Source organism: Methylomonas sp. MED-D, assembly GCF_050276835.1.
In the GTDB taxonomy this organism is placed as follows: Bacteria; Pseudomonadota; Gammaproteobacteria; order Methylococcales; family Methylomonadaceae; genus Methylomonas; species Methylomonas koyamae_A.
Map to the genome: position 1 here is coordinate 1,263,199 of NZ_CP189965.1, position 223,687 is coordinate 1,486,885.

Sequence of the window (223,687 nt, forward strand, 5' to 3'; positions counted from 1 at the left end):
GACGTCGTCCAAATCCAGTTCTTCGTTTTCGACGTCGACGCCCAGTATCCGCTCCAGCGAGAAGATCGGCAGGCTGCCCTTGCCTAGCAAACCGCCGTCTTCCAGGCGGGTCCAGTCGCTTTGCGAGCGGGCAAATTCGTCGCGAATCTCGCCAACCAAGGCCGACAGCAGATTGTCCAACGTAATGTAGCCTTCCGGTTTTTGGCCTTTCTGGCCGACCACCGCCAAGTGCGGCGCGCCCTTGGTAAAGCGCCGGAACAACTCCAACGCCGGTAGATGCGCGGAAATGTGCTGGATTGGTCTGAGATAGGCCTGCAAGTCGTCCAGCGGCTGACCTTGCTGTTGGGCCAAAAACAAATCCTTCAAATGCACCAAGCCGAGCAGGTCGATCCGATTGTTGTCGAAATAGGGATAGCGGCTGTAGCCGCTGTCGCAAATGGTCTGCAGGATTTCCTCGGTGGGTTGACCACGGTATAGCGCTTTCACTTCGTGGATCGGGCGCATCAAATCCGAGACTTCTAGCTTTCCGAAATCCAGCGATTTCGCCAGTACGTTGCGCTCGTCCTTGGTGAAGCCGCCGCCGGCGCTGCTGGAGCGCAGAATCAATTTAATTTCGTCGGTCGAATAATGGCTGTCGTGATGGCCTTCGCTGCACAAGCCGGCCAGATGCAGCACCAGATTAGAACTGGCGTTCAGCAACCAGATTGCCGGATACATGATCCAGTAAAAGGCGTAGAGCGGTCCGGCACTCCACAACCCAATGCCTTCGGGGTTGCGAATCGCCAGCGATTTGGGGGCTTGTTCGCCGACGACAATGTGCAGAAACGAGATCGTGCAGAAGGCAATCGCAAACGACACATTGTGGATAATTTCGGCCGAGGTAACGCCCATTTCGGCAAACATTGGTTTCAATAAGTCGGCGAAGGCCGGTTCTCCGATCCAACCCAAGCCCAGCGAGGCGAGGGTGATGCCGAGTTGGCAGGCGGATAGATAGGTGTCGAGTTTTCTATGAACTTTGGCGAGAATTCGGCCGCGCCAGCCGTGGGTTTGTTCGATGGCTTTGATACGGGTTTGCCGTAATTTCACCAAGCTGAATTCGACGGCCACGAAAAAACCGTTCAAACCGACCAATAGCAAGGCGCCGGCAACCAAAACAAGAGTGTTCATACATTTTTGAAAACCACAACGGAATAGCCATTATAGCCGATCGCATCGCGACGCCGACGCTTGCGCGTTGCTTTGCGCCGGTCCGCATCGCCTCGCAAGGCGATAGCGGCTACGGGCGTCGAGCAGGGTGGCGGTCAATGTTGGTGGTTAGGTGGACAGGCTCGGACCAGGCGGCTGGTCATGTGTCGTCGTTGGAGTAGTCAAGCTAAGTCCGCTGACTGGCGATACCGGTGCCGATTTTCAATTCGGCCAGCCAGTTGATAAAGCGTTCGACATCGTTACCGCGATAAATGGCGCCGTGTTGCGGGCAAAGCATGTCGATCTTGAGGCGGCTGACGCGTTCGCACCAGTCCAGCTTGGCCGACTCAGAACCCATCCAGCGCCTATGAAAGCCTTCGGCGTATTGGATGTGGCTATCGAAGTCTTCGACGAACAGCCCTGCGTTCGCGCTCGGCAACAAGGCTGCCCCGACATCGCCGGAGAACAGTATGCTCGCTTTGCGGTCGTAGAGTTGAAAGTTGCCCGAGGAATGCAGGTAGTGCGCAGGGATTGCTTCCAGTTCGAGGTTGCCTAACAGAAAGGTTGTACCGTCGTCGGGTAGCGCGATAAACGTATCGGCATTGCCGCCGAAATGAGGGACGAAGCTAGTCCACAGCCGGCTCAGATAACATTTCAGTTTGGGGTTGAATTCCAGCCATAGTGCTAGCGAGGAAATGATATCCGGGTCTTGGTGGGATGCAAACAGGCCTACGATTTGGTTGGGGTTGAATTCGGTATCGATCGCCGAAAACACGTCGGGAAAAATCTCCATGCCGCCGGGATCGGTGAGTATCGCCTGCTCGCCGTTGAGGATCAGGTATTCGTTGGTATCGATCAAGTAGCTGGCCTTGGTTGGATCGCGGGCGATGGCGACCCATTTGTGGGGACCGTGTTCGTAGATAAATTCGAGTTTTTTCATGAGTTCAGTGCTCCAGCGAAGCCCGTAAGGTCGTCAATAGCGAAATGATGTTGAGCACCGTTTTCTCGATTTGTTCGGCGATTTCGTTCAATACTTGACGCATATCACCACCGTGCGCGGCTTCGATTTTGGCCGACCTCGCCAAGGCGTTGCCGGCCTTGCACAGTTGTAACGTGCGCTTTGAATAGCGGTTTAGTTTTTCGATGTCTTCCGCAAACTCGTCGGTTACCGACAGCAAGGCCGCCGATTTGTTTTGCAGCGGGAGTTTCATCGTCTGTTCGCCGCGCGGACTTTTGGTTAACGTCGTCATCAACAGATGACGCTCGCGGCTGAGTTTTTTAAAGATGGCGGCTTTTTTGGACATCGCATAAGTTAACTGGCTGAGCTGAATCATCGCGGTTTCCAGCTTTCGACTGAACTGTCTTAGTTCCGAACTGACCACACCGAAACCCAGTAGACGCTGGCCGGAGGCTTTCGAGATCAGCATTGAATTGATGGCAACCAGATAAGACGCGGAAGAAATCCGCAAGATTTCCTTGATGTGTTCGTTCAGCGAGACTATCCGTTGCATGTCCAGCTGCGCGGAAATCGAATTTATCGGCATGGCGCTTAGTCTCCTAGTCAAATTGGCGGGGCATTCTACGCTACCGCGGGTAAGTGGGTTGGATCAGGTGGCGAATGTTTGAGCTGGCCCTGATTTTCACGGCGAACGAGTCCGGCCTTGCCAAGGGCAGACAGCATTGCCTATTCCCTAAGTCCGTTTACGGAATCGTTTGTCTCGACGTGTCGGCCTGCAAGGGTTACCGCGTCGTCGGAGGCAAATGAGCCGGATGATGACGCGCCGGTAAACCGTAGGCTAAATTTTAACGGTTCGACCTTCGGCGGCGGCTTGCAGCGCGGCGACGATGATGCGGCAATTGGCGCGGGCGTCGTCCAGCGACAATGCCGGGTCGCGGTTATTTAGCACGCAATCTGAAAAATGTTCGATTTCCAGCCGGAAATGGTTGCTGTAAGGTAAACGCTCTTCGGCTTGACGGCCGTCTTCGGTCCACCAGGAAATCACCGGCACGTCGCCCGGCAGCTGCCAGACGACGTGGCATTTGATGCCGCCATGGGTGCCGATGATTTCGTATTCGCAACGACGAGCCCGCTCGAAGCTGAAATCGAAGTGACCGTAGCGGCCGTCGCCGAAATCGACAATGCCGCTAGTGACACTGTCGGCGCCGCTTTCGACGTATTTGGAAACGGCGCTGACCGCCAGTGGTGCTTGCCGGAAAAACAGCCGGAGGCTGTGAATTGCGTAGCAGCCGATATCCCACATCGCTCCGCCACCGTGCGCGGTGTCGTCGGCCAGCCGATAAAGGCGGGCCGGTCTCATCATGAACGAGTAACTGGCCCTGACCGAGCGGATCTCGCCGATCAAACCGGCGTTTATCAATTCAAGAACCCGCTGATGCTGCGGATGGAAACGGTACATAAAGCCTTCCATGACTTTGACATTGTAGCGGCGGGCGGCAATTTCGATGGCATCGATATCGGCAATCGTCAGCGCCATCGGTTTTTCGCATAATACGTGCTTGCGGTGTTCGATAGCCCGCAGAGCCCATTCGGCGTGTTCTTGATTCGCCATCGGCAAATACACCGCTTGCACGTCGTCGTCTTTAAGCAGGGCATCGAGATTGTCGTAACACTGTGCTCCGGTCGGCTTTGGCGCGTATTTGGCTAGCGTTTCGGCGCCGGCGCCGGGGCGGCGGCTGGCGATCGCCACCAATTCGGCGTTGTCGGCTTCGACGATGGCCGGCAGCAGACGTTCGTTGATGCGTGCGGCGCCGAGGATTCCCCAGCGTAGTCGGGTCGGATTGTTCATCGTGTTTGCCTCGGATGAATCGACATTGATGGATCAGATTAGCAGTTTGCCCGCCGACCGCAAGCCGTCGGGTTTTGGCTGGTGGTCGGCGAAGCTTGGCGGCGGTCTTTTGAATGAATACCAATGCATAAGTTCCGCACGCCCAGCTCGTGAAGAAACCCCCGCGCATAAAAAAGGCCGAAGCGTTTCGGGCTTCGGCCTTGGGTTCGGTCGGCGGGGCCGTATTAAGCCATCGCGCGCAGTTTATCGTTCAATCTGCTTTTGCTGCGGGCGGCTTTGTTTTTATGGATCAAGCCTTTATTGACCGCGGAATCGATCACCGGCACGGCCGATCTGAAGGCCGCTTGCGCTTGTTCTTTGTCACCGGCCTTGACGGCGGCGATAACTTTTTTGATGAACGTGCGGAGATTGCTGCGTTGTCCGGCATTGCGAATACGGCTTTCCTCTGCCTGACGCGCTCTCTTTTTAGCTTGTGGTGAATTAGCCATAGGGGTATCAAGTCGTTGGGTTGGTTAGGAACCGCGCATTATCTTTTTGGATGCTATGATTGTCAACTTTTAATTGACTCCGGACCGGCGACAGGATACGCAGTGAGCAAGCAATTATACAAGTCGACGGCGATAGTCGGCAGCATGACGATGATATCGCGAGTCATGGGCTTTATCCGGGACATGTTGGTCGCAAACCTGTTTGGCGTCAACGCCGATACCGATGCCTTCTTCGTGGCGTTTCGGATTCCGAATTTATTGCGGCGTTTGTTTGCCGAGGGTGCGTTCGCCCATGCCTTCGTACCTGTACTTGCCGAATATAGCGGGCAAGGCGAACGTTCCGCGTTGCGAGGCTTCATCGATCGTACCTTCGGTACGCTGGCGGGGTTGTTGTTTTTAATGACGTTGTTGGGCACGATGGCCGCGCCCTTGCTGATACTCTTGGTGGCGCCGGGATTCGTCGCCGATCACGCTCATTTCGTGCCGGCGGCGGAGATGCTCAGAATCACATTGCCGTATCTGTTTTTCATCTCGCTGGTAGCGTTCGCCGGGGCAATCCTGAACGCGGAGGGCCGATTCGCGGTCCCGGCACTGACGCCGGTCATCTTGAATCTGGTGATGATCGCGGCGGCGGTCTGGCTGGCTCCCCATCTGGAGCGGCCGATCACCGCATTGGCTTGGGGCGTATTCGCGGCGGGGATTATGCAGCTGTTGTTTCAAATTCCGTCGCTTTGGCGGATTGGTTTGATGCCGAGGCCGCGCTGGGCTTACCGCGATCCGGGCGTACAGCGCGTCGTCAAGCTGATGTTGCCGGCCATTTTCGGCGTCTCGGTGGCCCAGATCAACATGCTGGTTGGTACGTTGATCGCCTCCTTTCTGGCGGCCGGTAGCGTGTCCTGGCTGTATTATTCCGACCGTCTGGTAGAGTTCCCGCTCGGCATTCTCGGCGTCGCGTTGTCGACGGTGATTTTACCGAATCTATCGAAAAACCATATCGCCGCCGACCGTGCCGCATTTTCGGCGGCTCTGGATTGGGGGTTAAAGCTGGTGGTGCTGATCGGCGTGCCGGCCACCCTGGGATTGACCCAATTGGCCGAGCCGCTATTATCCACATTGTTTCAATACCATGAGTTCGGTGTCGAAGACGTGCATATGACGGGCAGAAGCCTAGCCGCCTACGCACTGGGTTTACTGGCTTTGATGTTGATCAAAATCCTGGTTCCGGGTTTTACCGCTCGCCTGGATACCCGATCGCCAGTGCGCTTCGGGATGAGTGCCGTCGCCGCGAACGGGGTGTTGAATCTGTTGTTGGTGCCGTTTTTAGCACACGCCGGGGTGGCGCTGGCCGCCACGCTCGCCGCCTATCTGAATGCCGGGCTGTTACTGAACGCCTTATTGCGGAACGGCACCTATCGGCCGCGGCCGGGCTGGTTGGCGTTCGCGGCTAGGATTGTGATCGCGTCCGCGACGATGTCGGGCTTTTTGATTTACTTTGTCCAGCCGGAAGTCTGGTTCAGCTGGGGCGCCGGCCAGCGCGGCCTGCAACTCGGCGCGGCGGTCGGCGGGGCGATCGCAGTGTATGCGGCGGTGCTTTTGATCTGCGGTTTGCGGCCGAGGGACTTGAGTTTTTCCGTCGCGCCATCATAGTCATGTAGAATAATTGGGGTTCGACGAAGTCGAATAAACGTTTAATTCAGTCAACTATCTATGAAAACGAAAACAATCGGTTTTATCGGCGGCGGCAACATGGCGACCAGTTTGATCCGCGGCCTGATCGCCAGCGGCCATTCGCCCCGGCAGATCTGGGTATCGGACACTTCGGCTGAGTTGTTGAACGCTCACGCCGATCAACTGCACGTGAATACCGCCCGCGATAACGCAACCGTCGTTAACGAAGCCGAGGTCGTCGTGTTGGCGATCAAGCCGCAAGTATTGCGTGAGGTGGCGCTGGAAATCGCGCCACTACTGAAACACAAGCATGGGTTGATGGTTTCGATCGCCGCCGGTATCGGCCAGCAAAGCTTGGCGTTATGGCTGGGCGGCGACACGGCGATCGTGCGCTGTATGCCCAACACGCCGGCCTTGGTTTTGACCGGCGCCACCGCATTGCACGCCAACGCCAATGTCAACGACGAACAAAAAGATTTGGCCGAGAACATCCTGCGAGCGGTTGGGCTGACGTTGTGGGTGGATGACGAAGCCGAATTGGACACGGTCACTGCGGTATCCGGCAGCGGTCCAGCCTATTTCTTCCTGTTGATGGAAGCGATGGAAGCCGCCGCGTTGCAAATGGGCCTGGACGAACGTAGCGCCCGCTTGCTGATTCAGCAAACCGCGCTCGGCGCGGCGAAGATTGCTCTGGAATCGGCCGATTCGCCGGCCCAGTTGCGGGCCAGGGTAACCTCGCCTGGCGGCACCACGCAGCGCGCCGTCGAAACCTTCCAGCAGGGAGGCTTCGAGGCGCTGGTGTCCAAGGCTTTGCACGCGGCGCGGGATAGATCGGTTGAAATGGCCAAACAATTGGGAGCCGATTGATGGGAAGCAATTACATGACCGATCCGGTGGTATTCCTGATCGACACGCTGTTTTCGCTGTACATCCTGGCGGTGATGTTGCGGTTTTTGCTGCAGTGGACGCAGGCGGATTTTTACAATCCGGTCTCGCAGTTTCTGGTGAAAGTCACCCATCCGCCGTTGCGGGTGATGCGCCGCTTCATACCGGCATTCGGCCGCATCGACAGTTCGTCGCTAGTGCTGGCCTTGCTGTTGCAAATGTTGGCGAACTTTGCGATTTTGGCGGTCAAGGACTTGTCGGTCGGTTTTGTCGCGCTAGCCTTGCTGTCGTTCGCCGATCTGCTGAAAATGATCCTCGATATTTTCGTGTACGCGATTTTCGCGGCGGCGATTCTGAGCTGGTTCGCGCCCGGCAACTATAGCGGTGCGTCGTCGATACTTTACAGCTTGACCGAGCCCTTGCTGAACGTCTGCCGGCGGGTGATACCCGATTTAGGCGGCATAGACCTTTCGCCGTTGGCCGCGCTAGTGTTGCTGCAACTGGCTAAGATGATGGTATTGCCGCCGTTGCATCAATTGATCGCGATTTTGGGCTGACGAGGCGGGCGGCGATGCGCGGCACGTTGAAAACCACCACGTTGGTCGCGCTCGCGGCATTATTGCTGGTCGGTCCATCGGTTCAGGCCAAGAAGATGTATCGTTGGGTCGATGAAAACGGCAATGTCTATTTTTCCGACCAAGTGCCGCCGGACCAAGTCCAGCACAAGCGGGAAACCCTGACCGAGAAAGCCCGGATCGTCGAGACCGTCGAAAAGGCCAAGACCGCCGAGGAATTGGCCCAGCAAAAACGCCTGGACGCGTTGCGCAAGGAACAGGAAAAAATCGTCGCCAAGCAGGCCGCCAACGACAAGGTGCTGCTCAGCACGTTTCGCAGCCTGGACGACATGGAAAAGGCCCTAGGCAACAAATTGGCTAGCTTCGACGCCAAACGTAAGGTCATTGAAGGTAATATCGAGCGATTGCAGAGCCAGTTGCTGAAGCAGGAACAGCAAGCCGCCGAACACGAACGCAACGGCCAGAAAGTGCCCGGCAAACTGCTCGACGAGATTGCCGCGACCAAGCAGCAAATCGGCCAGTCCAATCAGGAGTTGGCCGATCACCATAGCGAGCGCCAAAATACCGAAAAAGCCTTTCGGGCCGACATGGCGCGTTTCCAGTTTCTGACCCAGGCCAATGCCGACGCCAAGGCCGCCAATTCTTCGCTGGCCGCCAGCAACGCCGGCAACGAATTGGGTTTGTTTGTTTGCCAGGACGCCGAACAATGCCAAAAAGCCTGGAAACTGGCCGGCGAGTTTGTCGCGGCCAATTCCAGCACCGGGCCCGATGTGGAGACCGAAAAATTGATCATGCGGGCCGCGCCGCAACAGGACGACGATTTGAGCCTGTCGGCTTCCTTGCTCGAGCAGGGCAAGGTCAGACAGATATTCCTGGATATTCGTTGCCGTCAGTCCAGTTTGGGCAACGAGCTTTGCAACAGCGCCAAAGTCAAGAGTTTGCGGCAAAGCTTCGCGCCGTATCTGCAATCCGGCTTAGCGGCGCAGCAATAAGGTGCCAACCCCTTGGTCGGTAAACAACTCCAGCAACACCGCGTGATCCACCCGGCCATCAATGATATGCACGCTGTTGACGCCGCCTTTTAGCGCGTCGGTCGCGCAGCGGGTTTTCGGAATCATGCCTCCGGAGATGGTGCCGTCGGCGATCAGTGCATCGATGTCCGGCATTCTCAAGCCGGTCAACAGCTTACCTTGCTTGTCCAGGATGCCGGCGGTGTTGGTCAGCAACATCAGTTTTTCCGCTTTCAGCACTTCCGCGACCTTGCCGGCCACCAGATCGGCATTGATGTTGTAGGAATGGCCGTCCGCGCCGACGCCAATCGGCGCGATCACCGGGATGAAGTCGCTATGCACCAGCATGTCCACGACGGCCGGGTCTATGCTGCTAACCTCGCCGACATGGCCTAGATCGATGATTTCCGGCGCATCGTCGACATTGGCGCCGGCCTTGGTCATGGCGATCTTGCGGGCGTGGATGAAATTGCCGTCCTTGCCGGTCAGCCCGACGGCCTTGCCGCCGTGCATATTGATCAGATTGACGATTTCCTTATTCACCAAGCCGCCCAACACCATTTCGACGACATCCATCGTCTCGCTGTCGGTGACGCGCATGCCGTCGACGAATTCCGAGGTCTTGCCGAGCCGGGTCAACAGATTGCCGATTTGCGGACCGCCGCCGTGGACGACGACCGGATTGATGCCGACCAATTTCATCATCACGATGTCGCGAGCGAAGCTATGTTTCAACGCGTCGTCGACCATCGCGTTGCCGCCGTATTTGATGACGACGGTCTTGTCCTTGAATTTTTGGATATAGGGCAGGGCTTCGATCAGAACGTGAGCGATTTGGTGTGGGGTGTTTTCTTTCATGAATGAGCTTAATTAAAAAGGTAGGTCTAGGTCGGGTTTGATTTGTAGCAACAGCTGTTTGAACTGATCTTGAATCCGGCGTAGCGCATCCTTGGTGTCCGCCTCGAAGCGGGCGGTCAGCGCCGGCGTGGTATTGGACGCGCGAATTAGTCCCCAGCCGTCGGCGAATTCGATGCGTAGTCCGTCGATGTCGATGACCTTAGCGTTCGGGAAGCGGGCATTGCCTGCCAATTGGGTCATCACGGCCGCCGCTTCGCCCTCGGCGAGCGGAATCAGCAACTCCGGCGTGCTGATGCTGTCGGGCAGATCGGAGAACACGTCGCTGCTGGAGCGCATGTCGGCCGACAGAATCTCGATCAAGCGCGCCGCCGCGTACAGGCCGTCGTCGAAGCCGAACCAGCGGTCGTTGAAAAAGATATGACCGCTCATTTCGCCGGCCAGCGCCGCGCCGGTCTCGTGGAGTTTGGCTTTCATCATCGAATGGCCGCTCTTCCACATCAACGGCTGGCCGCCGCGCTTCCTGATTTGCTCTTCCAAATGCTTGGAACATTTGACGTCGAAAATCACCTCGGAGCCAGGCTTGCCGGCCAGCACGTCACGGGCGAACAACATCAATTGCCGATCCGGCCAGATGATTTTGCCCGACGAATCGACCACGCCCAAGCGGTCGGCGTCCCCGTCGAACGCGACTCCGACATCGGCGCCGTAATGCTTGACCGCGCCGATCAGGTCGGCCAAATTCTCCGGCTTGCTGGGATCGGGATGGTGGTTGGGAAAATGCCCGTCGATATCGCAAAACAATTCGACAATATCGCAGCCCATGGTTTTCAACAGCAACGGGGCCAGCAAACCGGCGGCACCGTTGCCGCAATCGACGACGACCTTCATCGGCCGGACCAGATGCACGTCGTCGGCGATCGTGCCGATATATTCGTTGCTGAACGCGGTATTCAGCTCGACCTTGCCGAGTTCGCCCTGGCGAAAGTCGCGGGCCAGCGTGCGCTGCTTGAGCTGCTGAATCGCCGGGCCGGCCAAGGTTTCGCCGTTCAGTACCAGTTTCAGTCCGTTGTAGTCGGGCGGATTGTGACTGCCGGTGATCATGATGCCGGTGCGGCCCTCGCAATGGCGGGCGACGAAGTACAGTAGCGGCGTTGGCACCAGGCCGATGTCCAGCACGTTGCAACCGGTCGAGCGGATGCCGGCCACCAGGGCTTCGGCCAACGCCGGACTGGACAGCCGGCCGTCGCGGCCGACGACGACGGTGGGCACTTGTTGTTCCAGCGCCAGACTGGCGAAAGCGGCGCCGATGTCGCGCACGCCGTCCTGGGTCAGGCCGCGGCCGACGACGCCGCGAATGTCGTAGCCGCGAAAACTGTCGGCGAAGTCGTTGCGCGCGGGTCGTGGCGGCGGAGCGGATGGCTTGGGCGCCGAGCTGGAGGCCGGCGCTGGGTGTGGGGGCGGGCCGGGTTCGGCGTCCGCCGGTTGGCCTAGCGTAATCGGTGCGGTATTCAACACGATCGGCGCCGTGTTCAGTGAAATCGGCGCGGTGGCGAATGGCTCGGCCGCCGGTTGAGGCGCTTCCTCGACGAAGTCGATGTCGAAGGATTCGTCGAAAAAGTCGTGATCGTCGGCGAAACCGGTGCCGGTCGGCTCGGCGGTCTGTTCTTGTTGCAAGATGCGCTTGAATTGCGCCAGCGCCGAGATGATCGGCTGCATTTCTTCGAGCAATACCGGGTAGTTGCCGACCTTCTTGCCGGCCATCATGTCCTTGGCGGCTTTTAAAATCACGCTTTGGTCATGATGCAGAAAGTCGTGCAATTTGCGGTAGCCGATAAAGAATCCCAGGCAGGCCAACATGGCCGGAATCAGGACAATGCTGGCGAACAATACCGTGTTGCCGGTACTGTCGCCGCTACCGATCCAGAGATCGAGTTGCCAGCGGGTGTTGGTCAACGGCAGGGATTGCGGTTCGTCGAGTTTGGCGGCCGGGTTGCCGGCACTGGCAATCACGCTTTGGTCCTGTTTGATTTCGATCAGGCCCGCATTGAAAATGGTTCTGGACAGGAGTTGCTGAACCAGATCCGGTTTCAGGCTGACCAGTACGGCCCCCAGCGTCTGCTGGTTGGCGACGACGGCGCTGGTGATCGCCAGATGGCGGTGTTCGCCCTCGCCTTGCACCATCGGCTTTTGTTTGGCCGTCAACGTGGCGCGCACCATTTCCAGATCGGCGAAGCCCATGTTCGGCGTTTGCGTCAGTTCCGGCTCGCTGACGGTGGCCGGCAGAATGCGGACCCGCAAGGCCTGAGGTATCGCGTCTTGCAGCCGGGCGGCCAGCTTGTCCAAATCGGCGCGGCCTGCGCCGGCGGCCAGGGCGTTGGCGACTTCGGGCGACTGCGCCAGACCGTCCACCACTTTTTGCAGGGTGTCGATCTGACTGGCAACGCCGACCGACATTACGCCGGCAATCGCGGTGACGCTGGATTGCTCGGTATCGCGGACGTTGGCCGCCGCCAGCCAGTAGCCGGCGGCACCGGTGACCAGCACCATCAAAGCCGCTATCGCGGCCACTATGCTAAATATTCGGCCCATCGCGGCGGCTCCGGATTTTAATGACGGCCGCTGTGGCCGAAGCCGCCGGCGCCGCGTTGGCTGTCGGCGAATTCGGCCACGCATTCGAATTCGGCCTGGACCACCGGAACGAACACCATTTGGGCGATGCGCTCGCCGACTTCGACGATAAACGTCTCGCTGCCCCGGTTCCAGCACGATACGAAGATTTGGCCTTGATAATCCGAATCGATCAGGCCGACCAGGTTACCGAGCACAATGCCGTGTTTATGGCCGAGTCCGGAGCGCGGCAACAATACAGCGGCCAGATGCGGATCGTCGATGTGAATCGCCAGGCCGGTCGGGATCAACGTGCTGGCGCCGGGTTGCAGCGTCAGCGGCGTGTCCAGGCAGGCCCTCAGGTCCAGGCCGGCCGAACCGTCCGTGGCGTATGCCGGCAGCGGAATGTCGTGGCCCAGACGGGGATCAAGAACTTTTAGTTGAATTTTTCGCATGAAAATGTTCCGCGATCAGAGTGATGAGTTGCTCGGCCAGGGCGGATTTTTCGGTCATCGCCAAGCTCGCGGCCCCGCCCGGCCAATAGACTTGCAGGGCATTGCGATCGCTGTCGAAACCGCCGTCTTCACGGCCAATCCAGTTGGCGGCGATCATGTCCAGATTTTTGGCGATCAATTTGCCTCGGGCGTATTTTTCCAGGTCGTCGGTTTCGGCGGCGAAGCCGACCACGAACGGCTTGGGCTTTAACGCGGCGACATCGGCGACGATGTCCGGATTTTGGGTTAATGCTATCACCGAGGCGCCCCGCCCCTTTTTTAATTTGACGGGGGCGATCTCGCTGGGTCGGTAATCGGCCACCGCCGCCGCGCCGATGTAGATATCGGCTTCGCCCATGAGAGCCATGACCGCCGCGTGCATGTCGGCGGCGGTTTCGACGTCGATGCGTTCGAGGCCCGGTGGTGTCGGCAACGCTACCGGGCCGCTGACCAGCGTGACTTGCGCACCGGCCCGAGTCGCCGCCGCCGCCAATGCGTATCCCATCTTGCCGGAACTGCGATTGCTGATAAAGCGCACCGGGTCCAGCGCTTCGCGGGTTGGGCCGGCGCTGACCACCAGTCGCGCGCCTCGTAGCGGTCGGTCCCGATCGTCCGACAACAGGCTGTCGCAAAGCTCGGCGGGCTCGAGCATCCGCCCCAGTCCCAGTTCGCCGCAAGCCTGCTCGCCGCTGGCAGGTCCCAACACGCCAACGCCGTCGGCCGCCAGTGTAGCGAGATTGCGTTGGGTGGCGGGCTTGGCCCACATGGCTTGGTTCATGGCCGGTGCGACATAGACCGGACAGTCGGCGGCCAGCAGCAGCGTGGACAACAAGTCGTCGGCCAGACCGTGCGCCAATTTTGCCAGCAGATCGGCACTCGCCGGGGCGACGACGACAGCATCGGCCCAGCGCGCCAGATGAATATGGCCCATCGCCTGTTCCTGGCCTGCGTCCAGTAAGTGCAGGTGAACGGCGTGGCCGCTCAGCGCCTGGAAGGTCAGCGGGGCGACGAATTCGCGGGCGGCGGCGGTCATGACGACGCGCACCTCGCAGCCCTGCTTGCGCAACAGGCGAACCAATTCCGCCGCCTTGTAGGCCGCGATACCGCCGCAAACTCCCAGTAATATGCGTTTGTTAATCGTCTTGCCCCAAAACGGTAAAGAGTTGGAATTATGGCAAACTCCCCCGGATTCTTCTATGCTTGAACCGTTTTTTCCGGCCGGGAGCGACAATGAGCATCAAGGATTGGTCGGCGGACGAACGTCCCCGCGAGAAGTTGTTGCAGCGCGGCGCGGCGGCCTTGTCCGATGCCGAATTGCTGGCGATTTTCCTGCGTACCGGTATCGCCGGCAAGACGGCGGTGGATATGGCGCGCGAGCTGTTGCGCGATTTCGGCTCGTTGCGGGGGTTGCTGGCCGCCGACCGCCAGCGCTTTTGCGAAAGCAAGGGCTTGGGCGATGCCAAATACGCCCAGTTGCAAGCGGTCATGGAAATGGCGCGTCGGCATTTTTCCGAAGTGTTGCAGCGCGGCGACGCGCTGACTAGCCCGGATGCCACTCGCGCCTACCTAAGCGCGCAATTGCGCGGTTACGATTTCGAGGTGTTCGCCTGTCTGTTTCTGGATAATCAGCATCGGGTCATCCAGTGGGAAGAATTGTTTCGCGGCACGATCGACGGGGCCAGCGTTTACCCGCGCGAAGTCGCCAAACGCGCGCTCTACCATGCGGCGGCGGCGGTGATCTTCGCCCACAATCATCCGTCCGGTATTAACGAGCCCAGTCAGGCCGACCACTTGCTCACCGATAAGCTCAAACAAGCCCTCGGCCTGTTCGACATACGCGTACTGGATCATTTTATTGTCGGAGACGGCTTACCCTATTCGTTTGCCGAGCATGGCTTGATATGATATGCCGCCGGGAAAGTCGGACGCGAGACTCGACTAGGGCGGCCGAGTCGAATCTCGCGAATCTTCGGGCATGCGCCGCTTGGACAGCATGAAGTCAATATCGATGGATTATAAGGATGAATGAAAAACGCAGGAGATTGCCCGCGCGGATGTTATATGGTGTCAGTTCGGTTTACCTGGGATTGGCATTTTGGGTTGCCGTTGCCTTCGGCACCTGCGGCACCTTACCGGCCGCGCTCGGTGTGGCCGGGCTTTTGACGCTATCGGCCGCGATCAAGAATTACCAGGGTGGCGGCGTGTTTCTAGGCGGTACGTTGGCGTTAATGTTTTGCGTGGGTTTTGGATTGACCCCGCTACTGGATTATTCGCAACGCAAGGAAGATACGCTGTTCGTCAGCCTTGGCCTTTGTATAGGGTTCGCGCTGCTTGCCGCCTGCTTATTTTGGTTCGGACATCAGCGACATGTAATTAAGACGCGGCCGAACGCTGCCGAATCGGACAGTGACGACTCGGTGCCTGCAGGCGGACGGCCGATGCTTGTTTCTTCGAGCAAACCTCGCGCGGAGGCCTCGCTTTATCCGCCGACGCCAGTCGGGCGGGTGTTCTGGCTGTTGTTTTTTAGTTTGGGACTCTATGCTTGTTTCCTGATGTACCGCATCGTCAAGGATTTGACCGAAGTCAGCGAAACGCGTCTAAACCCGACGCGTTGCGCCTGGATGATGATGGTGCCCCTTTACAATTTGAACGTGTTCTATCAGGTGGCGCGGCGAGTTAGTCGCGTCGCGGGAAATCAGCGTTTCCGGTTCGGAGCCGCGCCCGGTACTTTGTTGGTGTTGATGATCGCCGGAGAACTCTTCGGCTGGCTGGCCCCAGGTTTTTTGTTACCGATCACGGTCGTTATCGGTGCCGTCCCCTGGTTGATATTGCAAGAAAGGATGAACCAGTTGCGCCGCAGTGCTGGGTTACCGTGGCGTGAGGAGCCGGATCGCTACAGTTGGCGGCAACGCGCCGTGTTGTTAGCGGGGTTGCCGTTCATGGTTTTCGCATTGTACCTCGGCAGGGGCGAGCTAGCGTTCTACACTGGGGAGCGTCTGCGAGCCGAACAAGTTGTCGCCGGTGTCGCGTCAAACTATCGTTTGACAATTCCGAGCGGAAAATGGCGACGGGCAAATTCCGGGAGCTTCCCCGACACCGATATGAAGCTGCTGACTTCGGCGGAAGACGAGTGGGTTTTGGTCAGAGTCCGACCCAGCGAACGGCAATCGCTGGATTACTATGTCGATCGGCGTCAGGCGTCGATTGCCGGGGACTGGCGCGATTTCAAGATCGAGGAGACCCGGACCTTGATATGGGCTGGCGAACTGCAACCGATGTCGTTGGCTCGGTATAGTCAAAACTCGCCTTTCACGTTTGGCGCCCACGAGCTTTATGTGGCAACGCTCGTTGCTCGCGACCAGGTGATCGAAGTCATCGGCCAGGGCCAAAAACAGTCGGCGGCCGACGTAGGGGCCTTGGTGCGAAGTTTTCGTTTGGCAACGGCTGGCAACGAATCATGAATAAAGCACTGGGACTGTTGTTGATGCTGGGTTGGGCGCTAGCGTGCGCGGCCGGTGGAACGGAAAGCAAATTGCGGCAAATCGGCTATTCCGCGGACTTGTTGCGTTGCCTAAAAACCGCGCGTCATTCCAGCTATCGGGAGTTGGCGCCAACTCCGGATCGCGTCCAAGCTTTGGAAAGCGCCGGCTATGGTAGTGTGGCCTTGAGCGAGGAGCATCAATTCAAACTGTTGAAGAATGGTCAAGTCGAGGAAACCGTGACCGAGACGTGGTTGTATCTAACCAGCAGCGCGATCGAGAACGACGGCAACGTGGGGTTTTGGTTCGATGCGGCATCGCAACGCGCGGAAATTCAGGCCGCTTACGTGTTGCAGCCGGAAGGTGTCTCCACCGACGTCGAGCCGGATCTTTTGCAAATCAATACCGACAATTCACCCAATATTTTCAACGATAGTCTGTTCGTGACGATTCCGCTCACTCCGCTGAAGCCAGGCAGTATCGCCGTGCTGCGCTATAAAATCGTAACCGCGTCTAAAAAGGTACCGTTGCCCTGGTCGCGCAATCTATTTTCAGCCTATTTTTACCCGGTGGAACGCTTCCAAGTCGATGTCAGCTGGGACAGCGACGCGCGCAAACCGACGTGGAGGACAGATGACAGCAATCTGGCCTGTCACGAGGAGACTGCCGCCTTGCATTGCGCGACGTTGGGCGCGGTCGCGCCGCTGCCCTACGATCAACAAATGCCCGCCCCGCAAGATCTGTTGCCGGTTTTGACGCTGGCGGAGCCCGACGATTGGCCGGCGATTTCCGCGCGGATCCGCACGTTGACCGATTCAGCACTGGCAAAAGACCAGCGCTTGGACGCCGAGATCGGGCGGCTGAGTAACGGGGTTGCCAATCCCCGTCAATTATTCAAGCGCGTTGCGGCGTTCGTGGCGCGGGATATACGCTACGTTGGCCTGGAGCACGGCCACGGCGGCGTGATCCCGCGTCCCACTTCGGCGACGCTAGAGCGTCGCTTCGGCGATTGTAAGGATAAGGCCATGCTGTTCGTCGATCTGGCACGCCGCGCTGGTCTGGACGCATACCCGGTGTTGACCTCAACCAAGCGCAGAGCACTGAACAAATTGTTACTGCCGTCTTCGAGCTATTTCAATCATATGATTGCTTGCGTCAATTTCGGTAAAGACCAGGAGCAATGCACCGACTTGACCGATCCCGAGACCGCCGGCAGCCGCTTGCCGCATACGCTGCATGGCGCGGTGGCACTGACGGTCGGCCAAGACGGCGCAGCACCGCGCAACCTGCCCAGCGAGCCTTTTACGTGGGTGGCCAGCGTAAAGGCCGAGAATCGGTTGACCGAAGCCGGCAGCGTTGTCGAAACTTTGGTCAGGCGCTACGAGTCGCATTGGGCCGCCGGATTGCGGCGGGTCTTGGCGGCTAAATCCAAAGCCGAGTCCGAGCGTTGGCTATTGGAGGATTTTCGGGCGGTAATGGGCGACCAAGTCGCGCCCAGCGTTTCGGTGCAAGGACTTGAAACTTCCGAAGCCGGGATCGCGTTGAATTCGGTGACGGAATACCCCAATTTGTTTACGCTCGGACAGCTGACTTCCTATCAGGAGAGCGACTCGTGGCTGCGCGATTTGGCAAACGACGCCAAAACCTCGAATCGGCACTATCCCTATCGTTTTGAAGGCATTGATTACCGTAGCGAGTTGAGTTTTCGGGTGCCGGCCGGAAGACGTGTCGCCAGCGGAGGCCCAAAAATCGATTACGTGTCGGCTTGGGGCGAGTTGCATCGGCATGTCAGTCAGGATGGCGAAGTCGTGACCGCCTATACCCGTTTGGAAATGCCAAAAGCCGAGATTCCGGTTGCCAAGATCGCCGAATACAATCGATTTTTAGAATTGGTCGGCTACGAGTCCCGGTTTAGATTCAGTCTAAGCGGAGGTTCGCAACAGTAACTGTCCCCGCCGTGAGCGGGACGCGGACGGGCGCTGCCCATCGCGGCGGCCGTCAGGCGGATGGCGGTGCGCAGTATAAATCTAGGTTTATAGTGCAGACGTTGTTGCCGCGCGAGTCGGGTAATCCGCCCAACAGACAGGGGCTTTCGCAAGATACCCACCGGGCAAAAGTACACCCGGCGCCGGATATCGCTGGCCATCAGCCGAACAAAAGCAGTCGGCGTCGGGGACTTAGCGATCGGAAAGGCCGAATTACTTGGGCTGTGGAGGATTTGAAATAAAGATGCGACAAATTGCCGCACTTTTTCTGGACAAAGCGGTTTTAGTTCACTAGAATGCGCCAACCTTGACTTAGGTCAAAACGAGCCAAAAGCTCGGCGTCTTTTGAGGGGGGAGAACGCAACCGTGTAAACGGTACAATAATAATAAGAGCGCAAGCAATTAACCTATCGACATTGGCGGTAGGCGTCCAGAAAACATAAAAAACAACACCGGACGAAGCCCACTTTACGTGGGCTTTTTTATGTCCGCAAGATTGGTATACCTTGGGTTAAACCCGGCCGGCCGACAGGCGCTTTTGCAAGTCTTGTTGCTTGGCGCGGGCATCCGGCAGATTGCCGTACTCCAGCGAGGCGTCGCAGTCTTTCAGTGCGGCTTCGTTCTGTCCCAATTGCATTTTGGCGTAGCAGCGGTTGTTGTAGGCGATCGCTACGTCCTGTCTGGATACTTGGTCGGCGTCGTATAAGAAGTCGTAGCGGTTTAACGTGGCCAGCATGTTCGGCATATCGTTGCGCTTGGCGTAAAGCACTGAGATTTGAATGGCGGCGTAAGCGCGGCCGTCTTGCTCGGAGTTTGCGACTTCGGCATAATCGGCCAGCGCGGCGTCGGTCTGGCCCAGCGCCTCGTAAGCTTCGCCGCGCCGGGACAACGCTTGCCAGTCGTTGCCGCGGTCGATCTGCGCACCGCAGGCGCGCACCGCCTCTTGATAGCGCTTCAATTTGACCAGCGCGGTGCATTGCAAATGGCTCCAGTCCTTGCGATAAATCCCCGCCAGCTTTTCGGCGGCGCTTTGATAGACGAGGACTTGTTCGTATTGTTTATTGGCGTTGTAAATGCCGGCCAAGCGGTCGTAAATGGCGGCGGTTGCCGCATTTTTCTGGGTTGCGTTTGGAAACGCAGTGCGGTCCAGGTCGGCCAGCGCCCGTCGGTACAGGGTTTCGGCGTTGGCGTAATGGCCGGCTCGGTACCAAACCGCGCCGATCTGTTGGTCCAACATGAAGTGGTTGCGACTGGTGTCGGTCGCGGCCAGTTCGATGTTGTGGCCCATGCTTTCGGCGGTCAGTTGCAACAGGTTGTTGGCTTGACGTTCGTTGCCTTCGGTGCGGGCGATACCGGCCAGGATGGGTTCCAGCGCGGCGCCAAAGGTCAGGCTGTTTTGTGGGGTATACAAGGCTAGCGCTTGGCGGATGTCGGCTTGCAGGTCCCGGCCGGCCGCCACGTTGCGCAGGGCCTGATCGATACAATCGGCGCGTTTTTCCGGCGCCAGCGCAAAGCATTCGGCCCCAGCAATATCCAGCAGATCTTCGTAGAGATTCAAATACAGCAGTTTCAATGGCGATATGGCGGCGGCCGAATCGACGTACTCCTGAGTAAACGCCAGCATCTCGGCCACCGAGCCGCCCCATTTGGGCGTCAAGGTATTCAGTTGCACTCGGTAGAGCGGGTAGTAGTCCGGGAAGCGGCGGATCGCCAGACGAAAGGCGCCGTCCATCGCCAACGAGTTGCCGTAGCCTTGCAGGATGGCCAGCAGCAAATAGCGGCTATAGGGATTGGCGTCGTCGCGGACGATGGCTTGAGCGATGTCGGTGGCGGCCAGCGAGTTTTCGACCTCGAAGCCGCCTCTGTGCCGCATGGAGACTTTGGCGGCGTAGTCGTGGCCGCGGATGCGCCAGCCGGTGTCGTAATGGTATTGGGCGCGCAGCAAGTAGGCTAGGGCCGGCGGTTGGTCTTGCGCCAACCATTGGTCCAGGCGTTGCAGCAGCGCGGTATTGCCGGGTACGACCATCAGCTTGACGAAGCGGTCGAAAGGGGCAAAGCCCCAGTCCTGGATGCGGCTTTGCGTTAATTGGACTTCCAATGCCCGGCCGGCGGCGGCGAAATCGCCGGCGAGCAGGGCTTGCCTGGCTTGCGCGGCTTGGTCGGCCAGCGTGGGAACGATGTCGCGGCCGGCCAGTAATTTATCGGCTTCGGTGGCGATATCCAAGGTCGAGGTGGGCGCGGGTGGCGGCAAGATCGGTTGAATGATGCGGGTCGGCGGCTCCGGCGCCGAGGAGGGTTGTAAAAAGGTCCAGGCCAGCGCTAGGCCGGCGGTCAAGCCCAGCAGCAGAAGTAATAACATCAGACGTAGCGACGTCGGCTCTGGTGGCGGAAAATCGGGATCGATATCAGTCATGGCAGTTAATTGCCGGATTGCCGGCAGCCTAGTTAAATTGTTAGTAGCTTAGACCAGGTTGCGAAATCTTGGCGTTTTCCGCTCTGGCCAGGCGAGGTCGGACTGGAACAATTGCGAACCCGCTCCGGGCCGGCATCTAAACGGCGGTAAAAATAACGGCCTAACTAGGCTGCCAGGTTTGTTAGAATGCGCCGGCCCGCACTGGCGGCCGATGATGTTTAACCGTGTAGGAGTGACTGTGAAAGGACGATTCGCGCGCCGCGTGGCGCTGATTCCGTGGCTGGTTGGGTTGGTGGCTTGCGGCGGTTCCCGGCCGGCGAACGAACCTTTGCCGGTGGCGGCCGCGAGACCTGGCGAATTGCCGGTTAAGGCCTTTGCGGCCTTGCCGCTGATCGAGGATTTGACGCTGTCGCCCAGCGGCGATTATCTGGCCTTTATTCAAAATACCGACGGCCATAGTGCACTGGTTACCCAAAATCGTAGCGGCGGCGATAGTCGGGTGGTGATTACGTCCGATAACCAGAAATACCATATACGCGGCTTTACCTGGGTTAACAATCAACGGCTGTTGGTCAGGATGTGGTATCCGGATCGGGTGTCCGATTTGAAATTCACCCAGACTCGCTTGTTTGCGATTAACCGCGACGGCAGCGAATTGAAGAGCGATCTGGTCAGGTTTCAAGATCCGGTGTTCGGCGGTCGGCGGCATATTCCGCAATTTCAGGATGCCTACGCCTTGATCCCCGGCGATGAGCGTCACATCTTGCTGATGCTGGACGAACGCCAGCAAGGCGCGCCTGACGTGTATCGTTTGGATGTTTACAGTGGCGAGCGGGAAACCGTGGCCGGCAACCCCGGTTATGTCAGGCGTTGGCTGGCTGATTTGCAAGGCCACGTTCGGGTCGGCCTGGGCTTGGTCGGAGGCAGTACCGAGCGGGTTGTGTATCGCTCCGCGGCGGGCGGCGATTGGCAAACATTATTCGAGCATGACGCGGTGAACGAAGACGGCATGCAGCCCTTGGGCTTCGACGCCGACCCGGATATCCTGTATTTACGCGGCCCGCACCAGGGTAGGTCGGCGATCTTTCGGATGCATTTGTCCGCGCCCAAGAGCGCTCCGGAACTGGTATACGCCGACCCGCGCTACGACGTGACGGGCGGTTTGATGTATTCGTCGGCCGGCAATCGGGTGCTCGGCGTGCATTACCGGGCCGCCACCGCGAAGTCGGTGTTTTGGGACGAGGATGCCCGCTTGGCACAGGCCAAGATCGATCAAGCCTTGCCGGATCGGGATAACGCGGTGATCAGCAGCGCCGGCAACCAAGTCATCGTATTGTCGTCGGGACCATCGCACGCGCCGGCCTATTACTGGTTAAACATGCATAACAATCAAATGGGGCGGCTGATCGACAGCTACCCACTGCTCGCGAATCAAACGTTGGCGGCATCTGAAATCGTGCATTTCAAGGCGCGTGACGGTTTGGAGCTGGAAGGCTATTTAACCAAGCCGCGCCAAGCCGGCGCCACCGCCGGCCCGGCCGTCGTGTTCCCGCACGGCGGGCCGTGGTCGCGAGACAGTCACGGCTTCAATCCGTGGACGCAATTTCTGGCCGATCGCGGCTGGACTGTGCTGCAGTTGAATTTTCGGGGGTCGGCCGGTTACGGCAACGACTTCGAGACTGCCGGATTTCGGCGTTGGGGCCTGGAAATGCAGGACGACATTACCGACGGCGTACGCTGGTTGACCGAGCAAAAATTGGTCGATCCGGCGAAAGTCTGCATCGTCGGCGCCAGTTACGGCGGTTACGCCGCGTTGATGGGGGCGATCAAAACCCCGGAGCTGTACCGTTGCGCGGTCAGTCTAGCACCGGTCACCGATTTACGACGCTTGCTGGACGAGTGGGGCGACATGCGTTGGCAGGATCATCGCTTGCGCGCCGAAATGGCCGAAAAAACCTTGGGCCATTGGTGGAGCGATAGGGCGCGTTTGAAGGATACTTCTCCGGTCGAGCAAGCCGCCCGTTTGCACACGCCGCTGCTGTTGGCGCATGGGGTCGGCGACTGGACCGTCAATGTCGGCCATTCGCGGGACATGGCCGACGCGTTGGCCAGCGCCGGATTTAAGGATGTGCGCTACGTCGAAATGGAAGACGCGGATCACTATCTGACCCGCGAGGAAGACCGCTTGCGGTTTTTCGGCGAAATGGACGCGTTTTTGCGGCGTTTTCGCTAGCCGGGTTCCGGCTTATTCGCTGTCCTGAATTGGTCGCGACTGGCTGAGTACCCGCTCGGCCAAGCGCGAGAACGGCATGCTTTGCACCCAGACCGAGCCGGTGCCGGACAGCGTCGCCAGAAACAAGCCTTCGCCGCCGAACAGCATGCTTTTCAAACCGCCGCTCATCGCGATACCGTAATCGATGTCGCCGCTGAAAGCCACCAGGCAGCCGGTATCCAAACGCAGGGTTTCGTTGCGCAGATCCTTGCGGACGATGGTGCCGCCGGCATGAATGAAGGCCATGCCGTCGCCGCGCAAGCGCTCCAGAATAAAGCCTTCGCCGCCGAAAAAGCCGCTGCCCAGGCGTTTGTTGAAGGCGATGTCCACCTGGGTGCCGAAGGCGGCGGCCAGAAAGGCGGTGCGCTGGCAGATGACTTCCTCGCCAAGCTCGGCCAGATTCAGCGGGATCACCGAGCCGGGAAACGGCGCGGAAAAGGCCACCTTGCGTTTTTGGCCGCCGCGATTGCTGAAGTGGGTCAGGAACACCGATTCGCCGGTCAGCATGCGCTTGCCCAAGCCGAACAGCTTGTCCATCACACCGCCGGAGCCATCGCCCATTTTGGTTTCGAAGTCGATGTCCTGCTCCATGTAGGTCATCGCGCCGGCTTCGGCGATCACGGTTTCGTTGGGGTCCAGTTCGATTTCGACCATTTGTATGTCATGGCCGACAATGTGGTAATCGACTTCGTGGCAACGCATGCTGTCCTCCTCGGGGATAGTGGCTGAATGGTTGACCGGTCAGCCGAATGCCGGCCGGCCGGAACTGGATCAGGCCAGTAGATTGATCAGAATTTGTCGGTAGAGCGAACTCAGGCGCTCCAGATCGGCCAGATCGATGTGTTCGTTGATTTTGTGAATGCTGGCGTTGATCGGGCCCAATTCGATGACTTGCGCGCCGGTCTGCGCGACGAAGCGGCCGTCGGAAGTGCCGCCGCCGGTGTCGTCTCGGGTCGCATAACCGCAAATGTGTTCGATAGCCGCATGGGTGGCTTCTTTCAATTCGCCTTGGGCGGTCAGAAACGGGTGGCCCGATAAGCGCCAGTCCAGTTGATAGCGTAAACCGAAGCGGTCTAGAATCGCCGCAGTGCGGGTCTTGATCGTGGCTTCGTCCAGTTCGGTGCTGAAGCGCAAATTGAATTGGGCGACCAGTTCGCCCGGAATCACGTTTTCGGCGCCGGTACCCGAAGTCAAGTTGGAGACCTGTAAGCGGGTTGGCGGGAAGAAGGCGTTGCCGTGGTCCCAGATTTCCTCGGTCAGCGCCTGCAAGGCCGGCGCGAAACGATGAATTGGGTTGTCGGCCAGCTCCGGGTAGGCAACGTGACCCTGAATGCCGAACACTGTCAGTTTGGCATTCAAGGAACCGCGCCGGCCGACCCGTATCACGTCGCCGAGTTTGGCCGCGCTGGACGGTTCGCCGACCAGACACCAGTCCATGGTTTCGCCGCGGCCTTGCAAAACCTCGACGACCTTGACCACGCCGTCGGTGGCCGGGCCTTCCTCGTCGCTGGTCATCAACAGCGCGATCGAGCCGCGATGCTCGGGGTGTTCGGCGATAAAACCTTCCACAGCGGTGACGAAGGCGGCGATGCTGCCCTTCATGTCGGCGCTGCCGCGACCGTAGAGTTTGCCGTCGCGTAGCGTCGGCTCGAACGGCGGACTGTCCCACTTCTCCAGCGGGCCGGGCGGCACTACGTCGGTGTGGCCGAGGAACACTAGTAGCGGTGCCTGGGTGCCTTTGCGTAGCCACAAATTTTGGGTGTCGCCGAAATTCAGACGCTCGTCCTTAAAGCCCAGCGGAGCCAGGCGTTCGGCCAAGACGTCCTGGCAACCGGCATCGGCGGGCGTCACCGAGGCTCGGCGAATCAACGCCTGCAGCAAAGTCAGGGTTTCGCTCATGATGCGCTTGGATAACGATCGGCGGCGAAGCCGACGATCAATTGTTGCCCGTCGTCGAGTATCGGCCGCTTGATTAGCGTCGGCAATTCCAGCATCAGCGCCACGGCCTTGGTTTCGTCCAGATCGGCTTTTTGCGCGTCGCTCAACGAGCGCCAGCTGGTGCTGCGCTGATTCAACACCGTGTTCCAGCCGGCGTCGGCGACAAAGCGTCGCAGCAGGGCTTCATCCAAGCCGTCAACTCGGAAATCGTGGAAGCGGTAATTCACGCCGCGTCCGTCCAGACAGGCGCGCGCCTTCTTGACGGTATCGCAGTTTTTGATTCCGTAAAGCACGAGCATGGCTGTCAGGCGTCTCCGGCCAGCAATTCTTCCAGGCTAGGCAGGGTCTCGTCGGCCTTGGCGCGAGCTTTGTAGACGTCGACGAATTCCATGAAGGCTTGTTCGAGGTCGTCGAGGACTTCTTCCTCGTCGGCGACTTCGTCTTCCGGGATTTCGCCGGAGTCCAGATAGTCTTTTTGAATGGCAATTTCGCCGTTCAGCGACAGCAGGGCGAGGATCAGTGCGTTATTGGAGATGTTTTCGGCCATGGCTAGATTCGAATTGAGTTGATCGGAAAGGAATGTTTGCTGTTGGCGGGACGCTCCGTGCGTCGGGCGAGAATCCTTGAACAGATTGCCTCTAGAGTACCATTTTCCGGGTGGCGGCGCTTGCCCGTTTTTGGAGCCACCCTTCGGAGGTATATCGAAAAAACGCTGCAAATCATGCGAAAATGCCCGGTATAAGGCTGTGGCGCTTGGCCGGCCGGTTAAGGAGTCTCTCGACAGTAGCATGCAAACCCATCCCGGCAGCGAATTTCAGGCAACAAATCAAGGTGTCGAATACATGGCATTAGATTGCGGCGATCAAGCCCGTATCTTGCAATTGCAGCAGGATATTCTGCGGTTGGTGGCCCTGGGTTACGATGCCGTCGAAGTGTGTCGGCAAATTTGTTTGCTGGAAGAGCAGTTGTTGCCCAATGCGGTCGCTTCGGTGATGTTATTGGACGACGAAGGCCAACGTTTGCACGTGTTCGCGGCGCCCAGTGTTCCGGTCGAGGGCGTCGCCCAACTGAACGGTTTGCGACCTGGACCTGGTGCGGGTTCTTGCGGGAACGCGGTATTTCGGCGAGAACCGGTTTTCGTCGAAAATACCCATACCGACCCGCGTTGGCAGGACCTTCGCCAACTGGCCTGCAATTTCAACATCGGTGCCTGTTGGTCGATGCCGATACGAGGCAAGGGCGGCCGGGTGATCGGTTCGTTCGCGCTGTCCAGCTTCGAACATCGCCTGCCTAGCCCGTTCCATCACAAGTTGTTGGAAATCGGCGCTTTCATTGTCGGCATCGTGCTGGAGCAGCGTAGAGCCAATGAACAGCTGCATCTGGCCGGTAAGGTGTTCGAGTACAGTACCGAAGGGATCATGATCACCGATGCCGGCAACCGCATCGTTTCGGTCAACCGAGCATTTACCCGCATTACCGGATACGCGCTCGACCAAGTCAAGGGCAAGAATCCGTCGCTGCTATCGGCTGGACGGCACGGTCCCGCGTTTTACCAAAAAATGTGGCAAAGCTTGGCCTCCAACGGTTATTGGCAAGGCGAAATCTGGAACAAAGCCCGCGACGGTCGGGTTTATCCCGAATGGCTAAGCATTACCGCGATCAACGGCGGAGACGGGAAGCTGGGTCACTATCTGGGCATCTTTTCCGACCTCAGCGACAAGAAACGCAGTGACGAAATCATTTGGCGGCAAGCGAATTACGATGCGCTGACCGGTTTGCCGAACCGTAACCGTTTTTATGACCGTCTGGAGCAAGCGATCAAGGCCGCCCTCCACAACGGAGGTCGGTTGGCGCTGCTGTTGATCGATCTGGATCGATTTAAGGAAGTCAACGACACGGTCGGCCATGCCTATGGCGACGCCCTGCTAAAGGCCGCCGGCGAGCGTTTGCAGGCTTGCGCCGGTCCAAACGACGTATTGGCCCGTTTGGGCGGCGACGAGTTCACGTTGATCTTGCCCGACATCGCCGACAACGAATGCGTCGAGCAAACCGCGCAAACGTTTTTGGATACATTGGCCGCGCCTTTCGTGCTGGATGGGGCCGCCAGCTATCTGTCCGCCAGTATCGGTATCGCCCTGTTCCCGGACGATGCCGTCGGCATCGACGCTCTGCTGAAATATGCCGATCAGGCCATGTACGCCGCCAAGAACCAGGGGCGCAATGCCTGGCGCTATTTTACGCCAGCCCTGCAAATCGCCGCCGAACATCGTTCCAGGACTTCCAGCGATTTGCGCGAAGCCTTGGCCCGCGGTCAATTCCATTTGGTTTATCAGCCTATTGTCGAGCTAGCGACCGGGCGAATTCGCAAGGCCGAGGCCTTGATTCGTTGGCAACATCCGCAACGCGGGTTCATCAGTCCGGCCGAATTCATTCCACTGGCGGAGGAAACCCGCTTGATCCGGGAGATAGGCGGCTGGGTGTTCGAGCGCGCGGTCGAACAGGTCGCGGTCTGGCAAGCCGCGTATGGCGCCGATTTTCAAATCAGCGTGAACAAGTCGCCGCTGCAATTCAAGGGTGACGAAGACTGGGTGGGGTATTTGGTCGGCTTGGGTTTATCCGGTCACAGCATCGTGGTCGAGATCACCGAAGGCTTGCTGCTGGATGCGGACGAGCAGGTTTCAAACAAGCTATTGGCGTTTCGGGATGCCGGTATCCAAGTAGCGATCGACGACTTCGGTACCGGTTATTCATCGTTGTCGTATTTAAAAAAGTTCGACATCGATTACTTGAAAATCGACCAATCGTTTGTGCGTAATCTGGCGCCGGACTCCAGCGATCTGGTACTCTGCGAAGCCATCGTGACGATGGCGCACCGCTTGGGGATGCAAGTGATAGCCGAGGGCGTCGAAACTCGAGAACAGCGGGACTTGTTAAGCGCGGCCGGCTGCGATTTCGCCCAGGGCTATTGGTTTGCCAAGCCGTTGAGCGTAGCGGATTTCGAAGCTATGTTGGCTAGGGTTGGCTAATTTTCGACCAACCCGGTTGGGTTCAGGCGTTTGCAAGTCTTCGACAGCGTCGAGTGAATACCGCTTATTGTTGATGTCGAATAAAGTCGTCAAGTCGATCGCTATACTCCTCCGGAGCTATCGATAAATTCGATTGCACGGCTATACACACCACGGATGGGTCGAGTTGCAGATTTCCGGCAATGAGGTTTTCGAAATCTTGTTGACTCCAGATGCCTTGATAAATCGGAGTCGTCATTAAGCGAATATTAGCGGGTTTTAGAATCTCTTCAACATAGATGCCGTAAATGGAATATTCGGAAAACCATTCAGCCTCGAATAATACCTGTTGCCACGGTTTTTGGTGTTTATCCTGTCGATATTGAGCGTAACATTCCGATTTTAAGTTTTTATTTTATGGGGTTTGTTTGAATCGGTTTTTACTATTGTGATTCTTTCAGAGCCGGGATGGATCTGGCCGGTAAATTGACATTGAGAAAGTGTGTCTCATTTTGGTCGCATTAATTACGCTTTTCCGTGACCGGAACATCCCGGAACCCTTACGCAACTCTTTCGCGCGGCACCGAGAATAAAAAATAACCCCGTAAAAAATGCAAGGCTTTGGATTTCTTAATTTGCCGGACATTTCGAATGGGTTGGCGGAGTCATTGTTTATGATTGCTATAAGATTGAATTTATTACACCTTAGAAAAGGATGCGCTGTTAACTATGAACTTTAACGATACAGGCACATTAATCGATTGGCCGTTGGAAGACACCGATGTTATTGCCCCATTGCAGAATAAACAGGATGGCGGTTCGCGTGGAGGTGTTTATTTATGTATACCGAATTTCGAAGCGTTGCCGCCGCCGTTTGCCATCAAACATGGCGAATACCGAATGACCCCTTGTGATAACACCTTGCCGCACCGGAAAACTTTGGCTGGCACGGCCGAAACCGATTGGGGCAAGGTCGAAGTGATCACCGATTGGACGGAACACGCCGGATTGGGCGGAAAAGTCTTGACGGTCTCCTGTCGTATTCGAGCGTTATCCGATATTGCTTGGATCCGGCCGGGGTTTCATCCCTATTTTTCGGTCTCGCCGGGCAGTGTTATCGACATCGGCCCCGAGCACATCGACATCGCGGAGATGCCGCACGATCAACTGCAAGTTCACCACGCGGCATCGTTGGCGGAGCCGGCAACAATTCGTACCGCCGATTATACCGTGGCAATGATCTGTGGTTTGTCACCGCTGCGGGAAGGGCTGTGTTTGGCGTATGGCGTGTGGAGCGATAAAAGTACCGAGTATGTTTGCATCGAGCCGATTATCGGTTGTCGTTTCGGCGCGGATGGTTTACCTGCACCGTTTAGCCTAAGCGAGGGTGAGGAATTTGCGATGACATTTACAATTCACGCGGAACGATTGGGTTTTCTGAAATAGTCGCTTAATTGCTGGGGAAGCGAAAAGGAAAGGCGAGTAATTGCCGCACTTTTTTGGCCGTGGCATCCAGGGCAATGTTGTCCCGTCAAGATGAAGCCCTGGCAGGTGTTGAATTGGTGATTATAAGGCCGGTTTGAAAAGCCGAATTTAGCCTTCGAGGTTGGTTTTCATGTAGCTTACGGTAACGAATGGCTAGGCAGTCGCGCAAGCAAGGTTAAACTATGTACATGCGATATGCTCGCGTAAACAGTGGATTTCTTGCCTTTCAGACGACGCCGTCTTGAAATGGCTTCTTTATGAAAAGCCTGTCAAGTTTTATTTTTAAATCACGCTGAATGAATACTAAATACAGGATTTTAAGGCTCGGCAAAGAGCATTCAAATTGCCGTGGATATATTGGGGTTGTTGTTCTAGGATGGTTTGTCTGACGGCCCAAGGGTCGTAATTGTTTTTAATTGAGATTAGCTGTTCGATCAACTCGTCTTTGGAACCGTAAATCAAAAAATTATTGGAGAATGATTTCCGGTCGCTGTCCTCGAGATAGACGTGACCGTTCGAAAGTAAGGAGTGGCGTTTAACCCAACTTGCAGCAGGGCTGGCGATATATCCACCTTGATATTGGATTTGTACGATCGGTAAGCCAAAGGCCTCTGGAAATGCGACGAAAGCGACACCCACTTGGGCATAAATGGCTTCGATTTCGCTAAAAGTGTATTCACCTCGCAATTCCAGAGCCGGAATATTTAGGGTTTGTAGTGCTTCCAGCTGGGTCTGCCGCGCTGCAGTGTAACCTTCTCGAGGAAAATCGATCATTGCCGTCAAAGGTCGCTGTGCTAAGAAGGTCGCTTGCGGCGTGATGTCCAGACCGATTTCGAATATCGGGCGATCTGTTAATGGTTCGATGTCGTGAATGCCGCTAACCGTCAACAATCCGTCGAATACATGGTGTGCCGTAGGCCCGAATTTGTCCCGCCAAAATTGGGCGCCTTGGTAAGCGAAAACCTCGTAGAACAATAATGGTTTGTCGAGTTGTTTTAGTGGGCGGAGGATTTGTGGGCGGCCTAAGATTCCTATCGTGTCGGATACGATGATAATGTCAAAGCTACGTAAGGTGTGGGTGATGCCTTGCAAATCCGCCCAAATTGCTTTGAAACGATGCCGGGTCGATGCGCTTCGTTCAGACATCGCTTCCAATTGCGCGAGTGCATTCGGGAAGTAGCCAAACTCCACACCCAGCTTAGTTAGCATTCGGGTCAGGCTTTCGGCCAAAAATCGCGGACTACGAAAATCGTTTTTCGCTAAGATCGCTACCCGCATGACTATTCCTTAAAGTATTTGGCATTCGGATTAAAAAATGCTGTTTGGTCTATATGGCTGGGATTCGGCTGTCCCACTTTGTGTTCCAGCTGGAGTCCCAATCAATGTCCGTGCGCTTCGTATCTTAACGCGTGAGGCGCACGGGAGAAAGTTTAGTACCGAGGACGATCAATCCCGCAACAGCTCATTAATCCCGGTTTTGCTACGGGTTTTCTCGTCTACTTGCTTGATGATCACCGCGCAATACAAGCTGTGGCTGCCGTCTTTGGAAGGCAGGTTGCCGGAGACGACCACGGAGCCGGCCGGGATGCGACCGTAGCTGACTTCGCCGGTCATGCGGTTGAAAATCTTGGTGCTTTGGCCGATGTAGACGCCCATCGATACCACGCAATTATCTTCGACGATCACACCTTCGACGATTTCGGAGCGGGCGCCGATGAAGCAGTTATCGCCGATGATGGTCGGGTTGGCTTGCAGCGGCTCCAACACGCCGCCGATGCCGACGCCGCCGGATAAATGCACGTTTTTACCGATTTGTGCGCAAGACCCGACCGTTACCCAAGTATCGACCATCGTGCCGCTATCGACGTAAGCGCCGATGTTGACGTAGGACGGCATCAGGATCGCGCCGGGGGCAATGTAGGAACCGTAACGGGCTACTGCGTTGGGCACCACGCGGACGCCGGCTTGAGCAAATTCGGCTTCGCTGTATTGACCGAATTTGGTCGGCACTTTGTCGTAGTAACGCACGTCGCCGCTTTCGATGACCTTGTTTTCGTTGATGCGGAACGACAGTAGCACGGCTTTTTTCAGCCACTGGTTGGTGACCCAGTCGCCGTCTTTTTTCTCGGCAACGCGCGCTTCGCCTTTGTCCAGCATGTTCAATGCGGTGGCGACTGCGTCGCGGACTTCCGATGAGACGGTGGACGGGCTGATTTCGGCGCGGTTTTCGAAGGCGTCGTTGATGATGGTTTCCAGGTTTGACATGGTTTTCTTAAGTTTAAGGATTAAACAAATGTAGGATGTGCCGACGTAAGGAGGCGCATCGTTCGCGACCGATACGCTTCACGTTGTTCAGCACATCCTACGCGGTGTTTTCATTGAGAAAAGCTTTAATGCGTTGCGCCGCCTCGACACATTCCTCGATCGGCGCAACCAAGGCGATACGGACATGGTAGGCACCGGGATTAATGCCGCCGCTGTCGCGCGACAAATAACTTCCCGGTAACACCGTAATGTTCTGCTGGGCAAACAATTGTTTAGCAAATTCACAGTCATCAATTGGTGTCTTCAGCCAGACATAGAAGCTGGCCGGCGGCCGGCTGATCTCGCAGACGTCTTTTAAAATATCGATGAAGGCGGTGAACTTGTCGCGGTACAACTGGCGGTTGTGTTTGACGTGTTCCTCGTCGTTCCAGGCGGCGATGCTGGCGTGTTGGGTCGGCACCGGCATCGGGCAGCCGTGGTAGGTGCGGTATTTGAAATACTGTTTCAACACCTCGGCGTCGCCGGCGACGAAACCGGAGCGCAGGCCGGGCGCGTTGGAACGCTTGGACAGGCTTTGGAAAATCACGCAATGCTTGAACGCGGTGTTGCCGCCGTGCCAGGCGCTTTGCAGCAGGCCTTGCGGCGGGTTCGCCTCGTCGTCGTAGAGTTCGGTGTAGCACTCGTCGGAGGCGATCACGAAGTCGTGTTTTTCCGCCAGCGCCAGTAGTTTCAGATGGTCACTCTCGCTCAGCACCGTGCCGGTCGGATTGCCGGGCGAACAGATGAAAATCAGCTGGCAGCGCTGCCAGATCGCTTCCGGCACGCTGTCGAAATCCGGCCGATAACCGTTTTCCTCGGTGGTGTTCAGATAATACGGTTCGGCGCCGGCCAGCAAGGCCGCACCTTCGTAGATCTGGTAGAAAGGATTGGGCATGATCACCACCGGCTTGGCGGCTGGATCGATCACAGCCTGTACCAGTGAGAATAAGGCCTCGCGGGTGCCGTTGACCGGCAGTACCTGAGTCTCGGGATCGACGCCGCCGGCCGGAATCGCGAAGCGTCGGCAAGTCCACTCGGCAATTGCCTGACGCAATTCCGGCAAGCCCTTGGTGGTCGGATACTGGGTCAGCCCGTGCAGATGACGCAGCAGGGCTTCCTGGATGAAGTGCGGCGTGGCGTGTTTGGGTTCGCCGATAGACAGCGCAATATGGGGTTGATCGCTAGGGGACACAACGCCGTTTTTTAACGCAGCCAGCTTCTCGAACGGATAGGGGTGCAGTTGAGACAAATACGGATTCATTATTTGGTGCAGTGCGGTTGTTTGCCCTGACTCCTAGCTTGTTGCTGAAGTTGAACAGCGTGGTTCATGTGTTGGTTCAAATTGTCGATGCGGCTACCGTGCGATGGGTGCGTGGACATGAACTCGATAGGCTGGCCGCCTTGCGAGGCTTGGTCCATTTTTTTCCATAGATTGATGCTTTGGCGGGGATCGAAGCCGGCTTTAGCCATCAAATCCAAACCTATCGTATCGGCCTCGGTTTCGTGAACCCGGCTATAAGGTAGCAGCACGCCGTATTGGGCACCGACGCCGAGTAGACCCAAGGCCGTCTGGCCGAGCGCCGTCTGCGGTTGGGTAACCGCTTGAACAATCGAGAGTCCGGTACTGACCGCAGTCTCTTGCGACAAGCGTTCGTTGCTGTGGCGGGAGAGCACATGACCGATTTCGTGGCCGATTACCGCCGCCAATTGGTCTTGATTGTCGACTAGCTTGATCAGACCGGTGTGAACGCCGATTTTGTTGCCGGGCAGGGCGAACGCGTTCAGGGTTTCGTCTTCGAAGACCACGACTTCCCACTGTCCGCCGGTTTGCTTGGTCAGGTCGAGTGCAACGCATTGCGCAAACTGGTTGTAATCGGCGTTGCGGCTGATCGGATTTTTGCTCTTCATACTGTCGAAGGCTTGCAAGCCCATTTGATCGACCTGATTGTCGGGCATGTAAATGAATTGGCTCCTGCCGGTAGGACTGGTGGCGCATGCGCTCAGTAAGCCGACGAGAACGGTAAACAGGGATTTTTTCAACATGGCGAAACTTCCGCAGGATGAACAGAGGCGGCATTTTAGCCCAACCGGCGCGCTGGAGTGGCAGCTTTTTGGCCGGCAGGGTTGTTACGCGGGCTCGGGTTCCGGTCGGGGCGGGGCTTGCAAGGGCGAATGAATTCTGACGGTATTGCGACCGGCCTGCTTGGCAACATACATCGCGCGATCCGCCAGTTCCAGTACCGTGTCGATATCGAAGGCATGGGGCTGGCATTCGGCGACGCCGGCACTGATGGTAAATTGAATTGGCGCGGCATTCCCGCTCGAGAAACTCAGTTCGGCGATCGCGGCCCGCAGACGTTCGGCGATTGCGCCGGCTTCCTTGACGCCGGTTTCCGGCAGTAATACGCAAAACTCCTCGCCGCCGAAACGGGCGAATAAGTCGCGTGGCCGTAAAATCGGCATCACGGTTTCGGTCAACATGATCAAAATGCGATCGCCAACGCCGTGACCGTGATGGTCGTTAATCTGTTTGAAGTGATCGATGTCCAGTGCGATTAACGACAGTGCTCGGCCGTGCCGGTTTGCCTGTTTGAGTTCGGCGTTGGCTTGGGTCATGAAGTGGCGGCGATTGTAGGCCCCGGTCAACGGATCGGTGGCGGCCAGCATTGCCAGTTGCTCGTTGGCCGATTTCAATTCGCGGGTGCGTTGTTCGATACGGTTTTCCAGGTCCAGATTGATCAATTCCAGTTCTCGATGGGCGTTTCGCAGAGCTTGCTCGCCGGCGACGATGTCGGTGATGTCGTGCAGAACCCCGATGAAATGGCTAACGCGCCCCGCTTCGTCCAACACCGGGTCTATCGTCATCCGGTTGTAAAACAAGCTGCCGTTCTTACGGCGATTGCGCAGCGTGCAGCGTATGCGTTGGCGTTGTTCTATCGCGCTACGCAGCGCCTGAATTTTGTGAGCATCCGCGCCGGGGTCTTGTAAGAAGCGCGGGTTTCTGCCGATCGCGTCGCGGCGTCGGTAGCCGGTGATGGCTTCGAAGCCTTTGTTGACGTAAATAATCGGGTTGTCCTGGCTGGTCGGATCGGTAATCACGATGCCGGCATACACGGTTTCGACCGCTCGGCTTAGTGCGCGCAGCCGGACGTTTTGTTGCTGCAATTCTTGTAGTAGCGCGGCGAGCGCCAACGATGAAAACGCCAAGGCCGCCAGATATTCTTGCAAGCGGAGGACATTGTCGGCTTGATTCATCGACACGAAATGGCCGCGACCGGCAACCGTGCCGGCAATTGCGATCATAGCGATCAGTAGATTCAGGGACGCCGCGCCGCGCAGTCCGAAGCGGGCCGCGGCCCAGATCGTTAGCGGCAACATCAGGATGGGGCTGGCCGGATAACGGGTAGTCAGATAGTCCGGCAACGAGAAAACCCACAAGCCGACCAGTAACGTGGCGGCTAACAACAAGGCGGCTTCGAACGGCCTGTCGGCCGGGGGCGTGTCCCACAGATTCGATTGAACCTGTAGCCAGCCCAACAACACCGGGGTGATCGTCAGCAATCCCAGGCTGTCGCCAAACCACCAGATACGCCATTCGCTCCAAAAAGAGACCGTGTCGGCCGAGGTCGTCACGTAAACCGCGGCGCCGAACAGGCCGGCAACCCCGCTGGCCATGATCAGAGCCAATAGGCCAAACATCGCGACTTGGCGAAGGGTGTCCAGTCTGAACGGCCAGCGGCAGGTGAGCTTAATCAAGCCGGCTGCGATCAGAGCTTCCAGAATGTTGACCGCGACGAACAACAAGGCTTGATGCAGTTGGAAGGTTGGTAGATCCGCGGCGATCTCGGCCGGTATCGCCGCTAGCGCGTAGGCGGGCCACATCCTAAGAGGGTTCAGCAAAAAACCCGCCAGCAGAAATGCGTTCGGCGGCCAGAAAATTGCGATGCCCTCGGACATGACCGAGGCTTTGACGCCCAATACCGCGCCCAAATAGTAAGCGATGCCGACGGCGACCGGTCCCCACCAGCGTCGATGATCTTGGCTGGTGGTTCCGAAAAAGGCTTGAAGTGCCGGGACGATAGTCATGGTGTGCGGATCAGCGATTCGGGCGCGTTGCGCAGTTGGAGTCTCGGGAATTGTAAGCAAATTCTTACAAGTTGCGCGAAAGTAGGGGAATATCTAACTCACAGCGGCGGTTTGTAAAGCCCATTGCAACGCGAAATCCACGGTTTGTTGGCGAATTTCGTGGCGGGTACCCTGGAAGTGTTTACGTTGGCAGCTGGCAGGTTGGCCGCTGGTTTGTAGCGAGACATACACCAAGCCAACCGGCTTATCCGGCGTGCCGCCGCCCGGGCCGGCAATGCCGGTGACCGCCAGGGCCAAATCGGCTTGACTATGGCTGAGCGCGCCGGCCACCATCGCCAGCGCGGTTTCCGGGCTGACCGCCCCGGCACCGTCCAACGTCGTTTGCGGCACTCCCAGCAACTCCGCCTTGGCGGCGTTGCTGTAGGTCACAAAACCTCTGTCGAACCATTCCGAGCTACCGGCAACCTCGGTAATGGCATGGGCAATCCCTCCGCCGGTACAGGATTCGGCGACGGCGATGCGCCAGCCTCGCCGTTTCAAAGCGGCGCCCAAGCGCGCGGCGAGGGTGTCGGCGCCGTCGGTCATTGTCGGGAAATGGTCGGCTGAGCGCTATCGTTGAACGAACCGGTTTAACTCGGCAGCTTTTTAATTTCGGCGACTTTTTCGAAATCGGCGCCGACGCTGATGATGAAGCTGGTGACTTGTTCGATGCTCATCTCCGATTTAATTACTTTCGATTCGTGGACGATGACCGCGAAGCCGGAGGTTGGGTTGGGCGAGGTCGGTACGAACAACACGTAGCGGTCGTCGGTTTTGTTGGTGACATAGGCCGGTACCCAAATGCCTTCCTTCGGGTACTCGACGTAAACCACTTCGCGCGGTTCCTGAAGCTGATGTCCGGCGATCATGTTGACCAATTTTTTGGTGACCCGATAGATGGTGCTCAGCAGCGGAATCCGCTCGATCAGGTGCTCGAACATCGCGATAATCGAAAATCGGCCCAGGCTGACCCGGTGGCCGACGTAGGTAATGGTCGCGAAACTGGCGGCGAATAGTAGAAAGGTCACCAGATAGTTGTCCGAATAGCCGTAAACGAATTGAAATAAATCGGTCAGCCGGTCTTTGACGAACAGGACGATTTGGACGATGACCATGATCGGAATAAACGCCAGTACGCCGATCAGGGTGTGGTTCAGGACTTTCTTCATATTGCGCCTACCTTTTTGTAGTTATAGTTGTCAGGAAACTAAGGTTTTATCAGGTTTGTTCGAGCGATACAAACTCATCGGGTTCCCGCTAACGCCAGCGGCTGGCAATCGCCATCAACGGAAACAGTATCCCGCCGAACATTAGCAACGCGCGCAGCCCGGTTTCGCTGGCGCTGGCGTCCCAAAGGGTTAGCGAGCTGTTCAAGGACATATTGGACGGGACCAAAAACGGAAAGAGCGACACGCCTGCCGTCAGTACCAGCATCGCCATCGCCACCGCGGCGGCCAGGGAAGCCCAATAGGCTTTATCACGGCGCGAACAGATCAGCATCGCGATACCGGCGATAAAAACCAGCGAGGGTATCGCGATCAACGAGGGTTCGTGTTCGTAATTGTCCAGCCAAAGGCCGTCGCCGCGTCTGACGAATTTGCTGAGCGGGTTGGACGGTCCGAGCGGTGCGATGTCGGTGGTGACGTGGTAGCCTTCGAGGTGCGTGATCCACAGTCCTGTCAAGGCGAATAGACTCAAAAAGGCTAAGCCCAACGGAAGGGCGAGGGCCTTGGCACGCTCGGAAATTTCCGAGTCGCCGTGCAATTGTAATTGGAGTGCGCCCAAGCTCGCGGCGGCCGCCGACGCGACAGCGCCGACCAACATTGAAAACGGGTTGAACAAACCGCCCAAGTTGCCGAGCAGCGCGATCCGCATATCGCTTTGCAGATGAAACGGAATGCCCTTGATCAGGTTGCCTATCATCACGCCGAGCAGAAAGGTCGGCAGCAACGCCCCGAGAGACAAGCCCCTGTCCCATTTTTCCAACCAATTGGCAGGCAAACCGGCGCGGACATACAAAGCAAACGGCCTAAGCGCGAGTGGAATCAATACAAAGGGTAACAAGGTTTGAAAACTGGAAAACACCGCCGCGTAAACGCTGGGCCAGCCGAAAAACACCAGTGCGATCAACGCCGCCAGCCAAGCCAGATTGCCGGCGGTAACGGCCGCCCATTGCGCGGTTAAGGCTCGTCGTTGCGATTCGTTGGCGTTTAACGTCGGTAGCAAACTGGCCGCGCCGAGCTCGGCCAAGACGGTTAGGCTGACGCCGATCGCAAACAGGCTGAGCAGCGCCCAGGCCGCTAACCGAAGAATCGAATAATCAAGCGTCATGACGATTTTCCTCCGAGATTGCACCGAGGCCGTCGGTGACGGCTCGTTTGACCAGGATTAGCGCCAGACTCAACAAACCGCCGTACGCCAGCGCGTAAAGGCCTAGGCCGGTCCATAAATCGCTCGGGTTGCCAAGCGATACGCCCAGCCATGTCGGCAGCGCGTCGGCGATGATCCAGGGTTGGCGGCCGTATTCGGCAATAAACCAACCGGCGCCGCTGGCCAACCAAGGTAGCGGCAAGGCGTAAAAGTTGAGTTTTAATATCGCGGGGGAGCCTAGCCAGCCGAACGCGAAGGCGATACCGGCCAGAAAATTGAGAGCCAGCAAAACGCCGCAGCCGACCATGACTCGGTAGCCCCAACGGATGGGCTCGGACGGCGGCACGCTGGCCCGCGCGGTTTGTTGAATCTGCGCTTCGCTGGCGCCGCTGACACCGTCTTTCCAATGTTTTAGCAATAAGGCATGGCCCAGGTCGGCCTGGGTGGCGGCGAAATCGGCGAGCAGCCGCGGTTCGTGGTTGTCGTCGCGGATCGCTTGGAGCTTTTCGTAGGCGCCGATGCCGTTGAGAGTACGTCGGGCATGCTCGGCGATCAAGTCGTCGGGCGGCAGGCCGTGAATAGCCGCGAATTTACCCGCTTGTAGGCTGTTGGGTTGGAAAATGCCGGTATCGCCGAGCGCCATCGTTGCCAGCACGGCGGTCAGGCCCATCACGCCGCCTAATCGGTGGCCCAGCGCCGCCGCCCCGCTCTCGCGGCCTTGCCGCCGCCAAAGCGCGCTAACCGACAATATCAGCCCGGCGGCGCTTGCGTAGCCAGCCAACGCCGCGTGCAGGAATTTTGCAGTCATCACCGGATTTCGAAACAAACTGGCCGGATCGGTCAATTCCAGCCGTAAGGTTTGCGGATTGAAGCCGCTGCCGACTGGGTATTGCATCCAGGCATTTGCCGCCACGAATCCCAGCAGGGCGACATGGCAACCCAGACACGCGGTCCACGCCAGCAGAGCGCGGCGGACGCCGGGCAAGCATTGCTCGCCGAACAGTAAACGGCCGGTCGCCTGAGCCGTGACGAAAAAGCCGGCGCAGGCCGTCAAAAGTGCCAAGCCGATCGTATCGCCGGCATAATGGGCAAAATACGCCCAGTGACTGCCGAATTGGCAGAGCAAGATCAATGTGGTTGCCGCAGTCAGTGCCATGCCGATGCCGAACAGTTTGACCCAGAATGCGGCTAGAGCGGCATAACGGGCGTCGCGGACGGATAGCGTTTCCAGCAGGGCGAGCAGCAACGATAGTCCGAGGCTGACCGGCATGAACAGAAAATGCTGGATTGCCGTCATCGCGAATTGGCCGCGCGATAGCTCGATAACGGTTTCCGAAATCATGTCCACCTCTTTGGCAGGGTCAAAAATGCCGGCAATTATAGAGGCATGGCGAACTTTGGCGGTGGTTTTTGTTTCCGGACTCGGCTCGCAAAAAATCGCCGGGCGCGGGCTGGTGAATGAGGGCGGTTGTTGTACACTTCTGGACAGGTGTCTTTCCGTGTCACGTTATGAAATCACAATCCGGCGTCACTGTATTCTTGAAGGTTATCGGGGTTGCCCTGCTATATGCGGCACTGGCCAAGCTGGTGTTGGCTTTTTTTTCCGACGCCAGTGGCGTCACCTTGGTCTGGTTTCCGTCCGGATTGGGCTTGGTTACAATTATCTTGGGGGGATGGCGCTTCGTTCCGGCCGTTTTTGTCGGTGCGTTGCTGGCGGGGCTGTTGGTAGACGATTCCTTGGCTATTTCCGCCGGCATTGCTGTCGGTAACACGTTGGAGTCCTGGTTGGGTGCCTGGTTTTTATCCGGCCACTCTGGCTTTTCACCAGCTCTGAAACATCCGCGCGACTTCGTCTGGTTGGGCATTGCCGCCCTGTTTAGTGCCGGATTCAGCGCGTTAATCGGGCCGATGATATTGCTGTTCGCCGGTCATGTGGCGCTGGATAGTGCGTTCGACAGTATGCTGCACTGGTGGATGGCCGATGTGTTCGGCATGGCATTGTTAACACCGTTGGTACTGATTTGGAAGGATTGGCCCTTGGATTGGTTTGCGCCCAAGCGCTTGCCTGAAACACTCGCTTTTATCGCGCTTAGCGCGGTATGTGGTCAAACGGTGTTTTTGGCGTGGTGGCCGGATCTGTTCGGCGATTTCGCCAAATCCTACTGGCCTTTTATGTTTGTCATTTGGGCGGCGGCCCGATTCGGCCGCCACGGCGTAACCTTGTTAATCACGATGACCGCGGTGCAATCCTTATGGGGCCTCGAGCACGGCGTTGGGCCGTTTGTCGGCAACGGTGTCCAGGAAGGCTTGCTGAGTATCTGGTTTTATCTACTGATTTTCGCGGCGGTCGGGATCCCGCTCGCGTTAATGCTGTTCGACAAAGAACAGTACACGCGGGCTTTGCGGCAGAGCGAAGCCCGAATGGGATTTGCGTTGGATACCATCGGCGCTGGCGCGTGGGACTTAGATCTAGCTAGCAAGGACGTGCAACGTACGCCAACCCATGATCGGATATTCGGGTATTCGCAAATGCGTAGGGTCTGGAGTTACCAGATGTTGCTCGATCACGTGTTGCCGGGCCATCGCGAAGCGGTGGACGCGCGTTTTCAACAAGCGATCGGAATGGCCGCCAATTGCGATATCGAATGCGAGATCCGCCGCGCGGATGGCGAAAAGCGTTGGATTCGGATCGCCGGCTGCTACCTGCCAGGTCGCCCCGCCCGGATGGCGGGAATCGTTCAGGATGTGACTGATTCTAAATTGGCCGAGGAAGACCGGCAATTGGCGATGTTGTTCTACCAAGGTTGCAGCGAGGCGATGATGATTACCGACCTCGACGGGCTTATTGTCTCGGTAAATCCGGCTTTCGCAGATGTTACCGGTTATGCGGCCGAGGAAGTCATCGGTAAAAATGCCAGGATGCTCGGTTCGGGGCGCCACGATGCGGCATTTTTTCAAGTAATGTGGGCGGCTATTCAAGCGACCGGGCAATGGCGGGGCGAAATATGGAATCGCCGGAAAAATGGCGAACTCTATGTGGAGCTGTTAACGATTAACACGATATTTGATCGCAACGGCTTGGAACTGCGGCGGATCGGGGTGTTTTTCGATATTACTCACCGCAAGCTGACTGAAGAGCAATTGTGGCAGCAGGCCAATTTCGACCCGTTGACCGGTGCTGGGAATCGCCGGATGTTGTATGCCCGCTTGGATCAGGAAGTCAAAAAATCCCAACGTAGTGGTGCGCTATTGGCGTTGATGATCGTCAGTTTCGACGGTTTCAAGGAACTTAACGAAAGCCTGGGCTACGCGAAAGGCGATAGTGTGTTGCAGGAAGTGGCGCAACGTTTGGTGGGCGGCATTCGCGAAACCGATATCGTCGCCCGTTTGGACGGCGCGGAGTTCGCCGTTTTGCTGACCGAGTTGGATAAGCTCGATAGTATTGCCAAATTGGCCGGCCATTTGGCCGAGCTTTTGGCTAAACCTTATGCGGGGGTGGAGGCGACCGGCTTGTTGAATTGCCGTATCGGGATCGCGTTGAGTCCTGTCGATGCCTCGGATGCCGAAGGCTTGCAGCGCTCGGCGATTCACGCGCTACGCCGTTGCGAAGCCGGGCGTTACGCCTTCTTCAATCAATTCGCGCTTAGCGGCACTTAACACAGCCGTTGCTTGGGGAACACGCAACGAAACCGACTCCCTTTACCTAACTGGCTTTCGATTTCCAATTTGGCGTCGTGACGCACCAGCACGTGTTTTACGATGGCCAAACCCAGGCCGGTCCCGGCAATTTTCTGATTGCGTTTGACGTCGGCACGATAAAAGCGCTCGGTAATCCTGGGGATTTCGTGGTTGGCGATACCTTGGCCGAAATCCTCGACTTCCAAATACACACTACCGTCCGGCAAGTTGTCCCAGCGCACATGTACCGGCGAGCGCGGCGGCGAATACTTCAGGGCATTGCCTAGCAGATTGCTGAATGCGCCGCGCAGCTCCAGCGCATCGCCGCGCAGGTTGGCGGTACTCGCGAGGCTCAGCGTGACCCGGCGTTCGTCTTTTTCCAGTAAATCGCTCTCGTGGCAGACTTGGCCGAGCAGATCGGCAATCTGGACGCATTCGGACTTTTTAGCCTTGCTTTCCAAACGGGCAAGCAGTAGCAGATCGTCGATCAGCATTTGCATGCGCTCGGTTTGCGCCGACATATTTTGAAACGAGCGGGTGTAAACGCTCGGACCGTTTTCCATTTCCTGCAGGGTTTCCAGATAGCCGCGTAGTACCGTCAGCGGCGTGCGCAGTTCGTGCGACACATTGGCGACGAAATCGGTGCGCATCCGCTCGATGGCCTTTAAGTGGGTAATGTCTTGCGCCATCAGCAAACGCAAGCCGTTGCCGTAGGGCACGATACCGATTTGCAGAATCAGGTTTTCGTTGACCGGCGAGGGGATGCTGATCTTCTGTCGGTAATCCTGGTCCTTTAGGTATTGGATAAACAGCGGATGGCGGACCAGGTTCGGAATCCGATGGCCCGTATCGGACTTTTTCAAGCCCAGAAATTCGTGAGCGACCTTGTTGCTCCATTCGATTTCGCCGTAGCTGCCCAGCACGACGACGGCATCGGGCAGCGCGTCGGTGGATTTACGGAACCGGTCCAACATCTTGCCGAGCTTTTTCTTACGGCGTTTCTGACTGCGACGAATTTTATACAAGTGGTAGTAAATGTCGCCCCAAATCCCTTTGAAGTTAGTGCGTTCGCCAACGCCGCCCTGGCTTAGCCAGCGCTCCAGGCGGTTGATGCTGATGGTTTGTTTGGTCAGTAGTAGTAACGTGACGGCCAGTAGCAGTTCGGTCAGATGACCGAAGAACACACTGATCAGCAGCGTGGGGATCAATAGGCCAATGACGATATTCAGTTCGCGTTGCCAGCGCTGCATCTAACGTCAATCCGCCATCGAAAACCGGTAGCCGAAGCCGCGCACGGTTTGGATCAGTTCTTCCCGGCCGTAGGTCGCCAAAATTTTGCGCAATCGGCGGATGTGCACGTCGACGGTGCGCTCTTCGATATAGACGCTTCGGCCCCAGACCTGGTCCAGCAAATGCGTGCGGCTGTAGACTTTGTCGGGATTGGTCATGAAAAATTGCATCAGCCTGAATTCGGTGGGGCTGACTTCCAAACTGCGGCCGCCGATCATCAAGCGATGTTGTTCGGTGTCCAGGGTTAGATCGCCAACGCTGAGTTGGCCGGATTCCGACAATTTGCCGCTGCGCCGCATCACCGCCTTGATTCGAGCAACCAATTCTTTTGGGGAGAAGGGTTTGGTGACGTAATCGTCCGCGCCGATTTCCAGGCCGCGGATTTTATCTTCTTCTTCGCTACGGGCGGTGAGCAGAATGATGGGGAGTTCCTTGAAGCCCGGTTCGTTTTTCAAGCGCTTGGCCAGCTCGACGCCGCTAATGCCGGGTAGCATCCAGTCCAGCACGATCAAATCCACCCGGTTGTCGGCCAGGGCTTGCATGGCTTGTTCGGCACTACCGGCGGAGATGACTTGAAATTCGGCTTGTTCCAGCACCATGGCCAGCATTTCCCTGATAGCTTCTTCATCTTCGACAACCAGGATGTTCAAGTTGGGCATATAGGTTCCATAAAAGGCTAGGTAGCAACGACTTAGCTAATCTAGCAGCGATATATTACCTGTTTGTGACAAAAAATATCGACCGGCGCGGTAAGGGGCCTGCCGAGCGCGGGCTTGACGGAGGATGGCGGAGGCTTTAGCTGGGCGGGTTGGCGGCCATCACGCCCAGTACATCCAGAACCCGGCAACAATAGCCGAACTCATTGTCGTGCATCAGGGCCAGACCCAGGTGACGACGGTTGCCGAGGCTTAAATGCTTCATCAGGACGATCGCCGAATAGGGGCTAGCCAGGTAGTCGATGCTGGCTTTTTGGTGCCCCCACGCGCCGTATTCGCAGGACAGGATTCCAGACAGGCGATTATTCGAATACTCGCAAAGCAGGCTGGCGACTTCTTCCGGAGTGGAATCCCTGGCCAAGACCGCCGCGATGTCGATCACCGAGACGATGGCGGTCGGTACTCTGTAGGACAGGGCTTCCAGCTTCCCGGCCAACCGAGGCAGCACCAGTTCGGTCGATTTGGCCACGTTGGTGGCGGTGGGAACGATGGATACCGCGCAGGCCCGGCCGAGTTGCGAAGAAGGGTGGTAGCCGTCCAGGACTTTTTGGTCCGACAATTCCGGGTGGATCGTGACGATACGGGCGTAGTCGATGCCGATGTGGCGGTCGAGAATGTCGCAAATCGGCACCATGGCGTTGCCGGTGCAGGTGCTGGCGGAAACGACATGGTGACGCGCCGGATCGTAATCGTCTTGGTTGACTCCGTAAACCAGACTGAGGTCGCAACCCGCCACGTTCCAGGTGCAGAGGATTTTTTTGGCGACGCGCTGATCGAGCAAGGCTCGGAAGTCGCCGATCGCCGCGGTACCGGTGGCGTCGAACAACACGTCCAGGTCAAAGGGCCGCAGCATGCCGAAGCTGTCGTTCTCCGGCGGCCGACGGCGGCGATCGACGCGTTGATAGCGTATCCGCTGCTCGCCCAACAGCAAGTCGGTACCGTCGTGATCCACCGCGAACGGCGGCCGGCCGTAGGTGCTGTCGTGGGCGATCAGGTAAGCGACGTGGTCGATCGGCATCACGTCGCAGATCACGCGAATGTCGAAGCGACCCGCGGGGTCGTTCAGAAAATTGTTGCGGAGCACACCGCCGCCGATGCGTCCGAGTCCGACGATACCGATGCGTAAGCTCATCGTTCCGAACCTCCGGCGTCGTGCGCGAGGAAGAGGGCAAACGTCGGTCGCGCACTACGAGGTGTGATACTTGGATTCATGGCGGTGGCTTGATTGTTATTGTTGATATGCAAGCCAGATTGAAGCTAGAGCAAGCCGTCGATTTAGTCAAGCCGAAGGCCGGGCGGATAGTCGAAACCCGGTGGGAACGGGCCGGTCGGCGGAAAGCATTCCGGACCGGCCCTTGGCGTTATTTGCCGAAGGTCAGGCCGTCCGCCGCGCGATCGACCTTGACGGTGTCGCCGGGAAGGTAGTGTCCGGACAAAATTTCGTTGGCCAGACGGTTTTCCAATTGGCGTTGGATTGCCCGTTTCAGCGGTCGCGCGCCGTAAACCGGATCGAAGCCGGATTCGCCCAGCAAATCCAGCGCGGTTTCGCTGACCTCCAGCTCGATATCCTTTTCGGCCAAACGGTTCCGTAGCAAGTCGATCTGTATTTTGCAGATCGCGCGAATTTGGCCCTGGCCGAGCGGATGGAACACCACGGCTTCGTCAACCCGGTTGATGAATTCCGGCCGAAAATGCTGGCCGACGATGTCCATTACCGCGTCTTTCATGTCGCCGTAGTTCTCCTCGCCCGCCAACTCTTGGATAATCTGTGAACCCAGGTTAGAGGTCATCACCACCACGGTGTTTTTAAAATCCACCGTGCGGCCCTGGCCATCGGTCAAACGGCCGTCGTCCAGTACCTGCAGCAGCACATTGAACACGTCGGCATGGGCTTTCTCGATTTCGTCGAGCAGAATTACCGAGTAAGGCTTGCGGCGCACCGCCTCGGTCAAATAGCCGCCTTCTTCGTAGCCGACATAGCCCGGCGGCGCGCCTATCAGGCGGGCGACCGAATGTTTCTCCATGAATTCGGACATGTCGATTCTGACCATCGCTTCCTCGGTGTCGAACATGAACTCGGCTAGGGCCTTGCACAGTTCGGTTTTGCCGACGCCGGTCGGTCCCAAGAACAAAAAGGACCCGTTGGGACGGTTCGGATCGGACAATCCTGCCCGCGAGCGGCGGATCGCGTTGCTGACGGCTTTCAGGGCTTCGGTCTGACCGATCACTCGTTTGGCCAATTCGTCTTCCATCCGCAATAGCTTTTCGCGCTCGCCTTCCATCATTTTCGAAACCGGAATGCCGGTCCATTTGGAGACAACCTCGGCGATTTCTTCTTCGGTGACCTTGCTGCGCAACAGCGTGGTTTCCTGCATCTCGGCTTGCGACGCCAGATCCAGTTCCTTTTCCAGTTTGGGAATGTCGCCGTACTGCAGTTCGGACATCCTCGCGTAATCTTGAGCGCGGCGGGCGGCTTCCAACTCCAGTCTGGCGTGTTCCAGTCTTTCCTTGATCGTGGCGGTGCCTTGCAGCGCGGCTTTTTCGGCTTTCCAGATTTCATCCAAATCGGAATATTCCTTTTCCAGTTCGCCGATCTCGTCCTGCAAGGTTTCCAGACGCTTTTTCGAGGCGGCGTCGGTTTCGTTTTTCAAGGCCTCGCGTTCGATCTTGAGCTGGATCAGGCGTCGGTCGAGTTTATCCATCGCTTCCGGTTTGGAATCCATTTCCATCCGAATCCGGCTGGCGGCTTCGTCGATCAAGTCGATGGCCTTGTCCGGCAGTTGCCGGTCGGAAATGTAGCGGTGCGACAGCATCGCCGCCGCGACGATGGCCGGGTCGGTGATGTCGACGCTGTGGTGGATTTCGTAGCGTTCCTTCAAACCGCGCAAGATGGCGATGGTGTCTTCGACGTTGGGTTCGTCGACCAAGACTTTTTGGAATCGGCGTTCCAGCGCGGCGTCTTTTTCGATGTATTGGCGGTATTCGTCTAGCGTGGTGGCGCCGACGCAATGCAGTTCGCCGCGTGCCAGGGCCGGCTTGAGCATATTGCCGGCATCCATCGCGCCCTCGGCCTTGCCGGCGCCGACCATGGTGTGCAGTTCGTCGATGAACAGAATCACCTGGCCTTCGAGTTTGGCGATGTCGTTGAGCACCGCTTTCAGGCGTTCCTCGAATTCGCCGCGAAACTTGGCGCCGGCGATCAGCGCCGCCATGTCCAACGACAGCAATTGCTTACCCTTGATGCCTTCCGGCACTTCGCCGTTGACGATGCGCTGGGCCAGGCCTTCGACGATGGCCGTCTTACCGACGCCGGGTTCGCCGATCAATACCGGGTTATTCTTGGTGCGGCGTTGCAACACCTGGATCGTACGGCGGATTTCGTCGTCGCGGCCGATTACTGGATCGAGTTTGCCTTGCTCGGCGCGTTCGGTCAGATTGATCGTGTATTTTTTCAGGGCTTGGCGTTGATCTTCGGCATTGGCGTCGTTAACGGCTTGGCCGCCGCGCAGATTTTCGATGGCTTTTTCGACGGCTGGCGCGGTCACGCCGGCGCGTTTCAGCAAGTTTTGTAGCGTGCCGCCGCCTTCCAACGCCGCCAACAAGAACAATTCGCTGGAGATGTAGGCGTCTTTGCGTTTTTGCGCCAATTTGTCGGTCAGGTTGAGCGTCCGGGACAGTTCGTTGGAAATTTGCACGTCGCCGCCCGCGCCGGAAACGCTGGCGAGCCGGTCGATTTCCTTCAGCAGATCGCCGCGAAACGTATTGACCTGTACGCCAATCTGTTGCAGCAAAGGTTTAATGCTGCCGCCTTCCTGGTCCAGCAAGGCCAGCATGACGTGTAGCGGTTCGATGAACTGATGATCCTTGCCCAAAGCCAAGCTTTGAGCGTCCCCGAGCGCTTGCTGGAATTTGCTGGTGAGTCTGTCCATACGCATGGTAGGTACCTCGATTGTAATGATGTTGCCGCTGAGATGGGGCGGTGGACGAGCGATTTCAAGCGGCTATATATTAAAAATCGCTAATATTTTGAATGGCCGGCCGGTGATGGCGGTGTGGTCGTGCTCAGTGGTCATGCCGAATAAATCACAGTACAATGCCGAGACTCGATTCGCCGAAATGACGTGGCTCGACGGGTGAAATCCGTGAGCGCGGCGGTTTGTTCGGGTAAATTTTGGTTTTAATTCGTAGGAGTTTTTGTATGGCAACAGGCACTGTAAAGTGGTTCAACAACACCAAAGGGTTTGGGTTTATCGAGCCTTCCGAAGGTAAGGAAGATGTTTTCGTCCACCATTCGGTGATCTTGGGCGAAGGGTTTAAGACTCTGTCCCCTGGGCAATCGGTGGAATTTGAAATTGAATCCGGTCCCAAAGGCCTGACTGCCGCCAACGTTCAGCCGAAATAATTCAGTTTCGGAAGAATCGAAACAGGCTCTTGTTCGCAAGGGCCTTTTTTTTGTCAATCGTTAACAGTCTATTTCAAAATCTCGAGTTTTAACACAGTTATAATAAACCTTCACTTCTCCCGGAGGACCGCATGGCCCGCGAATTTTCTACGTTAAGGCAGTTGGATATCCCCGTTAAGGTGTTGTTTACCGGTTATTTGACAACGGTCGCGGTGGGTTATCTGGTCGCGCTGATCCAGATTCTGTTTACGCACGGTTTGGCCGACGGCAAGTTCGGCTTGTCGATAGACGACATCGTTTATAGTTACTACGGGAATCGGTCCGGCACGATGCTGGAGACGAAATTGAACGGCTCGATGAAGGACAATGCCTCGGAGAAAGAGCGGTTTGCCATCATCCAATGGGTGCGGGACGGTGCCGACAAGGATGATTTTGTCGATGACGGTATCGATAAAATCATCGAGAGCCGCTGTGTGATGTGCCACAACAAAGAGGCTTCGCTGCCGGACTTTAGCGACTTCAACGTCTTAAAGGAATTGGCCAAGGAAGACGAAGGCGCCACGTTCACCTCGCTGACCAGGGTGTCGCATATCCACTTGTTCGGCATTAGCTTTATCTTTATGTTGGTCGGACTAATCTTTAGCTTTTCCGAGACCAGTACGCTGAAATACAAGTCGATCGCGATCGGCATGCCCTATGTGTTTCTGCTGGTGGATATTTTGTCGTGGTGGTTGACTAAGCTCAATCCGATGTTTGCCTGGCTGGTGATATTTGCCGGTGCCGGCATGGCCATCTCTTTTGGGTTTATGTGGTTGGTTTCGGTGTTGGAAATGTGGGCGTACAACCAAGTGTTTGTTGATAGCCAAGGCGAGCCCAAGCCGCAATGGAGTAGGATTGTCGAAGCCAAATTCAAGCAACTGGGTGGCGACCGCGCGGTGGAACGCGCGATGAGCGGGTTGATTCGGTTGGTCGGTTACGCTTGGCGGCTGTTCAATCAGCACGGCTTGCCGGTTTTACTGGACGTTTACAAAAAACTGTTCGATAGGTTCCGTCGCTGACTTTGTGATCGTCATTGGATAAACCACCGGAAATTCAAGTTTCCGCCTAGGCGGCCGCTATGACTAGCGGTATGATGCAAACTTGATTTGCAGGAGGTACGCCATGATTAGCAATGTACTGAATAGTGCCACCAACCTGATCAGCAACGCTCAGCAGAAAGCGGCCACGGCCGCTCAAACCATCGCTACGTTGCCTGTCCAAAAAGACGAAGTCGGCGGCTCGCAAGATATCGCGCCGACCGAATTGTTTAAACCTATCGTCAGTTTGAAGGAAGCCGAGCTGGAGAATTCCGCAGGCGTCAAATTACTGAAGACCCACGAAAAAATGGTCGGGGCTCTTCTCGACGTCAAAGCCTAAAGGCTGACGCCGACATCGTAGCCCAGCGCTTCGATGTCGGCGGCAAAACTCGTCATTTCACTTAAATCGGCGCCTCTCAACTCACCTGCCTCCGGTTGCAACGACGGTCGAGCCAGACTGTACAACAGTATCTTCGCGATTTTAATGTTTCTGGATTTCAGTTCCGCCAGCAAGGCCAAATACGCGGCTTTTTCGGCCTCGGACCAAGCCTGTCGATAATGCAAAATACAGGTTTGCAATTTGGTTGGGCATAAATCGCTGGCGATTTGCAGATGTTCGATCAGCTTGGCTTGACTCAATTTGGCGTGGTTCAGCAAGTTTCGGCCAGCGCTAGTGGCACTGTCCAGCTTGAACCAAAGTTCGCCGCCGCAATTCGCCAATTCGGCTAGTCCGGCTTGGACAGGTTTTTGATGTACCAGGCTGCCGTTGCTGATCAATACCAAGTTGCCGGCCGGCAATATGCCGGTTTCCACGCCGATCGCTCCTATCAGGCGGATGGCTCGGTCGAAGGATTTTAGACTGGTCGGCTCGCCGTTACCGGAGATCGCAATGTCCTTGACGACGCGCTGTTCGGCGGCGACATCGTAAGCATCGAAAAAGTCGCCATGTAACACCCACTCCAAAAAGCCCTGCAATTCCCGTTCGAGTACCTCGAAATCCAGGGTGGGCGCGGCACCGCGAGTAAGATTGGGGACTTGGCAATACACGCAACGCCAGTTGCAAGCGTTATTTGGGTTGAAGTTGATGCCTATCGATAGCCCGCCCGCCCGCCGCGACATCACCGGATACACGTATTTTAGCCCGGCACTGTCGCGGTCGTGGTTGGCGGTGGTTAGCGGTCTAACCATATCTCCGGCAAGGAACGAAATCGGCTAGGAGTCTGCGATTTTATAGCTTGACCAACACTTCGCCGCGTCCGGTTTCCGCCATGTCGCCGCCGAAGCGTCTGACCCGGTTGAAAGCGACGCCGTTGTCGGCAAAGCGGGAGTTCAGGGTTTTGAACGACGCGAACAACATGGGCAGAAATGCCAGGGTATGCGAGCCGCAATCATTGAAGGTGGCCGGCAATTGCGGTTGATTCCACAGCAACAAGGTGCCTCGGCGCATTGCATAGCCGGCGTAACGGCCGACCTTGCCCATCACCGCGATCGTGCCGGCCACCATGCGGGAGCCGCAATAGTCGCCGGCATCGCCTTCGACTAGAATCTGGCCGCGGCGCAAATGGTCGCCGCAGCGCTGGCCGACACTGCCTTTGACCAAAACCGTGCCGCCCTTCATGCCTTGCTTGTTGCCGGGTAATGCGCCGCCAACGAAATCGCCAGCATTGCCTTCGATTTGGATCAGGCCGTTTTTCATTTCGCAAGCCGCGTAAATGCCGACATCGCCGATCACCGAAATCGTGCCGCCCTTCATTTGCATTCCCAAATAAGCGCCCGCGTCGCCTTGCACGCTGATGCTGCCGTTGGCGAGTTCCTTGCCGATGAAATCCAGTTTATCGGTACTGCCGACGATGCTGATGTCGTCGGGATTGCTGCCGTTAATGTGAAACAATTGATCGACCCGCAGTTTGCGTTTGCCGGACTGCAATTCGATCGCGGCGATCTGGTCCAGGCTCAAACCGGCCAATTTTTGGCAGACCAGCGGTGACATATCGACGCGTTGCACCGGCAGTGGCGTCTCTATCAGAGTGAAGGTCAACGTGGTCATGCCATGATCTCCTGTAGATGGAAGTGGAACGGGCCGAGTTTGCCGCCGTAGTTGCCGGCGCTGATGCGCTTAATACCGTTGGCCGCGCCCAGTTCGCAGACCGCTTGAATGCCGACTCGCATCGCCTTGTCGATGTCTTCTTTGGACAAACCGTCGATGACGATTTCCATCACCGACTCGATTTCCGCCGACAGGTCGGTCTTGGTCACGCCCTTCAAGGTCGGGCAGAAGGCATCGTTGGTCGACGCACTCAAGGCTTTGTATTTGGAGCCGACCTTGGAGCCGGAACGCACCACGCCGCCGGGGAAGGGCATGATCACGTTGGGGATTTTTTTCATCGCGTCGATCGCCGCTTCGCAAGCCGCCAGGGCTTGCGGTTGCGATTCGGCTAACACCAGAAAATTGCCGCCGCCGACCGCATCGACCATGCCGGTAGTGGCTTCGGTCAGAAACTCGCCGTCCATCACTGGCACCCGCCAGTAGCGCTTGCCGGCGATTTTTTTGGCAATCTGGAAGCCGTCGCCGAAGAAGCGCAGGTTTTTACCCAGCGGAATCGGCTTGCCGCCTGCGATGCCGGCGAACAAGGCTGATGTCGGCGAGGTCAACACGCACTGGCCGGCACGGGTTTCCAATTGCTTGGCTAGGCCCTTACCGCCCATCGCGTAAATCATGATGGATACGCCGGGGCGCCCGTCCGGGGTTTCGTCCGGGCTCAACACGCGCTCTATGCCTGCCTCGCAGCCGCAGGCAATTACCGAGGTGGCAAAGCCGGTCATGGCTTGCGCGGAAATCATCGCCCACTTCTCGTTCTGGGCCGTAATAATCGCCCGCGTCGCCTTCATCGGGAAGGCTTCGGCGAAGGTTTTGTCGATGGTTACGCCATTAATGATCATGCTGCACCTCTCAACGGATGCGCCGTCAAACTTCCGCGTCCGTCTTCGCTTATTTCGTCGTCGCTGATTTTAAAGTTGCCCAGTTTCATGGTCAGGTATTTATCGAAATACGGTTTCAACTCGTTTTCTATCGACAGATCGTATTCCGGTTTGACGATGTGGGTGGTGCCCCAGGTGACTTTTACGACTTGGCCGTCTTTGACCACCAATTCGCCGTCCTTGAACACGTAATCCGGCTTGGTGAACATCGCTTGGCGGTCGGCGTTTTCGGTGTAGACGGTGATGTCGGCGAAGTTGCCGGGGCTCAATGCGCCGCGGTCTTTCAAGCCGATAATGCGGGCCGCGCCGGCGCGGGTCATGATGGCGATTTCGCTCAAGCTGTATTCGCGTTCGATCGAAGCCAACGTGGTCATTTTCTGCGCTTCCGGATGGATAGTCGCCAGCATGTCGTTGCGGAAACTGCGGTCCATCAGCAAGCGGATCAAATGCGGGTAGCTGGTGAACGGTGCGCCGTTGGGGTGGTCGGTGGTCAGGAATATCCGCCACGGGTCTTCGACCAGCAGGAAGATTTCCAAACCAATCGCCCATTGCAAGGCGTTGACGAAATTTTGGTCCTTGTATTTGAACGGCACCACGCCGCAGCCGGCATCGCATTCGATGTCCATGCACACCCATTTGTTGGGGCTGGCGAAGCGGTGATTGGCGTGTTGGCGCATGTTGTCGCCGGAGGCGGTGACGGTTTGGCCGAATAGAATCTGACCGACGTCGGCGCTGATGTTTTTGTTTTGGTTGATCGCTTCGGCGATTTGCGCGGCGCCGGACGAAAATTTGAAATCGCCTTCGGTGCCGTAGCTGTGGAACTGAATGTGGGTCAAGTGCATCGGCAAGCCTTCGATGCCTTGAATCGTGTTCAAAGTGGTTTCCAGGTTACCGGGTACACCTAGGTTGCAACCGTGGACATGCAGTGGATGCGTGATGCCCAGTTCCTTGACCGCACGGGCCAGGGTTTGCAGGATTTGCCGTGGCGTGACGTCGTAGTGGCTGTTTTTCTCGTCCAAATCCAGTTTGCGCTGGTTGAATTTGAAGGCGTTGATGCCGCCGGCGTTGACGACTTTGATGCCTATGCCTTTGGCCGCATTCAAGGTCCAGGCCACGTAATCGTTGACGGCTTTTTGGTCTTTTTTTGCGGTCAGCATGCGCAGTAAGAAGTCGTCGCTGCCCAGCATCACGTAGCCGCCTTTATCGACGATCGGCGTGTCGCCCATCTCCATGTGCGCCTGGCGGGCGTTGATTGGCAGCACGGCCGGTTCGAAACAGGCGGTGTAGCCCATTTCGGCGTAACGGTAGCCGGCCACATAGGTGCTGGGCATCGCATGACCGTTGCCGGAGCGGGTGACCGGGGTACGATGTACCGGGTCCAAGCGGTGGTCTTCCGGCAACAGGGTGCGGGCAATGTTGCCCTTGCCGCCGCCGATGTGCGTGTGCATGTCGATCGCGCCGGACATCACCACCTTGCCGCGCAAGTCGTATTCTTGATCGACCGGCCGGCCGTCTGTTGGCGCATCGACGATGCGGCCGTCTTGAATAAAGAGGTCTTGTTGCTGGCCGGCTATGCCGCTGGCCGGGTCGTAAACGGTGCCGCCTGTGAGTTTTATCAGCATGTCGGTATCCTAAAGGGCTTGTTCAATGGCGTGCAGCACCTCGGCGGTGCTGGGCAGGCCGGAGTCTCTCAGTTTTTTCAGACGAATCGCCACCACGTTGTCCAGTCGGTAAGCGTGGCCGGCATGGTCGATGCCGGGCGTGCCGACCGGGATAAACACGTCGGGTTCTTGTTCGAACACCATGCCGGAGCGGCCGACCACGATGGTGGGCAACGCGGTTTTAGGTGGCACGGCCTTAACATTGAAGGCATTGACCCACAGCAAGCTGTCGGCTTCGCCGTTATTCAGCATGGCCTGGCTGTCGTATAGAAACGGATCGTATTCCGGATAGCCGCGGGCGAAATTGACCCGTGCCGGGTAGCCGGTAGTCCAGCCGCACACCTGGTTGGCGGTCTGGTCGCCTTCGCGGCCGCCGAGCGGAAAGCCGGAGCAGCGGGTGCCTTGCAGGTTGATATCCTTGACGATGTTGCAGAGGGCTTGCACGGTCAATTCGGCGTGGTCGTAGGCCAGCGCGGCGGCACCCCATAAGATTACGCCGTATTGGGCGGCTTTCAGCTGGTCGGCAATCGTTTGCAGATCGGCGACGGCAATGCCGGCAACCGATTGAACCACTACGGGTTGCTTTTTGACCAGCGCGGCCAATACCGCAACGACATCCGGTAGATCGGCGTCGGCGCAAGTTAGCACTTGGGCCTTCTTGCCGGTCGGCGAGGTCGAGGCTTCGCCGGATGGCGCCTTGCCCAGGAAAATGATTTCGCGGCTGGCGGTGTCGGCCAAATGCATGGACTCGGCGTTCCACAGATAGCGCTCGAAGAAACGCGGCGCGAAGCCTTCCAAATCGGTGCCGACGATCAGCAATACATCGCAGCGGTTTTTCAGTTCAGCCAAGGTGGTGTTCATCCAGCCTGAATCCTGCAAGGCTAGCAAATTGCGGCGGGCATTATTGAAGGCGGAACTATCGACCACTGCGCCGGATTTATCGGCCAGCGCCAACAGAGCGCGCATACCGTTGACGTCGGTGGCGCAGCCGGTGATGACCGGTTGTTGGGTGTCGCGCAACAGCGCCGCTGCCTTGGCAACCGCTGTATCTAGATCAACAGCCTGGCCGCCAACACGCGGCGAGGTGTCGGTGATCGGCTGCTCGAAGCCCGGCGTGTTGACCGCGCAACCGTTAGCGGCTACTTGCAAGCTTAAGCCATCCACCCGGATCGCCAAGTCGTCGGTGCCAATACCGCAGAACGGGCTGGGTACCTCGGTGATTTCAGTCATCGTGCTGTCCTCAGTCTTTTTTAATGTATTTGAAACGCGGGTCGTCCGGCGTACCTTCGAAAATACCACCGGATTCGGCGGCGGCATCCCATTGCACGACGTCCTCGATTTTTTTCGCCAGCGCGAAATCCTTGTCGGTAACGCCCTTGGCGGCGTGAGTGACCAGTTTGACGATCACGAACGCATAGGAAACTGTCAGGTCCGGGTGGTGCCAGGCTTTTTCCGCCAAATGGCCGACAGCGTTGACGACCATCAATGTCGCTTTCCAGCCGGAGGTCTTGTACTTGCGGCGTATCCAGCCGTTTTCGTAATACCAATGCGGCAGTTCGCGTTGCAAACGCTCGACGATTTCGGCGTCGCTAAAAACTTTGGGCGTGTCGTGCGTCATCACAGCTCCCCGTCGAAACTAGCCCGGCATTCTATCGCACCGTGTTAATCGTGTCTTTAGCCGAATCGCCCGAATTCCGAGGGGGCGCAGCACTATCGGACGTGGCTGGAACGCGGGGCGGCGAGCGCGGCTTGGCCGGAGGCTATTTCACAACCCGCAATTGCGGACGCTGCGGCGGTGTCGGTTCAGGGGCGCTGGGCGGCGTTTCGTCGTCTTGATCTTCCGGGTCGAAGACCATACCCTTGCCGTTTTCCTTCGCGTAAATCGCCAGCACCGCCTTGGTGGGTACCACAATGTGCATGGCCTTGCCGGAAAAGCGGGCGTTGAACTGGACTTCCTCGTTACCCAGGGTCAAGCCTTGTATGGCTTCGGGGCGAATATTCAGGACGATGCGGCCGTCCTCGACGAAGTCGGTGGGTAACACGACGCCGGGGTGTTCGGCGTTGACCAATAGATGGGGTGTCAGACTATTATCCAAAATCCATTCGTAAATGGAGCGGATCAGGTAGGGTTTTAGTGGCGTCATTTGGTTTGGCTTTGCATGAGTTCTTTTTCGTCGTGGCTGAGGCTGTCCTGAAAGGCCTTGCGCGCGAATAGCCGGTTGGCGTAAGCGGTGATACCCTTGCCTAGCGAGCTGATGTCGATGCCGACGCTGCCCAGGCGCCATAAAAAAGGCGCCATCGCGCAATCGATCAGCGAATAGTCCTCGCCCATGAAATAAGTGGTGGCATCGAAAACCGGCGCGGCCGCCAGCAGACTTTCCCTAAGAACTTTCTTGGCTTTGGCGGCGCGTTTGTCGCCTTGCAGTTGCGCTTCCTCGAGCATTTGATACCAATCCTGATCGATGCGTTTGATCAGCATTCGGGCGTTGGCGCGGGAGACGGGGTCCATTTGATGCAAGGCCGGGTGTGGAAAACGCTCGTCCAGATATTCCATGATGATGCGGGCGTCGTACAGCACCAGATCGCGCTCCACGAAGGTGGGGGCATTACCGTTCGGATTGAGTTCCAGCAGGTCTTCGGGCGGGTCGGTCGGATCGAAATATTCGATGTCGGCGGGAACGCCTTTTTCGTGAACAACGAGGCGGGCGCAATGGCTCATGATGCAATTCGGCGAGCTAAAAAGAGTCATTGCGGATTTTCGGCTGCTAATGTTTGCCACGAAGTGAACCTCATTAATTGAACACGATTCTAACCGCCGGAATTGTAGCATGGTTGCCTGGCGAATTGTGGCGGCCCCAGGGCGCCGGGCGGGCGTCGAGGCCAGGAAATTTCCGGCTTCGGCGCTGGCGGAGACGGGCATTAGCCCAGCTTGACGATGATGTCTTCGAGGATGTTGGCGGTCGCGTGGACCCGGTCGGCGGCGTTGGACAGGTGGCGGTATAGTTCGCGGCGCTTGAACATATCCAGATAGTCCTGGCCCTGAAACAATTCGGCAATGGCTTTGCGGTACATCTTTTCGACCCGGCGTTCGGAATGACGCGCGGCGAACGCGTGCGTTTCGGCGTCGCGCGGGCGCTTGCCCAATACCGAGAAGCCTTGCTCGAGGGCTTTGATGCCGATCTGCAATTCCGCGACCATCGCCTTCGAATAATCGTCCGGATTCAATTGCAGAGCCTCCATCTCGTTATAGGTGCTCTTGCAATAGGTCACGATGTTGTCGAGCGCGGCGATGGCCCGGTAAATGTCTTCGCGGTCTATCGGGGTGGCAAACGAACTGTTCAATTCGTGCAAATTACGCATTCGGATTCGGTCGGCATCGTGCTCGTCCTTTTTCAACATTTCGTCGGCTTGCGGGTTTTCCTCGTTCATGTAGCGGACCAAATTGTCTACGGTGATGCACACTTGTTGGCATTGCTGGTGCAGTAACAGGTAGAAGTCGGCGGTTTTCGGAAAAATGCGCTGAAACAGCCGCGCGGCTAAACGGTTTTGCGAGTCGGACATGTCGGTAAGAGGGTTAGATTTGGGCGAGTCGGCCGATCAACGCGGCCAGTAGCGCCGAGCCGGGAATCGTGATCAACCAGGCCAGCACGATTTCGCCGGCCTTGCCCCAGCGTACCTGTCTAGGCCGGTCCGAGGCGCCGATGCCGGTAATGGCTGACGCGACGACGTGAGTGGTCGAAACCGGCGCTCCTAGCATCGAGCAAGCCGCAATCACCGAGCAGGCGGTCAGTTGCGAGTTCAAGGCGTGTATCGGCCGAATTTTATAGATCGCAAATCCTAAGGTGCGGACGATGCGCCAGCCGCCGGTTAGGGCGCCGGCCGTCATCGCGGTCGCGCAAGCGGCCATTACCCACACCGGCACCTGAAAGGTCGCGATTTGTCCGCTGAGCAGCAGCAACAGAGTCAGTATGCCCATGCTTTTTTGCGCATCGTTGGCGCCGTGGCAGAACGCCAAGCCGGCGGCGGTCAGCCATTGGGCTTGGCACAGGCGGCGGTTGATGGACGGATGGGCGGCGCGCAGCAGGAACATCGTAGCGCGCTGCAGCGCGAATCCGACCGCGAAACCCAGGAACGGCGACAGAAACAGTGCCAGCAACACCTTGGCAAAGCCTTGGATGCGGCCGTGGAGGAGGGCTGCGATTCCCCAGTCCATCGGGATCGGCTCGGAGGAGGCCAGGGCCGCGCCGATCAAGCCGCCTACCAGCGCATGCGAGGAAGACGACGGTAGTCCGCGCCACCAGGTGAAAAAATTCCACGCCACCGCCGCGGCCAATCCGGACAGAACGGCGGTCAGGCCGACCGGGCGCGGCGGCACGGACAAATCCAGCAAAGAACCGACGGTATCGGCGACGGCGGTGCCGCCCAGCAACGGGCCGAGAAATTCGAAGATAGCGACCAATAACATGGCCTGAAGCGGTGTCATCGCTCTGGAAGCGATGACACCGGAAAGGATGTTGGAGGCGTCGTGGAAGCCGTTGGTGTAATCGAACGCCAGAACGACGCCGATGGCCACGGCGACAACGGGTAAGTAAGCCTCCAAGTAGCGAGTGGTTTAGTTGAGGACGTTATGGCCGCGCTGTCTCAGGCAGCTGCGGTAAGCGTTTTTGTAACGGTCGTCGGACTGAACGCCTTGCATCGCGCCGCCGCCGATGCCGCCCGCCGCCGCGCCGATCGCCGCGCCGGCGCCGGGGTTGCCGGTGACCGCGCCGATCGCCGCGCCGCCGGCCGCGCCGAGTAAACCGCCCACGGCGACTCCGGTTGCGGTATCCTTTACCGCCGGGGACGATTGCGAAGCCAGTTGCTGGCACTCCTGCATGTCCTGGTTGAGCCGCGCGGCGTTGGGGTCGTTATAAGTATCCACGGTCGGCGTCCAGCCGGTCGCGGTGGCGCAAGCCGTCAATACAAACGCGGAAGCCGCGATTGCGGCGAACGATAAGTTTTTCATGATTTGGACTCCCTGAGTCGCTGATGGTGACAGACCAAAAAGAGCGTAGCCGATTTTGGATGGTTTGGGAATCCGACACGGCAAATTGACAGTGGTTCGTTTCATCACGTATGATTCGCAGCCTTTTTTATCCGTTTTATCCCGAGGCAATAACTATGAAAAGAACTTACCAACCCAGCAAAATCAAACGCGTCAGAACTCACGGTTTCCGCGCCAGAATGGCTACCGTCGGCGGCCGCAAAGTGTTGAATGCGCGCAGAGCAAAAGGCCGCGCATCGCTGACGGTTTAATTGTCGGCCCAAGAACACGGTTTTCCCGCTCGGTATCGGTTAGGGACGCCCGCCGAGTATAAAAATGTATTTAGCAATCCCGTAAAGTCGACCGATAAATACTTTACGGTATTGGCGACTTTCAACGGCCTGGCGCATGCGCGCTTGGGCTTGGCGATCGCAAAAAAAACAATAAAAACAGCAGTCGCGCGGAACCGCATCAAAAGGGCTGTCAGGGAAAGCTTTAGATTGCAGCGTCAACATATCGTCAGCATAGATATCGTTGTTTTGGCTCGGGGGGATGCAGCAAATGCAACCTCGCCGGTATTGAGGAAGTCCTTGGAAAGGCATTGGCTTAAATTGGTAAATCGATGCGATTCCTGCTCATAACCCTGATCAAGGTTTACAAGTACTTCATAAGCCCGTTACTGGGGCCCAGATGCCGTTTTTATCCCACCTGTTCAAGTTATGGCTTGGAGGCGATCCAGCGTCACGGCGCCGCCAAAGGCTCATATCTCACGCTTAGACGATTATTGAAATGCCACCCGTTCCATCCGGGTGGCATCGATCCTGTCCCAGAAAAATTTGAGTAATAACAATGGATAACATTAGATTTGTACTTGTCATGGCGATGTTGATGATCTCCTACATGCTGTGGGAGGCGTGGCAGATCGATTATGGCCCCAAGCCGCGGGCGATCGTTTCCGACAAGCCCATTGTTGCCGGCGACGCCGGGCTGAGCAACGTTCAGCAATCCCCGGATGCGGCGCAAACGCCGGCCGGCCAGCTGACCGCTCAAGCCGTCGCGGCGGACCGGGTCGTCAAAGTCAAAACCGATGTGTACGAGTTGGAAATCGACGTCGAGGGCGGTACGCTACGGAATCTGGATTTGCTGAATTACCCGCATGAGAAAACCAATACCGTCGTCCAAAAAGCGTGGGCTTTGATCGGCTTGCCCGCGCCCGAGAAAAATCTGGCCCCGATACGTCTGTTCGACAGCAATCCCGAAAACCTGTTCCTGGCCCAAACCGGTCTGGTCGCCAACCAGAACTCTTCCAGCGCGCCCGATCACCATGCGGTATTCAGCGCCGAGCGCACCGACTATACCTTGGCCGACGGTCAGGACCAATTGATCGTGCCGCTGACCTGGACCAACGAGCAAGGCCTGCGCGTCGTTAAAACCTTTACCTTCAGCCGCGGCAGTTACGCGGTCGACGTCGAACAAAAAATCGTCAATCAGTCCGCGACCGCGTGGTCCGGACGCCAATACGAGCAATTGTTGCGCGTCGAGCATAGCGATAAAAGCAACAACAATTTTATTCGTACCTACTCGGGCGGCGTGATTTATACCGACAAGGAGAAGTTCAAGAAGGTCAAGTACGAAGAAATGACCGAAGACAATCTGGCCGTGTCCGCGACCGGCGGTTGGAGCGGATTCATTCAGCATTACTTCGCGGCGGCCTGGATTCCGGCGGCGGATCAGGAAAACCATTACTACACCAAGGCGCTGAACGACGCGCGCTACGTGATCGGCTCCTACTCGCCGGATGTGAACGTTCAACCCAATAGCGAAGGCTCGTTCAAGACCAAGTTGTTCGTCGGTCCCAAGATCCAACCGGTCATGGAAGCCTTGGCGCCCGGCCTGGAGCTGACCGTCGATTACAGTTGGCTGACCGTCATCGCCAAGCCGATTTATTGGCTGCTCAACGAAATCCACGGCTACATTGGCAACTGGGGCCTGGCGATCATGGGCGTGACCCTGTTCATCAAACTGCTGTTCTTCAAGCTGTCGAAAGCCAGCTATCAATCGATGGCGAAAATGCGCAAGATTCAGCCGCGCCTGAAGGATTTGCAAGAGCGTTACGCCGACGACAGACAGCGCTTCAACACCGAAATGATGGCGATGTATAAGAAGGAGAAAGTCAATCCGCTCGGTGGTTGCTTGCCGATCATGGTACAGATTCCGGTGTTCATTTCGCTGTACTGGGTGCTGATCGAGACCGTCGAATTGCGTCAGGCCGACTTCGCGCTGTGGATACAAGACCTGTCCGCGCAAGACCCGTTTTACTTGCTGCCCATCGTCTACGGCATCACCATGAAGATTCAGCAAAGTCTGAATCCGGCGCCGATCGATCCGCTGCAAGCACAGGTGATGAAAATGTTCCCTATCGTGTTCACCGTGTTCTTCCTGTTCTTCCCGTCCGGCTTGGTGCTTTACTGGATTTGCAACAACAGTTTGTCGATCCTGCAACAGTGGTACATCACCAAGCACGTGCTTGAAGAAGACGCGCACGCCCATTGAGTCCGATGCGGGACGGCGACACGATAGCCGCCATCGCCACGCCGCCCGGTAACGGCGGCGTCGGCGTCATCCGCATCTCGGGTCCGGCGGCCGGCTCGGTCGCTACCGGTCTGACCCGCAAATCCCTACCCGCTCCCCGTTACGCCCGTTACGCGCATTTCATCGCCGCCGACGGCACCGTCGTCGACAGCGGCTTGCTGCTGTATTTTCCAGGGCCAAAATCCTTTACCGGCGAAGACGTCGTCGAACTGCATGGCCACGGCGGTAGCGTGGTCTTGGACATGCTGTTGCGCCGCGTCCTGGCGCTGGGCGTCCGCTTGGCCGAGGCCGGCGAATTCAGCCGGCGCGCCTTTCTGAACAACAAAATCGATCTGGCTCAGGCCGAAGCCATCGCCGATTTAATCAGCAGCGGTACCGAGCAAGCCGCCAGAGCCGCCCAGCAATCGATGCAGGGCGAGTTTTCCCGCCAAGTCAACGAATTGATCGACGAACTGATCGAACTACGCGTGTACATCGAAGCCGCGATAGACTTCGTCGACGAAGAAATCGACTTCCTCGGCGACGGCGTGGTTGCCCAACGCATCGCCCGATTACAGGACAAACTGGCCGCGATCGCGCGCGGCGCCCGACAAGGCCGCTTGTTGCACGACGGCATGACCGTGGTGCTGGCCGGCAAACCCAATGCCGGCAAGTCCAGCTTGTTGAACGCACTGGCCGGCCATGAGGCCGCCATCGTCACCGAGATCGCCGGCACCACCCGCGACGTACTGCGCGAGCGCATCCAGATCGACGGCATGCCGCTGCACGTCATCGATACCGCCGGTCTGCGCGACAGCGACAATCCGGTCGAGCAGGAAGGCATTCGCCGCGCCCGCGCCGAAATCGCCAAGGCCGACCGAGTGTTATTGTTGATCGACAGCACCGATCCCGACGCCGAGCCGGCGCTTAGCGAGCTGCCGGCCCGCGCCAACGTGACCCGGCTTTACAACAAACTAGACTTGCTCGGCGGCGAGCCTAGCCTGGTCGAGACCGCCGCCGGTTGCGAAATCCGCTTGTCGATCAAGACCGGCGCCGGATTGGACTTGCTGAAGGCGCATTTAAAACACAGCATGGGCTTCGTCGAAGGCGGCGACGGCGCCTTCGCCGCCCGCACCCGCCATCTACGGGCCTTGCAACTTGCCGAGCAAGCCGTCGCCAACGCCGCCGCGCAGCTCCAGGCCGCCGCCCACGAGTTGGTCGCCGAGGAACTTAGGCAAGCCCAAGCCAGCCTGTCCGCCATTACCGGCGAATTCACGTCCGACGACCTGTTGGGCGAAATCTTTTCGAGTTTCTGTATCGGAAAATAATGGTGCTCCGCGTCAGTCGGGGAGGCGGCGTTAAAATCGCCGGCTTGGGCCTTTGAATGATTATGGTCAGCGACCCGGTCGGAAACCGCTTTCGGAAATATCAATAAGGACAAGACCCGATGAACCACTCATCCCTTTCCGCCTTGCTCTGGTCGGTTGCCGATCTGCTGCGCGGCGACTATAAGCAATCCGATTACGGCAAGGTCATTTTGCCGTTTACTGTGCTACGCCGCTTGGACTGCGTGCTGGAAGCCACGAAACCAGCGGTGTTGGCCGAGTTTGCCGACAAACAAAGTCTCGGCATCAACCTTGCGCCTTTCCTGCTGCGCAAGGCCGGCCAGAGTTTCTACAACACGTCGCCGCTGGACATGAAAACGCTGATGGGCGATCAGGACCATATTAAGGAAAACCTGATTGCCTATATCCAAGACTTTTCGGTGGAGGTCAGGGACATTTTCGAGCGCTTCGACTTTTACACCCAAGTGGACCGCCTCGCCAAATCCGGGCTGCTGTATCTGGTCACGGAACGCTTCGCCCATGTGGATTTGCACCCTGAAACCGTCAGCAATAGCCAAATGGGATTGGTGTTCGAGGAACTGATCCGCAAATTCGCCGAGATTTCCAACGAAACCGCCGGCGAGCATTTCACCCCGCGCGAAGTCATCAAGCTGATGGTTAGCCTGCTGTTCATCGAGGACGACGACATGCTGGCCAAGCCCGGCGTGGTGCGCACCATTTACGACCCGACGGCCGGCACAGGCGGCATGCTGTCGGTCGCCGGCGAATATCTGGAAGAGCATAATCCGCAAGCCCGTTTGACCATGTTCGGCCAGGAACTCAATCCGGAATCCTACGCCATTTGCAAAGCCGATATGCTGATCAAGGGCCAGGATGTCGCCAATATCGTGTTCGGCAATACCTTTTCCGACGACGGCCATCTCCTGAAGAAATTCGACTATATGCTGTCCAATCCGCCGTTTGGAGTGGAATGGAAAAAGGTCGAAAAAGACATCCGCAACGAACACGAGAAACAAGGCTACAACGGCCGCTTCGGACCCGGTTTGCCGCGCGTATCGGACGGCTCCTTGTTATTCCTGCTGCATCTGATCAGCAAGATGCGCCAGGCGAAAGACGGCGGCAGCCGTTTCGGCATCGTTCTCAACGGCTCGCCGTTGTTCACCGGCGGTGCCGGTTCCGGCGAAAGCGAAATCCGCCGCTATGTGCTGGAAAACGATTTGGTCGAAGCCATCATCGGCTTGCCGACCGATATGTTCTACAACACCGGCATAAGCACCTATGTCTGGATACTCTCCAACCGCAAACCGGAACACCGCAAAGGCAAGCTGCAACTGATCGATGCCAGCGGTTTCTGGCAAAAGATGCGCAAAAGTCTCGGCTCCAAGCGTAAGGAATTGTCTGACGAGCATATCGCCGAAATCACCCGTTTATTCGGGCACTTCATCGAGGCCAGTGATGGCAAGAAGCCGATTTCCCTTATCTTCAAGAACAGCGATTTTGGCTATCGCACCATCACCGTCGAGCGGCCGTTACGCATGAGGTTTGAAATCAATGAAAGGTATCTGAAGGCACTTTTAAATAGCCGTTCGTCAATGGCGGTTAATGCAGCCTATGACATGAGAAGTTTTGAAAGGATCGCTGCAACTTTATTTACGACCTGCAATAACGCTTGGTCAGATCAGCAATCCTTCTCTACGGATTTGAAAGCTACGGCTAAATCGCTAGACATTAAATTAACAGCCGCAGATATTAATTTTTTTGTTAAGGGTTGTGGAATCAAAGACCCCAATGCGCCAATTTCATACGATGTGAAGGGAAAGCCTATAGTGGATTCCGAGCTGCGCGACACCGAAAACGTGCCGCTCAATGAAGACGTGGAAAGCTACTTCCAGCGCGAAGTGCTGCCGCATGCGCCGGATGCGTGGATAGACCACGATAAAACCAAGGTCGGCTACGAGATCCCCTTCAACCGGCATTTCTATGTGTTCGAGCCGCCGCGCGACTTGGCCGCGATTGATGCGGACCTCAAACAATGCACCGATAGAATATTAAAGATGATTGCCGGCTTGAGCGCGTAACGTTAACCTAGCACACGTAGCCTGAATAACTTGTTAGCAGAGGTTTTTTATGAATATCGACCAACTGGCCAGTGAAGTGTTAAAACTTAACTCGCACGATAGAGCCATACTGGCCCAAACCATTTGGGAGAGTCTTGATCCCCCTTATCTGGCAGAGGAGTTGTCAGATGATGAAGCTATCACCTTGGCAAAAAACCGCGATAGCGAAATGGAGAGTGGCGCGGTAACGCCGTTGTCGCATACTCAGCTGATGAGCAAGTTACGAAATACGCATTGAATGCCCGTTTAGGAATGAAATGAACCTTGAATATGCCCGCGAGCTACGCAAAAACGCCACCGATTGCGAACGCCTGTTGTGGCTGCACTTGCGGGCAGGGCGATTGCATGGATTCAAATTTAAAAGGCAGCAACCACTTGGCAATTACATTGTCGATTTCGTTTGCTTTCAAACCCGCTTGATCGTGGAAGCCGACGGAGGGCAACATAAAGAGCAGATCGAATATGACACACACCGGGATAATTGGCTAAGGAGCCAAGGTTTTAACGTATTGCGATTTTGGAATAATGACATTTTGACTAATACCGAAGGGGTGTTGGCTGTCATTCTGGATGCTTGTAGTCAATATGTGGACACACCCTCTCCCCAACCCCTCTCCCGTGAAGGGAGAGGGGCTAAGGGCGCTGGTTATATTCAAGATCAAGGCCCGAATTCTGCGTTTACCGATCTGACATCGATAAAAAATAGCGTCGAGTGCAACCAATGCCCCATTAATGCGGAACAGCCTAACTCCCCTCTCCCCTTGCGGGAGAGGGGGTGGGGGAGAGGGGACGACGGCTTATGAGTTTTCCGCGTTACGAAAGCTACAAGGATAGCGGCGTCGAATGGTTGGGTGAGGTGCCGGCGCATTGGGAGGTGAAGCGTCTAAAACATAACCTTCGTTTGCTGACAGAAAAGACAGACCGCCGTGAAAACCCCGTCGCGCTAGGAGCCTGTCGGACTTAACTTACCAGCACATCTGTTGTCATCCAGCTCAGCGAAGACGGCGGTCGAAGGAAGGATTTGCCACTGGTTAGGCGAGCGTTTTGGCGTTGGATTCCGATAACGCCAATCGAGCCTTTTGCTGGCCAATCGTTTCGACCATTAGACGACCCTCGCCAAGATATGCATCCGTTTCAAGTTGAAGGCCATGGCCACCAGTTTCCACTCACCGGTGACCGCATCCAGACCGCGTAAGGAGAATTGGCGAAAGCCGAGTACCTGTTTGATGATCCCGAACACGGGTTCCACCGTGCATTTGCGCTTGGCATAACGGGCTTTGCCTTCGCGGGTTTTCAAGTACCAAGCCATCTTTTCCAGCGGATCGTCGCCAGTCGGTTCCGGCGCATCCGGGGCTAAACGTTCCGCCAACGGCCGATGATGACTGTCACGGCCCATGGCGATTAAAGGTTCGATCCGGTTTCGTTCGCAAGCCTGGACGTTGGCGGCACTGAAGTAGCCGGTGTCCGCCAGTAGGGCTTCGGCTTGGCCCAAGGCGTCGGGCAGTTTTTTCAGTTCGGCCAGCATCGGCTCAACTTGTTGTTTGTCGTTGGTCTGCTGCGTGACCGTGGTGGCCACGATCAGCATCGTATCGACATCGACGGCGGCCTGACTGTTGTAGCCTTGCACAAAGCCTTCGTGACTCGGCAGGATGCGCGATTCCTCGTCGGTCAGGTTGATTTGATCGTCGGGCTTGGGGCCGGCTACCGGCGCCTTGGGTTCCGGGCCTCGCGGCTTTTGGCCAGCTTGCCGCTGGGCTTCCCGGCGGGACACCTTGTCCTCGTATGCCTGTTCGGCTTGCGCGTCGCGCGGTTTGGCCCGCTCGGCGATCTTGGCTTTCGCTTCACGCAAGGCTTTCAGCCGGTCTTCCCGCCGCGCCAATTCGTCCGGCAGATCAAGGCCGTCCCGGTCGTCCACCGCGTCGGTTTCGTCGGCCTTTTGCAGTAAGGCCTGAACTTCGTCTCGTAGCTGTGCTTCGAGCTTTTCGATATGGCTGTGGGACAAGGCCTTGTGCTTGGAGGCATTCGCTTTGAGCTTGGTGCCGTCCAACGCGATTTGCCCCAGCTTCACCAACTTCATCGCTTGCGCCAGACTCAGCACTTGGACGAACAGGTCTTCCAACTCGACCAGGAACGTCTTGCGGAAGTGAGCCAGGGTATCGTGATCGGGATGGGTATCACCAGACAAGAAACGAAACGCCACCGAATCGTAGGTGGCCCGTTCGATCTTCCGGCTGGAAAACACGCCGGTGGCGTACCCATAGACCAGCAGTGCCAATAATATCGCCGGATGGTGCGCCGCCGAACCCCGACCTTGATAGCGGCTCGTCAACCGGCTTAAATCCAACTGCTCGATGACTTCGACGACAAAACGCGCCAAGTGATCCTCCGGCAACCATTCGTCCACCGAGGGGGGTAATAGATAGACTTGATGGCGGTTGACAGGAATGAATCGACTCATCAAGGGCTCTCCCGGTTGCTGGTTCTTTCTATACCACCTATTTTATCTAACCAAGTTACCGAATGGACTATTGGCTTTTAAGTCCGACAGGCTCCTAGAAAACATAGAAAGCTGGTCAGGTCGATTTATCCCTACAGAAACGACGTTCGAAGGTGAGGGGGTTGCCTTTGAAGGCGGCGATATATTATTTGGGAAATTACGGCCTTATCTTGCCAAAGCATACCTAGCCGAAGGATCTGGAGAAGCTGTAGGCGATTTTCATGTTCTTCGCCCCACAACGACGACCCAAAGCAGGTTTTCACAGTATCAAATACTAAACCGCGAGTTTATTGCAATTGTTGATGGCTCAACTTTCGGAGCAAAAATGCCTCGTGTTAGCTGGGATTTTCTCGGCAACATGGTTTTAAGTGCTCCGCCCGTTCCAGAACAACAAGCCATCGCCGCCTTCCTCGACCGCGAAACCGCAAAGATCGACGCGCTGATTGCCGAGCAACAGCGGCTGATCGAACTGCTAAAGGAAAAACGGCAGGCGGTGATTTCCCACGCCGTCACCAAAGGCCTTAACCCCGATGCGCCGATGAAGGATTCCGGTATAGCATGGCTGGGCGAGGTGCCAGCGCATTGGGAGGTTAGGAAGCTAAACTCATTCAGCACCAAAATTACAAATGGATATGTCGGGCCAACGCGAGATATTCTTGTTGAAGACGGTGTTCCTTATGCACAGGCGACACATATTAAAGGTGGAAAAATTCTTTTCGATGGCGCTTACTTCGTCACAAGGGAATGGAGCGAAGCACACGCTAAGTCAATACTGAGCTTAGGAGACGTTCTGATTGTCCAGACTGGAGCAGGAACGGGCGACATAGGCCTTGTATCTGAGAATGAAATTGGCTTTAACTGCCATGCTTTAATCATTGTGTCGGTCGATAACACTGTAATGTATGGAGAATTCCTGGCTGCGCTTTTGCAGTCTACTTACGGAAGAGAAACTTTGTCTTCGATTCAAACGGGAGCAATGCATCCACATTTAAATTGTGGCGAAGTTAAGTTTATTATCCTTCCGGTGCCGCCGATTGAAGAACAAACCTTAATTGTTCATCAAATATCATCGTGCATAAGTCAGTATGATTCTCTTACTGAAGAAGCAATTAAAGCTATCGATCTGCTGAAAGAACGCCGCACCGCGCTGATTTCGGCCGCCGTCACAGGCAAGATTGATGTCAGAGGATTTTGTGCATGATTGAACAGATTGATCCGCTAAATATAAAAGCTGACCGCACGAATAATCCATTAACTTTGATTTGGGCGGGACCTCAAAGTCCTGCACAACTGTATTCTTTTTCCCATTTCTCTGAATGGCAAGCGTTTATTTATAAGCTGGGGTTAAATTGCCCAGTACCTTTAAACACAGTGAGGCCAAAGTTTGAACGGGCCCAAAGTCTGTATTTACTGGGCTGGATTTGCCAAGATGTTAAGCTCTTAGCAAAAAGTTAGCGTGTATTGTGAGCCAAACCCTCGGCCAATTTCGTCAATAGCCTGCTCAAGCTCATCCGGCATAAATGTTTTGAATGGCAGCCATTCATATTTCATTTTATGCCACAGCAATTCAATCCGATTCAACTCAGGGCTATAGGGCGGCAGGAAATAAAATCGAATACCTTTCTCTTCGAGCAAATCCCAATACGGCTTCAGTTTTTTGGCCGTATGAATGGACGCATTATCTAAAATCACCACCAATGGCTTGCTGACGCGTTGGACCAATGCCATCAGAAAGCCAAAAAACCACAGACCATTGACGCTTTGCCACAGCTTAGTCAGCATTAATCGACCCGATGAAAGCAAAGCGCCAATGACGTTCATCCGCTGCGCGCGTTTAGCGGTAATGGCATGAACTTCTCCGCTTTTGGTCCAAGCCGAACGATTCGGTGGTTGTGGTGCAAATCCGGCCTCATCCACATAGGCCAATTCGATTTCGCCGGCTTGCGCTTGCTGAATCAGTGCGGCAATGTCGTGTTGGGCCCGCTCGAAGCGCTCGGGATCACGCTTTTTTTTAAACTGTAACGGGTGCGCTTCCATACATAGCCCATCCGTTTTAACTCGTTCCGCAAGGTGCTGGCGCTAATCGTCACGTCGCATTCCGTCGTTAGACGACTGACCAATGCCCGGCAGTTTAAAGGTTCCGCATCGATCCATTCTTTGAGCCGGCATCGATGCGCGTCAGTCAATTTACTTGGTGCACCACTGCGGGGTTGATCCGGTAAACTGTTCAGCCCATTTCTCCACCACTTCCGCCGCCGCTCCCGTATAGCTTCCGGTTTCACGCCTTGCTGTTCTGCAATCGCAATGACTGTCTGGCCATTGGCTAACATCAAAATGGTCTGTGCCCGCTCCCGTTCTCGCCAATCGCTCCCTTTTTTGATAATTTGCTGGAGCTGCTCTCGTTCGCTTTCGTTCAATTCTATTGCTCTTGCCCGCATTCTGTCGCTACCACCACACCTGAAATCCCGCTATTTTAATGCATGGTGATTTGTTGTTAAGCGCTTATCAAGGCTGGTGAATTAGCCGCTTTATCTGCACTGGAACTGGCACTCAAGGATGTATATATGAGCGCCTATAAGAAAATAAATCCGAAAAAGCCAATAAATTCGTTTTTAAAACCTGGCCTTAAATATATGGTTGAACATGATGGGCTTGTGGATGAAAAGCTTCCAATTGTTCAGAAATTTGGGGGCGCTGTTGTTTCAAATCTGTATCGCGAAAAGCCCAATGGTCAAAAAGGCAAGGTTGACCAGGATGGAACGCTTGTGGGTATTAGGAACTCATTGGCTCATGGTGATCCCTTCGACGCTATGCCTTGGGGAAGTTTACTAGAAGTTGTGCGGGATTTGATCGGCTATATGTACCGTAATTTCCCTGAATATCAGTGAGCCATGTCTGTTGTACGGCTCGGACTTCCGCCGCCGTGACCGGCAAAATCGATGTGCGCGGTTTTTCGCAGGTCGGGTTAGGCGCAGCCGTAACCCGACACTGTTCGACGCGGCTTGTCGGGTTACGCTATCGCTAACCCGACCTACTTTCCGCCGTCACCGGCAAGATTGATGTAAGATCAGTTTCAATACCCCCGGAGAATTGACCATGCCCGTGATTTCCATGTTCTACGGCATCATCGTCATGCTGTATTTCTTTGATGACGAACAACACAAACGGCCGCATATTCATGTCCGTTACCAGGGCCAGGAAGCATCGTTTGCCATCGACGATGGTGCCTGTCTGGCTGGCACATTTCCGCCGGCTAAATTACGCCTGGTTCAAGCCTGGATTGAAATCCACCGCGATGAATTGCTGGCGGATTGGGAGTTGGCGGTGAACGGCGAAGCCCCGTTTCGTATCGATCCATTGAAATGAGGAGGTTCCGATGATTCCCGAAATTACCGCCGTGCAAGTGCAACCCGAGTATCACTTGTTGCTGTCATACAGCAACGGTGAAATGCGTTTGTTTGATGCCGCGCCTTATCTGGAACGAGGCGTGTTTACCTGTCTCAAGGACTTTAGGTTATTTTCTCAAGCTCGTCTGGCATTCGGAACTGTCACTTGGCCGGGCGAACTGGATATTGCCCCGGAAACGCTTTATCTGCGTTCGCAAGCAGTAGTTGCTTCATCCCTATCCGACGTTCGTGATTTGCTGGTGTAGCAATGAGCGTGGATTGTCGGCTTACGCTATCGCTTTTATGCCCTTTAGGGTAAACCCGACCTACTTTCCGTTGCCGTCACCGGCAAGATTGACGTGCGCGGGCTTGTTTCTTCAGATCATTGGTAATAACATTGTTATAACTTTTTATTAGGGGCTGTAGTCATGCGCACGCAGTTAAGAAAAGTCGGTAATTCGCGGGGGGTAATTATCCCGGCCGCTTTATTGGAAGCCTGCGGTCTGGGCGAAGAAGTGGATTTACGCTTGGAAGGCAAAACGTTGGTGATCGAAGCCTTAAAAACGCCGCGTAGCGGCTGGTTTGACGGTTATCAGTCGGAAGCCGATAGCGATGTGCTGGCCGCGTTGCCGGCCGACGAGGCGGACGGGGAATGGGAGTGGTAAAGCGCGGCGACGTGTACTGGATCAATCTTGATCCGACGGTCGGCACGGAAATCCGGAAAACCCGACCGGCGTTGGTAGTCTCGCCGGACGATCTGAATACAGCGTTGCCACGGGTGATCATTGCGCCGTTAACCAGTAAAGGGCAAGCGTTGGGCTGTCGGCCGGAAGTGGTTTTTGACGGTCGTCCCGCACGCATCTTGCTGGATCAAATCCGTTGCGTGGATAAACGACGCTTGCTCGGCAAAATGGGCGAGATCGAGCCGGCGGCGTGGCATGCAGTGTTGATGGAAATGTTGGCCTAAGCCGATCTGCTTTCCACTGCCAACACCGGCGAAATTGATGTGGGTACTTACTTTTATCTTGTCAGATTCTCGGTAGTGCTCGTCATTTCGGCAGGGATTGCCGAAATCCAGGCCCCACGGACGGGTCGAAGCTTGCCATCCATGGCACAGGATGCCCGTATCCCGTATCCCGGCGGGCATGACGGCGTCGCTTAAATCTGACAAAGTAGAATTACCGATAACTTGTTTTATCGCGTGATGAAGCGCACTATTTAGCGCTGTTTTGCAGGCTGTTTCAGGAGGATTGATGTCTCACATCAGCGCCAACGATTTAAAAACCAAAGGCATTGCCGCCATCGAGGCGGCGTTGAGTGAGTCCCCGGAGGCTATTGTTTCGGTGCGGGGCAAGGATAAATTCGTGGTGATGGAGATTGCTCATTATCACTATCTGCGCGAATGCGAATTGGATGCCGCGATTGCCGAGACCAAGGCGGATTTGGCGGCGGGCCGCTTTACCACGGAATCGGTTGAAGAGCATATGGCATGGCTTGACCACGCATGTTCCAGCTGATTTTTACCGATCGGTTCAAACGCAAGGAAGTCAGGTTTTTAAAGCAGCATCCCGAGCTTAGGTAACAATACGCCAAAACATTGATGTTGCTTGCCGCCAACCCCCATCATCCTTCTTTACGCTTACACCCATTGCAAGGAAAACTGGCAGGCTTGCATTCGGTGTCTATCAATCTTTCTTATCGCATTACGTTGGAGTTGCTGATTCAGAATGGGCAAATCATCCCGGTGAATGTCGGCGATCACGATGCGGTTTACTAATACCTAGCGAGTCTGACTATGCCCGATCTGCACAAGGAAGTGAATTTCGAAACCGAAATCTGCGAACACCTCGCCGCCCATGGCTGGCTATATGCGCAAGGCGACGCGGCAAGCTATGACCGCACACGGGCGCTGTTTCCGGAGGATGTGCTGGCATGGGTCAAAGACACCCAGCCGCGGGCATGGCAAGCACTGGAAAAGAATCACGGCGCACAGGCTGGCGACGTGTTGCTTGGCCGGCTGCGGGATTCCATCAATCAACGCGGCACGCTGGATGTTTTACGCCACGGCATTGAACTGATCGGCTTGCGGCAACCCCTGACGCTAGCCCAATTCAAACCCGCTTTAGCCATCAATCCGGATATTCTGAGCCGCTACGCGGCCAATCGGCTGCGGGTGGTGCGGCAACTGCGCTATTCGCTGCATAACGAAAACGCTATCGATATTGGCCTGTTTCTGAACGGCATTCCGGTGGCGACGGCGGAACTTAAAACCGACTTCACCCAATCCGTGGAGGACGCGATTGACCAATATCGCTTCGATCGCGAGCCTCGGCCGAAAGGTCAAGGCACCCCGGAACCCTTGCTGTCCTTCCCCAATGGGGCTTTGGTGCATTTCGCGGTCAGCAATAGCGAAGTCTATATGACGACGCAACTGGCAGGCGCGGCCACCCGTTTTCTGCCGTTTAATCGGGGCAATCATGGCGGGGCCGGCAATCCACCATATTCACCCTCACCCCGGCCCTCTCCCGTCAAGGGAGAGGGAGGCAAAAACCCTCCAATTTCCAGTGCAACATCGGTTCGAGAAAAAGACATTCTTGCTCCCCTCTCCCCAAGTGGGAGAGGGGCTGGGGGTGAGGGAGTTCAATACGGCCATCGCACCGCCTATCTCTGGGAAGACATTTGGGCGCGGGACAGCTGGCTGGAGATTTTGGGGCGTTATCTGGTCGCGCAAAAAGACCGGAAAAACCAAATTAAGAACATCATCTTCCCGCGTTTCCATCAGTTGGACGGCACCCGCAAGCTGCTGGCTGCGGTGTTGCGGGAGGGGGCGGGCGGCAAATATCTGATCCAGCATTCGGCCGGCTCCGGCAAAACCAATTCCATCGCTTGGTCGGCGCATTTTCTGGCCGATTTGCACTCGGCAACTGCTCCATGCGTTGCCCTACCTTCTGCATCCATGCAGTCGAATGCCGCTCATGAAAAACTGTTCGATACCGTGCTGGTTGTCTCCGACCGCAACGTGTTGGATAGTCAGTTGCAGGAAGCGATTTTTGATTTCGAACGCACGGCCGGCGTGGTTGCCACCATTAAAGGCGAATCCGCCAGTAAAAGCGGGGAACTGGCGGCGGCGTTGTCGGGCGGCAAGAAAATCGTGGTTTGCACCATCCAGACTTTCCCGTTTGCGCTGAAAGCGGTGCAGGAGCTTGCAGCGACGCAAGGCAAACGCTTTGCCGTGATTGCCGACGAAGCGCACTCGTCGCAAACCGGTGAAGCAGCCGCCAAGCTGAAAGCGGTGTTGTCGGCGGAAGAGCTGCAAGAATTAAGCGACGGCGGCGAAGTCAGCACCGAAGATCTGCTGGCCGCGCAAATGACCAACCGTTCGGCCGAAAGCGGCATCACCTATGTGGCGTTCACCGCCACCCCCAAGGCCAAGACCTTGGAGTTGTTCGGTCGTCGCCCGAATCCGGACTTGCCGGCCGGTGCCGATAACCTGCCGGCGCCGTTTCATGTCTATTCGATGCGCCAAGCCATTGAGGAAGGCTTCATCCTGGATGTGTTGAAGAACTACACGCCGTATAAGCTGGCCTTCAAACTGGCGCATGACGGCAAGGAACTGGACGACAAGGAAGTCGAGCGCGGCGAAGCCTTGAAAGGCATCATGCGCTGGGTGAGGCTGCATCCCTACAATATCAGCCAAAAAGTGCAGGTGGTGGTCGAGCATTTCCGCGAGAACGTTGCCCCATTGTTGAATGGCCAAGGCAAGGCCATGGTGGTGGTCGGCAGTCGCTTGGAAGCCGTGCGCTGGCGCTTGGCGATTGATAAATACATTCAAGAAAACGGCTACAAAATCGGCACACTGGTGGCCTTTTCCGGCGAAGTGAATGACCCACAATCCGGCGCGGACCCGTTCAGCGAAACCAGCCATGCCATGAACCCCGCCCTAAAAGGGCAAGACATTCGCGAAGCGTTCAACACCGACGACTATCAAATCCTGTTGGTCGCCAATAAGTTTCAGACCGGTTTCGACCAGCCCTTGCTGTGCGGCATGTATGTGGACAAACGGCTGGCCGGCATTGCCGCCGTGCAGACGCTGTCTCGCCTCAATCGTGCTTATCAAGGCAAAGACACCACCTATGTCGTGGACTTCGTCAACGCTCCGGAGGACATTCTCGCCGCCTTTAAAGCCTATTACGAAACTGCCGAACTCTCCAACGTCACCGATCCGCATCGGGTGTTCGATTTACGCATGAAGCTGGATGCGACCGGCTTTTATGACGAGTTTGAAGTTAACAGGGTGGTAGACGTAGAGTTTAATCCCCATGCCAAGCAAAGCGAATTGGCCGGCGCACTGGAGCCGGTCGTGTCGCGGCTGTTGCTGCGTTACAAAGCGGCACAGGACAAGCTGAACATTGCCAAGGCCAACGAAGACGGCAAAGCGGCGGCGGACGCGCAAAACGAACTGGATGCGCTGATCCTGTTCAAGCATGACATGACCGCTTTCCAGCGGATGTATGCCTTCCTGTCGCAAATCTTCGATTACGGTAATACCGCCATTGAAAAACGCTTTATCTTCTACCGGCGCTTGTTGCCGCTGCTGGCGTTTGGTCGGGAGCGCGAAGGCATTGATTTATCCAAGGTTATCTTGACTCACCACAATCTGAAGCGTACCGGCAAACGTGATTTAGCCCTGGAAACGGGCGAGTATAAAAAACTGGAACCGATGAACGGGGCTGGTAGCGGTTCAATTCAGGAAAAGGAAAAAGCCTATCTGGTGGAAATCATTGCCAAGGTCAATGACTTGTTCGAAGGCGATTTGACCGACGATGACCGGCTGGTTTACGTCAATAGCGTCATTAAGGGCAAATTGCTGGAATCGACCATTCTGGTGACGCAAGCGGCCAACAACACCAAGGAGCAGTTTGCCAATTCGCCGGATTTCTCCAGCGAGTTGCTGAACGCCATTATCGATGCCTTCGCGGCGCACAATACCATGAGCAAGCAGGCCTTGGATTCGGCGCGGGTGCGCGGCGGTTTACGCGAGATTCTGCTGGGGCCGGCTCAGCTTTACGAGGCTTTGCGCGAACGAGCCGGCGCCGGGGTTGCCGGGCGGGACTAGTCGGACCGAAGCGGTCGGATGGGTTTGGCGGACCGGTGCCGGTAATCGTCGGCGTCAGGCGGGTTTGGGAGCACGTCTCGCCGATATTGCGTGCATTCCGCCGCATGGCGAAGCCCGGAACCCACCCCGGTCTCCCGTTAAAATGTCGCGCTTCAGGTGATGGGTAGGGCTCGAAGGTCTTTCTCTACTGAACGCAACGCAAAAAGCAATACTCGCAAGGCTCCGAGCCTTGCGCGTGATGCTAAAAGCCTTGCGCGCAACGCAAAAAGCGATACTCGCAAGGCTCCGAGGGTTGCGCGTAATGCTAAAAGCCTTGCGCGCAACGCAAAAAGAAATACTCGCAAGGCTCCGAGAGTTGCGCGTGATGCCAGAAGCCTTGCGCGCAACGCAAAAAGTAATTCTTGCAGGGTTCCGAGTGTTGCACGTAATGCTAAAAGCCTTGCGCGCAACGCAAAAAGCGATACTCGCAAGGCTTCGAGAGTTGCGTGTGATGCTAATAGCCTTGCGCGCAACGCAAAAAGCAATTCTCGTAAGGCTCCGAGAATCTCGCGTGCCACTAAAAGCCTTGCGGCTTAGGCTGTTCGATTCGGACGAGGGAAACTTGGCCGGAGCGGCTGGGTGAATCGCGATCGGCGTTGCGAACCAATGCCGGAACGAGGGCTTGGCTAGTGCTTGGCTGCCCGGATTTGCCGCGGCGAAATCGCTTCGAATCGCTTCGGCCGCGGTCCGCAAAAGCGGCGGCGGATCGAGGACAGGAAAAGCTTTTCTTTCGGTCGATTTACTGGTAGTTTGTTGCGCCGCCATACCAGCAACTCATAGAATAATTCAAGGAAAAGCCATGCAACAACCGCGAAAAACCCCGATTTGGGTCTTTTTGGCCCTGTCCAGCATCCAAACCCGCAAGGGCGCGCTGATTTTAATCTGGAGCAGTCTGCTGTTCAGTCTTTACTGCATCCCCTGGGTGAATTATTTCGCCGATGCCTGGATCGCCAGCGTGTTTTTGATCGACGACTGGAGCTGGTTTGCAATGATGTTGCCGATGACCGCTTGGTATTGGCTGAGCATGAAATGGATGGACAGCAACGGCGGTTGGCGATTTGAAAATGCCTGATGTGATACCGGTATAGGGGGCGAGCGGTCGCCTCCGACACCGGCGCTAGCGTTTTCGGCAGCCGGCTCGCCGGCCCAAGCTTCGCTCCATTCCATCCCCGTTATCCGCGCCGTTGGTTCGTTAGATGAGCCGGAGGCGGTTAGCGGCCCGCCCGATCGTCTCTGTCCAACGTTCACCATGCTGTCACATATACTCCCGAAAGCCGAGATTTCGATACGCGAAAATCTCCGCTGGCTTTACATACTCAGAAATTTGATGCTGTTCGCGGTGACCGTGGCGGTGTTTATCGCCGTGAACGGCTTGGGCATCAGTTTGCCGCAAAACCAGCTGTGGCTGGCAATTTTCGCGATTTCCATCCTGAATCTCTATACCTGGTTGCGCTTGCGGACCGCCGAGGAAGTCACCGAGTACGAGATTTTCTCGCAAATCTGCATGGACGTGCTGGCGCTGGCCTATTTGTTGTATCTGACCGGCGGCGCGTCCAATCCGATCATCTGGGTGTTTTTGTTGCCGCTGATCATCACCGCGATCATGCTGCCGCAGGCCTATGCCTGGAACATGGTTATCATCACCTCCTGCGTATATACGGTGTTGATCGCCTATAACGTGCCTCTGCCGGCGATAGAGCCGCATCTCAATCACCAAGCGATGCAGGAAATGACGCCGGAAATGAGCTTGCAGATGCATTTGATGAACGACCGCCGCTATTTCAACCTGCACGTGTTCGGGATGTGGTTCGGTTTCGTGTTCAGCGCCGGATTGGTGGCGTTTTTCGTCGTCGAACTGTCGAAAACCTTGAAGGAACGCGAACGCAATCTGGCCGACGCACGCGAGAGTGCGCTACGCGACGAGCGAGTGGTGTCACTGGGCACGCTGGCGGCCAGCGCCGCGCACGACATGGGCACGCCGCTGGGTACCATCGCGATCTTGACGCACGAGATGCTGGAGGAAACCCCGGAGCATCGAAACCCGGATCTGTACCAAAAACTGATGATCGTCCAGCAGCAGATCGACCGCTGCAAGCAAGCCTTGTCGGTGATGTCGGCGTCCGCCGGCGAGATGCGCGCCGAGTCCGGCAAGGTCATGCTGGTCAGCGAGTACATCGACGAAGTGCTTAACCAATGGCGCGCCCACAAGCCGGCCACCAAACTGAAGTTGTTCGTATCGACCACCGTCGATATGGACGCCCGGATCATCGCCGAACGCACGGTGACGCATTCGGTCATCAATATTCTGAACAACGCCGCCGAGGCCTCTCCGGCCGACGCCGGCATCGAATTTCACGTAGAATGGGACGATCGGTCGCTGAGCTTGAAAATTCGCGACTTTGGACCAGGATTACCGCGCGAGTTATTGCAATTCGCCGGCCGGAAACCGGTAAAAAGCAACAAGCAGGGCATGGGCGTCGGCTTGTTTTTAACCTACACGACGATCAAGCGCCTGGGCGGCACCATCGTGTTCGACAATCCGGAAGCCGGCGGCGCCTGCGTCGAAATCAGCTTGCCATTACTAACTAAGGAGAGTACGGATGACAGATCTTACGGCTGACATACCCAATTTGCTACTGGTGGACGATGACGTCACTTTTTGTTCGGTGCTCAAGCCGGCACTGGAAAAACGCAATTTTCAGGTGACGGTGGCCAACGACGTCCAGACCGCGATGACGCTGGCCGAACAAACCGAACCGGAATACGCCGTCATCGATTTGCGGATCGGCCACGACTCCGGCTTGGAAATGGTCAAGAAGCTGATTTCGCTCGACGACAATACTCAGATCGTCATGTTGACCGGTTTTGCCAGTATTGCTACCGCCGTCGAGGCCATCAAGCTTGGCGCCATTCATTACTTGACCAAGCCGGCCAATGCCGACGAGATCGTCAATGCCCTGTACAAGGACAAAGGCGACGCCTCGGTGGCGATCAGCGACAATCCGCTGTCGATCAAGCGTCTGGAATGGGAGCACTTGCAAAAGGTGTTGATGCAGCACGACGGCAATATTTCCGCCGCCGCCAGAGCCTTGAACATGCACCGCCGTACCTTGCAGCGCAAGCTGGAGAAAAAGCCGGTCAAGGAATAGCCGGAAACGCCGGGGTTTCTTGGCTTTTGGCGGCGAAGACTGTAGACTAGTCAGAGTCCTTGAACGGTGAAACGTCTAAAGTGACGGTCAAACGGGTGCCGCGACGGCGGCGCTCCGAAAGTGACGGTCGCTTGGTCGGCGGTTCGAGCCCGTCCAGGGAAACAATGAATCAGGGCTTTGCAGCGATGCAAAGCCTTTTTTTTGGCTGGTGTTCGGTCGGCACGCGATCGGACATCATTGCAGTTCCGCCGGTTTTTCTGCTTTAGTGTTTTACCCGACTCTGAAAGACGCCGCCGCCGCGTTCGGCCGGTCCGCCGGCCATGGGATGGTAACCAACGAATCAGGAGCGCTAGGTTCGTCGCTTACCATTGCATTTTCAAGAGGTTGTGTTTTGAGTTTATCCAGTTACCAGTCCGTCGATCGCGAGCAGTTAGCGAAAGAGTTATCCGAGCTCCATCGACAAGCCCTGGCCGACATCGGCCCGGAAGATTACCGGCATATGAAGCGCATGGAGCGCTGGGGCCAACTGAGTTCGTTGGCCGGTTACGCCACGGCCTGGTTGGCGCCGAATCCGGTATCGGCCTTGTTGATCAGCCAGGGCAGTTTCACGCGTTGGACCCAAGTGGCTCATCCGATTCAGCATCGCGGCTACGATAAAGTGGATGCCGCCCCCAAGCACTATAAGAGCCGGCATTTCGCCCAGGGCTGGCGCCGCTTTCTGGATTGGCCGGATTGGATGACGCCGGCGGGCTGGCACCACGAACACGACGTGTTGCATCACTATCGGCTGGGCGAAACCGCCGATCCCAACAACGCCGAGCACAATATGCAATGGCTCAGGCAGTCGAGACTGCCGATGTGGCTGCGATACGCGATCGTCGCGGTATTTTCCGGCATCTGGAAGCTGAGTTATTACACGCCGCGTACCCATAAGGAATTGCGCTTGCTGGCCGCCCGCCAGCAAGATCGGCCGGCCCCGCCGATGACCCGCCTCGGCGCCTGGAGCTGGTTTACGCCGCAAGGCCGGGCGCTGTGGTCGCAAAGCATTTTGCCCTACATCGCTTACCGTTTCGTGTTGCTGCCTGCCTTGTTCCTGCCGCTGGGCAGCTTTGCCGCGACCAGCGTGTTGTTGAATTCCTTGCTGGCCGAAATCTTCACCAATATGCACACCTTTCTGGTGATGATCCCCAACCACGCCGGCGACGACGTGATGGGCTTCGACGATAAAGCCAAGGGCAAGGGCGAATTTTATTTGCGGCAGATTCTGGGCTCGGTCAATTATCCGACCGGCTCCAACTTCAACGACTTTTTCTACGGTTGGCTGAATTACCAGATCGAGCATCATTTATGGCCGGACCTGCCACTCAGCCAATACCAAAAACTCCAGCCCAAGGTCAAGGCGATCTGCGACAAGCACGGCATTCCGTATTGTCAGGACTCGGTCTTCAAGCGCTTATTGAAGGCGGTGGACATCATGGTCGGCAAAACCTCGATGCTGAAACCGGCGGCGGCGTGAGACCGACCGGTCGGTCCTGAGTCATGCGCTTGACACGAAGCCGTGCTGTAATCCTACCCGAACGCGTTTTCGGGTATTCTGTGGGTAGAAGGTTGAACCCTGACCGTTCGTTAGGGTTTCAGCGGATGGTTAGGATTCCGTCGACAATCACGTCCTTGTCAGATTTCCGGTAGTGCTCGTCATTTCGGCAGGGATTGCCGAAATCCAGACTTCACGGACGGATCGAAGCTTGCCATCCATGGCACTGGATGCCCGCATCCCGGCGGGCATGATGGCGTCGCTTAAATCTGACAACGCAGAATGAGCCGTTTGCAATTCACTAAAAGGAGATCGTCCGTGCATCACTTAAAAATCATGGTCTTGCTGGGCCTGTTGTTCACGCTCGATTCCGTCGATGCCTCGACGTCAGCGACGGCGACCGCCGGCGCCAGTTCGTCCGGCAATCAAGCCTGCGGCTTGGGCGAGGAATGCAGCGAGGCGCACGCGGTGGGCGGGCCGTATGCCTCGGCCGATGCGTTGGCGTGGTCGGGGCCCGGTAGCGCGAGAGCGGTCGCGACCGCGACTTCGATCAATTTGGGCATGCAGACCGCGACAGCATCGGCCAATACCGTCGTCGACGGCGGCGCCGTCTTGGTCAGGGGCGGAGGCGGCATCGGCGACGTCGTGACGCTACGCGGCCGCTTGGTTATCGAGTCGGACTTGGACTACGGACTTTCCGGTATCGCCGGCACCGGCGGCAGCTGTTGTTCGATCAGTTCGATCTTGGCGCTGAACGTCACGGTCGAGCGCAAGGACCCCGTGCATGGTTACGTCGGCGAGTCCGATTTCGAATTCGACATTACCGATCAATTCGAGTCGGTGGCGCCGCCGATCGACCGGCCGTTTTCCAATACTCAATCGATTGCAATACTGGAAAACGGGAGCGGCGCGCTCAGCCCGCTCGCCGAGAGTGCGTATTTAAACGGCGATCCGATCAGTTTTGCCTTCCAGATGAGCTACGCGGACGAGTTTCGGGTGCGCATGAATTTGGAGGTCAGCGTCAAGGCCGATGCCAGCACCAATCCGGGTTGCGTGATGTTCAATCCCGACGGCGGTTGCGTCGTGGATTCGACGCTCGACGACAATATTGCATGGATTTCGCTCGATGCCGGTCACTCGCTGTATTGGGCCGGCTTGGAAGCCAGCGACGCGGTGGGAAATCCGGTGCAAATTTTGTCGACCAGCGGTTTCGATCTTTCACAAAATTACTTCCCGCTGGTCAGCGTCCCGGTGCCGGCTTCGGTGTTTCTGTTCCCGAGCGGCCTAGCAGGGCTTTTAGCCCTGATCCGGCGCGATAGGCTCGCGCGGCTGTAGCTTGGAGCGAGGCACACGAACCTCAACGTTTACCGGTTTGACCGTTGCCTATGAATAACTGTTTTGTGGTCCCGTTGTTCCGCTGGGTTGGTGTCTGAACGCTGATCTTGTTCGGCTTCGTGCCTCATCAACCTATGGCTTTGTCGGCATATTGGGGGAGACGCCGGGCATTTTTTTCACAGGTTTCCCGATTAGCCTGATTTGCGCGGAGCGGAACCCCTGGGGCGGTCGCTAAATTCCGTGGGCTACATAGCGCCTCATCGGAACTAAACTCTGGGTAGGGAATTCCGCTAGTCGTTAGCTCTATAGCGTTTGCGCTATTCGGTCTCAAGCCCTCCAATGTGCCAAGATCCCAACAACTTAGGTGTGTTCGACAGTCAGCTATAGGGCGGAATTTCCGGGATCAAGCTTGACAACCCTAGCATCTATGATAATCTTCAACCCGGTTTGGGTACATATGCTGCAAAATACGAATAAATTGCTTTAAATCGTGAATAACTCTTCAATGATTAACTCTCGCTGCAATATTGTTTCAACATTGCGCCATGCTCGTTTTGTGTCGATGCGATAGCGGTAAATCGAAGAAAAACTGTGCCGAAGCTTGGTTCAGATAACACCCGGCGGAACTGGCAAAGAACTGATATTTTCCGTTCGAATAGTACAATACATAATCTTAAGGTTGAGATAATGGTATATCAAGAAGATGGAACGGTAGTGCCTTCATTAAATCATGCTTATTTGAATTTTCAGAACTCTAGTACGGTGGTTGGAGCGGGTGCTAGTGTTTATCTAAAAATAGATACTACCGGTTGGCGTTATGGTTATGTGCCTTAGAGTGGAAAACCTCCGCATGGATCAAGATGCCGTGGGATTGGTTGGCGTTAGGTAAAGACAGTAAGCCTCTTTTTGGCAATACTATATACCCGTCAATAAAGGCTCGCGACTCTAAAGAATCCCGGCTGCATCGGCATTAAAAAGTATTAACCTCAAAAGTAAGAATATCTACTTATGACACCGCACGAAATCAAAGAACAGGTTGACCGCTTAGCCCGCGACGCAAGTTGGCCGAATTGCCCGAACGGAGGATGGCAATATCCCTTTGGTTTCGGCTTTGGCATCGAAGCGCCAACGTACACGCCAACCCAGCGCGAACTTCATCCTTGGCGTCGGGCGGTTACGCTTTCGGCATTGGATCGATATTTCGAAGGCCGCTACGATCGAATTTCGGTTCTCGATCTTGGCGCCGGGGAGTGTGCGTTTGCCGCCGGGCTCTGGGAGAAAGGCGTACGCGATATTACCTGCGTCGAAGCACGCGATATTAATATCGACAAGGCTTTATTCGTGCAAAATGTATTAGGCTGCGAATTTAAGATAGTCAAGGAAGATGTCAATAAGTTCTTGGAAAATGACGAGCGTACTTACGATCTCGTGCTGTTCATGGGCTTGTTATATCACCTGCAAGATCCTTTTAACGTGACGAAGAAAATAGCCGAAAAGACCAAGGAAATTAGCGTTATAGAGACCGTCTTGGCTTGTCCGTCCGAGGTTGTTTTTTCAAATAACTCGGATTATCGCCCGAAATCCGCTGCCTATTATATACGGATAGAAAATAAAGACGGTCCGACGGCCGGTTTGTCCGATATTGAGTTATGGCCTACTCAATCGGCGCTGGACTATACCTTATATAATGCCGGTTTCAAACGGCTTGAAGATATTGTGCCCGAAGACGCGAACATCAATTTTTATTCGACCAAACAACGGACCTTATTATTAGCCCACAAATAATGCCGGATGAATTCGCCACATTCCAAAACGGTTAAATTCGCGAATGACGATGCCGTAGCCGGATTAGCTGATTTGTTAGCCGGCGTCCGGCCTAAACCCACAGAAATGGAATCCGGGATGAGGCCGAAAAAACCGCATTTCGCTCTGCCTCATCCAGGTTTCACCGCCTCATTGAACTCAAGCTGCGGCTAATCTTCCGGCTAAAACTCCCAAACCTCGACGTTCAGACTATCCGAGCCGCCGCCGGCCGGTTCGCCGGGCGGGGAGATGAACCATTCCCACTGGGCCGCCAAGCTTGCCGTGGCCGGTAACCGAGCCAGCAAGGGCCGGTAGTCGTTGCCGGATAGGCGTTGGCCGGCGGCGTCGTAGGTCGTGTCGCAGACTTCGGTGATCAGACAACACGGTACTTGCCAGGCAGTCAGCCAGTCCAAATGCGCTTCGACCAAGCGCTGGCCGAAGGCTTCCAGGTCGGCTTCGCCGATGCCGTGAGTCGCCAGCCAGGCGATCGGCATCAGCGGCAATTGCATCAGGCAATTGACCGAAGCTACCCAAGCCGGTTTGGCGGATAGCTCGGGGTGGGAGGGACGGGAAACCAGCACGTCGGGCGGAATACGGCGCCGTTCGGCCAACCATTCCACCGTGCCGGTCACATCCCAATAGCAACAACCGACGCGACCCGGCCAGCGCCGAGCCAAACGGCGAGTGGCTCGGCCGAACACAATGTCCAGCAACACCACCTGTTGAAACCGGGTCAGCAAATCCGCCAGCGGCAAGTCGCGGGCGATGCCGCCGCCGACGATCAACGCGGTTCCGCCCGCCGTTTCCAGGCGATCAGCGGAGGTCAGCAACGCGGCGCGGGTGGCCTGAATATGCGGCTGCCAGGCGTCACGGCAGCGCCGATGCCGGGTTTCCAGCGCGGCGGCTTCGCGGACGTATCCCAGGCGACGGGCGGCCGGACTGGCGGCGCGCGTTCCCAGATAGTGCCAGGCTTCCTCCAGCATGGCCGGCGGGTTTACTGGCCGGACAGGTCGGCAAGTATCTTGTCTCTGACCAATTGCCCCGACAACGTCACCATCGGCATGCCGCCGCCGGGATTGACGCTGCCGCCGACGAAATACAGATTACGCAATTCGCCGCTACGTTGCGGGGCCTTGAAGCCCAGGTTCAGATTGCGGTCGGCCACCACGCCGTAGATGGAACCCCGGTTGGAATAGTAGCGGGCTTCGATGTCGGGTGGCGTCCAGTATTCCTCGCAGACGATGTGGCGGCGCAGATCGGTCAAACCCATCCGTTCCAATTTGCTCAACACCCGCTCGCGCAAGGCCCAATAATCGTCGGCGCTCAGCGGTTTTTCCGGATCGATGTGCGGGATATGCGGCAGAATCTTGATGATTTCGCAGTCGGCCGGTGCCTGGGCCGGATCGGTCTTGCACGGCGCCACCAGATAAATGGTCGGGTCTTCGGACAAGTGGTGACTTTTAAACACCGCATCGAAATGCTCGCGCGGGTGATCGGAATAAAAAAAGTTGTGATGCGCCAGTTGCGGATAAAGCCGGTCCACGCCCAGGTGCAGCACCAGGCCGGAGCAACTCGGCTGGAAGCGCTGGACTTTTTTCAGCGCCGGGGCAGGGCTGTTCAGCAGTTTTTCCAGGCACGGAATCACTTCCATGTTGGATACCACCAGATCGGCGGCCAGCCGTTCGCCGCTTTGCAGGCGGATGCCGGTGGCGCGGCCGGCTTGGTGCTCGATGGCGGCGACTTCGGCATTCAGCCGAATCGTTACGCCCAATTCCAGCGCCAGTTTTTCCAGGGCCTGAGCCATTCCGTACATGCCGCCCTTGACGTACCACAGACCGTATTGGTATTGGATGTAGGGCAGCAGATTCATCAAGGCCGGCGCGTCGTAGGGCGAGGAACCGACGTATTTGATGAAGTAATTCAGAATGTCGACCAGTTTCGGATCGGAGACGAAGCGGCGCACGCCTTGATCCATGGTGCGGAATACGTCGAATTTCAAACTGCGCAGCGGACCGTAGAATTTCAGCAAGTCCCAAAAACCGTCCAGGCCCTTGGCAAAGTAACCGGTTTCGGTTTCCCGGCCCAATTCGCCGGCATAGGCCATGAAGCGTTGGAATTCGTCGTACACCTGGGGACCGAGCTTTTCCAGCTCGCGACGCTGGTTTTCCGGGTCGGCGCATAAATCGACGACGGTGCCGTCCTCGAAAAAATTCCGCCAATGGGTTTCGACCGCCTCGATCGCCACGTAATCGGCCATGCGTTTACCGACCCTGGTAAACAAGGCTTCGAAGATGTGCGGCATGGTCAGGATGGAGGGGCCCAAATCGAAGGTGAAACCGTCTTTTTCCAGAATGTTCAGCTTGCCGCCGACCTTGTCGTTTTTTTCGACCAATTCGACTTGGAAGCCTTCGGAGGCCAGTGAAATCGCCGCCGATAGGCCGCCCAAGCCGGCGCCGATCACGACGACATTGCGGTGCTTAGTGTATTGCTGCATGGTTAGCCTCGTTTGCCTGTCAACAGTAATTTAAGATTGTGCCAGCGCTGGGTCAGGTCGAAAGCCGAATACTCCCGAAACGCCTGCAAGGCCGGCCAATTGCGTTGGATGCGTTGTTTCAGCGTGCCGGCGCCGTGCACGAAGTCGATATAACCTTTTAAGTTTTGATAGTGCTGTTCGGAATAGGGAAACCAGTTCGGTTCCTTGGGCAAGCGGCTGCGGCTGGTCAGTCCGGCCACCGGATAGCTAAAGCTCAGCAAGCCCTCGGCGCCGTGATAGCGGCCGAAGCCGCTGCGCTTGACGCCGCCGAACGGCAGGCCGGGATGGCCGATGTTTTTGATGACGTCGTTGACCGCCCAGTTGCCGACCTGCAATTGCCCGGCCACCCGCTCGGCCTTGGCGATGTCGCTACTCCAGATACTCGCGTTCAAGCCGAACTCGCCGGCGTTGGCCGCCGCGACCGCGTCGGTTTCGCTGTCGAAAGCCTGGATAGGCAACAACGGGCCGAAGGTTTCCTCGCGCATCACCCGCATATCGGGTGTGACGTTCCACAACAGCGCCGGCGACAGGAAGCGGCCGTCGAGTTGCAACGCGCCCGAGGCTTGGGCGCCTTGGGCCAACGCGTCGTCGTAATGGGCTTGGACGATGTCGATTTGCCGGTCCGAGGTCATGGCCCCCAAATCGGCGTCCGCGCCGGTGCCGACTTCCAGCTTGGCGACGCCGTCCAACAACAAGGCCAGGAATTGGTCGTGGCACTCGCGTTGCACGTATAAGCGTTCGATCGACACGCACACCTGGCCGCTGTTGCTGAACGCGCCGTACAACGCGGCGTTGGCGGCGCGCGGCAAATCGGCATCGGCGAACACGATCATCGCGTCCTTGCCGCCCAGCTCCAGCAGCACCGGGATCGGATGTTGGGCGGCGCGGCGCATCGCGGCGCGGCCGGACTGCAAGCCGCCGGTGAAGAACAGCAGGTCGGGGCCGGCGTCGATCAAGGCTTCGCCGACCGCGCCGCCGCCGATCGCCCATTGCAGCAGGCCTTCCGGCAAATCCAGGCCGGCGAACAGCTCGACTATCAGTTGGCCGACCGGCAGACTCAACTCGGACGGCTTGATGATCGCGGCATTACCGGCGATCAAAGCGGTCAGTAGCGGTGCCACGGTCAGTTGCAGCGGATAATTCCACGGCGAAATAATCGCGGCGACGCCGTAAGGGCGGCGTTGGATTTGGGCGGTGGCGCCCGGAAACGCGAACGGCGAGGTCGGCACGCCGCGGCCGGCCAGAATCCCGGCGGCGTGTTTGCGGTAATAGCCCAGCAAATCCAACAACGGATAGATTTCGCCGAGCAGGGCTTCGGTGCGCACCTTGCCGGTGGTCAGGCGCAGGCAATCGACGATGGCGTCGCTGTCCGCCAATAGCCGCTCGGTCAGCGGCGCCAGTTTCGCCAGCCGTTGTTCGACGGACAGGCTGGCCCAGGCCGCGCCGGCGGTGCGGGCGGCGGCCATTTGTTCGGCCAGCGCGGCGGCGGTCGTGGTTTGGTATTTGCCCAACAGGCGGCCGTCCAGCGGTGAAACGGCGCGAATCGGCGTGGGTTCTATAGACATGGGTTGGCTGGACTCAGGGTCGGCAAGCAGTTAGGGCGAAGGCTGTCGGCCGAAACCGCGCTGGCGCGGCAAGTGGCGTTGGCTGTCACCGGCTCGGGCTAGTTTTTCAACCAACGGCTTTGATCGATGTCGCGGAACGCCACGCCGTGTTTTTGCGAAATCAGCCGCGCCGAAATCCGTGCCGATTCGTAAATCGTCGGCAGGCCGCTGCCGGGATGGGTGCCGCCGCCGACCAGATAGCAGTTGTCCAGCTCCTCGAAGCGGTTGTGCGGCCGCCAGTACAGCATCTGGCCGAAGTGGTGGGCCAGGCTGAAGGTCGCGCCCTTGTAGACGTATTCGTCGCTTTCCCAACTGCCCGGCGTGATGATTTTTTCGCATTCGATATGCTCGCGCAGATCGGTCAAGCCCATGCGTTCGGCCAAGGTATCCAAGACTTGCTCGCGCACGGTTTGGCAATGTGCCTGCCAATCCACGCTGCTATCGTTGTTCGGCATCGGCACCAGCACGTACAGCGCCGATTTGCCGGCCGGCGCCAGCGTGGCGTCGCTGGCGGACGCGTTTTGCACGTAGAACGAAAAATCCCGGCTCAGGGTTTTGTCGGCGAAGATATTGCGGATGTTGGTGCGATAGTCCTTGGCGAAGGCGATGGTGTGGTGGGGCAGGTCGTAGACCTTGTCCAAACCCAGATACAGCATGAAGGTCGAGCAAGAGTAATCGAGTTTTTTCAGTTTTTCCGGCGCGTACTTTTTCAGTTGGCCGGGTTGCAGCAAATGGCTCATCGCGTGGGCGAAATCGGCGTTGACGATCACTTCGTCGCCGCGAACCTCGTCGCCGTTGTCCAGCTTGACGCCCTGGACCGCGCCGTTTTCGACGATGAGCGATGCAACCCCGCTATTCAGGCGAATCTCGCCGCCGCATTCGCCGACGACCTTAGCCATCGCCTCGGCGATTTGATTCAAACCGCCCTTGACGTGATAGATGCCGTATTCGTGTTCCAGATAGGGCAGCATTGTGAATAAGGCTGGACATTCCCACGGCGACATGCCCAGATATTTGGATTGAAAGCAAAACGCCAACCGCATTTTTTCCTGATTGAAGTAGCGGCCGAGATTGGCGAATACGCTTTTCGGATAGGCCAGCCAGGGCAGGGCCTTGATCAAATCCCAGGACAAAAACGAAGCCAGGTCGGAATAGTCGCGGGTGATGCAGGGATATAGGGCTTTAAAGCGTTTGCGCTCGTTGACGATGAAGTCGTCGTAGCCGGCGGTGCCTTCGTCGAACACCCGGTTCAGTTCGGCCCGCATGTTCTCGCGGTCGGAGTACACCGAAATTTCGCGGTCGGCGTATTGCAGGCGGTACATCGGCGCCAGCGGCAGGAATTCCAGGTAGTCCGCGCTTTGCCGGCCGCACAATTCGAACATTTCGTCCAACACGCCCTTCATCAGCAAAAACGTCGGTCCGGTGTCGAAGGTAAAGCCGTTCATCCGAATCGCCCGGTTGCGGCCCCCGACTTCCGGGTGTTTATCGAATATCGTAACCTTGAAACCGCGCTGGCCGAGCAGCATGCCGGCGCACAGGCCGCCCGGGCCGGCGCCGACGATGATGATGTGTTTGGGCATGAGTGACTGAGGGGGAGCGTTGAAAAAAGCCGGTAATGTAACAGTATTTTTCGGCTTTGACCCAAGCGATGATGTCGGCCGCCGCCGCCGCTGTTCGGCCGGCGATGTGCCGGCTGGTCCGCTAGGCGCCGCCGGAGGCGGGTTCGATGCCGATTCGGCTCAGTAAGGCTAGGGCCGCGTCGTAATCGTAACCGGCTACCGCTCGTTGAAAATCGGCGTGCGATTCGCCGAGCGCGGCTTGTAAAGCCGCGTCCAGCTCGCGCGCCGAGCGATTGGCCAAGGCGTTGTTTTCGGCGAGCAAATCCGCCAATTCGCTCAGGCGCCGCCGCGCTTCGGTTGGGTCGATGGCGGCGGCGACCGAAGCGACGAACGGCATGTCGCCGATGTCTTGCAACAAGGGTTGCAATTCGGCCGCGCAGGCCTCGATCAGCGGCAGGCAGAGGTCGGCGCTCAGCCGGTCTCGAAGCGCGCGATCCAGCGGGGCTATCCGCTCGGCCAGCGCGACCGCGCCCAAGGTTGCCGCGACGCCTTTCAGGGTATGGCTCAGCGCCCTGGCCGATTTGTAGTCGCCGCGCGTCAGCAGTTGGGCGATGTCGGTCGGATCGTCGCGGTTATGCTCGGCGAATTGGCGCAGCAGCTGCAGATATTTGACCGGATCGCCGCGCAGCATCGCCAAGCCCCGCTCCGCGTCGAGGCCGCGAATTCCGCGTAGGCGCTCCAGGAGCTGACTCGTGTCGTCGCCAGCACCGGCGGACTCGGCAATCGGCTGCGGCGATGTCGGTTCCGGCGTCGGTGTCAACCAGTGCAGCAATGTCGCATACAGTGCCGTCGGGTTGACCGGTTTGGCGACAAAGTCGTTCATGCCGGCTTGCAGGCAGGCGGCGCGGTCTTCGTCGAAGGCGTTGGCGGTCATCGCCAGGATAGGCAACGCCGCGAACTCCGGCAGTTCCCGAATCGCTCGAACGGCTTCCAGGCCGTCCATTTCCGGCATCTGCATGTCCATCAGGACCAAATCGTAATGACGGCTCAGAATTTTCTCGACCGCCAGCTTGCCGTTTTCGGCGGTATCGACGATCAGGCCGACACCGTGCAACAGTTCCAACGCGACTTCGCGATTGATCGGGTTATCCTCGGCCAGCAGCAATCGGGCGCCGGCATGGTTGCGACGTAGCCGATTTTCGTGGTCGGTCGTCGGCGGCGGCAACGGACCCGCCGCCACGCCGTGACCGCGTTGCAAGCGGGCGGTAAACCAGAACCGGCTGCCGGCGCCGAGTCGGCTTTCGACGCCGGCATCGCCGCCCATCATTTGCGCCAGCTTTTTGGTGATGGCCAAGCCCAGACCGGTGCCGCCGTATTTACGGGTGGTGGAGGCATCGGCCTGGGCAAAGTATTCGAACAAGGTCGGCAATTGCTCGGCGGCGATGCCGATGCCGGTGTCGCTGACCTCGAAGCGGACCAGCAATCCGTCGTGTCGGTCTTCCAATAAACGCGCCACCAGTCGCACCGTGCCGGTTTCGGTAAATTTGATGGCGTTACCGGTGTAGTTGAGCATGGCTTGGCGCAGGCGGGTGGGGTCGCCGCGCAACCAGGTCGGTACGCCGGCGTTTTCGACCTCCACCCGCAGGCCTTTATGCTTGGCTTGGTCGGCGGTGAGCGAGCGAATGTGGTCCAGAACCGCTTCCAGCGCGAAATCGGTTTGTTCCAGTTCCAGCCGGCCGGCTTCGATTTTGGACAGGTCCAGAATATCGTTAATGATGGCCAGCAAGTGTTGGGCGGCGGCGTCGATCTTGTCCAGCCTTTCGCGTTGTTCCGGCGTGGGCAGACTTTGCCGCAAGATATAGGTCAGGCCGATGATCGCGTTCATCGGCGTGCGGATCTCGTGGCTCATATTGGCCAGAAAAGCGCTTTTGGCCTGGTTGGCGGCGTCGGCTTGCGCGCGCGCCGCAGCCAATTCGGCGGTGCGACTGGCCACCAGTTCCTCGAGGTGGTGGCGATAGCGGTCCAGTTCGGCGCCGATGCGTTTTTTCTCGGTGATGTCCTCCTGGACCGATACGTAGTGGCTGACGCCGCCGTCGCTACCGCGCACCGGAATCACGATGGCGAACTCGACGTATTCGCCGCCGTCCTTGCGCCGATTGACGAATTCGCCCTTCCAGGTTTCGCCGCGCGCCAAGGCCGCGTTGAGCGCTTGGTAGGTGGTCGCCGGAGTTTTGCCGGATTTTAGCAGTCCGGGCGTACGGCCAATGACCTCGTTCCGGCCGTAACCGCTACGTTCGACGAAGGCTTGATTGACGTATTCGATGTTGCGGTCAAGGTCCGTGATCAAAATCGCGTCGGGGCTTTGTTCGACGGTTTGCGCCAGTTTGTGCAGTTGTTCGTCGGCGCGTTTGCGTTCGGTAATGTCCAGATTGATGCCGGCCAAGCGGGCCGGCTGGCCGGCGGCGTCCAATCGGGCCTGGCCCTTGCTCGCCAGCCAGCGGATTTCGCCGTTATCGAGCCTTAGGCGGAATTCGACATCGAACGGTTCTCCGATTAAAACTCGAGACTCCCATTGCCGGTCGATTTCCGCCAAATCGTTCGGATGAATCAGATTGCGCCATTCCCGGTAGCTGACTTCGGTTCGGCCCGGCATCCCGTAAAGCCGGGCGCATTCCGGAGACCAGTAGCAGCGACCGCTGGTAATGTCCAATTCCCAGATACCGACGTGAGCGCCTTCCTGGGCCATCAGCAGACGCTGTTCGCTGGCCAGCAAGGCCGCCGCCGCGGCCTCGGCGCGCTGTTGGGCGGCCAGCGCGTCCTCCATCAGATTCAGCGCGGCCTGACGGGCTTGTTGCTGCTCGAGTAATGCTTGCTCTTGGTTTTCCAACAGGCGCGCTTCCGCCTGTTTTCTTTCGGTGACGTCGAAAAACGCCATCAATAAGTCGCCGCCCATCACAATGCCGGATACCACCGCGATGCGTTGACTGCCATCCTTGCAGCCGATGCGGTATTCCAACGCTTCGATGTCGCCGCCGCCGACGGTGGCTCCCAACACGGCGTCGCTCCAAGTGTTCATGGCCCAGATGCGGTAGTGTGGGTCGGGAAAGGCCAGTGTCCACCACAGATCGATGTGAGGGATGTCGGCGCGGGCATAGCCGAACGTGGTTTCGAAGCGGAGATTGGCGTCTAACAGCGTGCCGTCGCCGCCGACCAGACACAGCGGTAGCGGCGCATTGCGGAACAGGCTGCGGAAACGTTGTTCGCTGGCGCTGACCGCCGCCTGGGCGAGTTTGTGTTCGCTAATGTCCTCGACGCTGCCGCTCAAGCCCAGCAAGCCGCCGTCGGCGTCCAACTTCGGCACGCCTCTGGAGACGATCCAGCGGCGTTCGCCGTCGGGACGGACGATTTCGGCTTCGCATTGGTAAGGTTGATGCGAGGCCAACGCTTGCGCGATCGCCGCTTCCAGCCGGCGCCAACTGGCGGGTTCGAAGCGGCCGGCGATTTCGGCGAATTTCAGCGGCGCTAGGTCTGGCGGGTGGCCGAAGATGCGATACATTTCGGCCGACCAGACCGCTTGGTCGGTATGCGGGTCCCATTGCCAGCTGCCGACTTTGGCCAGGTGTTGGGCTTCTTGCAACGAGGCTTCGCTGTCCCTTAACGCAGCCTCGATGCGTTTGCGTTCCGTGATGTCTTCCACGACGCTCACGAAACAGCCCGCGCGATGTTCGGCGGCGGCGATCGAGCCGACCGTCAGGTTGACCCAGACTGGGGTGCCGTCCTTGCGCAAATAGCGTTTTTCCAGATTGTAGCGCTCGATGTCGCCGGCCAGCATGCGTTCGATTTGCGCCATGTCGTCGCGTAAATCGTCGGGGTGGGTGATGTCTTGAAACGACATGCGCGTCAGTTCGTCCGCCGAATAGCCGACGATTTCGCATAAGCGGCGATTCACGTACAACCATTGGCCGTTCGGCGCGACCAGGGCCATGCCCGAGGCGGCGTGTTCCAACACCAGGTGCCAGTGCGACTCGGCGGCGTTCAATTGACGGGCGCGTTCGGTTTCTCCGGCGCGGGAGCGCTGCAGTTTTTCGCTCAGGCCGCTGACCAGAACGCCGTTGACTATCAACAAGGTCCATTGCATGGCTTGGTGAGGGGTGCCGAATGCAAAGGTGCCGAGCGGCGGTATCAGGTAATACGCCGTGAACAGGCCGGCCGAAGCGGTGGCCAGCACGCCGGGGCCGAAGCCGCCGAGCAAGGCGCTGAGCGCGATCGGCAGCATGAATAGAATCAAGGTCGGAGCGTCGCCGAACTCCGCGGCCAGCGATAAACGCACCGCGATCGCCAAACCGGTCAGCCATGCCGCAATCCCGTAGGCGCGTAAACGGCGGTAGCGATTCTCGGGCATTAAGCGTCTCCGCTCGCGCCGCCAACCGCACCGCCGCAGTGGATAAAGTCGGTGCGGTAGAGCGGCGCTTCGCCCAATCGCGCGCTTAACTCGTTGACTTCTTGCTTCAGTCGGATCATTTCCAGTTCCCGGCCGACCATGGCCCGATTAAAGCGTTCCAGTTCGGCGTTGCGTCGCGCCAGTTCGCCGGTTTGGCGGAGCAGCAGTGCTTCGGCATCCTTTTGGGTACTGACGTCGGACATGACGCCCACCATCCGCAGGGGCTTGCCGTCGATCGTACGTTCGACGACTCGGCCCTTGACTCGGAGCCATTGCGTCGGGCCGGCCGAGTTCGCCAAGCGATAGTCGATATCCACGTCCTGAGTTTCGCCGGCGAAGTGGGCGTTGAACGCGGTTTGAACTCGTTCCCGATCTTCGGCCAACACGCCTTGCAGGAAAAAATCGAAATAGGGCATTGTCGAATCGGGCCGGTAACCGGTCATTTCTCGATAGCGATGGGTCACGTAGGCGCCGCCGTCGACGATGTCCCAGTCCCAAAGCCCGTCTTCGCTGGCCAACAGAGCCAATTGCAAGCGTTCCTGGTTGACCAGTAAATGCCGCTCGGCCTGCCTTTTTTCGGTAATGTCGCGGGTCAGGCCGCGATAACCCAGTAGATAGCCGTCGTCCCCGCGAATCGGAACGCCATTGGCCAGGACTTGCCGGTGTTGGTCTTGGCGGTTGCGGATGGTGTATTCCAGGTCTCGAAACGGCAGACCGTGTTCGGCGATTTCGGCGAGCGTTTCGCGCGGGCCGGCGGCGTCGCCGGCCAACAGATCGAAGAAACTGGCGCCCAGCATCTCGTCGGCGCGATAGTCCAGCTGGTCTTGGATACTGTCGGACACGTAGCGGAAACGCCAGTCCGCGTCCACTTCCCAGATCCAGTCGGCGGAAGCCTTGGCAATGTCTTGAAAGCGCGCTTCGCTAAGCCGCAAGGCGCGCTCCGCCGCCTTGCGCTCGCTGATGTTCAGCGCGTAAGCCACGCGCCGGAGCGGTTTGCCGTCGGCGTCCTTGGTGACGGTGATGTCGATCATGACCGGGAAACGTCGGCCGTTTCGGTCGATGTGCTCGGTCTCGAACATACCGTGACCGTTGCGATCCAGTTGCGGAAGCAAACGCTGGATTTGCGGCCAGACTTCGGGCGGATAGACCTTGGCGATGGGCTGGCCGATCAAATCCTCCGGTGCGTAACCGCGTTCGGCCGCGAATTTCGGGTTGACGGCCAGGAAGCTGTCGTCGGTGGCATCGGCAATCGCCAGCCCGAAATCGGCTTGATCGAAGGCGCGCGCCCACAGGCGCAGACCGGCTTCGACGCGGTCCCGGCCGCGTTTGGCGCGATAGGCGACCCAGCCGATGCCGAGCAGGGCGCAAGCCATCGTGCCCAATAGCCAACCGTAGTAACGGCCGAATGTCCGCATCCTCTCACCGAGGTTGGCGGCGATCAGATTGTCCAGCGCTTGGGCTTGACGCTCCAGCTCGAAAAAACGGATGCGTAACTCGGTTTGCAAGCGGGGATTGCCGGCGATACCGTCGCCGACACCGGCCAGCGTCTCTCGAAATTGGCGCATGGTTTCGGTGTAGGCGGTCAACTTTTGGGCGGCCGGATCGGCCTCGGCGGGCTTGCCGGCAGGCGATGCCGGCGCTTCCGCCAACGCGGCGGCCAGCGCCCGACTGGCTTGGTCCAATAGCGCCAAACCTTCGCGGCGGTCGAACGGCGATTCCGGCGTCGCCGACAAAAACACGTGTAGATAGCCCTTGGCCAAGTCGACTCTGGCATTGCGTAGCCAGGCTTGCTGACTGCCTACACGATCCAGCAGGTTTTGTTGTTCGGTCTGTATCCAGCCGAAGGCCATCGAAAACAAGGCCAACACGAACAGCACCGGACCGGGCCAGGCCAACCGGTCGGCGCGCCGGTCCGCGAGGGCCGGCCAGTCGCGCTGGATCTCGGTCGGTTTCATCGCGCCATCCGGCCAAGTATTTCGGCGGTGGTGGTCGAATCGGGTAGGGCGTCGGCGCCGAAACCGAATGCTATCAGCAGTTCGCGGTGGGCTGCGCCGCCGACGAAGCCGGCCAGTTGCCGATTCCAACGCGCCAGCAGTTCGTGGTCGCCCGGCCGAAATGCCATGGCGCCAAAACCGATGTAACCCAGGCCGTTGTGGCGCGGCGCTTGAAACGGCGCGGCAATTTCCAATTTGCCCAGACGTTGATCGGCGACCATCCGGTTGACACTGGGTTGCGACAAGGCCAGCGCGGCGGTCAGACCGGTTTCGACCGCGACTCGGCCGGTCAACGCGTCCGGGACCACGATGATTTGCCGGTCGGCGACGCCGCAGGCACGCAGCAGTTCTGTTTCGACGGCACCGTGCAGGACCGCGACCTTCAGCTCGGCTTGAGCGGCGAGGTCGGCATAGCTGTTCAAACGATGAGGATTGCCGATGCCAACCAGTAAGGTTGGGCCGACGTGGAAAGTGGGTTCGGAAAATGCCAATAGCGCGGACCGTTGGGGCGTCACGAACAAGCCCGCGGCGATCATGTCGAAGCGGCCGGCCAGCAGATCGGGGATTAGCGAATCGAAGGCGGTTTGTTGCCAGTCGATTCGGGTAATGCCTAGTTCCGCGGCGATGTGTTCGACGGTTTCCACTTCCAGGCCGGTCAGACGGCCGGCGTCGTCGAGATAGACGTAGGGTGCCTCCAAGGCCGTACCGACCCGTAGCGTGCCGTCGCGGCTGATGCGCGCCCAGCTGGTATCGTCGGAGTCGGCGGTTGAGGCGAGCCACCAAGGCGCCACGAGTGCCGGGATCAGCACTAACAGCGCTATCAATCGGATGGCGTGGGGCTGATGCACGCCGGGCTCCCGGATTGATGCCGCCAAGCGAGAAGCGCGGCGGCGGAGAGTGGTTTAAGGGTTGGCATCGTCGCGGTAGGTGTCGGCGATCGCGCGGAACGCGTCGAAATCGCCGAAAAACGCCTCGACCAGATCGGGGTCGAAATGCCGGCCCTTGCCTTCTTCGATAATGCGCCGGACCTCGGTAAGGGCTAGCGCTTCCTTGTAAACCCGCCGGGAAATCAGCGCGTCGAATACGTCGGCCAAGGCCATGATCCGCGCCGACAACGGAATGGCGTCGCCGCTCAAGCCGTCAGGATAGCCGCTGCCGTCCCATTTTTCGTGGTGCCAATGCGCGATTTCCTTGGCCAGATTCAAAAAGGCCACCGGACCGGCGCCTTCGCGTTCGGCCAATTCGATCGCGTCGCTGCCCAGTTTGGCGTGGGTTTTCATGATGCGCCATTCCTGAGCGTCCAACGGACCGGGCTTGCGTAAGATCGCGTCGGGAATGCCGACCTTACCGATATCGTGCAACGGCGCGGACTGGGCCAATAGTTTGATGTAGTCGTCGGTCAACAGCGCGGAGAAGCGGGGATTGGCCGTCAGCTTTTCGGCCAGGGTCCGTACATAACATTGAGTGCGCAGGATGTGGTTGCCGGTCTCGGTGTCGCGGATTTCGGCCAATCGGGCCAGCGCGCGGATGCTGACGTCTTGAATGGCTTCGTTTTCGCTCATGCGTCTGGCGATCTCCGACTCCAGCCGATTGTTGCGGATGCGCAGCCAATCGCGGGACTGTTTCAGTTCGAGTTGGTTGCGTACTCTGGCCAGCAAGATAGGCGCGGTGATCGGTTTGGTGATGTAATCGACCGCGCCCGCGTCCAGGCCTTGCAATTCGGCTTCGGCACTATCCATCGCGGTGACGAAAATGACCGGAATGTCGGCGGTTTGCGGTTGTCCGCGTAGTTGCTCGAAGACTTGGTAACCGTCCATGTCCGGCATCATCACATCCAGCAGCACCAAATCGGGACGAGGCCGGGTGCCGGCGATGGAAAGAGCCTTTCGGCCGGAATTGGCGACGAGTACCCGGTACAACGGCGCCAGCAATTCGCTAAGGACCGTTAGGTTTTCGGGCGCGTCGTCGACGATCAATACTGTTTTTCTGAGCATCGGTTGCGGATACTCCTTAATTTTTAATGTTTGCAATCGACAATGCGTTGCGCCGTCGGTGAATCACGCTGGGAACTCTATCACGATTTTTCCGAGCCGGTCCCGGCAAAACTGTGAGCGCAATCAAACTCCTGGGCTAGGTCGCCGAATACTGGAAACCGCTTAGGTCGGCCGGGCTCGACCGCTTCGATCGCGGGATTGGATAGGCTCAGGCGGCGGCGACCAAACGCCCCAATTTCTCGACCGCGCGTTCGATGTTCCGATCCCAGTCGCAGGCACAGTTAATTCGGATGAAGTTGCGGTACTTACCGGTCGCCGAAAAGACCGGACCGGGAGCGATACTGATGCCCTCGGTCAAGGCCCGCCGCGCCAACAGTAATGCGTCGACCGCGTCGGGCAATTCCAGCCACAGCACGAAACCGCCGGCCGGTTGAGTCAGTTTGGTGGCGGCCGGAAAATATCGGACGATGGCGGCGGTCATTCTCGCGACCGCCTCGGCATAGCGGCGCCGGGATTGGCGCAGGCCGCGTTCGAAACCGCTGTCGGCCAGCAATTCGGCGACCGCCAATTGCGTCAACGACGGTGTTGCCAGATTGGCGGTGTATTTCAGGTATTCGACTGACTTTAAATAGCGTCCCGGCGCGATCCAACCAATCCTCAGGCCGGGCGACAAGGATTTGGAAAACGACGAACAATGCAGCACCCGGCCGTCGTCGTCCCAGGCCTTGATGACCGGCGGCCGCTTCGCGCCATGACCCAAATCGCCGTAGACATCGTCTTCTATCAGCGCGAACCGATGCCGCTCGGCCAGACCCAACAGTTCGCGCTTACGCGATTCGCTCATTAAAAAGCCGAGCGGGTTGCTGTAGTTGGGTACCACCAAACAGGCCTTCACCGGCCATTGCTCGCAGGCCAGTTGCAGCGCTTCCAGGGATATGCCGTCGCGCGGGTGGGTGGGAATTTCGATAGCTTTCAAACCCAGGGCTTCGATGACTTGAAATTGACCGTAAAAGGTTGGCGACTCGATCGCGACAATGTCGCCGGTTTGGGTGACGGCTCGCAAGGCCAGCGCGATGGCTTCTTGGCAGCCGTTGGTCACGACGATGTCGTCCGCCGCCAGCGCGCAGCCGGCTTCCAGCATGCGCCGGGCAATCTGTCTGCGTAGTTCCGGATTGCCTTGCGCCATTTCGTAGCCGGCGATCCGGTTGCGATGGCGGCGGGCGCAACCGGCTAGGGCGCGTTCGATTCTAAGGACCGGCAGAAAAGACGGCGCCGGGACTGCGGCGCCGAAGGGTACGGTGCGGCGCTCGGCGGCGGCTTTGGCTAAACGCAGCACCAATTCTTGGCCGCTGACCGGCGACGGCTGCAGCACCGGTCCGGACTCCGCCGGTTCCGGCAATTTGGTCGCCGGCGCGGCCGGACGCACATAATAACCGGATCTCGGTCTGGCTTCGATCCGGCCGAGGTCTTCCAAGTAACGCAAGGCCTGCACCGCCGTCGCGGCGCTAACCTGTTGGGTTTCGGCCAATTGCCGCACGCTGGGTAAGCGTTCGCCGGGTCGGTAAACCCCCAAGGCAATGGCGCTGGCGAGACGTTCGGCGATTTCCTGGTATAGCAATGACATTGGGCGACCGTTACAGTTGTGGGTGGCGGTGACGAATACAGACAAGCATTCGCGGATTCTGTACGGGTTAAATTTAACACTTTTGGGTCTGTATCGGTTTTGATTGAGTCGGCTAGCATAAGCACGTCAATTGTCGGTAGGGCTTGCGGGTCCGATTCGCCGACGATTCGACGTTTCGCCAACCTATGAGAAACCATCATGAATCTACCGAATCAACCGCGCGGTGCCGACGGGCGTGCCGCGTGCTTCGGGATGCTCGGCATCCTGGGTTTCAGTTTAACCTTGCCGGCCACCAGGCTGGCTGTCGCGGACCTGGACCCGGTCTTCGTCGGCCTGGGCCGAGCCGTGGTCGCCGCCGGGCTGGCGGCCGTCGTGCTTTGGTGGGCGAAAGCGCCCCGGCCTTCCCTACGCCAATGCGGACGATTGGCCCTGGTCGCGGCGGGCGTGGTTGTCGGTTTTCCGCTGCTCTCGACGTTGGCCTTGCATACCGCCGCCGCCGCGCATGCCGCGGTCATCGTCGGTCTGGCACCGTTGGCGACCGCGCTCTGCGCGGCTTGGCTGGCCGGCGAGCGTCCCGGCATCCTGTATTGGACGGCCACCCTGATTGGCGGCGCGACGATCGTCGGTTTTTGCTGGTGGATAGGCGGGGGCGGGCTTAGCCGGGCCGATTGGCTGCTGCTCGGGGCGGTGGCCTCGGTTGGTTTCGGCTACGCCGAGGGGGCGCGGATGTCGCGCGAGCTGGGCGCTTGGCAGACCATCAGTTGGGCTTTGCTGTTGGCGGCGCCGTGTTTGTTACCGGCGGTCTGGCTGGCCGCGCCGGCGCATTGGGCGGCGGTCGGATGGACAAGTCTGGGCGGTTTCGCTTACGTCAGTCTCGTCAGCATGTATCTGGCCTTTTTCGCGTGGTATAAAGGTTTGGCGATGGGCGGCATTGCCCGGATCGGTCAACTGCAATTGTTGCAGCCGTTCCTGACGCTGGCCGGCGCGGCGCTGATCCTGGGCGAAGCGGTGGGCCGCTCGCAAATGATCGCCGCTTCCATCGTGTTGGTTTGCGTGATCTTGGGCCGGCGCGAGCCGCGCCGCTTGCGCGTTCCGGCCCTTTCACACTCTGACGCGAGGTCGCCATGAATAAATATTCGCCGATGTTAAAACGCTTGGCTTTGTTTTTGACTTGGCTGCCGTTCGCGTCGCCGAGTTGGGCCGATCCGCCCACTCTCGGCGGTCCGGCGCCACTGTTTCGCTTGCCTACCCACGACGGCGGCGCATTCGATTTGGCGGAGCGGCGCGGTAAGGGCTGGACCGTATTGTATTTCTACCCCAAGGCCGGCACGCCTGGCTGCACCACCCAGGCCTGTGCGTTCCGAGATGCCATCGACGTCATTCGCCGCCAAAATGCCGAGGTATTTGGGATCAGTACCGATAGCGTTGCCGCTTTACAGGCGTTTCACCGCGAGCATCGCTTGAATTTCACGCTGCTTGCCGACGTCGATGCGCTGACCACCGACGCCTACGGCGTAAAAATGCCGGTGCTGACGATGGCTAAGCGGCGCACATTCATACTCGATCCGGAACTGATCGTCCGGCGCATCGACGACGATGTCGATCCGGCCTTGGACGCGCAACGGGTGGCCGATGTATTGCAAAAATTGCAAGCCGGGCCTTAAACGGCCAAATCTCACGGAGTTATCACGGAGCGGTGAGTCTTTCGTGAATGGCGTCGCGGCCTGGATTGGCCGATAATCGGCGTTTTTTAAACATCCTGCCGTCGATGCTTCAAACCAAACACCTGCTGCTGGTCGAAGACGATCCCGACATTGCCGGCCTGTTGGCCGACAATCTGCGCGACGAAGGTTATCGGGTGGATGCCGTCGGCGACGGCGATGCCGCGCTGGCCGCGATCGCCGGCAATCGCTACGACTTGCTGTTGCTGGACGTGATGCTGCCCGGCGTCGACGGCTTGGAAATTTGCCGGCGGGTGCGAGCCGGGCCGGTGTATACGCCTATCATCATCGTCAGTTCCAAATCCAGCGACATCCAACGCGTGGTCGGTCTGGAAATGGGTGCCGACGATTACATTGCCAAGCCGTTCGCGCTGGCCGAAGTCGTCGCCAGAGTCCGCGCGCTGTTGCGGCGGGTGGCGGCGTTGAGCCAACCGGCCGCCGAACCGGCCGATGCTGTTCTGATCGCCGGCGGTTTGCGGATCGATGCGCAAAGCCGCGCGGTGGCGTTGGACGGTCAACCGGTAGCCCTGACCGCGCGCGAATTCGACTTGCTGCACTTCTTCGCCCGCCATCCCGGCCGCATGTTCACCCGGCTGGAATTGCTGAACCAGGTTTGGGGTTACAACCACGACGGCTACGAACACACTGTCAACTCCCACATCAACCGCTTGCGGGCCAAAATCGAAGCTGATCCGGCCAAACCGGCGCGCATCCTGACGGTGTGGGGCGTCGGCTACAAGTTCGCCGGAGCGGACGATCCCGGCGCATGACGCTGAGTTTCCAAAGCCGCATCGCCCTGTTGTTCGCCGCGCTGTTCGTCGCGGTGCAGGCGCTGACGGTGGTCTGTATTTATCTCGCGGTACGCGACAATCTGCTGCGTCAGCTCGACCAGGACTTGCGCTACGCCGAGCAAGCCTTCCGGCAACTGCTGGTCGAACGCGCCGAACGAGTCGCCGGCGAAACCGGCTTGCTGGTCGCCGATTTTGGCTTTCGCAGTACCGTGACCGGCGGCGACCCGGCCACCATCGCCTCGGCGCTGGAAAATCTGCTGTTGCGGGTCCGCGCCCAGCGCGGCATGTTTATCGACCCGCAATTCAACGTCGTCGCCGATAGCGCCGGACTATGGCAAGGCCGAACGTTTCCGTATGCGCAAACCTTGGCGGAGGCGGACGCCGACCGCCCGCTGGTCTGGTTCGGCCTGCTGAACGACCGCTTGCAGGAATGGGCACTGGTGCCGGTCCTGGCGCCGTTGCCGATGGGCTGGGTGGCGGTGGCGCAGGCCGTCGACGAACAGCGCATCGCCCGGTTTCGGCAAAACTCGCTGTTGCCGCTGCATATCGGTCTGGCCGAACTGAATGCCAACGGCAACCGCCTGCTGGCCGGTTCGGCCCCGGAGGCGGCCCTGGCTTTGCTGAACGACGCGACCGACCGGGCGCTGACCGCCACGGTCGATACCGGTCAAGGCCGTTATCTCGGCCGGGTACTGGCTTTGCCGGCGGCCGGCCGCGCGGAAGGCATCGTCGCGTTGCTGCAAATCAAATTCACCGACGCCTTCGCCGGCTACCGCCATATGCTGTTACTGGCGGCCGGGGTGTTGTTGCTCGGCCTGTTGGCGACGCTGTTCGGCAGCGTGATCATCGCCCGTAATCTGTCGCGGCCGCTGCGCGCGCTGGCCGGCGCCGGCGAACGGGCGGTCAACGGCGATTTTGCCGTCTCTTCGCTCACCGGCCGGAGCGACGAACTGGGCCGGCTGGCCGATACCTTCGTCCGCGCCGCGCAACTGGCCGGCCAACTGGGCGAACTGCGCCAGAAAGACCAGGAGCGGCGCGAGTTGGTGGCCTCGGTGTCGCACGATTTGCGCACGCCGCTGGCCGCGTTGCGCGGCTTTCTGGAGACCATGCAGCGCAAGGCCGATACCCTGCCGTCCGACGAGCAGCAACATTTTCTGGATACCGCGTTGCGTCAGACCGAAAAAGTCAGCCGCTTGGCGCAAGAGTTGTTCGAGCTGGCCAAACTGGAATGCGATGACGCCAGTCTGAATCCCGAGTCCTTCAACTTGGCCGAATTGCTGCAGGACGTCGCCCAAAAATACCGCTTGCAAGCCGAGCAGCGCGGCGTGACCTTGCAAGCCGAACTGCGCCCGGATTTGCCTATCGTCGCCGCCGACATCGGCCTGATCGAGCGCCTGCTGACCAATCTGATCGACAACGCCTTGCGCCACACGCCGAAAGGCGGCCGAGTCCGGCTGGACGCTTGGCCGGCGCGCGGCCGGGTGGCGGTGGCGGTCGGCGATACCGGCATCGGTATCTCTCCGGAATATCTGCCAACCTTGTGCGATTGGGACTCGCCGCTGGCCCGCCGGGCCAGGGCCGACGGCGGCGGTTTTGGGTTGATCGTGGTCGGCAAGATCGCCCAGCTGCACGGCAGCCGCTTGCAAGTGGAAAGTACCCTCGGCGTCGGTAGCGAATTTCGTTTCGACTTGCCGCTGGCGGATTCGGCGCGCGCGGCCGGCGGCAGCCGGTAACCGAACCATGCTCAGCAGACCGCCAACGTCGTTCCCGTTGAGGCCGGAGTCCGCGATTTCGGTCTGCCGCGGATTTTCTCTAGCGATGCTGACTGTTTCCGGCTTGCTGTCACCCGCCCGAGGAGCCGCCGACGGCCAATTTCCGGAAGTGACTTGGCACGGCCTGCTGGACCTGCGCTACCAACACAGCGACGCCGCGCCGGGCGAGCTGGAACACGGTCTGGGCAAGCTGCGCGCCGGCGGCGAGCGCGACCGCTGGCGTGTTAACGAAGCCGCCGCGACGTTGCAGGTACGCTTGGACTGGGATTGGATGCTCAACGCCACCGTCAAATACGCCGACCGCCAATCAACGCCGTTGGATTTGACCGAAGCCTATCTGGCCTACCGGCCGGTAGGCGCCGCCGGCTGGCGTTTGGCCGGCCGCCTGGGCATGTTCTTTCCGCCGATTTCTTTAGAAAACACCGGCACCGCCTGGAGCAGCCCGTACACCTTGAGCTCGTCGACGGCCAACGCCTGGGTCGGCGAGGAATTGCGCGCGTTCGGCGGCGAGCTGCGGGTGGATTACCAAACCGAAGCCGGCGACAAACTCGGCGTGTTCGGCGCCGGCCTGGCTAACAACGACACCGCAGGCTTGACGTTGGCCTGGCGCGGCTGGAGTTTGCACGACTTCGAATCGACCTTGACCGGCCGTCTGCGTCTGCCGGATGGCATAGCCATACCGGCGCTGTTTCCTAAACAGGCCAATGCCAGCCAGAGCTTCGTCGAAGTGGACGGCCGCCCCGGCTTTTACGCCGGCATCGCCGCCGAACGGCCCCAGCGTTACAGCTTGCGCGCGCTGTATTACGACAACAACGCCGATCCGGCCGCGCTGTCCGCCGGCCAATACGGCTGGCACACCCGCTTCTGGAGTTTGGGCGCCAAAGCCGAATTGCCGTGGGAAACCACTTTGATTTCGCAAGCAATGACCGGGCGAACCAGCATGGGCGAATTGCTCGGCGACTTGCGCGCGGTCGACGTCGGCTTTTGGTCGGCAAGCTGGCTGTTGAGCCGGCCGCTGGGCGACGGCCGTTTCAGCGTGCGCTACGAACGTTTCGGCAGCGACGAACGCGATTACCTGCCGCAAGACCGCAACGGCGAACACGGTCAAGCCTGGACCGTCAATTACAACCTGACCTTTGCCCAGCACCATCAATTGAATGTCGAATTCAGCCGCATTTTCAGCGCCCGCCCGGCGCGGCAGGAACGCGGCGAAGCCGCTTATCAGGAGGACACACTGTGGCAAATCGCTTACCGGCTGTTTTTTTAACGGCTTGGGCCGTGGTCGCGCCGGCCGCGGAATTGGCGGGGAAAGCCTTGGCCGGCGGCAGGCCGTTGGCCGATATGGTGGTCGCAGCCCAAGCCTTGGACGCCGCCGGCCGGGTCAACGATCCGCCCGCGCCGGCCGCGATGGCGCTGGATCAGAAAAGCCGCGAATTCGTCCCGCACGTGTTGGCGGTGCGCAGCGGCACGCCGGTGTATTTTCCTAACAGCGACGCGATCAAACACCACGTCTACTCGTTTTCCGCGGCCAAGCGTTTCGAGATCAAGCTCTATAGCGGCGTGCCGCGCGAACCGGTACTGTTCGACCGCCCCGGCATCGTCGCGCTGGGTTGCAATATTCACGACTGGATGTTGGGGTATGTCTACGTCAGCGACGCGGATTATCTGACGGTTACCGACGCCGAGGGCCGCTGGACGCTGGATTTGCCGGACGGCCGCTACCGCTTGAGCTTCTGGCACCCTGACGCGTTGGAACAAGCGGCTGAGCAAATCGTCAGCGTACCGGCCGCCGAACTGACGCTGACGGTGGAATTAAAAACCCGCTTCCCCACCGGCAAGCCGCCGGCCAGTTTGCAAAATCAAGGTTACGGCGACGGGTTTTGACGCGGTGCGAAACCGGAGTACAAATCCAGATTTGCACTCCAAACCGGACGTGGGCAGCGGCGAAATGGGTCAGGGGGAATGCGCCATTTCGCCACCGAGTCCGAAAAATTAAAGCCAGTCGCTAGACATCAGCGATAGAACGACTCGGCTAGAGCCGGGCGCCGATCGGAGTACAAATCTAGATTTGTACTCCACCGAGTTAAGCCGAGCGCCTCAAGCCGGCAAAGCCGACGCAGGCGCCCGCCGCCGCAACCAGCCGAACAACGGCAACACGCTGCCGAACAACCAAGCCGCCGCCGGTACCGGCACTTGCGACACCGCGCTGATTTGCAGCAGCGGCGTATTGGCGCCGGGCAGGTCGGTAAAGTTGTAACCGGCCGCGGTCGCCAGACCGGCGTAGACCGCAAAGTCGTGGTTGGCCTGAATCGTGCCGTTTTGTGCCGGACTGTCCAAGGCATTGGAACCGGCCAGGAAAGCCGCGCCGGTGGTGCCGTCCAGTTCGGTGCCGGCGTCCCAAATGCTGCTGCCGTTCTCGACGAAGGTGCCGCCGGTGAAATGGCCTTGGGCGTCGAACAATTCGATTTCGGTCGGCGAGTCGTTGCCGACGAAACGGTCGTTGGACGGCACCACCATCGCGAAATAACTCAGGTAGCGGTTTTTAACCGGGTCTAGGTCCAGGGTGACGCTGCCTTTGGCGCCGGGCAGGAAAATGCCTGGGCCGAAGGCGTTGACCGACGCGGTCACCGTCGCGCTGGTACCGCCGGCCGCCGCCGCGCCGCTGGCCGCGAACGCCGACGACAAGCCGGCGCCGCTGCCTAACTCGGCAATCGCTTCGATGGCCGACGACGCCGTGGTGCCGACATCGAACGCGTCGAAGGTACCGTCGTGCAAGGCGATGAAAAACGGACTCAAGGCCGGCCCGTTGGCGGCGGACAGATTGCTGAAACTCAGCGTGACTTGAGCCGCCTCGGCCGAACTCAACGGAGCGGCGCCGGCCGCCAACAACAGCGCCGACAGCGCGAAAGCATGGTTTTTCTGCATCGTGATTCTCCTTAATGTGAATGCCAAATGGCGCGGCCATTGTGCAATCGGAAACATCACGAAATCTTCACGGGGAGGTCAAATGGGCGTGAGATGTGGGGCTGTCGGTCAGCCAGTCGTAGGGTGGGCAAATTGCCCACCGTTCCATGGTGAGGCTGTCACAGCATAGCCTCCCACGGATTGAGGATAGTCACGCCCGTAGCCTGGAAGTCGGCCACGTTGCGGGTAACCAGCGCCATACCATGCACCAGCGCCGTCGCCGCGATCAGCGCATCCCGCTCGCCGCGTTTGTCGGGCACATGGAGCTTGGCGCAACGCAGTGCAACCGCTGTATCGATCGGCAGAGTCCGTTCGGAGAACTCCGGCAAGACCTGCTGTTCCAGCCATGCCCGCGACACCGCACCTTGGCTGGCGTCCTTGCGCTCGATCGACAAAACGCCCAGCTCCAATTCCATCAGGGTGATAACCGACAAGAACAAGTCGGCGGCATCAACGCTGTCGGCCCAAGCCGCCACATTCGCATTCGCCTTGCCAATCCGGACTTTCCGCAATTCGGAAACCACGTTGGTGTCGAGAACATACATCATCCGAAATCTGCCGGCCTAGCCCCCACCGTCAAAGGCTGCGGCTCGAACTCGATGTCCGCCGCATCCGGCATGGCTAGCGAATCGGCAATGTTGCGGCGCTGCCTTGTCAGCCGCTGGTATTCCTCGATGCTCAATAACACGTGTGCGGGCTTGCCCCGATCCGTGATGAATACCGGTCCATTCTTGGCCGCCTTCTTCGCGCGGGTAACATCCTGATTCAGCTCTCGGCTGGAGATGGTCGTAATAGCCATGGCGACGCCCTCTATTTACAATGTATGAACATTACTACAAGCGAACCAGCGGCACCAGCTTCTTGCCGCCGCGCGCTGGAAAATTGGGTCGGCTTAGCGGGGTGTGGCGATTCAAATTGAATTAGAAAATGGTATACAAGGTATACGTGGCTTGAAAGCATGCAACGATTGCATCACAATCCCTAGCCATGCCAGTCGTTCAACGTTTTAGTTTTTGCCGGGTTCGGGTCAACGCCAAAGACCATCCGCCGCCACATTTCCACGTCCTGATGAACGACGGGCGCGAGGCTTGGGTCAAAATCGACACTCTGGAAATCATCCACGGCAAAATTGCGCTGCGCGAATTGTCCGAAGTGCTGGTGTGGGCAAGAGCCAATCGCGACAAGCTGACCAAGCTATTTGAGGAATTGCAACGATGAGTAAAGACCATTTTCAACTGACCAAGGTCGAGCCGTTAACCGAATACAAGCTACGCTTGCGTTACGCCGACGGCCAAAGCTTCGAGGTCGATTTGAACGCCTGGATCACCGAAACCGAAGCGCTAAGTCCGCTGAAAGATCGGGACTTATTTGCGCAAGCCAAAATAGGTTTCGCGGGACGGACGGTTGATTGGATCGAAGACGAACTCGATCTGGCCGCCGACAACCTGCGTAATCTGGCGGTCGAGCAGTTCGGCGGCATCGGCCACGAACGCATCTGGCATTGGCTACACGACACCGGACTCACGCTGGAGCAAGCCGCCGAGGCTTTGGGTATTTCCCGCCGCATGCTGATTTATTACCGAGACGGCGAAAAACCGATTCCCCGCGCGATCTGGCTGGCCTGCCTGGGCTGGGAAGCCGTACGCCCAACCGGGTCAACTTTGCCGCAACATATTCCTTCGGTTAAGGAATACGCGGCGTTGCATGCTTGATCCTAAAAAGAGCAGTTTGGCGATGAAAAATTCCGTTCGTCCTGAGCTTGTCGAAGGGCGCGCGGGATTTTTCATTCACCCGTTTGGTGAGTGTATTGCGAGCCGTCCATGCTTCGACGTTGCTCAGCACGAACGGCCCGCAATACACGCCAACTGCCGTTTTTAGGTTGATTGTTTAGCAAGAAACGGGCAGGTTGGTCGAATAATTTCGAATAGGCTCCAGTGTTGCCCGCCTTTTTATGCCACGTGGGCACAAACACCGTGCCCATCCAGGTTTGCATGAATTGCGTTAACTGGGTACCTATGCGGTTTTTTGCAAATCTTCCATGTCAACGGCAAGTGGTATTTCAACTTTAATTTGCCCTGTATCCATTAGCCAAGGAAAAACCGAAAACTGCCAAAGCAATCTTTCAACATGGATATTAAGAGCGGTTAATTCCGAAATGTCAGTCCATTTGCCTTGCTTGGAAAATATCTTTTCCAAATCCCGCTGATATACATAAATCCATTTTTTCAATCCCAATTCATCAAGGATTTTTGTTACTTGTTCTTCGTCGCCAAAAAATGATTTCCCAAGACCGTCACAATGACCAATTAACGATGCCGCGCAGCTTAAAGCATCTCCAATATTTTTAATAGCAAACTCTAAAAACGAATCCAGATCACCATCATGTCTGTAGGATAAACGCGCATTTGGAATAACTTCCTTGGCGTGTCTGAATGCAATAATCACTTGATCTCTATACCAATCTTCCTTATTTGGCTTACATCCTGCGGAAGTGCGGGCACAAAAATAGGAGCTGCATGCATTATAAATATGTTTAAAAAGAATCCCGCTCCAACGATCTTCCAGTGGCTTTATAAGAGAATCTGGCAGAGTAGTGTCTACTAATTCAATGAATGAAATGCCAGCTAATAACGTTACAAGCACATGCAACGCTGTTTGGAATAAATCTTCATTTTCTGGATTAAGTAATGCTTGTCCCAGCCAAGAAGAGGAAATTATAGATGACATAACTTTTTCATCAATTATCATTACATGAGCGGTAGCCAATCCAACGCTATGCTCTTCTTCAATTGGCTCTAGTAGCTGAGATATTAAAAATCGTTTATCGATTGTTTGAATTATTTCTGGGTGGTTAGCTGTAAAAACAACTGATTCAATTCGGTTTAGTGGCATAATTTTGGCCAACTCACAGACAATAGCTTCTATAACTGACGCTATTTTCTCTGCGCTTTCACGATCAACGGAATCAGGAAAAGAAACTGGGAAGCTAATGCCAGTTTTATCTTGAATATTGGCGCTGGTGACTTTTATTTCACCAGGAATTTCTATCGTTGACTCAAGACATGAGGTTTTACCCAGTTTCTCAACTGAGTTACGGGCAATGGACAGGATATTTTGCTTAGATTCTTTACCTATATCGGCTACGTAAGACGCAATTGCCGCTGTATTAATAGGACTTACGAAAAACTCTGCACTGCAAGCAGCAGCAAACCGATTGAATTTTTCAAATTCCACCCTCCTGTTAAGATCTCGACGGCCAACTAGAAGTTGATTGGTACTTATCGGAAGAAGTACTTGTTCAATATTTTCGACTTCGCTTCCAAGGACATGAGGAATCCACCGATTTTCCGAAACGCCAACAGATATCGCTACGCAATCGGGCAATATTAAATTGGCATCAGGTACTTTAATGACAGTCCAATTTAATTGCGTCAATGTCTCAATTCTTGGTTGTGGGGCGAGACTCTTTTCAAGAGCTTGTATATGGCTACCGCGAGCCAAAGTCGGTATTTTTGAACCAAAAACATTTAAAGCGTCAGGCAACCAGGAAAGACGTTGAGCATATATTGTTTCAAATTCTTCTCTTGAGTAAAAAAGCGCAATTCGTTGAAGTAGTGTCTCCGGAATTTCGCAAGATAGATTTTGACGTAAAATTCTTAAATTCTCACTAAGTTCTTTAAAAAATTCTGAGTTCGATTGATTGTCGTCCAGGCCAATCATAGACCTTAACGACTCCGGTTCCGAGACCAATGTACTTGTTGTAGTAATAATCTCCTGAAACCCTAATCCGAAGACATTTCTTAAAAAGTCTCCACGAATTGTCAGGTGAGTAACAAATTCTGCAGCAAGAACGCAATCTACTGATTCATTTGTTGCCAAATCACGAAACTGCTGTAACACTTTTGCCAAAGACTTTTCGTAATTGGTTATCAAATCATCAAGAGTTATTTCCTGGTCACCAGATGGTAATTCTGAATAGAAGTGTCTTTCGGCAGCAACATTAACTGTATTAGTCAAATAGGGGGCTTGGCCTGCTTTGAAAACCCATACCTGAACTTTGTTACCACGTCGCTCTGCTGAAAAGCCTTTCAGCAAACATTGGGGTATATAATGTTGTTTTCGGCCGGACATAATTTCTTTAAATAAATATAATCAAAAGTGTGCGGCCAAATCACGACCGTTTTGAAAACAGCGAATAGCACGTACGATGCGGTGAACAAAGCGAATCACATCGATCGCGTCATTCTCTCCCCACTATCTTCGACAAATCACTTGGCTCTTGGAGATTGAAAACGGTGCCGTTGCTATTTTGTTCTTTTCTCGATCGATGCGGTTTGCTCCTCACCGCATCTACGGGCACGCAAATGGGTTCAGGTCTTTCAATCAAGCAACACATTAACTTGGCAGAACAACCTTAATTTATAACTTCACCACTAGCGTTAGTTATGCTGGCGTTCATAGTGGGTCCAGATGTCATGCTTACCTTAGCTGACCGTTTCAAAGACCGTATCGACTTTGCCTAATGTTTGTTGGCTTTCTTCAAGCATGTGTGTCTTGTATCTTTAATATCGCTCGTCTTGACAAACAATATCAAAGTGTTACGAAAGCTTGGCTAAAAAATTATCTTGAATCAGCCGGAAGATTATCTTGAAAAACGCCATTGAACAACTTCACGCCGAACCTTTGTCGGGTGCCGTGACGAGGGCCGTAGGGTGGATAAGCGAAGCGCCATCCACCTATTTGCGTTCCTATGGCGGATGGCGCTTCGCTTATCCACCCTACAACTTTTATTATTTGAATGGCTGATTTAAATTTTAAACCGACATCCAAGATAAATACACGAACTTCCGCAGAGGGTCGAAGCCGGCCATCTCTAAATGTAGATAATTCTTTCTGAAATCACAGGTATTCTGCCTGTCGCTCAATTAACAATTCCAGACCGTAATATCTCACAACCACCTCGCCTCCCGCTTCAACCGCTCGGCAATCAAATCCACGAAACTTCTGACCTTGGCCGAGGCGTAGCGGCCTTCGCGGTGCAGGACGTGGATCGGGACCGGCGGCGGTTCGTGGCGGTTTAGCACGGTTTGTAACTGGCCGCTGGCCAGGTAGAGGGCGACTTGGTAGGACAGCAGGCGAGTCAGGCCCAAGCCCAGCACGGCAGCTTCGATGGCGGCGTCTATCGTGGTCGTGACCAGCCGGGGTTGGACCCGCACGCTGAGCGCGTCCGCGCCGCTGCCGAAGCGCCAGTCCGGACCAGCACTGAGGCCGCCGGCGGCGATTAGGGCATGGCCGGCCAGTTCGCTCGGGTGGTTGGGGGCTTCGTGGCGCTTTAAATATTCCGGCGCCGCGCACACCACCGGCCGCACTTGGCCGACGCGTAACGCCCGCAAACTGGAGTCCGGCAATTCGCCGATGCGGATGCCGACATCCATGCCTTCTTCCAACAGATTGACCACCCGGTCGACGAACATCGCCGTCACGCTCATTGCCGGGTAGCGTTGCAGGTATTCGACGATGCCGGGCATCACGTACAACTTGCCGAACTGCGCTGGCGCGGTGACGGCCAGGTGGCCGGCAGGCTCGGCGTTGATACCGGCGGCGGCTTCGTCGGCTTCGTCGACGTCGGCCAGTATCCGCTTGGCGTCTTCCAGATAGCGCTGGCCGGCATCGGTAACCCGCACCAGCCGGGTGGTGCGCTGCAGCAGCTTGACCTGCAAACGTTCTTCCAACGCGGTAATCGCTCGCGTCACCGCCGGCGGCGACATCGTCAAACGCCGGGCGGCGCCGGCAAAGCTTTGCGCTTCGGCAACCGCGACGAACACCGTCATCGCTTGCAGTTTGTCCATCTTCTACCTCCTTGAATCGGTCCGAACCGGGGTCGGTAAGCGGCGCTTGAACGCCTATTTTATTCCGATAACCGGAATAGTGAATTGTAATTTGTCCGTATTCTGTTTATTCGAAGTAGTCAATACACTGTCCCCACGGTTGGCAAAGGCCGGCCGCAACGCAAATCCACTACGCCTAACATGACAGAGGTTTTTATGAAAATATACGAATTCCGCGCCTTCCCCAATCCGCTCCGCGCCCGGATGGCCGCCGCCGAAAAAGGCTTGACCGACCGTATCGAGTTTATTCAGGTCGACGTGCCGAACGGCGAACATAAACGTCCCGAGTTTTTGCAACTGAATCCGGTCGGCAAGGTGCCGGTGTTGGTGCTGGACGACGGCACGGCGATCGCCGAGTGCACCGCGATTACCGAGTATCTGGACCATAGCGCCGGCACGTCGGTTTTGACCGGCGAAACCGCCCAACAGCGCGCGCAAATCCATATGCTGCAACGCCGCGCCGAGGCCTTGGTGCTGGACGCCGCCAGCGATTATTTCCATCACGCCACGGCCGGTTTGGGCAAGCTGGAGCCGATCCAAATTAAGGAATGGGGCGAATACCAGCGCCAGGTGGCGATCAGGGGCATGCATTATTTCGACAGCGTGCTGCGCGGTAGGCGTTATGTGATGGGCGAACAGTTGACGATGCCGGACATCACGTTGTTTGCCGGTCTGGCCTTGATCGAGCTGCTGCAAATCGGCATTCCGGAAACTTGCACGAACTTGCGCGACTGGCGGGATCGGGTCGGGCAACGGCCGAGTGCGTCGGCTTGATCGGGTTTGATCATGCCGTTTGAGTGGGCGGGAGTCTATTGCTTGGCCGCTTGAGGTTTTAAGTTCCCTTCGGCTCCGCTCAGGGAACGGACCCTTCGGCTCTGCTCAGGGAACGCCCGGTGATACATTCGACTCCGTGCAGGGTACGGCCGGCGGTCCGTTCGGTTAAATTCTACTCCGTGCAGGGAAGGCCAGAAGGCCCTTTCGGTTAGATTCGACGCCATCCGGAGACGAACCGGCGAGTTCCGCGAGCGAAGGCGAACCGGTGGGATCCCTGAACGGAGTTGAACGGGCGCGTTCCCCGAGCGGAGTCGAACGTGCGCGTTTCCTGAGCGGAGTCGAAGGGAATGGCCCGGTTGGCCGAAGCCGCGAAGCTTCAACAAAAAACATCCATTATTTTCATCTTTCCGCAATCGAGGTAGATCGCCATGTCCAGAGCCTTTGCCGACATTTGTTTTACCGATTCGGTGCGCGCGGCGCAGAACCGTTACGGCAGCCGGGACGGCAATCTCGGTTTCGAAACCGCCGCCGATCCGCGCGCCGAACTGGGCGAGACCGAGCAGGCCTTCGTCGCCGAGCGCGACGGCTTTTATCAGGCCAGCGTCGGCGAAACCGGTTGGCCTTACGTGCAGTTTCGCGGCGGCCGGCCCGGCTTTCTAAAAGTGTTGGACCCACGCACGCTGGCTTACGCCGATGTGCGCGGCAACCGCCAGTACATCAGCGTCGGCAATCTGGATGCGGACGGGCGGGTGGCGTTGATCTTGATGGATTACGCCGCGAGGCGCCGGTTGAAAATCTGGGGCGTAGCCCACATCGTCGAATTGGGCGCCGCCGATTGGCCGACGGCGTTGCCGGCCGAAACCGGCGTCGAGCGGGCCATCGTCATTGATGTAAAAGCTTACGACTGGAATTGCCCGAAGCATATCACGCCGCGTTTTACCGAAGCGCAAGTCCAGCAGCGTGTTGCCGGCCTGCTAGCAGAAATCGAAGACTTGCATGCCGAAAACCGCCGATTGCGCGAAGGTTTGGCAGCCCGCGATCGCAATTGAACAACCGGCCGACTTTGCCGCGTCGGCGCGGTTTGCGGTATGCTGCGCGCCTCGTTTATTCGAATGCCGACAGCCGTTATGAAAGCCCCACTCAAGCAACCGCAACCGGCGGAGTTGCAAGCCATTCACCAACTATTTCAAGCCGGACAAGTCGCGTTGGCCGAGGTCCGGGCGCAAGCGTTGGCCTCGGCATTTCCCAAATCGCTGCCGGCCTTGAATTTATTGGGCATGTGTCAACAGGCGCAAGGCAAATTGCGCGAGGCGGCGGCCAGCTTTCGCAAGATGATCGCACTCGATCCCAACATCGCCGAAATTCACTTTAACCTCGGCGCGATTTACACCCAGCTTAACGATGCCAAGGGCGCGATGGCCGCCTATCGCAAGGCCTTGCAAATCAAGCCGGATTTGACGGTCGCCCACTTCAACCTCGGTGCATTGCTGCAACAGCAAAGTCAGTGGCAGGAGGCGGCGACGCATTACCGGCAGGCGGTGGAACATCAGCCCGGTTACTTTCAGGCCTGGGCTAATTGGGGGGCGGTATTGCAAACGATCGGCGATCTGAAAGCCGCCGAACAGTGTTACCGTAAGGCCTTGGAAATCAACGCCGACGCGCTGGGCTATTTCAATCTCGGTACCAATCTGTACGATCAAGGCGCCCACGGCCAAGCGATCGAAGCTTTCAACCAAGCCTTACAACTGGATCCGCAATTCGCCGACGCTTGGAACGACCTGGGCGAGATTTACCGCGATCAGGCCAATATGGACGAAGCGTTGCGCTGTTACCGCGCGGCGCTGCAAGCCAACGCCGAGCACGGCCGGGCCAATTACAATCTCGGCGAAAGTTATTGTCTGGGCGGCCAGTTCGAGCAGGCGATACCGTATTTTGCCGCCTCCGATTTTGCCGATGCCCAAGAGCGGGTGCTTTTATGCCTGTATAAAACCGGCCAGTTCGAGGCCTTTAAACAGTGCTTGGACCAGTTCATTGCTGAAGATCGTCATGGCTCGGTGTTGCTGGGCAGCCTGGCGACCCATTACGCCACCAATTTTCGCCAAGTGGACGCTTACGGCTATTGTCGCGACCCGATGAGGTTTGTCCGGCATACGTTTATCGAAGAATTGGCCGACCCGAATAGCGCATTGCTGAGTCAATTGTTGGACGACGTCAAACACCTGGCCATCGCCGAGCGCAAGCAGGGCCGTTTATATTACGGCATGCAATCGGCGGGGAACTTGCTGCAGCGGCCGGAAGCGTCGTTTCAACAATTGGCGATGTTGATCCGCGCCAAAGTCAAAGCCTACCGGGACCACTTCGCCGGTAGCGACGACGCGTTGATCCGGCGCTTTCCGAAAGCTCTGGAGTTTGCCAGTTCCTGGTATTTACGGATGAATCAGGGCGGCTATCTGACTTCCCACATCCACGAGGAAGGTTGGATCAGCGGTTGCGTGTATCTGCAATTGCCGGATAAATGCGATAGCCACGAAGGCAGTTTCGAATACGGCACCGATGGCGACGATTACCCGCGCCTGCACGACGACTTCCCGACCCAAATCGTCGATCAAAAAGTCGGCGACTTGGTGTTGTTCCCATCCTCGCTGTTCCACCGCACCATTCCGTTCAATTCCGACCAGGAACGCATCTGCATTGCGTTCGATATAAAGCCGGCTTGAATCGCGCGCGGCAAACCAGGGTCGCCGGCGTCGCCGTTTGGCGAAGACAAGCAGAAGGCTAAGTGCGCGTTAGTCGTTAACCGGTTGCCGAAGCAGGCATTAGGCCGGCTCGACTTAGCGCTTATGGCTTACTTCCGTCAGGCCGAGGGCTCGCCACTCGTCGACGAGTCGTTGCCGAACTTTCGGCGTTTCAGGTATGGGCTTCCGAATTGCAATAAACCGACGCTGCAGCGCGACGGCGGGCGTCGATTGACAGGCGAAGCGGTAAACCTAAAAAGGGCAGTTGGCGTGTATTGCGGGCCGTTCGTGCTGAGCAACGTCGAAGCATGGACGGCTCGCAATACACTCACCAAACGGGTGAATGAAAAATCCCGCGCGCCCTTCGACAAGCTCAGGACGAACGGGATTTTTCATCGCCAAACTGCTCTTTTTAGGGTAAACGATCGTGAACCATACTATTTCTCAGGTATTTTCAATGAAGCCTGTTATTCAATTTGTTCGCGGCTTAACTAAAAAGCTAACGATTGAATATATGTAAAAACCTATCGCCTTAGTCTGATGCCTTCCCCGTAGCCCCGATTGTCAGAGTAGCTTCCAGGCTCATGCTGGCAGTGGCTAGTCCAAAAAACCCGGATTGACAAACAATTTCGTTATAACTTATTGTGCATAACGTCGATATATTTTGACGGATATAACAAATCGAAAAAATTCTCGTCGCCAGGGTCATCTTAAATACAGGCTTTGTTTGGGACTTGGCGGCGGAACGGCATGTGGCTTCCTGCGCTTGGTACTTGGTAGAGGACTGCTGGGGACTTGGGCTAACAGCCGCGACTTTAAAAACGCACGGACCACTTTATTTGAACCAGAGGAAGAAAACCATGCAAAACCTGAAATCGATAGCTCGTACCGTCTTGGCCGCTTCGGTCATTGCACTGTCGCTGCCGGCAAGCGCCGAGGCGGATGTCATGCTGAGCGGTTACCTGAAAAGCGGTAGCCCGGCAAGTTTCAGCATCGCCGATCTGCAAGCTTTCGGCGCCGCTACGTCGGTAACGGTCGGCGGCAATACCTATACCGGCGTGTCGCTGTATAGTTATTTGAACAGCTATGTCGCCACGCAGCCCAACAGCGCGAACGGCCCGAAAAACGATCTCTTACGTGAATTTGTGGTTGCGACCGGTAATAACGGTAGCGCCGTGTACACGATGGGCAATCAGCTCGGCGGCAACTTTGGGGGAGCCCAGGACATCATTGCCTTTCAAGACAGCAACGGCGTCTTGGCCGCGCCCAGCCTGATCGCGGCCGACGGCACCAGCGTAACCAGTCTGACCAGTTTGGATGTCGGTCATGTCGCTTGGCAGGGAACAGGGAGTGGCGGTATAGCGAATTCATTCACGGTCGGTGGTGCGGTAAGCAATCCCGGTAGCTACTCGCTGGCCAACTTACCGGGCTCGCTGACCCCGATTACGACTTTCAGCAATTTGGCGACGGGTTCGGCGACCGGATTCACCGGCGTGTCGATGTGGGATTTATTGGTGGCGTCCGGTATCTCGACCAATCCGTCATCGCTGAAAACTTCCTATGTGGTCGCGACCGCTACCGATAATTACACCGTGGTCTACTCGCTCGGCGAGATCCTGGCGCGGCAAGCTAGCGGCACGCCCGACTTGATTGCTTACGCCGACGGCATAGGCAGTGGTTTGGGCAATGCCGGGGTCTTCCGCACGATCATTCCCGGCGATACTCGAGGCGGACGCTACATGTCCAACTTGAGCAGCTTGACCGTGGTCAACGCGGTACCGTTGCCGGCCGCGGCTTGGATGATGCTGAGCGGCGTGCTGGGATTGGCATTCCAATCGCGCAAACGCGTTATAGCCGCTTAAATCCTTCGGTTCGGCGCACGCCGGACCCACGCCGATCCCTTGGTGTGCGACCGGCTACGCCGAGTCACCTGATAACTTGTAAAAACAGTCGCGAGAATTTTCCATGCGTGCCATGTATCGAATGCTTTGCGGCGGCGCTCTGCTGTCCGCCGTGATGACCTTGCAGGCCGCCGGCCCTCTACCGGTGTCGCTGCGCGGGGTGCCGACGCCACCGGTGCCCGGCCTGCTGGACGGCGCCAATCCGATCGTGGTCGATCAAACTGCCGCGATCGCCCTGGGTAAGGCGCTGTTCTGGGACCAAAACCTCGGCTCCGACGGTCAGGCCTGCGCCTCCTGTCACTTCAGCGCCGGCGCCGACGGCCGGGTCAAGAACCAGATCAATCCGGGACAAAATTCGGCGCAACCGGCCGGGCAAAGCTTCGATGCCTTGCCGTCCGGCGCCGGCGGTCCCAATCACACGCTGGTGGCCGAGGACTTTCCGTTGCAACGCTTCGGCAATGTCACCGACAACAGCACGCTGATTTATAACACCGACGACGTGGCCGGCTCGGCAGGCAGCTTCGGCGGCGAGTTTCAAGGCACTTCGACCTTCAGTGGTGCCAACGACCAATGCCGGCGCGGCGCCAACGAGGCGTTCAACGTCGGCCACGTCGGTACCCGCAAGGTCACGCCGCGCAATGCGCCAACCGTGATTAACGCGGTGTTCAACCACCGCAACTTCTGGGACGGCCGCGCCAACAACAGCTTCAACGGCAGCAGTCCGTGGGGTCCGCGCGATCCGGATGCCGGCGTGTGGATCAAGCTCAATGCCAGGACCGTCGTCAAACAACGCTTGAATCTGATCAACTCGGCGCTGGCCTCGCAAGCGGTGGCGCCGCCGATTTTCAACGACATCGAAATGGGCTGTCACGGCCGCACCTGGCCGGACATCGGCCGCAAATTGCTCAATCGCCAACCGCTGCAAAGTCAGCCGGTACATCCGCAAGACAGCGTGTTGGGCGGGTTAAGCAACAGCAGCGCCGGCAACTTGAAGCCGGGCTTGAAAACCACCTACAAAAACCTGGTCATCCAGGCTTTCAACTCCCAATATTGGGCTTACAGCGGTGTCGGCAAATTCGGCGCCCCGGCCAACGGCGGTGCGGCCTACAACCAGATGGAAGCCAACTTCGCGATGTTTTTCGGCCTGGCGATTCAAATGTACGAATCGACCTTGGTATCCGACCAATCGCCGCTGGATTTAAGCCCGCTGGATGCGGCCATGATTCCGACTTGGTCCAATGTATCCGATCCGGCGCTGGTCGCGTCGCTGAAACGCGGCGTTAGTCTTTTCGTTAACAATAACTGCTCGTTGTGCCACGCCGGACCAACGCTTAGTTTGGCGGCAGTGGCGACGAACGCCGCATTGGTTGCGCCGACGCCGGGCGCGACCTTCGGCCCGCCCGCGACCCCCATCGCCTACGGCCCCAATGCCTTTGGCCCGAATAATATTGCCGCCGGCGCCGGCATCTCCCGCTATGTCAATCCGGTCACTCGCGATAATACCGGCCAGAACTTGCCGCGTCTGATGGATTTGGGCTACACCAATGTCGGCGTGACTAAGCCGGATACCGATCCCGGCGTGGCCGGCGTCGATCCCTTCGGCCAGCCGTTATCGTTTGCGGCCCAATACGTGGAATATCTGGCCGGTAATAGCGCCGGGGTCTTCGATTTGCCGATCGACAACGTGCGTAGCTGCGACTTCCTGATTCCGCTGGCGGTCAACTTGAACGCACCGCTCAGTAATATTTTCCTGCCCGGCGACGGCATCCAGGCCGACGGCAGCCGGGAAGGGGGGGCGCGTAACCAAAACTGCCGCAACGCCAATCCGGTCACGGCCTATATCCCGACCGTCGCCGCTGCTCAGGCTAACCGGAACGGTAGCAAAATGGCGGTCGCGACCAACGCCGCGTTCAAGGTGCCGACCCTGCGCAACGTCGAATTGACCGGGCCTTACATGCACAACGGTGGCATGGCGACGCTGGTGCAAGTCATCGAGTTCTACGCCAGGCACGGCAATTTCGCCAGTCCGGAATTGCACGGCGTGATCGGCCCGATCGCGGCGAATTTGATCAACCCGCAAAACACCGACGATCTGAGTAATTTCCTGAAAGCGCTGACCGACGAACGGGTGCGCTACCAAAAAGCCCCGTTCGACCATCCGCAATTAACCATCGCGCACGGCCACGTCGGCAACGATGTGCAAGTTGAAGCCGGCAATTCACTGGGTGCCGATTTGGCCAAGGACGAAACGCTGACCTTGCCGGCGGTCGGCGCCAACGGCGCGGCCGTGCCGATTACCCCGTTTTTAGCGCCGTCGCCCTAAGGCTGGCCCGCGCGCGTATCGACTCCCACCATTCGGAAACCACTATGAAAACAGCGTTTTTTAGACCGCTAAACCTAGGCCTAGCATTGGCGCTAAGCCTGTACCGGCTAAATTCTGCCCACGCATCCGCGAGCTACGACAGCATCGTCACGCTGAGCTACTCGATCGGCATTTTAGACAGCACCAATCCCACGGCCGGCGACAGGACGGGCTTGTCCATCCTCGGAACCTACCAGCAAGCTAGCGACGACCAAAACTTTTACGCAGTCGTCGGCGGCGACGGCCAGTACCAGTCTTACAGTCCCAATCCGGCCGCCGCTACGGTTAGCGGCAAGTTCACCGGTTTGTATTCCGTCGGCGGCAACGTTAACTCAGGCAGCGTCGACAGCTTGTTGACGGGATTATTCGGCCTGGAATTGAACAACAACGGTCCGTATAGCTACAACGTGGCCGTTGATTTTCAGTACGCACTGCAAGCGGCCGCTCACGGCGAATTCGCCAGCACCAACATTTTGTTCGATTACTGGGACGAGGGCGGCTCGAATTCCGGCTTCGACTATGTCTCGGCCGACGCGTTTAGCGGCGATCCGGACGATCAGCAATCGGCGGCGGATACCGCCACGTTTCATTTTGGCTTAGCAGCCGGCGCTACTCGACAGCTCTACGCCCAAGCCGGCATTAGTTCCCATCTGGAATCGGCGGACGCATCGCCGGTACCGCTGCCCGGCGCTGTCTGGCTGTTCTTAAGCGGCGCATCGGCGAGTCTCGGGCTTGCCGGCCGGAGGCAACGCGCCGAGGGCGCCCGCAAAGCTTAACGCCATATCCGCGATGACGGCCCGGACACCGAAAAACCGGTGGTTAACCCAGCGCAAGGACGCGCGCCTTTAACCGGCGGATTGTCGGGTTTGGCTAGTCCCGCCGCGCGAATCGGCCTCATGCGGCGGCAAGCCGGTGTAAGCGCGTGAAATCTCCGGGTGGGTTTCACGGGTGAGGGTGCGTTCATACTCGGGGGTGTCCGTCGCCACGACGCGAACAACGTATGAACAGCGCGGGCTAGGACGTTCCGCGTGGCATGGTCCGGAGGGCAATGCCGAGGAGGGGGAGCGATGATGCGCTCGGCCATGGACAGGCTGGCATTGATCGAACAGGCGAGTTCGATCGATGCCGACTTTGATTGCTGAACGCTACTTATCGTTAATTCATCGGACTTGAGTGATTTATGAAATTTTTATCATTGCAACACGGCGCGGCCCTAATGGCGGTGGCACTAACTTTCGGTAACGGCGCCGCGCAAGCCGGCATCGCCTATAACACCAACGGTTGGGACAGCGGCGATTTTCCCGGTGCGTCCGGATTCGTGCCCGGCACCTGGACAGGCGGCGGCGCGCCGGCATACAGCGGTAAACTGAATGCGGTTTGGTACGCGGACTTGGCGGCCGGCACCAGCGAAACGGTTTCCAGTGCAAACGGCGTCGCGGCCGGCGCCGATCCTTTATACGAATTGGCGGTCGGGCCGATGGGCTGGCAGCGCAACCCTGCAGCGACCTGTCCGCATCAAGGCATAGGCCACGGTTCGGATATAGGCCTGATTACCTTGGATACCACAACCGATCTGACCATCACCGTCGCCGCCGATTCCGATACGCCGTTGGACCTCACCACGGTCGTCAAACCCGGCTTCTCATTGTTTCAAGGTTGGGACACTGGGACCACCGCCAATCAAGTTCAAGCCTATTACAACAACCTCAACAATCCGCTCGGTAGCGTGGGCCTGACGTATTTGAACGGTGCCGGCGCCGCTACCGGCCTCACCTCGATCAGTCTGGTGTTCAGCCATCTGGCGGCCGGTAACTATACGTTGATCCTCGGCGGCAACGCCGGCGGCGGCCACGGCGCTTACAGCGTCGCCTTCTCCGCCGCGCCGGTACCGCTGCCGGGTGCGGTGTGGCTGTTCGGCAGTGCCTTGGCAGGTTTGGTTGGCGTTGGCCGCCGTAACGGGAATGTCGAAGCATAGGTGCGATTTACCCAAGAGCATAAAAGCGCAGCGTAATCGCACGCATGTCAGACCTTCGTTCCTCCGATTACGCTGCGCCAATCGGAGGAACGCGGACTTAAACCGGGACAGTTTGAGGTTAAGCCGTTCGCCCTGAGTTTGTCGAAGGGCGAACGGTTAAGCCCGGTAGGTTAGACACATGCTGCTCGTGCGCTGGTGGGTTTGATGGTTAATGGTGGGCAACATTGCCCGCCCTACACCTTGGGCATTTTTAGGCAATTACATGAATAGAGGAGGCAACATGCAATGTCATTCAACCCGAAGGCGGGCGCCGCCCGGTTTGGCGTTCGCGGTTTTGGGTTTCGCGCTGGCCGGCTTGCCGGTGGCCGGTGTCGGGGCCGCCACCATCACCCTGGGGGCGGGCAAGGTCTCGACGATTTTCGAAAATCAGCCGACCCACAGTATCGGCAAGGGCCCGGCCGTGTTTATCGGCGGCGATGCCGACGGCTCGCCGCGGCGCGGTTTGATCGATTTCAATATCGCCGCCAATCTGCCGGCGACGGCGGTCATCACCGGTGTGGAGTTGACCTTGTATCTGGTCGATGTGGCCGGTGCCGGCGGGAGTGAAGATGCCACGCCGCGCACTATCGAACTGCATCGGTTGACCGGCAATTGGGCTCACGGTCCCACCGCTTTGGGCGTTACCCAAATCGAGGGCACCGACCAAGGGTTTCCGGCGATTCCTCCCAGCCCGACCTGGCTGGACCGGCGCTATTTACAAAACCAGCCTTGGGCCACGCCGGGCGGCGATTTCCAGCCATTGGCCAGCGCCAGCACCTTGGTCGGCCAGGCTATCGGCGCGGCCTATACCTGGGCTTCCACGCCGGAGCTGGTCGCCGATGTGCAGGCCATGCTGAACGCGCCGTCCACCAATAACGGTTGGGTATTGCTGAATGCCGACGAATGGAGTCCGGACACCTACCGGGTGTTTTACTCGCAAGCCTGGGACGACACCGCGTTGCGCCCGCGGCTAAAAATCAGCTACGAGCTGGCGGCCGTGCCGCTGCCGGCGGCAGTCTGGCTGTTCGGCGTCGGCTTGTTGGGCTTGGTCGGCACCCTGCGCCCTTCGACTAGCTCAGGGCGAACGGTATTTAAAGGCCGAGTTAATAACTCGGAGATGAAGTCATGAAGCTGCTGACACAGTTTTCCCGAACAGCGGCGGTGTGCCTGCTGCTAGCCGATTCGGCGGCGGTATCGGCGGCGGTCGTTACCCTGACGCCCAGCAAGGATGCGACGATTTTTGGTACCAGCATCAATCAAGGCCTGCCCAATTCGTCCGGCCAGGATTTGTTCAATCACAGCAATGGCGCTGGACCCGGCATGTTTGCCGGCGGTAACGGCCAATTCGCGCCGCATCGCGGGTTGATTGCCTTCGATATCGCGTCGCAAATACCGGCGGGCTCGGTGATTACCGGCGTGCAATTGACGCTGTACATCGGCATCGTCGCCGGTTCGGGCGGCGCGGCCGGACTCGGCGACCAAACGCCGCGAACCATGGATTTGTTTCGCCTGACCCGCGACTGGGGCGAAGGCATTACCGGCGGCAACGCCACGCAAATCGGCGGCACCGGCCAGGGCTTTCCGGCCAATCCCGGCGACGCCACCTGGAACGCCGCCGCTTACCGGCAAACGCCGTGGACCACGCCCGGCGGCGATTACGTCAATCGAGCCAGCGCCACGCTGGCGGTCGGCAGCGAGTTTGGTTCCGCGCAAACCTGGACGACTACACCGACCTTAGTCCAGGACGTACAAGCCTGGTTGGACGACCCTTCGAGCAATTTCGGCTGGATATTGATCAACCAGGACGAAGATCTCAAGCAAACTCATCGCGCCTTTTATACCAGCGAATGGACCGATCCGGCGCAGCGTCCGCAATTGCAGGTCAGTTATCAACCGGCGCCGGTTCCGGTACCCGCCGCCGCCTGGTTGTTCGGTACTTGCATCACCGGTTTGTTGAGCCTGACTCAGCGTAAGGCCGATGGGGCCGGCAAACCATCGGCTTTTATTTTTAATCGTTCAACTCAAACAGGAAAGAAACCATGAAAAAGCAGACAGTTTTAACGCTGACGGCGGCAATGCTGGTGTGGGGCCAAGGCGCTTGGGCGGCGATATTAACAGGGGGTACCGGCACGTTTACCGTTGCCAATGACGCGGGCAGATTCTACAGCTCCAGCGTCGATAGCAGCGGCAACGCCCTTTTAAACAGCAACCCCGGTTACCGGGATTTTACCTACAACTTTACCTTGGGCGGCGGCGGTTTGAATCAACTCAAGATCAACTCTTCCGCCACTTCGGGCCAAGCGGGACAGCTCGCGGGCACCGCCACTTCGGGCATCTACGACGGTAATTTTTGGGTCACCACCAACGGTGGTAAGGGTGGCAATGACGACATGATTCTGGCCGTGGCGCTAACGGGTCCGATTTCCAGCGATTTTGCGCTGACCATTCAGTCCAACGGTTATGTCGTCGCGCCAAACCAAACCACGAGACCGACGGTATCGGCCGGCAACTGGCAAACCAATGTCGTGAATGAAACCTTTTATGGATCGGACTTTATCTATGGCCCGATGACCAGTAGGCCCGCGTCGGTGTACCAGCCGCTCTATAACGGCCAAGATCCCGCTACCACGGGCGCGCTGATGTTCATCGATCTTGGCGTCGCCAACCGGGTCGGTAATCTGTCGGATCAAGTCGTTTTCAGCGTTACCGGTCTCTATGCCGAAAATGTGTTGGCGTTCAGCACGTATGCCTACGACCTTATCGGCGGCAACACGGTAGCCAATGCGATCGGCTGGACAACCCCCACCGCCTCAACCGGCTATACCGTCATAGGCGCCGGCGTCGCGCCCGTTCCGCTACCGGCGGCCGTTTGGTTATTCGGCGGCGCGGTGGCGGGCTTGGTCGGTTTTGGCCGCCGAAACGGGCGTCCGACGGTTTGAAGGTGGTTGTAGGATGCCGCCGAGCGCAGGCAAGGCGCATCGTTCGTGAGCGATGCGATTCCCCCGGTGCCGGCACATCCTACGAAACTGCTCAGGCTGAGCGGTCATTGCGTACCCCACCGGGCTAAAAATTCCCTCGCCTTTATGCTCGGTGGGTCTAAGGAAAAAAGGTTTTTTCAATGTTCAGAGATTCCCTTTAATAAATTAAATTTGGAATTGGCAATGCGTAAACAGCATCAATGGTACCCGTTTATTTTGGCCGGTTTGTTGGCCGCGACCGCAAGGATGGCAACGGCAGACGGCCCGCTGCCGGTGTCGCTGCGCGGCGTGCCTCTACCGCCGGTACCCGGCCTGCTGGACGGCGCTAATCCGATCGTGGTTGATAAAACTGCCGCGATCGCCTTGGGCAAGGCCTTGTTTTGGGATCGGAACGTCGGTTCCGACGGACAGGCCTGCGCCTCCTGTCACTTCAGCGCCGGCGCCGACGGCCGGCTCAAAAACCAAATCAATCCGGGACAAAATTCGGCGCAACCGGCCGGGCAAACCTTCGATGCCTTGCCGTCCGGCGCCGGCGGTCCCAATCACACGCTGGTGGCCGAGGACTTTCCGTTGCAACGCTTCGGCAATGTCACTGACAACAGCACGCTGATTTATAACACCGATGACGTGGCCGGCTCGGCCGGCAGCTTCGGCGGCGAGTTTCAAGGCACTTCGACCTTCAGTGGTGCCAACGACCAATGCCGGCGCGGCGCCAACGAGGTGTTTAACGTCGGCCACGTCGGTACCCGCAAGGTCACGCCGCGCAATGCGCCAACCGTGATTAACGCGGTGTTCAACCACCGCAACTTCTGGGACGGCCGCGCCAACAACAGCTTCAACGGCAGCAGTCCGTGGGGTCCGCGCGATCCGGATGCCGGCGTGTGGATCAAGCTCAATGCCAGGACCGTCGTCAAACAACGCTTGAATCTGATCAACTCGGCGCTGGCTTCGCAAGCGGTGGCGCCGCCGATTTTCAACGATGTGGAAATGGGCTGTCACGGCCGCACCTGGCCGGACATCGGCCGCAAATTGCTCAATCGCCAACCGCTGCAAAGTCAGCCGGTACATCCCCAAGACAGCGTGTTGGGCGGGTTAAGCAACAGCAGCGCCGGCAACTTGAAGCCGGGCTTGAAAACCACCTACAAAAACCTGGTCATCCAGGCTTTCAACTCCCAATATTGGGCTTACAGCGGTATCGGCAAATTCGGCGCCCCGGCTAACGGTGGCGTGGCCTACAACCAGATGGAAGCTAACTTCGCGATGTTTTTCGGCCTGGCGATTCAAATGTACGAATCGACCTTGGTATCCGACCAATCGCCGTTCGATATGAGCCCGCTCGACGCCAATCTAGCGCCGACCTGGAGCAATATCAGCGCCGCCACGCCGGCCGAAACCACCGCCAAGATCGCTTCGCTAAAACACGGCTTCAACCTATTCGTCAACAACCACTGCGGCCGCTGCCATATTGGCCCGACGATGAGTTTGGCGGCGGTGGCTACCAATGCCGCACTGTTGACACCGACGTCGAGCGCCAGCTTCGGTCCGCCGGCCACGCCGATAGGTTATGGTCCGGATGCGTTCGGCCCGTTCGCGGCAGCCACCTTGTCCGGCGCCACCGCGTCGGCCAGTCCGATCACCCGGGATCTAAACATTTTGATACAGCCCAGGTTGATGGACTTGGGCTTCGCCAATGTCGGTGCGACCAAGACTGATGCCGATCCCGGCCTGGCCGGCACCGATCCGTTTGGTAATCCCCTGTCTTACGCCGCGCAATACGTCGGTTATTTGCTCGCCGATACCGCGGCCGTCATCGATTTGCCTATCGAAAAAGTCCGGGCCTGCGATTTTCTGGCTCCGCTGGCGATCAATCAAGCACTGGACGACCCCGGTTACTTTTCCCAAGGCGACGGCTTGCAGGCCGACGGCAGCCGCGAGGGCGTGCTGCGTAGCTTGGGTTGCGCCAATCCGGATACCGCATTCATTCCGACACAGGCAGCCGCGCGGGCCGCCGCGAACGGCGCCAAGATGTCCGTTGCCACCGCCGGCGCGTTTAAGGTGCCGACGCTACGCAACGTCGAATTGACCGGACCTTACATGCACAACGGCGGCATGGCCACCTTGGCGCAGGTGATCGAGTTTTACGCCCGGCACGGCAATTTCGCCAACGACGCGCAGAACTTCAACTTGGGGGCCAGCTCGCGCGGCTTGGCGTCCGTCCAGAACATCGCCGACCTGAGCAATTTCCTGAAAGCGCTGACCGACGAACGGGTGCGCTACCAAAAAGCCCCGTTCGACCATCCGCAATTAACCGTCGCCCACGGCCACGTCGGCAACGATGTGCAAGTTGAAGCCGGCAATCCGCTGGGTGCCGATTTGGCCAAGGACGAAACGCTGACCTTGCCGGCGGTCGGCGCCGACGGCGCGGCCGTGCCGATTACCCCGTTTTTAGCGCCGCTGCCCTAAGGCTGGCCCGCGCGCGTATCGACTCCCAACATTCGGAAACCACTATGAAAACAGCGTTTTTTAGACCGCTAAACCTAGGCCTCGTATTGGCGCTAAGCCTGTGCCGGCTAAATTCTGCCCACGCATCCGCCAGCTACGACAGCATCGTCACGCTGAGCTACTCGATCGGCATTTTAGACAGCACCAACCCCACGGCCGGCGACAGGACGGGCTTGTCCATCCTCGGAACCTATCAGCAACCTAACGACGAATTCAGTTTTTATGCCAACGCCGCCGGCGACGGCACTTATCTGGCCAACAGCCCCAATCCGTCGGCAAGCGCCGTCGCCAGTCTATTCAACGGCTCGTTCGCGGTCAGCGGCAATGCCTACGAAGGTAGCGTCGATACCTGGCATACCGGACGGTTCGGTTTGGAGCTCAGCAATGCCGGACCTTATAGCTACGACTTGTCGATCACCCTGGATTACGCCTTGCGTGCCGCCGTCGACGGCGCGTTTGCGACCAGCGCGATCCTGTTCGACTACTGGGACGCCGCCGACCAGCTATCCGGCTCGGATTACAGCGCGGCGGCAAGCTTTGCCGGACAGCTACAGGATCAACAATCCGCCGCCGGCTCGGCTGTTTGGACATTCACGCTGGCACCGGGCGCAGCGATCGGCCTCTACGCCCAGGCCGGGATCGAATCCCACCTGACTTCCACGGTGCCGGTGCCGTTGCCGGCGGCCATCTGGTTGTTCGGCGGCACCTGCTTGGGTTGGGTTGGATTTAGCCGGGCTAGGGCGGCCTTTGCGACCGGCAAAGTCTAGCCGCGCACAGCTTTAGGCTTTCGTTACACCGATTTTTTTTAACGTTACCCAAAAAGGATGATTCATCATGAAAACTGTTAAACCCCGATCCAAAGCTTCGACCCTGGCGCTGGTTGCCGTTTTAGGCGCGGCCTCGTTCCCCGGCCAGGCCGCCATTGTCGAATATCAATTGAATTTGACCGACAAACATAACGGCGCCATCGGTAGCGGCGCCTTTATCTGGAATAGCGACAGCGAAATCATGACCTCGCTGAATTGGACCATCAACGGCCATAGCGGCTCGGTGTTGGATAGCGCCCTGGCTTCCACATACCGCAGCTACGATCCGCTGGCCAACACCTACGGCGAATTGTTCTACCGCTATTTCACCGCCCCGCAAGCCTTCCTCGTCGCCGAACTTGGCCTGACCGGCCATAGCGTCGGCATGATGCCCTACAACGTGTCCAGCGATTTCTTCGGCTTCGTCGGTTTCGGCGCGGAAAAAACCAGCAGCGCCGGCACCTATCTGTTCTACGACAAAAATTGGAGCGTCAACACCGAGGGCTATCTGACCGCCACCGTGGTACCGGTACCGGCGGCGGTTTGGTTGTTTGGTGGCGCTTTGACCGGCTGGTTTGGCTTTAGTCGGCGCAGGGCCGTGATTGCGACTAGCGAGGGCTAATCGCGCGCACGGAGGATAACCGTCTCGGCCAACGGTTGGGATAGCCAAGGTCAAGGGAAGCTGCGGCCGTGCCGCGCACAAGGAAGACGCGGGGCGGGCGGCCAGGGTAGGCCGGCCAACCCGAATCCGCCGCCGCGCTCGAACGCGGCGCGATAGGCTTTTAACCGATTCAACTTTTAATCCATAGGTCATTCATGAACACATTGCGATTCAAACAAGCCGAACTGGCGCTCGCCGTCGGGGCGGTGCTGATAGGGCACACCGGTCTGGCCGCCGCCAGCACCTTAAGTGTGGAAGCCACGGCCGACACCTTTTTGACCAACTACACCTTACAAGCCGACTCCGACATGTCCAGCTACGGCGCGATGATGATTTCCTCGCCGCAAGCCGACTTGGTACAAGGCATCTCCCAGGTCCGCACCATGGAAAATCTGGTGTCGTATAACAGCGCCTCCATCAAGTCCGGCTTCGACAGCCAATTCGGCGCCGGCAACTGGCACGTCACCGACGTGCAACTGAAGTGGTACACCAACTTCGACGTGCAAGGCGTGCCGGCCAACAACAACCAATTCAACGTCCCGCACGCCGGTTACTTCGGCGTGTCCTATTTCAGTAACGACAGCTGGTTCAATCCCGCCACCGCCGGCCCTACCGGTTTGACCGTGAGCACGCCGAAAGTGACCTGGAATTCGGTGTACAACGGCGGCGCCTGGAGCAGTCTGTTCTCCGGCCAGCAAGCCTTGGGCACCTTTTACTATCCGACCGGTAATTCCAACGGCACCACCGACTGCGTTTCCCAACAATGCGCGCCGCGCTATTGGGATCTCAGCCTGGATGCGACCATGGTTGCCGACATCATGGCCGGCGGCTATCTGTCCTTCCACGGTTACGCCGCCGACGATCAAGTGGTTTATTTGGTTAACCAGTTGACCAAGCCCGGTGCTCATCCGCAAATCTTCGTCAGCGCCGAAGCGGGTCCGGCCGCCGTGCCGCTACCCGGCGCGGCATGGTTGTTCATCGGGCCGGCGTTATCGTTCCTGGGTCTGACCAAACGCAAGTTCACCGCCGGCTCGGTTCGCGCTTAGCGCCGTCCGACCTCCCAGCCGCCGCCATGCGCACCGTTCCGGTAACGACCCAACGCTCGAGCCGCGCCAAAACCGCCCGCCGGCGGTTTTGTTCGCGGCCCCGCGCGGCGGTCCTAGCCATCGGCGGCTCGATTTTCTCCAACCTACGGCAGCGCTTGCCGCAAGCGCTGCCGAGCTATCCCGGCCTTGAGGAGCGGCGACCATGAGCCGCAATCCGGTCTTTATCGCTTGGGACGCGGCATTCGCCGACGCCTCGCTGGCGATACGCCAACAACGTTACGCCCAGGCGCTGGCAGTGTTGCGTCCGCTAATCGGAGACGCCGCGCGCAAAGCCAAGCAGTGGCCGCCGTATCGCCACGCGCTGGCCGGCTATGCCCTGGCCCTTTATCGACACGGCGAGGTTAACGAAGCCTTGCTGCAACAAAGCCGCTTGCTGCTGCTGACGCCCAACGACGCCGAAGCTCGCGGCAACTTGTTGCTGTTATTACAAACCGAAGCCATCGAATTCCCCGATTCCGCCGAATTCCGCCGGGTATTGCACGGCGTGCTCAGCCAAACCGAACTGAGCGATTACGCGGTGCCGGCCTGCCGCGCCTTGCTGGCCGACGCCGCCTTCCGCCAGGCCTTGCGACGGTTGCGCGGCGACGATGCCGAAGTCGTCACCGCCTTGCGCCAGGGCCGCTTGCGTCCGCTGCTGCAAGCGCCGTTATTGCAATTGCTGCTGCGTAACACCTTGATACCGCAGCCTGACTTCGAACTGGCCTTGCGCCGCCTGCGCAAGGCGCTGTTGATGCACTACACCGCTGACCCGCACCGCCCGCCGCAAACCGGCAAGGCCGACTGGGACTTCATCGCCGCGCTGGCGCAGTATCAATGGCTGACCGAATACGCTTTCGCCGAAGACCCGGAAGAAAGCCAACGGCTGGCCGCGCTGGCGCTGCAGCTGCAAGCCGGCCGCGATCGTCCGGCCGAACCCGCCTGGCAATCGGCGCTGACTTATTTTGCGTTGTACCGCTCCGGCCTGGATTTGGCCGATAGTCGGTCACTGTTTTGCCAATCGTCCGTCAGTTGGAAGCCCCATCTGCAAGCTCTGGTTCGCGAATGGCAAGCCTGTTTGCGCGAGCGCACATTGGCGGCAACCGTCGAACGCCTCACCGACATCGCCGACCCGGTGTCCGAACAAGTCCGCCGTCAATACGAAGAACATCCCTTTCCGCGCTGGCGGCAAGACCCGCAAGCCCGCCAAGTGCAAAGCGCCGGCCAATGGCTGCGCGGCCTTGCCCCCGATTTGGCGCTGTCCGCCGATTTCGACGGCGACATCGCGGTACTGACCGCCGGCTGCGGCACCGGCTTGGAACCGATTTCGCTAACCCGGCAAATTCGTATCGGCCGTTATCTGGCGCTGGATCTCAGCCGAGCCAGCCTGAGCTATGCCCTGCGCATGGCCGGCGAACTGGGCCTGCGAGACCGCATCGATTTCAAACAAGCCGACCTGACCCGGCTCGACGGCTACCCGGAACGTTTCGACCTGATTACCGCCAGCGGCGTGCTGCACCACCTGGCCGAACCGCTGCACGGCTGGCGCATCCTCTGCAATCTATTGAAGCCCGGCGGGGTGATGTTGGTCAGTTTATACAGCGAAGCGGCGCGGCGGCCGGTCGCCGCCGCCCGGCAACTGATCGCCGCCAACGGCTGGCAAGCCGAGCCGGATCGCATGCGCCAACTGCGCCAAGCCATACTCGCCGGCGACTACCCGGAACTCGCGCCGCTGTTGCAATGGCGCGACTTTTACAACCTCGGCATGTTCCGCGACTTGGTGTTTCACGCTTGCGAGCATCGCTTCACGCTGCCGCAAATCGCCGCGCAACTGCGACAACTCAATTTGCGCTTCATTGCCATGCGCGGCCTGCCGCCGGCCTTGAACGCCTTGTACCACGCCGACTATCCGCACGACCCTAACGGCAGCGACTTGGCCAATTGGGCTAGCTTCGAAGCCCGCCATCCAAACGCCTTTCGTTCGATGTATGGATTGTTGCTGCAAAAACCGCCGCCGTGACCAAGCGGGCCAGCTTGCGGAACCGACGCACGAGGCTCCTCGACGCGGTTTTGTCCCATCTACCTCGGGAAGAGCGCTAGGAAGATGAGGAGCCAATCGCGTTGGTGGCTGTAAACCTCGGCAGCGAAAACCGGGGCGTGGGGAGAGAAAAGGCATTTCGACCGGATCAAGGAGGGGGTTGGCGATGGTTAGTGAACCGGGAACTTGCACTGATCGGCTCTTGGTGGGTTGCAGGGTTTTGCCGCTGCTCATTGCCGTCATACCGGCGCTGACCGCCGGTATTCAGCACACATGGAGGTGAAGGGCTTGCGCTTATTGGGTTCCGGCATCCCGTTGTGCCCTATAGGTAGGCCGAACGACGTGTATTCCGTTAACTCAATGGTCGCCGTTCCGCTTTGCGATTGAAAGGCTAGATACGTTACGCGCTTGGATGATTCCGCGTTTTATGCCCGTTAGCTAATTGGCGGAAATTTTAATAAATCGATGAGGAAACTTATGCAACACAAGCTGTTTAAACAATCCGCCTCGGCAACGCTGGCGGCGTTGCTGGCCGGGCCGTTCGGCGCCGCCAGTGCCGGGACGTTGAGCGTCGATTCGGTCGCCGATACCTATCTGAACAGCGATCCCGTGCTGTCCAATCGGGATTGGTCCAATTTCGGGGCGATGGGGATTTCGGCGAATCTGGCCAATCCGGCAAAGGGCATGACCACGCCCAGAACCATGGACGCGCTGATTGCTTACGACACGGCGGCGATCAAATCCGGTTTCGATGCCGAATTCGGCGCCGGCAACTGGCACGTCACCGACGTCAAGGTGAAGTGGTATTCCAATTACGACATCCTCGGCGTGGCCCCTACCAACCCTCAGCTGAATGTACCGGCCGCCGGTGCGTTCCATATTTCGTTGTTGACCGATAACGGCTGGTTCGACGCGGCCAGTGCCGGCGACAAGGGTTTTGCCAATACCGATTTGAATTGGGATTCGGTGTTCGGTGCCGGCGGCAAGTACGGCAAATTGCTGGATGGCGCGCAAGTACTGGGCACCTACAGCTACGGCGGCGGCAATTTCAACGGCGGTAACAATTGTCTGAACGAGGTCTGCGCGCCGCGTTTCTGGGATTTGGGCGCCAATGCCGATCTGTACGACAGCATCGCCAACGGCGGCTTCGTGTCGCTGTTCGGTTCGGCGGCGGACAGCAACGTGAGCTACATCGTCAGCCAACGCAGCGCCGCCGGCGCGCATCCGCAATTGTTCGTCAGGGCGGCGGCGGGCGTTGCCGCCGTGCCGCTGCCGGCCGGGCTTAGTCTGTTTTTGAGCGGGGGCTTGTCCCTACTGGGAATCGGCCGTCGCCGTGGGCCGCTCGTGCCGAGCAAAGTCCAAGTAGGACCGGCCCACAACGCGCCCACCCTCTGGGCGAACGAAAAATCCCGCTCGCCCTTCGACAAGGCTCTCCCGAGTGCAGCCGAAGGGCTGAGGACGAACGGGGTGTTGTATAGACCAACTGCACTTTCTAGGATCATTTCAAACACGTTGGAGCGATGCTCATGAACCTACTTTCCCTTCGCCGCGCCGCGCTGGCGGCCAGCTTGGCCGTGATATTCGCCGGCCAAACCGGAACCGCCTCGGCCGCCACCACGCTGAACATCGACGCGGTCGCCGACACCTTCCTTTCCAGCGACCCGGACTATGCCAATCGCGATATGTCGGCGTTCGGGGCGATGCAGATTTCCGCCGACTTGCCGGATTACGTGCAGGGCATCATGTACCCGCGTACCTTGGATTTACTGGTGGCTTACGATACGGCGGCGATCAAGGCCGGCTTCGATAGCCAATACGGTGTCGGCAACTGGCATGTCACCGACGTGCGGGTCAAGTGGTACAGCAATTTCGACATCCTCGGCGTGCCCGCGCACAATCCGCAGTTCAACGTGCCGGCCGCCGGGGTTTTCAATATTTCGCTGCTCGCGAACAATGGCTGGTTCGATAAACAGGCGGCCGGCCCGTTGGGTTTGGCCAATAACGATTTGAATTGGAATTCGGTGTTCGGCGCCGGCGGCAAGTACGCTAACTTGCTGGACGGCATCCAAACCTTGGGCACCTACAGCTATACCGGCGGTGATTTCAACGGCACCAACAATTGCAGCAACGACGTTTGCGCACCGCGCTTCTGGGATTTGGGCGACAGCGCCGATCTGCTGAACATCGTCGCCGGCGGCGGCACCGTGTCGCTGTTCGGTTCGGCGGCGGACGCCAATGCCACCTATCTGGTCAATCAGCTCACCAAGCCGGGCGGACATTCGCAAATTTTCGTCAGCGCGGAGGCCGGCCCCGCCGCGGTGCCGTTGCCGGCCGGCGTTTGGTTGTTCCTGAGCGGCGCTTTGCCGTTAATGGCCGGTTGGCGGAGCCAATCCGCCGGCCGCGTTCTTGCGGTTCGAGACGACGATTAAAGCGAGGCGGTCATGCGAGTCATTCCTTTAGTCATGTTGGCCGGCGCTTTGTTGGCGGCACAAGCGGCGCTGGCGATAGGCCCGGTGCCGGTATCCTTGCGCAACGTGCCGATACCGCCGGTGCCGGGCCTGCTGGACGGCGCCGCGCCCATCGTCGTCGATAAAAACGCCGCGATCGCGTTGGGCAAGGCCTTGTTCTGGGATCAGGCGGTCGGCAGCGACGGTCAGGCCTGCGCGTCCTGCCATTTCCACGCCGGCGCCGACGGGCGGGTCAAAAATCAGCTCAATCCTGGTGGGAACAGTGTCCATGCTAGCGGCCGGACATTCGATACCCTGCCTTCCGGTGGCGGCGGTCCGAATCACACGCTCAGCCTGGACGACTTTCCGTTGCATCAATTCAGCAATCCGGCCGACAACACCAGCCGGGTGGTGTTCAGCAGCGACGACGTGGTCGGCTCCGCCGGCAGTTTTAGCGGGCAATATCAAAGCGTATCGCAATTCGGTTCGGCCAACGATCGATGCGCGCGCTCCGCCGATCCGCTGTTCAAGGTCGGTTCGGTCGGTACCCGGCAAACCACGGCCCGCAACGCGCCCAGCGTGATCAACGCGGTGTTCAACCACCGCAGTTTTTGGGACGGCCGCGCCAATAATATTTTCAACGGCAGCAGCCCGTGGGGCGAGCGCGATCCGGACGCCGGCGTCTGGGTGAAAATGAATGCCAAAACCGTCGCCAAGCAACGGCTGCACTTGGTCAATGCTTCGTTGGCCTCGCAGGCGGTCGCGCCGCCGACCAACAGCGCCGAAATGAGCTGCGACGGCCGACATTGGCAGGACATAGGCCGCAAGGTGTTGTCGCGGCAAGTGTTGCGCGACCAACTGGTGCATCCCCAGGATAGCGTGTTGGGCGCGATGAGTCTGGCCGCGAACCGGAAGCCGGGCTTGAATACGACTTACCGCAATCTGGTCACCCGCGCCTTTGCTTCGCGCTATTGGTCCTACAGCGGCACCGGTCCGTTCGGCGCGCCGGTCGGCGGCGGCTTGCCTTACAACCAGATCGAGGCCAATTTCGCGATGTTCTTCGGTTTGGCCATACAGTTGTACGAATCGACCTTGATCTCCGACCTGGCGCCGTTCGATCTCAGCCCGATCGACGCCAACATGAAACCGACTTGGAGCAACGTCGCCGCCGCCACGCCGGCGGAAACCCAGGCCTTGGTGGCCTCGTTAAAAAACGGCGTGGAATTGTTCGTGAACAATCATTGCAATCTGTGCCATGCCGGCCCGGCGTTTAGTTTGGCGGCGGTGGCGGCCAATGCGGCGTTGTTGACGCCGACGCCCGGCGCCAGCTTCGGTCCCCCGGATACGCCAATCGCCTTCGGTCCGAATGCCTTCGGCCCGTTCGGCGCCGCCGCCAAGGGCGGCATCAATCGCTACGGCAATATCGTCACCCGCGACACAAACATTCAGCAGTTACCGAAATTCATGGACTTGGGCTACGCCAATAACGGCGCCGTCGATGTGGAAGACGATCCCGGCGTCGGCGGCACGGACGATTTCGGTAATCCCTTGTCCTATAGCGCGCAATATGTCGAGTATTTGTTGGGCAACGCGACGGGCTTGCTCGATCCGGGCGTGAACAGCATCCGCGCCTGCGATTTTATCAGCCCGCTGGCCTATAACGTTGCGGTGAATCTGCCCAATGTATTTTTGCCTAGCGACGGCTTGCAGGCCGACGGTAGCCGCGAAGGCGTGTTGCGCAATCAAAACTGCACGAATGCGGTGACGGCTTATATCCCCACTCCGGCCGCCGCGCTAGCCAATTTGTCCGCCAGTAAAATGGCCGTGGCAACCCACGGCGCGTTCAAAGTGCCGACCTTGCGCAACGTGGAATTGACCGGCCCTTATATGCATAACGGCGGCATGGCGACTCTACGGCAAGTGATCGAGTTTTATAGCCGGCACGGCAATTTCAGCAGCGATAGCCTGCATTTTCATCTGGCCGGTTTTTCGACGTTGACGACGACGGAACAAAATGTCACCGATCTGACTAACTTTTTGCTCTCGTTGACCGACGAGCGGGTCAGATACCAAAGGGCGCCGTTCGATCATCCTCAGCTCATCGTCGCCCACGGCCACCTCGGCGGCGACCTGCAAGTCCAAGCCGGCCACGTCTTGGGCGCAAACTTGGGCAAAGACGAGCTGCTGGCGATTCCGGCGGTCGGCGCCAACGGCTCTTCGGCACTGATCGCCCCATTTTCGGATCCGCGACCATGACCGACCGGAATGAGCAAGGTAATAGAGCGAACCCTTGCCATCAACGCCGGCGCCGTTTTCAGGAGAACGGGCCGCGAGCTAGACGCTTATCCGCCTTGGGTGCCGGCGCGGAGGGTGTGAATGCAGTTACGATTATTGGGAGGAGCTTGTCATGCAAAACGAAGATTTAATCGCGACCGAGAGCCAGATCGCCGATCTGGTACGGGTGTTTTACGAGCGGGCCAGCGCCGACTCGCGCCTGAAAGGTATTTTTGACGGCGTCATTGACGATTGGGACGCCCATCACCGAGTCGTCGAGAACTTTTGGTCGCGCACCCTGCTGGCTACCGACCGTTACCACGGCAGCCCGTATCCGGTGCATGCGCGCTTACCCATACAAATCGAAGACTTCGATATTTGGCTGGCGTATTTTCGGCCCGTTGCCCGGGAAGTACTGCCGCCGGCCGCGGCCGAGCAAGCCATCGCTCGCGCCGAACACATGGCGGAGAGTTTCAAGACCGGGATGTTTTTCGACTACACCCCGGCTAAAACCACGTCATGCCTGAAACCGGGCGATTGAGGCGACGGACGATGGACGCCGTAAAGGAGCAGGCATGCGGACTGAAGACGCTTTAGGCTTTTACGCGGCCCAGGCTCAAGCCTTTGCCGAGACGCTGGCCCGCTTTCGCGGCGGCGATTTGATCGGCGCGATATTGACCCAAGCGTTTTCCAGTTTCGACGGCAACGTCGGGTTCGAGGCCGGCGATTATCCGCCGGTCGATTGCGACAAGGGCTGCGCTACCTGCTGCACGTTGCGGGTCACCGCGACCGCACCGGAAGTGCTGTTAATCGAACGCTTTATTCGCCACGGTCAAGCGCGCGGCCGGGAATTGAATTTGGCGAAACGGGTGGTCAAGGCCAATGCGGAAACCGCCGGTCTGGACGAGGCCCGGCGGGTGGCCTTGCGTCGGCGCTGCCCGTTTTTGGAACGCGGCGTGTGCATGATTTATCCGGTTCGGCCCTTGGCCTGCCGCGGCCATGCCTGCTACGACCGCAAGGCCTGCGTCGTCGCGGCGAAAGGGCGGATTACCGAAATACCTTATTCCGAGCCGCATCGTCAGTTTCGAAGTTTGATTCAAAACGCCTTGCAGTCGACGTTACGCGATGCCGGTTACGGCTGGGGTTTGTATGAGCTGAACCACGCCGTGACCCTGGCGCTGGCGGATGCCGCGAATCCGGAACGCTGGTTGGCCGGCGAAAATTTGTGGCCCGGCGCGGCGATTAGCGACGTGGCGCCGGCGGACATGGCCGCTGCCTTCGATCGCTTAAAGCGGATGACGGAGTAGTTGTTTGGCCTGGCTGCGCCGGGTGTTGAGAGGATTTATGGCGGAGAATCCTTGAGCGTCAGTTGCTGGGCCGCAGGTACCGAGCAATAGACGGCTGTCGCCGTATCAGACCTTGGCCAGGTCGAGATGCCCGGAGATCAAGCTCAATGCGGCGCGGTTGGCGAGCGGATCGTAGGAAGCGGGTTTCAAGATCAAGGTATGCGGACCCAGCGCATGGTGCAGTGCCCGGATTTTATCCAGACATTCCGCGACGTCGCCGACGATGGCGTTCGCCAGGATGCGTTCCTCGGCAAACACTTCGGCTTCGACGCCGAACGGCAGTTCCGCCGATCCGCTTTGCGCGGCGCGTTGGATTGCCGCGCCCATGTTGCGGGCGAAATCGCGGACGAAGGGCAAGGCGGCGTCGATCGCCGCGTGCCGATGTTCGGCGCAAAAAAAGTAACGCGACAATACGAAGGGCGGCGCGGTTCGCGCGGCGCGGGCGCGGTAGGCCGCCAGCGCGGTTTGTAGCTTTTCCACCGGTGCGGCCGACGCCCCCATCAGTCCGTAACCGCGCGTGGCGGCCAGCGCGATACTTTCCGGCGACAGGGCGGCCAGCCAGATTGGAATTCGGGATTGCCTTGGGCGAGGGTAGATCGACACTTGTTGGTAGCGGTAATAACGGCCGTCGAAATCGACGTTCTCTTCGGTCAGCAATTTCTCCAGCAAAAGCGCGCCCTCCAACAAGCGCTCGCGGCTCGTCGCCTGATCGACGCCGAAATGTTGAAATTGCAGCGGAAACGGTCCGCCGCGCGCGACGCCTAACAGCAAGCGGCCGCCGGAGAGCGCATCGACGGTGGCGGCGTCTTCGGCAACTTGCAAAATATCGCGCATTGGCAGCAGTACCGCCGCGCTGCCGAGCCGGATCGTCGTGGTGGCGGCCGCCAGATAGCTCAAAAGCGGAAAGATCGCCGCGCTGACGCTGAAGGGGTTGAAATGGTGCTCGGTGATCCAGGCTTCGGCGAATCCCAGGCGTTCGGCATGCTGGACCGTCAGCACGCTTTCCCGCAGGGCTTCGGCACAGAAACCGCCGCCCGGATTCTCGAAATTGGCGAACAGGCCGAAGCGCATGGCTTGTTGATCGGCGGACGTCGAAAGCGGTTCGGTGTTCACGGCCAATCCCTTAGACGGCGACGGCCGCGACCCGTCGTTGCAAAGCCAGAGCGTCGGCCAATTCGGTGGCCGCGCCGGCCAGAGGGATGCGGCGCGGTGCCGCGCGCATCGTGCGCCGGTTGATCACGCGTATCGACAACGATTCCACCCAATTCCAGTATTCCTCTCTAACCTCGTCCGGAAAACCGACGTCGTCGAAGGCCGACAACAGTTGCGCCAGCCAAATCTCGCGGGCCAGTTCGTCTATCGTAAACGGAAAATGCCGGGAGCGCATGCAGGTATGACCGTGGTTGGCGGTAAACAAGGCCGGACCGCCGGTCGCTTCGACGATGAAATCGGCGGTTTTTTCGACGCCGGCCGCGAAGCGCGCGGGATCTTTCGGAAACAAATGTCCGATCGGCGTATTCAACAAGCGTTGGTGATGGCGGCGGACCAACGCTCTGAGCAGGCTTGCGCCGGCCACTTCGAAAACCCGCCGGGACGGAAACGGCACGGCCGGAAACTCCAGGCCGGTGGAAGCCGGCTTCCAGCGCACCTCGTCACCGACCTCCATCGGGCCGGAGGCGGCATGGCAATCGGCGTTCGACTCGCCGGCGGGTGCCGGCGACGCTGAATCAAAGTCGGATGCGGTCATGGTCTGTCTCCTGGGTAAGTGGGTGCGCAGGTGCTTAGCGCTGGCGAACGCCGGTCTTCGCATGGCTTAGCCGTCGGCGGACGCTTTGGGGCGTTTCAAGAAGTTTTCCTGCGCGGTTCGAAATTGCAGATAGCGTTGCTGCCATTCCGACGGCAACGCGACTTTAACGACCTGCACCGCGGTGACCTTGAATTCCGGGCAGTTAGTGGCCCAGTCGGAGTTGTCGGTGGTGATGACGTTGGCGCCGGAAAACGGGTGGTGGAAAGTGGTGTAGACCACGCCGGGCTGCACCCGGCTCGAGACTTTGGCGTGCAATACCGTTTCGCCGGCCCGGCTTTGGATGCCGACCCAATCGCCGTCGACGATGCCGCGTTCCTCGGCGTCGTGCGGATGGATTTCCAGGATGTCTTCCGGATGCCAGGCGGTATTCTTGGTGCGCCGGGTTTGGGCGCCGACGTTGTATTGCGACAGAATCCGACCGGTGGTCAAAATCAGTGGGAAGCGGCGGGTGACTTTTTCGTCGGTGGCGACGTATTCGGTGGTCATGAAGCGGCCCTTGCCGCGCACGAAACCGTCGATGTGCATCGTCGGCGTACCGTCGGGGGCACTGTCGTTGCAGGGCCACTGAATGCTGCCCATTTCTTCCAGTTTTTGGTAGCTGACGCCGTTGAAAGTCGGCGTCAGCGCGGCGATCTCGTCCATGATTTGCGACGGATGATCGTAGTGCATCGGGTAGCCCATCGCGTTAGCCAGCATCATCGTCGCTTCCCAATCGCCGTATCCGCCCAGCGGCGCCTTGACCTTGCGTACCCTGGAAATCCGCCGTTCGGCATTGGTGAAGGTGCCGTCCTTTTCCAGGAACGACGCGCCGGGCAACAGCACGTGGGCGAATTTGGCGGTCTCGTTCAGGAACAAGTCCTGCACGACGATGCATTCCATCGCCCGCAGTGCGGCTTCGACGTGTTGGGTGTTCGGGTCGGATTGGGCGATGTCTTCGCCCTGGCAATATAGACCCTTGAAGGTGCCGTCGAACGCGGCTTCGAACATGTTCGGAATGCGCAGGCCGGGTTCGTTTTGCAGTTCCACGCCCCAGGCTTGTTCGAACGTGGCGCGCGCCGCGTCGTTGGAGACGTGGCGGTAGCCGGGCAATTCGTGCGGGAAGGCGCCCATGTCGCAGGAGCCTTGCACATTGTTCTGGCCGCGTAACGGATTCACGCCGACTCCGGGCCGGCCGATGTTGCCGGTCGCCATCGCCAGGTTGGCGATGGCGATGACCATCGTCGAACCCTGGCTGTGTTCGGTCACGCCCAAACCGTAATAAATCGCGCCGTTGCCGCCGCCGGCGAACAAGCGCGCGGCGCCGCGGACCTGTTCGGCGGGCACTCCGGTAATCGCCGCCGTTTCTTCCGGCGAGTGGCGCGGGTCCAGAATGAAGTCCTTCCATTTGGCGAATTCCTGGCTGTCGCAACGCTGGTCGATAAAAGCTTCGTCGTACAAACCTTCGCCGACAATAACGTGCGCCAGTGCATTCGCCATCGCCACGTTGGTGCCGGGGCGCAGTTTGAGATGGAAATCCGCCTTGATGTGGGCGGAGTCGACCAGATTGATTTCGCGCGGATCGACGACAACCAGTTTGGCACCTTGGCGCAGGCGGCGCTTCAATTGCGAGCCGAACACCGGATGGCCGTCGGTCGGGTTGACGCCGATCAGCATCACCACGTCGGCATCCATCACCGAATCGAAGCTCTGGGTGCCGGCCGAGGTACCGAAGGTCGCGCTCAAGCCATAACCGGTCGGCGAATGGCACACTCGCGCGCAGGTGTCGACGTTGTTATTGCCGAACGCTGCCCGCACCAGTTTCTGTACCAGATAATCCTCTTCGTTGGTACAGCGGGACGATACCAGGCCGCCAATCGCGTTTTTGCCGTATTTGGCCTGGATGGCTTTGAATTTGTCCGCCGCAAACTGAATGGCCTGTTCCCAACTGGCTTCCCGCCACGGATCAGTGATTTTCTCGCGAATCATCGGCTTGGTCAGCCGGTCGGGATGATTGGCGTAACCCCAGGCGAAGCGGCCTTTGACGCAGGCGTGGCCGTGGTTGGCGTGGCCGTTCTTATTCGGAAACAGGTTGACGACCTGGTCGCCCTTGACCTCGGCGACCAGCGAACAGCCGACGCCGCAATAAGCGCAAGTCGTGACGATGTGATCGTCGGTCTGGCCGTGTTCGATCAGCGTCTTTTCCATCAAGGTCGCGGTCGGGCAGGATAATACGCAGGCGCCGCAGGATACGCATTCCGAATCCAGAAACGGTTGATTCTGTCCCGCCGATACCCGCGATTCGAAACCGCGTCCGTCTATCGTCAATGCAAATGTGCCCTGGATTTGTTCGCAGGCACGCACGCAACGGTTGCAGACGATGCATTTGGACGGGTCGTAACTGAAATAGGGGTTGGATTCGTCCTTGGTCAGCGATAAATGGTTGTGGCCTTCGTAGCCGTAACGCACTTCGCGCAAGCCGACCCGGCCGGCCATGGTTTGCAATTCGCAGTGGCCGTTGGCCGGACACATCAGGCAATCCAGCGGGTGGTCGGAAATATACAGTTCCATCACACCGCGCCGAATGTTGGCGAGTTGCGGCGTTTGAGTCTTGACCACCATGCCGGCTTCGGCCGGCGTGGTGCAAGATGCCGGATAGCCGCGCCGGCCTTCGACCTGGACCAGGCAGAGACGGCAGGAGCCGAACGGTTCCAGGCTTTCGGTCGCGCATAACTTGGGAATTTCGATACCGGCCATCGCGGCGGCGCGCAATAGAGAGGTGCCTTGCGGCACTTGAATTTTGACCAGATCGATTTCCAGTTCCACCAGTGTGTCCGAGATTTTTGCCGGCGTGCCGAAATCGCCGCCGCAGCCGCAATTGCCGCATTGATGCGTCATCGAGTGTTCTCCAAAGCGTTTTCCGGACTGAGGTCCGGGTTATGTAGATCGAAATAGGTCGTTGCCTGCCGGATTCGAAACGAGCGAGACCGGCTGGGTGGGCGCTTATCCATGGAGCGAGGTGGGATGTGCTTATGGATATATCGTTTAGTATATATCGTATGATCGCGCGCATCTACGAATGGGCAGTTTTACTCGCAAATCGATCCGCTGAGCGCGGCTGCCGAGATTCACGCGGCGCCTATTAGTCCATGGAGGTGGATGTATTCTATAAAAATATATAAAAAATAATTATTTACTGTTGATTGTTTCCTGTTGTGAGCCTGTTTTTAGCCGACGATTTATTGAAAACTCGGACAGAAGTCTGTCGGGTTTCGGTCATTTTTTACTCGTTGCGAATAGTAAATTTCCTAAATGTAATGGCTGCATCCCAATGTATTCTCTGGTTCGGTTGGTCTGAAGATGCGTATAATCGTCTAACGATATATCTTAATTGATATAAAGACTTGTAGTCGCACACGCCGGGAGGATAGAAAACCATGCAACATCGCATCTACGAACGGTTGATTTCGGCGCCGGCGCCGACGAAAACGCTGGAGCAATTACTCAACAATCTGAACGACGTGGGCCGGTTTTACGAAGCCTATCCGGAAGAAGAGGCCGTTCAGGGATTGGTGTCGCACATGAGGGAGTTCATGGCGCCCAGTTTGCGCCGCCAAGTCGTCGCGCATCTGAGTCATGGTGGCGTCGGGATGAAAACGATCGTGCGCACGGCGGTCAGACGACTGAAGGAATTGACTTGATGCATGTGACATACGTTTTCGATGTGAGCCCCTGCGAATCAACCGCGCGCGATCGGGTTGGCAAACTGCGACATCGATAGCGGGCAAAGCACGCAGCCGGATCGCCGACGCGAACGCCGCGAGTCGGGTTTACCCTGTCGTTTGGAAAGCGGTTCCAGGGCCAGCCTTGCTTCATGACATCGCGTCGCGAAGCGCCCCGCCGTTAAGGTTACCGTTCGAGAGCCGACGATTTTGCCGAACAGGGAATTGTCTTCTATGCTGCATGCGGAGCAATCAGTCGTTGCATTCTTCATCAGCCCACCACTCGGTGACCGGGAGTCAGTCCATGCGGAACAGAACTTATCAATTTTGGGGACGGCTGTTTGCCGTTTTGTGCTTAAGCGGCGCGTTGCAGGATGTGTTGGCGGATGCCGGCGCGACGCCGATTCCGCCGGAAATCGGCGGCAATAGAGAGCGTGGCTATTTGCCGACCAACGCGATCCCGGACAGCTTGGGTTTGTTGCCGCTACCGCCGGCGGACGGGTCGGCGAGTTTTGCGTTGGATTTGATCTACGCCCAGAAAAGCTTTGCGTTGCGCAATACGCCTGCCTGGGCGTTGGCGATACAGGATGCCGACCTGAGTTTCCCGAATGCCGCGAGCGCCTATGCCTGCGCGCTGGGCGTGCCGGTGGACGAGCAACATACCCCCCATTTGGTGAAGCTGTTGAAGAAGGTCAAGCAGGACGCGGGCGCGGCCACCGGCGCGGCAAAGGATAGATACAAACGTCCTCGGCCGTTCATGGTCAACGACGCCCGGTTTTGCACACCGGATGATCGCGCCCGTCTGGAGGCCGGCGGTTCCTATCCGTCTGGACACAATGCCATCGGCATGGCTTGGGGCTTGATTTTGGCTGAACTGGTTCCCGCGCGGGCCGATGCGATTCTAGCCCGCGCCCAGGCTTTCGGATTAAGTCGGGTGGTCTGTAACGTACATTGGTATAGCGATACTGTATGGGGACGCTACCTGGGCGCGTATACGGTCGCTAAGCTCCATGCCGACCGTCATTTTCAGGACGATTTGAGTCAGGCGAAAGACGAATTGGACGATTTGAGCGAGGAGGCCGTGGCGCCGAACCGCGATTGCGTCGCGGAACGGGCCGGCATCGAAGCGCAGAAGCCGTTGACTCAATAGATTCGGACGACTTGGTTTGCAGGTTCCCGGCCCGGCCATGTCTATAGGGGCTTGAGTTTGAAATTGCTCTCCCGATTGGTTTCGTCGGCGCTTGGTCATGGTTTTTTCGAGCGACCGTGACCAAGCACCACCCCGGAATCAGCGGCCGAGCGCCCCCTACCACCACGTTTCAACCCTGTTCTCGCGTTTCGATCAGTTGACGGCCGACACTCGCCCCACCACCGGTCCGTCCGGTTTCAGCGTTACGCTAAAGGCTTCCTTGAGGGTAATGTCGGTTTCGAAGCGGAATGCCCGAAAGAAGCTGGCGATGATCAGCAACATTTCCAGTTCGGCGAAATGCTTGCCGATGCAATTGTGTAGGCCGCCGCCGAACGGAAAGAACGCGAATTTGTGGCGTTGCGCAACGCTATCGTCCAGAAATCGGTTCGGGTCGAATTCGTCGGGGCGAGGCCATAGGCGCGGATTGTGGTGGGTAGCATGCATCGTCAACAGGAGGATGGTGTCCTTGGCGATGGCGTAGTCGCCAAGCTCGATGTCCGCCAGCGCCTGCGTAGTCAGCGCCGAGGTGGGCGGATACAGGCGCAGGGTTTCGTTCAAGGCCGCCTTGGTGTAGCTCAGTTGGGCCAGATGGCCAGCCTGGAGCGGTTCGTTCGGCAAGCCGGCGATTTCGGCGGCGACCTTTTCGCGCACCGCCGGATGCTTGCCGGTCAGATAAAAAAACCATAGCAGCGTATTGATCGTGGTTTCCTGGCCGGCAAAAAACAGCGTGACCGATTCGTCGCGCAGCAAGTCGTTCGGCATCCTATAGCCGGTGCTTCGGTCCTGGGCTTGTAGCAACTGTGAAATCAGGTCTTGTCCTGGATTCGCGCGTTTTTGTTCGATTTCGGCGTAGAGAAAGGTTTTCAGATACTCAACCGCCGCGCGGTAGTTCTTGCTTCGTAGCGGTATCCAGCGCTTCAGCCGCTGGCCGAAGATCAGATGTACGCCCAGTTGCAGCGGCAATTCCCGGCTGAGTACGTCGATGACGTTGATCAGTTGCGCGCCGTTGCTGAGCTGGTCCACCGACTTGCCGAGCAGAACTTGCAGAAAGATGCGCTGAATCAGTTGGCGAAGCTCGGCGCTCAAATCGACATCGCTGCCGGCGGCAAGCTTCACGCGTTCGGCGGTAGCGGCCGCTTCCGCGACGATCAGTTGCTCCCAGGTTTTGACGGCATCCTTGGTGAACATCGGCTGCATCAGGCGGCGTTGCTTGCTCCAGACCTCGGATTCGCTGTTAATCAGGCCGTTGCCGAACAGCGCTTGCTTGGCGTCGTACATGAAGTCGCGGTTCAGCAAGCCCTTGCCTTCCAGATTAAAAATTTGCTCGATGTATTCCGGCGCGCGGACGAACAGTATCTTCTTCTTGAATACGGTTCCCAGCGCCAAATCGCCGTATTTGGCGTGTATGCGGGCCATCGTCGTTAGCGGTTGGACGATCATGCGCAGCATCGAAACGATCATCGAATGTTCGGGTAGGGCGGGCTTGCGGGCAGGGCTGGCGATTGTCGAATGGTCCATGAGTGTTCGTCTATTCGGTTAAGTGCCGACATTATCGACCGATTGGGCCGAAACGGTATAGTCGGGCCGTCTTCGAGTCGCGGCGCGATATTGGCGCTTTTAACAGGTTGGCAAAGCGGCCGTTCGGCCGGATGACGGAATGTCGGGTTTGCGACAAATGTGGGCTAGCCTGTCCGACGACGCATTGGCCGAGCAACTCGTTGGCTGGGGAAAATCCGCCGCCGACGACGCGCGCCGGGTATGGTGCGATTTTTGCTGAACTGTAGTCAAATTCATCAGCATAGGCCTCGACATGCGCTACGATCCCCATCCCGAAGAAATCGCCGCCGTTCCGGATATGAGTGACGAAGAACGATTGGAATATTTTCTGTATCGAATCTTCGAGACCGACGAAGTCTGGGGGCTGAAGGAGGGGCCGCAGCCCTTGATTCGGGAACTCGACGGCCGGAATACCCTGCCGGTTTGGCCTTACAAGCGCTACGCCGCCGATGCCGTCGCCGGTGAATGGGCGCATCTGGCGCCGGGTGTGGAATCGGTCGATTTCTTTACCTATCAGACCTTGAACAAGCTGGCTCGCGAGGAAGTCACGGTGGAAATCATGCCCAGACCGGGAGCGGCCGGGTGTTTGATTACGCCGCAACGCCTGTTCGGCATGCTGGAAAATATGATGGAGTCCAGGGATTACACGGTCGGGGATTAGCTCGGTCGCGGGTTCTCGTTGGACGGGTTTCTAAAGGCGGTTGGCCGAGCCTTAAGGCCGCGGCCAACCGTAACGGGACTAGCCGGCCGTTACCGGCAATCGAACTGCTTGGGCCAGTCGCGGTAGTTAAACACCTGGCCTTCCTGGCGCACGGTTTCGACGGCGGCTAGATCCAGGTCGGCGTAAATCCATTGGGCTTGGTTGTACTCGCCGATCGCCAGAATGCCGTTGTTCGGAAAGCCGCGATCGACCGGCGTGTAAATGGCTGCCGCGCCGCGATTGACATCGACCGCTTCGGACCAGGCGGCGTCGCCGACCAGCGAGGATTGCACGACGTAGCATTGGTTTTCCAGCGCGCGGGCCTGGCAACCGATCCGCACCCGGTAATAGCCGGCTTCGGTGTCGGTGCAACTGGGCACCAGAATCAACGTGGCGCCGCGTTCGGCTTGTTGGCGGGCGTAGTGGGGAAATTCACTGTCGTAGCAGATGTTGATCGCGATCTTGCCGAATACGGTGTCGAACACTTTGATGTCCAGACCGCGCGAGATATGCCATTGCTCGTTCTCGAAACGGGTCATGGTCAGCTTTTCCTGATAATCCACGTCGCCCTGCGGCGTGAAGAAATAGGCGTGATTGCGGAATTCGCCGTTTTCGTGTTTGACAGGAAACGTGCCGGCCTGGATATACACCCGGCGCTCGGCGGCCAGGGTTTTGAACAAATCCAGGTATGGCGGCAGCAGGGTTTGCAAGGCATCCAGTTGGCCGTTCAAGGACGAATAAACATCCTTCGGAAACAAGGATGCCAGTTCCATGCAGGCGTATTCGGGGAACAGCAGGATGTCGGCTTTGTTGTCGGCCGCGTCTTGTACCCAGCGGCGGGTTTTGGCTGCGAAGTTTTCCCAGGTTTCCAGGAAGCTGATGTCGTATTGGGCGCTGGCGATTTTAGGCACGGTCTTCTCTCAACCAAAAGGTCATCGGTTTGGGGGTTTCGGTCTCGTCGTCGAGATCTTTCCAGGTATAGGTGGTTTTCAGTTCCGGATGCTTGAAATAACCGCGTTTGTTCCAGAAGGCGTCCAGCGGCACATAGTCGGCCGGCCGGCGCGGATGATCGGCCGGGCGCTCGACGCAACAGAACGTGATGTGCCTGAAGCCGCCCAAATCGGCGGCATGGGCTTCGCGTTGCTCGAAAAATTTAACGCCGATGCCCAGGCCGCGATAGGCCGTGTTCAGCACCGATTCGCCGCAGTAAAACACCTGTTCCGGATCGTAACGGTGGTCCACGAACGGCTTTTTGACTTCGGCGGTTTCGTATTTCAACGGGATCGCGGTCGAGGCGCCGATGATGGCGTCGCCGTCGAAGGCCAACACGATCACGCTGTCCGGGCAGTCGATATAGGTTTGCAGGTATTTTTTCTCGTACTCGTAATCGCCGTCGTACAAGTAGGGGAAGTCGCGGAACACCTCGATGCGCAGCCGCGCCAGTTCGGGAATGTATTGAATCAAGGCCGCGCCGCTGAGGCGCTGAATGCGGATGTCTTTGCTCATGCTGGTTGCGGATTGAATGGATAAACAAAATATCGGCCGCCGGCAGGACGGTCGGGGCCGATATTGTATTGCAGGCGCGGTGCGATTGCCTATCGGGAACGCTTGGCGCGACCGGGTTGTTTGACGTAAACAGGTTTTTCGATGACGAAAGGTACGCAAGTCGCGGCCTGCCATCGACAGTCCCGCGCTGCTGCGGGGCAACCGGGAATTCGGCCTTGCTGGCCGGATTGACCAGGCTTTTAAGCAATCCCGCCTAAAAGCCGATCATTGAAGACTAACCAAACTGGAGGAGTATTTATGGCAAAAGATTTGAACGAATTGCGCGCGGTATTGAACAAGATGGAAGAGATCGTTAACAGCATGACCGAAATGGACGCGGAAATATTGGATTTTGTCGATGCGAATTATCCCGATGCGCTGAACGAACAAAAGCTGATACAAACCTTCAAAACCGTCGGCGACGCCGAAGACGAATTGCAAAGACAGATCGGTTTGCTGCGCAAGCATCTGGCCGCCGGTATTCCGGAATTGAATGCCTAACGCTCACGAAACAGTTGCGTCGCCCCGGCAAATGAAAGTCCCTGGCGTGGGAGCGGCTTTAGCCGCGATTGACAACGCTACGACACCGAATTGAGTGACCGCGTCGGGTGACTTTCAGAGTAAGTCCGAAAAATCGGCATTTCATTTAACTCAAGCGGTCAACGGATCATGAAACCGCTGGCCGTCGCCCAGGCAAATGAAAGTCAGTGGCGGAGCGGCTTTAACCGCTATTGACAGCGTTCCGACACCGGATTGGGTGGCGGCCGTCCGGTAACTTTCATTGGAGGGTGTCGTAAAAGTCGAAACAGAACCCTATCCTCGCGGGAGAGGGCAGGGTGAGGGGGGATGAAATCAATGCCTTACCTTGCATTTCCCCTCGCCCCAACCCCTCTCCCGCAAGGGGGTTTTTACGACACCCTCATAATAAGGATTCCCAACGAATTTTGGGAATTCGATATTCGAAGCGACCGGGTTGAGATGCGTGGATTGACCATCCGGTAGCCATCGGGTTTGCGATTGGGCACGGCTTTATACCTGCAATTCGTCGATGCCATTGGCTCGAAATGCTCGGCAAGTGCGGCGATCAATAGTTGCATCGGTTCCGTAGTTTGACGACGATGTTATTGGTCGTCATGCGTTAAGGCTTGGCAAGAATTGTTCCGCCGTCAGAATCGGGCAGATAAAGGGTTCGGAAATCGTCAATAAGTCCTGGTCGCCAGTTATCAGAGCATCGGCTTGCCCGGCTATGGCGAGCTGCAGGAAAGGCAGATCAAACGCATCGCGGCATTCGGGTGTAACGGGTGGCGGTTCCGGGATGACGATGGTTTGGCAATACGGCAAATAATCGGCCAGCAGTTCCTGTTGGTCAGCGGTACTGAGTTTAAATTTGGGATAATTCAGCACTCGGATCAATTCCGCTACGGTGATTTTGGACAGCAAGGGAAGAATCTGCTGGCTTTGCCAGGCTTGGCGCAAGGGTGTCAAACGGCTTTGGGCAAATACCAAGGCAGACAGCACCAGATTGGTGTCGATGACCACACGCGGCGCATGGGTTGTACTGCTCATTTATCGTGGGTGGATGTTGCATCGACAGCCTGTCTGGCCCAAACCACCGCATCGTTAATATCTTGTTCCTGGAGATTTAACTCAGCTAATTTTGCGCGCACCGCATCGCCGCGCTGAATACGCACTGGGGTCAGGATGATCTGGCCGTTGCGGGTTTCCACGTCAAAGTATTCCTCGGCGCCGACGGCAGCGGTAATGCTTTTGGGGAGTGTGAGTTGGTTTTTTGAGGTCATTTTGGCAAGCATGGCAACCTCCGAGCTATAAAGTAAGGATTCCTTACTTTATGCTTTTGACTAACAAATTTCAAGCCGCGGCCGCACCGGTTTGTCGGAGCGGATCGTCGAAGGTTTACAGTACTTGCCGAAGCGGTCGTAACCGCCGTCGAAATAGTCCTTTTCCAAACGATACCTGCTGCTGCGACACAGCGGGTCACAAACCCCGAATGGCCGAGTCCGGATATTCAACCCGGCGCTTCGCAACCCGTTCGAAGACTTGGCAAAGCCGTCCACTTGGCGCCCGTGCCACTGACCCGGCAAATTGCCGACCGGCGCGCTCTCCGACGACCGCACGCCTAATCCCGTCGTAACGGTGGCGATCCGCGCGACAACCCTTTAGCAAATCACGATCGATATGTCGGTTTAACCATTCGCCATACGTTTTTCTGTTCGTAGCGTCGCGTGCAAGGTTTTTTGTGTTGCGGGAATCACTATTTGCCTTTCGTGCAAGACTTTGAGCGTTGCCAGCAAGGCTCGGAGCCTTGCGTCTATTGCACGGAGAGTTGCGCGCAAGGCTTTTAGCGTTGCCCGTAAGGCTCGAAGTCTCGCGTTAATAGCTCGGAGAGTTGCGCGTAAGTCTTTTAGTGTTGCGAGAGTTGCTTTTTGCCTTGTGCGCAGGGCATTTAGCTTTGCCCGCAAGCCTCGGAGCCTTGCGTACAAGTCTTTTAGCGCTGCGAGGATGTCTATTTGACCGGAAATCAAGACTGGGAATATCACGAATCGGCCAATTGCGGACGGCACTATAAATTTTGATCGTTCGGTAACGTGCCTTTAGCAGACGTAAGGTGGGCAAATTTGCCCACCGTTGACCATTAAATCCGCGTGGGCACTAAATCGTGCCGACCGGGCTACTTTCGGTATGCAAGGAATAATGTTTCAGCCGTATCACCCGACGCACATCGTCCAATAAGGCTGGCGATTTGGTGCTTGACACAAAACACCTACCTGATAAAGTCAGCGGCAACATAATACGCAGGCAGGATTGCCTGATTTACCGGCTAATAGCAAGTTATCAAGGCAAACATGCCCACTTTTCCGGATACGCAGGCAAAACTGCCTGAAATGGCGGTTAATATCAACTTATACGGGCAGATTTGCATGATAATCAATTGTTATGTTTCAAAGAGGAATTTGTGACAGATATTTACAAACAAAGATTTTCTGAGCTTAAGAAACAAATGGAAGAATTATTAGCCACAGAAAAACAAACTTACTCCAGTTTTTTGGAAAAGCATGAACCAAATATTGATGGAAATGCTTTACTCGAGTGGAAAGTTAAAGTGCGCAATCTTTTAAGTAAAGCATGCGGTGAAGGTTCAGAACACTATAAAGAATTCAGTAATAATGACAGCACCGGGATGTACGGAACCTATTTAGATACTCTTAAACGTCTTCAGGCAATTTTCTTAGCAGCCAAAGAAGATTATGAAGGTGGCTATCTAAGGGCAACCCGCTCGTTAATTCAAGCAGAAGTTTTTGATTCTGAACTTGAACAAGCAAAAGAGTTGTTTCAAGCAGGGTATAAATCTTCATCAGCGATTATTGCGGGTGTTGTTTTAGAAACAACTCTAAGGGAATTATGTGACCAAGTTGGGTTACCTCACGGGAAACTAGATAAAATGAACGCAGATTTAGCAAAAAACGGACAGTACAACAAACTACAGCAAAAACGTATTACTGCACTTGCGGATATTCGCAATTCTGCTGCTCATGGTAAGACAAACGAGTTTAGTGAGAGAGATGTGGAAGATATGATTCGAGATGTTGAAAGATTTATCGCCGAACATCTTTGAAAAATCAACATAACCAGCGTATCAACTTGACCCCAAAAAGCTCCGCTCCTATCGTCGCTACACTTTTCGGGTCAAGTTATACTTATCGTTGGGCACTCAATCTAGGAGGAGTCTGTGACGCTATATGAACATTTTTGCGCTGCTCTGAACGAATCTCGTGATGTTGCAGCGAACGGTTATCTACAGTTGTTAGCTCCTTTCATCAAAGATATTGAAAGCGCATCGTCTGCCGACTCGGCTCTTGCCGAATATTGCCGGAAAATGGTGGCTCTCGTACAGAAGCATCACTTTGTGCTCAACGGCGATCTGGTTAGCGAATTCTCTCAACTCTTTGGTGAAGCGCATTTCGCTTCCCTATGCAGGGAACGAGGTGTATCACTTGTCAAAATACAAGAGCTGCAGAACAAGAAAACTCCCGACTTTCTACACTCATCTGATCAGCAAAATGTGTATTTCGAGGTTAAGACACTATCAGTTGTAAATGGTGGGCGTGGCATAAATAAGGATTTGCTAAACGCCTTGGATGCGCAAATAGATATAGAGCAACAGCAAAAAAAAGGAAAAACAGTCGCAATTGGAACTTCAGAAATGCAGCCCTATGCTGAGAAGCCATATCGAGAAGGGGCCATAACTGCGGTAATTTCTACATTGATAGAAAAGGCTCGGCAGAACATAAAATCAGATCAGTACTCAAATCCAAATACTTTCCTGGTATTAAACCTTTGCCTGATTTCTCCTGCAATTACCGACAACAGAACATTGCGGCCTGCATACTGCGACGATTATTTGTTTCCCAAAGCGATTACTGGCGATCTATGGATGTTAGCGTTTGCAAAGCCGGGGATGCTGGTGCTTGGCTGTCCTGAGTTTGAAGGAAAACCCTGTATTGAAGGTGTTATTCAAAAGCTCGGTATATTGGCTGATGAAGAGTTCGCAAATATTTCTGGCTTACTGGTCGTGGTATATCCGCTTGGCGAAAAGCCAAGTATTTACGGCTTATATCGCGGTGCAGACCATGACAAATGGGTAGATGAAGGTGCTAGCTTTTCTGGTGTTTTGGAGAGTTTAACTAATCAAAACTGGAACGATGATACAGATTCAAATGGGTGGCAGTTGGGCGGGCGAGAGTCAAATGCCCAACCCAACGCTCCAAGGGACGCTCCGCCGAAAATCCCGTAGGATGCGCCAACCAACGGGCGGCGCATCTTTCGAGTTATTCAATGCCTTCAATATCCAAGGGCATAACGCTACCCCAGTTTTCGGGATAAATTCCTTGCTTGAGTAATTTTGAAAACTCGAATAAGGCCAGTCCCTGAGTGGGACGGGGTTTGTACCCCGTCCTGAACGTTTCAAGCTAAGTTCGAAGGTAAGATAAACGTTACGGACGGATTAAATAATCCGTCCAGCATTTGTCTTAGTAATTCGCCCAGCCCCAGAAATAATATATCGGCTTCTAATCCGCTCAGCCTAAGTTGTCGGCCGGAGGTGTTTTCTAAACGGGGTTTTGGATCGCGAATAGGCGATTCATTTGGTGAAGGTCAAACTAGCCCAAAAAGGTTTTCACGTTGCACCCAGGTATTCGATTAAGGATTGATCGAATTGCAATAGCCAAAAATATAATGACGGTAACGGTAATCGGTACGCCTAGGATGGGGTTTGCTTCGCTTGCGAAATAATTAAAATGTGAGTTTCGCAGTATATCCAAGAGTAATGGGTGGGAAAGATACAGGAAGAAACTAACCGAGCTTAATGTCGCGATTATCGACCTTAAAGGGGGCAGAAAAGCATAGGTTTTTTCCCAGGCGATTGATTTTAAAAGGGTAAAAAGGCCAAGTGTCGCCAACATTATAGTAGGCGACATCGGCGATATCAAGAGCTGATCGAGTTTTCCATTGCTGTTGGCCGTAAGCAAATAGGTTCCCATCGCCGATAAAACGATTGACAGCGTAACAACGCATCCTACGATAGTTTGCTGCTTTCTGGTTAGCATCACGTCGCGCAGCCAGTATCCCAGCATAAAATATCCGACGTAGCCGCTGACTACGCTGACGGATATCGCTAAATTAGTCCATAAAACTTGCTTAATAAATGGGGGAATAGCGGAGAATAAAACCCAAAGCGAGACAAAGTAGATTTTATTGAGTCGATCCGCGCCGCGCGCATAGACCGTTAATATCGGCGTGGCAAGATACAAGCCTATCAGCATATAAAGAAACCACAAATGGTAATACGGCGTGCCTTGTATCACGTCGCGTAACAACGATATTGCCGAGATCTCGTGCGATTCGGTGGTATATAAGTCATATTTAACGGCGAGCCCGCACCATGAGAAGTAGATAATAATCCACGCAAGCAGAGGGATGATGATTCGAAACAGCCGTTTCTTCAACCAAGCGGTTGGCGCAATGTTATTTTGGGGTTTGATAAGCAAATAACCGCTAATCATCACAAACAGCGGTACCGCCGCCCGACTCGATGCGTTGAAGGCCATCGCTTCCCACCAATAAAGCAATTGGAGTTGATCGGGTTTCAGGGAAGTTAGAACGGTACCGGTCGAGGCGTGTATTACCACGACCATGATCGCTGCCAGTGCTCGAATGACATCGATAAACAATACCGTCGATTCTTTGCGCATGGGTATTATCGAGTACACCTTATTGAGCGTATTGGCATTCAGGTCTTCCTTAGTCTGTCCCGCCGCGCGTCCATCGGGTTCTGTTTCAGCGGCCGATAGATTTCCACCCGGTCGCCGTCGGCCAGCACCGCTTGCGGTTTGGCGACGATGCCGAAAATGCCGAACTTCTGAACGGTCAAATCGATTTCCGGGTGCCGGGCCAAGATGCCTGATGCCTGGATGGCTTGTTCGGCGGTGGCGTCCGGCGGCAGGGTTAGCGCGATCAAGGTTTGCCGCTCGGGCGTCGCGTAGGCGACTTCGATGCGGATGTCAGCCATACACCGCTTTGGCGCGTTGAGTAAACGCGCCGACCATGGTGTTGCAGATTTGATTGAAGACCGGGCCGAAGGCCAGGCTGGCGAAGGTGCTGGCGATTTCGAACTCCAAATCCAGCGAAATCTTGCTGGCGTCTTCGCGGAGCGGCATGAAACTCCAAAAGCCTTCCAGCGATTTGAACGGCCCGTCCAGCAGGCTGATTTGAATCTTGCCGCCTTGATCGGATTTGTTGCGGGTCGTGAACGATTTATGGAAACCGGCCTTGGCGATGTCGATTTGGCCTTCGACGATGTTGCCCTCGCGTTTCAGCACCTTGCTGCCGGCGCACCAGGGCAGGAATTTGGGGTAGGACTCGATGTCGTCTACGAGATCGAACATCTGTTTGGCCGAGAATTTGACCAACGCGCTTTTTTGCACGACGGTGATCATTACAGTACCCCCAAGACATGCAGGAATACCAGGAATACCGAAGCCGGCGCGACGTAGCGGATCAGAAATTGCCAAGCTTGAAAACCTTGCGGCGGCAGTTCCAGTTCCTGTTCGGCGTGGGCCGGTTTCATTTTCCAGCCGGCGAATACCGCGATCGCCAAACCGCCGAGCGGCAGCATCAGGTTGGCGGTCAAATAATCGAGCAGCTCGAACAGATTCTTGTCGAACCATTTATGTTCCGACCAGATATTAAACGAAAACACCACCGCCACGCCCAGCGCCCAGCAGGCGCCGCCGGCCCACAGACAGGCTTCGCGGCGTTGCAGATCCTTGTTTTCCACCAACCAGGCCACGGCGGGTTCGATGATCGAAATCGACGAGGTCAGCGCGGCGAAGAACAGCAGCACAAAAAACAACAGCCCGAACAGCCAGCCGCCGCCCATGTGGCCGAAGGCCAGCGGCAGGGTCTGGAAGATCAGGCCCGGGCCGGCGGCGGCTTCCAGGTGATTGGCGAACACCAGCGGAAAGATGGCGATACCGGCCAGTAGCGCGACGATGGTATCGGCGCCGGCGATGTAAAAGGTGGTTTTGGCGATGGATACGTGGCCGGGCAGATAGGAGCCGTAGACCATGATCGCGCCCATGCCCAGGCTCAGTGTGAAGAAGGCGTGGCCCATCGCGGTCAAGACCGCGTCGGCGTCGATTTTGCTGAAATCCGGGTTGAACAAAAATTCGATGCCTTGCTCGTAACCGCCGGAACTCATCGCATAGGCGACCAGGATCAGCAGCAGGAAAAATAAGGCCGGCATCAGAAATCGCACCGATTTCTCCAAGCCGCCTTGCACGCCGCGCATGACGACCTGCATCGTCGCCAGCATGAATACGGTGTGCCAGAAAATTTGCTGGATCGGGCTGGCCATCAAGTCGTCGAACAGGGCCTTGATGTCGCCGGCGTCCGAGCTAAAAAACTGGCCGGTGAAGGATTTGACGATGTAGGCCATGGACCAGCCGGCGATGACGCTGTAATAACCCAGGATCAAAAAACCGCCGACCATGCCCAGCCAGCCCATGTACTGCCAGCGCGGGTCGGCGCCGGCTTCGACGGCCAGACTCTGCATGGTGTTGATCGGGTTTTGCCGACCGCGCCGGCCCAACATGATTTCGGCGATCATGATCGGCACGCCGATCGCCGCCACGCAAAACAGATAAACCATGACGAAGGCGCCGCCGCCGTTTTGGCCGGTGATGTAGGGAAATTTCCAGATGTTGCCCAAACCGACCGCCGACCCGGTGGCCGCCAAAATAAAGGCGAAGCGGGACGACCATGCGCCGTGGATGGATTGGGTTTTGTCGCTCATTGCTGCTGGCCCTGTTATTTAAAGTGTTATTTGATGGGGGTGCGGGTAAAATATCAAAATTACAGTTTACAGTCAGTTTAATCATCGTCGCTAGTCATGGCCGCCAAGAAAAAAAAGGACAATAAAGCCACCGATAACACTATCGCCGTCAATCGCCAAGCGACTCACGAGTACACGATAGAGGAGCAGTTCGAAGCCGGTTTGGTCTTGGAAGGCTGGGAGGTCAAGAGCTTGCGCGACGGTCGCATCCAGCTCAAGGAAAGCTATATCGAGATTCGCCGCGGCGAGGCTTGGTTGTGCGGGGCTCATATATCGCCGATGTTGTCGGCGTCCACTCATGTCAATCCGGATGCGGTACGCCGCAAGAAATTGCTGCTGCATGCCCGAGAATTGGCCAAATTGATCGGTTCCGTCGAGCGCAAGGGCTATACCTTGATTCCGCTGTCGATGTACTGGATACGCGGTCGCGCCAAGCTGAAATTGGGTTTGGCCAAGGGCAAGAAATTGCACGACAAGCGCGTCGCCTCCAAGGAAAAGGATTGGCAACGCGAGAAAGCCCGCATCATGAAGCACGCTTAAGCGATGGCGTCCCATCCCGATTTGGCCGATTGCGCCGATAGCGCGCTGGTCGTCGTCGATTTGCAGGGCCGCTTGAGCGCGGCCATGCCGGCCGACGAGGCCGAGAGGGTCGCTAAGGCGACGCTTCGCTTGCTAAAGGCCGCCGATTGTTTGGGCGTGCCGGTGCTGGCGACCGAACAATATCCGCAAGGTCTCGGGCCGACTCAGGCCGAAATCGCCGCTGCTTGGCCTTCCGCGACGTCGGTCTTCGCCAAGACCGGATTTTCCTGTTGCCGGGCTCCCGGTTTCGTCGAGGCGCTGGCCGAGAGCGGCCGCCGACAAGTGCTGCTGGTCGGTCAGGAAGCCCACGTCTGCGTCTTGCAATCGGCCTACGACTTATTGCAATTAGGTTACCGGGTGCAGGTGCTCGGCGATGCGGTCTGTTCCAGAAATCCCGAGCATAAAGCATCGGCGCTGCGGCGTTTGCAGTCTCGGCAAGTGATCGTCACCAATCATGAATCGGTCTTGTTCGAATGGTTGGGCGATGCCGCTCATCCGCAATTCAAAGCAGTGTCGGCGCTTTTGCGCGAAAAAATTTAATAATAATCGTCACGGATAAACGAAAAGGGGGATGCATGCGGTACGTGTGGATGGTGGGGCTGCTGGAAGCGTTGATGTTGGTGGGCTGCCAGGAGCCGCTACCACCAATCGAAAAATTGAGCGGCTTCGCGCAAGGCACGACCTATAACATCAGCTATTGGTCGCCCGAGCCGGTCGACTTCAAGCAAGTAGAGGCTGAGGTCAATCAAGCGTTTGCCGACCTGGATAAAGTCTTATCCAATTACCGGCCGGATTCGTCGATAGAACAATTTAACGCCAATCCCTCCACAGAAAGTCAAACGGTCGATCCGCAAGTCGTCACGCTGGTCAAAATCGCACGTACCGTCAGCGAGCTGAGTCACGGCTGTTACGACTTGACCATCAAGCCGCTGTTCGATTTATGGGGTTTTAAGGACGACAAATTGGTCATCCCCGAGGATGCCGCGATTCAAGACGCAATGGTTAACGTCGGCATGGACAAGCTTGCGGTGGTCGACGACAACCACATCCGTAAGCATTTGGCGAAGGTCAGGGTAGACTTGTCGTCGATCGCCCAAGGCTATAGCGTCGGAAAAATCAGCCAAGTCATGGAACAATTGGGCGTGGACAATTATCTGGTGGAAATCGGCGGCGAATTGAAAACCCACGGCCACAAACCGGACGGCAAGTCCTGGCGTATCGCGGTGGAAAAGCCGTTGCCGGGCGAGCGCGAGTTGCACAAGGTGGTGACCTTACCCAAGGACGAGGCGATGGCGGTAATGACCTCCGGCACTTACCGGCACTTTTTCGATGTGAAGGGCCAGAGATACAGCCATATTTTGGACGCTCGCACCGGTCGGCCGGTCAATCATGATCTGGTTGCGGTCAGCGTGTTTCACGCCGACCCGACGATCGCGGATGCCTGGTCCACCGCCTTGTTGTGCCTGGGGCACGAAGAGGGCATGAAAGTAGCCGACGAAGAAAAATTGCAAGCGTTGTTCGTGCGCCAGCAAGGCACCGAATTTACCGAAAGCAAAACTCGGGCACTCACGACATCGGCGCAAATCGCAATCAACTGACGATTCGGGCGGGAAAGCCCGGACCGATATAGGCTCAACGAAAACGGGGGACGTATGTTGGGATGGCAACAGCATTTGACGATGGCGGTGCACGGCGGCGCCGATAGTGGCGGCGGGTTTGCGGGCAGCGTGGCCGGCTGGCTGGCCGCGATTGAGAGGGCGGCGGGGCGATCGCCCGGCGAGAATTTCGCCGATTTGCTGCCTGGCATTGCCGCTATGGAGAACTGGCATCCGTTGCTGGTGCATTTTCCGATTGCGCTGTTGCTCTTGTTCGTCGCGATCGACATCGTGGCCAGTTTGGCGGGCAAGCCGGCTTGGCGCGGCGCGGCGAGCTGGTTTCTGTATGCCGGTACGCTATTCGCGGCGGCGACCGTCGCGGCGGGTCTGATCGCGGCGGCCAATGTCGCGCACGGCGGCAATGTCCATGAAATCATGGAAAAACACGAACACTTGGGAATTTCGGTATTGGTTTTGGCAGCGCTGTTGTCGGTCTGGCGTATCGCAGTTAAAGGGGTGATCGGCGGGCCGGCCAATCAAGTGTTTGGTTTATTGGCCATGCTACTTGCCGGTTTGTTGGTGTTTACCGCCGACTTGGGCGGCTTGATGGTTTATAAGTTCGGCGTTGCGGTGCGGGCCGCCGACCCAATCAACCAAGGCGCCGCCCAGCAGCACCGGCACGAGGGCGGGGCGGAGGACGCGGACGATCATTCCGCCGAAGACCACGGCGGTCATGCCCATTGACGGTACGTCGGCAAGAACGCGGGTTAGGGGCTAAGCGGCCCCGGCCTTTTTTGATTTCGCCTAGCCCGACTCGGCGGGCAGTTGTGTTATCCTACGCCGCTTTTTTTCAGAGACGTTTCGATGCGGACCCGCGTTAAAATTTGCGGATTTACCAGGGTAGACGACGCGCTTGACGCGGCTGGCTTGGGGGTCGATGCGATCGGCTTGGTGTTTTATCCACCCAGCCCTCGCCACGTCGAGATCGGGGCGGCCGCGGCGATAGCCAGAGCCTTGCCGGCCTTCGTTTCGGTGGTCGGCTTGTTTGTCGACGCGGAACCTGACTGGATTCGAAGCGTATTGGGCCAAGTTCGGATCGACTGCCTGCAATTTCACGGCGACGAAGCGCCGGAGGCTTGCCGAATCTACGACAAATCCTACATCAAGGCAGTGCGGATGAGGCCTGAAATCGATCTCGACGGCTTGCAGCGCCAATACCCGGATGCGGCCGGGCTGTTGTTGGATGCTTATCATCCGGGTTTGCCGGGCGGTAGCGGCCAGCGCTTCGATTGGGATTTGATTCCGGCCAGCCGGCATCTGCCTGTGATTCTGGCCGGCGGATTGACGCCGGACAATGCCGGCGACGCGGTGCGAGCGGTGCGGCCTTATGCGCTGGATGTCAGCAGCGGCGTCGAGGCGGGTAAGGGTGTCAAGGACGCAGCGAAAATGGCTGACTTTATAAGAACGACCAACCTAGCGACATTAGAATTATGACAGACAAGTACCAAATGCCGGACGCCCGGGGCCATTTCGGGCCTTACGGCGGTATTTTCGTGGCGGAAACGCTGATGCCGGCGATTACCGAGCTCAACGAAGCCTATCAACGCTATATTCAAGACCCCGAATTCGTTGCCGAGCTCGATGCGGACTTGCGCGATTACGTCGGCCGGCCGTCGCCGCTGTACCATGCCCAGCGCTGGAGCCAACATCTGGGCGGCGCTCAAATTTATCTGAAGCGCGAAGATCTGAACCACACCGGCGCTCATAAGGTCAACAATACCGTCGGCCAGGCCTTGCTGGCTAAGCGCATGGGCAAGACCCGTATCATCGCCGAAACCGGCGCCGGCCAGCATGGCGTGGCGACCGCGACCGTCGCGGCGCGGTTGGGTTTGGAATGCGTGGTCTATATGGGCGCCGTCGATGTCGCCCGCCAAGCCTTGAACGTGTATCGGATGAAATTGCTCGGAGCCACCGTGGTGCCGGTCGAATCAGGCTCGAAAACCCTGAAGGACGCGTTGAACGAAGCCCTGCGCGATTGGGTGACCAATATCGACAATACCTTCTATATCATCGGCACCGTGGCGGGTCCTCACCCGTATCCGGCGATGGTTAGAGACTTTCAGGCCGTGATCGGCCGCGAAGCCCGTCAACAATGTCTCGCCCAAGCCGGTAAATTGCCGGACGCCTTGGTGGCTTGCGTCGGCGGCGGTTCCAATGCGATCGGCTTGTTTTATCACTTTATCGACGATGCCGGCGTGAAAATGTACGGTGTCGAAGCGGCCGGCGACGGCATCGCCACCGGTCGCCACTCCGCGCCGTTGTCGGCCGGACGGCCCGGCGTGTTGCACGGTAACCGCACCTATCTAATGGCCGACGACGACGGCGAAATCATCGAAACCCATTCGATTTCGGCCGGTCTGGATTATCCCGGCGTCGGACCCGAGCATGCTTGGCTGAAGGACACCGGCCGCGCGGAATATCCCAACATCACCGACGACGAAGCCTTGGAGGGCTTCCACGCCTTGACCCGGATGGAAGGCATCATTCCGGCATTGGAGTCCAGCCACGCCCTGGCCTACACGATGAAATTGGCGCCGACGATGGCTAAGGACCAAGTGATCATCGTCAATTTGTCCGGCCGCGGCGACAAGGACATGCACACCATCATGCAACGCGAAGGAATTAGTCTATGAGCCGTTTAGCCGCCAAATTCGCCGAACTGAAGGCGTCCGGCCGCAAGGCCTTGATTCCGTTCATTACCGCCGGCGATCCTTATCCCGAATTCACCGTGCCCTTGCTGCACGAGATGGTCGCCGCCGGTGCCGACGTGATCGAACTCGGCGTGCCGTTTTCCGATCCGATGGCCGACGGTCCGGTGATACAGCGAGCCAGCGAACGCGCCTTGGCCCACCATGTCGGTTTACGCAAGGTATTGACGATGGCCATGGAGTTTCGCAAAACCGACCAAACCACGCCGCTGGTGTTGATGGGCTATTTGAATCCTATCGAAATCATGGGTTACGAAGGCTTTGCCAACGCGGTACAACGCGCCGACGTGGACGGCGTTTTGACCGTCGATTTGCCGCCGGAGGAGTCCGATGAGTGCGTCAAACTGTTGCGCGAGCGGGGCGTCGATCAAATCTTTTTGTTGGCGCCGAATACCACCGCCGAGCGCATTCAAAAGATGCACGCGGTCGGTAGCGGTTATTTGTATTACGTATCGTTGAAAGGCGTGACCGGCGCCGGCCATCTGGATACCGCCGACGTCGAGGATAAATTGCAATTGATCAAAGCCAACACCGACCTGCCGGTTGGCGTCGGCTTCGGCGTTAAGGATGCCGAAACCGCGAAAACCATCGCCAATATCGCCGACGGCGTGGTGGTCGGCAGCGCGTTGATCAGCAAGATCGAGGCGAATCTCGACGATCCCGAGCAGGCCCGGCGTGAAATCATCGGCTTGTTGAAGTCCATGCGCCAAGCGATGGACAGTTAAACAGTGGTTAGCGGAGTAGTTTACGCATGAGTTGGTTTGAAAAATTAGTTCCCTCGGTGATTAGGACCGAAAGTACCCCGAAACGTACCTCGGTGCCCGAAGGCTTGTGGAGTAAGTGTCCGCGTTGCGATGCAATCTTGTTCAACGCCGAGTTGGTCAAGAATTTCCATGTGTGCCCGAAATGCAGCCACCATCTGCGCATTTCGGCGCGTGCCCGCCTGGATATCTTTTTGGATGAAGGCGAGCGCGTCGAAATCGGTGCCGGCCTGAAACCCAGCGATCCTCTGAAATTCAAGGACAGCAAGAGTTACAAGGACCGCATCAAACAGGCGCAAAAACAAAGTAACGAAAACGATGCATTGGTGACGATGCGCGGCAAACTGATGGGCGAGGGCATCGTCGCGGCGGCTTTCGACTTCGGTTTCATGGGCGGCTCGATGGGTTCGGTGGTCGGCGAGCGTTTCGTGCGAGGCATTAACGAAAGCTTGCGCACCGGTTTTCCGTTCATCGTGTTTACCGCCAGCGGCGGGGCGCGGATGCAGGAGTCGCTGTATTCGTTGTTTCAGATGACTAAAACCAGCGCGGCGTTGACCAAATTGGCCGAGGCCGGGATTCCCTATATCTCGTTCATGACCGATCCGACGATGGGTGGCGTGTCGGCCAGTCTGGCCATGCTCGGTGATATCAACGCGGCCGAACCGGAAGCTTTGATCGGTTTCGCCGGTCCTCGCGTGATCGAACAGACCGTTCGGGAAAAACTGCCGGAAGGATTTCAGCGTAGCGAATTCTTGCGCGAGCACGGCGCAATCGACATGATTATCGACCGACGGGAGATGCGCGAAAAAATTGCATCGATACTGGCGATGCTATGCGTCGGCCGTTCGACTGGGGCGGCGCCGGGCGGCGAAAGTTATGCCGATTCCGGAGACGCCGGAGCGGGCCAGGGGTAGTCGCGGTCGCAATGGCGCGCTTCGAGACGCTTCAGGCATGGCTAAACTGGCAGGAACAACTACACCCCAAGTCTATCGATCTGGGACTGGCGAGAGTCGCCGGCGTGTATGCCCGGCTTCGATCAGACCGTCCGGCGCCGCTGACCGTGACCGTGGCCGGGACCAACGGCAAGGGTTCCTGCGTGGCGTTTTTGGAAGCGATCTACCGAGCGCAGGGTTATAAAGTCGGGGCCTACACCTCGCCGCACATTCTGCGGTATAACGAACGTATTCGCATCGCCGGGCGATCGGCCGGCGATGCGGAGATTTGCGATGCTTTCGCCCGCATCGATGCCGCACGGGGCGAGACCAGTCTGAGTTATTTCGAATTCGGTACGCTGGCGGCCCTGGATTTGTTTGCCCGCGCCGATGTCGATGTGCAGTTGCTGGAAGTAGGGCTTGGCGGCCGACTCGATGCGGTCAACATTGTCGACCCGGACGCGACTTTAGTGACGACGATCGCGCTGGACCATGTCGATTGGTTGGGCAACACTGTCGAAGCTATCGCTCGGGAGAAGGCCGGGATTTTTCGGCCGGGTGTTCCGGCCGTCATCGGCGACCAACAACCGCCGGCTTCGCTATTGGCGACCGCAGCGGAAATCGGCGCCGTGACCTTGCGCATCGGCGCCGCCTACCGTTATCGCAAACGGGGCGAAGTCTGGGATTGGCTGGGCGAATCCGCCGAACTGCTGGGATTGCCGGTGCCAGCCTTGCAGGGCGAACATCAGTACCGCAACGCTTCGGCGGTCATCGCCGCCGTCCAGGCGTCGAACGGGCGGCTGCCGGTCGGGGCAGAGGCGATACGGAGAGGCGTGGCCGAGGCCCGTTTGAATGGGCGGTTTCAGCTCATTGATGGCAGCCATCCGGTGTTGCTGGATGTCGGTCATAATCCGCAGGCGGTGGGGACCTTGCTGGAGTATCTCAGCGAAAGCTTCCCCAATGCCAAGATACGCGCGGTGTTCGCGATGATGAAGGACAAGGACATTGCCGGCGTGATTCGGATCATGGCCGATCGGGTCGCCGAGTGGCATCTCGCGCCGCTGGCCAATCCGCGCGCCGCGCCGCCCGAAACGATTGCGGCACTGTTTCCGCCCGAACTGCGCGACCGCGTTCGCGACGGCTATCCGGATTTTTCCGCCGCCTACCGAGCGGCCAGCGGGCAGGCCGGGCCCGGCGAACTGACGCTGATTTTCGGTTCTTTTTTTCTGGTATCCGAATATTTATCTAATTTTCCCAGAGGTGCTTGAGTATGGATCAGGAGTTAAAGCAACGATTGATTGGCGCTGCGGTAATTACCGCGTTGGCCGCCATCTTCGTGCCGATGTTGTTCGACGACCCAATCGACGAAACCGGTAAAACCATCAACGAATTGAAAATCCCGGAAGTGCCCGCCAAGACTCAGGATGTAGAATTCATGCCGCTGCCCGATAAGCCGGAAGCGGTGGCCGAAACCGCGCCGGCTGGCGAGCCGCCGGTCGGCGAAGTCCCGGCGCCGAGAGCGGTGGCGGAGGAAGGTGAAGGGGAAGCGGCGCTCGAGGCGCCGAAACCTCAATTGAAACTGGGCGCTCGGGAAACCTTGCCGCTTCCCAAGAAAGCGGCGCCGGCTCCGACGCGCGCGCCGACGCCTGTCGTGGGTGACGACGAAGAACCGGTGGTGGCCGAGGCCGAAGACGTACCGCCGCCGCGTCCGACCAAATTGCCGGCGCCGACCGCGGCACCGGCCGTACAGCCCTTGGCTCAGGTCGCGCCCAGTGCCATCGCCAAGCCGAAGCCGACAAAATTACCGGAAACCAAACCCGAGACGGTCGTTGCACCGGCGACCGCGCCGGCCGTTAAGGCGCCGGTCGGCGGAGAGGAAAGCAACCGCTGGTATCTGCAAGTCGGTACGTTTAGTCAGAAACCGAACGCGGCTGCATTGCAAGAAAGTCTGAAACAACAAGGTTTCGCCGCGTCGGTCAAGGAGTTCGCCAGCGATAAGGGGTCGGTGTTCAAAGTCCGGATCGGCCCGATCGTCGATAAGGCCAAGGCTCAAGCGATCAAGGCTAAACTGGCGCAAATCAACGTAAACAGTTTTGTTTCGCCGGACGAGTAAGCTAACGATCCCGGTTTAAGCGATGCTGGATTTTGTGCCTTGGCAGCAAATGCTATGGGTCGATTACCTGATTATCGTCATCGTCGGCGGTTCGGCCTTGATGGGTTTGTTTCGCGGCTTCGTCAAGGAGGCGTTCGCGCTGACGATATGGTCGGTCGCGGTCTGGGTCGGTGTGCACTACAGCCGCGATGTGGCGGTATTGTTGCAGTCGACGATCAGTTATCCGTCGGCTCGCGCCGCCGCGGCGTTTGCGCTGCTGTTTTTCGCGACCTTGATTCTGGGCAGTTTGATCAGCTTTTTATTGAGCCAGTTGATCGAATCCACCGGATTGACCGGTAGCGATCGCTTGTTAGGCATGCTGTTCGGCATCGTGCGCGGTTCGGTGCTGGTGGCCTTGCTGGTGATGATGGCCGGCGTGACGCCGCTGCCGGAAGACCCTTGGTGGAAACAGTCGGTTCTCATTCCGCCGTTCCAGGCGCTGGCCTTGTGGTTGAAAAACCATATGCCTGCAGGTTTGGCGGATTACATTCATTATCGTTAAATCGGATCAGCTATGTGTGGTATTGCGGCAATCGTTTCTCATCAAAGCGTTAATCAGGATCTCTACGACGCCCTGACGGTGTTGCAGCATCGCGGCCAGGATGCCGCCGGCATCGTCACCTGCGACGGCGGGCGCTTGCATTTGCGTAAGGATAACGGGCTGGCACGCGACGTGTTTTCAACCGAGCAAATGATGAAGCTGAAAGGCAATATGGGGATCGCCCACGTGCGTTACCCGACGGCCGGTTGCACCAGTTCGGCCGAAGCCCAACCGTTTTACGTCAACTCGCCGTTCGGCCTGACGCTGGCGCACAACGGCAACTTGACCAATACCGAGGAATTGAAGCGGCAGGTGTTCGTCGACGATCAGCGCCATATCAACACCGACTCGGACTCCGAGGTGTTGTTGAACGTGTTCGCTCACGAGCTGCAACAATTCGGCAAGCTGCGTTTGACCGTCGACGACGTGTTCCAGGCGGTCAGCGCGGTCCACAAACGCTGCCGAGGCGCGTATGCGGTGGTCGTGATGATCGCCGGTTTCGGCGTGTTGGGTTTTCGCGATCCGCACGGCATTCGGCCGATCGTGTATGGCGAACGCAAATCGGATGAAGGCATCGAATACATGATCGCTTCGGAAAGCGTGGCCTTGGACGTGTTGGATTTTCGCTTGATTCGCGATTTAGCGCCCGGCGAAGCGGTGTTTATCGAGGCTTCCGGCAAACTGCATACCCGGCAGTGTGCCGAAACCACCGATCATTGTCCGTGTATTTTCGAATACGTCTATTTCGCCCGGCCCGATTCCATTATCGACAACATTTCGGTGTACAAAGCCCGGATGCGGATGGGTAAGAAACTGGCCGAAAAAATTCAGCGGGAATGGCCGGATCACGATATCGATGTCGTGATTCCGATTCCGGATACCAGCCGGACCGCCGCCTCGCAGATCGCCCACGATCTGGGCGTCAAGTTTCGTGAAGGCTTCATGAAAAATCGCTATATTGGCCGGACCTTCATCATGCCCGGCCAGAAGATGCGGAAGAAGTCGGTCAAGCAAAAGTTGAATGCGATTTCGCTGGAATTCGACGGCAAGAACGTGTTGCTGGTCGACGATTCGATCGTGCGCGGCACCACCTCCGAGCAGATCATTCAAATGGCCCGCGATGCCGGCGCCAAGAAAGTCTACTTCGCATCGGCCGCGCCGCCGGTGCGCTATCCCAACGTTTACGGCATCGACATGCCGGCCGCGCGCGAGTTGATCGCCCACGACCGGAGCGAGGAGGACGTTTGCAAGGCCTTGGGCGCCGATAAATTGATATTCCAAGATCTGAGCGATTTGATCGAAGCGGTCGGCAGGGGTAATCCCAATATTAAGCATTTCGATACTTCGTGTTTTAGCAGCGAATACATCACCGGCGACATCGACATGGCGTATCTGGCCCGTATCGAGGCCCTGCGCAACGATCACGCGCAGTCGCAGCGCAATGGCAGCAACTTCATCATCGATATGCAGGTGGCGAAATAATGAGCGAATTCGATTGGCAAGACTTCGGGCCGGAGACCCAGGCGATTCGGGCCGGCCAGCGCCGAACCCACGAAGACGAACATAGCATGCCGATTTTCGCGACCTCCAGCTACGTGTTTCAGTCCGCCGAACAAGCGGCTTTGCGCTTTACCGGTCAGCAAGCGGGCAATATTTATTCGCGCTTCACCAACCCGACGGTCGCCGCCTTCCAGGCGCGTTTGGCCCTGTTGGAACAGGGCGAACGCTGCTTGGCGTTTGCATCAGGGATGGCGGCCATCATGGCGGTCGGGATGGCTTTGCTGAAGGCCGGTGACCATGTGGTTTGCTCGCGCAGCGTGTTCGGCAACACCGTGTTGGCGTTTCAAAATTACTTCGGCAAATTCGGGGTCGAAACCGACTTCGTGGCCTTGACCGATCCGGCGGCCTGGGAGGCGGCCATCAAGCCGAATACTCGGCTTTTGTTCCTGGAAACGCCATCGAATCCGCTGATCGAGATCGCCGACATTCGCGTGTTGGCCGACATCGCCCACCGCCACGGCGCCTTGTTGGTGGTGGACAACGTGTTTTGCACGCCGATCCTGCAGAAGCCGTTGTTGCTGGGTGCGGATCTGGTCGTGCATTCCGCTACCAAATACATCGACGGACAGGGCCGTTGCGTCGGCGGCGCGGTGGTCGGCAGCGAAGCCTTGATCGAAAAACAGGTCTATCCCTATCTGCGGACCGGCGGCGCGACGATGAGTCCGTTCAACGCCTGGGTGTTTTTGTCCGGTCTGGAAACCTTGGCCGTGCGAATGCAGGCGCATTGCGACCGAGCTTTCGAACTGGCTCAATGGCTGGAAAGCCAGCCGGCGGTCGCCAAGGTGCATTATCCGGGTCTTAGCTCACACGCCCAGCACGAACTGGCTAAACGCCAGCAAAGCCATTTCGGCGCGGTCGTCAGTTTCGAATTGCGCGGAGGCAAGGACGAGGCGTGGCGGCTGATCGATTCTACTCGGATGCTGTCGATTACCGCCAATCTGGGTGACGTCAAAACCACGATCACCCATCCCGCCACCACCACGCATGGCCGCCTGTCGCCGGAGGCTCGCGCCGAAGCCGGCATCAAGGACAGCTTGGTACGGATTTCGGTCGGTTTGGAGAATCTCGACGATATCAAAGCCGACTTGCTGGCGGGTTTATCGGCCGCGAACGTCGAGAACGCTGGTCGCGCGACGGTCGCCGATTCGGCGTAGTGCGAAATATCGGCTATCTTTGTCCGAACTATCACCTGGATTTTCAGTATGTTTCAAGACCGCAAGGAATACCGGAAAAACTTTAGCGCCGAAGGTTTTTTATATGTCGGCGGCGAGGTATTGAAACTCGGTTGTTACGATGTCTCGTTGAAAGGCGCGATGATCGAGGTGGAACCCGGCGAACTGCTGAGCGGTATTGCCGAGTTCGAAAGCCTGCTGGCCGAGGACCGCCGTGCCGAGATCTTCGTCGAGGCCCTGTCGCTGGCCGGCGAAGTCGATATCGTCTGGGTCAAGCGCGAACGCCAACGGATCATGATGGGCTTGGAGTTTCGCGATGTGGTCCACAACGCCCAAAAACTTTGGCGGCGGAGGCGGGGCTATCGGAAAACGGAAAGCTTCGAGGTCGATCTGTTCATCGATAAGGATCGCTACAGCGCGGAAGGTATCAACCGTTCTACCGAAGGCATGTGCTTGCGCGTCCAGGCGCCGGCTTCGGTGAAGATCGGCGCCCCGGTCAAGCTACAAGTCAATCAATTGGGTTTTAGCGCGCTCGGCAAAGTGGTTTGGGTGGAAGCCAACGATTTGGCTTGCCGATTCGGCGTGCAATTGGTGATCATTAAATAGTCGAGGCCTTCAAGCCTGCAACAAAGGGTCGAGTTCGCGGCCCACATCCAATGCATAGAGATCGTCGAAGCCGCCGATGTGGCGGTCGCCGATGTATATTTGCGGCACGGTGCGGCGGCGGGTCTTCTCCATGACTTCCTCGCGCAAACCCGGTTCGCTGTCGACGTCGATTTCGGTGTAACTCGCGCCTTTCTTGTCGAACAAACGCTTGGCCATCGTGCAATACGGGCAGAGTTTCGCGGTATAGATGATGATTTCCGGCATGATAAAATTAATAAATGCTAATGAATGCTGCATTTTAGCGGGCTGGCGGGCATTGCTCAATAGCCATCGCTCGGCTCAATTGGCAAAGCAGCTGGCAAGCGGCGTCGGCCAAGCTGGTTCCGAAGGCGACGACACCGTCGAGATGGCCCAGCATTGTAAATAACGGTAGGGCCTGCAAGTCGCCGTTGGCGAACAGTTCGGCGACAGCCTCCGCCATTCGCGGCGTGCCGTACGGAATGTCGGCGCCGGTGTGGGGCAAGGCCAGCGCGGCGGTTTGCCGCCAAATTTCCGGGCTGTGCACATGGATGACGGCTTGCGCGTCCGGGCATTCGCGGTACACGCCGGCATGGGTCAGCGCTTCCGACGACGGTTGGCAGGCGCCGCGCGAACACAGCCGATTTTGTTCGGGAACGGCCCCGACGACCCAGACGAATTGCCACGCCTCGAGTTGCGGCAAGTCACCGGTTTGGGTGCCGGAGATGATAAATTCGTCGCGGCCGGGAACCAGTCGCCGGCTGATGTTGCCGAAACCCAAGCCATCGTAACGGTCGGGGACCCGGCCGATCAGACCCAAACGATGCATGATCGATCGCCAGGCGTTCAGTTCGGCGAAGCCGAAGTCGACCGGTAAATCGGCGAGCTGATGCTCGAGCCGGTATTTGATCACGCCTTCGCGGTCGCTCATGATGTTTTTCCGTTTATTTTCACGTTTTCCCAAGCGCGCATGAAGCCACATTCGTTCAAAATCGGCCTGGTTTGGCCGCTGTTATTTTTGTTTTTCAGTGTAACGCTTGCTCATGCCGCAAATCAAAAGGCGGCGATCAAGCCGGCGTCGATCGCAGACATCAAACAGCGGATTCAGTTCGTCAAGGATAAGCAGAATCTGGGCGAGGACTTGAAAAATCGCATCTTGTCCGCTTATTACGAAAGCGAGGATAACCTTAACGAAACCGAAGCTCAGGACGCTCAAGCCGAGTCGTTCAAACAGGCTTTGAACAGCTTGCCGCTGGAAACCAAGCGCATTGCCAAGCAGATCGAAGAAGCCGAAGCCAACCTGAAGAATCGCCGGCCGGAACGTTGGTCGCTGTTTCCGACCGACGAGTTGGAGCAGCGTTTAATCATCGAGAAAACCAAACTTAGCGATTTGGATGCCGAAATCAGCCGCGTGGAAGCGCAGATCGGCGAGTTGATGAATCGGCCGCAATTGCTCAGGGAAAAGGTTTCGGAACTGAAGGGCAAGCAGGCCAGCAGCCAACAGGAACAGCAATTGCTCGCCAGCCGGGGCGGGGACAATCTTTACGAGAAAGAAGCCAGCCAAATTCAGTTGGAAACTCGCGTCAAGTTGCTGAACAGTACCTTGAAGACGCTGGAACTGGAAAACATCAGCAATCCGCTGCGCTTACAGGCGCAAAAGGACAGGATGCATTTGTTGAATTTGCAGCGAGAGCAACTGGCCATGCTGATCGCCGATCTGGACAATCACTTGCTCGACCGTCGTCAGCAATTGATCGACAAGGAGCGTGACGAGTTGTTGCAGGCGGAGAAGGACGCCGAGGGCAAGCATCCGTTGATCCGCGAAGCGACTAAGGAAAACATGCGCTACAACCGCAGTTTGCAGGCGGTCAATAAGAACATGGAGCAGTACCTGATTCAAAAAAACGAGATGGATGCCCGATACAAGCAGTTGGAAAAGGACTACCAGAGCGCCGAGCAAAAAATCTCGCTGGCCGGCTTGAGTCCGGCGCTGGGCAATCTGTTGCGCGAGCAGCGTCGTAACATTCCGCAACATAAGCAGTTCGGCGCGCTGAACGACGAGATTCAAGATCAGATCGCGCTGACCAGTCTGGAAAGCTTCAAGCTCGACGAAGCCAAGAAAAATCTGTCCGATATCAATCAGACCTTACTGAACCGGGTGGCCCAATTGCCGGCCGATACCGACGACGCCGAGAAACTCCGAATCCGTGCCGAGTTGCGCCTGTTATTGAACGACCAGAAGGATTTGGTGGTTCGCTTGGCCGGGGCTAACACCGAATACGCCCGCGTGTTGGGCGACGTCGATTTCAGTTTGCAGCAAATGCTGGGTATCGCCGATAAATTCGGCGCCTACCTCGATCAGCGTTTGCTATGGGTGCCGAGTGCGCCGGTTATCGATCAGCAGTATCTAAAGGATATTGTGCACTCGGTCTTTTGGTTTTTTGACCCCGGTAATTGGCGGCAAGTCGCTCAGGGATTTTGGGATGGCCTGGTTCATAATCCGGTATCGGTGCTGGTCGGCTTGGCGATCGTTTTGCTGCACTGGCGGTTTCGCAAGTCGGTCAAACTTCGGCTGGAAACCTTGCTGCGCGGCAATGCCGCCAACGCCAGTGTCGGTGAAACTTTGTCGGCACTGGTTTACCTGGGGCTGCTGTCCTTGTACGGTGCGTTGCTGATGGCGTGGATAGGCGGCGTGCTGGCATTGAACGCCCGTGCCGATTTTTTCAGCCGCTCGTTTGCCGAAGGATTGCTTTCCACTGCGTCGGCCTTGTGCGTGGTGCAATTTTCGTTTCGCTTGTTCAAGCCGTCCGGGGTCGCGGAAACCTTGTTTCAATGGCCCAACCAAGTCGCGCAGTTGCTGTACCGCCAGATCAAATGGTTGCGTTTTTTGCTGGTGCCCAGCGTTTTCGTGACCGCGATGACCGGTAGCGATTTGTTTTCGGAGCACAGCTATGCGTTGGGACGCACCGCGCTGATTGTGCTGATGCTGGCGTTTACCTATGTGTTTCATTGCCTGGCCCATCCGCAAACCGGTTTGGCCAAGAGTTTTTACCGGCTGTCGCACGGCTGGCTGAGCCGCTTGCGCTTCGTTTGGTACGCGATCGCGGTATTGACACCGTTGGTCATCGTCGGTTTCGCGGTGGCGGGTTATTACCAAAGCGCGCTGGAACTTTACGAAAAACTGGTTTACAGCCTGCGGTTGATGTTCGCGACCGCGTTGTTGTATGCGCTGATCTTACGCTGGTTTCGGCACACCGAGCGCCAACTGGCCTTGCGCAACGCCAAGCAAAAGCGCAAGCAGGCCGAGCAAGTGCAAACCAGTAGCGCCGCCGACGAGGCCTTCGCGCCCGACAAGGACTTATTGGACATCACCAAGATCAATCAGCAGGGACGCAAATTGCTGACAACGCTGGTCATGGCGACGATGCTGGTCGGCTTCTGGGCGATCTGGAGCGATATTTTGCCGGCCTTTTCGGTGTTCGATAACGTCGTGCTCTGGCAATACGGGCAGATGATCGACGGCAAGGACGCGCAGCAACCGGTGACGTTGATTAATTTGTTGATCTGCTTGCTCTACGGCGGTTTGGCGTTTGTGTTTGCCAGCAATTTTCCCGCTTTGGTCGATCTGCTGACAGTCGGCAAATTCGCGATGACGGCCGGCAGCCGCTACGCCTTGATTCAACTGGTGCGTTACACGTTGACCGCGATTACCTTTCTGGCCGTGGCCAATGAACTCGGCGGCAGTTGGTCGCAAGTGCAATGGCTGGTGGCGGCGCTATCGGTGGGCTTGGGTTTCGGCTTGCAGGAGATTTTCGCCAACATGGTATCGGGTATCATCTTGCTGTTCGAGCGGCCCATCCGGGTTGGCGATACCGTCACGGTTGGCGATGTGACCGGTCGGGTCAGCCGCATTCAAATGCGCGCGACCCATATCGTCGATTGGGATCGCAAGGAATTGGTGGTGCCGAACAAAACCTTCATCACCGACCGATTGATCAACTGGACTTTGTCCGATACCGTGACGCGGGTGATGGTTCCGGTCAGCGTCGCCTACGGCAGCGACATCGAGATCGTCGAGCGGATTTTGCGCGAGGCCATCAAGGCAACCGAGCTGGTGTTGCCTGAGCCGGAGCCTGCAGTGAATTTCGTCGGTTTCGGCGAAAGTTCGCTGGATTTCAAAATCCAAGTGTTTGTCAGCGAACTCGCCGAGCGGGCAACGGTGACCCATCAACTGCACGTCGGCATTTACAACGCGTTGCAATCCCATCATATCGAGATTCCTTATCCGCAACGCGACGTACATATCCGCTCGATCGCCGACGGAATTCTGCCGGATCGCGGGGTGTCTTGAGCGAACGATTTCGAGATAACCCCGTTCTGTAATAGAATGGCCGACTTTTAGCCTAGATAGTTTGCCGATATGCGTTGTCCGTTTTGTGCCGCGCAGGATACCCGCGTCATCGATACCCGCCTGGCGGACGATGGCGATCAGGTCAAGCGCCGCCGCGAGTGCGTGGCTTGCAAGGAGCGCTTTACCACCTTCGAAGTGGTTGAATTGGCGCTGCCACGCATTGTCAAGCGCAGCGGAGCTAGGCAGAGTTTCGACGAAAATAAATTGCGGGCCGGCATGCTACGCGCTTTGGAAAAGCGGCCGGTTCAAGTCGATGCGGTCGAAGCGGCGATCAGCCGGATCAAGAAAGTACTGGTTACCCGCGGCGAGCGGGAAATACCGGCGCTGGCGCTGGGCGAACTGGTGATGCAGGAACTCAGTCAGCTCGATCACGTCGCCTTCGTGCGTTTCGCCTCGGTCTATCGCAGTTTTCAGGATGTCAGCGAATTCACCCGGATGATAGAGACACTGCAGCAACATGATCCAGGCTAGTTCGGACGCCTATTTCATGGCGCGCGCGGTCAAATTGGCCGAGCGCGGGCTGTATACCACCGATCCCAATCCCCATGTCGGTTGCGTATTGGTCAAAAACGGCGAGGTTCTGAGCGAGGGCTGGACTCAGCGGGCCGGATTTGCTCATGCCGAAGTCGACGCGCTGAATAAAACCCCCGATGCGCGCGGCGCGACCGCTTACGTGACCTTGGAGCCATGTAGCCATCACGGTAAGACCGGCCCGTGTACCGACGCCTTGTTGGCCGCCGGCATTGCCAGGGTCGTCGTGGCGATGGTGGATCCCAATCCGCTGGTGGCCGGACGCGGCCTGCAAAAATTGCGCGACGCCGGCGTCGAAGTCGTTTGCGGCGTGCTGCAACAGGAAGCCGAAAAGCTCAATCCAGGCTTTTTCAAACGGATGCGACTCGGTTTGCCGTGGATACGCAGTAAACTGGCGATGAGTTTGGATGGCCGCACCGCGATGGCCAGCGGCGAAAGTCAATGGATCACGTCTCCGCAAGCTCGCGCCGACGTCCAGCGCTGGCGGGCCGCCAGCAGCGCCATCGTTACCGGCATAGCGACGGTGCTGGCCGACGACCCGCGCATGAGCGCCCGTGTGGATTTCGATGCGGAACAGCCGGTCAAGGTGGTGTTGGATTCCGGCTTGCGTTTGCCGCCGACCGCCAAGCTGTTCGAGGCCGGGACCGAGGTCTGGGTTTTGACTTGCAGCCAAGACACCGAGAAGGCCGATCGCTTGCGCGCGGTCGGCTGTCGGATTTTTCAGATCGGCGCCAGCGGCGGACATGTCGATTTGCGGCAAGCCTTTCGTTTGTTGGCCGAGCAGCAAATCAACAGCGTCTGGGTCGAAGCCGGCGCGACCCTGAATGGCGCCTTGTTGGACAGCGGACTGGTCGACGAATGGTTGTTTTACCTGGCGCCCTGCATATTGGGCAGCGAAGGATTGGGCTTGTTTCATTTACCCAGCCTGCAAAGTCTGGCGGACAAAAAATCCTTACGTTTGTTGGAAACTCGCCAAGTGGGTCCCGATCTACGGCTGCGTTATCGCTGCGAAGCCTGATATAGTCATCTCTTAAGTTCACCGGAATTTGATCATGTTTACCGGAATCATCCTGGCGGTCGGCCGAATCTCGGCGATACAGGCTCGCGGCGGAGACTGCCGTCTGCAAATACACACCGGCAAATTGTCGCTGGCGGGTGCCGCGCTCGGCGACAGCATTGCCGTCAACGGCGTCTGCCTGACGGCGGTTGAGTTGGGCGAACACCATTTCGTCGCCGACGTGTCCAACGAAACCTTGTCGCGAACCACCTTGAGAAATGCCGTGGCCGGCACCCCGGTCAACCTGGAACTGGCGCTGATGCCGTCCAGCCGCCTTGGCGGTCACATCGTCAGCGGCCACGTGGACGGCATCGGCGGCGTCGTCGAAAAGCAGCCTGACGGCCGGTCGATCCGCTTCAAGTTTAAGGCGCCCGATGAGCTGGCTAAATATATCGCCGAGAAAGGTTCGATTTGCATCGACGGCATCAGTCTGACCGTCAACAGCGTCGACGGCGCTTTTTTTTCGGTCAACATCGTGCCGCATACCTTGGCCGAAACCACGCTCGGCCAGATTGAAGTCGGCGGCAACGTTAACCTGGAAGTCGATTTGCTGGCCCGTTACCTGGAGCGACTGATGAAGGGCGAAGCGGGGGCTCGTTGCGGCGGTGGCGTCACCGAAGCTTTGTTACATAACGCAGGATTCATGCAATGAACACAACCGAAGAGATTATCGAAGACCTGCGACGCGGCAAAATGGTCATCATCATGGACGACGAGGATAGGGAAAACGAGGGCGATTTATTGATGGCCGCCGCGTTTGCCCGCCCGGAGGACATCAATTTCATGGCCAAATACGGCCGGGGCTTGATCTGTCTGACCTTGACCCGCGAGCGCTGCCAACAATTGCGCTTGCCGCTGATGGTCAACGATAACAAAACCCCGTACACGACCAATTTTACGGTATCGATCGAGGCGGCCGAGGGCGTGACCACCGGCATTTCCGCCGCCGACCGGGCCTTGACCGTGCAACGCGCGGTCGCGCCTAGCGCCCAGCCCGGCGACTTGGTGCAACCCGGCCATATTTTTCCGTTGATGGCTCAAGCCGGCGGCGTGTTGAATCGAGCCGGTCATACCGAGGCCGGTTGCGATCTGGCGCGCCTGGCCGGCGTCGAGCCGGCGGCGGTTATCGTCGAAATTCTGAACGACGACGGTTCGATGGCGCGTCGTCCCGATTTGGAGGCCTTCGCCGAGCAGCACAATCTGAAAATCGGCACGATCGCCGATTTGATCCATTATCGGATCAAGCACGAAAACACCTTGGAGCGGATTGCCGAATGCGCGTATCCGACCGAGTTCGGCGATTTTCGACTCTACGCTTATCAAGATCGTAACGACGACAACGTGCATCTGGCTCTGGTGCTGGGTGAGGTCGCCGGCGAGGAACCGGTCCTGGTCAGAGTACATGCCCGCAACGTCGTCGACGATTTGTTTTGCTCCAAGCGTAGCGATTGCAGTCTGCCGATCCGCGAGGCCATGCGGCGGATCGCCGAAGCCGGGCGCGGCGTGCTGGTATTGATTCGCCAGAACGAGAACAACAAGGCACTGGTCGAATTAATCCATGCTTACCAGATGCAGGACAACGGCATCAAAAGCCAAGCCAGCGCCGAAGTCGGCTGGCGCACCACCGGTACCGGTTCGCGAATCTTGGCCGATTTGGGCGTGCGTCGCCTGAAGGTGATGGGTGCCAAGAAAAATTACATCGGTCTGGCCGGTTTCGATCTGGAGATCGTCGAGCAAGTCGAGTTCGGCGTTTGATCGCGATTTTTCGGGGCGCCGCACGCCGAAACCGCGTAAAATTAGCGGCCTTTTTATTTGCGCGGCGGCCGGTGTTCCGGTGCCGGCCGCCGCGTCGTCATCGCTCAACCCTATTGGATAAGTTATGTCAGTCAGTATCGTAGAAGGTCATTTGTCGGCCCAGGGCGGCAAGTTTTGCATCGTTTCCTCGCGTTTCAACAGCTTCATCGTCGGCCAGTTGGAAGCCGGCGCCATCGACGCGTTGGTCCGCCACGGCGCCGCCGAAGCCGATATCAAGTTGATCAAAGTGCCGGGCGCTTTCGAATTGCCGGTGGCGGTGCAACGCATCGCGGCCGCGAAAAAATACGATGCGATCATCGTACTGGGCGCGGTGATTCGCGGCGGGACGCCGCATTTCGAATATGTGGCCGGCGAATGCGTCAAGGGCATCGCCCAAGTTGCGTTGCAGTACGACGTGCCGGTCAGCTTCGGCGTGTTGACGGTCGACAGCATCGAACAAGCCATCGAGCGGGCCGGCACCAAGGCCGGCAACAAGGGCGCCGAAGCGGCGATGTCCGCCATCGAAATGGTCAGCCTGTTCAACAACCTGAGCCTTTAATGAGTCAAGCCAAAACCAACGCCAGAAAATGCGCGGTTCAGGCGCTGTATCAATGGCAGATGTCGGGCGATAGCCTGAGCCGCATCGAAACCTATTTCCTGGAAGAAGAGCATCTGAAGGGTGCGCAGAAAAGCTATTTCAACGAGATTTTTCACGGCGTGCCAACACAACTGGATGTCGTCGATGCGGCGTTGGCCGGTTTTGTCGATCGGCCCATCGAAAAAATCGATCCGGTTGAGCGAGCGATATTGCGGATAGGCGCTTACGAGTTGATTTACCGGTTGGAAACGCCGTACAAAGTCATCATTAACGAAGCCGTTAACTTGGCCAAGTGTTTCGGCGCGGAAGGTAGCCACAAATACGTCAACGGCATTCTTGACAAAGTTTCCCAGACTCAGCGAGCGGTCGAAATCGCCGCTAAGCAGAAGCAAGGGTTGCCGAAAGTCTGACGACCGGTGCGATGGCGATTTCTTGGGTGGCTCATGCCTGAACGACTAGGCGAATTCGATCTGATTCGCCGTTATTTCGCGGCGGACGCGCCGCGCCATCCTCACAACAAACTCGGAATCGGCGACGACTGCGCGCTGATGAGTCTGCCGCCCGGCGAGCACTTGGCGATCACCGCCGACACCATGGTCGAAAACGTGCATTTCTTCGCCGATGCCGCGCCCGAGGATTTGGGTCACAAGTTGCTGGCCGTGAACCTCAGCGATTTGGCGGCGATGGGTGCAGAGCCGTTTGCGGTGACCTTGGCCTTAACCCTGCCCAAAGTGGAGCCGACTTGGTTGGAAGCGTTTTCGCGCGGTTTTTTGACGCTGGCTCGCCGCTTTAATGTCGATTTGATCGGCGGCGATACCACGTCGGGACCGTTGACGCTGACCGTGCAGGCGATGGGCACGGTGCCGAGCGGGGCGGCGTTGACCCGCTCGGCGGCCAACGTTGGCGATTTTGTGTATCTGAGCGGACCTGTCGGCGATGCCGGGTTGGGTTTGAAGATCAAGCAAGGTTATCGCTGCGCGTTCCCTGAAATCCCACTACGCTGTTTTCATCGGCCCGAGCCTAGAGTCGAACTGGGGTTGGCGTTGCGGGGCATCGCTCACGCCTGTATCGATATTTCCGACGGATTGGCGGCCGATTTGGGGCATATTTTGACGCAAAGCGGGGTCGGCGCCTGTCTGGACTGGTCGGCCTTGGCGTTTTCCGATGCGATGGACGCCTATTTGGCCGAAACCGGCGACTGGCGGCTACCGCTCACCGCCGGCGACGACTATCAACTTTGCTTTACGGTGCCACCGGATCGGTCCGCCGCGCTACCGGCCGGTTGCCGGAAAATCGGCGTCATCGAAGTCGAATCCGGCCTCCGTCTGCGCCGCGCCGGGTCTATCGAATTGTTGGAGTTTACCGGTTATGAGCATTTTCTTTAGAGCGTCCTACGGTAAGGCTGGCTTATCGGCAGGCGACATCTTGCGCGATGTCAGGCTATTCTTGGCGTTCGGTTTCGGCGCCGGCTTGGCCAAGCGCGCGCCGGGGACCTTCGGCACGTTGGCGGCCGTGCCGGTTTACGCGGCCTTGTTGCAAACCGGTTTTTGGGGCTACTGGTTGGCGACGGCGGTAGTCATCGCGGTCGGCATTCATTTGTGCGATTACGCCGCCGCGCGCCTGCAAGTTCACGATTTCGGCGGCATCGTTTGGGACGAAATCGCCGGCTTGTTGTTGGCGATGGCCTGGGTGCCGTTTTCGTGGCGGAACTTGGCGCTGGGTTTTGCGTTGTTCAGATTTTTCGACATCGCCAAGCCTTGGCCGATCGGCTGGCTGGACCGTCGCGTCCACGGTGGTTTGGGCATCATGTTGGACGATGTCGTCGCCGGGTTGTTCGCGGCGCTAGTATTGGTGTTGTGCGCGCCGTGGATGTCGCAATATTAGCGCCAGCTAAACCGTTAGACAGGATGGCGGGCCTTTGCTATAAATAAATTCCCGCTCAACGCGCGGGGCCATTCCAGAATAATCAAATAACGAGAGAAGCAACTATGAAAACAAAAAAACTGTTGGCCTTAAGCCTGGGTAGCGCCGCGCTGGTATTGTCCGCGCAAACCGTTTCCGCGGCTTGCAGCGATGTTTCGCGCTCGGCGTTGACCGACGCGATCAGTGCCGCGGAAGCCGCAAGCACTGGAGGTTATGGACTGAATATGTGGGTGACCGTGGTCGACGAGACCGGCAAGGTGTGCCACGTCGCCACCAGCGGCACTACCGGCTCGGCGGCAGGTAACTCCGAATGGCTCGGCAGTCGGGTCATTTCGGCTCAAAAAGCCTTTACCGCCAACGCCTTCAGTCTGGACGGCTACGCCATCTCCACCGGTAACTTGTACTCGGCGGTGCAGCCTGGCGGCAGTTTGTACGGTCTACAGCACAGCAATCCGGTTGATGCCAGCCGGGCTTACGCGGGCAGTCCGAATGCCTACGGCACTAACAGCGATCCTTTGAAAAACAAACGGGTCGGCGGGGTGAACGTATTCGGCGGCGGATTGGCTATCTATAGTGGTGGCCATAAAGTCGGCGCAATCGGCGTCTCCGGCGATACCTCCTGCCGCGATCATGCCTACGCTTGGCGGGTTCGCGAAGCATTGGGCATGCATCCGGCCGGTACCGGCATCACCACGTCCAACATGAATGCCGCCGGTACCGCACAAACGGCGTTGACCGGCGCGGCCAAGGGCGACGAATTGATTCTGACTGGAACCGGCGGCTATTGGGACGCCTGGTCGCAGCCGGCTTGCCCGAATTCCACGCCGACGGCAACGACGGCCAACGGCACTTTGCAAGCGCCTTGATTGCTTGAGGCAGGTGCCGCGCGACCTGCCGCCATCGGCGTGAGAGTGTCGCTAGTCCTGGTTGGGGCGTTGCTTATGGCGCCTTATCTCGCATTGGGCCTGTTGCCGATTTGGCAACAGGTCCGCGTCGTTCGGCCTTGCCCGGCGGCGGGAGGAGTTCCAATTCAGGCGTCCCGGTCCATGCCGGACTTGCACCAGCTTGCTTCGTCAGCCGAATCCGGCGGTGGAGCGTCTACCCCGGAGCAGATCGCCGAAGAAGAGAGTGTCGACCTCGAACAGGTGGAAACCGCCAGACAGTGGCTCGGCGATCACGATCCCGCGCAACGTATCGCAGGCGCTCAACAACTGGCGGCCTATCCGACTCCGGAGGCCGGTCGCTATCTATTGGAAGCCTTGCGGCAAGATCGAGTCGGGAAAGTTCGTGCGGCGGCGGCGGAAAGTCTGGGTTATTTCGATCAACCAGCGCTGCCGGTCTACGATGCCTTGATAGCGGCATTGAACGACCCTGACGAAGCGGTTCGATTCAATGCCTTCAGCGCCCTACAAACACTGATGGATAAGCTGGTGGACCAGCCCAGGTTGCTGGCGCGACTGCAGGCAAAATTAAAACAAACCTTGAAGTCCAAGAAACTGCCGGCCGATAGCCGTGTAGCGGTCGACAGCTATTTGCAAGATCAGTCGCCTTGACAGCCGTGTTGTCCGGCTGTCTGGCGGGGCGAGAGGTGCGAGTATTTCGGCCGAATTAGGTCAAGCAAAATACGTAGTAACTGTAGTAAAACACGATAAAAAACAACAGTACGTTCAACAGTCTCTCTACGGCCAAATGCCCGGCCGATACTTTGGATGTTTTAGTTTTCAAGACTCCCTCCCGAACTTTAGTGCCGCGAAAGCGGTTTTGATCTATCAAGGCTTAGCGGCCGATGCCGTTGCCTATCCACGCGCCGGCGGCAGCGCCCAAACCCGCGCCCAGCGGATCACCCTTGCTGATTTCGTAGCCGACCGCGCTACCGAGCGCGCCGCCAACCAAGCCTTCGGTCGAACGTCGATCATTGCTTGGATTAGTGCCGGGCATTTGCGCGTAACGCGGTTGTAATGCGGGAGCCGGGCGGTAAACGTGCTCCACGACGACCGGCTCGCGATGATGGTGACCGTGTTTGCGGTGCCCGTGCCCGTGGTCGTCGGCCATCGCAAAATTAGGAAAAACGAATCCGACGCAGACTACCAGCGTGGTTTTCAACATGATGACTCCATTTCAAGATTGTTAAGGAAAAGTCTAGTCACGCAAGCTGAATCCCGAATGAATAAACCATTAGGAATCGATTAAAACTAAAGAGGCTTGGCCGATAGGTCGGGACTGTTTACCGAATTTGGCTTCAATGTACACGAAAGTCAAAAAACGTGTTAGCATTTTTGCTCAGTTGACAGGTGGCTGTTCAACGCCATCATTTTCAGCGATGTCAAACGGTGCGACCGATTTTTTGGCGGGCTTGATGGTAGCGAATCGATTATACTGCAACTGTTCCGGTGCCTCGTTTTTTGCGGCGGCTAAGCTGCTGCGTAAACGTTTGGTTTTCAATGATTTCTAGGAGCTGTTCATGTTGATAAGTAGTCGAAATCGAGTAGTTGCAGGAATTAGCCGGGTAGTGCTAGTGGTGGCGGGTGTCTTATTGATATCACTAGGTTTGTCTCCCAGTATTCGGGCCGATAATCTATCGGAGCCGCCATTCGGCGGGGCGGGAGTCGGGTGTCCAACCAGTTTCCGGTAAGGCGATACGCTGAGCAAGGAGACTAGCGTAGTTCTTGGCTCGTAGAGGTGACTCTACTTGAACAGTTCGGCCATCGAAATCACGTTCTTCGCCATTTCGCCGATTGCCATGTTGCGGTCCATCGCCAATTTACGCAAGGCATGGTAAGCCTGTTCTTCGCTAAAGCCCTGCGATTTCATCAGGATCGCTTTTGCGCGGTCCACCAGCTTGCGATCTTCCAATTGGGTCTTGGTTTTTTTTAATTCGTCCTTGAGCGCCTGATGTTCCTTGAAACGGGCGATTGCGATATCGACGATGGATTTGATGCGTTTCGCTTCCAGGCCGTCCACAATGTAAGCGCTGACGCCGGCCTTGATGACTTTGTTGATGGTTTCGGTTTGCTGGTCCTCCGCAAACATCACCACCGGCAACGAATAGCTCTGATTGATTTCGACGATGGTTTTCAGAATCGGCTCGGTAGGGGTGTAAAGATTGAGTACCACCACGTCCGGGTGCAAGGTTTGCACGATGCGCAGCATATCCAACTCCTGCAGCTTCAACGTGGCGACTTCGCAGCCGTGTTGGCGTAGTGTGCGTTCCAGCACGCGGTCGCTGTCGAATTCGTCCACGACTAAGACATTCAACACTGTCATCGTCAATCCAGCTCGATTTGTACCAAGCTGCCGTCCGGCATGATTTCGGTGATAAAGTTTTTTGGTTCCCTTAGAAAATAAATCAACCCGAGTAGGATCGCGCACGCGCCGCCCAACATCAGAAAAAAGCTGAATGTGGAGACGAAGGTCAGCAAGATTAGAAACACGATGGCGCCGGCATTACCGTAAGCGCCGATGATACCGGCGACTTCGCCGGTGATTGAACGCTTGATCAACGGCACGAACGCAAAGATGGCGCCTTCGGCCGCTTGCATGAACACCGAACAAATCAACGTGACGGCCACGCTCAAGGCGATGGACCAGTCCGGCGAAATCCAGGCCATCGCCAGATAGCCGACCGCAAGTCCGGCCACGAACAGCGTCAACGAGAGTTTGCGGCCGATCTTGTCGCTGAGCCAGCCGCCGGCCGGCCGGGCGACGACATTGGTCACCACGAAGCTGGAGGCCAGCAGGCCGGCATCAAGCATGTCTATGCCCTGGGTCTCGTGAAAGGTATGGAAAAAAAACATCGGTAACATCGATAGCACCGCCAATTTGGACCCGAACGTGACCAGATACGCGATCGCTAGTATGAACACTTGCTGGTAGCGGTAATGGTGGATGCTGGGAATGGGGGCGCTCAGTTTGTCGGCGTTGTTGTTGACGAGTTGATGAGCGTGAGCCAGAAACAGCAGCCACACCGTCAACTGGATTCCCAGATGCCAATCCTGGCTCAACACCGGCGTTGCCGGCATCGCCAGCTTCCAGGCCAGTAGCGAAATCGTCGCGTACAACGGTATCAGGCTGAACATATACAAAAACAGATCGCGGATGCTGGAGACTTCCATCGCCAGCGGACGTCGGGTTTTCAGGCCGGCCAATTCCGGAGGCAAATTCTCCACGCTAAAGTAATAAACGATCGAGTAAAGCAGCGCGATTGCGCCGGTTAGCGCCACCGCGTAGCGCCAGCCGTGCTCTGCGCCGAAATAAAACGCCAGGCCTGGCAGAAAAATGGCCGCGAATGCCGAGCCGAAATTGCCCCAGCCGGCATAAATACCTTCGGCGGTGCCGACCTGGCTGGCCGGAAACCAGTCGCCGATGATACGCACGCCAACCACGAAACCGGCACCGATAAACCCTAGCAAGAATCGCGACCAAGCCAATTCTGCGAAATTGTCGGCGGCGGCGAACATAAAGCACGGAATGCTACAAACCGCCAACAACACGCTGTAGCTGATTTTTGCACCAAACCGGTCCACCAGCATGCCGGTCGCGACTCTGGCGGGAATCGTCAGCGCCACGTTCAGTAGCAACAAAATGTCGATTTCGGTTTGACTGATGCCCAGGTCTTGCTGAATCAAAACCAGCAGCGAAGCATGGTTAAACCAGACCACGAAGCTGATGAAAAAGGCCATCCAGCTCATGTGTAGCACTTTGGCCTTGCCTTGTAGCGACAGTAACTTGAACGGCGTAAAAGTCATGAAAGATCCGAACGATTGAATTTGGTAAGCGGAAAGCAGATTGCATGCCAGCGACTTCAACGAGTCAAGACGGTTGCGGTGTTGATACGGCCGCGCGACCGTGTGCTCAAGCGATAGACGGAGAGGGAAGCGTTGGACATTGGGCATGGGTCTTGGTCAATCGTGGGCCAGTTTGGTGCGAATATTTTGTTGGTTTGCATTGTTTGGGTGCGCTGATCGTCGCGGTCGAGCGCCGTGAATTTTATAAAATCGTTGTAAATCAATAGAAAGAGAGTTGTGGCATGGAATTTGATTGATACTAGTCAAGTCTCGTCGTTGGACTTGCCCCCGTATTAGACCTGGACAAAGGCGTCCTGCGCGAATGATGTTAATCATTCGCCAGGGCGCCTTTTTTTTGGCCTGAACAAAAGTTTCCACGACGACTGTACCCGAGTTCGTTCGCAAAGTGAGCGGATTCGGAGCAATTCAGCCCAATTAACAGGAGTCGCGGATGAGCACGCAACAAACCTTGGTCGTGATCGGTAACGGTATGGTCGGCCAGCATTTTTTAACCGGCTTGGTCGAAAGCGAAATCGCTGGCCGCTACCGTGTGGTGACGTTTTGCGAGGAGCCGAGGCCGGCTTACGATCGGGTGCATTTATCGGCCTTCTTCGCCGGTAAGACCGCCGACGATTTGTCGTTGGTCGAGACAGGCTTTTTCGAACGGCACGGTATCGAGATCCATCTGGGCGACAGAGCGATCGGTATCGATCGCCAGCGGAAACACGTGATTTCCGCAAACGGCCAGATCATCCAATACGACAAACTGGTCTTGGCGACCGGTTCCTATCCGTTCGTACCGCTGATCGCCGGCCGGGATCGCCCGCGTTGTCTGGTGTATCGCACGATAGAAGATTTGGAGGCCATCAAGGCCGCCGCCGCCGAATCCCGAATCGGTGCCGTGATCGGCGGCGGGTTGTTGGGATTGGAAGCCGCCAAGGCCTTGAAGGATTTAGGCTTGGAAACCCATGTCGTCGAATTCGCCTCGCGGCTGATGGCGGTGCAACTCGACGACGGCGGTGCCGCGATGTTGAAGCGGAAAATCGAGGCCTTGGGCGTCGTTACCCATTTGAATAAAAACACCACCGCGATCATCGACGGCGAAACGGCCTTGCACCGGATGACCTTTGTGGACGGCAGTCATCTGGAAACCGATATCGTGTTGTTTTCCGCCGGGATTCGACCGCGCGATGAACTAGCTAGCGCCAGCGGTCTGGCGGCCGGGTCGCGCGGCGGGATTGCGATAGACAATCAGTGCCGGACTTCCGATCCGGATATTTACGCGATCGGCGAATGCGCTTGCTGGAACGGCCAAATCTTCGGTTTGGTCGCGCCGGGTTACGCGATGGCCAGAACCGTGCTGGCCGACTTAGCCGAGGCCGACGCGGCCTTTACCGGCGCCGACATGAGTACCAAATTGAAGCTGATGGGGGTCGATGTCGCGAGTATCGGCGACGCTCAGGCCAGGACCCCCGGTGCGCTGGTCTACAGCTATCAGGACGGTGCCGGCGAAATCTACAAACGGCTGGTCGTCAGCGCGGATAACCGGCGCTTATTGGGGGCGGTGCTGGTCGGCGACGCGGCCGATTACGGCACCTTGCTGCAATATTGTTTGAACGGTATAGAACTGCCGGCGCAACCGGATACGCTGATTTTACCGGCGCGCGGCGATGCGCCGGCCGGACTCGGCGCGGATGCCTTGCCGGCCAGTGCCCAAATCTGTTCCTGTCACGACGTTAGCAAGGGCCAAATTTGCGATGCCGTCGCCGCCGGTTGCGTCAGCATCGGCGATTTAAAAGCCGCCACCAAGGCCGCCACCGGCTGCGGCGGTTGCAGTGCCTTGTTGAAGTCTGTGCTGGATAGCGAACTGACCAAACTCGGCGTCGCGGTCAGCACCGATCTTTGCGAGCATTTTCCGCATACCCGCCAGAACTTGTACCATTTGGTGATGGTCGGCCAGATCAAGACCTTCGACGAGTTGTTGGACCGGCACGGACACGGCTTGGGATGCGATGTCTGCAAGCAAGCGGTTGGCTCGATCTTGGCTTCGTATTGGAACGACTACATATTGGAAAAACCGCATGTGGGTTTGCAGGATACCAACGATACCTTTTTGGCCAACATCCAAAAAGACGGCACTTATTCGGTGGTTCCGCGCATCGCCGGCGGCGAAATTACCCCGGAAATGTTGATCGTGCTCGGCCAAGTCGCTAAAAAATACCGTTTGTATACCAAAATCACCGGCGGTCAGCGCGTCGATTTGTTTGGTGCCAGGGTCGAGCAATTACCGGCGATTTGGCGGGAATTGATCGCGGCCGGCTTCGAGTCCGGTCATGCTTACGGCAAATCCTTACGCACCGTGAAATCCTGCGTCGGCAGCACTTGGTGCCGCTACGGCGTCGACGACAGCGTCGGTCTGGCGATCGAATTGGAAAATCGCTACAAAGGCTTGCGGGCGCCGCATAAAATCAAAATGGCGGTGTCCGGTTGCACCCGCGAATGCGCCGAAGCGCAGGGTAAGGACATCGGCGTGATCGCCACCGAAAACGGTTGGAACTTGTATGTGTGCGGTAACGGGGGGATGAAGCCGCGCCACGCCGATCTGTTCGCGACCAATCTGGACAGGGAAACCTTGATTCGCTATATCGACCGGTTGCTGATTTTTTACGTGCGCACCGCCGCGCGTTTGCAGCGTACCTCGGTGTGGCTGGAAAACCTGGACGGCGGCTTGGCTTACTTAAAAGAGGTGGTGATGGCCGACAAGCTCGGGATCGCCGCCGATCTGGAGCGGCAAATGCAGCATGTCGTCGACACGTATCAATGCGAGTGGAAAACCACGCTGGCCGACGAAACCCGCTTGAAACGTTTCCGGCACTTCGTCAACAGTGATTTGGGCGACGACGATGTCGTGTTTGTCGAGGAACGAGGTCAAATTCGGCCGGCCGATCCTGACGAACGCAAGCATTTTAAACTGATCGAGGAGGCTGCCTGATGAGCCGTTGGACAGAAGTATGCCGAGTCGAGGATTTGCAAGCGGACTCCGGCATTTGCGCCCGCTTGGCCGACCAGCAAGTCGCGTTGTTTTTTCTGCCCCGTTTGAACGCGGTGTTCGCGATCGGCAACCGCGATCCCTTCAGCCAAGCCAACGTATTGTCGCGCGGGATGGTGGGCGACATCGGCGGTGAGCCGATGGTGGCCTCGCCGATGTACAAGCAGCATTTTAGTCTGCGGAGCGGGATTTGTTTCGAGGACGCCGCGGTGCGGGTACCGGTATTTCAGGCCCGCATCGAACAAGGCCGGGTTGAAGTCAACAGTTCGGCGGACTGACCGGGGGGAGGTCGGTCCGCCGCCGGGGTCATTCCTGCGGTTTGGCGCGTTTCGACGGCGAACCGACCCGCTTTTTGCTTTTAGCCTTCTTGATGGCTGCCGGGTCGAAGTGGGAGATATTCAGCGGCTTGCCGACGACCCGGACCTTTTTCAGTGCTTGAAACAAGTCCTTGGGCATGCCGGCCGGCAATTCGACGGTGCTATACGTTTCCTCGATTTTAATCCGGGCGATATGTTCGCCGTCGATGCCGGTTTCGTTCGCGATCGCACCGACAATATTGCCCGGTTTGACGCCGTCGTTACGGCCGATTTCAATTCGGAACAATTCCATTTCGACTTGACTGGCGCCTCGGCCGCGTTCGCGCTGCGGGCCGCGCTCGCCTCGTTCGCGCGGTTTGTCGTCGGCCGGCCGGGCCGGTTTTTTCCCCGAGTCCTTGAGTAGCAGCGGGGTGTCGCCCTGCAGCAATTGCGCCAGCGCGGCGGCAATGTCGATGGCCGGTACGTCGTGTTCGACTTGGTACTGACTGATTAGTTGGTGGAAAAAGCTCAGCTCCGCCGACGCCAGTGTGTCGGTAATCCGCTGTTTAAAGCGGATCACGCGGGCATTATTGATAAACTCGGTGGAGGGCAATTGCATTTCCGCGACTTTCTGGCGGGTGGCTTGTTCGATATTGGCCAGCAAGCGTTTTTCGCGCGGCGAAACGAACAGTATCGCGTCGCCGGTGCGGCCGGCGCGGCCGGTACGGCCGATCCGATGCACATAGGATTCGGTATCGTAGGGAATGTCATAGTTGACGACGTGAGTAATCCGGTCCACGTCCAAACCGCGCGCGGCCACGTCGGTGGCAATCAATATATCCAGTTTGCCGCTTTTCAGATGATCGATCGCCCGCTCGCGCAGGGCCTGCGACATGTCGCCATTGATCGCGGCGGCGGAAAAGCCGCGCGCTTCCAATTTTTCGGCGACTTCGACCGTGGCGGTCTTAGTTCGGACGAAGATGATCATACCGTCGAAATTCTCGGCTTCCAGAATCCGGGTCAAGGCATCCATTTTGTGTTGGCCGTTGACGAAGCAATAGCGCTGGCGGATGTTCTCGGCGGTCGTGGTTTTGACCTTGATCGTGATTTGCTCTGGCTGATTCAGGTAGCGCTGGGCGATCTTGCGGATTTCGGCCGGCATCGTCGCCGAGAACAGCGCGGTTTGCCGGGTCGGCGGGGTTTGCTCCAGAATCCATTCGACGTCGTCGATGAAGCCCATCCGCAGCATTTCGTCGGCTTCGTCGAGCACTAGCGTCGTCAATTGGTCCAGTTTCAAAGTCCCGCGCCGCATATGATCCATGACCCGGCCCGGCGTGCCGACGATGACATGCGCGCCGCGATTCAGTTGCCGCAATTGGCTGGTGTAATCCTGGCCGCCGTAAATCGGCAACACGTGAAAGCCCTTGATATGCGCCGCGTAGCTTTGAAAAGCCTCGGCGACTTGGATGGCCAGCTCCCGGGTGGGGGCTAGCACCAAGGCTTGCGGGTCTTTTTGTTTCAGATCGATTCGGGTCAGAATCGGTAAAGCGAAGGCGGCGGTCTTGCCGGTACCGGTTTGGGCCTGGCCCAACACGTCGCGGCCGGACATCACGAAGGGGATAATTTGGGCCTGAATCGGCGAGGGGGTTTCGTAACCGATGCCCTCTAGAGCTTTAAGAATGGGGTCGGATAGCGCTAGATCTTTGAAGGAAGGCGTGGCGGCGGGGGTTTCGGACATTAAATTTACCTGTGGAAAAAAAGAGATCGCCCCGGTTGATACCGGGTCACTCGACCATTGTACCTCAGTTTGCCGGGTTTATTTTTAACTTATTGATAATTTGGATAAAACGTCCACGGATTAGGCAGGGCGCCCAGATGCGTATTTCAGACAAATCCAAATGAAAAATTGAGCGCCGAAAATCAGATTCGCCATCAGCAGATGTAGCGGTTGGGCGGTGGCCGGAAAACCCAGGCGATCTAGGCTGACGCCGGCCAGAATCGCGGTCACGATCAGAACGCACAGGGCATAGGCCATGCGCCGCAACAGACTGCCGGGCGAGGTGTGCGCGACGATTTGCCAGGCCAACCACAGATTGGTGAACAGGATGATCGACGAGAACGAGCGGTGTACGTAAAAAATGATGGGAAAGCTATCCCGCCAGAATTGGCGATCGATATAGCTGTGCTGGTGAGCGATGAAATCCACCGATTCCCTGACTTGGGTTCCCATCGCAACCTGCAGCAAGGTCATGCCGATCGCGATTTTCAGCAAGAGCGCGAATCGCGGGGTTTGCCACCCGCCGTCCAATTGCGCCAACAGCGGTTGTTGCGAGCGGGCGATGGCGTAGATCAACAATGCGACAATGCCCAGCGCCAACAACATGTGCAGGGTGATCATCAACGGCTTTAAATTGCTGGCGACGACGGCCGATCCCAACCAACCCTGGAAGCCCACCAGCAGAAACACCGTCACAGCCAGATAGAAGATCCCCTTGTCGCCTTTCAGGTAAATGCGCGAAGCCCAGGCGGTCAGCAATATCAGCAGGCCGGTGCTGGCGCCGATCAAGCGATTAGTGTATTCGGTCCAGGTTTTTACCGGGTTGAAAGTGGTGTTCTCGTAGCCGCGTTGGGCGTAGATGTCGTGATAATTGGCGGGTAACTGCGCTTCGTCGGTTGGCGGTACCCATTGGCCGAAGCAGGTCGGCCAGTCCGGGCAGCCCATGCCGGCTCCCGAGGCGCGGACGATGCCGCCGACCAGAATCACGAAGTAGACGGCAAAAATGGTTAATGTGCCCAAGCGGCGAAAGCGGGCGGCGGCAAGCGGGTCTATCATCGTGATTTAAAAAAATAGGGATTGAGCTAATTCGATTTCTTCGGACACGCCTTCGATTTCGAGAATTTCGGCATCGCCGGCCAGTCCGAGCTTGGCGAAGGCCGGTACGGAATGCCAATCGACCCGGCAGGCCGGGTGGTCGGTGCCGGCCACGCTTTGCAGAAACGCGACTTGCACTAAATCGACGTAATCGGCTTTCGGACCCGCGTCGCGTTGAAAGTCGACGTATTCGGAAGGCACCGGTTTAAGTTCCTCGGGAAAATGCCAGGTGTCCATGATGATTTTGCCGACGTGCGGGTGGGCTTTTTCCAATAACTTGTCGAGGCGGGACGGACTGTCGCGAAATTCGGGGATATTCTCGACCAGGCTGAGTATCGGCAATTTGCCGATTTGGTGTATCAAGCCGGCCAGCATGGCTTCGTCGGCGTTCAGATGCGGAGCAAAACCGGCCAGTGCCCGGCAGATCGCCGACACGTTGACGCCTTGCTCCCAGATCGTTCGGAAGTAACTTTCCAGCAAGGCCGATTTGGGGGCGAACATTTGCTGCATGATCAGGCTGGTGACTAAAGTTCGGATGGTGTTGTTACCCAGGCGAGTCACCGCCATCTGGATGTTTTTGATTTCCATCGCCCCGCGATAGAGCGGGCTGTTGGCGACTTGTATCAGCCGCGCGGAAATCGCCGCGTCGGTGGCAATGATCTCGGCCAGACTTTGCGCGGTCACGTCGCCCTTGCTGACGGCGTCGCGAACCTTGATCGCCACGTCCGGCAGGGTCGGCAGCACCAAACGATTGGCGTCCAGTTCCGCTTGGACATGGGCTAAAAAGTCGTTGACGGATTTGAATTGCATGATGCTGTGCCCTATTCGGCGAGGATTAAACTAAGCGGCGTCTGATGTTCGTCGCCAAGTATAAAGCGTTTTGACTCGCCTTCAAGCGCGTGTAATACCAGCAGCAAGCGGGTGTCGCCGTTGTGAGCGGAGCTCAGCACGCTGCCGACGGTTTGACCTGTGTCGCCATCCAACACCGGTGTACCCGGTGCGATCGTCAATTCGCCGGCACAGCCGCCAACAAGCAATTGCCGTTTCACCTTACCAAGATAATGGCTTCTGGCGACGATTTCCTGGCCGGTGTAACAGCCTTTGGTGAAGCTGATGCCGCCGAGGCCGTCGATGTTGAGCATTTGCGGCAAGTGTTGTTCGGATTGAGACGCATCGAACCAAGGCAAACCGTCAAGCATATCCTGGTAGCGCCAATCGGTTTCAGGTCGGCTAATTAAGTCTGTTAGTATGGCGCTATCGTGCTTTTCCAAGATCAAAAACCGGCGGCGGCCGGGCAGTTTGACTATCGTTAGCGGTGCGTGGCCGACCGACCAATCCTTCTCCGGCAACGGAAGCGAGTGGAATTCGTGGCCGGCCGCAATCGTCAGCCCGGCGACGCTTAGACGGTCGCTGGCGTCGCCGAGAGTCACGGCGGCGCGCAACACGTATTTGCGCAGTTTTTCGATAACCGGGGTGACTAGCGAGGTTGGCATTACCAACCAATAGCCGTTGGTTTTTTTTATCACCAGCAAGGTACTGATGACCCGACCCTTCGCGTTGCAAAAAGCCGCGATACTGGCTTGGGTTTCGCTGATCTGCTGAATGTCGCACGTCAGCTGACCTTGCAAAAACCGGGCGCTGTCGGCGCCGATGACCTCGATCGCGGCTAGCCCGGTGGCCGGGTAAAGAGTGGCATGCTCGTCACGCGGATCAAGATTGTCGGGCAGTTTGTCGATCGTATCGGTGTTCATGTTTAAGTTTAAAGGTGGCATTCCGCTATTAGTTTACCGTAGCCTGATCGCGAGATCGTTTTAATGAAGCGAAATTTCGAACCTCCGTTGCAGTTTGCCGTCCGCGAGTCGCGATCGGCGCTCAAGTTGTTGTGTGGCCTGCACGCCGCGGCACTGTACGCTTGCTTTGAGAACGGCATGCCGTTGGTCTATCGGTTGGCGGCGGCCGGCTTATTGATTTTGACGGCGGTTAACAGCGGGGTGTTTCGAAAAACACGGCCATTTTTTCTGCGCTATACTCCGGGCGGCGGCTGGGAAATATCGGCGGACCTTGAAGCATTTCAGCCGATACGAATCGAATCAACTACGGTGACAACTCGGATGCTGACTATTTTGCATTATCGGACGGATGGCGGAAGTGTCGAGAGGTTGCCGATTTTTCGGGATGCACTGCCCGAGAACGACTATCGCAGATTGGTCGTCAGTCTAAAAATTTCCGGCTTTTCGCGAGATAGACGCTAGTGAATGCGATGGAAACCTTGCAGTTGCAAGTCGGGGCGCTAAAAAATTTGCCGGTATTGCCCCAAGCCAGTTTGCAAATTTTGCAGGCGATTAACACGCCGGATATTTCCATTGACCGCCTGGTCGCGGCGCTTTCGACGTCGCCGAGTTTAGTGGCCCGCCTGTTGGGATTGGCTAATTCCGCGTATTTTTCGCGAGGCAAGACGACTACCGACATTCGGAGCGCGGTGTTTCAGGTTTTGGGGCTGGATTTAGTCAAGGGCTTGGCGTTAGGGGTCATTTTTAACGTCCAGTTCGATACCGGTAAATGTCAAACTTTCGAAAGCGACTATTTTTGGATGCGTTCCCTGGTCACGGCGGTCGCCGCGCAAAAGCTGGCCTCGGAAATAGGCGCGCTGCAACATTTGGCGCCGTCTACCGTATATACCAGCGGCTTGTTATTGGACATCGGTATATTGGCCTTGGGATTTCTGGCGCCGGATCAACTTAACCAGATCTTTATCACCGCCGAGCGTGGTCCGGAACGAGTGACCGATTTGGTCAGCGGTCAGTTTGGTCTCAGTCATTTTCAAATTGGCGCGGCCTTATTAAAAAAATGGCATTTGCCGGAGTTGTATCAGTCGGTTTTGTCTCAGTATCAACGCCACGATGATGTCGGGCAGGAGCAGTCGTTGTTGGATTTGTTACGTCTTTGTCGACGGTTCAGCGCGGAGTTCGCCTCTGGCGTCGAATTCGAGCCGGCCGCTTATTTGCAGAATTGTCAGGCGTTGCGGTTGCCGATCGAGACGTTGAACGCGATAGCCGAGCAGTTGCTGGAAAGCCGGGTGGCAATGCAGCAATTGGCCTACGTGATGGGGAACTGATGGCCGACAATAGTTATGGTTCCGGGACGAACGGCGGTGCTTACGGATTCGGCATGCACGATCTGGTGGTGGACTTGTTCAACGCGCTTTCGACCGTTAAAGAACTGTCGGAAGTCAGCTATCAGGCCGACGATGAAAAACAATTGATTCGCCGGGCCTTGGCCAGTTTGATCCAAAATCAGGACATGGAACGTTGTTCTTTTTTTGCGGTGGACGGCGATGGCTGGTTAACCAATGTGGTCGGCCTGAGTTTTGTCGAACTGAACTTGCCGGAGGTGCCGGCCGGCGACACGACCCGATTCAAGGTCGGGGACGGCGTGATCGGTTTGGCCGCTTCGACCGGGCAATTGCAGTATTGTCAGAACTGCCTTGAGGACGAACGCTTCAGCTCGGAAAGCGACAGCGCCGCGATGCCGGGTTCGTTGATCAGTGTGCCGGTGTTTACTTGCGACGAGCAATTGATCGGGGTCTTGAACGTTTCGCATCCGCTGCCGTATTTCTTCACCGATTGGCATATGCGCTTACTGGAAATCTACAAGAACATGTTGGGCCAATTGATAACGACTCGGCGATTGCTGCGACAAATGGATCAGCAGATTGCGCTAAGAACCTCGCAATTGGAGTCATTGGTTGCCGAGACCAAGCAACTCAAAGACCATTTCGCCAGTATGTCGATGCTCGACCAACTGACGGGATTGCACAATCGCCGCTACTTTTACGACCAAGTGGAAATCGCAATCTCGCATCACAAGCGCTACCGGAACAGCTTCTGCCTGCTGGTAATGGATATCGATTTCTTCAAGCGCATCAACGATCTCTACGGGCACTTGTTTGGGGATGAAGTTCTGGTAGGGGTGTCCGAAGCACTCAAAAAACTGGTCAGGGCCAGCGATATCCTGGTTCGGTTTGGCGGAGAAGAGTTCGTGCTGGTATTCACCAATACTTGCTGCGAGGGCGGCTACGCGTTGGCGGAACGTATCCGGCAGGAAATCAAGACCTTGCGCTGGCATGTCGGGCTGGAATCGGTCAGCGTCACGTTGAGCGTGGGTTTGCATTGCGTCGATAGCGGTTACCACGATACCCACGAAGCCATCGATATCGACGACATCATTCATTGCGCCGACTTGGCGCTTTATCAAGCCAAAACCAGCGGCCGGGACCGTATCGTGGTGTACTCCAACGGTTTGACCAAAGACGGTTGAATTCGCCGCGGCAATAAAAAAGGCGCCGGTTAAGCGCCTTTAACGAGTGCCGGCCTGGCGCTATTTTACTTTCAACGAACCGCCGGTACCCAAACCGTCTTGTACGTCTTGCGCTTTATAGTTGCGTACGGCGATGACCATATTGTTGTAAGCGTCGAAGAATGCCGCCGCGATGGCTTGGCCTTCCGGCGTGCGCGAGAAGGAACTGACACCGCCGCCGACCCCGCCTCCGAGCAGATAACCCCAGCCGCCGATACCGGCGGCCGCGGAAAAATTGGTATTGTTGGCGGTCGCGCTGCCAGAGGAAATCGCGACTTGTACCGTCGAACGGATATCCGTCAAGGTCAATGCCACATCCGAGGTTCTGGTCTCCACCGAGTTCGACAAGGCGCCAGCGGCCGCGCCCAGCGCGCCCAGGCCGGCCGCGCTCAGACCAATGCCGACCAGACCGGCGCCGATGTTGTTGCTATTGCCGCTCGTGGCTTCGTTGGCGACAATGACTTGCGGATCGAGCAGATAATCGGCGGCGACGCGTTGACCTTTGTGTTGCTTGGAGCCTGAGCGGTATTCGCCGGAGTCGCGCTGTTCGCCGGTAATTTCATTGATCAGCGCCCGGGTGGCGCGGTTGCCGATAGAGGTCAAAACAAAGCAATTCGATTGTTGCACCGCCAGCCGAATCAACGGTTCGACCGTAGTTACGTTGCTGGAGCCGCTGAAGCGGCCGTCGGCGACGGCCAAGGTTCCCAGCGGGGTAGTGCAACGCTCCAAGGATTTATTCGCATTCACACTGGTTGCTCCCCCCGCGGAACCGGTTACCATTTGGCTGCTGCCGCCCGTTTGCAATCCCGCTTGTTGCGTGGCGCAGCCGCTTAGGGTCGCCATGACAGCCGATAGCCAGATTTTGTTAGTGGGCCGTTTGCTCATAAAAACTCCTCAGTTGTGTGGGTCAATTCTCTTTGAAAATACACGGGGGTGAACGTGAAAACCAGTTGTCTAACGCGCCGATTAGCAAATAAGATAGGCCGGCATGATAGCTCAAGTTAGAAACTAACGCGATAACGAGACCGACAAATATGAAAGCATCGTTCTGGATAGCAATTCTATGGGAAATCGCGACTTTGCCGGGGTGTACGCAGACGCCGCCGCCGGTTGCAAACGTCAACACCGTTACCATTTGCGACGAAAGCGGTTGCGCCGACCGGCCCAGGAATTACGCAAGCTTCGACCCGGCCAAACGCAGTCCGGAGGAGGAAGCCGCCAATCAGCGGATGGTTGATCTGGAAGCTCTCGCGGAAAAAGACCCTTCCGCCGCCTACGATTTAGCATTACGGTTATTTCGCGGCGATGGCATCAAGCAAAACACGCATAAATCCGTGGAATGGATGCGCAGCGCCGGCGAGCGCGGGCATTTCGAAGCCCAGAAAGCGCTGGGACGTTTGTACTTGACCGGCTTGGGCGAAATGGGGTCGGACCCCGGCGAGGCCGAAAAATGGCTGAGCATGACCGCGAGCAAGGGCGACAAAGAGGCGCGTACGCTGCTAAAGGAAGCTACCCAAGCTCGGCAAACCTTGCAAAGCAACTACCGCTATTGGGATCGCTGGCGTTCGACCTTCTATAACTATTGGTCTAGCGGATATAACTACCACTGGCGCTGGGACACCGGGCGTTGGTATTACAACTACTAAGCGTTAGGCGGCTATTGCCGTCATTGTTTTCGTGGCGACCGCTTAAATCCAGTGGCTTTCATCCGGAGATTTGGCATCGAGATACCGCGTTTGTCCTGATGTTTGCTGGCCCATTCCTTGCTATAATTCCGGGCTTTTCGTACTCCGGCCCCGCCGGGTTTCATCGACTCTCATCACTGCTGAATTATTGCCATGGCACTTCATTGCGGAATCGTTGGCTTGCCCAACGTCGGTAAATCGACTTTATTCAATGCGTTGACCAAAGCCACGATCGCCGCCGAAAACTATCCCTTTTGCACCATCGATCCCAACGTCGGCGTGGTCCCGGTCCCCGATCCGCGCATGGATAAACTGGCGGAAATCGTCAAACCCGAGCGCATACTGCCGACGACGATAGAATTCGTCGATATTGCCGGACTGGTGGCCGGTGCGTCCAAGGGCGAAGGCTTGGGTAACCAATTTCTGGGAAATATCCGCGAAACCGATGCCATTGTTCATGTCGTCAGATGTTTTGAAGACGACAACGTTATTCACGTGGCGGGCAAGGTCGATCCGATCGGCGATATTGAGGTGATCAATACCGAATTGGCATTGGCCGATATGGCATCGGTCGAAAAGGCATTGCAGAAAGCGGCGAAAATCGCTAAGTCCGGAAACAAGGACGAATTGGCCCGAAAAGAAGTGTTGGAGCGGGTGTTGGAACAATTGAATCGGGGGGAGCCGGTCCGCACGCTCGGCTTGAGTGACGATGAAGTCAAGTTGATCAAGGAGTTATGCTTGATCACCATCAAGCCGACTCTATACATCGCCAATGTACAGGACGACGGTTTCGACGATAACCCGATGCTGGATCAAGTCAGGGCATTCGCGGAAAAGGAAGGCTCCTCGGTTGTCGCGGTCTGCGCAGCAATCGAAGCCGAGATCGCTCAGCTCGAAGACGAAGAGAAAAAGGAGTTTTTGCAGGATCTGGGTTTGGATGAACCAGGGCTGGATCGCGTCGTTCGCGCCGCCTATCAGTTGTTGAATTTGTCCACTTATTTCACAGCCGGCGTCAAGGAAGTCCGCGCTTGGACCATTCCCGTGAACGCGACCGCGCCGCAAGCCGCGGGCGTTATCCACTCCGATTTCGAAAAAGGCTTCATCCGGGCCGAAGTGATCTCTTATCAAGATTTTGTCAGCTACAATGGCGAACAGGGCGCTAAGGATGCTGGAAAATGGCGTTTGGAAGGTAAAGAGTACAAGGTGCAAGACGGCGATGTCATGCATTTCCGTTTCAACGTTTGACACAAAAACCAGCTTGTCATACACTATGCGGCTCTTGAGTTGATGTCAGTGGCGACATAGCTCAACCGGTTAGAGCGCGGGATTCATAACCCCGAGGTTCCAGGTTCGATTCCCGGTGTCGCCACCATTCATATCAAGAGTTTAGCGTTGTTTTAGCTTTGTCACTGTTTTAGGCTGCAACGGTTTTGCAACGAGTCCGGAAACGTTAGCGGCAAAGTCGGCTAGGTGATCTGGTGCGAGGTGGGCATACCTCTGCACCATATCATAGCTGGCCCATCCCCCCAATTCCTGCAGCACATTCAGCGGCGTGCCGTTTTGCACGTGCCAGCTGGCCCAGGTATGGCGTAAGCCATGCCAAGTAAAGCCGTCTATCCCTGCGCGTTTCAGCGCTTCCCGCCAAAACTTCGTCCCCGCTTTTTCGATCGGGTTGCCGCGATACGTAAAGACTCGCGTTTGATGCTTGCCGATCTGTTCCCGTAGCACGTCGATCGCGTCCGCGTTGAGCGGTACCCGGATGGTTTTGCCGGCCTTGGCTTGGTCGGCGTGTATCCAGGCGATCTTCCGTTGCATGTCGATCTGCGACCATTCCAAATGCGTCACGTTGCTTTCGCGCAGGCCGGTGGCCAGCGTGAAGATCGCCATGGCCCTCTGGTGCGGTGGCAGTTCCGCCAGCAGCCGCTCGGCTTCTTCGTGCGTGAGCCAGCGCAGCCGACCGGTGCGCTCTTTGAAGCGGCGGATGTGCGGCACGCTGGCTATCCATTTCCACTCATCCCGTGCTTTACGCAACACCGCCCGCACCAGCTCCGTGGTGCGATTGACGCGCACCGGGCTGGCGACCTTAAGCTTAGCTTGAATGATTTCGTCGATTTTGACCTCGTCGATTTCGTCCAGGTGCACGTCGTCCAAGTGCGTCCGCAGCCATTTAAAATGATAGCGGTCAGTGTCGATCGACTTTTTTTCGCTTTCCGACAGCCATTTAGCTACCGCGTCTTGCCAGATGTAGCGCGGCTTTTGGCCAAGTACGGTGACGTCGTAGGCTTGAGCGCGGGCGCGGTCGGCGATTTCTTGCGCTTGTCTTTTTTCGGCGGTTCCAGTAGATCGGTATATTGTTTTTCCGTTAAGCGAAAACTTGTAATACCAGTTATTTGAGCCGGTTCTTTTAAAGATCGGGACCATGCGGCCTCCTGTTTTGGTTCTTCGCTTGCATCCTGCCGGGGCGAAGTGTACAGCCCGCGCAGGTAGGCGATCAAATCGTCTTCGATAAACACCCAGCATTTGCCGGGTTTGGCAGCCGGGATTTCGCCGGCGCGGGCTTTGGCCAGTACGGTGCTGGGGTGGAGCTTGAGCAAGTCGGTGGCGGCGTGGAGGTCTAGGGTTTTCATGAAGTCAAAACCCTGAATGCTGTTGCCGCCACTGCCGGTACTTGTCCGTTGCCAAGGGCTCTAGTGCGGTCCACCCGATGGGCCAGTCCATCGCTTGTTCTAAGAATCCAGGATTCGGGTACACGGTAGCGTTGGCCTGTGTGTATTTCGCTAAGAATTCGCGCAATGTCAGACCGTTGCCTTTTTTGTGCCGCCTTTGCACTTGATGTGGCGTCGATCCTTTGTAGTCTGTCGCTGTCGGCGTTGGCAACAAGCCATAAACGTTTCCGGTTGTTATCCAGGCCGGCGTCGATCGCTCCAATAATTCCCCATTGCGCAACATACCCCAGCAAGGAAAGATCACCTGTGACTCGGATAAGTCCGTTGGAAACAAGGAGTGGTGAATTTTCCACGAACACGAATCTCGGTCGAACTTCACTGATAATGCGTGCCATGTGTCGCCACAATCCTGACTTTGCGCCATCGATGCCGGCCCCTTTTCCGGCGGCGCTAATATCTTGGCAAGGAAATCCTCCCGATACCACGTCAACAAGTCCGCGCCACGGCTTTCCGTCAAAAGTGCACACGTCAGACCATATCGGGAAAGGTTCCAGGATTCCGTCGTTTTGTCTCTGTGCCAGAATTTGTGCGGCGTAGGCATCACGTTCAACGGCGCAGACAGTCCGCCAGCCGAGCAATTGTCCGCCGAGTATGCCGCCACCAGCGCCTGAGAAAAGAGCCAGCTCATTCATTGATCCCCCATCAATTCTTTAGTCATGCCCTCAATTTCCTCGGCTGTGGCAGTTTGCAGCAGGTCGTAAATCCGCCGCATCAAGCCGACTTTGCGCTGTTTGGCGCGGCGGAAGGTTTCTTGCCAGTGGCCGCCGCCGGCGTGGCCGATCGAGGCTTCCAGCATGGTGCTGGCAAGTTCCTGGATTTGCGCTGGGCTTAGGCGGTGGAGTTGGGTGCTGAGCATGCGTTATCCCCGGTAAAAATTCGGATTGCCCGCTCGCTCCGCTTGATCCAGCGCCGCTTTGCATTGATTAGCAAAATCGGTATCGCTGTAGATGTCAGCCAGGGCGCGGGCGGTGGCTTGGTTGATCGTTAAAGTGCGGCGTTTGCCGCTGGTTTTGTCACCGACAAAGTGGCGTCCGTCGGCACGGTCCCAGACTTGGTATGAAGTCAGGCCGCGACTGACGCGGCGGCGGGTTGTATTGGCCCAGACGCCGTGGAGGTGGATGGTGGTCATGCTGCGCTCGCTGGGATGCCAAGATCAGAAAGAGTTTGTTTGACGCTATCGACTTGAATCATCGGCAGTTTGGCCGGGGTTTTGGCTTCTGGCAGATAAATTGCCAGAGCGGGGAAGTCTGTTTCGAATTTTTTGCGGGAGTTGTAGCTATGGGCCAGTTTGGATAATTCGCTGTTTGCGGTAAATAAATCGCTCCAGGTTTTGATATACAGCGCATGCAAGTCGTCGTGCTCTATTCGACAATCTTTTGTCTGAAAATCGCAAATTAAGCCAGGTGCCCTGATAGGTTTTGCGCCTTCACCCCTGTAGCCAGGTATGCTCCACAGCACTTTCAAAAAGTCTGGCCTAGTCATAATGGTATAAACCAGCTGATTTTTATCGTTGGGTTGTGTGCTGGCGATGTTGATGTATTGGTTGCTAAATTTTTGCAAGAACGGCAACGCTGCTTCGTCTTGTAACAGCTCGATAAATTTCGGCGGAATCTTGTTGGCGACCAATGCGGCGGCTTCTCTTTGAATTTGTTCGAAAAGCGGATCAAAGGTAGCTTTGGTGGCGGCCAAAATCAAATGGTTGCGTTCGGCGTTGTTCATGAGTTCTCCTGTTTTAATGCTTGGTATAGTTTGCAACGCTTGCCCAGCGGCTTGGCTTTGCCGCAATAGTCGCGGCCGAATGCGTGTTCGATGTGGGCGCAGCCGGCGCAGGTGCGTTGTTCGGCGCGGTCGATGATGTCGGCCGGGTCGCCATAGCAGTAGCGCGGCAGGGCGTTGGACGGTTGGGTCATTTTTTTTAGATGTTGCAAAAAGAGCAACTGTTGTAAGTGTCGTTTCTGAGAGCAGTTTTTCCAATTTTCTGCTCAAGAAAATGCACGGTTCGCCACTGGTTTCTGCCGAATTCATCGTGTCCAAACGCCCAGCGCATTTGGTCGTCGCTGACAGCTAAGCAGGGAAAGCAGCCTACGCGTTTAGCGCCATGTGAGTAGAGCGGGTTTTCTTCTCCGCCCAGATAATCAAATACATCGTCTGCAGACCAATCGATGATCGGCAGCCGAAACATAACTCCGTTCGCGGCTAGGCGTTTGGGGTATTCGCTCATAAACTCGTGAGGGCACAAAATCTCATCTCCGATTAACCCGGAGTAGCGCTTCGCTCTGGCCGTCGATTCATCTTTGCGAACCCCTATCCACACCTCAAATGGTCCTGCTTCTCTCGATAGAGACTCATAGAACCGCTTGGATGGCCTGATTTTTAAATTCTTGGTGCAAAATCTATGGCGGATACCGGGGAATTCCCTATGTCTAATGACTTGTTCAGGAACGCTAGACCCTTCGTTAATTCGATAAATTTTTATACCGTACAAGTTTTGCATTCGATCAATGTGAGAATACGTTAGCGGGTGTTCGAATTTAGTGTCGCAAAACGCGCCGATAACACGTTTTCCTGTCGTTTTTGCCAGTTTTATGCAGGCCTGGCTATCCTTGCCGCCGCTACACGGAACGACAATTAAATCGGCTGTAATCGTTGGGTTGCTTTCGATTCCAAACCGGTTAAGTCCGAAGATGTCGGACTGTTTACGTTGTCCGTGGCTACGCTGATTCATTTAATCGCCCCCGTCAGTACGTCGACCAGCCAGTACATATCGAGCTTATGCGCGACCAGGCTTTGCCGGTAATGAACGATAAACTCCTTGCATTGCCGCGCGGTAATTCGGTGCTCGCCGCTCTGTTTGTCTCGGATCGCTTTAATTTTTCCAGTCTGGATCAGCTGCCGGATACGGGATGCGCTCAGTCCCAGCAGAGGTGCTAGCGTCTCTGGATTGTAAATTCCGGCGTCAGTGCGTTCTTGGCGCTGGCTGATCTGCAGCTGGCGCAGCTGGCGCTGGATCGCGGCGACCGAAGTGGTGCGGTGTCCGGCGGCGATCAAAGCGCAGCGAATGGTTTGCAGCGGTTTATGCGCGTTGTCGATCAGCAGCGCGTTTTCGGCATCGGTCCAGTTGGGGTTTTCTTTGTAGCCCGGTACGCAAATTCCGAGCGCCACCGCTCGGTTGTGCACGGTATCCAGCGACAGGCTCAGCACTTTGGCAGCATGGCTGACGCCGCGATTGGTGCCGTAGTTTTCGGGAGCGTAGGCAACGCGAATCACGGCGTCGTGATGCGGCTCGAAAATCACAGAGTTCCGGGGCCCGCGTTTCATGCTTCCCGCTCCGGTAGAAATTCCTCGGCGCGGCGTATCCAGCCGCGCAGGAATTCGCGTTGGGTTTCGTCGTGTTTAACGATGGATTCGTAGAATGTGACGCGGCGCTGAACCAGGGTGCGAAGTAAATCGTTGCCCAGATCGTCCCAGCATTGCTGGGCGGCGCCGATGGTTTGCTGGCCGATGCGGCCGTCGGCGCGGCCGATGGGTTTGCCGTGGCACAGTAATACTTCTTGTAGCAATATCACGGCGCGGTTGGGGCCGTGGTTAACGGCCATGTCCGTCAGCACCGGTTGCAGCGCTTCGGGTAAATCGCAAATCCGCGGCACTTGGTAGTAATGCCGATAGTAAATTTCGTAAGCCGTGCGCCGGTCGATTTGTTGCACGTCCGTCGCGGTGCAGGCCCGGCCCAGGTAGGATTCCAGAGTTTTCAGCGTGATGCCGTAGTTAGTCGGGCCACCCCGGTCGGCGGGGTGGTTAACATAGCCGCCTTCGCGGTTAAGAATGGCGGTGATGATTTGGTTGATGGTCATGCGGCATTCCTATTGTTTTGTTTGCGGCCGGTAATCGCGATTTGCAGGCGGTATCCGCGAAATAGCAGGCCGGGGAGTTCGTGGGCGTATTCGCGCAAGGTTTCGATGCAGTCGTTGATCATGTTGCTGTGCATCCAGCATAGGCAGGGCACGTTATCTCTGGTGTAGTTCCGTAGCGCTAGGCAGTGTTGACAGGTCCTAAATTGTTCCGGTCTGTCCCACACGCCAAACACGTATTCGTAACGTTCTCCAGGTTGGATAGTCCGGCAGCATTCGTCGCAGCGATGGGCTTTGCGGGCGATGCGGCGAGACGCTGAATAAATTTTCGGGCGTTCGCCGTCGCAATAGCAGCTCATTTCCAAGCTCTCATCGAGGTTAAGCTTTCCCGTTCCAAGCGGTCTTGCCGGCGTTGCCAGCGGCGGCGCTGGTGGTGGTATATCCAATCGATTAGCCGGCGCATGGGTAGTCCTCCAATTCGTCGTTGTTGGTCTCGTCGGTCGGGGCGATGCCCAGGCCGGCGTAGTAGCTGCGGCCTTTTGGCGTGATCAGCCAGCGCAGCGAGCCGTTAACGCCAACGCGCTCGGCGTGACCGGCTTTTTTGAGGTTATCGCCGACTACGTGGCAGTTATTGATAGCAATGCCGGTAATTTTTTCCAGCTCGGCATTGGTTAAGCCTACCCGGCTGGCTGCTAGGGCGGCGGCGACGCGTTCTCGGTAAGTGGCCATCGGTGCTCCTAGTTCAACGCTTGTGGGCGAAACAGCGCCAGCTGGTTGATGTCGGCCAGCAAGTTGGTCACGGCGGCGCTGCGGCGGTTTTTGTCGCGCAGGTCGTGGGCCAGATGGCGTGCGGCTTCCAGTGCGGCGGCGTGGTCCAGGCCGTCGCAGATTTTCTCGACCAGCAAGCCGGTGATTTGCCGGACTTGGTCTGGATTGGCGATGGCGTTGGCCTGCGCGATTTGGTAGGCGCTGGCGGTAATGCGTCTAAGTTGGTCGTTCATGGCGTTATTCCGGTTTGGAAATCGGCAGGTCTTCGCTAATCGACGGCTTGCCGGATATTTGATCCTGCATGGCTTTGATGGCTTCATCCCAATGCGCCGCTTCTTGCCATCCATGGCTTTGGATATATATGTGGCATTTCTGAGAACACGACCCGTTTCCATGATCAAACAGCTCATACTTAATGCCGTGATTCTTTCCGGCGGCTAAGTCCATCAACACTTGCTTTGCTTCTTTCATGTTCATGTGTTTCTCCCGTTGTTTTTTGGCAAGCCGCCCGGCGTTATGCGTGGCTAAAAAGCTTGGCTGAGGTAGTCCTCAATCCGAGCGGCTTGCAAAAAAGCCCGGCCGGAGCCGGGCGGCGGCTTATTTACGGAACCAAATCCACGCTAGAAAAAAAGCGATGGCAATAATGTCTATAACGATGCACATCACGCGGCCAGTCCGTATTCGTCCAAGCTAATGCCTAGGCTGCGAGCGACTTTGGTTAGCACGGCTTTTTCTCCCGGTTCGATTTCGCCGTCGCTTTTGGCAATGGCCAGCATGTTTAGGAAAACCTCTTCGCAGTGGTCCGGGTTGTCGCTGATGTCGGCCAGTTCTTTCATCATTTTTTGCTGACCGACACCGAAATCGGCTTCCAGCACGTTCTGATAACGGGATATGACTTTACGAATGTCGCCCGGCTTGAATGCCGACAAGTTTTCGTTGCTGGTTAAAAGTTTGTCGAGCTTGTCGAGTTCGGATTTCTCGACGGTCCCGTCGGCGGCGGCGACCAGCATGGAGCCGGCAACAATGGCTTCCATCAGGTTTTGGTGGTGAACGGCTTTGGCGGTTTTAAATAATTTTCCAAACATAAAATGCTCCCGGTGTGAAAAAAGCCCGGCCGGAGCCGGGCAGGTGTCGGAGGTCAGTCAACAAGGCTGGCTGCTTTGTTGCGTAGTAAAATACTGCTAGTTTTTTAGTTGGTCAAGTAAAATTTCACTAACGATAGTAAAATTTTTATTGCCGCGCGGTTGCGGTGCGATAGCAGGGGCGGGAAATGAGCGATAGCGCACAGATAAGCGAACGCCGCCATCAGGGCTTGGCGGCCATTTTGGATAGCTTGGGCGGGGCTGATTTAGAGGCGGCGCTGGTCGCGCGCGGCGTTTCGGCTCGTCAGGTGCCGGCGGTGGCGTGCTTTATCAATGCCGTGCTGTTTGCGGTGCGGGAGCCCGAGCAGTACGAGTGGATTTTTAGGCTGTTAGATGAGGGAATTGCTTGCTTGCAATTGGCCGACGCCGGAGCGCAGGCAGGCCAGGTTGATTTGAATCGACCGGCGCGCGTGGTTGATGAGTGCGTGATCGGACTGATTGGCGGAACGACGATGGAGGCGCTGGAAGTCTTGACGAATGGGGCGGAGAAACGCCAGCGCACGTGGTTGGTTCGACAAGCTATGCTCGAGGGGTACCAAGGCAAGGTCGAGTAAGGTTTTGCACTCGCTCAGATTGGGCGATGGAAAGGGGTTTTCCGCCAGTTTATCCAGCTCCGCCAAATGCTGGGCGTAGCCGTTAAATGGAAAGGGGCATAAGTCCATCGGCTGGCTGGCTACGGCGTCATCGGCACAATGATCAAGCCGGAGTAGTCAAAAAAAGCATTGCCGATCCCGTCTACCCAGCAGCTGATGATACAGGCGTCCAGGATCAGGTCTTGAATCAAGAAGCGGGTTTTAAATTCCGGGTCGTCGCTACCGGTGCCGTGTTGCGTGGACGATTGGCAATTGGCGACGGCCGGGTTGCCGTCGCGGTGCAGCACAAAGGCTTCTCCGGGTTTAATGTTGCGCCAGTGGCCTTCCTCGTTGCTGACGTCGCAGCGGGTGTCCTGACCTTGATCGTTGCGGGTGACGATTTTGGAGGTTTGGGTAAAGCCGTGATCCATAGCGGCGCAGCCGGCGAGTAAGCTAATTAATAAAAACAAAAATAATAGGGTCTGTTTTTTCATGGTCAATCCATATTCAAGTTATAACCGTCGAAATACCCTAGCCGTTTTCCGCTAAACCCGTCATAAATGGTGACCAGTTCGGAGGCGTATAGCACTTTCACTAAATTCAGTGCGGTGCGCTTGTCGTCGATGGTGATGACTTGAAAAGATCGACCGATAAAGGCGTGCGGGGTGTCTGAGCTTGCGTCGATTTTGGTAAAAATTCCGGCTTTTATATATTCGTTTATTAGATTTTTTAGGTTTTCTTTTTGCGCTTGGCTAAGTGGATTTTGCTGGTGGGTGACTGAGGAGGTAGCGGATTTTGAAGGCTTGCTTGAACCGCTTGATAAATACGCCGTGAAGGCGACTAAAGCGGCTAGGATCAATAGTAGCGTGCCAAGGCAGCCGGTGTTTCGCTTAACTCCGCAATGTGGGCATTTTTCCGCTTTTGAGCTGATTTCTTTTCCGCATTCTTTGCATTTGATTAGCATAGATCATCCTTTTTTTTGCTCAACGATATAGTCTTGAGCGCGAATTTCAGAAACCGATAGGGTTGCATCGCGGCCCTTTTTGTCGTTGTGAATGAAATTATCAACGAGTTTCTCTATTGAGTGGTTAAACAAAAGTTCATCCGGGCAGTTTGGCATCATGATATGCCAAATCGTGATCTTAAAACACCGCTCGCAAATGTCCTGAACAATCGCTATTCCTGGCCCAAATTTTCCGCGCGCGCGCAGGATGTCTGAAACATTTTTTTGCGAAACGCCAGCCTTCGCCGCAACATCCGTTTGTGAGTAACCGTAATGATCCATCAAGCGGCGAAGGTTGGTCGCGAGGATTTCTTGTGCATTCATTCAAGCATGATATATCTGAGGATTAGTAAAATGCTGCTTGACTAGCTAGTGTAATTTCACTAGCCTACGCGCATGAACATCATCGAACGCGTAGAGCGGTTACAAGCCTTGGTTGCCGAGCGCGGCGACTACAAAACCGTCGCGGCAGAAAGCGGCGTGACCTTCCATTGGCTGCAAAAGTTTGCGATCGGCAAGATTCCTAATCCCGGCGTGGTCAACGTCGCCAAGCTGGAGGCTTACTTCAGCCTGGATTGCGAAGATGCTGTCTACCGCCTCGGCTACATGCAGCAACGAGGCGCGGCATGATCAGCCTTGGATTATTGACGTTTCCAACGTACCTCCTGGGGGAAGGGATGCCCAGCTCGCCCGGTTTCGGCCGCTCGGTGTTCCGAGCGGTCGGCCGGGCATTTTTTTTGGAGTTTTTATGATTAAGCAGTGGTTGGCTAGGCGGGCATTAGCGGTTCTGCGGCCGGTGGTACAGCGGCTGGAGGCGGCGGATGGTCCGTGGCTTAAGGTGCCGGTTAGCGCGGTGGAAGGGCTTACAACGCGGGTATGGCCTCGGGTGTTTACGTTGGCCAATGGGTTGCCGATGGAGTTTTCGGAAGCGTCGGTGTTGCTGCGGGTCAATCGGGCGGGTGATGAGCTGGTTTTGCTGCGGGAGTGCTTGAGCCGTCGCCCGATTCCGGTACGGGAAAAGCTAGGGCATGTGGCCGATTTGCTGGCGGTGTTGGCGAAGAAGGCGGCGTCCGGGAGAGGCGCGGGGCCGGCGGAAGCGCGGTTGTTGGCCGATTTTGAAGTGCTCATAAGTTCAATCCTAGACGGCTAGCGGCTTCTTGTTTGAGCCACGCGGTCAGCAGGTCGAAGGCAAGGCCGGCGCCGGGTTTGATGACGTGGGTTTTGGCATTTTGCCAAATGCCGTCGTCGCGAATCTGGTCCAGGAATTCATGGCCGTGCCAGGTTAGGCGCGGATAGCTGGCGAGTTTATGGCGGCCGGAAGCTAGGGAGGTGTCGATGGCTTCTACGAGGCCGGCTTGCCACAGCAGGTAAATGTGATGGCCGACGGTTTCGGCGTCGTAGTTTGGGAAGGTTTGCGGAGCGTCGGATTCCGCCGCCAGCAGGATCAGGCGGATGAGGTCGTAGTCTCGTTTCATGTTTGTGCTCTGTATGCGGAATGGAGGGTTTTTGAAAGTTAAGCGTTGGTTGTTTCAGTTGATCGTCACGGTGTTCAGGCCTGTCGTGGTGGCCGTTATCGCGGATGAGATCAAGCCTGGCGGACGATTAGCGAAGTAGCGGTTTTCATGGTTTCGGCTCCGTTGTGGGCAATGCGGTTGTGGTGATTGCATTCTGACAGCGGGGCCGGTTTTTAGCTATCGGGGCTTTGCCTTAGCACGTTTGGACAATTGACGCCGTAGCAACGGCAAGGGGTGGGTATGAGTGAAGAGCATCAGTATCAACATCGGGCGATTGTGGGCGAGCGGACCTTTGTGTTAGCCAATTCTAGTCAGCCTGGGGTGTATGCGATTCCGGGGCAGGTGGAATATCAGGGTATTGGTCCAAACGGCCGGCCGATTCGATTATTTAGGCTGCGTACCGCCACACTGGCGGATTTAGAGCGGTTCGCGGCGCGGCGTGGCGAGCGGTTGGAGTTGCATGACCGGTTTCCGATCATGCGATCGGCGGCGTGGCAATGATGCCGGTACGCGCCCAAGTGCTGGATGCCCAGGATTTGACCGCCCGTGAGGCGGCGGTGTTGGCGTTGCTGGCCGAGGGTGCTCCGGACAAGGTGATTGCCCAGGCGCTGGGTATCGCGTTGAAAACCGTACAGACGCACCTGGATCGAGTGTACGGCAAATTGGGGGTGCGGGACGCGCGGCTGAATGCGCGTTGCGCGGCGGTATCGTCGGCGATTGCGCGGGGCATGCTGAGCGTGTCGGCAAAGTCGTTGTGTGTGGTGTTGTGTGTAGGCGCGGCGCGGTTGGACGACGCGGCGCTTCGGGTGCGGGTGCGGCTGCCGCGCGTGCAAGTAACGAGGGTTTCGGGCCGGGAGGCGGGATGTTGATAGAGTTGGGTTTGTTGGCGGTGTGGGCTTGGTGGCGTTGGCCGGTGAGTGGAGTGATTGCCTGGCGGTCCACGGGGTTGGTCGTTGGCGCCGTGGGCTTGGCGGTGGCTGGCGTGGCGCTGGCGTGTTGCTGGGCCGGCGACCAGTTGCGGCGCTTGGCGGATTGGGCGGCGGAGAATGCGGAGGTGTTGGAGTGATGGCGGGTAAAAAATTCGACGCGGGTAAGCCGGATTATACGTTAGTGCCGTGGTCTGGCGTGACGAAGGTTGTCGAAGTGCTGATGTTCGGTGCTAGCAAATATTCAGCGGGTGGTTGGCAGTTTGTGCCGGACGGTGAGCGGCGATATTTAGCGGCGGCTTTACGGCATTTATCAGCATATGCTGACGGTGAGCAATGCGACCAGGAAAGCGGGTTGTCGCATCTTGCTCATGCGGCTTGCTGCTTGTTGTTTTTGCTAGCTGACTAAGGGATGTGGCGTGAAATTCTCAATCCAAATCAATCAGCTTGGCGTAGTTGAGGCCGGTTTAGCGGATTCAACCGATCTGATCGACTGGGCGTTGCTCGAATACGTCTTCGATTGGCAAGCCAACACGCGCGCGGCGCGCTTGGAGGATCATGTGTGGCTGAATTACGCGCATTTGATCGACGAAATGCCGATGCTTGGGCTGAGGCTGAAGAGTGCGATTTCAAATCGGGTCAAGAAGCTGGTGGGGTTGGGTCTGTTGACAGTGCGGCGAGCTGAAGATAGGCGGTTGTTCGCGAGAACGACCGACTTTTATCTAGACGTGGTCAAGTTTAGACCGGGGGATTCGGTGGGCATTCCTCCCTCAGGTGTTCATATACATGAACAGGGTGTTCATATACATGAACAGGGTGTTCATATACATGAACAGGGTGTTCATATGTATGAACACATATTAAATAACCAAGTATTAAATAATCAAAATAAATTACCAGGAACACACGCATTCCCAGACACAGAGGCGGAAAGCGAATTGTCCGCCGTCAGCGTGTGCGCGTTGTGGTTTGGGATGGGGATGATGCACGTGAGACACAATCACCCGGACCTGATCGAGCTGATCCAGTCCGGGGCAACCCGGGCGGAGTTCGAGTATGCCGGGACCAAGTCGCTCAGCGAGGGCAAGGGGTTTGGCTATGCGCTGGGCATTGTCCGGGGCCGCCTGCGCGAGCTGCAAACGCGGGCGGCGGAGCAGGGGGCGACGGTCACGCAGTTGCGGCAGCCGTGGGCAATGGTGCCGCGCGACGATGAGGCGCTGTGGCCTTGGGCCAAGCAGCATGGTTATCCGGGGCCGGGCAGTCGCAGTTATCGCGATTACCGGCAGTATTTGCACGGCAAGGTGGAAGAGCGGTTGAAGCGGGAGGGGAAGCGTGGTTAAGCGTTTGGGGGTGAGGTTTGATTTGCATCCTGGCCGGTGGACGGCGTTGCCGTGGCTTTCCACGCGGCCTGATGGCTGGGGGTTTACCTGGCTGTTTGTCGGGATTTACTGCTGGCGGGAGGAATTTAGTGAGCGAAGTTGATCCAGCTGCCAAGGCGACGGCGTTGGCTGAGCGGGCCAAGGCGCGCAGCGCTGAGCGGCGGGCGGCGGTGGCCGAAGAGAAGGCGGCCAAGGCCGAGCGGGCTAATGCGGAGCGGGACAAGATGCGGGAAATGATGCCGGAAATCGCGGCGTTGGTGGATGCGCTGTCCGAGCGATTTGGGCCGGTGCGGGTGCTGGCGGTGCGGTCTGGGGATTATGTGCGAGTGAACGGCGCGGCGTGCGCCAGGGCGGGGATCGATGTCAAGACGTTCTAGGCCGATAGGCCGACCTAAGACCGATGTGGTGTTCGGCATTCTGGCTAGCGAGGCCGAAGGCTATCGCCGCTGGTGGTGGGCGAATTACGCGGACGGCGGCAAGCAGGCGGCGCTGCGGGCGGAATGGGCGCCGTATCTGACGCCGTTTTCGGAGTTTGAGATCAGGGACGGCTTGAAGCGTTGGCGGGCGGGAGATGCGGATTTGAGCCATCCGCCGACGCCGGCGGAATTCGCGGCGTTCATGCGGCCGGTACACAGTGAGGCGAGCCGGAAGGGGTTGGCGGGGTTGCGGTCGGCGTTGGGTGTTTAATTTATCTTGGGGGTGAGCGTGGCAAGAATTGAGGCGGCGGAGATGTTGGGGAGATTGGCAGCGGGTGCGGTGGACTTCGGCCGTGTGGGTGGATCGTCGGCACCGGCGTTGCAGGCGGTGGAGTTTGCGGGGTATTTGCGGGGATTGGGCGAGGCCGCGACGTTGGTGGCGCTGGCGAAATACATGGGCGATGCGGCGGCGCTGAGGCGGTTGGGGGTGGTGCATGCCGCATGGGTGTCTGCTCGTGAATGGGTGGGCGTGGATGATGTAGATCGGGCGCAGCGGATTGCGGCGTTGTCGCTGTCTGAGCTGGTCGACGATAAGTGTCCGCGTTGTCACGGTACGCGCTTCGTGCGAGCAAAGAGTTGCCCGGCGTGCGACGGGTCAGGCGTGCGCCGGATTAGCGGCCGGCAGATGGCTGTCGGGCTGGGTGTCAGCGAGGCCAGTTGGCGGCGGGTGTGGATCGGGCGCTATGGTGAGGCGCTTAGCCGATTACGTGGGCTAGAATCCGAGGTGAATCAGGCGGTTGCGCGTATTCACTGGCGAGAGATTGAAAAAGGCGCTTGACAGGTGACGCAATAATGCATTAAATTTTCCCACAATTGCACCAAAGCCTGCTCAGAGCGATTTGAGCTGGCTTTTTTTATGCCTGAAAAGGGGATTGGATGCCGATAGAGCACGCGGACAAATGGGCGGATTTTGGGCTAGGCGGCATGGTGATTGCGGCGTTGTTCGGTTTCATTTGGTTCTTAGTCCGCGAGCATCGCGCGGAGCGGCGCGAGTGGTTGGATGCGTTCAAGATTCAGTCGCAGCAGATGATTGATGTGGCTCGCGAAAGCAATGATGTGACTCGGGCGTTGACTTCGGCAGTCGAGCGGCAAGCCAGTCGACGGCGTGCGGATGATCGATAGTGCCGGTATCCGCGCCAAGGCCGTGTCGGCAATCAGGTTGCCGGGAGCTGGTGCGTGGGCGTGATGGTTACTGCGATGCGCACCGGCGCGAGGCATTCAGGGTGCAGCATCAGGCGGCGCCGCTGTCTCAGGTTGAGCGCAATCGATTTTATCAGCGCAAGGCGTGGAAGAATCTTCGCGCTCGGCGATTGCAAGCCGAGCCGCTCTGCCGAAAATGCCGTCAGCGTGGCAAGCTTGTCGAAGGTGTTGCGGTTGACCACGTCGTACCTTTCGATTCAATCGACGATCCGCTGGCGCTTGACTACGACAACACCCAGACGCTATGTGTCAGCTGTCACAGTAGCAAGACCCGGCGCGACCGACCCAGGGGCGGGTCAAAAGTCTAGCGACCCGCTCGCCCTTTGCGTCGCTCCAGCTAAATTTTTGCTGGAGTGGTTTTTGCAAATTCAAAAAGCCACATAGGAAGGTGGTGGTATGGCTAAGATGAAGATGGTTCTACGCTTCACGGCCAACGATTTAACAGGCCAAGATTATGCAGAGGCGGCGCGGCTCAGGCCCGAAAAGCGCCTTGAACCGGAAGAGCTCGCTATCTGGGACCGTATCGCCCCGCTACTGGCCGCTCACGATTACTTAAACGATCTGTTTGTTGACTCGCTAGTCGAATATTGTCGCGTCGTGCATTCGATAGACGAAACGGTTCGCTATTTGCGGCAGCACGGCAAGACATACACCAGCGAAACGCGCAACGGCCTGCAAATCAAAAACCGCCCGCAAGTTGGCGAACTGGGCGAGCTCCGCCGCATGCTCCGCAGCTACGTTAGCGATTTCGGCCTGAGCCCGCAAGCGCGCAAAGCTCTGGAAGCGGTTCAAACGGACATATTCGACGACGATGGCAGCGACGAAAACCCATTCACGCGCGACCAGGCATCGGCGGACGCGCACATCGCAAACTCAGGCACCCGACACTAAGCGCTTCAGCGAAGACGCCGATTGGTTTCGGATGATGATGGGCTATGCGCTGGACATAACCGAAGGCCGCAAGCTGGCCAACCGCTACGAAATACTAGCTTGCCAGCGCTTCATTGACGACTACAACCGGCAAAAAACCGACGCTGACTACCCGTTTCGATTCGACTTTGCCAAAGCCTGGAAAGTCATCAGCTTCATCGAAAAGCTGCCACACGTCAAAGGCCCGCTGGCCAGCAAGCCCGGCAAGGATCGGCTGCTGAACCTGTGCGGTTTCGAGCTGTTTATTGTCGCCAATATATTCGGATGGGTCGTTAAGAAAACCAGCCTGCGGCGGTTTTCGATCGTTTACCTGCGGATTCCCCGCAAGAATAACAAATCGACGCTCAGCGCCGGCATCGGTTTATACATGCTGTGTGCCGACGGCGAAGCCGGCGCGGAAGTGCTCTGCGGGGCCACTACCCTGGACCAAGCCCGCAAAGTCTACGACCCGGCCAAGCAAATGGTTCGCAATACTCCGGCCCTGCGCGAAGCGTACAAGCTAGAAGCCAAAGAGCAATTCATCCGCCGGCCGGATGGCTCGCAAATGCAACCCCTGATCGGCGATCCGGGCGACGGCGGCAACCCGTCCTGCGCCATCGTCGACGAATACCACGAGCACGACAGCGACACGCTCTATGAGACCATGATTACCGGCATGGTCGCGCGGTTGCAAGCGCTGATTTTGGTGATTACCACCGCCGGAGAGAACCTGTTTTCGCCCTGCTTCGCGATGGACAACATGATGCGCGACATTCTCGACGGCGTCATGACCGGTATGGATCACATATTTACCGTGCTATACGGCATCGATCCTGAAGACGACTGGACCGATCCGCAAATGCTGATCAAGGCCAACCCCAACTACGGGCGCTCGGTTAACCCGGTCGAAGTGGAAAAGGCCCGCAAGCTGGCCGTGCAAAACCCCGGCAAGCAAACCGCTTACAAAACCAAGCATCTCAATATCTGGTGCAACGAAAAGAACGCGTACTACAACGTTTTGGCTTGGCAAAACTTGCACGATCCGGCCATGAAACTCGAAGACTTCGACGGCGAGCCCTGCTGGATTGGTCTCGATCTTGCCAAGTTACGCGATTTATCGGCAAAACTGACAGTATTCGTCAGGAACATCGGCGGCTCGGCGCACTACTACATATTTACTCGCTTCTACATCTCGGAAGCGCATATCGAGAACAACGAAAATAAAACGCTGGTTAAATTGTTCGACGAATGGCGATCCGCCGGCGTGCTGGAAGTCCACGACGGCAACGAGATCGATTTCGAAGAGATCAAACAAGACATCATCGAAGACGCCAACCGCTTGAAAGTCGAAGAGGTGGACGGCGACCCGTGGGGTCTGCCAATCATCAGTTCCGGGCTAGCCCAGGCCGGCATTCAAGTCGTGCAAATCCCCCAGCATGGCAGCCACTTGACGATCCCGGTGGATGAGCTGGAGTCGGCCATCGAATCCGGCCGAATTCATCACGACGGCAACCCGGTGATGGCCTGGTGTATCGGTAACGTGCGCGTTAGCGAATACAAAGGCGGTCGCAAGATGCCATACAAGCAAGACAACGACAGCAAGATCGACGGCGCCTCGGCCCTGTTTAACGCCTTGTCCCGTTGCGTCGTCCCCGAAGATAAACCCGATTTCAGCTACTTCTTAAACAACCCGATCGTGCACTGATGGGACTACTCCAATTTCTAGGCTTCGGCCGCTCTGCCGCGTTGCGCAATCGCTACGGTCGGCAAATGACCGATCCGGTGGAGCCATTGGTACCCGACACCGCGCCGGTTGGAATCGACGCCGCGATGCAAATCGCCGCCGTCTGGCGAGCGGTCGAGATTCGCGCGAAAACCGTGGCCAGCATGCCGCTGATGGTGTATGCCAACGCTGACGGTCTGCGCACCGATGCCCGCGGCGAATCGTTATGGGATTTGATGCACGAAAGCCCCAACGCCCGCCAAACGCCGTACGAATTCTGGGTATCGGTCATGGTCAATTATCTGCTGCGCGGCAACGGCTACGCCGAAGTGATGCGCAGCAACGACGGCACGCCTTACGCCATCGTGCCGCGCTCGGCCGACGATGTTTATCCGGATTTTCGACTGGGCGGTGACGATATATACAGGCTCATTAACAGCGACGGCGGCACCCGAGACGTGCCGGCGGCCGACGTGTTGCACATCAAGGAAATGTCCGGCGGTTTGGTGGGTATTTCTCGCTCGGCGTTCATGCGGAACACGCTGGCGGAAGCGCGCGCCACGCAGGGTGCTGCATCCAGTTTGTTCAGAAAAGGCGGCAGAACGACCGGCGTTATCGGCCTGAGCGGGACGTCGTTAAACCCGAAACAGTGGGATGAAGTCAAGCAAACAGTGCAGCAGATGGTTGACGAGATGCGCACCGTTTCGGTCCTGCCGTTCGACGCCAAATTTACGCCGGTTAACCTAACGCCGCAGGATATCGAGCTATTGACGACTCGCCAGTTCACCGTCCAAGAAATTGGCCGCTGGTTCGGTGTGCCGGCCGTGCTGATGAACCAAACCGAGGGCACGACCACGCTCGGCGCGAGTGCCGAACAGGTGATCGACAGCTTTTACAAAGTCACCATCCGCCCGGATGTCGTCAACATCGAACAATCCCTGCGCAAGCGGGTGATGACCGCCAAGCAGCGCGTCCGGCTCACCGCCGAATTCAACATGGATGCCCTGCTGAGGGCCAGCCTCAAGGATCGAATGGAAATCTACGCGAAAGGCTCGCAAAACGGCATTTACAACCGCAACGAATGTCGCGCTTACGAAAACCTGGCGCCGTTCAAAGGTGGCGAAGTCTACACCGCCCAGTCCAACCTATTGCCCATCGACAAACTCGGCACCCAAACCACCGCGCCGGCATCGCAATCGCAAATGAACAACATCGCCCAATAAGAGGCCGCTATGAAAAAAAACCGCTTTGGCCCACCGACCGAGACTAAAACCCAAAAGCTGAGCGCTTGCGAAATCAAGATCGACGGCGCCGGTGTTGGCAAGTTTTCCGGCTATGCCTCGGTGTTTAACGGCGTAGACAGTTACGGCGACACCATTTTGCCCGGCGCCTACGCCGAAACGCTAAGAACCACCTGGCCGAAAATGTTTGTCAACCACGATTCCTGGGATTTGCCCGTCGGAAAATGGCTGGATATACAAGAAGACTCGACCGGCCTATTCGTCACCGGCGAATTCACGCCGGGAAACTCCGAATCCGCGGATACCTATGCCGCCCTCAAGCACGGCACCATCGACGGCCTGTCGATTGGTTATGTGCTGAAGTCGGGCGACTACGAAGACCGTACCGACGGCCCGGACGGTTACGGCTCCGGCCGCATCATCAAAAACGTTTCGCGCCTGGTTGAAATATCGCTAGTCACCTTTCCGGCCGACGATGCCGCCAGGGTCAGCAACGTCAAATCCGAGATCGACACCCTGGAAACCATCACCGATTTCGAGCGCTATCTAAGAGATTTAGCCGGCCTCACCCGTGGCGAAGCCCTGCATTTCGTCACTCGATTCAAAGCGGCCGCGCTGAGCGAGTCAGTGCCCGCGCTGGATTACTCAAAAATGCTCGCCCGCATCAATCAATTCTCTCAAAACTTGGGGTAACACCATGAAAATCTGCAAAATAATCGCCGCGTTTTTCGCGGTGCTGGGCCTGTTTGTACTCGCGTTTAACGTCGAGGCGGCGCCGGCTGTGTCGGGAATGGCTGCTGGACTGCCGGCTATGGATCCATCCAGCCTGATCGGGCTGGCGTTGGCCGGCACCGTCGGCGACATGGACGCGATCATGAAAGCGCTGGACGGCATTGAATCCAAAATGGCCAAATTCGCCGAAAAAGCTGAGCTGGAAGAAAAAGCCGGCACGATCAGCACGGAAACCAAGAACGCCATCGCTGCACTGGGCGACAAACAAAAAGAACTGGCCGACGAAATCCTGCAACTCAAGCAAAAAGGCGCGGCCGGTGCGGAAAATCCGCCGGAAGCCAAAACGCCGGGCGAATTGTTTGTCAAGTCGGAGGATTACAAGCACGTCCAAGCCAAGATGGCCAGCAATACCAGGCTAGGCTTTATGGGGTTGGATGTCAAGAATACCATCACCAACACCGTTGGCAACACTTACAGCGACCGGCGCGACGGCGTGGTGGGTGGCGCGTTCCGGCCGCTATTACTCGAATCGTTGCTGGCCACCTTGCCGACCAGCTCGAATGCGATCGACTACGTTCGCGAAAACGTGTTCACGAACTCAGCGGCCGAGGTGGCCGAGGGTTCCGACTCGGCGGAATCGGCGATTACATTCACTGCGGTACAAGAGCCGGTCTGCAATATCGCGCACTGGGTCAAAATCTCTCGGCAGTTGGCCGCCGACAATGCCGCACTGGCGGCGTACATCAACACCCGCTTGATTTACGGCGTTAATCTTAAAGTCGAGAACCAAATCATCGCCGGGAATGGTACCGCGCCGAATTTGTCCGGATTCACCAAATCCGGCAACTATACCGCCCACGGTTATGCGGACGCCAACTTGGGGACTGTCCTGAAAAAGCTGGTCTTGATCCGCAAAATCATCGGCGACCTGGACGCGGCTTCGTTCCCCGCCGATGCGATTTTGCTCAATCATACCGATTGGGCCCAAATCGAAATCGATCTGTTTACCACGGCGGCCGGTCAAGCCCTGTTTACCGTCGATGCCGGCGGTAATCCAATTCTGTTCGGCCGCCGCGTCGTGCCAACCGCTGCCGTCACTGCCGATAACGTGTTAGTCGCCAGCTTGGCCAATGCGGCGACATTCTACAACCGCGAAGATGTCACGATTGAAATGTCCGACAGCGACGATGATAACTTTACCAAGCGTTTGGTGACTGTCCTGGCAAGCCGTCGCTGCGCGTTGGCGGTCGATCGTCCCGCCGCGGTCCGTTACGGCGACATCACCCCGGCTTAATCCGGTTAGATAACCCCCCCCTGGCGCCACGGACGGCGCACCTTATTAAGGAGACGTCATGGCTACTGTCAAAATCACCGGCACCGCCATCACCGCTACCCACGGCACGCTGACCACCGGCGACATTCTGCGCGGCATTTCCGACGAATTCGCCGCGCATTTGGTTAATGATTGCAGGGTGGCAGACTACTTGGACGCCGCGCCAGCCGCAGCGCCAGTTGCCGACCCCGTTGCCAAGCCGCCTAAAAAATCCGCCAAACCGGCGGCTGTTGAAGTGGCGGAGGTGCTGAATGACGATTAAGTTCAGAACGAACTGGAACGGTCATGACGTCGGCGAGGTGGTATCGCTACCCACGGCTACCGAGACCTTGTTAGTGAGAGGAGGGCTGGCAACTTATCAAATAGATGCCGGCGGCGCAAAAAATAGCGGCCAATATCGCACATCCGTCGTCAAAGCCGCTGTCTACGGCGATTCCACTGCCAGCACGGGAACGGCTGTCAGTCCGGATAACCAGGTCATTGCCACGCATACCGCGCCATTCCCGGCCAGTGGCGCAACGACTCTCAGCCTCGCGCCGCACAAGTGGATGGCATCAGCCTTGTATCCCATGCTGGATTTGGTTGGGCATTACGGCGTCGCCGGCGCAATGACTAGCGGCGGATCAAGCCCGATTGGCATGCTAGATCGTGATGCGCAATCCGCTTCCGTCACTCGCCGGGCGGCGTCTGACATGCTGAATCAAGCGGTGGATGTGGTTTTTTATCGCGGCACCTCGATCAACAACGGCCAAAACCTTTGCGACGGCACGAATACCGCTTCGGTCGTGCAAGATTGCGTCAATGATCATATCAAGATTGTTGAATTGCTCAGACAATCGGGCGCGCCGATTTTAGATGTGATGCACTACGGTTACGGGGGGCCAAACGGCGAGGAATATGCCGCTGCCACTCCGCCCAGTCGCGATGCGGTCAGAGATTTTCTGTTGAGAGTCAGCCGTGAACTCAAAGGTTATTACGAGAGTAACGATCAAGTGTTTATTCTTGATCCGGATGGTGTGACCCGCGATCCCGCCACCGGCCGTTATTTGTCCAATTGCAGCGGCGATCATTTGCATTTGCACATGGTAGGACAATACAAATTCTGTAAAGCCCGCGAATTGCCGATGCTTGAATACCTGTTCGGAAAATCGTTGGGTATGCGGTTTCAGGGCGCTAATCTATTCAGCAATCCAGTGTTTAACGCGCTGGGTTCGACGCCGTCGTATGGCACTGAGCAAGCGTCCGGATTGACCATCACAACCACAGGCACCGGAGCAACGCGCGCAGGCGCTCAGCGTGAATGGCGAGACGGAAAAGTGTACCAAGTATGCGATGCGGTCATGACCACGGCGGCGGGCGGGTTAGTATTTACATTCACCGGTTTGCCCGTATTGACCACGACGTTTTCCGCCAATGCGGTGTTCGGGTTTGAGTGGGATTATTTCTGGGAGCCCGTCGATGGTCAAGAATATCCTATTACCTCGTTCCAAGGTAAAGTTGATTTGACCAAAACCGGCAACGGTCGGGTGGTACCGTCAAACGATCCCGGTGCTGGTAACTATGGCACGCTGACTGCCGGCGGGATCAGCGGAAAAATGCGCTGGAACCCATTTCAAATCACTGAAGCCAATTCAGCATTGAGCGCGCAGACTATTTCGCATACGTTTGCGACGACCGGGGTTGCTGGCCGCTGGAAAGTTGGCGTCTCGGTACCGCGCATGGTGCAAATTTCATAATCGGAGAAACTCATGTCAATTAAACCTGGCGCGTACCAACAGCAGGCGCAAGACTTTTTGGATAATGCCGGCGCTGATACGGCGACTTGTCTGTTATTTGCCGATCATGTACTCACCGATGGCCAAACCGTATCAGCTGGCAATTTGTTAACCGCCTCGGTCGATTACATCGCCGATTTGATTTCAGTCGGTGATGCCACCGCTGCGGCGGATGAAGTCGAGGTGGCGAAAAGTTGTGGGCGAGAACCGGTTGTCATCGAATGATCCACACCATCAAAACCGCCCCCGCCGTCGAGCCTTTGACGCTGGCCGAAATGCGCCAGTACCTTGGCATCGGCGACCCCACGGCCATCGATCGCGATGCGGTGATTACCGCGCGCGTCAAAACCGCGCGCAAAATCGTCGAGAACTACACCGGCCGGGCGCTGATCAACCAAACCTGGCAAGCGGTCGGCGAGGATTTTGGCGACGTCATCATGCTAGTAGCGCCGTTGGTGTCGGTCACGTCGATCAAATACACCGACAGCAACGGCACCCAGCAAACGCTAGCCGGTAGCGAATATTACGTGCAAACCAAGAACGCCCGCATCGTCACCGCTTACGGTAAAACCTGGCCGACCGTGCGCTCGGATGTCGAGCCGGTGATTGTCGAATACGTTGCCGGCTACGGCGCCGACGGCGATGCCGTGCCGGGCGCGCTGAAAGAGGCGATCGCGCTGCTGGTCAGCGTGTGGGAGCAATTCCAAAGCAGCCAAGCCGGGCTTGGATACCCGCCGGACTTGCCGAACGCCTGTCGCACGCTGATGAACCCATACAACGACTATCGCAATATCGCCCGGAGCAACGGATGAGCACCTCGCTGCGCGGCGTGATTGTGGATTGCCACAAAGCCCAGCTGAAAACCTTAGTGCCAAACGGCGAAGTCTGGCGCACCCGCGCCGAGCCTCCCAGCAATACCCGGCCGTGCTTTACTTTGTATGACGACAGCGAAACCGTGCAGACGCTCACGGTTCACCCGGCGCCGCGCCCGCAACAGCGCGAACTGCAATTGGTCGTCGTCGGCTGGTGCTTGTACGACGTCGGCGACCCGGAACTGGCCGAACAGCGCATGGACGCGCTGGCGCTGTCGATCGAGCAAACCATCACCCCGCGCGCCGGTACCGACGATCTGCAATTGCAAGGCATCGAAAAGCTATACGACGATGTCGAGCCGCGCAGTAGCTCGGTGACGCTGCGCTATTTGATCAAATATCGAACGACTGAGCGAAATCCAGTCGCGTAACTTGATTACGGCCCGCCTCGGCGGGTTTTTTTATGCCCGCCGTTTGGCGGTAACTATCACAGTCAGCGAGAAAATCTTATGTCAGCACCCAGCATGCTTGGCGTGACCGTGGCGATGCAATCCGCGATTGCCGCCACCAAAACGGTCAGCGCGATTACCAAGGCCAACCCGGCCGTATTGACTTCCACCTCCCACGGACTCGCCAACGGCACTTATTTGCTGGCGCAGGCCCAGGGTATGACCCAGTTGAATAACCGGATCATCCGGGTCGCCAACCAAGCGGCCAACACTTTCGAGGCCGAGACCGAGGATTCCACGCTGTACGACACCTTCAGCTCCGGCACGGTCGCGGCGCTGACGTTGGGCACTACCTTCAGCATTTTCACGGATTTTTCCATTGCCGGCGGCGAGGCCGATTCGATCGACATTACGACGATCCACGACACGCAAAAGAAAACCCGGCCGGGCATGTTCTCCGCCACCGAAATCACCGGCGAGGCATTATGGGACTTGGCCGACACCGGCTTGATTGCCGCGATCTCCGCCTCGGCCGTCACCGCTCAGCGGGCGTTTTTGCTGGGCTGGCCGGATGGTAAAAAAATGGCGTTTTACGGTTACATTTCCGCGTCCGGCGCGCCCAAGGGCGGGGTTGGCGACGTGGCGAAAACCTCAATCAAAATCACCGCCTCCGGCCGTCCCAGCTATTGGACCAGCTAATGAGTTTAGCCGAACGCATCAGAGACAGCCGGCGCAGCATCGTCGAGGTCGGCGGGCATCGCTTCAAGATCGAGCGGCCGACGCCGCACGATATGCAGCGGATTCGTGCCGCGTTGCGCGCGTTGAGCGAAACCGAACGCCCGCTGGTCTGGGTGGATGAGTTCCTCGGCTTTGTCGTCGATTGGCCGGGCATGCTTGAACTGGATTTGCTGCCAGGCGGTACCGGCGTGGAGGTCGCCTTCGACGCCGAGGCGTTCCGGGTCTGGGTCGCCGACCATCCCGACACCGCCCAGGGTTTAGCCGAGGCGGTGATGGCGGCTTGGTCGGCCTATGTTGAGACGCTGGAAGCCGACGAAAAAAAGTCGCCGACTGGCTCGCCGCCAGACAACTAGACCGCCAAACCGGCGGCCGCTTTGCTGCCGATCTGCCCGACAGTCTGGCGCTTTACTACGAAGCCCTGTGGCTGATGGGAGGCCGGCTCGACTGGGACGCGGTGGAATCCGTCTGCGAAATGCTGGGTCTGGATGACCTGGAGCGCACTGTCCGAATTGTGTTGGCGTTGATTGAAGGATTCCGGAATGAATGAAAAAAACAATCTGATTGATGAGCTCTGCAAAGCGTGGGGCGTTCGTGCGGCTGCTTTGCGTTGCGCCGCGAATGCTGGTGGGCTGGTCGGCGAAGAGCTGCGCCTACGCATCGCGCGGGGAGACGAGGTATTGCGTTGCCTTGGTGAGATCAGGGCTGTGCTGACGCTTTTAGAAATAGGGGAAACCAAATGATGATGATTTTAATTTTGCTAGGCCTCCTCGGCCTGTTCGCCCACTGGGCCAAACGCCATTGGCGCGGCCAGTCCGAGTGCAGTTTTACCGATTACCTGCTCACCCACAAACGCCACACCGCCGCCTCGGTGCTGACGCTGATCGGCAGCGTGGTCGGCCTGTTCGCGGTTGGCGATGTCGAGCTGACCCAGCAAACCGCCGCGCTGGCCTTCATGGCCGGCTACAACATCGATTCGGCCGTCAATAAAGGCCCGGAGGA

The 223,687-nt window shown here is 57.4% G+C and carries 230 protein-coding genes and 1 tRNA gene (2 of these 231 running past the window's edge); 133 read left to right on the plus strand and 98 right to left on the minus strand.

Annotation, left to right across the window (positions count from 1 at the left end):
• The 5 genes from ACQE3E_RS05520 to rpsT form a co-directional block, all read right to left on the minus strand.
• Nucleotides 1-1,167: the 5' portion of a hemolysin family protein gene (locus tag ACQE3E_RS05520; protein WP_064025286.1), read on the minus strand. 144 nt of this gene lie to the left of the window's left edge; the window shows 1,167 of its 1,311 coding nt (coding positions 1-1,167); the start codon lies at nt 1,165-1,167; its stop codon lies off the left edge, out of view.
• Between the two features lie 205 nt (nt 1,168-1,372).
• Nucleotides 1,373-2,125, minus strand: coding sequence for an MBL fold metallo-hydrolase (locus ACQE3E_RS05525; protein WP_064025284.1), 753 nt, complete (start codon nt 2,123-2,125; stop codon nt 1,373-1,375).
• A gap of 4 nt (nt 2,126-2,129) precedes the next feature.
• Nucleotides 2,130-2,729 (minus strand): hypothetical protein, encoded by a 600-nt coding sequence (locus tag ACQE3E_RS05530; RefSeq protein WP_064025282.1) that lies wholly within the window; start codon nt 2,727-2,729, stop codon nt 2,130-2,132.
• Nucleotides 2,730-2,981: 252 nt separating this feature from the next.
• Entirely contained in the window at nt 2,982-3,992 is a 1,011-nt protein-coding gene (locus ACQE3E_RS05535; protein ID WP_064025280.1) for a Gfo/Idh/MocA family protein, read from the minus strand.
• Between the two features lie 224 nt (nt 3,993-4,216).
• On the minus strand, nt 4,217-4,480 hold the full coding sequence (gene rpsT / locus ACQE3E_RS05540) for a 30S ribosomal protein S20 (RefSeq protein ID WP_064025278.1): 264 nt from the start codon (nt 4,478-4,480) through the stop codon (nt 4,217-4,219).
• Between the two features lie 102 nt (nt 4,481-4,582).
• Here rpsT and murJ point away from each other — a divergent pair, with 102 nt between their 5' ends.
• From murJ to ACQE3E_RS05560, 4 genes are read left to right on the plus strand one after another with little or no spacing between them, the layout of a single operon-like run.
• Nucleotides 4,583-6,127 carry a murein biosynthesis integral membrane protein MurJ gene (gene murJ, locus ACQE3E_RS05545; protein WP_071157223.1) on the plus strand — a complete coding sequence of 515 codons (1,545 nt, stop codon included), beginning with the start codon at nt 4,583-4,585 and terminating at the stop codon, nt 6,125-6,127.
• A gap of 60 nt (nt 6,128-6,187) precedes the next feature.
• Nucleotides 6,188-7,015 carry a pyrroline-5-carboxylate reductase gene (proC, locus tag ACQE3E_RS05550; RefSeq protein WP_168032164.1) on the plus strand — a complete coding sequence of 276 codons (828 nt, stop codon included), beginning with the start codon at nt 6,188-6,190 and terminating at the stop codon, nt 7,013-7,015.
• On the plus strand, nt 7,015-7,590 hold the full coding sequence (locus tag ACQE3E_RS05555; RefSeq protein ID WP_064025272.1) for a YggT family protein: 576 nt from the start codon (nt 7,015-7,017) through the stop codon (nt 7,588-7,590). The genes proC and ACQE3E_RS05555 overlap by 1 nt, the downstream gene beginning before the upstream one ends.
• A gap of 14 nt (nt 7,591-7,604) precedes the next feature.
• Nucleotides 7,605-8,600 carry a DUF4124 domain-containing protein gene (locus ACQE3E_RS05560; RefSeq protein WP_064025270.1) on the plus strand — a complete coding sequence of 332 codons (996 nt, stop codon included), beginning with the start codon at nt 7,605-7,607 and terminating at the stop codon, nt 8,598-8,600.
• On the opposite strand, the gene argB is transcribed toward ACQE3E_RS05560, so the two are convergent.
• The 4 genes from argB to coaBC are packed head-to-tail and all read right to left on the minus strand — an operon-like array spanning nt 8,583 to nt 13,715.
• Entirely contained in the window at nt 8,583-9,476 is an 894-nt protein-coding gene (gene argB / locus ACQE3E_RS05565; protein ID WP_071157229.1) for an acetylglutamate kinase, read from the minus strand. The two genes, ACQE3E_RS05560 and argB, sit on opposite strands and share 18 nt — an antisense overlap.
• 12 nt (nt 9,477-9,488) lie before the next feature.
• Nucleotides 9,489-12,065 (minus strand): phosphomannomutase/phosphoglucomutase, encoded by a 2,577-nt coding sequence (locus ACQE3E_RS05570; RefSeq protein WP_427501303.1) that lies wholly within the window; start codon nt 12,063-12,065, stop codon nt 9,489-9,491.
• A 17-nt stretch (nt 12,066-12,082) separates the two neighbouring features.
• A complete protein-coding gene (gene dut / locus ACQE3E_RS05575; RefSeq protein ID WP_313728757.1) occupies nt 12,083-12,538 on the minus strand; it encodes a dUTP diphosphatase in 456 nt (151 codons plus the stop codon).
• Nucleotides 12,510-13,715 carry a bifunctional phosphopantothenoylcysteine decarboxylase/phosphopantothenate--cysteine ligase CoaBC gene (gene coaBC / locus ACQE3E_RS05580; RefSeq protein ID WP_313729455.1) on the minus strand — a complete coding sequence of 402 codons (1,206 nt, stop codon included), beginning with the start codon at nt 13,713-13,715 and terminating at the stop codon, nt 12,510-12,512. Before coaBC ends, dut begins: the two co-directional genes overlap by 29 nt.
• Nucleotides 13,716-13,807: 92 nt before the next feature.
• Here coaBC and radC point away from each other — a divergent pair, with 92 nt between their 5' ends.
• From radC to ACQE3E_RS05595, 3 genes are all read left to right on the plus strand, one after another.
• Complete coding sequence (radC, locus tag ACQE3E_RS05585) at nt 13,808-14,482, plus strand: RadC family protein (RefSeq protein ID WP_427501304.1); 675 nt, start codon at nt 13,808-13,810, stop codon at nt 14,480-14,482.
• 116 nt (nt 14,483-14,598) lie between these two features.
• Nucleotides 14,599-16,038, plus strand: coding sequence for a hypothetical protein (locus ACQE3E_RS05590; protein WP_313728756.1), 1,440 nt, complete (start codon nt 14,599-14,601; stop codon nt 16,036-16,038).
• Nucleotides 16,035-18,002 (plus strand): DUF3857 domain-containing transglutaminase family protein, encoded by a 1,968-nt coding sequence (locus ACQE3E_RS05595; RefSeq protein ID WP_313728755.1) that lies wholly within the window; start codon nt 16,035-16,037, stop codon nt 18,000-18,002. The genes ACQE3E_RS05590 and ACQE3E_RS05595 overlap by 4 nt, the downstream gene beginning before the upstream one ends.
• A gap of 550 nt (nt 18,003-18,552) precedes the next feature.
• Here the strand turns inward: ACQE3E_RS05595 and ACQE3E_RS05600 are convergent.
• Entirely contained in the window at nt 18,553-20,454 is a 1,902-nt protein-coding gene (locus ACQE3E_RS05600; RefSeq protein ID WP_313728754.1) for a tetratricopeptide repeat protein, read from the minus strand.
• A gap of 238 nt (nt 20,455-20,692) precedes the next feature.
• Between ACQE3E_RS05600 and ACQE3E_RS05605 the strand changes: the two genes are divergently transcribed.
• Nucleotides 20,693-22,687 (plus strand): alpha/beta hydrolase family protein, encoded by a 1,995-nt coding sequence (locus tag ACQE3E_RS05605; RefSeq protein ID WP_427501305.1) that lies wholly within the window; start codon nt 20,693-20,695, stop codon nt 22,685-22,687.
• A gap of 12 nt (nt 22,688-22,699) precedes the next feature.
• Here ACQE3E_RS05605 and ACQE3E_RS05610 read toward each other — a convergent pair whose 3' ends face one another.
• The 4 genes from ACQE3E_RS05610 to ACQE3E_RS05625 all read right to left on the minus strand — a co-directional run bounded on the left by ACQE3E_RS05610 (nt 22,700) and on the right by ACQE3E_RS05625 (nt 25,211).
• Nucleotides 22,700-23,428 carry a TIGR00266 family protein gene (locus ACQE3E_RS05610; RefSeq protein WP_064031003.1) on the minus strand — a complete coding sequence of 243 codons (729 nt, stop codon included), beginning with the start codon at nt 23,426-23,428 and terminating at the stop codon, nt 22,700-22,702.
• Nucleotides 23,429-23,497: 69 nt separating this feature from the next.
• On the minus strand, nt 23,498-24,625 hold the full coding sequence (gene dapE, locus ACQE3E_RS05615) for a succinyl-diaminopimelate desuccinylase (protein WP_313728752.1): 1,128 nt from the start codon (nt 24,623-24,625) through the stop codon (nt 23,498-23,500).
• A complete protein-coding gene (locus tag ACQE3E_RS05620; protein WP_168032180.1) occupies nt 24,622-24,963 on the minus strand; it encodes an ArsC family reductase in 342 nt (113 codons plus the stop codon). The genes dapE and ACQE3E_RS05620 overlap by 4 nt, the downstream gene beginning before the upstream one ends.
• 5 nt (nt 24,964-24,968) lie before the next feature.
• Nucleotides 24,969-25,211: a hypothetical protein gene (locus ACQE3E_RS05625; protein WP_064031000.1), complete on the minus strand. Its 243-nt coding sequence runs from the start codon at nt 25,209-25,211 to the stop codon at nt 24,969-24,971.
• 241 nt (nt 25,212-25,452) lie between these two features.
• Here ACQE3E_RS05625 and ACQE3E_RS05630 point away from each other — a divergent pair, with 241 nt between their 5' ends.
• Nucleotides 25,453-27,690, plus strand: a complete 2,238-nt coding sequence (locus ACQE3E_RS05630; RefSeq protein ID WP_313728751.1) for a putative bifunctional diguanylate cyclase/phosphodiesterase — start codon at nt 25,453-25,455, stop codon at nt 27,688-27,690.
• 708 nt (nt 27,691-28,398) lie between these two features.
• The gene (locus ACQE3E_RS05635; protein WP_313728750.1) at nt 28,399-29,115 is read left to right on the plus strand and encodes a hypothetical protein; all 717 of its coding nucleotides are present in this window, start codon (nt 28,399-28,401) and stop codon (nt 29,113-29,115) included.
• A gap of 342 nt (nt 29,116-29,457) precedes the next feature.
• Here the strand turns inward: ACQE3E_RS05635 and ACQE3E_RS05640 are convergent, their stop codons facing one another.
• The 9 genes from ACQE3E_RS05640 to ACQE3E_RS05680 form a co-directional block, all read right to left on the minus strand.
• Nucleotides 29,458-30,432 carry a hypothetical protein gene (locus ACQE3E_RS05640; protein WP_313728749.1) on the minus strand — a complete coding sequence of 325 codons (975 nt, stop codon included), beginning with the start codon at nt 30,430-30,432 and terminating at the stop codon, nt 29,458-29,460.
• 168 nt (nt 30,433-30,600) lie between these two features.
• Nucleotides 30,601-31,419 carry a 2,3,4,5-tetrahydropyridine-2,6-dicarboxylate N-succinyltransferase gene (dapD, locus tag ACQE3E_RS05645; RefSeq protein WP_168032188.1) on the minus strand — a complete coding sequence of 273 codons (819 nt, stop codon included), beginning with the start codon at nt 31,417-31,419 and terminating at the stop codon, nt 30,601-30,603.
• Between the two features lie 97 nt (nt 31,420-31,516).
• Entirely contained in the window at nt 31,517-32,719 is a 1,203-nt protein-coding gene (gene dapC / locus ACQE3E_RS05650; protein ID WP_313728748.1) for a succinyldiaminopimelate transaminase, read from the minus strand.
• On the minus strand, nt 32,719-33,501 hold the full coding sequence (locus ACQE3E_RS05655) for a M48 family metallopeptidase (protein ID WP_313728747.1): 783 nt from the start codon (nt 33,499-33,501) through the stop codon (nt 32,719-32,721). The genes dapC and ACQE3E_RS05655 overlap by 1 nt, the downstream gene beginning before the upstream one ends.
• A gap of 84 nt (nt 33,502-33,585) precedes the next feature.
• Nucleotides 33,586-35,544 (minus strand): sensor domain-containing diguanylate cyclase, encoded by a 1,959-nt coding sequence (locus ACQE3E_RS05660; RefSeq protein WP_427501306.1) that lies wholly within the window; start codon nt 35,542-35,544, stop codon nt 33,586-33,588.
• 93 nt (nt 35,545-35,637) lie between these two features.
• Nucleotides 35,638-36,129 carry a CinA family protein gene (locus tag ACQE3E_RS05665; RefSeq protein ID WP_064030993.1) on the minus strand — a complete coding sequence of 164 codons (492 nt, stop codon included), beginning with the start codon at nt 36,127-36,129 and terminating at the stop codon, nt 35,638-35,640.
• 44 nt (nt 36,130-36,173) lie between these two features.
• Nucleotides 36,174-36,752, minus strand: a complete 579-nt coding sequence (locus tag ACQE3E_RS05670; protein WP_064030992.1) for a DUF502 domain-containing protein — start codon at nt 36,750-36,752, stop codon at nt 36,174-36,176.
• An 88-nt stretch (nt 36,753-36,840) separates the two neighbouring features.
• Nucleotides 36,841-37,914, minus strand: coding sequence for a cytochrome d ubiquinol oxidase subunit II (gene cydB, locus ACQE3E_RS05675; protein WP_313728745.1), 1,074 nt, complete (start codon nt 37,912-37,914; stop codon nt 36,841-36,843).
• The gene (locus ACQE3E_RS05680; protein ID WP_313728744.1) at nt 37,904-39,295 is read right to left on the minus strand and encodes a cytochrome ubiquinol oxidase subunit I; all 1,392 of its coding nucleotides are present in this window, start codon (nt 39,293-39,295) and stop codon (nt 37,904-37,906) included. The genes cydB and ACQE3E_RS05680 overlap by 11 nt, the downstream gene beginning before the upstream one ends.
• A 167-nt stretch (nt 39,296-39,462) precedes the next feature.
• On the opposite strand from ACQE3E_RS05680, the gene ACQE3E_RS05685 reads away from it, so the two are divergent.
• Nucleotides 39,463-41,610 (plus strand): sensor domain-containing diguanylate cyclase, encoded by a 2,148-nt coding sequence (locus ACQE3E_RS05685; RefSeq protein ID WP_313728743.1) that lies wholly within the window; start codon nt 39,463-39,465, stop codon nt 41,608-41,610.
• On the opposite strand, the gene phoR is transcribed toward ACQE3E_RS05685, so the two are convergent.
• The 4 genes from phoR to clpB form a co-directional block, all read right to left on the minus strand.
• Complete coding sequence (gene phoR, locus ACQE3E_RS05690) at nt 41,607-42,881, minus strand: phosphate regulon sensor histidine kinase PhoR (protein WP_064030988.1); 1,275 nt, start codon at nt 42,879-42,881, stop codon at nt 41,607-41,609. The two genes, ACQE3E_RS05685 and phoR, sit on opposite strands and share 4 nt — an antisense overlap.
• A 6-nt stretch (nt 42,882-42,887) precedes the next feature.
• A complete protein-coding gene (phoB, locus tag ACQE3E_RS05695) occupies nt 42,888-43,580 on the minus strand; it encodes a phosphate regulon transcriptional regulator PhoB (protein WP_064030987.1) in 693 nt (230 codons plus the stop codon).
• Nucleotides 43,581-43,716: 136 nt separating this feature from the next.
• Nucleotides 43,717-44,769, minus strand: coding sequence for a glyceraldehyde 3-phosphate dehydrogenase NAD-binding domain-containing protein (locus ACQE3E_RS05700; protein ID WP_064030986.1), 1,053 nt, complete (start codon nt 44,767-44,769; stop codon nt 43,717-43,719).
• 229 nt (nt 44,770-44,998) lie between these two features.
• Nucleotides 44,999-47,572 (minus strand): ATP-dependent chaperone ClpB, encoded by a 2,574-nt coding sequence (clpB, locus tag ACQE3E_RS05705; protein WP_313728742.1) that lies wholly within the window; start codon nt 47,570-47,572, stop codon nt 44,999-45,001.
• Nucleotides 47,573-47,835: 263 nt separating this feature from the next.
• Between clpB and ACQE3E_RS05710 the strand changes: the two genes are divergently transcribed.
• The 3 genes from ACQE3E_RS05710 (at nt 47,836) to ACQE3E_RS05720 (ending at nt 49,455) form a co-directional block, all read left to right on the plus strand.
• Complete coding sequence (locus tag ACQE3E_RS05710; RefSeq protein ID WP_064030983.1) at nt 47,836-48,039, plus strand: cold-shock protein; 204 nt, start codon at nt 47,836-47,838, stop codon at nt 48,037-48,039.
• 131 nt (nt 48,040-48,170) lie between these two features.
• Complete coding sequence (locus tag ACQE3E_RS05715; RefSeq protein ID WP_313728741.1) at nt 48,171-49,097, plus strand: hypothetical protein; 927 nt, start codon at nt 48,171-48,173, stop codon at nt 49,095-49,097.
• Between the two features lie 103 nt (nt 49,098-49,200).
• Nucleotides 49,201-49,455, plus strand: coding sequence for a hypothetical protein (locus ACQE3E_RS05720; RefSeq protein ID WP_071157281.1), 255 nt, complete (start codon nt 49,201-49,203; stop codon nt 49,453-49,455).
• On the opposite strand, the gene ACQE3E_RS05725 is transcribed toward ACQE3E_RS05720, so the two are convergent.
• From ACQE3E_RS05725 to ACQE3E_RS05775, 11 genes are all read right to left on the minus strand, one after another.
• A complete protein-coding gene (locus tag ACQE3E_RS05725; protein ID WP_313728740.1) occupies nt 49,452-50,303 on the minus strand; it encodes a radical SAM protein in 852 nt (283 codons plus the stop codon). The genes ACQE3E_RS05720 and ACQE3E_RS05725 overlap by 4 nt on opposite strands.
• Nucleotides 50,304-50,343: 40 nt before the next feature.
• A complete protein-coding gene (locus tag ACQE3E_RS05730; protein WP_281022553.1) occupies nt 50,344-51,162 on the minus strand; it encodes a formylmethanofuran dehydrogenase subunit C in 819 nt (272 codons plus the stop codon).
• A complete protein-coding gene (fhcD, locus tag ACQE3E_RS05735) occupies nt 51,159-52,055 on the minus strand; it encodes a formylmethanofuran--tetrahydromethanopterin N-formyltransferase (protein WP_313728739.1) in 897 nt (298 codons plus the stop codon). Before fhcD ends, ACQE3E_RS05730 begins: the two co-directional genes overlap by 4 nt.
• A complete protein-coding gene (locus ACQE3E_RS05740) occupies nt 52,052-53,716 on the minus strand; it encodes a formylmethanofuran dehydrogenase subunit A (protein ID WP_313728738.1) in 1,665 nt (554 codons plus the stop codon). The genes fhcD and ACQE3E_RS05740 overlap by 4 nt, the downstream gene beginning before the upstream one ends.
• 9 nt (nt 53,717-53,725) lie before the next feature.
• Complete coding sequence (locus ACQE3E_RS05745) at nt 53,726-54,985, minus strand: formylmethanofuran dehydrogenase subunit B (RefSeq protein ID WP_427501307.1); 1,260 nt, start codon at nt 54,983-54,985, stop codon at nt 53,726-53,728.
• Nucleotides 54,986-54,995: 10 nt separating this feature from the next.
• Nucleotides 54,996-55,373, minus strand: coding sequence for a 4a-hydroxytetrahydrobiopterin dehydratase (locus tag ACQE3E_RS05750; RefSeq protein ID WP_281022557.1), 378 nt, complete (start codon nt 55,371-55,373; stop codon nt 54,996-54,998).
• Between the two features lie 142 nt (nt 55,374-55,515).
• Nucleotides 55,516-55,899 (minus strand): ClpXP protease specificity-enhancing factor, encoded by a 384-nt coding sequence (locus ACQE3E_RS05755; RefSeq protein ID WP_064024737.1) that lies wholly within the window; start codon nt 55,897-55,899, stop codon nt 55,516-55,518.
• Nucleotides 55,896-56,504 carry a glutathione S-transferase N-terminal domain-containing protein gene (locus tag ACQE3E_RS05760; RefSeq protein WP_197471694.1) on the minus strand — a complete coding sequence of 203 codons (609 nt, stop codon included), beginning with the start codon at nt 56,502-56,504 and terminating at the stop codon, nt 55,896-55,898. The genes ACQE3E_RS05755 and ACQE3E_RS05760 overlap by 4 nt, the downstream gene beginning before the upstream one ends.
• A 170-nt stretch (nt 56,505-56,674) precedes the next feature.
• Entirely contained in the window at nt 56,675-57,316 is a 642-nt protein-coding gene (locus ACQE3E_RS05765) for a DUF47 family protein (RefSeq protein ID WP_168032227.1), read from the minus strand.
• A gap of 13 nt (nt 57,317-57,329) precedes the next feature.
• Nucleotides 57,330-58,328, minus strand: a complete 999-nt coding sequence (locus ACQE3E_RS05770; RefSeq protein WP_231883529.1) for an inorganic phosphate transporter — start codon at nt 58,326-58,328, stop codon at nt 57,330-57,332.
• 39 nt (nt 58,329-58,367) lie between these two features.
• On the minus strand, nt 58,368-58,760 hold the full coding sequence (locus ACQE3E_RS05775) for a glycine zipper family protein (protein ID WP_064024741.1): 393 nt from the start codon (nt 58,758-58,760) through the stop codon (nt 58,368-58,370).
• 155 nt (nt 58,761-58,915) lie between these two features.
• Here ACQE3E_RS05775 and rpmH point away from each other — a divergent pair, with 155 nt between their 5' ends.
• From rpmH to ACQE3E_RS05815, 8 genes are all read left to right on the plus strand, one after another.
• Nucleotides 58,916-59,050, plus strand: coding sequence for a 50S ribosomal protein L34 (gene rpmH / locus ACQE3E_RS05780; protein WP_064024743.1), 135 nt, complete (start codon nt 58,916-58,918; stop codon nt 59,048-59,050).
• On the plus strand, nt 59,051-59,419 hold the full coding sequence (gene rnpA / locus ACQE3E_RS05785; protein ID WP_082885317.1) for a ribonuclease P protein component: 369 nt from the start codon (nt 59,051-59,053) through the stop codon (nt 59,417-59,419). It abuts the gene before it with no gap.
• Complete coding sequence (gene yidD / locus ACQE3E_RS05790) at nt 59,401-59,622, plus strand: membrane protein insertion efficiency factor YidD (RefSeq protein WP_082885318.1); 222 nt, start codon at nt 59,401-59,403, stop codon at nt 59,620-59,622. Before rnpA ends, yidD begins: the two co-directional genes overlap by 19 nt.
• 5 nt (nt 59,623-59,627) lie before the next feature.
• Complete coding sequence (gene yidC / locus ACQE3E_RS05795) at nt 59,628-61,331, plus strand: membrane protein insertase YidC (RefSeq protein WP_427501308.1); 1,704 nt, start codon at nt 59,628-59,630, stop codon at nt 61,329-61,331.
• Nucleotides 61,332-61,336: 5 nt separating this feature from the next.
• Nucleotides 61,337-62,677 (plus strand): tRNA uridine-5-carboxymethylaminomethyl(34) synthesis GTPase MnmE, encoded by a 1,341-nt coding sequence (mnmE, locus tag ACQE3E_RS05800; protein ID WP_427501309.1) that lies wholly within the window; start codon nt 61,337-61,339, stop codon nt 62,675-62,677.
• A gap of 119 nt (nt 62,678-62,796) precedes the next feature.
• Complete coding sequence (locus tag ACQE3E_RS05805) at nt 62,797-64,773, plus strand: type I restriction-modification system subunit M (RefSeq protein WP_427501310.1); 1,977 nt, start codon at nt 62,797-62,799, stop codon at nt 64,771-64,773.
• Nucleotides 64,774-64,822: 49 nt separating this feature from the next.
• Complete coding sequence (locus tag ACQE3E_RS05810; RefSeq protein WP_071157430.1) at nt 64,823-65,050, plus strand: addiction module protein; 228 nt, start codon at nt 64,823-64,825, stop codon at nt 65,048-65,050.
• A 19-nt stretch (nt 65,051-65,069) separates the two neighbouring features.
• The gene (locus tag ACQE3E_RS05815; RefSeq protein WP_083385857.1) at nt 65,070-65,615 is read left to right on the plus strand and encodes an endonuclease domain-containing protein; all 546 of its coding nucleotides are present in this window, start codon (nt 65,070-65,072) and stop codon (nt 65,613-65,615) included.
• A gap of 299 nt (nt 65,616-65,914) precedes the next feature.
• On the opposite strand, the gene ACQE3E_RS05820 is transcribed toward ACQE3E_RS05815, so the two are convergent.
• The gene (locus tag ACQE3E_RS05820) at nt 65,915-67,270 is read right to left on the minus strand and encodes an IS1182 family transposase (protein ID WP_071156645.1); all 1,356 of its coding nucleotides are present in this window, start codon (nt 67,268-67,270) and stop codon (nt 65,915-65,917) included.
• 70 nt (nt 67,271-67,340) lie between these two features.
• Here ACQE3E_RS05820 and ACQE3E_RS05825 point away from each other — a divergent pair, with 70 nt between their 5' ends.
• Nucleotides 67,341-68,510, plus strand: coding sequence for a restriction endonuclease subunit S (locus ACQE3E_RS05825; protein WP_427501311.1), 1,170 nt, complete (start codon nt 67,341-67,343; stop codon nt 68,508-68,510).
• Complete coding sequence (locus tag ACQE3E_RS05830; RefSeq protein WP_427501312.1) at nt 68,507-68,764, plus strand: hypothetical protein; 258 nt, start codon at nt 68,507-68,509, stop codon at nt 68,762-68,764. The genes ACQE3E_RS05825 and ACQE3E_RS05830 overlap by 4 nt, the downstream gene beginning before the upstream one ends.
• Here ACQE3E_RS05830 and ACQE3E_RS05835 read toward each other — a convergent pair.
• Nucleotides 68,750-69,346: an IS630 family transposase gene (locus ACQE3E_RS05835; protein WP_313728407.1), complete on the minus strand. Its 597-nt coding sequence runs from the start codon at nt 69,344-69,346 to the stop codon at nt 68,750-68,752. The genes ACQE3E_RS05830 and ACQE3E_RS05835 overlap by 15 nt on opposite strands.
• On the minus strand, nt 69,265-69,747 hold the full coding sequence (locus tag ACQE3E_RS05840) for a helix-turn-helix domain-containing protein (protein WP_313728406.1): 483 nt from the start codon (nt 69,745-69,747) through the stop codon (nt 69,265-69,267). The genes ACQE3E_RS05835 and ACQE3E_RS05840 overlap by 82 nt, the downstream gene beginning before the upstream one ends.
• Before the next feature lie 126 nt (nt 69,748-69,873).
• Between ACQE3E_RS05840 and ACQE3E_RS05845 the strand changes: the two genes are divergently transcribed.
• The 14 genes from ACQE3E_RS05845 to ACQE3E_RS05910 all read left to right on the plus strand — a co-directional run bounded on the left by ACQE3E_RS05845 (nt 69,874) and on the right by ACQE3E_RS05910 (nt 83,653).
• Nucleotides 69,874-70,197: a hypothetical protein gene (locus ACQE3E_RS05845; protein ID WP_427501313.1), complete on the plus strand. Its 324-nt coding sequence runs from the start codon at nt 69,874-69,876 to the stop codon at nt 70,195-70,197.
• 208 nt (nt 70,198-70,405) lie between these two features.
• Nucleotides 70,406-70,675: a DUF4160 domain-containing protein gene (locus ACQE3E_RS05850; RefSeq protein WP_426994575.1), complete on the plus strand. Its 270-nt coding sequence runs from the start codon at nt 70,406-70,408 to the stop codon at nt 70,673-70,675.
• Nucleotides 70,676-70,685: 10 nt separating this feature from the next.
• Nucleotides 70,686-70,961: a DUF2442 domain-containing protein gene (locus ACQE3E_RS05855; RefSeq protein ID WP_427501314.1), complete on the plus strand. Its 276-nt coding sequence runs from the start codon at nt 70,686-70,688 to the stop codon at nt 70,959-70,961.
• 162 nt (nt 70,962-71,123) lie between these two features.
• A complete protein-coding gene (locus tag ACQE3E_RS05860; RefSeq protein ID WP_427501315.1) occupies nt 71,124-71,360 on the plus strand; it encodes an AbrB/MazE/SpoVT family DNA-binding domain-containing protein in 237 nt (78 codons plus the stop codon).
• A complete protein-coding gene (locus ACQE3E_RS05865; protein WP_427501316.1) occupies nt 71,348-71,662 on the plus strand; it encodes a type II toxin-antitoxin system PemK/MazF family toxin in 315 nt (104 codons plus the stop codon). The genes ACQE3E_RS05860 and ACQE3E_RS05865 overlap by 13 nt, the downstream gene beginning before the upstream one ends.
• 286 nt (nt 71,663-71,948) lie before the next feature.
• Nucleotides 71,949-72,212 carry a type II toxin-antitoxin system Phd/YefM family antitoxin gene (locus ACQE3E_RS05870; RefSeq protein ID WP_281022565.1) on the plus strand — a complete coding sequence of 88 codons (264 nt, stop codon included), beginning with the start codon at nt 71,949-71,951 and terminating at the stop codon, nt 72,210-72,212.
• A gap of 278 nt (nt 72,213-72,490) precedes the next feature.
• Nucleotides 72,491-75,811 (plus strand): type I restriction endonuclease subunit R, encoded by a 3,321-nt coding sequence (locus ACQE3E_RS05875; RefSeq protein ID WP_427501317.1) that lies wholly within the window; start codon nt 72,491-72,493, stop codon nt 75,809-75,811.
• A 301-nt stretch (nt 75,812-76,112) separates the two neighbouring features.
• A complete protein-coding gene (locus ACQE3E_RS05880) occupies nt 76,113-76,433 on the plus strand; it encodes a hypothetical protein (protein WP_313728723.1) in 321 nt (106 codons plus the stop codon).
• A 216-nt stretch (nt 76,434-76,649) separates the two neighbouring features.
• On the plus strand, nt 76,650-76,922 hold the full coding sequence (locus ACQE3E_RS05885; RefSeq protein WP_071157449.1) for a hypothetical protein: 273 nt from the start codon (nt 76,650-76,652) through the stop codon (nt 76,920-76,922).
• Nucleotides 76,923-77,099: 177 nt separating this feature from the next.
• Nucleotides 77,100-78,470 carry an ATP-binding protein gene (locus tag ACQE3E_RS05890; RefSeq protein WP_064027755.1) on the plus strand — a complete coding sequence of 457 codons (1,371 nt, stop codon included), beginning with the start codon at nt 77,100-77,102 and terminating at the stop codon, nt 78,468-78,470.
• Nucleotides 78,451-78,999, plus strand: a complete 549-nt coding sequence (locus tag ACQE3E_RS05895) for a response regulator transcription factor (protein ID WP_064027753.1) — start codon at nt 78,451-78,453, stop codon at nt 78,997-78,999. Before ACQE3E_RS05890 ends, ACQE3E_RS05895 begins: the two co-directional genes overlap by 20 nt.
• Before the next feature lie 391 nt (nt 79,000-79,390).
• Nucleotides 79,391-80,515, plus strand: coding sequence for a fatty acid desaturase family protein (locus tag ACQE3E_RS05900; RefSeq protein ID WP_313728722.1), 1,125 nt, complete (start codon nt 79,391-79,393; stop codon nt 80,513-80,515).
• A 336-nt stretch (nt 80,516-80,851) separates the two neighbouring features.
• Complete coding sequence (locus ACQE3E_RS05905) at nt 80,852-81,868, plus strand: hypothetical protein (protein ID WP_313728721.1); 1,017 nt, start codon at nt 80,852-80,854, stop codon at nt 81,866-81,868.
• Between the two features lie 1,008 nt (nt 81,869-82,876).
• Nucleotides 82,877-83,653, plus strand: coding sequence for a class I SAM-dependent methyltransferase (locus tag ACQE3E_RS05910; RefSeq protein WP_313728720.1), 777 nt, complete (start codon nt 82,877-82,879; stop codon nt 83,651-83,653).
• Nucleotides 83,654-83,853: 200 nt separating this feature from the next.
• Here the strand turns inward: ACQE3E_RS05910 and ACQE3E_RS05915 are convergent, their stop codons facing one another.
• From ACQE3E_RS05915 to ACQE3E_RS05955, 9 genes are all read right to left on the minus strand, one after another.
• Nucleotides 83,854-84,654, minus strand: a complete 801-nt coding sequence (locus ACQE3E_RS05915; RefSeq protein WP_313728719.1) for a hypothetical protein — start codon at nt 84,652-84,654, stop codon at nt 83,854-83,856.
• 11 nt (nt 84,655-84,665) lie between these two features.
• Nucleotides 84,666-86,165 (minus strand): phytoene desaturase family protein, encoded by a 1,500-nt coding sequence (locus tag ACQE3E_RS05920; RefSeq protein ID WP_313728718.1) that lies wholly within the window; start codon nt 86,163-86,165, stop codon nt 84,666-84,668.
• A 2-nt stretch (nt 86,166-86,167) separates the two neighbouring features.
• On the minus strand, nt 86,168-87,769 hold the full coding sequence (locus tag ACQE3E_RS05925; protein ID WP_427501318.1) for an aldehyde dehydrogenase family protein: 1,602 nt from the start codon (nt 87,767-87,769) through the stop codon (nt 86,168-86,170).
• 98 nt (nt 87,770-87,867) lie between these two features.
• Entirely contained in the window at nt 87,868-89,388 is a 1,521-nt protein-coding gene (locus tag ACQE3E_RS05930; protein WP_313728716.1) for a phytoene desaturase family protein, read from the minus strand.
• A gap of 121 nt (nt 89,389-89,509) precedes the next feature.
• Nucleotides 89,510-93,769 (minus strand): PAS domain S-box protein, encoded by a 4,260-nt coding sequence (locus ACQE3E_RS05935; RefSeq protein WP_427501319.1) that lies wholly within the window; start codon nt 93,767-93,769, stop codon nt 89,510-89,512.
• Nucleotides 93,769-95,763 carry a PAS domain-containing protein gene (locus ACQE3E_RS05940; protein WP_313728714.1) on the minus strand — a complete coding sequence of 665 codons (1,995 nt, stop codon included), beginning with the start codon at nt 95,761-95,763 and terminating at the stop codon, nt 93,769-93,771. Before ACQE3E_RS05940 ends, ACQE3E_RS05935 begins: the two co-directional genes overlap by 1 nt.
• Complete coding sequence (locus tag ACQE3E_RS05945; RefSeq protein WP_313728713.1) at nt 95,760-96,650, minus strand: transporter substrate-binding domain-containing protein; 891 nt, start codon at nt 96,648-96,650, stop codon at nt 95,760-95,762. Before ACQE3E_RS05945 ends, ACQE3E_RS05940 begins: the two co-directional genes overlap by 4 nt.
• 54 nt (nt 96,651-96,704) lie before the next feature.
• Complete coding sequence (locus ACQE3E_RS05950) at nt 96,705-97,796, minus strand: response regulator (protein WP_064027733.1); 1,092 nt, start codon at nt 97,794-97,796, stop codon at nt 96,705-96,707.
• A 208-nt stretch (nt 97,797-98,004) separates the two neighbouring features.
• Nucleotides 98,005-99,420 (minus strand): PLP-dependent aminotransferase family protein, encoded by a 1,416-nt coding sequence (locus ACQE3E_RS05955; protein WP_313728712.1) that lies wholly within the window; start codon nt 99,418-99,420, stop codon nt 98,005-98,007.
• Nucleotides 99,421-99,618: 198 nt separating this feature from the next.
• Here ACQE3E_RS05955 and ACQE3E_RS05960 point away from each other — a divergent pair, with 198 nt between their 5' ends.
• The 6 genes from ACQE3E_RS05960 (at nt 99,619) to ACQE3E_RS05985 (ending at nt 105,588) form a co-directional block, all read left to right on the plus strand.
• Nucleotides 99,619-100,548 carry a DMT family transporter gene (locus ACQE3E_RS05960; RefSeq protein WP_313728711.1) on the plus strand — a complete coding sequence of 310 codons (930 nt, stop codon included), beginning with the start codon at nt 99,619-99,621 and terminating at the stop codon, nt 100,546-100,548.
• Entirely contained in the window at nt 100,545-101,084 is a 540-nt protein-coding gene (locus ACQE3E_RS05965) for a peroxiredoxin (protein ID WP_313728710.1), read from the plus strand. Before ACQE3E_RS05960 ends, ACQE3E_RS05965 begins: the two co-directional genes overlap by 4 nt.
• A 104-nt stretch (nt 101,085-101,188) precedes the next feature.
• Entirely contained in the window at nt 101,189-101,911 is a 723-nt protein-coding gene (locus ACQE3E_RS05970; protein WP_168032281.1) for a response regulator transcription factor, read from the plus strand.
• Nucleotides 101,908-103,665 (plus strand): ATP-binding protein, encoded by a 1,758-nt coding sequence (locus tag ACQE3E_RS05975; RefSeq protein ID WP_313728709.1) that lies wholly within the window; start codon nt 101,908-101,910, stop codon nt 103,663-103,665. Before ACQE3E_RS05970 ends, ACQE3E_RS05975 begins: the two co-directional genes overlap by 4 nt.
• Before the next feature lie 85 nt (nt 103,666-103,750).
• The gene (locus ACQE3E_RS05980) at nt 103,751-104,971 is read left to right on the plus strand and encodes a hypothetical protein (protein WP_427501320.1); all 1,221 of its coding nucleotides are present in this window, start codon (nt 103,751-103,753) and stop codon (nt 104,969-104,971) included.
• Nucleotides 104,941-105,588, plus strand: coding sequence for a methylamine utilization protein (locus ACQE3E_RS05985; RefSeq protein ID WP_313728707.1), 648 nt, complete (start codon nt 104,941-104,943; stop codon nt 105,586-105,588). The genes ACQE3E_RS05980 and ACQE3E_RS05985 overlap by 31 nt, the downstream gene beginning before the upstream one ends.
• A gap of 213 nt (nt 105,589-105,801) precedes the next feature.
• Here the strand turns inward: ACQE3E_RS05985 and ACQE3E_RS05990 are convergent, their stop codons facing one another.
• From ACQE3E_RS05990 to ACQE3E_RS06000, 3 genes are all read right to left on the minus strand, one after another.
• On the minus strand, nt 105,802-106,629 hold the full coding sequence (locus ACQE3E_RS05990) for a spondin domain-containing protein (protein WP_071157480.1): 828 nt from the start codon (nt 106,627-106,629) through the stop codon (nt 105,802-105,804).
• A gap of 158 nt (nt 106,630-106,787) precedes the next feature.
• Entirely contained in the window at nt 106,788-107,216 is a 429-nt protein-coding gene (locus ACQE3E_RS05995) for a type II toxin-antitoxin system VapC family toxin (protein ID WP_313728706.1), read from the minus strand.
• Nucleotides 107,213-107,467 carry a type II toxin-antitoxin system Phd/YefM family antitoxin gene (locus ACQE3E_RS06000; protein WP_313728705.1) on the minus strand — a complete coding sequence of 85 codons (255 nt, stop codon included), beginning with the start codon at nt 107,465-107,467 and terminating at the stop codon, nt 107,213-107,215. Before ACQE3E_RS06000 ends, ACQE3E_RS05995 begins: the two co-directional genes overlap by 4 nt.
• Before the next feature lie 188 nt (nt 107,468-107,655).
• Here ACQE3E_RS06000 and ACQE3E_RS06005 point away from each other — a divergent pair, with 188 nt between their 5' ends.
• Both ACQE3E_RS06005 and ACQE3E_RS06010 read left to right on the plus strand, forming a co-directional pair.
• Entirely contained in the window at nt 107,656-107,886 is a 231-nt protein-coding gene (locus ACQE3E_RS06005) for a DUF4160 domain-containing protein (RefSeq protein ID WP_071157486.1), read from the plus strand.
• Nucleotides 107,883-108,380 (plus strand): DUF2442 domain-containing protein, encoded by a 498-nt coding sequence (locus tag ACQE3E_RS06010; RefSeq protein WP_313728704.1) that lies wholly within the window; start codon nt 107,883-107,885, stop codon nt 108,378-108,380. The genes ACQE3E_RS06005 and ACQE3E_RS06010 overlap by 4 nt, the downstream gene beginning before the upstream one ends.
• A 301-nt stretch (nt 108,381-108,681) precedes the next feature.
• Here the strand turns inward: ACQE3E_RS06010 and ACQE3E_RS06015 are convergent, their stop codons facing one another.
• Together ACQE3E_RS06015 and ACQE3E_RS06020 are read right to left on the minus strand one after the other, a co-directional pair.
• Nucleotides 108,682-110,799 (minus strand): DUF4238 domain-containing protein, encoded by a 2,118-nt coding sequence (locus ACQE3E_RS06015; protein ID WP_427501321.1) that lies wholly within the window; start codon nt 110,797-110,799, stop codon nt 108,682-108,684.
• A gap of 818 nt (nt 110,800-111,617) precedes the next feature.
• Nucleotides 111,618-112,517 (minus strand): LysR family transcriptional regulator, encoded by a 900-nt coding sequence (locus ACQE3E_RS06020; protein WP_313728701.1) that lies wholly within the window; start codon nt 112,515-112,517, stop codon nt 111,618-111,620.
• A gap of 195 nt (nt 112,518-112,712) precedes the next feature.
• Here ACQE3E_RS06020 and ACQE3E_RS06025 point away from each other — a divergent pair, with 195 nt between their 5' ends.
• The 21 genes from ACQE3E_RS06025 (at nt 112,713) to ACQE3E_RS06125 (ending at nt 138,437) form a co-directional block, all read left to right on the plus strand.
• Nucleotides 112,713-113,330, plus strand: coding sequence for a glutathione S-transferase family protein (locus ACQE3E_RS06025; protein WP_071157494.1), 618 nt, complete (start codon nt 112,713-112,715; stop codon nt 113,328-113,330).
• A 428-nt stretch (nt 113,331-113,758) separates the two neighbouring features.
• Complete coding sequence (locus tag ACQE3E_RS06030; RefSeq protein ID WP_313728700.1) at nt 113,759-114,379, plus strand: pyridoxamine 5'-phosphate oxidase family protein; 621 nt, start codon at nt 113,759-113,761, stop codon at nt 114,377-114,379.
• Nucleotides 114,380-114,457: 78 nt separating this feature from the next.
• A complete protein-coding gene (locus tag ACQE3E_RS06035) occupies nt 114,458-116,047 on the plus strand; it encodes a tetratricopeptide repeat protein (protein ID WP_313728699.1) in 1,590 nt (529 codons plus the stop codon).
• A gap of 123 nt (nt 116,048-116,170) precedes the next feature.
• A complete protein-coding gene (locus ACQE3E_RS06040; RefSeq protein ID WP_313728698.1) occupies nt 116,171-116,560 on the plus strand; it encodes a hypothetical protein in 390 nt (129 codons plus the stop codon).
• Between the two features lie 365 nt (nt 116,561-116,925).
• Nucleotides 116,926-117,927 (plus strand): VPLPA-CTERM sorting domain-containing protein, encoded by a 1,002-nt coding sequence (locus ACQE3E_RS06045; protein WP_313728697.1) that lies wholly within the window; start codon nt 116,926-116,928, stop codon nt 117,925-117,927.
• Nucleotides 117,928-118,030: 103 nt separating this feature from the next.
• Nucleotides 118,031-120,289, plus strand: a complete 2,259-nt coding sequence (locus ACQE3E_RS06050) for a cytochrome c peroxidase (RefSeq protein ID WP_427501322.1) — start codon at nt 118,031-118,033, stop codon at nt 120,287-120,289.
• 44 nt (nt 120,290-120,333) lie between these two features.
• Nucleotides 120,334-121,104, plus strand: coding sequence for a hypothetical protein (locus ACQE3E_RS06055; protein ID WP_313728695.1), 771 nt, complete (start codon nt 120,334-120,336; stop codon nt 121,102-121,104).
• A 404-nt stretch (nt 121,105-121,508) separates the two neighbouring features.
• Nucleotides 121,509-122,303, plus strand: coding sequence for a hypothetical protein (locus tag ACQE3E_RS06060; RefSeq protein WP_313728694.1), 795 nt, complete (start codon nt 121,509-121,511; stop codon nt 122,301-122,303).
• A gap of 280 nt (nt 122,304-122,583) precedes the next feature.
• The gene (locus ACQE3E_RS06065; protein ID WP_313728692.1) at nt 122,584-123,471 is read left to right on the plus strand and encodes a DNRLRE domain-containing protein; all 888 of its coding nucleotides are present in this window, start codon (nt 122,584-122,586) and stop codon (nt 123,469-123,471) included.
• Nucleotides 123,468-124,385: a DNRLRE domain-containing protein gene (locus ACQE3E_RS06070; RefSeq protein ID WP_313728690.1), complete on the plus strand. Its 918-nt coding sequence runs from the start codon at nt 123,468-123,470 to the stop codon at nt 124,383-124,385. Before ACQE3E_RS06065 ends, ACQE3E_RS06070 begins: the two co-directional genes overlap by 4 nt.
• Nucleotides 124,382-125,281: a VPLPA-CTERM sorting domain-containing protein gene (locus ACQE3E_RS06075; RefSeq protein WP_064026671.1), complete on the plus strand. Its 900-nt coding sequence runs from the start codon at nt 124,382-124,384 to the stop codon at nt 125,279-125,281. The genes ACQE3E_RS06070 and ACQE3E_RS06075 overlap by 4 nt, the downstream gene beginning before the upstream one ends.
• 222 nt (nt 125,282-125,503) lie before the next feature.
• A complete protein-coding gene (locus ACQE3E_RS06080; protein WP_313728688.1) occupies nt 125,504-127,783 on the plus strand; it encodes a cytochrome-c peroxidase in 2,280 nt (759 codons plus the stop codon).
• Nucleotides 127,784-127,827: 44 nt separating this feature from the next.
• A complete protein-coding gene (locus ACQE3E_RS06085) occupies nt 127,828-128,589 on the plus strand; it encodes a hypothetical protein (protein ID WP_313728686.1) in 762 nt (253 codons plus the stop codon).
• A 67-nt stretch (nt 128,590-128,656) separates the two neighbouring features.
• Nucleotides 128,657-129,250 (plus strand): PEP-CTERM sorting domain-containing protein, encoded by a 594-nt coding sequence (locus ACQE3E_RS06090; RefSeq protein WP_313728685.1) that lies wholly within the window; start codon nt 128,657-128,659, stop codon nt 129,248-129,250.
• Nucleotides 129,251-129,444: 194 nt separating this feature from the next.
• Nucleotides 129,445-130,335, plus strand: coding sequence for a hypothetical protein (locus ACQE3E_RS06095; RefSeq protein WP_313728684.1), 891 nt, complete (start codon nt 129,445-129,447; stop codon nt 130,333-130,335).
• A 202-nt stretch (nt 130,336-130,537) separates the two neighbouring features.
• On the plus strand, nt 130,538-132,391 hold the full coding sequence (locus ACQE3E_RS06100) for a class I SAM-dependent methyltransferase (RefSeq protein ID WP_313728683.1): 1,854 nt from the start codon (nt 130,538-130,540) through the stop codon (nt 132,389-132,391).
• Between the two features lie 495 nt (nt 132,392-132,886).
• The gene (locus ACQE3E_RS06105) at nt 132,887-133,939 is read left to right on the plus strand and encodes a hypothetical protein (protein WP_427501323.1); all 1,053 of its coding nucleotides are present in this window, start codon (nt 132,887-132,889) and stop codon (nt 133,937-133,939) included.
• Nucleotides 133,936-134,838, plus strand: coding sequence for a hypothetical protein (locus tag ACQE3E_RS06110; RefSeq protein ID WP_313728681.1), 903 nt, complete (start codon nt 133,936-133,938; stop codon nt 134,836-134,838). The genes ACQE3E_RS06105 and ACQE3E_RS06110 overlap by 4 nt, the downstream gene beginning before the upstream one ends.
• A 12-nt stretch (nt 134,839-134,850) precedes the next feature.
• Nucleotides 134,851-137,112 carry a cytochrome c peroxidase gene (locus ACQE3E_RS06115; RefSeq protein WP_313728680.1) on the plus strand — a complete coding sequence of 754 codons (2,262 nt, stop codon included), beginning with the start codon at nt 134,851-134,853 and terminating at the stop codon, nt 137,110-137,112.
• Nucleotides 137,113-137,263: 151 nt separating this feature from the next.
• Nucleotides 137,264-137,671, plus strand: coding sequence for a group III truncated hemoglobin (locus ACQE3E_RS06120; RefSeq protein ID WP_064025871.1), 408 nt, complete (start codon nt 137,264-137,266; stop codon nt 137,669-137,671).
• A 34-nt stretch (nt 137,672-137,705) separates the two neighbouring features.
• Complete coding sequence (locus ACQE3E_RS06125; protein WP_313728679.1) at nt 137,706-138,437, plus strand: YkgJ family cysteine cluster protein; 732 nt, start codon at nt 137,706-137,708, stop codon at nt 138,435-138,437.
• 105 nt (nt 138,438-138,542) lie between these two features.
• On the opposite strand, the gene ACQE3E_RS06130 is transcribed toward ACQE3E_RS06125, so the two are convergent.
• The 3 genes from ACQE3E_RS06130 to fdhF all read right to left on the minus strand — a co-directional run bounded on the left by ACQE3E_RS06130 (nt 138,543) and on the right by fdhF (nt 143,157).
• Entirely contained in the window at nt 138,543-139,589 is a 1,047-nt protein-coding gene (locus ACQE3E_RS06130; RefSeq protein WP_313728677.1) for an LLM class flavin-dependent oxidoreductase, read from the minus strand.
• A gap of 10 nt (nt 139,590-139,599) precedes the next feature.
• The gene (locus tag ACQE3E_RS06135; protein WP_313728675.1) at nt 139,600-140,223 is read right to left on the minus strand and encodes a hypothetical protein; all 624 of its coding nucleotides are present in this window, start codon (nt 140,221-140,223) and stop codon (nt 139,600-139,602) included.
• Between the two features lie 66 nt (nt 140,224-140,289).
• Nucleotides 140,290-143,157 (minus strand): formate dehydrogenase subunit alpha, encoded by a 2,868-nt coding sequence (gene fdhF / locus ACQE3E_RS06140; RefSeq protein ID WP_427501324.1) that lies wholly within the window; start codon nt 143,155-143,157, stop codon nt 140,290-140,292.
• Nucleotides 143,158-143,696: 539 nt separating this feature from the next.
• On the opposite strand from fdhF, the gene ACQE3E_RS06145 reads away from it, so the two are divergent.
• A complete protein-coding gene (locus ACQE3E_RS06145) occupies nt 143,697-143,960 on the plus strand; it encodes a formate dehydrogenase subunit delta (RefSeq protein ID WP_064026665.1) in 264 nt (87 codons plus the stop codon).
• Between the two features lie 325 nt (nt 143,961-144,285).
• Nucleotides 144,286-145,131: an acid phosphatase gene (locus ACQE3E_RS06150; RefSeq protein ID WP_427501325.1), complete on the plus strand. Its 846-nt coding sequence runs from the start codon at nt 144,286-144,288 to the stop codon at nt 145,129-145,131.
• A gap of 192 nt (nt 145,132-145,323) precedes the next feature.
• On the opposite strand, the gene ACQE3E_RS06155 is transcribed toward ACQE3E_RS06150, so the two are convergent.
• Nucleotides 145,324-146,688, minus strand: coding sequence for a cytochrome P450 (locus tag ACQE3E_RS06155; protein ID WP_427501326.1), 1,365 nt, complete (start codon nt 146,686-146,688; stop codon nt 145,324-145,326).
• Nucleotides 146,689-146,980: 292 nt separating this feature from the next.
• Here ACQE3E_RS06155 and ACQE3E_RS06160 point away from each other — a divergent pair, with 292 nt between their 5' ends.
• Nucleotides 146,981-147,388: a DUF2750 domain-containing protein gene (locus ACQE3E_RS06160; RefSeq protein ID WP_064026659.1), complete on the plus strand. Its 408-nt coding sequence runs from the start codon at nt 146,981-146,983 to the stop codon at nt 147,386-147,388.
• Nucleotides 147,389-147,477: 89 nt separating this feature from the next.
• On the opposite strand, the gene ACQE3E_RS06165 is transcribed toward ACQE3E_RS06160, so the two are convergent.
• Entirely contained in the window at nt 147,478-148,338 is an 861-nt protein-coding gene (locus tag ACQE3E_RS06165) for a carbon-nitrogen hydrolase family protein (RefSeq protein WP_427501327.1), read from the minus strand.
• Nucleotides 148,331-148,933 (minus strand): GNAT family N-acetyltransferase, encoded by a 603-nt coding sequence (locus tag ACQE3E_RS06170; RefSeq protein WP_426994529.1) that lies wholly within the window; start codon nt 148,931-148,933, stop codon nt 148,331-148,333. The genes ACQE3E_RS06165 and ACQE3E_RS06170 overlap by 8 nt, the downstream gene beginning before the upstream one ends.
• A 297-nt stretch (nt 148,934-149,230) precedes the next feature.
• Between ACQE3E_RS06170 and ACQE3E_RS06175 the strand changes: the two genes are divergently transcribed.
• Nucleotides 149,231-149,473, plus strand: coding sequence for a hypothetical protein (locus ACQE3E_RS06175; protein ID WP_064026653.1), 243 nt, complete (start codon nt 149,231-149,233; stop codon nt 149,471-149,473).
• Nucleotides 149,474-150,103: 630 nt separating this feature from the next.
• On the opposite strand, the gene ACQE3E_RS06180 is transcribed toward ACQE3E_RS06175, so the two are convergent.
• Together ACQE3E_RS06180 and ACQE3E_RS06185 are read right to left on the minus strand one after the other, a co-directional pair.
• Nucleotides 150,104-150,538 carry a putative toxin-antitoxin system toxin component, PIN family gene (locus ACQE3E_RS06180; RefSeq protein WP_313728663.1) on the minus strand — a complete coding sequence of 145 codons (435 nt, stop codon included), beginning with the start codon at nt 150,536-150,538 and terminating at the stop codon, nt 150,104-150,106.
• The gene (locus ACQE3E_RS06185; protein ID WP_427501328.1) at nt 150,535-150,783 is read right to left on the minus strand and encodes an AbrB/MazE/SpoVT family DNA-binding domain-containing protein; all 249 of its coding nucleotides are present in this window, start codon (nt 150,781-150,783) and stop codon (nt 150,535-150,537) included. The genes ACQE3E_RS06180 and ACQE3E_RS06185 overlap by 4 nt, the downstream gene beginning before the upstream one ends.
• Nucleotides 150,784-151,946: 1,163 nt before the next feature.
• On the opposite strand from ACQE3E_RS06185, the gene ACQE3E_RS06190 reads away from it, so the two are divergent.
• Nucleotides 151,947-152,606, plus strand: coding sequence for a hypothetical protein (locus ACQE3E_RS06190; RefSeq protein WP_427501329.1), 660 nt, complete (start codon nt 151,947-151,949; stop codon nt 152,604-152,606).
• Nucleotides 152,607-152,720: 114 nt separating this feature from the next.
• Nucleotides 152,721-153,785: a hypothetical protein gene (locus ACQE3E_RS06195; protein WP_427501330.1), complete on the plus strand. Its 1,065-nt coding sequence runs from the start codon at nt 152,721-152,723 to the stop codon at nt 153,783-153,785.
• Nucleotides 153,786-154,149: 364 nt separating this feature from the next.
• On the opposite strand, the gene ACQE3E_RS06200 is transcribed toward ACQE3E_RS06195, so the two are convergent.
• The 4 genes from ACQE3E_RS06200 to ACQE3E_RS06215 are packed head-to-tail and all read right to left on the minus strand — an operon-like array spanning nt 154,150 to nt 157,343.
• Complete coding sequence (locus ACQE3E_RS06200; protein ID WP_427501331.1) at nt 154,150-155,241, minus strand: acyltransferase; 1,092 nt, start codon at nt 155,239-155,241, stop codon at nt 154,150-154,152.
• A gap of 38 nt (nt 155,242-155,279) precedes the next feature.
• Entirely contained in the window at nt 155,280-155,549 is a 270-nt protein-coding gene (locus ACQE3E_RS06205; RefSeq protein ID WP_427501638.1) for an RnfH family protein, read from the minus strand.
• Nucleotide 155,550: 1 nt separating this feature from the next.
• Complete coding sequence (locus ACQE3E_RS06210) at nt 155,551-155,985, minus strand: type II toxin-antitoxin system RatA family toxin (RefSeq protein WP_082885402.1); 435 nt, start codon at nt 155,983-155,985, stop codon at nt 155,551-155,553.
• A complete protein-coding gene (locus ACQE3E_RS06215) occupies nt 155,985-157,343 on the minus strand; it encodes a sodium-dependent transporter (protein WP_427501332.1) in 1,359 nt (452 codons plus the stop codon). The genes ACQE3E_RS06210 and ACQE3E_RS06215 overlap by 1 nt, the downstream gene beginning before the upstream one ends.
• 96 nt (nt 157,344-157,439) lie before the next feature.
• Between ACQE3E_RS06215 and smpB the strand changes: the two genes are divergently transcribed.
• The 14 genes from smpB (at nt 157,440) to ACQE3E_RS06285 (ending at nt 170,048) form a co-directional block, all read left to right on the plus strand.
• Entirely contained in the window at nt 157,440-157,922 is a 483-nt protein-coding gene (gene smpB / locus ACQE3E_RS06220; protein ID WP_064026282.1) for an SsrA-binding protein SmpB, read from the plus strand.
• A gap of 3 nt (nt 157,923-157,925) precedes the next feature.
• A complete protein-coding gene (locus ACQE3E_RS06225; RefSeq protein ID WP_427501333.1) occupies nt 157,926-158,501 on the plus strand; it encodes an isochorismatase family protein in 576 nt (191 codons plus the stop codon).
• A gap of 35 nt (nt 158,502-158,536) precedes the next feature.
• Nucleotides 158,537-159,559, plus strand: a complete 1,023-nt coding sequence (locus tag ACQE3E_RS06230) for an FAD:protein FMN transferase (protein ID WP_313728656.1) — start codon at nt 158,537-158,539, stop codon at nt 159,557-159,559.
• Between the two features lie 54 nt (nt 159,560-159,613).
• A complete protein-coding gene (locus ACQE3E_RS06235) occupies nt 159,614-160,300 on the plus strand; it encodes a DUF2231 domain-containing protein (RefSeq protein ID WP_168033746.1) in 687 nt (228 codons plus the stop codon).
• Between the two features lie 120 nt (nt 160,301-160,420).
• Nucleotides 160,421-161,050: a phosphoribosylanthranilate isomerase gene (locus ACQE3E_RS06240; protein ID WP_313728654.1), complete on the plus strand. Its 630-nt coding sequence runs from the start codon at nt 160,421-160,423 to the stop codon at nt 161,048-161,050.
• Nucleotides 161,047-162,249 carry a tryptophan synthase subunit beta gene (trpB, locus tag ACQE3E_RS06245; RefSeq protein ID WP_071155012.1) on the plus strand — a complete coding sequence of 401 codons (1,203 nt, stop codon included), beginning with the start codon at nt 161,047-161,049 and terminating at the stop codon, nt 162,247-162,249. Before ACQE3E_RS06240 ends, trpB begins: the two co-directional genes overlap by 4 nt.
• Nucleotides 162,246-163,049, plus strand: coding sequence for a tryptophan synthase subunit alpha (trpA, locus tag ACQE3E_RS06250; RefSeq protein WP_313728653.1), 804 nt, complete (start codon nt 162,246-162,248; stop codon nt 163,047-163,049). Before trpB ends, trpA begins: the two co-directional genes overlap by 4 nt.
• 26 nt (nt 163,050-163,075) lie before the next feature.
• Nucleotides 163,076-163,999, plus strand: a complete 924-nt coding sequence (gene accD, locus ACQE3E_RS06255; protein WP_071155013.1) for an acetyl-CoA carboxylase, carboxyltransferase subunit beta — start codon at nt 163,076-163,078, stop codon at nt 163,997-163,999.
• Between the two features lie 11 nt (nt 164,000-164,010).
• Entirely contained in the window at nt 164,011-165,285 is a 1,275-nt protein-coding gene (gene folC / locus ACQE3E_RS06260) for a bifunctional tetrahydrofolate synthase/dihydrofolate synthase (protein ID WP_313728652.1), read from the plus strand.
• A 2-nt stretch (nt 165,286-165,287) separates the two neighbouring features.
• Nucleotides 165,288-166,130: an SPOR domain-containing protein gene (locus tag ACQE3E_RS06265; protein ID WP_071155015.1), complete on the plus strand. Its 843-nt coding sequence runs from the start codon at nt 165,288-165,290 to the stop codon at nt 166,128-166,130.
• A gap of 22 nt (nt 166,131-166,152) precedes the next feature.
• Complete coding sequence (locus tag ACQE3E_RS06270) at nt 166,153-166,671, plus strand: CvpA family protein (protein ID WP_175463627.1); 519 nt, start codon at nt 166,153-166,155, stop codon at nt 166,669-166,671.
• A gap of 12 nt (nt 166,672-166,683) precedes the next feature.
• A complete protein-coding gene (purF, locus tag ACQE3E_RS06275; protein ID WP_071155016.1) occupies nt 166,684-168,192 on the plus strand; it encodes an amidophosphoribosyltransferase in 1,509 nt (502 codons plus the stop codon).
• Nucleotides 168,192-169,424 (plus strand): O-succinylhomoserine sulfhydrylase, encoded by a 1,233-nt coding sequence (locus ACQE3E_RS06280; protein ID WP_168033738.1) that lies wholly within the window; start codon nt 168,192-168,194, stop codon nt 169,422-169,424. The genes purF and ACQE3E_RS06280 overlap by 1 nt, the downstream gene beginning before the upstream one ends.
• 48 nt (nt 169,425-169,472) lie before the next feature.
• Complete coding sequence (locus tag ACQE3E_RS06285; RefSeq protein ID WP_168033736.1) at nt 169,473-170,048, plus strand: PilZ domain-containing protein; 576 nt, start codon at nt 169,473-169,475, stop codon at nt 170,046-170,048.
• A 9-nt stretch (nt 170,049-170,057) separates the two neighbouring features.
• On the opposite strand, the gene grxC is transcribed toward ACQE3E_RS06285, so the two are convergent.
• Both grxC and ACQE3E_RS06295 read right to left on the minus strand, forming a co-directional pair.
• Nucleotides 170,058-170,312, minus strand: coding sequence for a glutaredoxin 3 (gene grxC, locus ACQE3E_RS06290; RefSeq protein ID WP_064029016.1), 255 nt, complete (start codon nt 170,310-170,312; stop codon nt 170,058-170,060).
• Nucleotides 170,313-170,346: 34 nt separating this feature from the next.
• Nucleotides 170,347-170,997, minus strand: a complete 651-nt coding sequence (locus tag ACQE3E_RS06295) for a class II aldolase/adducin family protein (RefSeq protein ID WP_168033734.1) — start codon at nt 170,995-170,997, stop codon at nt 170,347-170,349.
• A gap of 39 nt (nt 170,998-171,036) precedes the next feature.
• On the opposite strand from ACQE3E_RS06295, the gene ACQE3E_RS06300 reads away from it, so the two are divergent.
• The 11 genes from ACQE3E_RS06300 (at nt 171,037) to ACQE3E_RS06350 (ending at nt 181,933) form a co-directional block, all read left to right on the plus strand.
• Nucleotides 171,037-174,417: a mechanosensitive ion channel domain-containing protein gene (locus ACQE3E_RS06300; RefSeq protein ID WP_168033732.1), complete on the plus strand. Its 3,381-nt coding sequence runs from the start codon at nt 171,037-171,039 to the stop codon at nt 174,415-174,417.
• 69 nt (nt 174,418-174,486) lie between these two features.
• Nucleotides 174,487-174,948, plus strand: coding sequence for a transcriptional regulator NrdR (nrdR, locus tag ACQE3E_RS06305; protein ID WP_064028947.1), 462 nt, complete (start codon nt 174,487-174,489; stop codon nt 174,946-174,948).
• Nucleotides 174,935-176,026 carry a bifunctional diaminohydroxyphosphoribosylaminopyrimidine deaminase/5-amino-6-(5-phosphoribosylamino)uracil reductase RibD gene (gene ribD, locus ACQE3E_RS06310; protein WP_427501334.1) on the plus strand — a complete coding sequence of 364 codons (1,092 nt, stop codon included), beginning with the start codon at nt 174,935-174,937 and terminating at the stop codon, nt 176,024-176,026. The genes nrdR and ribD overlap by 14 nt, the downstream gene beginning before the upstream one ends.
• Before the next feature lie 34 nt (nt 176,027-176,060).
• Complete coding sequence (locus ACQE3E_RS06315; RefSeq protein ID WP_427501335.1) at nt 176,061-176,717, plus strand: riboflavin synthase; 657 nt, start codon at nt 176,061-176,063, stop codon at nt 176,715-176,717.
• Nucleotides 176,714-177,820, plus strand: a complete 1,107-nt coding sequence (ribBA, locus tag ACQE3E_RS06320; protein ID WP_281022632.1) for a bifunctional 3,4-dihydroxy-2-butanone-4-phosphate synthase/GTP cyclohydrolase II — start codon at nt 176,714-176,716, stop codon at nt 177,818-177,820. The genes ACQE3E_RS06315 and ribBA overlap by 4 nt, the downstream gene beginning before the upstream one ends.
• 124 nt (nt 177,821-177,944) lie before the next feature.
• Nucleotides 177,945-178,418, plus strand: coding sequence for a 6,7-dimethyl-8-ribityllumazine synthase (gene ribH, locus ACQE3E_RS06325; protein ID WP_064028955.1), 474 nt, complete (start codon nt 177,945-177,947; stop codon nt 178,416-178,418).
• On the plus strand, nt 178,418-178,867 hold the full coding sequence (gene nusB / locus ACQE3E_RS06330) for a transcription antitermination factor NusB (RefSeq protein WP_313728646.1): 450 nt from the start codon (nt 178,418-178,420) through the stop codon (nt 178,865-178,867). The genes ribH and nusB overlap by 1 nt, the downstream gene beginning before the upstream one ends.
• A 33-nt stretch (nt 178,868-178,900) precedes the next feature.
• Nucleotides 178,901-179,842 (plus strand): thiamine-phosphate kinase, encoded by a 942-nt coding sequence (gene thiL / locus ACQE3E_RS06335; RefSeq protein ID WP_313728644.1) that lies wholly within the window; start codon nt 178,901-178,903, stop codon nt 179,840-179,842.
• Nucleotides 179,826-180,341, plus strand: a complete 516-nt coding sequence (locus tag ACQE3E_RS06340; protein ID WP_313728643.1) for a phosphatidylglycerophosphatase A family protein — start codon at nt 179,826-179,828, stop codon at nt 180,339-180,341. The genes thiL and ACQE3E_RS06340 overlap by 17 nt, the downstream gene beginning before the upstream one ends.
• Nucleotides 180,342-180,445: 104 nt before the next feature.
• A complete protein-coding gene (locus tag ACQE3E_RS06345; RefSeq protein ID WP_064028963.1) occupies nt 180,446-181,246 on the plus strand; it encodes a GlcG/HbpS family heme-binding protein in 801 nt (266 codons plus the stop codon).
• Between the two features lie 180 nt (nt 181,247-181,426).
• Nucleotides 181,427-181,933, plus strand: coding sequence for a HEAT repeat domain-containing protein (locus tag ACQE3E_RS06350; protein ID WP_313728641.1), 507 nt, complete (start codon nt 181,427-181,429; stop codon nt 181,931-181,933).
• Between the two features lie 223 nt (nt 181,934-182,156).
• On the opposite strand, the gene ACQE3E_RS06355 is transcribed toward ACQE3E_RS06350, so the two are convergent.
• The 4 genes from ACQE3E_RS06355 to ACQE3E_RS06370 form a co-directional block, all read right to left on the minus strand.
• The gene (locus tag ACQE3E_RS06355; protein WP_064028967.1) at nt 182,157-182,486 is read right to left on the minus strand and encodes a hypothetical protein; all 330 of its coding nucleotides are present in this window, start codon (nt 182,484-182,486) and stop codon (nt 182,157-182,159) included.
• A gap of 174 nt (nt 182,487-182,660) precedes the next feature.
• A complete protein-coding gene (locus ACQE3E_RS06360) occupies nt 182,661-182,822 on the minus strand; it encodes a hypothetical protein (protein WP_157197878.1) in 162 nt (53 codons plus the stop codon).
• Nucleotides 182,823-183,065: 243 nt separating this feature from the next.
• Entirely contained in the window at nt 183,066-183,644 is a 579-nt protein-coding gene (locus tag ACQE3E_RS06365) for an ANTAR domain-containing response regulator (RefSeq protein WP_313728639.1), read from the minus strand.
• 2 nt (nt 183,645-183,646) lie between these two features.
• A complete protein-coding gene (locus ACQE3E_RS06370; RefSeq protein WP_313728638.1) occupies nt 183,647-185,125 on the minus strand; it encodes an MFS transporter in 1,479 nt (492 codons plus the stop codon).
• A 490-nt stretch (nt 185,126-185,615) separates the two neighbouring features.
• Here ACQE3E_RS06370 and nirB point away from each other — a divergent pair, with 490 nt between their 5' ends.
• Both nirB and nirD read left to right on the plus strand, forming a co-directional pair.
• Nucleotides 185,616-188,156, plus strand: coding sequence for a nitrite reductase large subunit NirB (gene nirB / locus ACQE3E_RS06375; RefSeq protein WP_313728637.1), 2,541 nt, complete (start codon nt 185,616-185,618; stop codon nt 188,154-188,156).
• Entirely contained in the window at nt 188,156-188,491 is a 336-nt protein-coding gene (gene nirD / locus ACQE3E_RS06380; protein ID WP_064028975.1) for a nitrite reductase small subunit NirD, read from the plus strand. The genes nirB and nirD overlap by 1 nt, the downstream gene beginning before the upstream one ends.
• Nucleotides 188,492-188,519: 28 nt before the next feature.
• On the opposite strand, the gene ACQE3E_RS06385 is transcribed toward nirD, so the two are convergent.
• From ACQE3E_RS06385 to ACQE3E_RS06400, 4 genes are all read right to left on the minus strand, one after another.
• A complete protein-coding gene (locus ACQE3E_RS06385) occupies nt 188,520-190,247 on the minus strand; it encodes a DEAD/DEAH box helicase (protein ID WP_313728636.1) in 1,728 nt (575 codons plus the stop codon).
• A 120-nt stretch (nt 190,248-190,367) separates the two neighbouring features.
• Nucleotides 190,368-191,342, minus strand: coding sequence for a COX15/CtaA family protein (locus ACQE3E_RS06390; RefSeq protein WP_313728635.1), 975 nt, complete (start codon nt 191,340-191,342; stop codon nt 190,368-190,370).
• A gap of 6 nt (nt 191,343-191,348) precedes the next feature.
• Entirely contained in the window at nt 191,349-192,191 is an 843-nt protein-coding gene (locus ACQE3E_RS06395) for an HDOD domain-containing protein (RefSeq protein ID WP_064028981.1), read from the minus strand.
• A gap of 11 nt (nt 192,192-192,202) precedes the next feature.
• Nucleotides 192,203-193,132, minus strand: coding sequence for a YgfZ/GcvT domain-containing protein (locus tag ACQE3E_RS06400; protein ID WP_313728634.1), 930 nt, complete (start codon nt 193,130-193,132; stop codon nt 192,203-192,205).
• A gap of 63 nt (nt 193,133-193,195) precedes the next feature.
• Here ACQE3E_RS06400 and ACQE3E_RS06405 point away from each other — a divergent pair, with 63 nt between their 5' ends.
• Genes ACQE3E_RS06405 through ACQE3E_RS06415 form a run of 3 tightly spaced genes read left to right on the plus strand, consistent with a single transcriptional unit; the run spans nt 193,196 to nt 195,698 of the window.
• Nucleotides 193,196-193,633: a protein YgfX gene (locus tag ACQE3E_RS06405; protein ID WP_064028986.1), complete on the plus strand. Its 438-nt coding sequence runs from the start codon at nt 193,196-193,198 to the stop codon at nt 193,631-193,633.
• An 8-nt stretch (nt 193,634-193,641) separates the two neighbouring features.
• Complete coding sequence (locus ACQE3E_RS06410) at nt 193,642-194,496, plus strand: HDOD domain-containing protein (RefSeq protein WP_313729453.1); 855 nt, start codon at nt 193,642-193,644, stop codon at nt 194,494-194,496.
• Complete coding sequence (locus ACQE3E_RS06415) at nt 194,496-195,698, plus strand: sensor domain-containing diguanylate cyclase (RefSeq protein ID WP_313728633.1); 1,203 nt, start codon at nt 194,496-194,498, stop codon at nt 195,696-195,698. The genes ACQE3E_RS06410 and ACQE3E_RS06415 overlap by 1 nt, the downstream gene beginning before the upstream one ends.
• Before the next feature lie 60 nt (nt 195,699-195,758).
• On the opposite strand, the gene ACQE3E_RS06420 is transcribed toward ACQE3E_RS06415, so the two are convergent.
• The gene (locus ACQE3E_RS06420; protein WP_281022643.1) at nt 195,759-196,622 is read right to left on the minus strand and encodes a hypothetical protein; all 864 of its coding nucleotides are present in this window, start codon (nt 196,620-196,622) and stop codon (nt 195,759-195,761) included.
• Nucleotides 196,623-196,771: 149 nt separating this feature from the next.
• Between ACQE3E_RS06420 and ACQE3E_RS06425 the strand changes: the two genes are divergently transcribed.
• The 3 genes from ACQE3E_RS06425 to ACQE3E_RS06435 all read left to right on the plus strand — a co-directional run bounded on the left by ACQE3E_RS06425 (nt 196,772) and on the right by ACQE3E_RS06435 (nt 198,794).
• The gene (locus ACQE3E_RS06425) at nt 196,772-197,383 is read left to right on the plus strand and encodes a tetratricopeptide repeat protein (RefSeq protein ID WP_064028996.1); all 612 of its coding nucleotides are present in this window, start codon (nt 196,772-196,774) and stop codon (nt 197,381-197,383) included.
• Between the two features lie 192 nt (nt 197,384-197,575).
• On the plus strand, nt 197,576-198,667 hold the full coding sequence (gene ychF / locus ACQE3E_RS06430; RefSeq protein ID WP_071155038.1) for a redox-regulated ATPase YchF: 1,092 nt from the start codon (nt 197,576-197,578) through the stop codon (nt 198,665-198,667).
• Between the two features lie 50 nt (nt 198,668-198,717).
• Nucleotides 198,718-198,794, plus strand: a tRNA-Met gene (locus tag ACQE3E_RS06435).
• 14 nt (nt 198,795-198,808) lie between these two features.
• Here ACQE3E_RS06435 and ACQE3E_RS06440 read toward each other — a convergent pair.
• From ACQE3E_RS06440 to ACQE3E_RS06510, 15 genes are all read right to left on the minus strand, one after another.
• On the minus strand, nt 198,809-199,564 hold the full coding sequence (locus ACQE3E_RS06440) for a tyrosine-type recombinase/integrase (protein ID WP_427501639.1): 756 nt from the start codon (nt 199,562-199,564) through the stop codon (nt 198,809-198,811).
• A gap of 83 nt (nt 199,565-199,647) precedes the next feature.
• On the minus strand, nt 199,648-200,049 hold the full coding sequence (locus ACQE3E_RS06445; RefSeq protein ID WP_427501336.1) for a helix-turn-helix domain-containing protein: 402 nt from the start codon (nt 200,047-200,049) through the stop codon (nt 199,648-199,650).
• Entirely contained in the window at nt 200,046-200,780 is a 735-nt protein-coding gene (locus ACQE3E_RS06450) for a DNA cytosine methyltransferase (RefSeq protein WP_427501337.1), read from the minus strand. The genes ACQE3E_RS06445 and ACQE3E_RS06450 overlap by 4 nt, the downstream gene beginning before the upstream one ends.
• The gene (locus ACQE3E_RS06455) at nt 200,777-201,004 is read right to left on the minus strand and encodes a hypothetical protein (protein WP_427501338.1); all 228 of its coding nucleotides are present in this window, start codon (nt 201,002-201,004) and stop codon (nt 200,777-200,779) included. Before ACQE3E_RS06455 ends, ACQE3E_RS06450 begins: the two co-directional genes overlap by 4 nt.
• Before the next feature lie 3 nt (nt 201,005-201,007).
• Complete coding sequence (locus ACQE3E_RS06460) at nt 201,008-201,277, minus strand: hypothetical protein (protein ID WP_427501339.1); 270 nt, start codon at nt 201,275-201,277, stop codon at nt 201,008-201,010.
• Nucleotides 201,274-201,867, minus strand: a complete 594-nt coding sequence (locus ACQE3E_RS06465; RefSeq protein ID WP_427501340.1) for a hypothetical protein — start codon at nt 201,865-201,867, stop codon at nt 201,274-201,276. The genes ACQE3E_RS06460 and ACQE3E_RS06465 overlap by 4 nt, the downstream gene beginning before the upstream one ends.
• The gene (locus ACQE3E_RS06470) at nt 201,864-202,058 is read right to left on the minus strand and encodes a hypothetical protein (RefSeq protein WP_427501341.1); all 195 of its coding nucleotides are present in this window, start codon (nt 202,056-202,058) and stop codon (nt 201,864-201,866) included. The genes ACQE3E_RS06465 and ACQE3E_RS06470 overlap by 4 nt, the downstream gene beginning before the upstream one ends.
• A 5-nt stretch (nt 202,059-202,063) precedes the next feature.
• Nucleotides 202,064-202,873 (minus strand): phosphoadenosine phosphosulfate reductase family protein, encoded by an 810-nt coding sequence (locus ACQE3E_RS06475; protein WP_427501342.1) that lies wholly within the window; start codon nt 202,871-202,873, stop codon nt 202,064-202,066.
• Nucleotides 202,870-203,466: a hypothetical protein gene (locus tag ACQE3E_RS06480; protein ID WP_427501343.1), complete on the minus strand. Its 597-nt coding sequence runs from the start codon at nt 203,464-203,466 to the stop codon at nt 202,870-202,872. The genes ACQE3E_RS06475 and ACQE3E_RS06480 overlap by 4 nt, the downstream gene beginning before the upstream one ends.
• Nucleotides 203,463-203,999, minus strand: coding sequence for a glycoside hydrolase family 108 protein (locus ACQE3E_RS06485; RefSeq protein WP_427501344.1), 537 nt, complete (start codon nt 203,997-203,999; stop codon nt 203,463-203,465). The genes ACQE3E_RS06480 and ACQE3E_RS06485 overlap by 4 nt, the downstream gene beginning before the upstream one ends.
• Complete coding sequence (locus ACQE3E_RS06490) at nt 203,996-204,355, minus strand: hypothetical protein (RefSeq protein ID WP_427501345.1); 360 nt, start codon at nt 204,353-204,355, stop codon at nt 203,996-203,998. Before ACQE3E_RS06490 ends, ACQE3E_RS06485 begins: the two co-directional genes overlap by 4 nt.
• Nucleotides 204,356-204,446: 91 nt before the next feature.
• Nucleotides 204,447-204,725: a hypothetical protein gene (locus ACQE3E_RS06495; protein ID WP_427501346.1), complete on the minus strand. Its 279-nt coding sequence runs from the start codon at nt 204,723-204,725 to the stop codon at nt 204,447-204,449.
• Nucleotides 204,726-204,733: 8 nt separating this feature from the next.
• Nucleotides 204,734-204,997, minus strand: a complete 264-nt coding sequence (locus ACQE3E_RS06500) for a hypothetical protein (RefSeq protein WP_427501347.1) — start codon at nt 204,995-204,997, stop codon at nt 204,734-204,736.
• Between the two features lie 4 nt (nt 204,998-205,001).
• Entirely contained in the window at nt 205,002-205,241 is a 240-nt protein-coding gene (locus ACQE3E_RS06505) for a hypothetical protein (RefSeq protein WP_427501348.1), read from the minus strand.
• Nucleotides 205,242-205,426: 185 nt separating this feature from the next.
• On the minus strand, nt 205,427-205,849 hold the full coding sequence (locus ACQE3E_RS06510; protein WP_427501349.1) for a tellurite resistance TerB family protein: 423 nt from the start codon (nt 205,847-205,849) through the stop codon (nt 205,427-205,429).
• Between the two features lie 185 nt (nt 205,850-206,034).
• Between ACQE3E_RS06510 and ACQE3E_RS06515 the strand changes: the two genes are divergently transcribed.
• Nucleotides 206,035-206,460, plus strand: a complete 426-nt coding sequence (locus tag ACQE3E_RS06515; RefSeq protein WP_427501350.1) for a hypothetical protein — start codon at nt 206,035-206,037, stop codon at nt 206,458-206,460.
• Between the two features lie 119 nt (nt 206,461-206,579).
• Here the strand turns inward: ACQE3E_RS06515 and ACQE3E_RS06520 are convergent, their stop codons facing one another.
• Genes ACQE3E_RS06520 through ACQE3E_RS06530 form a run of 3 tightly spaced genes read right to left on the minus strand, consistent with a single transcriptional unit; the run spans nt 206,580 to nt 207,805 of the window.
• The gene (locus tag ACQE3E_RS06520; protein ID WP_427501351.1) at nt 206,580-206,972 is read right to left on the minus strand and encodes a hypothetical protein; all 393 of its coding nucleotides are present in this window, start codon (nt 206,970-206,972) and stop codon (nt 206,580-206,582) included.
• Nucleotides 206,973-206,974: 2 nt separating this feature from the next.
• Nucleotides 206,975-207,442, minus strand: a complete 468-nt coding sequence (locus tag ACQE3E_RS06525; protein WP_427501352.1) for a zinc ribbon domain-containing protein — start codon at nt 207,440-207,442, stop codon at nt 206,975-206,977.
• Between the two features lie 3 nt (nt 207,443-207,445).
• Nucleotides 207,446-207,805 carry a helix-turn-helix domain-containing protein gene (locus ACQE3E_RS06530; protein ID WP_427501353.1) on the minus strand — a complete coding sequence of 120 codons (360 nt, stop codon included), beginning with the start codon at nt 207,803-207,805 and terminating at the stop codon, nt 207,446-207,448.
• 72 nt (nt 207,806-207,877) lie between these two features.
• Here ACQE3E_RS06530 and ACQE3E_RS06535 point away from each other — a divergent pair, with 72 nt between their 5' ends.
• A complete protein-coding gene (locus tag ACQE3E_RS06535; RefSeq protein WP_427501354.1) occupies nt 207,878-208,111 on the plus strand; it encodes a hypothetical protein in 234 nt (77 codons plus the stop codon).
• A gap of 118 nt (nt 208,112-208,229) precedes the next feature.
• Nucleotides 208,230-208,631, plus strand: coding sequence for a hypothetical protein (locus ACQE3E_RS06540; RefSeq protein ID WP_427501355.1), 402 nt, complete (start codon nt 208,230-208,232; stop codon nt 208,629-208,631).
• On the opposite strand, the gene ACQE3E_RS06545 is transcribed toward ACQE3E_RS06540, so the two are convergent.
• Entirely contained in the window at nt 208,606-208,956 is a 351-nt protein-coding gene (locus ACQE3E_RS06545; protein WP_427501356.1) for a DUF2513 domain-containing protein, read from the minus strand. The two genes, ACQE3E_RS06540 and ACQE3E_RS06545, sit on opposite strands and share 26 nt — an antisense overlap.
• A 279-nt stretch (nt 208,957-209,235) precedes the next feature.
• Here ACQE3E_RS06545 and ACQE3E_RS06550 point away from each other — a divergent pair, with 279 nt between their 5' ends.
• The 9 genes from ACQE3E_RS06550 to ACQE3E_RS06590 all read left to right on the plus strand — a co-directional run bounded on the left by ACQE3E_RS06550 (nt 209,236) and on the right by ACQE3E_RS06590 (nt 212,898).
• Nucleotides 209,236-209,496 carry a hypothetical protein gene (locus ACQE3E_RS06550; protein ID WP_427501357.1) on the plus strand — a complete coding sequence of 87 codons (261 nt, stop codon included), beginning with the start codon at nt 209,236-209,238 and terminating at the stop codon, nt 209,494-209,496.
• Nucleotides 209,493-209,864: a helix-turn-helix domain-containing protein gene (locus ACQE3E_RS06555; protein WP_427501358.1), complete on the plus strand. Its 372-nt coding sequence runs from the start codon at nt 209,493-209,495 to the stop codon at nt 209,862-209,864. The genes ACQE3E_RS06550 and ACQE3E_RS06555 overlap by 4 nt, the downstream gene beginning before the upstream one ends.
• Nucleotides 209,858-210,061, plus strand: a complete 204-nt coding sequence (locus ACQE3E_RS06560; RefSeq protein WP_427501359.1) for a hypothetical protein — start codon at nt 209,858-209,860, stop codon at nt 210,059-210,061. The genes ACQE3E_RS06555 and ACQE3E_RS06560 overlap by 7 nt, the downstream gene beginning before the upstream one ends.
• On the plus strand, nt 210,061-210,330 hold the full coding sequence (locus tag ACQE3E_RS06565; RefSeq protein WP_427501360.1) for a dATP/dGTP diphosphohydrolase domain-containing protein: 270 nt from the start codon (nt 210,061-210,063) through the stop codon (nt 210,328-210,330). Before ACQE3E_RS06560 ends, ACQE3E_RS06565 begins: the two co-directional genes overlap by 1 nt.
• Nucleotides 210,331-210,340: 10 nt before the next feature.
• Nucleotides 210,341-211,261: a hypothetical protein gene (locus tag ACQE3E_RS06570; protein ID WP_427501361.1), complete on the plus strand. Its 921-nt coding sequence runs from the start codon at nt 210,341-210,343 to the stop codon at nt 211,259-211,261.
• 128 nt (nt 211,262-211,389) lie between these two features.
• Nucleotides 211,390-211,677, plus strand: a complete 288-nt coding sequence (locus tag ACQE3E_RS06575; protein ID WP_427501362.1) for a hypothetical protein — start codon at nt 211,390-211,392, stop codon at nt 211,675-211,677.
• A complete protein-coding gene (locus ACQE3E_RS06580; RefSeq protein ID WP_427501363.1) occupies nt 211,661-211,987 on the plus strand; it encodes a hypothetical protein in 327 nt (108 codons plus the stop codon). The genes ACQE3E_RS06575 and ACQE3E_RS06580 overlap by 17 nt, the downstream gene beginning before the upstream one ends.
• A 42-nt stretch (nt 211,988-212,029) precedes the next feature.
• Nucleotides 212,030-212,554 (plus strand): hypothetical protein, encoded by a 525-nt coding sequence (locus ACQE3E_RS06585; RefSeq protein ID WP_427501364.1) that lies wholly within the window; start codon nt 212,030-212,032, stop codon nt 212,552-212,554.
• A gap of 98 nt (nt 212,555-212,652) precedes the next feature.
• Nucleotides 212,653-212,898 carry a hypothetical protein gene (locus tag ACQE3E_RS06590; RefSeq protein ID WP_427501365.1) on the plus strand — a complete coding sequence of 82 codons (246 nt, stop codon included), beginning with the start codon at nt 212,653-212,655 and terminating at the stop codon, nt 212,896-212,898.
• 32 nt (nt 212,899-212,930) lie between these two features.
• Here ACQE3E_RS06590 and ACQE3E_RS06595 read toward each other — a convergent pair whose 3' ends face one another.
• Nucleotides 212,931-213,158 (minus strand): hypothetical protein, encoded by a 228-nt coding sequence (locus tag ACQE3E_RS06595; protein WP_427501666.1) that lies wholly within the window; start codon nt 213,156-213,158, stop codon nt 212,931-212,933.
• On the opposite strand from ACQE3E_RS06595, the gene ACQE3E_RS06600 reads away from it, so the two are divergent.
• The 15 genes from ACQE3E_RS06600 to ACQE3E_RS06670 all read left to right on the plus strand — a co-directional run.
• Nucleotides 213,087-213,284: an HNH endonuclease signature motif containing protein gene (locus ACQE3E_RS06600; protein WP_427501640.1), complete on the plus strand. Its 198-nt coding sequence runs from the start codon at nt 213,087-213,089 to the stop codon at nt 213,282-213,284. The two genes, ACQE3E_RS06595 and ACQE3E_RS06600, sit on opposite strands and share 72 nt — an antisense overlap.
• 88 nt (nt 213,285-213,372) lie before the next feature.
• Nucleotides 213,373-213,867, plus strand: a complete 495-nt coding sequence (locus ACQE3E_RS06605; protein WP_427501366.1) for a P27 family phage terminase small subunit — start codon at nt 213,373-213,375, stop codon at nt 213,865-213,867.
• A complete protein-coding gene (locus ACQE3E_RS06610; protein WP_427501367.1) occupies nt 213,788-215,590 on the plus strand; it encodes a terminase large subunit in 1,803 nt (600 codons plus the stop codon). The genes ACQE3E_RS06605 and ACQE3E_RS06610 overlap by 80 nt, the downstream gene beginning before the upstream one ends.
• Nucleotides 215,590-216,831, plus strand: coding sequence for a phage portal protein (locus ACQE3E_RS06615; protein WP_427501368.1), 1,242 nt, complete (start codon nt 215,590-215,592; stop codon nt 216,829-216,831). Before ACQE3E_RS06610 ends, ACQE3E_RS06615 begins: the two co-directional genes overlap by 1 nt.
• Before the next feature lie 9 nt (nt 216,832-216,840).
• A complete protein-coding gene (locus ACQE3E_RS06620) occupies nt 216,841-217,542 on the plus strand; it encodes an HK97 family phage prohead protease (RefSeq protein WP_427501369.1) in 702 nt (233 codons plus the stop codon).
• A 4-nt stretch (nt 217,543-217,546) separates the two neighbouring features.
• Nucleotides 217,547-218,875, plus strand: coding sequence for a phage major capsid protein (locus ACQE3E_RS06625; protein ID WP_427501370.1), 1,329 nt, complete (start codon nt 217,547-217,549; stop codon nt 218,873-218,875).
• 58 nt (nt 218,876-218,933) lie between these two features.
• Nucleotides 218,934-219,176, plus strand: coding sequence for a hypothetical protein (locus tag ACQE3E_RS06630; protein WP_427501371.1), 243 nt, complete (start codon nt 218,934-218,936; stop codon nt 219,174-219,176).
• Nucleotides 219,166-220,650, plus strand: a complete 1,485-nt coding sequence (locus ACQE3E_RS06635; RefSeq protein ID WP_427501372.1) for a hypothetical protein — start codon at nt 219,166-219,168, stop codon at nt 220,648-220,650. Before ACQE3E_RS06630 ends, ACQE3E_RS06635 begins: the two co-directional genes overlap by 11 nt.
• Nucleotides 220,651-220,662: 12 nt before the next feature.
• Complete coding sequence (locus tag ACQE3E_RS06640) at nt 220,663-220,914, plus strand: hypothetical protein (RefSeq protein ID WP_427501373.1); 252 nt, start codon at nt 220,663-220,665, stop codon at nt 220,912-220,914.
• Complete coding sequence (locus ACQE3E_RS06645) at nt 220,911-221,501, plus strand: head-tail connector protein (RefSeq protein ID WP_427501374.1); 591 nt, start codon at nt 220,911-220,913, stop codon at nt 221,499-221,501. Before ACQE3E_RS06640 ends, ACQE3E_RS06645 begins: the two co-directional genes overlap by 4 nt.
• The gene (locus ACQE3E_RS06650) at nt 221,498-221,932 is read left to right on the plus strand and encodes a hypothetical protein (RefSeq protein ID WP_427501375.1); all 435 of its coding nucleotides are present in this window, start codon (nt 221,498-221,500) and stop codon (nt 221,930-221,932) included. Before ACQE3E_RS06645 ends, ACQE3E_RS06650 begins: the two co-directional genes overlap by 4 nt.
• A gap of 78 nt (nt 221,933-222,010) precedes the next feature.
• Nucleotides 222,011-222,649: a phage tail tube protein gene (locus ACQE3E_RS06655; RefSeq protein WP_427501376.1), complete on the plus strand. Its 639-nt coding sequence runs from the start codon at nt 222,011-222,013 to the stop codon at nt 222,647-222,649.
• Nucleotides 222,649-223,041 (plus strand): hypothetical protein, encoded by a 393-nt coding sequence (locus tag ACQE3E_RS06660; RefSeq protein ID WP_427501377.1) that lies wholly within the window; start codon nt 222,649-222,651, stop codon nt 223,039-223,041. Before ACQE3E_RS06655 ends, ACQE3E_RS06660 begins: the two co-directional genes overlap by 1 nt.
• A gap of 186 nt (nt 223,042-223,227) precedes the next feature.
• Nucleotides 223,228-223,428 (plus strand): hypothetical protein, encoded by a 201-nt coding sequence (locus ACQE3E_RS06665; RefSeq protein ID WP_427501378.1) that lies wholly within the window; start codon nt 223,228-223,230, stop codon nt 223,426-223,428.
• Nucleotides 223,425-223,687: the 5' portion of a hypothetical protein gene (locus ACQE3E_RS06670; RefSeq protein WP_427501379.1), read on the plus strand. Its footprint extends 10 nt past the window's final position; only the first 263 of its 273 coding nucleotides appear in the window; the start codon lies at nt 223,425-223,427; its stop codon lies beyond the right edge, outside the window. Before ACQE3E_RS06665 ends, ACQE3E_RS06670 begins: the two co-directional genes overlap by 4 nt.

Bases quoted from the DNA above. Each gene is read 5' to 3' on its own strand.
- ACQE3E_RS06050 (WP_427501322.1), top strand. From the start codon at position 118,031: ATGCGTGCCATGTATCGAATGCTTTGCGGCGGCGCTCTGCTGTCCGCC.
- ACQE3E_RS05755 (WP_064024737.1), bottom strand. From the start codon at position 55,899: ATGACGCCACTAAAACCCTACCTGATCCGCTCCATTTACGAATGGATT.
- ACQE3E_RS05740 (WP_313728738.1), bottom strand. From the start codon at position 53,716: ATGCTGATAAAACTCACAGGCGGCACCGTTTACGACCCGGCCAGCGGC.
- ACQE3E_RS05595 (WP_313728755.1), top strand. From the start codon at position 16,035: ATGAATAAAGCACTGGGACTGTTGTTGATGCTGGGTTGGGCGCTAGCG.
- ACQE3E_RS05850 (WP_426994575.1), top strand. From the start codon at position 70,406: ATGCCCGTGATTTCCATGTTCTACGGCATCATCGTCATGCTGTATTTC.
- ACQE3E_RS06565 (WP_427501360.1), top strand. From the start codon at position 210,061: ATGGCGGGTAAAAAATTCGACGCGGGTAAGCCGGATTATACGTTAGTG.
- ACQE3E_RS05535 (WP_064025280.1), bottom strand. From the start codon at position 3,992: ATGAACAATCCGACCCGACTACGCTGGGGAATCCTCGGCGCCGCACGC.
- trpA (WP_313728653.1), top strand. From the start codon at position 162,246: ATGAGCCGTTTAGCCGCCAAATTCGCCGAACTGAAGGCGTCCGGCCGC.
- ACQE3E_RS06420 (WP_281022643.1), bottom strand. From the start codon at position 196,622: ATGAGCAAACGGCCCACTAACAAAATCTGGCTATCGGCTGTCATGGCG.
- ACQE3E_RS05890 (WP_064027755.1), top strand. From the start codon at position 77,100: ATGCTGTCACATATACTCCCGAAAGCCGAGATTTCGATACGCGAAAAT.
- ACQE3E_RS06390 (WP_313728635.1), bottom strand. From the start codon at position 191,342: ATGATAGACCCGCTTGCCGCCGCCCGCTTTCGCCGCTTGGGCACATTA.
- ACQE3E_RS06530 (WP_427501353.1), bottom strand. From the start codon at position 207,805: ATGAATGCACAAGAAATCCTCGCGACCAACCTTCGCCGCTTGATGGAT.
- ACQE3E_RS06475 (WP_427501342.1), bottom strand. From the start codon at position 202,873: ATGAATCAGCGTAGCCACGGACAACGTAAACAGTCCGACATCTTCGGA.
- ACQE3E_RS06230 (WP_313728656.1), top strand. From the start codon at position 158,537: ATGCGGTACGTGTGGATGGTGGGGCTGCTGGAAGCGTTGATGTTGGTG.
- ribBA (WP_281022632.1), top strand. From the start codon at position 176,714: ATGAACACAACCGAAGAGATTATCGAAGACCTGCGACGCGGCAAAATG.
- ACQE3E_RS06270 (WP_175463627.1), top strand. From the start codon at position 166,153: ATGCTGGATTTTGTGCCTTGGCAGCAAATGCTATGGGTCGATTACCTG.
- ACQE3E_RS05620 (WP_168032180.1), bottom strand. From the start codon at position 24,963: ATGCTCGTGCTTTACGGAATCAAAAACTGCGATACCGTCAAGAAGGCG.
- mnmE (WP_427501309.1), top strand. From the start codon at position 61,337: ATGCGGGACGGCGACACGATAGCCGCCATCGCCACGCCGCCCGGTAAC.
- ACQE3E_RS05625 (WP_064031000.1), bottom strand. From the start codon at position 25,211: ATGGCCGAAAACATCTCCAATAACGCACTGATCCTCGCCCTGCTGTCG.
- ACQE3E_RS06545 (WP_427501356.1), bottom strand. From the start codon at position 208,956: ATGAAACGAGACTACGACCTCATCCGCCTGATCCTGCTGGCGGCGGAA.
- ACQE3E_RS05860 (WP_427501315.1), top strand. From the start codon at position 71,124: ATGCGCACGCAGTTAAGAAAAGTCGGTAATTCGCGGGGGGTAATTATC.
- ACQE3E_RS06630 (WP_427501371.1), top strand. From the start codon at position 218,934: ATGGCTACTGTCAAAATCACCGGCACCGCCATCACCGCTACCCACGGC.
- ACQE3E_RS06005 (WP_071157486.1), top strand. From the start codon at position 107,656: ATGCCAGTCGTTCAACGTTTTAGTTTTTGCCGGGTTCGGGTCAACGCC.
- ACQE3E_RS06145 (WP_064026665.1), top strand. From the start codon at position 143,697: ATGCAACATCGCATCTACGAACGGTTGATTTCGGCGCCGGCGCCGACG.
- ACQE3E_RS06210 (WP_082885402.1), bottom strand. From the start codon at position 155,985: ATGATCACCGTCGTGCAAAAAAGCGCGTTGGTCAAATTCTCGGCCAAA.
- ACQE3E_RS06655 (WP_427501376.1), top strand. From the start codon at position 222,011: ATGTCAGCACCCAGCATGCTTGGCGTGACCGTGGCGATGCAATCCGCG.
- ACQE3E_RS05775 (WP_064024741.1), bottom strand. From the start codon at position 58,760: ATGAAAAACTTATCGTTCGCCGCAATCGCGGCTTCCGCGTTTGTATTG.
- ACQE3E_RS06070 (WP_313728690.1), top strand. From the start codon at position 123,468: ATGAAGCTGCTGACACAGTTTTCCCGAACAGCGGCGGTGTGCCTGCTG.
- ACQE3E_RS06540 (WP_427501355.1), top strand. From the start codon at position 208,230: ATGATTAAGCAGTGGTTGGCTAGGCGGGCATTAGCGGTTCTGCGGCCG.
- ribH (WP_064028955.1), top strand. From the start codon at position 177,945: ATGTCAGTCAGTATCGTAGAAGGTCATTTGTCGGCCCAGGGCGGCAAG.
- ACQE3E_RS06200 (WP_427501331.1), bottom strand. From the start codon at position 155,241: ATGCGCAAAGAATCGACGGTATTGTTTATCGATGTCATTCGAGCACTG.
- ACQE3E_RS05700 (WP_064030986.1), bottom strand. From the start codon at position 44,769: ATGAGCTTACGCATCGGTATCGTCGGACTCGGACGCATCGGCGGCGGT.
- ACQE3E_RS05655 (WP_313728747.1), bottom strand. From the start codon at position 33,501: ATGTTGAAAAAATCCCTGTTTACCGTTCTCGTCGGCTTACTGAGCGCA.
- ACQE3E_RS05665 (WP_064030993.1), bottom strand. From the start codon at position 36,129: ATGACCGACGGCGCCGACACCCTCGCCGCGCGCTTGGGCGCCGCTTTG.
- ACQE3E_RS05960 (WP_313728711.1), top strand. From the start codon at position 99,619: ATGAATCTACCGAATCAACCGCGCGGTGCCGACGGGCGTGCCGCGTGC.
- ACQE3E_RS05855 (WP_427501314.1), top strand. From the start codon at position 70,686: ATGATTCCCGAAATTACCGCCGTGCAAGTGCAACCCGAGTATCACTTG.
- clpB (WP_313728742.1), bottom strand. From the start codon at position 47,572: ATGCGTATGGACAGACTCACCAGCAAATTCCAGCAAGCGCTCGGGGAC.
- ACQE3E_RS05660 (WP_427501306.1), bottom strand. From the start codon at position 35,544: ATGACTATCGTCCCGGCACTTCAAGCCTTTTTCGGAACCACCAGCCAA.
- ACQE3E_RS06025 (WP_071157494.1), top strand. From the start codon at position 112,713: ATGAAAATATACGAATTCCGCGCCTTCCCCAATCCGCTCCGCGCCCGG.
- ACQE3E_RS05610 (WP_064031003.1), bottom strand. From the start codon at position 23,428: ATGCGTTGCCACGAAGTCGATTACCACATTGTCGGCCATGACATACAA.
- ACQE3E_RS05895 (WP_064027753.1), top strand. From the start codon at position 78,451: ATGACAGATCTTACGGCTGACATACCCAATTTGCTACTGGTGGACGAT.
- smpB (WP_064026282.1), top strand. From the start codon at position 157,440: ATGGCCGCCAAGAAAAAAAAGGACAATAAAGCCACCGATAACACTATC.
- ACQE3E_RS06560 (WP_427501359.1), top strand. From the start codon at position 209,858: ATGTTGATAGAGTTGGGTTTGTTGGCGGTGTGGGCTTGGTGGCGTTGG.
- ACQE3E_RS06640 (WP_427501373.1), top strand. From the start codon at position 220,663: ATGTCAATTAAACCTGGCGCGTACCAACAGCAGGCGCAAGACTTTTTG.
- ACQE3E_RS06635 (WP_427501372.1), top strand. From the start codon at position 219,166: ATGACGATTAAGTTCAGAACGAACTGGAACGGTCATGACGTCGGCGAG.
- ACQE3E_RS05870 (WP_281022565.1), top strand. From the start codon at position 71,949: ATGTCTCACATCAGCGCCAACGATTTAAAAACCAAAGGCATTGCCGCC.
- ACQE3E_RS05925 (WP_427501318.1), bottom strand. From the start codon at position 87,769: ATGTCTATAGAACCCACGCCGATTCGCGCCGTTTCACCGCTGGACGGC.
- ACQE3E_RS05815 (WP_083385857.1), top strand. From the start codon at position 65,070: ATGAACCTTGAATATGCCCGCGAGCTACGCAAAAACGCCACCGATTGC.
- ACQE3E_RS05750 (WP_281022557.1), bottom strand. From the start codon at position 55,373: ATGACGCACGACACGCCCAAAGTTTTTAGCGACGCCGAAATCGTCGAG.
- ACQE3E_RS05965 (WP_313728710.1), top strand. From the start codon at position 100,545: ATGAATAAATATTCGCCGATGTTAAAACGCTTGGCTTTGTTTTTGACT.
- ACQE3E_RS06485 (WP_427501344.1), bottom strand. From the start codon at position 203,999: ATGACCATCAACCAAATCATCACCGCCATTCTTAACCGCGAAGGCGGC.
- ACQE3E_RS06535 (WP_427501354.1), top strand. From the start codon at position 207,878: ATGAACATCATCGAACGCGTAGAGCGGTTACAAGCCTTGGTTGCCGAG.
- ACQE3E_RS06045 (WP_313728697.1), top strand. From the start codon at position 116,926: ATGCAAAACCTGAAATCGATAGCTCGTACCGTCTTGGCCGCTTCGGTC.
- ACQE3E_RS06150 (WP_427501325.1), top strand. From the start codon at position 144,286: ATGCGGAACAGAACTTATCAATTTTGGGGACGGCTGTTTGCCGTTTTG.
- ACQE3E_RS05995 (WP_313728706.1), bottom strand. From the start codon at position 107,216: ATGATGTATGTTCTCGACACCAACGTGGTTTCCGAATTGCGGAAAGTC.
- ACQE3E_RS06445 (WP_427501336.1), bottom strand. From the start codon at position 200,049: ATGAAAACCCTAGACCTCCACGCCGCCACCGACTTGCTCAAGCTCCAC.
- ACQE3E_RS05530 (WP_064025282.1), bottom strand. From the start codon at position 2,729: ATGCCGATAAATTCGATTTCCGCGCAGCTGGACATGCAACGGATAGTC.
- ACQE3E_RS06605 (WP_427501366.1), top strand. From the start codon at position 213,373: ATGGCTAAGATGAAGATGGTTCTACGCTTCACGGCCAACGATTTAACA.
- ACQE3E_RS06555 (WP_427501358.1), top strand. From the start codon at position 209,493: ATGATGCCGGTACGCGCCCAAGTGCTGGATGCCCAGGATTTGACCGCC.
- ACQE3E_RS06175 (WP_064026653.1), top strand. From the start codon at position 149,231: ATGGCAAAAGATTTGAACGAATTGCGCGCGGTATTGAACAAGATGGAA.
- ACQE3E_RS05915 (WP_313728719.1), bottom strand. From the start codon at position 84,654: ATGCTGGAGGAAGCCTGGCACTATCTGGGAACGCGCGCCGCCAGTCCG.
- ACQE3E_RS06345 (WP_064028963.1), top strand. From the start codon at position 180,446: ATGAAAACAAAAAAACTGTTGGCCTTAAGCCTGGGTAGCGCCGCGCTG.
- ACQE3E_RS05880 (WP_313728723.1), top strand. From the start codon at position 76,113: ATGCTAAAAGCCTTGCGCGCAACGCAAAAAGAAATACTCGCAAGGCTC.
- ACQE3E_RS06120 (WP_064025871.1), top strand. From the start codon at position 137,264: ATGCAAAACGAAGATTTAATCGCGACCGAGAGCCAGATCGCCGATCTG.
- ACQE3E_RS06180 (WP_313728663.1), bottom strand. From the start codon at position 150,538: ATGAGCAGTACAACCCATGCGCCGCGTGTGGTCATCGACACCAATCTG.
- ACQE3E_RS06055 (WP_313728695.1), top strand. From the start codon at position 120,334: ATGAAAACAGCGTTTTTTAGACCGCTAAACCTAGGCCTAGCATTGGCG.
- ACQE3E_RS06080 (WP_313728688.1), top strand. From the start codon at position 125,504: ATGCGTAAACAGCATCAATGGTACCCGTTTATTTTGGCCGGTTTGTTG.
- ACQE3E_RS05685 (WP_313728743.1), top strand. From the start codon at position 39,463: ATGAAATCACAATCCGGCGTCACTGTATTCTTGAAGGTTATCGGGGTT.
- ACQE3E_RS06110 (WP_313728681.1), top strand. From the start codon at position 133,936: ATGAACCTACTTTCCCTTCGCCGCGCCGCGCTGGCGGCCAGCTTGGCC.
- ACQE3E_RS06035 (WP_313728699.1), top strand. From the start codon at position 114,458: ATGAAAGCCCCACTCAAGCAACCGCAACCGGCGGAGTTGCAAGCCATT.
- ACQE3E_RS06350 (WP_313728641.1), top strand. From the start codon at position 181,427: ATGCCGGACTTGCACCAGCTTGCTTCGTCAGCCGAATCCGGCGGTGGA.
- ACQE3E_RS05745 (WP_427501307.1), bottom strand. From the start codon at position 54,985: ATGACTGAAATCACCGAGGTACCCAGCCCGTTCTGCGGTATTGGCACC.
- ACQE3E_RS06480 (WP_427501343.1), bottom strand. From the start codon at position 203,466: ATGAAACGCGGGCCCCGGAACTCTGTGATTTTCGAGCCGCATCACGAC.
- trpB (WP_071155012.1), top strand. From the start codon at position 161,047: ATGACAGACAAGTACCAAATGCCGGACGCCCGGGGCCATTTCGGGCCT.
- ACQE3E_RS05830 (WP_427501312.1), top strand. From the start codon at position 68,507: ATGATTGAACAGATTGATCCGCTAAATATAAAAGCTGACCGCACGAAT.
- ACQE3E_RS06280 (WP_168033738.1), top strand. From the start codon at position 168,192: ATGAGCGAATTCGATTGGCAAGACTTCGGGCCGGAGACCCAGGCGATT.
- phoB (WP_064030987.1), bottom strand. From the start codon at position 43,580: ATGCCCAACTTGAACATCCTGGTTGTCGAAGATGAAGAAGCTATCAGG.
- dapC (WP_313728748.1), bottom strand. From the start codon at position 32,719: ATGAATCCGTATTTGTCTCAACTGCACCCCTATCCGTTCGAGAAGCTG.
- ACQE3E_RS06010 (WP_313728704.1), top strand. From the start codon at position 107,883: ATGAGTAAAGACCATTTTCAACTGACCAAGGTCGAGCCGTTAACCGAA.
- ACQE3E_RS06040 (WP_313728698.1), top strand. From the start codon at position 116,171: ATGGCTTACTTCCGTCAGGCCGAGGGCTCGCCACTCGTCGACGAGTCG.
- ACQE3E_RS05885 (WP_071157449.1), top strand. From the start codon at position 76,650: ATGCAACAACCGCGAAAAACCCCGATTTGGGTCTTTTTGGCCCTGTCC.
- fhcD (WP_313728739.1), bottom strand. From the start codon at position 52,055: ATGATCATTAATGGCGTAACCATCGACAAAACCTTCGCCGAAGCCTTC.
- ACQE3E_RS06215 (WP_427501332.1), bottom strand. From the start codon at position 157,343: ATGAGCGACAAAACCCAATCCATCCACGGCGCATGGTCGTCCCGCTTC.
- ACQE3E_RS05810 (WP_071157430.1), top strand. From the start codon at position 64,823: ATGAATATCGACCAACTGGCCAGTGAAGTGTTAAAACTTAACTCGCAC.
- grxC (WP_064029016.1), bottom strand. From the start codon at position 170,312: ATGCCGGAAATCATCATCTATACCGCGAAACTCTGCCCGTATTGCACG.
- ACQE3E_RS05760 (WP_197471694.1), bottom strand. From the start codon at position 56,504: ATGACTCTTTTTAGCTCGCCGAATTGCATCATGAGCCATTGCGCCCGC.
- proC (WP_168032164.1), top strand. From the start codon at position 6,188: ATGAAAACGAAAACAATCGGTTTTATCGGCGGCGGCAACATGGCGACC.
- ACQE3E_RS05865 (WP_427501316.1), top strand. From the start codon at position 71,348: ATGGGAGTGGTAAAGCGCGGCGACGTGTACTGGATCAATCTTGATCCG.
- ACQE3E_RS06460 (WP_427501339.1), bottom strand. From the start codon at position 201,277: ATGACCACCATCCACCTCCACGGCGTCTGGGCCAATACAACCCGCCGC.
- ACQE3E_RS06490 (WP_427501345.1), bottom strand. From the start codon at position 204,355: ATGAGCTGCTATTGCGACGGCGAACGCCCGAAAATTTATTCAGCGTCT.
- ACQE3E_RS06385 (WP_313728636.1), bottom strand. From the start codon at position 190,247: ATGTCCGAAACCCCCGCCGCCACGCCTTCCTTCAAAGATCTAGCGCTA.
- nirD (WP_064028975.1), top strand. From the start codon at position 188,156: ATGAGCCGTTGGACAGAAGTATGCCGAGTCGAGGATTTGCAAGCGGAC.
- ACQE3E_RS06495 (WP_427501346.1), bottom strand. From the start codon at position 204,725: ATGGCCACTTACCGAGAACGCGTCGCCGCCGCCCTAGCAGCCAGCCGG.
- accD (WP_071155013.1), top strand. From the start codon at position 163,076: ATGAGTTGGTTTGAAAAATTAGTTCCCTCGGTGATTAGGACCGAAAGT.
- ACQE3E_RS06170 (WP_426994529.1), bottom strand. From the start codon at position 148,933: ATGAGCAAAGACATCCGCATTCAGCGCCTCAGCGGCGCGGCCTTGATT.
- ACQE3E_RS05955 (WP_313728712.1), bottom strand. From the start codon at position 99,420: ATGTCATTGCTATACCAGGAAATCGCCGAACGTCTCGCCAGCGCCATT.
- ACQE3E_RS06125 (WP_313728679.1), top strand. From the start codon at position 137,706: ATGCGGACTGAAGACGCTTTAGGCTTTTACGCGGCCCAGGCTCAAGCC.
- ACQE3E_RS05525 (WP_064025284.1), bottom strand. From the start codon at position 2,125: ATGAAAAAACTCGAATTTATCTACGAACACGGTCCCCACAAATGGGTC.
- dut (WP_313728757.1), bottom strand. From the start codon at position 12,538: ATGCGAAAAATTCAACTAAAAGTTCTTGATCCCCGTCTGGGCCACGAC.
- ACQE3E_RS06650 (WP_427501375.1), top strand. From the start codon at position 221,498: ATGAGCACCTCGCTGCGCGGCGTGATTGTGGATTGCCACAAAGCCCAG.
- ACQE3E_RS06520 (WP_427501351.1), bottom strand. From the start codon at position 206,972: ATGAAAAAACAGACCCTATTATTTTTGTTTTTATTAATTAGCTTACTC.
- folC (WP_313728652.1), top strand. From the start codon at position 164,011: ATGGCGCGCTTCGAGACGCTTCAGGCATGGCTAAACTGGCAGGAACAA.
- ACQE3E_RS06395 (WP_064028981.1), bottom strand. From the start codon at position 192,191: ATGCAATTCAAATCCGTCAACGACTTTTTAGCCCATGTCCAAGCGGAA.
- ACQE3E_RS06425 (WP_064028996.1), top strand. From the start codon at position 196,772: ATGAAAGCATCGTTCTGGATAGCAATTCTATGGGAAATCGCGACTTTG.
- nirB (WP_313728637.1), top strand. From the start codon at position 185,616: ATGAGCACGCAACAAACCTTGGTCGTGATCGGTAACGGTATGGTCGGC.
- ACQE3E_RS06185 (WP_427501328.1), bottom strand. From the start codon at position 150,783: ATGCTTGCCAAAATGACCTCAAAAAACCAACTCACACTCCCCAAAAGC.
- ACQE3E_RS06155 (WP_427501326.1), bottom strand. From the start codon at position 146,688: ATGGACCATTCGACAATCGCCAGCCCTGCCCGCAAGCCCGCCCTACCC.
- ACQE3E_RS06355 (WP_064028967.1), bottom strand. From the start codon at position 182,486: ATGTTGAAAACCACGCTGGTAGTCTGCGTCGGATTCGTTTTTCCTAAT.
- ACQE3E_RS06340 (WP_313728643.1), top strand. From the start codon at position 179,826: ATGAGCATTTTCTTTAGAGCGTCCTACGGTAAGGCTGGCTTATCGGCA.
- ACQE3E_RS06620 (WP_427501369.1), top strand. From the start codon at position 216,841: ATGAAAAAAAACCGCTTTGGCCCACCGACCGAGACTAAAACCCAAAAG.
- ACQE3E_RS06410 (WP_313729453.1), top strand. From the start codon at position 193,642: ATGGAAACCTTGCAGTTGCAAGTCGGGGCGCTAAAAAATTTGCCGGTA.
- ACQE3E_RS05715 (WP_313728741.1), top strand. From the start codon at position 48,171: ATGGCCCGCGAATTTTCTACGTTAAGGCAGTTGGATATCCCCGTTAAG.
- ACQE3E_RS05600 (WP_313728754.1), bottom strand. From the start codon at position 20,454: ATGACTGATATCGATCCCGATTTTCCGCCACCAGAGCCGACGTCGCTA.
- ACQE3E_RS06015 (WP_427501321.1), bottom strand. From the start codon at position 110,799: ATGTCCGGCCGAAAACAACATTATATACCCCAATGTTTGCTGAAAGGC.
- dapD (WP_168032188.1), bottom strand. From the start codon at position 31,419: ATGTCAAACCTGGAAACCATCATCAACGACGCCTTCGAAAACCGCGCC.
- ACQE3E_RS05970 (WP_168032281.1), top strand. From the start codon at position 101,189: ATGCTTCAAACCAAACACCTGCTGCTGGTCGAAGACGATCCCGACATT.
- phoR (WP_064030988.1), bottom strand. From the start codon at position 42,881: ATGCAGCGCTGGCAACGCGAACTGAATATCGTCATTGGCCTATTGATC.
- ACQE3E_RS06295 (WP_168033734.1), bottom strand. From the start codon at position 170,997: ATGAGCGACCGCGAAGGCGTGATCAAATACCGGCTCGAGCATCAGCTC.
- ACQE3E_RS05840 (WP_313728406.1), bottom strand. From the start codon at position 69,747: ATGCGGGCAAGAGCAATAGAATTGAACGAAAGCGAACGAGAGCAGCTC.
- ACQE3E_RS05560 (WP_064025270.1), top strand. From the start codon at position 7,605: ATGCGCGGCACGTTGAAAACCACCACGTTGGTCGCGCTCGCGGCATTA.
- ACQE3E_RS05710 (WP_064030983.1), top strand. From the start codon at position 47,836: ATGGCAACAGGCACTGTAAAGTGGTTCAACAACACCAAAGGGTTTGGG.
- ACQE3E_RS05730 (WP_281022553.1), bottom strand. From the start codon at position 51,162: ATGACCACGTTGACCTTCACTCTGATAGAGACGCCACTGCCGGTGCAA.
- ACQE3E_RS06090 (WP_313728685.1), top strand. From the start codon at position 128,657: ATGAAAACTGTTAAACCCCGATCCAAAGCTTCGACCCTGGCGCTGGTT.
- ribD (WP_427501334.1), top strand. From the start codon at position 174,935: ATGATCCAGGCTAGTTCGGACGCCTATTTCATGGCGCGCGCGGTCAAA.
- yidC (WP_427501308.1), top strand. From the start codon at position 59,628: ATGGATAACATTAGATTTGTACTTGTCATGGCGATGTTGATGATCTCC.
- ACQE3E_RS05930 (WP_313728716.1), bottom strand. From the start codon at position 89,388: ATGCCCAAACACATCATCATCGTCGGCGCCGGCCCGGGCGGCCTGTGC.
- ACQE3E_RS06365 (WP_313728639.1), bottom strand. From the start codon at position 183,644: ATGACAGTGTTGAATGTCTTAGTCGTGGACGAATTCGACAGCGACCGC.
- ACQE3E_RS05570 (WP_427501303.1), bottom strand. From the start codon at position 12,065: ATGGGCCGAATATTTAGCATAGTGGCCGCGATAGCGGCTTTGATGGTG.
- ACQE3E_RS06500 (WP_427501347.1), bottom strand. From the start codon at position 204,997: ATGAACGACCAACTTAGACGCATTACCGCCAGCGCCTACCAAATCGCG.
- ACQE3E_RS06100 (WP_313728683.1), top strand. From the start codon at position 130,538: ATGAGCCGCAATCCGGTCTTTATCGCTTGGGACGCGGCATTCGCCGAC.
- ACQE3E_RS06105 (WP_427501323.1), top strand. From the start codon at position 132,887: ATGCAACACAAGCTGTTTAAACAATCCGCCTCGGCAACGCTGGCGGCG.
- ACQE3E_RS06515 (WP_427501350.1), top strand. From the start codon at position 206,035: ATGAGCGATAGCGCACAGATAAGCGAACGCCGCCATCAGGGCTTGGCG.
- ACQE3E_RS06510 (WP_427501349.1), bottom strand. From the start codon at position 205,849: ATGTTTGGAAAATTATTTAAAACCGCCAAAGCCGTTCACCACCAAAAC.
- ACQE3E_RS06315 (WP_427501335.1), top strand. From the start codon at position 176,061: ATGTTTACCGGAATCATCCTGGCGGTCGGCCGAATCTCGGCGATACAG.
- ACQE3E_RS05725 (WP_313728740.1), bottom strand. From the start codon at position 50,303: ATGGTTAGACCGCTAACCACCGCCAACCACGACCGCGACAGTGCCGGG.
- ACQE3E_RS06400 (WP_313728634.1), bottom strand. From the start codon at position 193,132: ATGAACACCGATACGATCGACAAACTGCCCGACAATCTTGATCCGCGT.
- ACQE3E_RS06470 (WP_427501341.1), bottom strand. From the start codon at position 202,058: ATGACCCAACCGTCCAACGCCCTGCCGCGCTACTGCTATGGCGACCCG.
- cydB (WP_313728745.1), bottom strand. From the start codon at position 37,914: ATGACGCTTGATTATTCGATTCTTCGGTTAGCGGCCTGGGCGCTGCTC.
- ACQE3E_RS05635 (WP_313728750.1), top strand. From the start codon at position 28,399: ATGAACTTTAACGATACAGGCACATTAATCGATTGGCCGTTGGAAGAC.
- ACQE3E_RS06505 (WP_427501348.1), bottom strand. From the start codon at position 205,241: ATGAACATGAAAGAAGCAAAGCAAGTGTTGATGGACTTAGCCGCCGGA.
- ACQE3E_RS06075 (WP_064026671.1), top strand. From the start codon at position 124,382: ATGAAAAAGCAGACAGTTTTAACGCTGACGGCGGCAATGCTGGTGTGG.
- ACQE3E_RS06625 (WP_427501370.1), top strand. From the start codon at position 217,547: ATGAAAATCTGCAAAATAATCGCCGCGTTTTTCGCGGTGCTGGGCCTG.
- ACQE3E_RS06415 (WP_313728633.1), top strand. From the start codon at position 194,496: ATGGCCGACAATAGTTATGGTTCCGGGACGAACGGCGGTGCTTACGGA.
- yidD (WP_082885318.1), top strand. From the start codon at position 59,401: ATGCGATTCCTGCTCATAACCCTGATCAAGGTTTACAAGTACTTCATA.
- ACQE3E_RS06370 (WP_313728638.1), bottom strand. From the start codon at position 185,125: ATGACTTTTACGCCGTTCAAGTTACTGTCGCTACAAGGCAAGGCCAAA.
- ACQE3E_RS06455 (WP_427501338.1), bottom strand. From the start codon at position 201,004: ATGCTCAGCACCCAACTCCACCGCCTAAGCCCAGCGCAAATCCAGGAA.
- ACQE3E_RS05765 (WP_168032227.1), bottom strand. From the start codon at position 57,316: ATGTCCGACTCGCAAAACCGTTTAGCCGCGCGGCTGTTTCAGCGCATT.
- ACQE3E_RS05640 (WP_313728749.1), bottom strand. From the start codon at position 30,432: ATGCGGGTAGCGATCTTAGCGAAAAACGATTTTCGTAGTCCGCGATTT.
- ACQE3E_RS06615 (WP_427501368.1), top strand. From the start codon at position 215,590: ATGGGACTACTCCAATTTCTAGGCTTCGGCCGCTCTGCCGCGTTGCGC.
- ACQE3E_RS06160 (WP_064026659.1), top strand. From the start codon at position 146,981: ATGCGCTACGATCCCCATCCCGAAGAAATCGCCGCCGTTCCGGATATG.
- ACQE3E_RS06660 (WP_427501377.1), top strand. From the start codon at position 222,649: ATGAGTTTAGCCGAACGCATCAGAGACAGCCGGCGCAGCATCGTCGAG.
- ACQE3E_RS05820 (WP_071156645.1), bottom strand. From the start codon at position 67,270: ATGAGTCGATTCATTCCTGTCAACCGCCATCAAGTCTATCTATTACCC.
- ACQE3E_RS06030 (WP_313728700.1), top strand. From the start codon at position 113,759: ATGTCCAGAGCCTTTGCCGACATTTGTTTTACCGATTCGGTGCGCGCG.
- ACQE3E_RS06645 (WP_427501374.1), top strand. From the start codon at position 220,911: ATGATCCACACCATCAAAACCGCCCCCGCCGTCGAGCCTTTGACGCTG.
- purF (WP_071155016.1), top strand. From the start codon at position 166,684: ATGTGTGGTATTGCGGCAATCGTTTCTCATCAAAGCGTTAATCAGGAT.
- ACQE3E_RS05630 (WP_313728751.1), top strand. From the start codon at position 25,453: ATGCAAACCCATCCCGGCAGCGAATTTCAGGCAACAAATCAAGGTGTC.
- ACQE3E_RS05845 (WP_427501313.1), top strand. From the start codon at position 69,874: ATGAGCGCCTATAAGAAAATAAATCCGAAAAAGCCAATAAATTCGTTT.
- nusB (WP_313728646.1), top strand. From the start codon at position 178,418: ATGAGTCAAGCCAAAACCAACGCCAGAAAATGCGCGGTTCAGGCGCTG.
- ACQE3E_RS05910 (WP_313728720.1), top strand. From the start codon at position 82,877: ATGACACCGCACGAAATCAAAGAACAGGTTGACCGCTTAGCCCGCGAC.
- ACQE3E_RS06665 (WP_427501378.1), top strand. From the start codon at position 223,228: ATGAATGAAAAAAACAATCTGATTGATGAGCTCTGCAAAGCGTGGGGC.
- ACQE3E_RS06240 (WP_313728654.1), top strand. From the start codon at position 160,421: ATGCGGACCCGCGTTAAAATTTGCGGATTTACCAGGGTAGACGACGCG.
- ACQE3E_RS06095 (WP_313728684.1), top strand. From the start codon at position 129,445: ATGAACACATTGCGATTCAAACAAGCCGAACTGGCGCTCGCCGTCGGG.
- ACQE3E_RS05950 (WP_064027733.1), bottom strand. From the start codon at position 97,796: ATGCTCAGAAAAACAGTATTGATCGTCGACGACGCGCCCGAAAACCTA.
- ACQE3E_RS05680 (WP_313728744.1), bottom strand. From the start codon at position 39,295: ATGATTTCGGAAACCGTTATCGAGCTATCGCGCGGCCAATTCGCGATG.
- ACQE3E_RS06610 (WP_427501367.1), top strand. From the start codon at position 213,788: ATGGCAGCGACGAAAACCCATTCACGCGCGACCAGGCATCGGCGGACG.
- nrdR (WP_064028947.1), top strand. From the start codon at position 174,487: ATGCGTTGTCCGTTTTGTGCCGCGCAGGATACCCGCGTCATCGATACC.
- ACQE3E_RS05935 (WP_427501319.1), bottom strand. From the start codon at position 93,769: ATGCCCGAGAATCGCTACCGCCGTTTACGCGCCTACGGGATTGCGGCA.
- ACQE3E_RS06235 (WP_168033746.1), top strand. From the start codon at position 159,614: ATGTTGGGATGGCAACAGCATTTGACGATGGCGGTGCACGGCGGCGCC.
- ychF (WP_071155038.1), top strand. From the start codon at position 197,576: ATGGCACTTCATTGCGGAATCGTTGGCTTGCCCAACGTCGGTAAATCG.
- ACQE3E_RS05975 (WP_313728709.1), top strand. From the start codon at position 101,908: ATGACGCTGAGTTTCCAAAGCCGCATCGCCCTGTTGTTCGCCGCGCTG.
- ACQE3E_RS06115 (WP_313728680.1), top strand. From the start codon at position 134,851: ATGCGAGTCATTCCTTTAGTCATGTTGGCCGGCGCTTTGTTGGCGGCA.
- ACQE3E_RS06285 (WP_168033736.1), top strand. From the start codon at position 169,473: ATGTTTCAAGACCGCAAGGAATACCGGAAAAACTTTAGCGCCGAAGGT.
- ACQE3E_RS06265 (WP_071155015.1), top strand. From the start codon at position 165,288: ATGGATCAGGAGTTAAAGCAACGATTGATTGGCGCTGCGGTAATTACC.
- ACQE3E_RS06550 (WP_427501357.1), top strand. From the start codon at position 209,236: ATGAGTGAAGAGCATCAGTATCAACATCGGGCGATTGTGGGCGAGCGG.
- ACQE3E_RS05920 (WP_313728718.1), bottom strand. From the start codon at position 86,165: ATGCAGCAATACACTAAGCACCGCAATGTCGTCGTGATCGGCGCCGGC.
- ACQE3E_RS06060 (WP_313728694.1), top strand. From the start codon at position 121,509: ATGAAATTTTTATCATTGCAACACGGCGCGGCCCTAATGGCGGTGGCA.
- ACQE3E_RS05590 (WP_313728756.1), top strand. From the start codon at position 14,599: ATGAATGAAAAACGCAGGAGATTGCCCGCGCGGATGTTATATGGTGTC.
- ACQE3E_RS06065 (WP_313728692.1), top strand. From the start codon at position 122,584: ATGCAATGTCATTCAACCCGAAGGCGGGCGCCGCCCGGTTTGGCGTTC.
- fdhF (WP_427501324.1), bottom strand. From the start codon at position 143,157: ATGACGCATCAATGCGGCAATTGCGGCTGCGGCGGCGATTTCGGCACG.
- ACQE3E_RS05980 (WP_427501320.1), top strand. From the start codon at position 103,751: ATGCTGACTGTTTCCGGCTTGCTGTCACCCGCCCGAGGAGCCGCCGAC.
- ACQE3E_RS06225 (WP_427501333.1), top strand. From the start codon at position 157,926: ATGGCGTCCCATCCCGATTTGGCCGATTGCGCCGATAGCGCGCTGGTC.
- ACQE3E_RS06450 (WP_427501337.1), bottom strand. From the start codon at position 200,780: ATGAATGAGCTGGCTCTTTTCTCAGGCGCTGGTGGCGGCATACTCGGC.
- ACQE3E_RS06000 (WP_313728705.1), bottom strand. From the start codon at position 107,467: ATGGCTATTACGACCATCTCCAGCCGAGAGCTGAATCAGGATGTTACC.
- ACQE3E_RS05555 (WP_064025272.1), top strand. From the start codon at position 7,015: ATGGGAAGCAATTACATGACCGATCCGGTGGTATTCCTGATCGACACG.
- ACQE3E_RS05835 (WP_313728407.1), bottom strand. From the start codon at position 69,346: ATGGAAGCGCACCCGTTACAGTTTAAAAAAAAGCGTGATCCCGAGCGC.
- ACQE3E_RS05940 (WP_313728714.1), bottom strand. From the start codon at position 95,763: ATGAAACCGACCGAGATCCAGCGCGACTGGCCGGCCCTCGCGGACCGG.
- ACQE3E_RS06585 (WP_427501364.1), top strand. From the start codon at position 212,030: ATGTTGGGGAGATTGGCAGCGGGTGCGGTGGACTTCGGCCGTGTGGGT.
- radC (WP_427501304.1), top strand. From the start codon at position 13,808: ATGAGCATCAAGGATTGGTCGGCGGACGAACGTCCCCGCGAGAAGTTG.
- rpmH (WP_064024743.1), top strand. From the start codon at position 58,916: ATGAAAAGAACTTACCAACCCAGCAAAATCAAACGCGTCAGAACTCAC.
- ACQE3E_RS06580 (WP_427501363.1), top strand. From the start codon at position 211,661: ATGTCAAGACGTTCTAGGCCGATAGGCCGACCTAAGACCGATGTGGTG.
- ACQE3E_RS05990 (WP_071157480.1), bottom strand. From the start codon at position 106,629: ATGCAGAAAAACCATGCTTTCGCGCTGTCGGCGCTGTTGTTGGCGGCC.
- ACQE3E_RS06300 (WP_168033732.1), top strand. From the start codon at position 171,037: ATGAAGCCACATTCGTTCAAAATCGGCCTGGTTTGGCCGCTGTTATTT.
- ACQE3E_RS05720 (WP_071157281.1), top strand. From the start codon at position 49,201: ATGATTAGCAATGTACTGAATAGTGCCACCAACCTGATCAGCAACGCT.
- ACQE3E_RS06525 (WP_427501352.1), bottom strand. From the start codon at position 207,442: ATGCTAATCAAATGCAAAGAATGCGGAAAAGAAATCAGCTCAAAAGCG.
- ACQE3E_RS05805 (WP_427501310.1), top strand. From the start codon at position 62,797: ATGAACCACTCATCCCTTTCCGCCTTGCTCTGGTCGGTTGCCGATCTG.
- dapE (WP_313728752.1), bottom strand. From the start codon at position 24,625: ATGAGCGAAACCCTGACTTTGCTGCAGGCGTTGATTCGCCGAGCCTCG.
- thiL (WP_313728644.1), top strand. From the start codon at position 178,901: ATGCCTGAACGACTAGGCGAATTCGATCTGATTCGCCGTTATTTCGCG.
- ACQE3E_RS06085 (WP_313728686.1), top strand. From the start codon at position 127,828: ATGAAAACAGCGTTTTTTAGACCGCTAAACCTAGGCCTCGTATTGGCG.
- ACQE3E_RS06405 (WP_064028986.1), top strand. From the start codon at position 193,196: ATGAAGCGAAATTTCGAACCTCCGTTGCAGTTTGCCGTCCGCGAGTCG.
- ACQE3E_RS05670 (WP_064030992.1), bottom strand. From the start codon at position 36,752: ATGAAGAAAGTCCTGAACCACACCCTGATCGGCGTACTGGCGTTTATT.
- ACQE3E_RS06590 (WP_427501365.1), top strand. From the start codon at position 212,653: ATGCCGATAGAGCACGCGGACAAATGGGCGGATTTTGGGCTAGGCGGC.
- argB (WP_071157229.1), bottom strand. From the start codon at position 9,476: ATGAAAGAAAACACCCCACACCAAATCGCTCACGTTCTGATCGAAGCC.
- ACQE3E_RS06465 (WP_427501340.1), bottom strand. From the start codon at position 201,867: ATGAACAACGCCGAACGCAACCATTTGATTTTGGCCGCCACCAAAGCT.
- ACQE3E_RS06135 (WP_313728675.1), bottom strand. From the start codon at position 140,223: ATGACCGCATCCGACTTTGATTCAGCGTCGCCGGCACCCGCCGGCGAG.
- ACQE3E_RS06020 (WP_313728701.1), bottom strand. From the start codon at position 112,517: ATGGACAAACTGCAAGCGATGACGGTGTTCGTCGCGGTTGCCGAAGCG.
- ACQE3E_RS05875 (WP_427501317.1), top strand. From the start codon at position 72,491: ATGCCCGATCTGCACAAGGAAGTGAATTTCGAAACCGAAATCTGCGAA.
- rpsT (WP_064025278.1), bottom strand. From the start codon at position 4,480: ATGGCTAATTCACCACAAGCTAAAAAGAGAGCGCGTCAGGCAGAGGAA.